This window comes from Caulobacter sp. GW821-FHT12F03 (assembly GCF_058806855.1).
In genome coordinates this window covers 445,276-662,320 of sequence record NZ_JBXAQC010000001.1, presented here as the reverse complement: position 1 = coordinate 662,320, position 217,045 = coordinate 445,276, and the positions used below count along the sequence as shown (strand labels likewise).

Here is a 217,045-nt window from a genome sequence, read left to right as displayed (position 1 = left end):
CCGCCGTCGTAGGTGTCGTCGCCCTCGCCGCCCTGCAGGTAGTCGTTGTCGTCGCCGCCCTGCATCAGGTCGTTGCCGTTGCGGCCGCGCAGGAAGTCCTCGCCGGCGCCGCCGATCAGGGTGTCGTCGCCGTCCTCGCCGATCAGGAGGTCGTCGCCGCCCAGACCGGTCAGGACGTTGGCCCCGGCGTTGCCGATCAGGGTGTCGCTGATGGTCGTGCCGATGGCGTTCTCGACGTTGCGGATGGTGTCGAAGCCGTCGTCGCCGCCCGCCGTGCCGGCGGTCAGGTCGACGCGGATGCCGATGCTGGTGACGGCCGTCTGGTAGGTGACCGTATCCGTGCCGGCGCCGCCGTCGAGGGTGTCGCTGCCCGAGCCGCCGTTGATCAGGTCGTCGCCGTCGCCGCCGCTGATGGTGTCATTGCCCGCGCCGCCCTGGAGGACGTCGTTCCCCGAGTCGCCCGTGATCGTGTCGTCGCCGGTCGTGCCGGTGATCGTGTCATCGCCGCTGGTGCCAGGAAAATTCGCCATAAGTCGCCCCTCGGCGCGCCGTCAGCGACGGCGCGCGCCAATCGTTCAAACTGTGCGGGATGTCCGGCATGCGGACTCCCCCCCACGCCATGATGGGCGAACGCCGCTCGGGAAACAGTGAAATAATTCGCTGCTATCTCGACGGATTTTCAAGCGACGACGCAACCTTTCGGCGTGTCGCCCCTGGTTTTGCGGTCTGCCTAGAGCACCCAGCCGCCGTTCACGTCGCCGCCGCCGGTGTAGAGGTTCGCCGTCGTGCCGGTCACGTCGCCGGTGATGGCGATCATCAGGTCGGCCTTGCCGTCGCCGTCGACGTCGAGCTGCAGGGTGGTGACCCCGGCGCTGAGCGTCATCACCGCCTGGCCCGCCAGCCTGGTGAACTTGCTGACGAGGCTGAACGCCTGATCGCCGGCGAGGCCGGTGTTGGCGTCGATGGCCGACAGGTCGATCCGGTCGCCGGCCGCGAATGACAGGTCGAGGATCTTGTCCTTCTCCACCGTCTGGCCGAGAGCGAAGCGGCGCACGTCGAGGTCGGTGAAGGCGAACCGGTCGGCGCCGGCCCCGCCGGTCAGGCTGTCCTCGCCCGCGCCGCCGAACAGGATGTCGTCGCCGTTCTGGCCGAACAGGGTGTCGGCCCCGGCGTCGCCGTAGAGCGTGTCGCCGCCGTCGCCGCCGTTCAGGGTGTCGATCTCGCCGCCGCCGTGCAGGACGTTGGCCCCGGCGTTGCCGGTGATCGTGTTGCGCAGGGCGTTGCCGGTCCCGGCGATGTCGTCCGAGCCGGTCAGGGTCAGGCTCTCGACGTTGTCGGTCAGGCTGTAGCTGACCGAGGCCGAGACGCTGTCCGTGCCCTCGGCGGCCAGTTCGGTGACCGTGTCGTCGGAGTCGTCGACGACGTAGCTGTCGTTGCCGAGGCCGCCGGTCATCGTGTCCGCGCCGGTCCCGCCGTCGAGCGTGTCGGCGCCCGCGCCGCCCAGCAGGGTGTCGATCCCCGCCTCGCCCGACAGCATGTCGTTGCCGACCGAGCCGTCGAGGCTGTCATTGCCGTCGCCGCCGTAGAGCGTGTCGGCGCCGCCGTCGCCGTTCAGCGTGTCGTTGCCGTCCATGCCGGACAGGACATTGGCCGAGCTGTTGCCCAGCAGAAGGTTGTCGAGGCTGTTGCCGGTCCCGTTGATCGCCCCGCCGGGGGCCGCAAGGGTCAGGTTCTCGAAGCCGGCCCCAAGCGTCCAGGCCAGCGACGTGATCACGAGGTCGACGCCGTCGCCGCCGGTTTCATCGGCGGTGTCGCCGGCGTCGGTGACGACATAGGTGTCGTTGCCCGCGCCGCCCTGCATCGTGTCGGCGCCGGATCCGCCGCGCAGGTAGTCATTGCCCGCGCCGCCGGTCAGGGTGTCGTCGCCCGCGCCGGCGTCGAGGAAGTCGTCGCCGGCGTCACCGTCGATGATATCGGCGCCGCTGGTGCCGATGAGGCTGTCGACCCCGGTGGTTCCGAGGATCGGCGCAGGCCCGTCCGCCTGCGGCGTGACGGTGACCGTGATGGTCGGCCGGTGGACAGTGGTGTTTTCGACGTAGGTCAGCGTGCCGGAGTAGCTGGCGACCATCAGGTCGAGGTCGCCGTCGCCGTCGATGTCGACCGCGGCGGGCGCGCCGTAGGCGCCCACGCCGACCGCGGCGAAGGGATTGGCCGCCCCGGTGCGCTGCACGAACACCGGCGTCGCGGCCGTGCCGACGTTCTCGAAGTAGTGGATGACCGTGTCGTCGGCCCCGGCGGCCAGATCGAGGTCGCCGTCCAGGTCGAAGTCGCCCAGCGTCACCACCGTCATTGAGCCCAGGTCGACGCCGTTGAACGGATTGGCCGTTCCCGTGCGCTGGGTGAACGCCGCCGCCGTCGCCGTGCCGGTGTTCTCGAGATAGAGGATCTGGCCCGATTGCTCGCCGACGATCAGGTCCATGTCGCCGTCGTGGTCCAGATCGCCCGCCGTCGGGGCGCTCCAGGAGCCGATGTCGACGTTGAGCAACGGATCCAGCGGAAAGAACCGGCGCACGAGGGCGGCCGACTGGGCCGACCCCGTGTTTTCCCAGTACATCAGACGCCCCGACGACTCGCCGGCGACCAGATCCAGATCGTGGTCGCCGTCGATATCGATCAGCAGCGGGCGTTCCCCTGTGCCCGGATCAATGCCGTCGAACGGATTGGCCGCGCCGCTGCGCGCCACATAGACCGGCGCCGAAGCCGTGCCGGTGTTTTCGAAATAGGCCAACGCCCCGGGGATCTGGCCCATCACCAGGTCGGCGTCGCCATCCCCGTCGATGTCAGCGAAGTTCGCCGAGGATCGGACGCCGACGTCCACACCCGCCGCCGGGTTGGCCGCCCCGGAGCGAACCACGAACGTCGGCCGGTGGGCGGTGGTGTTTTCGACGTAGGTGAGGGTCCCGGAGTAGCTGGCGACCATCAGGTCGAGATCGCCGTCACCGTCGATGTCGACCGCGGCGGGCGCGCCGTAGGCGCCCACGCTGACCGCGGCGAAGGGGTTGGCCGCCCCAGTGCGCTGCACGAACACCGGCGTCGCGGCCGTGCCGACGTTCTCGAAGTAGTGGATGACCGTGTCGTCGGCCCCGGCGGCCAGATCGAGGTCGCCGTCCAGGTCGAAGTCGCCCAGCGTCACCACCGTCATTGAGCCCAGATCGACGCCGTTGAACGGATTGGCCGTTCCCGTGCGCTGCGTGAACGCCGCCGCCGTCGCCGTGCCGGTGTTCTCGAGATAGAGGATCTGGCCCGATTGCTCGCCGACGATCAGGTCCATGTCGCCGTCGTGGTCCAGATCGCCCGCCGTCGGGGCGCTCCAGGAGCCGATGTCGACGTTGAGCAACGGATCCAGCGGGAAGAACCGGCGCACGAGGGCGGCTGACTGGGCCGACCCCGTGTTTTCCCAGTACATCAGACGCCCCGACGACTCGCCGACGACCAGATCCAGATCGTGGTCGCCGTCGATATCGATCAGCAGCGGGCGTTCCCCCGTGCCCGGATCAATGCCGTCGAACGGATTGGCCGCGCCGCTGCGCGCCACATAGACCGGCGCCGAGGCCGTGCCGGTGTTTTCGAAATAGGCCAGGGCGCCGGGGATCTGGCCCATCACCAGATCGGCGTCGCCGTCCCCGTCGATGTCAGCGAAGTTCGCCGAGGATCGGACGCCGACGTCCACACCCGCCGCCGGGTTGGCCGCCCCGGAGCGAACCACGAACGTCGGATCGGCCGTCAGGTCGTGGCCGGCCGCGTCGATGATGTTGAGCGTCAGCACACGCGTGGCGGTCGGGCTGTCGCTGCTGTTGGCGTAGGTCAGGCTTTCGACGAGGGCCGTGATGGCCGCGGCCGTGGCGGCCGCGTTGAACATCACCGAGAAGGTCGCGCCGACTCCGCCGCTGGCCGTTCCGATGGCCACGGCCCCGTTCCCGCCGGCGCCATCGGCGTCGTAGTAGACGGTATTGCCCACCAGGCTGATGTAGACGCCGCCGGCCACCGAGACGCTGTCTTCGGACAGCAGGCCCATGACGGTCAGCGCGCCGCCGGTGAAGTCGTTGTCGGCGTCGGTGACCGTGACGTCCGAGTCGATAACCTGGGGCGTCGCGTTGACGGTGTTCTCAAGAAACGTCGGATTGTTGATGTCCGAAATCGCCGGATCCGCCATGCCCAATACCCCAAAGACCGCCCCCCCCGGGGCAGACAGGGGTGCGAGAGGGCCCAGATCGTCCGGGCAGCGGACAGTGCAATAATTCGCCCGCATCTTCACGGACCGGACGCATCGCGGCGGGCGTTCATCCGGGGGTTAGGGGCAGGAGATCGCGACAGGCGAAGAACACGCCTCAGGGGCGAGGCGGGATGGTGCCCCCGGTCGGGCTCGAACCGACACTCCTTGCGGAACCGGATTTTGAGTCCGGCGCGTCTACCAATTCCACCACAGGGGCCCGCGGGAGGCGGCAATCTAGCGACGGCGGGCCGCAGGTCAACGCGGCGTTGGCGGGCCGCTAGCGTCCCTCGCCCGACAGACGGGCCGCGGCGGCTTCCAGCCGGGACAGCAGGCGCTTGAGGGTGGCCACCTCGGCCGGGGCGAGGCCGGCCAGCAGGGCCGCCTCATAGGCCAGGGCCAGGGGCGCGATCTCGCCGTGCAGGCGGCGGCCGGTGTCGGTCAGGGCCAGGGTGTGCGAGCGGCCGTCGGTCTGGTTGGCCGTGCGCTCGACGAGGTTGCGCGTGACCAGCCCCTGGGCGGCGCGGCTGACCGTGACCTTGTCCATGGCCGTGCGGGCGACCAGGGCCTGGGGCGTCAGGGCCCCCTCGGCCAGCACCGCCATCAGCCGCCACTGCGGGATCGAGAGACCGAAGCGGTCCTGGTAGGCGCGGGCGATCAGGCCCGAGACTCCGTTGGAGGCGATCGACAGGCGATAGGGAAGGTAGTCGTCGAGCACCAGGGTGTCGGGCGACCGCTTGCGCGGCAGCGGCGTCACGTCTGCGCCCATGACCTTTTTCCTTCCCATCAACCGGCCGGCGCCACCGTCTGTTCGATCGCGCCGAAGATCGAGTGGCGCTTCTCGTCGCGCATCTCAATGCGGACCGTATCGCCGTGACGCAGGAAGGGCGTTTTCGCCTCTCCGGCGAGCAGGGTCTCCACCGTGCGCACCTCGGCGATGCAACTGTAGCCAACGCCGCCCTGATCGACCGGTTTGCCTGGACCGCCGTCGGCGTCGCGGTTGGACACCGTGCCCGAGCCGATGATCGTGCCGGCCCCCAGCGCGCGGGTCTTCGCCGCGTGGGCGATGAGGGTTCCGAAGTCGAAGGTCATGTCGACGCCGGCGTCGGCCTGGCCGAACGGCTTGCCGTTCAGCTCGACCTCCAGCGCTCCGTGCAGCCGGCCGTCCTGCCAGCGGTCGCCGAGCGCGTCGGGCGTCACCGCCACCGGCGAGAAGGCGCTGGCCGGCTTGGACTGGAAGAAGCCGAAGTTCTTGGCCAGCTCGCCGGGGATCAGGTTGCGCAGCGAGACGTCGTTGACCAGCAGCACCAGGCGGATGGCGGCGAGCGCCTGTTCGCGGGTGGCGCCGAGCGGTACGTCGCCGGTGATCACCGCGATCTCGCCCTCGAGGTCGCAGCCCCAGGCCTCGTCCTTCAGCGGGATCGGGTCGCGGGGCGCCAGGAAGCCGTCCGAGCCGCCCTGGTACATCAAGGGGTCGGTCCAGAAGCTGGCCGGCATCTCCGCGGCGCGGGCCTGCCGCACCAGGGCGACGTGGTTCACATAGGCCGAGCCGTCGGCCCACTGGTAGGCGCGCGGCAGCGGCGAGGCGGCGTCGTGCTCGTGGAAGCGGTCCTTCGGCACCGAGCCGTGCTCAAGGCTCTCGGCCAGGCCGCGCAACAACGGTTCGCAGTATCCCCAGTCGTCGAGCGCCGCCTGGAGGGTCGGCGCGACGGCCCCCGCGGACACGCACCAGGCGAGATCACTGGAGACGACGACAAGGTGGCCGTCCCGGCCACCCTTGAGGGATGCGAGCTTCATTTTTTCTCTTCGAAAAGGGCCACCAGGGCCGGGTCGGGCTTCTTGGGAATGGTCAGGTCGTCCTGGGCGGCGCGCAGCTCGGCCATGCGGGCCGGCTTGTCGCTCCACCAGGCCTCGAACTCGCGGACCGCCTTGCGCAGGGCGATCAGCTGCTCCTCGAGGCTGAGGGGCTTTTCCTCCTCCTCGTGTTCCTCTTCGTGGGCGTCATGGGCGCCGTGGCTGTCGCCGCCGACGTTGACCGTGATGCTGTGGCCCTGGACCGTGTGGGCGACCGCCGAGGGCGCCTCGCCATGACCCGCGCCGTGGGCCGCGTGCGCCGCGTGGGCGCCGTGCCCCGCGCCGTGGCCGCCTCCGTGACCGCCGCCATGGCCGCCCTTTCCGTGGGCGTCCTTGCCGTGCTTGTCGTCCTTCTTCTTGTCCTTGTCGTCCTTCTCGCCGAGGGCCGTGTTGAGCGCCTTCATCTGCTTGCCCAGCGCGCCGCCGGCCATCAGCACGCCGCCCAGCTGGGTGCGGATCACCCGGCGCAGCACGTCCGCGCCGCGCAGGATGCCGAACTCGTCCTGCTTCAGCGCGAAGCGGGCGGCGGCGAGGATAAGCTTGTAGATGTCGTCCAGATGGGTCGCGCCGGCCTTGCGCGCCTGCGGCGTCGCCACGCCCAGCAGCAGCATCAGCAGCAGCGCCGAGGCCACCACCCAGCCGATGACGCCGAGCGGCGTCAGCAGGCCGGGCTCGTACTGCGGCCCCCAGGGAAACTCGCTATGATCCGTCATCTTCCGACCCCCTCGAAGACTCCCGAGCCGCCGTTCAGGCGGTCTTCGGAATCAGGCGGCTGACCCTGGCCCCCGCGTCGTAGCGCGAGGGTCCGCCGAACACCGCAATCTCGACCAGAATGTCCCCTCCCGGCTCGCTCGCCCACAGATAGTTTCGTTCCACCTCGACATTTCTCCCGTCAGGCGAAATTCCCTCGAAGGTGTCGCCCCACGGGGTGACCCTGGAGAGCTCGCGCCAGCGGATCGTCACCGCGCGCTGGAGCTCGTCCTCGGCCATGGCCAGGAGATGGGGGTCGGTCGCGTCGGTCATGAGGTCTTCCAGCTGTCCACGTAGGCGGTGTTTTCCACACTCGCCGCGCCGTCGCCAACCTCCAGCGGATCGCGGGTGTCGATCATCACCGCGTATTCGTCGGTCGCCGGCTTGGGCTGGCTGAGCATGTTCTTCAGCGCCTTGGGGTGCGGCCCGTGGGTGAAGCCCGACGGATGGAAGGTCATCATCCCCGCGTCGATGCCGTCGCGGCTGAAGAAGTCCCCCGCGTGGTAGAACAGCACCTCGTCGTAGTCGTCGTTGTTGTGGAAGAACGGGATCTTGATCGCGCCCGGATCGGTCTCGAACGGGCGCGGCGCGAAGGTGCAGACCACGAACCGCTCGGCCAGGAAGGTCGTGTGGACGCTCGGCGGCAGGTGGTAGCGGTGGCTGTTCAGCGGCCGGAAGTCGCGCACGTTGATCTTCACCGGCGCCAGCTCGCCGTGCCAGCCGACCGCGTCGAGCGGGTTATAGCCGTAGGTGGCCACCGAGACCTGGCCACGCTTCTTGATGTGGACGGGGAAGGTCCCCTCCTCCGCCTGGTGGGCGCGGAAGGCGTCGTCCATGGCGGGAGTCGTCAGCAGGGCCGGGTCGAACAGGGCGTGCGGGCCGAGCAGGCCCTTGTCCGGCAGGGTGAAGTGGCCGTTGGTCGCCTGGATGGTCAGGACGGCGGTCGGGGCTGTCGGGCTGAGCCGCCACATCGTGCCGCGCGGCAGGTAAAGGTAGTCGCCGGCCTCGTAGGCCAGCCGGCCGAAATCGCAGTGGAGCTCGCCCGCGCCGGCGTGGATGAACAGCAGCTGGTCGCCGTCGGCGTTGCGGGCCAGACCCGGCATGGCGGCCGACAGCTTCCAGAAGCGCATCTCGCAGGCGGCGTTGTGCAGGATGACGGGCGCGTCCCACGGCGAGGGCGCGGCGTGGTTCAGGCCGTTGAGGTCGAAGGCGCGCGGGCGCAGCGGCCCCTCGAAGCTGGTCCAGCCGGTTGGCGGCCTGCGGTGATAGAGGAAGGCCGCCGGGCCGAAGAAGCCCTCCTTGGACATCTCCCGCTCGTAGGTCCCGTCCGGCAGGTCGGCATGCGCCTGCTTGCTGTGCAGGCCTTCCGCGCCGCGGACGGGGATCCAGTTACCTTTGGCCATGATCCGGATGGGTCCTTGTCATTGAGCGTCGCCACGCGGCGGGCCGCAACCAAAACGGGCAATTCGTATTGCGCTCGCCCCATGTTCGCGCTATGTTCACACCATGACCGACGGGCCCGACAACATCGTGCTCCAGTACCTGCGTCACATCTCGACGCAGGTTGATCGGCTTGTCGAGGAAGTCTCCGAAATCAAGGTCCGGCTGACCAACGTCGAAGAGAACCTCGTCGTTCTGAACCGCCGCATGGACCGTTTCGAGCAGAGGCTCGACCGGATTGAACGTCGGCTGGGCCTCGCCGAAGCCTAGGCCTCCTTCACCACGCCGCGGCGGATCTGGTCGAGTTCGATGGACTCGAACAGGGCCTTGAAGTTGCCCTCGCCAAAGCCCTCGTTGCCCTTGCGCTGGATGATCTCGAAGAAGATCGGGCCGACCTGGTTCTCGGTGAAGATCTGCAGAAGCAGGCCCTGGCCCTCGGTCGGGGCGCCGTCGAGCAGGATGTGCTGGGCCTTGAGGCGGGCGGTGTCCTCGCCGTGGCCCGGCACGCGGGCGTCGAGCAGTTCGTAGTAGCTGTCCGGGGTGACCTGGAACTTCACGCCGCGCGCGCGCAGGGTCTCGACCGTGGCGAAGATGTCGTCCGTGCCGAAGGCCAGGTGCTGGATGCCCTCGCCCTTGTAGTCGCGCAGGAACTCCTCGATCTGGCTCTGGTCGTCCTGGCTCTCGTTGAGCGGGATGCGGATCTTGCCGTCCGGGCTGGTCATGGCCTTGGAGAACAGGCCCGTGACCTTGCCCTCGATATCGAAGTAGCGGATCTCGCGGAAATTGAAGACCTGCTCGTAGAAGGCCGCCCACTTGGCCATGCCGCCGCGGAACACGTTGTGGGTCAGGTGGTCGAGATAGGTCAGGCCGACGCTGTTGGCCTCCTCGACGGCGCCCGCGCCCTCGATCGGCAGGAAGTCGACGTCGTAGATCTCGGCCGCGCCGTAGCGGTCGACGAGATAGAGGTGCGTGCCGCCGATGCCCTCGATGGCCGGGATGTTCAGCTCCATCGGGCCGACCCTGCCCTGCACCGGCGTCGCGCCGCGCTCGACAGCCATCTTCAGCGCCTTGGCGGCGTCGCGCACGCGGAAGGCCATGGCGTTGGCCGAGGGACCGTGCACCGCGCGGAAGTCCGCCGGCTGGCCCTCGGGCTCCATGTTGAGGATGAAGTTGATGTCGCCCTGGCGGAAGCGCAGCACGTTCTTCGAGCGGTGCTTGCTGACCGCCGTGAAGCCCAGCGATTCGAACAGGCTCTTGAGCGCCTCGGGCTCGGGCGAGGTGAATTCGACGAACTCGAAGCCGTCGGTGCCGAGCGGGTTGTCGAACAGGTCGGCGCGGGGTTGGGCGTTCATCGCAGGTCTCCTTCGCAAGTCGGAAGAGATAGTAACAGATGAAACTAAAGCCGGGTAGCCGCCTCGAAGCCGATCCAGGGATGACGGGTCACGTCGTAGACGGTGCGCACCGGCATCGGGAAGGTCGGGTCGGCGAAGGCCCCGACGGCGACACAGAGAATGCCCGGCCGGCTTTCCGCCTCCCAGTACACCGTCGAGCCGCAGGTCGGGCAGAAGTGCATCGTGCTCGGGTTGCCGCTCTCGGCGATCCGGCCATAGGCGTGCGAGGCGCCGTTCACCGTCACCGCCTCGCGCGGATAGACGGCCACGAGGCCGAACGCCGATCCGGTTCGCCGCTGGCAGTCGAGACAGCTGCAGAGGGAGACCACATCGGGCTCGCCGTCGCAGGTCGCCGTCAGGCCGCCGCACTGGCAGGCCGCCGTCCGTGTGGTCATGGGGCTCTCCCTTTTCCATGCCGGCGCGAGACAAGCCCGCCGGGCCCTGATAGCACAGCCGGATGCTGCGCCGACTTTACGACTGGGTGATGGGGCTCGCCGCCTCGCGTCACGCCCCCTCCGCCCTGTTCGCGGTCTCGTTCGCCGAGAGCTCCTTCTTTCCGGTGCCGCCCGACGTCATGCTGGCGCCGATGGTGCTGGCCCGGCCGGACAAGGCCTGGCGCTACGCGGCGCTGTGCACCCTGGCCTCGGTGCTGGGCGGGTGCCTCGGCTACGCCATCGGCTACTATCTGCAGGACGCGGCGCTGTGGCTGATGAAGCTGTCGGGCCACGAAGGCGGCCTGGCCCAGTTCCAGTGCTGGTACGGCAAGTACGGCGTCTGGGTGATCCTGATCAAGGGTCTGACGCCGATCCCCTACAAGCTCGTGACCATCGCCTCCGGCCTGGCCCAGTTCGCCTTCCCGGTGTTCATCGCCGCCTCGGTGGTGACCCGGGGCGCGCGGTTCTTCCTCGTGGCGGGGATCGTCAAGAAGTTCGGCCCGGCGATGATGCCGGTCATCGAACGGCGGCTGGCGCTGTTCGCCGGCCTTCTTGTCGCCCTCGTTGTGATAGGACTTGTCGCCAGCCACTTCCTCGGAAACGGAACGAGCGCCTGCTGAGATGCCCCCTGCCCTCAAAGCCCTGATCAATCGCTGCCTCGAGAACTGGCCGCTGGTCGCCGCCCTGTCGTCGGCGCTGATGCTGGCCATCGCCCACGCGTTCGAGACCTTCGGCCATCTGGCGCCCTGCACCCTCTGCCTCAAGGCGCGGGAGGTCTACTGGGTGGCCCTGACCGTCGGGGCGATCGGCTTCGCCGGCCAGATGCTGCTGAAGGACGACCGCGTCCGCCGGCTGGCCAGCCTGCTGCTGGCGGTGATCTTCCTCGGCGGGGTGGTTCTGGCCATCTATCACGCCGGCGCCGAGTGGAAGTTCTGGCCCGGGCCCAAGACCTGCGCCTCCGGCGCGATCCAGTCGCTGACCACCCTCGACGCGGTGATGAAGGGCGGCTCGATCAAGGCCCCGGCCTGTGACACGCCCGCCTGGGTGTTCCTCGGCCTGTCGATGGCCGGCTGGAACGCGCTGATTTCCCTGAAACTGCTGGTGTACAGCGTGCTGGCCGTGAGGTTGCGCCGTGTCTGACCGTCCCGTTCCCGCCCGTCCCGGCCGCGGCGCCGGTCGTCGCCGCCTGGCCGAGATCCTGCGCGTCGACCACGCCGGCGAACTCGGCGCCGTGCACATCTATCGCGGCCAGCAGGCCGTGCTGGGCAAGGCGCGCGGCCATGAGCGGGTGGCCGGACAGCTGGCCGAGATGGAGGGCCACGAGGCCGTGCATCTGGCGCGCTTCGACGCCCTGCTGAACGAACACCAGGTTCGGCCGACCCTGCTGGCGCCGGTCTGGCGCGCGGCTGCCTTCGCGCTGGGCGCCGGCACCGCGCTGATGGGCGACAAGGCCGCCCATGCCTGCACCGAGGCCGTCGAGACGGTCATCGAAGGCCACTACGCCAGCCAGATCGCCGAGCTGTCGGCGCGCGATCCCGACCTGGCCGCGGAACTGAGTGTGTTCCGCGACGAGGAGCTGATGCACCGCGACATCGCCCGCGACGAAGGCGCGCGCGAGGCGCCGGGCTATCCGGTGCTGGCGGCGCTGATCCGCATCGGCTGCAGGACGGCGATCAAGATCAGCGAGAAGGTCTAGGAACCGGGGACGCGCCTCGCGGGTTGATTCCGCATGCCCGATCCCGAAATCCCCGCCGAACCCGATCCCGCGCCGCCCTACGAACCGCCGCAGCCCGACAACGATCCCGGCCTGCCCGGCGAGCCGGACCCCGCGCCGGCCTATGACCCGCCCGAGCCCGAAACGGTGTCCTGACGGGGACTGGCCAAGCTGTCCCTCGGGACTGCTTGTCCTGTCCCCGTTCTGAGGCAAAGGACAGGTTATCCAGTCCCGAGGGACAGGATAACCTGTCCCCTCATCCGGTGATGCAGGACAGCGCGCCTAGCGCAGCGCCATCTGGCTCCAGATGGCGCGCAGGGCCCTGAGCTGCATCTCGGTGTTGGCCTTGAGGTCGTGCCGGTCGCCGAGTCGCAGCCCCATGCGATTGCCGCGGCGCCAGACAATCTCCACGTCCCAGGCCAGTCCTTCCTTGACCTGCAGCAGGTGCAGTGGGCCGGTGAGGAACTGCGGCGAGGCGATCTCGATCATCGCGCCGGTGTCGCTGATGTTGCGGATCGTGCAATCCACCGTTTCGGTGGCGTCGACGTTGGCCAGCTTGCCGGCCAGCAGGGTGCGCTGACGGCCATTGTTTCGGCGCTGGGATGCATCGGCGGCGGACGAGCTACTCATGACGCCAGGGTACGCCCGGAAGGTTTACAGGCGGTTTGCCGAAAGCCCGGCCTGCGCCTTGGGCATCGCACGCGCCTCGGCGAGGCAGCCCTTGATGGCGTCCCAGCACCCGGGCAGGCCGAGCGCGCCGACGAAGGCGCCGGCGACGGCGAACGGCAGTCGAATGATCTCGAGAATCTTCATGGGTCACCCCCTGCCCTTGAATGGCCTGAAGATCACAACGCCCGTGTGACGGCCGGGTTTCCTTGAGAGTCAGGATTTCGGCTCGAGGTCCGGCCGCGCGGCGAGGAAGGCGGCCTTCTCGGCCGCGGTCAGCACCTTGCCGGGCTTGCGCCGCGACACCTTCGGCGTCGGCGGGGCGAAGATGGCCGGCTCGGCGGCCGGCTTGAGATCGTGCAGCCGTTTGACGGGGGGCTTCATGGTCGCTCCGGGGTGAAACCCGGCCGGACCGGCGCGAGCATCGGCAGTCATGGCAGGTTCCACGCCATTCCCAAGCAGGAAACGCGACGGATGCTCCCCCACCGTGGGCGCTGGCGGCCCGCAAGGCTGGCCGAGGGGGTATTCCGCGGCGCGGCGCCGCCCCCTCCGTCTCGCCTTCGGCGATCCACCTCCCCCGATGGGGGAGGATCTGGTCTAGGCCTCCAGCTCGATGTCCCAGTAGAGGAAGTCGAGCCAGCTTTCGTGCAGGAAGCCCGGCGGGAAGCGGCGGCCGTGGTCCTGCAGTTCGTGCATCGACGGCCGGCGCGGATGGCGGTGCGGGTGCATCTGCGCCTCCTTCGGCGTGCGGCCGCCCTTGGTCAGATTGCAGGGCGCGCAGGCGGTGACGATGTTTTCCCAGGTCGTGCGTCCGCCGCGCGAGCGGGGAATGACGTGGTCGAACGTCAGGTCGGAGCCCGCGCTGCAGTATTGGCAGGTGAAGCTGTCGCGCAGGAACAGGTTGAAGCGGGTGAAGGCCGGCGGCCGGTCCTGAGCCACGTAGGATTTGAGGCAGACCACGCTGGGCAGCCGCATCTCGAACGAGGGGCTGTGGACCATCCTGTCATAGGTGGAGATGACCTCGACCCGGTCGAGGAACACGGCCTTGATGACCTCCTGCCAGGGCCAGAGCGACAGGGGATAATAGCTGAGCGGCCGGAAGTCGGCGTTCAGCACCAGGGCCGGAAATCCCGACGGGGGCGACTTGAGCACCTTGGCCTTGTGCAGCGTCATCGGGCGCCTCCCGATGACAGGGGAGCCGATAACGGCTGGAATGAATACGCGACCGTCCTGAAGACCCGCCTCGCTTTCCGCGTCTCATCAGGGATCGCCAGCATCCCTGAACGCGACTCGCAGGATAGACCCTGTTTCGCGACGAAACCAAGACGGGGCGACGCGATCTCCGAACGAAAAGTCGAGCCGCTCCACCGCTGGCGGCGGCTTACGCTGGACCTGGCCGAAGCCAGACAAATCGGTGGACACCGCGCGCGGCGGGTCTCCACAATCGCGGCATGGCCACCAAGCAAAACCCTGCGGCGTTCTATCGGGACGCGTATGCCGAAGCCGCGAAAATCCCTCGCGCCGGTCTGATTTACATCGGATGCTGGAGTGTGGTTTCAGCCTTCATCGACCTTTTGCACTGGACGAACAGGCCGCATTTTCTGCCAGGAAACCTTCCTCCCATCGACTATGCCATCTCAGCGGTTCTGATCATCGGCTGGTTTGTGGTCGCCTATTCGGTGGCGATGCTCATGACCGGAACGCGCTGGTCCACAGTCAGCCTCGGCCGATTTTTCGCGACGTCGGTCGCGATGGCATTGCCGGCCTTGTTGGCAATCGGCCTGATCCTTCTGACACCTCCGCCGGGGACCGTGTGGATGTTTGCAGCGGTTGTCGTTCTGTCTCTTGGCGCGTTGGTCGTTTTTGCCCTTCTTCCGGGCTGGCCGGTCCTTCAAGCCACATCGATGAAGCTCGTCGGTCCGGCAGCGGCATTCAGATCGACGAAAGGTATGCGCATGTCTCTCTTTGCGACGTCCTTCATCGTCGGCGGTCTCAATCGAGTCGTCCCGACGATGTCTTCGGCCCATGACTTCCCCACGGCCTGCATCCTGGCAGTGGCGAACGGCGCCGTCTTATTCGTCAGCATGGTGATTGGTCTGAGCATCGCGGTTGCGGCCTGGAGACGGATGCTGCCCGAAATCGAGACCTCGAATATTTCCTAGGGCGGAATGGCCGAGACCGCCGGCAGGTCCATCGGCGGACCTGCAACACACGACAACAGCACCCAAAGAAAAAGGGGCGCCGCGCGGCGCCCCCGTCAGGGTCTGGCCGCGGCCGCCTCGGGGGGATCCGAGGGGACGCGGCGGGATCGAAGGATCGAGTGGGCGCGTTAGCCGCCCACGAACACCGTGGCGCCGGCGAGCGACGCGCCCAGAACCAGCAGGAAGACAGCGGCCGAACGGTCGAAAAAGCGTTCGAAGGCGATGAGTTTGGAAACGGTCATGACACACAGTCCTTAAGTTTGGGCCCCTGTCGTTGGAGCCCCCCAGTTATTCCCCCGGGGGAGCGGGGGCTGTTCGATCTGAACGACGCTTAAATAACACCGATCTGAACGGCGTCAAGATGATCTTTACAGCGTTCGGATAGAGATTTAACGTGAGCCGCATGAGAGAAGCTGCAACCGCCGAAGTCCGGCCCTATCACCACGGCGACCTGCGCCGCGCCCTGGTGGACGCCGCGCGCCGGATCCTCGAAAACGAGGGCCCGAGCGCCCTGTCGCTGCGGGCGGTGGCGCGCGAGGCCGGCGTCAGTCCGGCGGCGCCCTATCACCACTTCAAGGACAAGGGCGAGCTGCTCGACGCCGTGGCCCATGTGGGCTGGGACATGCTCGGCGAGGCCATGACCAGCGCCAAGGGCCGCACCGACGACCCGGCCGCGCACATGACCGAGATCGGGGTCGCCTATGTGCAGTTCTCGCGCGCGCACCCGGCGCTGTACCGGGTGATGTACGACTGCTCGCGCGACAAGGACATGCTGCCCGAGGGCATGCAGGACAACGAGGACAGCGCCTACTGCCAGGTGCGCGAGACGTTCCGGGCCCTGGCCGGTCCGACCGCGGCCGAGGTCGACATCGAGCTGGCGACGATCGCCGCCTGGTGCGCCGCGCACGGCCTGGCCGAGATGACCAGCTTCCGTCAGTTCGATCCGCTGAAGGAGGGCCTCGGCGGCGAGGAAGGCTTCCTGCGCGCCGTGCTGGGGCACCTGGGCATGTTCCCGGCGGCCCGGGCGAAGGCCGGCGGCTGATCTCTTTCTGACTCCTTCTGAGACGCAGACCCGAGATGCTCCGGCCAGAGGACCTGGCAGCCCGCAGGGCTGACTGAGGGGGCCGTTCCACCGGTCGGCGCAGCCCCCTCCGGCCCTTCGGGCCACCTCCCCCGGCGGGGGAGGATCATGCGTCGGCATCCTGCCCCGAGCCGTCATCGTCAGCCACTGCAGCGGAACAGCAGCCGCCGCGAGCCGTTAGGGCAGCTGACCCTCAACGGCCAAAGGACAGCCCCATGCAGATCTCCGACGTGATGACCGCCAACCCGCAGGTCGCCAAGCCGTCCGAAAGCGTTTCCGATGTCGCCCGCCGGATGACCCAGCTCGACGCCGGCGCCATTCCGGTCGTCGAGGACGGCCGCATCCTCGGCATCATCACCGACCGCGACATCGTCCTGCGCGTGGTCGGCGAGCAGCGCAGCTTCGACACCCGCGTGGACGAGGTGATGACCACCGAGGTGCAGACCTGCCGCGAGGACGCCTCGATCGCCGACGTCATCTTCCAGATGACCGACAAGCAGGTGCGCCGCATCCTGATCGTCGACGGCGCCGACAAGCTGACCGGCATCGTCTCGCTCGGCGACGTCGCCCAGGAGGCCTCGGCCCGCAAGGCCGGCGCGGTGCTGGAAGACATTTCCGAGGCCCCGGCCAACAACTGATCCCCAACACTTGATGCGAAGCGGCGCGCACCGGTCTACAGACGGCCGGTGAGCGCCCCTTTCGTCACCCGTTTCGCCCCCTCCCCGACCGGTCGGCTGCATCGCGGCCACGCCTATTCGGCGCTGAAGGGCTTCACCGCCGCCCGCAAGGCCGGCGGCCGGTTCCTGCTGCGCCTCGAGGACATCGACGCGACGCGCTGCCGGCCCGAGCACGAGGCGGCGATCCTCGACGATCTCGCCTGGCTGGGCCTGGAATGGGAGCAGCCGGTGCGCCGGCAGTCCGAACACCTGGCCGATTATGAGGCCGCGCTCGCGCAGCTGGAGGCCCGCGGCCTGATCTATCGCTGCTTCAGGACCCGCAAGGAGCTGGCCGAGGCCGCGCTGAGCGCGCCGCATGGACATGTCGCGCCGTTCCGCGGCGGGCCGATCCATCCCAACGAGGAAGACCGCTGGCTGTCGGAGCTCAAGCCGTTCGCCTGGCGGCTGTCGATCGACGCGGCCCGCGCCGAACTGGGCAGCCTGCGCGGCCTGCGCTTCCAGGAGAAGGGCGAGGGCCCGGGTGGCGAGCACGGCCGCATCGAGGCCAAGCCCGAGCTGGCCGGCGACGTGGTGCTGGCGCGCAAGGACGTGGGCGTCGCCTACCATCTGGCCTGCGTCGTCGATGACGCGCTGCAGGGCGTGACCGACGTGGTGCGCGGCGCCGACCTGTTCGAGGCCTGTCATATCCAGCGGCTGCTGCAGGCGCTGCTCGGCCTGCCGACGCCGGTCTATCGCCATCACCGGTTGCTGCTCGACGCCAACGGCGAGCGGTTCGCCAAGCGCAAGGGCGGCGAGACGCTGGGCACGCTGCGCGCGGCCGGCATGACGGGCGCGCAGCTGCGCGCCGAGCTGGGTTTCGAAGCGTGAGCGAGACGGCCGCGGACGCGCCGGTCAGGGCGCCCGTCGCCGCGCTGGCCGCGCTGGTGTTCGGCGCCTGCGCCATCGGCTTCGCGCCGATCTTCGTGCGGATGACCGAGACCGGGCCGGCCGCCGCCGGCTTCTGGCGACTGCTTCTGGCCCTGCCGCTGCTGGCGCTGCTGGCCTGGCGCAACGAAGGCGGCGGGCGGCCCGCCCGGCCCTCGCGGGCAATGCTGCTGGCCGGGCTGTTCTTCGCCATGGACCTGTCGTTCTGGCACTACGGGGTCAAGCTGACCTCGGTGGCCAACGCCACGGTGCTGACCAACCTCTCGCCGGTGGTGGTGACCACCGTGGCCTGGTTCGCCTTCCGCGAACGGCCGGGCCGCATCTTCCTCGCCGGCCTCGCCCTGGCCATCGCCGGCGCCTGGACCATGGCCGCCGCCGCCGACAAGGGCCAGGCCATCGCCCCGATGCTGGGCGACCTCCTCTCGCTGGCGACCGCCATCTGGTACGCGCTCTACTTCCTCGCCATGCGCAGGGCGCGTCAGGGGGCCGGCGCCTCCCGGGCGATGTTCTGGTCGACGCTGGTCTCGACACCGATCCTGCTGGTCGTGGCCTTCGGCATGGGCGAGGACATCATCCCGGGCTCCGGCGCCGGCTGGCTGGCCTGCGTCGGGCTGGCCGTCGTGCATGTCGCCGGACAGGGCTCGATCGCCTGGGCGCTCGGCCGCCTGCCCGCCTCGATCGCCTCGGTGGTGGTGCTGGCCCAGCCGGTGGTCGCCGCCGTGGCCGGCTGGATCCTGTTCCACGAGGCCCTGACGCCGCTGCAGATGGTCGGCGGCGTGCTGACCCTGGCGGGCGTGGTCATCGCCCAGCGCGCGCCGGTCTACCGGCCCCAGTAACGGTAGCGATAGGCCTCGCGGAAGCCGAGCTTTTCATAGAGGGCGATGGCCGTGACGTTGGCCGCCTCGACCTGCAGGTAGCTGCGCCTGGCCCCGGCCTGTTGCGCCGCGCCGAGCAGCGCCGAGACGACGCGGGAGGCCAGGCCCTTGCGGCGATTCCTGGGGCTGGTGCGCATGACCGAAATCCCGCCCCAGCCGTCGCCGACCGCGCAGGCGCCGATGGCCGCCGGCTCGCCGTCGACGTCCAGGCGGGCGAAAAACATCGGCGGGGCGATGCGGGCCAGGGTCTCGACCCGCTCACGGGCGTCGGCCGCGTCGCGATAGAGGGCCTCGAACATCACCGCCATGAAGCCGTCGTCCGGCGCGGCGAGCAGGGTCACGCCGTCATTGGTCCCGCCGACCGGGCCGGTCATGACGCAGGTCTCGGTGTTGGGCTTATAGCCGCGCCCGGCCAGCAAGGCCGGCATGTCGGCGGGCGCTGTCGCGCCGTCGACCGTCTTGAACTTCGGCGGCAGGCCGTGGCCGGCGTACCAGGCTTCGACGGCGGCGAAGGCGTCGTCGACCGGCCGGTCCGGCGCCTCGAGCGCCCAGCAGGTGTTGGCCCGTCCGGTGTGACCCGTGGAGGCGTTCAGCCGCCAGCCGCCGAGCCGCGCCGTGTGCAGCGCCGGCCAGGCCCGGGCCGAGACGTCTTCCAGCGCGATGATGTCCAGATCAGCCGTCAACGGCGCCCCCTCACCCCGTTCGCGCCGAAGGGGACCGTTTATCCTGTCCCAAGGGACAGGATAAACGGTCCCCTCAGCCCTACTCCTTCAGCAGCGCCTCGATCAGGGCGCGGGCTTCCTTGCCGTTCCAGTCGGCGTCGCCGCTGAGGCGGGCGCGTTCGCGGCCCTGCTTGTCGAAGATGATCGTGGTCGGGAAGCCGGCCGCCGTGGGCTTGAGGCCGAAGGCGAACTTGTAGCCGGGATCGCGGTAGAGCTTGAGCGGCGCGTTCTTCGCGATGTCGTCCTTCGCCAGATTGAGGTCGGCGTCGCGGTCGACGCTGATGGCCACCACCTGCACCGGCTGGGTCTGGTAGGCGGCGGCCAGTTTCGCCAGCGTCGGCATCTCGATGCGGCACGGCGCGCACCAGGTGGCCCACAGGTTGACCACCACGATCTGGCCCTTGAAGTCGGCCAGGGTCATGGCCTTGCCGTCGGCGTCGGTGAAGCCGGCGGTCGGCGCCGGCGTCGGCGCGGAGGGCACGACCAGCTTGACCAGCTCGCCCTTCGCGAATTGTCGCAAGTCCGTGTCGCTCTTGGGTTTGATGGAGGCGCTGACGATGACGTATAGAACCGCCGCGACGCCGATTAGGGCGGCGCCCCGGATGGCCCACTTCAACAGGTCGGGCCTGGGTTTCGCCGGCTGGACTTCGCTCATATGACTGACAAACCCTCGAATAAGTCCGGTGAAGGACAGGCCATGTGGGGCGGGCGTTTCTCCGCCAGTCCCAACGCCCTGATGCAGGCGATCAACGTCTCCATCGGCTTCGACAAGCGCCTGGCGACCCAGGACATCGCCGGATCGCAGGCCCACGCCGCCATGCTGGCGAAGACTGGCGTCATATCTAGCGGGGACGCCGCCGAAATCCAGCGCGGCCTTTCGGCCATCGCCGAGGAGATGGCCGCCGGGACCTTCCCGTTCCGCGACGAGTTCGAGGACATCCACATGAATGTGGAGGCGCGGCTGCGCGAGCTGATCGGCCCGGTGGCCGGCCGGCTGCACACCGCCCGCTCGCGCAACGACCAGGTGGCGCTCGATTTCCGCCTGTGGGTGCGCGAGGCCTGCGACCGCTCGGCGGCGCAGCTGGAGGGTCTGCAGCAGGCGCTGATCGCCAAGGCCGAGGCCCATGCCGACACCCTGATGCCCGGCTTCACCCATCTGCAGCCCGCCCAGCCGGTGACGCTGGGCCACCATCTGATGGCCTATGTCGAGATGTTCGGGCGCGACGCATCGCGCTTCCGCGACGCGCGCGCGCGGATGAATGAATGCCCGCTGGGCGCCGCGGCGCTGGCCGGATCGCCCTTCCCGATCGACCGCGAGATGACCGCGAAGGCGCTCGGCTTCGACCGGCCGACGGCCAATTCGCTGGACAGCGTCTCGGCCCGCGACTTCGCGCTGGAGGCCCTGTCGGCCGCCAGCATCGCCGCCACCCACCTGTCGAGGCTGGCCGAGGAGATCGTACTGTGGATGACGCCGCAGTTCGGCTTTATCCGGCTGAGCGACGCCTTCACCACCGGCAGCTCGATCATGCCGCAGAAGAAGAACCCCGACGCGGCCGAGCTGATCCGGGCCAAGGTCGGTCGGATCCTCGGCTCCCTGACCAGCCTGACGGTGGTCATGAAGGGCCTGCCGCTGGCCTATTCGAAGGACATGCAGGAGGACAAGGTCCCGACTTTCGAGGCGTTCGACGCCCTGGAGCTGAGCCTGCTGGCCATGACCGGCATGATCAGCGACCTGGAGCCGAACGCCGGGCGGATGGCCGCCGCCGCCGGGGCCGGCTTCTCGACCGCCACGGACCTTGCGGACTGGCTGGTGCGCGAGCTGGACCTGCCGTTCCGCGACGCCCACCATGTGACCGGCGCGGCGGTGAAGCGGGCCGAACAGCTGGGTCTCGACCTGGCCGATCTGCCGCTGGTCGAGCTGCAGGCGCTCAACCAGGGCATCAGCGAAGACGTTTTCAAGGTTCTGACCCCTGCCGCCTCGTCCGCAAGCCGCGTAAGCTACGGCGGAACGGCGCCCGACCAGGTGCGGTCACAGATCAAGCGCTGGAAGGATGTGCTGCGATGAAAGCCAAGTCCCTGATCGTTATCGTCGCCCTGGCGGGCGTGGCGCTGGCCGGCTGCGGCCGGCTGGGCGAACTGCAGCGTCCGGGCCCGGGCGGCCCCGAGCCGCGCGCGGCGACCAACCGCACCGTCATGGATCCCGCGATCGACCGGCGCACGCCCGCCGAAGCGCCGATCCCCGGCTCCAATCCCAAGTAAACCGGAACGCCCGTGAATCACTTCGAGGTCCGGGGCGGCGAGCTCCATTGCGAGAACACGCCCCTTTCCCGGATCGCGGAGGCCGTCGGCACGCCGGTCTATGTCTATTCCCGCGCCACGCTCGCGCGGCACTACACGGTGTTCCGTGACGCGCTTGTCGAGGCCGGCCTTGGCGACCCGCTGGTCGCCTACGCGGTCAAGGCCAACGGCAACGTCTCGGTGCTGCGGACGCTGGGCGATCTCGGCGCGGGGGCGGACACCGTCTCCGAGGGCGAGATCCGCCGGGCGCTGGCCGCCGGCATTCCGGGCGAGCGGATCGTCTTTTCCGGCGTCGGCAAGACCCGGCGCGAGATCGCGTTCGCGCTGAAGGCCGGGGTGTCGGAGATCAACGTCGAGTCCGAGCCCGAGCTGAAGCTGGTCGCCGAGGTGGCCGAGGGTCTGGGCCTGCGCGCGCCGATCGTCTTCCGGGTCAATCCGGACGTGGCGGCCGGCGGCCACGCCAAGATCGCCACCGGCAAGGCCGAGAACAAGTTCGGCGTGTCATTCGACGAGGCCGCGCGGCTGTACGCCAACGCCTCCAACAACCCGCACCTCAAGCCGCTGGGCGTGGCCTGCCACATCGGCAGCCAGATCACCGACCTGGCCCCGTTCGAGGCGGCCTTCACCCGCATGCGCGGCCTGGTCGAGGCCCTGCGCGCCGAGGGCATGACCGTCGAGCGGCTCGACCTCGGCGGCGGCCTCGGCGTGCCCTACTTCAACATGCCCGACCCGCCGGGACCGGCCGACTACGCCGCGATGATCGGCCGGGTGATGGCCGGGCTGAAGGACATCCGCTTCGCCTTCGAGCCGGGCCGGGTGATCGCCGCCAACGCCGGGGTGCTGCTGGCCGGCGTGACGCATCTGAACGTGCGGCCCGAGGGCCGGCGCTTCCTGGTGCTGGACGCGGCGATGAACGACCTGATCCGCCCGGCGATGTACGACGCCTATCACGACATCCGGCCGGTCAGGGCGACCGACGCCGTCCCCGTCGCCTGCGACGTGGTCGGGCCGGTGTGCGAGACGGGCGACACCTTCACCCGCGACCGGCTGCTGCCGCCGCTGAACCCCGGCGACGTCGTGGCCTTCATGAGCGCCGGCGCCTACGGCGCGGCCATGGCCAGCGAGTACAACTCCCGCCCGCTGGTCCCCGAGGTGCTGGTCGATGGCGACCGGTTCGCCGTGATCCGCCGGCGGCCGACCTATGACGAGATGCTGGCGCTCGAGACGCCCGCCGACTGGCAGTGACCGACATGACCCGACGCCTTCTCGCCGCCCTGGCGCTCGGTGCGCTCGTCACTGTTCCGGCCTCGGCCCGGGAAGGCGGGGTCGTCTCGCCCGACCGGCTGGCCGCCCATGTGCAGACGCTGGGCGACCCAGCCTTCGCCGGCCGCGCGCCGGGCGGTCCCGGCGAGCAAAAGACGATCGACTACCTGGTCGGCCAGTTCAGGGCGCTCGGCCTTCAGCCGGCCGGCGACAACGGCGGCTGGACCCAGCAGGTCTCGCTCTACCGCTTCGTCGTGCCGCGCGACGCCCGGTTCAGCCTCAGCGTCGGCGGCGTCGACCGGACGCTGGTCCAGACCACCGACATCATGGCCGCCAGCCAGCGGCCGGTGGACCGGGTGACCATCGACAAGGCCCCGCTGGTGTTCGTCGGCTACGGCGTCAGCGCGCCCGAGCGCGGCTGGGACGATTTCAAGGGCGTCGACCTGACGGGCAAGATCGCCGTCATCCTGATCAACGACCCGGACTTCGAAGCGCAGCCCGGGGATGCGGTCGCCGGCAGGTTCGGCGGCAAGGCCGCGACCTACTACGCGCGCTGGACCTACAAGTACGAGGAAGCCGTGCGCCGCGGCGCCATCGGCGCCCTGATCGTCCACGAAACGGCGGGCGCCGCCTATCCCTGGACCACGGTGGTGGCCTCGAACGGCGAGAGCTTCGACGTCGTGCGGGAGCATCCGGAAACGGCGAAGCTGTTGCTGCAGGGCTGGATCCAGCGCGACCTGGCCGTCGACCTGTTCCGCAAGGCCGGGCTGGACTTCGAGGCCGAGAAGGCCCGCGCCCGGACGGCCGGCTTCACGCCGGTGACCCTGGCCGGGGCCCGCTTCTCCGCCGACTATCCGCTGAAGGTCGACCGCCTGATCAGCCACAATGTGCTGGCGAAAATCCCGGGCGCGACCCATCCCGACGAGAGCATCATGTTCGGGGCCCACTGGGACGCGTTCGGCATCGGCCCGGCCGACGCCTCGGGCGACACCGTGCGGCACGGCGCGGCCGACGACGCCATCGGCGTGGCCGGCCTGATCGAACTGGCGCGCGCCTTCAGGGCGGGGCCGGCGCCGCAGCGCAGCCTGGTGTTCACCGTCTGGACGGCCGAGGAGCGCGGCCTGCTCGGCTCGGAATACTATGCCGAGCATCCGGTGTTCCCGCTGGCGAAGACCGTGGCCAACTTCACCATGGACGTGCTGCAGACCGCCGGGCCGAGCCGCGACGTGGTGCTGGTCGGGGCCGGGCAGAACAGCCTCGAGCAGGATCTGGCCCGCGCCGCCGCCCGCCAGGGCCGCACCGTGACGCCCGACGCCCATCCGGAGCGGGCGCTGTTCTATCGCGCCGACCATTTCAGCGTCGCCAAGCGCGGCGTGCCGGTCCTGTTGCTGATGGGCATCGGCGGCGGGCCGGACTTGGTCGACGGCGGTCGCGAGGCCGGCGACCGCTGGGTCAGCGAGTACACGAGCAAATGCTACCACCAGCCCTGCGACGTCTGGAGCCCGGCCTGGGACCTGCGCGGCGCGGCGGCGGACGTCGACCTGCTGCTGTTCGCGGGCGGCGCGTTGGCGAATTCGCGGCTGTGGCCGGAATGGAACGAGGGGTCGGAGTTCCGGGCCGTGCGGGCGCGGTCGGCGGGGGAGCGGGAGTGAGGGGCCAGGGGCCAGGGGCCAGGGGCTAGGGAGTAGGGAGTAGGGAGTGGTCGAGCGAAGTTGCGGCGACCGCACCGCGCTTCATGTCCCTAGTCCCTAGTCCCTAGTCCCTGGCCCCTCCAGCTACTCCCTACTCCCTACTCCCTACGCCCTACTCCCCCTCCCACCACGGATACGGCGACGGCATGTCCGTCGAGACCTTGCCCGGGAAGGCCGGCTTGCGCTTTTCGAGGAAGGCCGCGACGCCCTCTCGGACGTCGGCCGAGGCGCCCATGGCCATGGCCAGCGGGCCATCGACGGCCAGCACCTTGAGCGGATCGGGCTCCTCGGCGAAGCGCTGGAACAGGGCGCGGGTGACGGCGATCGAGATGGCCGAGGTCTCCCGGGCGATCTCGAGAGCGATCTCGCGCGCGCGGTCCAGCAGGGCTTCGGGTTCGACCACCTCGCTGACCAGGCCGCCGGACAGCGCCTCGTCGGGGCCGAACACCTTGCCCGAGTAGCACCAGCGCAGGGCCTGCGGCAGGCCGACGATGCGCGGCAGAAACGAGGCGGCCCCGGCTTCGGGCGCCAGACCCCGCCGCGCGAAGACGAAGCCGATCTTCGCCCGGGTCGAGGCGATGCGGATGTCCATCGGCAGGGTCATGGTGATGCCGACCCCGACCGCCCCGCCGTTGATCGCGGCGATCGACGGCTTGCGGCAGCTGTAGATGGCCTCGACGAAGCCGCCCTTCGGCGCGCCGGTCCTCGGCCGGCCCTCGCCGAACAGCTTCGCGCCGTCGCCGCCGAAGGCGTCAGCCCCGGCCGACATATCCGCCCCGGCGCAGAAGCCGCGCCCGGCCCCGGTGACGATGATCACCCGCACCGCGTCGTCAGCGTCGGCCTGGACGAAGGCGTCGGCCAGCTCCGCCCCCATGCGGGCGGTGTAGGCGTTGAGCGCGTCGGGCCGGTTGAGGGTGATCGTCAGGATGCTGTCAGACAGCTCGGTGGTGATCGCTTCATAGGCCATGGCCGTCTCCTCCGCGCCCGTTGCCCGGGCGTCTGGACCAGCCTGTCAGGCCGCGCGGGGCGACGACAAGTATGACGTGGCGTCAGGAGGTCTTGCGGTCGCCGCGGTCGCCCTGGCCGGCCTTCGCGGGCGTCTTCGCCTTCTGCCGGACATCGGCGGCGAGCGACTTGCCGACATCGTCCGACTCCTTGAACCGGCCGCCCTCGTCGCGGCGGACGTAACGCTTGTCGGTCCCGGTATCGATCAGTTCGCGCTTGGACATGACGGGTCTCCTTTGGAAGGAAGAATCCCTTTCCGCGCCTCGGGTTCCGCGGGATCGCCATGGGCGAGGAATGTTTTACTGGACATTATGTCTGATATTTTTTACATGACGACCAACATATCAGACATTCCGAAGGGAAAGCCGTCATGCCGTTTCGCGAAAAGAGCGCCTGGATTTCGCTGATCACCACCGTGGGCGTCTGGGGGACCTACTTCTGGATCATCGGCCAGGGGCTGCTCGAGCGGCGCAGCCTGGACGGCCTGCCGGCCAGCACGGTGGGGCTGTTCATCGGCGGCACGGTCCTGATCGTCATCGTGCAGATCGTCCTGGCCATCGCCGTGGCCGTGGTGTCCGGCAAGCAGGCCGACACCCCGATGGACGAGCGCGAACGGCTGATCGACCTGAAGGCCGCGCGGGCCGGCTTCTACGCCCTGAACGGGGCGGTGTTCTGCGTCTCCGCCCTGTGGATGGCCGGCGCCAGTCCGCTGGTCATGGCCAACGGCATCCTGCTGGCCATGGTTTTGGGCGAGGTGGTCCATTCCGGCGGCAAGATCATCGGCTACCGTCGGGGCGTGTGACGATGGCCGCTCCCCCGCCGATCAGCAACACCATCCGCCGCCTGCGCTTCGACCACGGCGAGATGACCCAGCAGGCGCTGGCCGACGCCATCGGCATGACCCGCCAGACCATCGTCGCCATCGAGCAGGGCAAGTACTCCCCCTCGCTCGAGGCGGCGTTCCGCATCTCGCGCGTGTTCGGCGTGGGCGTGGAAGATGTGTTTCAGTGGGAGGGGTGACGGCCGGGGCCGCGCCCTGCCTGACCTCTATCTGGTCACGAAAAACCTAAGTTCAAGAATTGGCCGGCGGCGAATTTTCCGGACTCTGGGGTCGTCGCCGCACGGGACCGAAGTCCGCGGCGACCGCCTTCCAGGAGGATCCGCCGACCGATGACCGACTCCAAAGCACCGCAAGCCGAGGCCTATTTTCACGGAACGAAGGCCGACCTTCGGCCCGGCGACCTGATCGGCCCGGGCTTCGCCTCCAACTACGGCCGTCGCCGGACCGCGGCCTACGTCTATCTGACCGCGACCCTGGAGGCGGCGACCTGGGGCGCTGAACTGGCGGGGGGCGACGGTCCGGGCCGGATCTATATCGTCGAGCCGACCGGCGCCTTCGAGGACGACCCCAACCTGACCGACAAGAAGTTTCCGGGAAATCCGACGCGATCCTACCGTTCAAAGGCCCCGCTTCGGGTCGTGGGGGAAGTGACGGGATGGACGGGGCATTCGGCCGAGCAACTCCGGACCATGCGTGATCACCTGAAGGAACTCGACCGCCTCGGCATCGAGGCCATCGAGGACTGACCCTCAGTCCATCGCCCCGATGTAGGGCAGGCCGCGCATGCTGCCGGCGACATCCATGCCGTAGCCGACGAGGAAGCGGGCCGGGGCTTCCCAGGCGACGAAGTCGACCTTGAGCGCCCGTTCGGTCGGCCAGGGCTTTCTGGCGAAGACGGCGGTCAGCACCTCGGCGGCGCCGGCGTCCTTCACCAGGCGCGCCGCTTCGCTGAGCGACAGGCCGGTGTCGAACACGTCGTCGACGATCAGGGCCTTGCGGCCCAGCACGGGACGCTGCAGGTCGGCGCGCACCTCGCAGCGGCCGTAGCTGTGACGCTCGTCGCGGTAGGACGACAGCCACAGGGCGTCGAAATGCACATGCCGGCCGAGCCGGGCCAGGGCGCGGGTCAGGTCCGCGGCGAACCACAGGCCGCCGGTCAGCAGGCACACCATCACCGTCTCGTCGTCGATGCGCGGCGCGATCAGCGCGGCCACGGCGGCGACGCGCTCGGCGACCTCGGCTTCCGTGATCAGGACGGAGGGCTGGTCGCTCATCAGTGGCCTTCCTTGGGCAGGGCGTAGGGCGAGGCGTCCGGCAGGGCGTGGGCCTCGGCGGCGGCGACCGCCGGCACGGCGGCGGGTTCGGCCGCGCCGCGCAGGTCGAGCGTCTTCGTCTCCGGCGCATGGCCGGGCGCGGCGGGCGCGGGCGCCGCGCGATGCTTGAGATCGAAGGCGACCTCGAGATCGGCGGCGGTGGTCGGGGGATCGAGCAGCGTGACCACGAAGTGGCGCACCCCGCCCGGCGGAATCAACGGGTCGGCCGGGTCGGCCAGCTTCACCGCCACCACCTTGCCGGCCTTGTTGACCAGGGTGACGCGCAGCGGCGGGGCGGCGGCCGCCGTGTCCTCGACATTGCGGATCACGCCGGTGACGGCGAGCGCGGCGTGGCCGTCCTGCAGCGCGGCCTCGGCGCGGACATTCTCGATAGTCAGGCCCAGCCGGTTCACCGGCAGGCCGACATTGGCGTAGGCCGCGGCGCTGCCGGGCCAGAGCTGGACGACATGGACCCGGAACACCACGGCGGCGCCGACCATGGCCATCAGGGCCACGGCCATGCCGGCCCAGACGATGCCCGTGGTCACCGCTTCGCGGACCTTGCGGTCGGTGTCGGCCTTCTGGCGGAAGACTTTCGGCAGTTCCTCGCCCGGCAGGGCGCTGACCGGCGGCTCCGCGGCGAGGGGGTCGACGACCTCGCGGACCGTCGCGCCCTCGTTGGCGTCGACGAACAGCTCCAGGGCGGGTTCACCATGGGCGGTCCAGCGGTTTCCGCAGGACGAGCACTTCACCGTTCGCCCGTCCGGTCCGACCTTGTCGTCGGGGACGAAATAGCGGGTAGCGCACTCTGGACAGGTCAGTATCATGCCGGCGAATCGGACGCTCCCGCTCCTCCATTGAGGTCGCCGATTTCGGCTCCCATGTCCAGAAACCGAGACGTCGCATCCCCCGGCGAACCGCTCGCCGGCCCCATCCTGCGCTTCGACGGCGTGGGCATGCGCTATGGCCGCGCGGCCGAGGTGCTGCGCGACGTCAATTTCGCCCTGGCGCCGGGCTCGTTTCACTTCCTCACCGGGCCCTCCGGGGCCGGCAAGAGCAGTCTGCTGAAGCTGATCTATCTGGCCGAGCGGCCGTCGCGCGGCACGATCGAGCTGTTCGGCCGCGACGTGGAGGCCGTGGCCCCGTCGGACCGGCCGTTCCTGCGCCGGCGCATCGGGGTGGTGTTCCAGGAGTTCAAGCTGCTCGACCACCTGTCGGCGTTCGACAACGTCGCCCTGCCGCTGCGCATCGCCGGGGCCAAACCCGACGAATACCGCAATGACGTCGCCGAACTGCTGGCCTGGGTAGGCCTCAAGCCGCGGATGCACGCCCTGCCCCCGACGCTGTCGGGCGGCGAGAAGCAGCGGCTGGCCATCGCCCGGGCGGTGGTGGGCCGGCCCGACATCCTGCTGGCCGACGAACCGACCGGCAACGTGGACGACGCCCACGCCCTGCGCATCCTCAAGCTGTTCGTCGAGCTCAACCGGCTGGGCACCACGGTGCTGATCGCCAGCCACGACGAGGATCTCGTCGCCCGCTCCGGCCAGCCCGTGCTGCATCTCGACAAGGGCCGGCTGCGCACCTTCGGCCGAAATGTGCAGGCGGAGCCGGGCGCATGACCGACCTGTTCGATCCGCAACGCTGGAAGCCCGGACCACTGCTGCCCAGGCGCGATCCGCGCGACGGCTCGCTGGTGTTCGTCGTGGCCGTGCTGTGCTTCCTCGCCTGCCTGACGGCGCTGGGCGCGCTGGCCGCCAACCGCGCCGCCCACGGCTGGACCGGCCAGCTGACCGACTCCGCCACCGTGGTGGTGCGCGCCCAGGGGAACGAGACGCCCGACACCGCCGCCGGCCGCGCCGCGGAAGCCCTGTCGGGGGTCAAGGGCGTGACCGAGGCCCGGGCGCTGGAAAAGGCCAAGGCCGAGGCGCTGCTGGAGCCATGGCTCGGCCATGAGGCGCTGCTCGACGACCTGCCGATTCCCCGCCTCGTCGCCGTCGACCTCGACCCCAAGGCCCCGGCCAGCGCCGCGGCGCTGGACCAGGCGCTGAAGGCCGCCGGCATCGACGCGACCGTCGACGACCACAGCCTGTGGATCGGCGATATCGAACGCGGCGCGGCCGTCGCCCGCTGGTCGGCGCTGGCGGTGTTCCTGCTGATCGCCTCGGCGGCCGGGGCGGTGATCGCCTTCGCCACCCGCGCGGCCATGGCGGCCCACCGCGAAACCATCGAGGTGCTGCACCTCTCCGGCGCCCAGCCGGCCTTCGTCATTCGCCTGTTCCAGACGCGTTTCGCCCAGGCCGCGGCCCTGGCGGGCTTGTTCGGCGCGGCGGGGGCGGCCATCATCGGGGCCCTGGCCAGACTGGCCGGCGGGGGACAGGGCCTGACGCCGGTTCTGCCGGTGGCCTGGATCGACCTGGTCGCGGTCGTTCCGACGCCCCTGCTGGCCGCGCTGGTCGCCGCCGTCGCCGCCCGCCTGGCGGCGCGGGGCCTGATTGGAGAACTGTCGTGAGACGCGTTCTGGCTGTCGTTCTGGTCCTGGCCCTGATCTGGGCCGTCGGCCTCGTCGCCTTCGCCCAGCGGATCGAGCGGTCGACTCCGGCCGACGAGCCGCCGGTGGCCGACGCCGTGGTCGCCCTGACCGGCGCCTCGGACCTGCGGCTGGAGGCGGCCGTGCGGCTGCTCGAGCGCGGCAAGGGCCGCCGCCTGCTGATCTCCGGCGTCAACAAGGAGGCCAGCCGCGCCGACCTGCTGGCCGTGACCGGCGCGGTCAAGCCGATCTACGACTGCTGCGTCGACCTGGGCTACGCCGCCGCCGACACCATCGGCAATGCCGACGAGATCGCCGAATGGGCGCGCGGCAAGGGCTATGATCGGCTGATCGTGGTGACCTCCGACTACCACATGCCGCGCACCCTGCTGCTGCTGCGCGAGGTCATGCCGCAGGCGACCCTGACGCCCTACCCCGTCGTCACCGGCCCGGTCGACGTGCGTCACTGGTGGCGCAAGAGCGGGGATGCGCGCCGGCTCAGCATCGAATACTGCAAGTACCTGGCGATCCTGGTCCGCGAGAGCGTGGCCGGCGTCGCCCCGAAATCCCACGAGACGCCGCCGGCCGAGCCGGCCGCGAAAGGAACCAAGCCTTGATCCTGGTCCGGTCGCTGACCTTCATCGCCCTCTACTATCTGTATTCGACGCTCGTCGCCCTGCTGATGATCCCGCTGTTCCTCGCGCCGCGGCGCTGGGTGACGCATGTGCTGACCTGGTACGGCGCGGGCACCACCCTGCTGCTGCGGGTGATCTGCAACATCAAGGTCGAGATCCGCGGCCGCGAGCACCTGCCCAAGGGCGCGGTGCTGATCGCGGCCAAGCACCAGTGCATGTTCGACATCTTCGGCAGCTTCGCCTTCCTGCCGGACGCCTGCTTCGTGACCAAGAAGGAGCTGATGGTCATCCCGTTCCTCGGCTGGTACGCGAAAAAGGGCGGCATGATCGTCGTCGACCGCGACGGCCACGCCTCGGCCCTGCGCAAGCTGGTCGCCGACGCCCGGGACCGGTTCCGGGACGCCCGCCAGCTGGTCATCTTCGCCGAAGGCACGCGCAAGGCGCCCGGCGCCGAACCCGACTACAAGCCCGGCATCGCGGCCCTCTACCGCGACCTGAACATGCCGGTGACGCCGATGGCGCTGAACACCGGCGTTCACTGGCCGGCCCACGGGGTGATGCGCTACCCGGGCACGATCGTGTTCGAGTTCCTGCCCGCCATCCCGCCCGGCCTGAAGCGCGGCGAGTTCATGCGTGAGATGGAAACGCGGATCGAGGCTGCGTCGAACGCGCTGATCGCCGAGGGGCTGTAGGCCGCCGCTCCGCCCTTCGCCGGGGAGACGGTTTCGGGTACAACTTGCGGGCAATCCCTTTCAGACCGGAGACCCCCATGTCCCTGCCCCGGCCCCTCCTCGCCCTGTCCGCCGCCCTGCTGCTGACCGCCGGCGCGGCCTCCTCGTCAGTGGCCGCCGGCGCGGGCTCGCCTGTCGGCGTCTGGCTGACGCCCGACGACCACGGCCAGATCGAGGTGTTTCCCTGCGGCGCCAGGCTGTGCGGCAAGATCCTCACCTCCGACAAGATCCGCGCCAATCCGGGCCTGAAGGACGAAGCCAACAAGGACCCGGCGCTGCGCAACCGCCCGCTCAAAGGGCTGGTGATCATGACCGGCTTCAACGGCGGCCCGGCCCGCTGGACCGGCGGCGCCATCTACCGCCCGCAGGACGGCGGCACCTACCAGGGCACGATGGACCTCGTCGACGGCGGCACGCTGAAGCTCAAGGGCTGCGTGGTCGCGCCGCTGTGCCAGACGCAGACCTGGAAGCGGGCCGGCTAGAACGCCGGGCGCGGGCGCCCCGCAAACGGGAGTTGCGGGGTCCCTGAGCCCATGCGGTACTTCCACCCAAACCGGCACAGGGTGGAAGCGTATGCGTGGATTGGGTCTCGGGGTTGTCCTGGCGGCGCTGATGCTGGCCGGGCCTGTCGTCGCCGCGCCGGCCAACCCGGAACTGCTGGCGCGCGACTATTTCGGCGACGGCGGCAAGCCGCGTGACGAGCAGCTGAAGATCGGCGCTCTCGACCTCAAGGTCGACATCGCCGGCGGCGCCGCGGTGACCACCGCCACGATCCACTTCGACAACCCGTCGGCCCGACCGGTGGAAGGGGCGTTCACGCTGGACCTGCCGGCGGGCTCGGTGGTCACCGGCTATGCGCTCGACATCAACGGCCAGATGGTCGACGGCGTGCTGGTCGGCGAGCGCAAGGCGCGGCTGGCCTATGAAGCGCAGGTGCGGCGCGGGATCGATCCCGGCATCGCCACAGTGACCCGCGCCGGGGCGTTCAAGACGCGCGTGTTCCCCATCCTGCCCGGCAAGGGGCGGACCATCCGGCTGACGTTTGTCACCCCGCTGCAGGCCGGCGGCGCCTACGTCTTCCCGCTGGAGTCGGCCAAGACCGTGGGGGCGTTCAGCCTGGAGGTGACCGGTCAGGACCTGGCGGCGACGCCGACCGTGACGGGCCCGGGCGGGCTGACGGCGCGGATCAACGGCGGGGCGGTGAGCGCGCGCGAGGTCAAGCTCGCGGGCGGCCTGACCATCGGCCCCGTTCAGCGCGCCACGCCCATGCTGACCGCCCGCCACGCCAGCGGCGACGCCTTTTTCGAGATCGACGACGTGGCCGCGCCGCGGACCGCGGGCGATCTGGCGGCCCGTCGCGTGCGGATCTACTGGGACCGGTCGCTGTCGCGCGCCAATGACGACCTGGCCGCCGAGCGGCGGCTGGTCGAGCTGTACCTGGCCCAGGCCGCGCCGGGCGCGGTGGACCTGGTGCTGTTCGACGCCGGCGCGCCGCGGGTGCGGACGTTCACCGGACCGGACGCGCGGGAGCAGGTGCTGGAGGCGCTCAAGGGGGTGACCTATGGCAGCGGCGCCTCGATGAAGGGTCTGTTCGACCTCGACGCGCCGACGGCGGACGTCTGCCTGTTCGTCTCCGACGGGGTGATGACCGTCGACGCCTACAAGCCCGTGCGGGCGCCCTGCCGGCTCTATGCGGTGTCGAGCACGGCCGACGCCGATCGCGGCCTGCTGCGCGCCCTGGCCGGCCGCTCGGGCGGCGAGGCGGTGGACCTGACGGCGCAGACGCCGGACCAGGCCGTCACGCGGCTGGACCGTGACGCGCCGCGGGTGCTGGACGTGCGGACGGCCGACGGCGAGGACGTCGACTTCCGCGTGCTGCCGGCCGGCGCCGGACGCTTCCGCATCGTCGGGCAGCTCCCGCGCACCGAACGGCTGACCGTCCGGCTGGCCGACGCCGCCGACGGCAACAGGAGCTACGCCGTACCCGCCGGCGCGCCGCGCGCCCACGACGGGCTGGGCGCCCTGTGGGCGGTGGACCAGCTGGGCGACCTGTCCGCCACGGACCAGCCGGACCAGGAGCGGATCATCGCCTTCGCCCGGAAATATTCGGTGGCCAGCCCGGCCGCGGCCTTCATCGTGCTCGAGCAGCTGCAGGACTACATCAACGCCGGCATCGCCCCGCCCGAGAGCCTCGGCAAGGAGATGCTGGCCCAGTACCGCGAGGCGCGGAAGGCCGCCGAGCAGACCGCCCGCGACGCCAAGGCCGACCGGCTCGGCGACGTGATCGAGTTGTGGGACGCCCAGAAGGCCTGGTGGGCGACGAAGTTCGATCCTCAGGCGCGGCCGAAGGGCGCCGGGGACGGCGGCATGCTTCGGCGGCCGGCGCCGCCCCCGGCGATGGCCATGCCGCCGCCGCCCCCGCCTCCTCCGCCGCCCCCTCCTCCGCCTCCGCCTCCGGTCAGCGGGGATACCAGCGTCAACGCCGTCGTTGTGACCGCGCAACGTCAGGCCGACGGCGCCGCCGCACCCGCGCCGGCCTCGCCCGAGCCCGCGACCGCCTCCGGCCGGCCGATGACGGTCCAGCTCGAGCCCTGGAACCCCGACCGGCCGTACCTGAAGGCGTTGAAGGCGGCGAAGGCAGAGGACTTCTGGACCGTGTTCCATGAGCAGGAGGCGCTCTCCGGCGCCTTGCCGGCCTTCTACCTCGACGTGGCCGAGTACCTGTTCCGCGAGGGCCGGGTCGAGGACGCCCGGGCGGTGGCGCTCAGTGCGCTGGAGCTGCCGGTCGCCGACGTCACCACCCTGACCATCCTGGCTGACCGGATGATGCGCTACGGCGACGACAGCCGCGCCGAGTGGATGTACGAGCGGATCCTCTATCTCGAGCCGGACCGTCCGCAGCCGCGCCGCGACCTGGCGCTGGCGCTGATCACGCGGGCGGAACGGCCCGGCGCGCCGCGCGCCCGCGTGATCGCCGACTATCGCCGCGCGCTGGACCTGCTGACCGAGGTGGTGATGACCCCGTGGAACGCCGACTGGGACGGCATCGAGGTCATCTCGCTGATGGAGGCCAACCGGATCATTCCGAAGCTGAAGGCCCTTGGGGTCAGCGACATCCCGCTCGATCCGCGCCTGGTCGCGCTGCTCGATGTCGATCTGCGGGTTGTGATGGACTGGAACACCAATGTCACCGACATGGACCTGTGGATCGACGAGCCGAGCGGCGAACGGGCCATCTACAACAATCCCAGGACCGCCATCGGCGGCCGGCTGTCGAACGACATGACGCGCGGCTACGGGCCCGAGGAGTACCTGCTGCACCGCGCGCCGCGCGGGGAGTATGTCCTGCAGGCCAATGTCTTCTCGGCCGACCGCCTCAACCCGAACGGGCCGGTGATCGTCAAGCTGCGCATCTACCGCGCCTGGGGACGGCCGGACGAGCAGGTCGAGTCGCTGGAGATCGAACTGACGCCGGGCGAGCACGGCACGCGCAGGCTGGGCAGCGTGCGGGTCGGGGCGCGGCCGACGCCGCCGTAGTCAGGCGGCGCCGGCGGCGGCCTCCCGCTCCTCGACCATGGCCAGCAGGCGTTCCATGCCGGCGTCGCGGACGGCTTCCTCGCGCAGGTGGACGACGAGGTCGCGGAGGTAGTCGATGTTGCGGCCGGACAGGCCCGCCGCGCCGTAGATCAGGTCGGCCTGCTGGTCGAGCGTCAGGGCGCCGGCCCACTGCTTGTGCAGGGGGTCCGACAGGAAGACCAGGGTCTCGACCTTGCCGACGCCGTCGATCCTGACCGGTCGCCAGGCCTCGACATAGGTCTCGGTCGGCTGTTCGCGCTCGCGCAGATAGGCGTAGGTCTCCGGCCACTCAGAGGCGGCCACCCGGTAGGCCATGCCGCGCGTCGCGCCGCCGGGGGCCAGGCCCAGCACCAGTCCCGGCCGCTCGTAGGTCCCCCGGTGGTGCACCGAATATATGCAGAAGGCGCGCCGCCGCCCGTGGAGGGTTGCACGGCGGCGGTCTATGAACGGGAACCCGGGCCGCCACATAAGCGATCCGTATCCGAACACCCAGCGGTCCTGTTCCGCGCCGTCCATCCGTCGTCCTTGCAAAGCGCCCGTGCCCATGACCCTGCCCGATAGCCCGCCCCGCCGGAAGTCCCACAGGATCGGACTTTTTCTGCCCTGGCTGTTGGCATTGCTGCTGGTGGTCGGCTGGAGCATCGCCTGGGTCAAGCTGCGCGGCGAGACGGTCACGCGGATGGACGCGGCCGTCGCCGAGCTGCGGGCGCAGGGGTACCCCGTGTCGTGGAAGACGCGCACCGTGACCGGCTTCCCGTTCCGGCTCGACGTGACCCTGACCGAGCCGCGCATCGGCGAGCCGTCGGGCTGGGCCCTGGCCATGCCGCTGCTCAAGGGCGAGGCCTATATCTACCGGCTGGACCAGTGGATGCTAGTCGCGCCCGACGGCGTGACCGTCAGCCGCCCGGACGGCGGGCCGGTGACCGTGCGGGCGCGGGCGCTGCGCGCCAGCCTCGGCGGGTTCGGAGCGACGCCGCCGAAGCTGTCGATCGAGGGGGTGGACGTGGCCGTCGACACCCCGCCGGGCGGCAAGCCGTCGATGATCCAGTCCGCCGACCGGCTGGAGCTGCACACCCGGCCCGGCCCTGACGACCAGGGCGGGGTGCTGTTCCGCGTCGAGGGCGCGCGGCTGCGACTGAAGGGCCTGCCGGCGCGCATCGCCCAGGACCGGCCGGTGTCGATGACCTGGGACCTGACGCTGTCGAAGGTCAGCGGCTTCCACGGGAACAGCTGGCCCTCGGCCGTGCGGCGCTGGCGCGACGGCGGCGGGGCGCTGACCGTGCGCAGCGCCGAGCTGCGCGGCGGCGACGCCCTGCTGACCGGCGGCGGCGGCCCGCTGCGGGTTGGGCTGGACGGACGGCTCGCAGGCCGGCTCGACGCCCGGCTGAAGGACGCCGACGGCGGCGGCCAGAGCTTCGGCGGGCCGGTCGAGCTGAAGGACGGCGAGGCGAAGTTCGGTCCGTTCAGCCTCGGCCCGTCGCCGCGGGTGTTCTGAGGCCGCGGCTTTGGGATGCTCCCCCCACCGGAGCTGTCAGCCCGAACGGGCTGGCAGAGGGGGCTTTTGCCGGACGCGGCCGTACCCCCTCCGTCTCGCCTCCGGCGAGCCACCTCGCCCGGTGGGGGGAGATCCAAAGCCGGGCGCCGGGCGCGGGAATTTTCTTCCCCCGCGCGTCGGGTATTGCCCCCTTCGCCGCAATGCCATAGGTCCGCAGGCTCGCTTCGGGGAAGATTTATGGGCGCCGACGCTCCCACGCCACCGCTGACACTGGACGCCATCCGCGCCCGCATCGACGTCCTCGACGGCGAGATGCTGGCGCTCGTCGGCGAACGGGCGGCGCTGGCCAAGGCGGTGGCCGAGGCCAAGCGGGCGGCCGGCGACGGCGGCAAGTTCGGCCTGCGACCCGTGCGCGAAGCCCAGATCATGCGCCGCCTGCTGGCGGCCCGCGACCCGGCGGCCAGCCCGGCCCTGGTTGTGCGCATCTGGCGCGAGATCATCGGCGACAGCCTGAGCCAGCAGGGCCCGTTCCATCTGTCGGTCTGGGGCGGCAAGCTGGAGAGCCGGGCCGTCGAACTGGCCCGGCTGCGCTTCGGCGTGGCGCCGAAGCTGGCGATCGCCGACAAGCCCGAGCAGGCGCTGGCCGCCGCCAAGACGCCCGGCGGCGTCGGCGTGCTGGCCCTGACGCCGGACTCCAGCTGGTGGGGCCGGCTGCTGGCCGAGCCGACGCTGAAGGTGTTCGCGACCCTGCCCTGCCTGAGCGCCTGGGGCCCGACGGCCGCCCTGGCCGTGGCCCAGGTCGAGGTCGGCCCGTCCGGCGCCGACCAGACCCTGTGGGTCACTGACGCCCCCGACATCGGCAAGACCATCGAGGCGCTGAGCCGGGACGGCGTCGCCGGCGGCCCCCTGGCCCAGCACGGCGGCCTGACCCTCTATGCGCTGGCGGGCTATTACCAGCACGATGACGCCAGGCTGGCCCGCGCGCCGGGGCGGCTGCATGGCGTCATCGGCGCGGCTCCCGAACCCTTCGACCTTTAGGCCTCTTCGTGTAAGAGGCCCGTGCAAATCGGACCTCTGACATGACCGCCCAAGCGACCGACCGTTCCAAAGCCGACCGCCCCGTGCCCAAGCCGGGCATTCTCGACATCGAGGCCTACAAGCCCGGCAAGGCCACCGCCGAGGGCATCACGCACCCGATCAAGCTGTCGGCCAACGAGAACATCCTCGGTTCGTCGCCCAAGGCCCAGGCGGCCTACGCCGGCGCCGTCGACAAGCTGGCGCTGTATCCCGATCCGCGCGCCAGCATCCTGCGGGAGGGCATCGCGGCCAAGTTCGGTCTCGAGCCGGAGCGGCTGCTGTTCGGCTGCGGCTCGGACGAGGTGTTCCAGCTGCTCTGCCAGACCTTCCTCGAGCCCGGCGACAACATGGTCCAGCCCGCGCACGGCTTCGCCGCCTGGGCCATCGGCGCGCGCGCCTGCGGGGCGGAAATCCGCAACGCCCCGGAGAAGGACCTGCACGTCGACGTCGACGCCCTGCTGGAACAGGTCGACGACCGCACCCGGCTGGTGTTCGTCGCCAATCCGGCCAATCCGACCGGCACCTGGATCCCGTTCAGCGAGATCCGCCGCCTGCACGAGAACCTGCCGCCGTCGGTGGTGCTCGTGCTCGACGGCGCCTACGCCGAATTCCAGAGCGACCGCGACAGCAGCGAGGACTTCGAGCTGGCGCGGCACGAGCGCAACATCGCCGTCACCCGGACCTTCTCGAAGATCTACGGCCTCGCCGCCCTGCGCGTCGGCTGGGGCTATCTGCCGGCCGAGATGACCGCCGCCATCGACCGCATCCGGCTGCCGTTCAACGTCAACATCCCGGCCCAGCTGGCCGCGGTGGCCGCGCTCGGCGACGACGACTTCAAGCAGCGCTCGATCGACCTGGTCGAGACCTGGCGGCCGTGGATGGCGCAGCAGCTGGGCGGGCTGGGCCTGGACGTTGCCCCGTCAGCGGCCAACTTCGTGCTGGTCGGCTTCCCGAAGACGCCGGGCAAGACCGCCGTCGAGGCCGAGGCCTTCCTCGCCTCGCGCGGCTATCTGGTGCGCGGCGTGACCAACTATGGCCTGCCCGACCACCTGCGCATCACCATCGGGCTCGAAGAGCACAACCGCGCCGTCGTCGACGCCCTCGCCGCGTTCATGGGGAGGGCATGACCATGGGTGCGTGGTTCGAGACGCTCGCTGAACGCTCGCTCCTCACCATGACGAGGTGGGGTGGACGGCACGATATTCGTCATCCAGAGGAGCGATCCCTCAGGATCGCGTCTCGAAGGACGCACTGACCATGCCCGGACAACTCTTCAACCAGCTGACCATCGTCGGCTGCGGCCTGATCGGCTCGTCGATCGTCCGGGCGGCGCGCCTGCACGGCCTGGTCGGCAGCATCGTCATCGCCGACCCTTCGGAATTCGTGCGGGCGCGGGTCACCGAGCTGGGGCTGGCCGACCGGGTCACAGGCGACATCGGCGACGGGGTCGCCGGCTCGGACCTGGTGATCTTCGCCGTGCCGGTGCTGGCAATGGGCGAGGCGATGGCCGCCGCCGCCGGCCATCTGGCGCCGGGGGCCATCGTCAGCGACGTCGGCTCGGTCAAGGGCACGGTCGGCGAGGCGCTGATGGCCCATGCGCCGGACAACGTCTTCGTCATCCCTGGCCACCCGATCGCCGGCACCGAGCACTCGGGCCCCGACGCCGGGTTCGCCGAGTTGTTCGACGGCCGCTGGACCATCCTCACCCCCCTGCCCAGCGAGCAGGCCGGCTATGCCGAGGCGGTGGCGAAGCTGTCAGCCTTCTGGCGCGGCTGCGGCGCCCAGGTCGAGGTGATGGACGCCGCGCACCACGACCTGGTGCTGGCCATCACCAGCCACTTGCCGCACCTGATCGCCTACAACATCGTCGGCACCGCCTCGGACCTCGAGGGCGTCACCGAGGGCGAGGTGATGAAGTACTCGGCCGGCGGCTTCCGCGACTTCACCCGCATCGCCGCCAGCGACCCGACCATGTGGCGCGACATCTTCGTGGCCAACAAGGACGCGGTGCTGGAGGTGCTGGGCCGGTTCACCGAGGACCTGCAGGCGCTCAGCCGCGCGATCCGCTGGGGCGAGGCCGACAAGCTGCACGAGCTGTTCACCCGCACCCGCGCCATCCGCCGGGGCGTCATCGCGCTCGGCCAGGAAAGCGCCGAGCCGAACTTCGGCCGGGACCGCGGGAAGCACTAACCCCCCGTCGCCACCCGGCGCAGGCCTTCCAGCACGCGCGGCGTGTCCTTGCGCAGGCCGGCGCGGACGAGCACCGGCGGGGCGAAGATCTGGGCGCCCATGCGGGTGCGGTAGGTGACCCGGGTGGCTTGGCCGCTGTTCAGCGGGGCCAGGTCCCATTCGCCCTCGAAGGTCTTCAGGTTGCCGTCCAGCTTGCGGAAGCGGATGCGGCGGCCCGTCTCGTAGTCCGAGCGGAACACATAGCGGAAGCTGGGCCACAGCGGCCCGCCGCGCGTGACATGCTCGCGTACGTCCCAGCCGTCGCCGGCCTTGACCACGCGGCACTGGACCAGGCTGCGGATCATCGCCCGGGTGGCGTTGCAGTCGGTCATGGCGCTCCAGACCTTCTGCGCCGGGGCCGGGATGTCGATGGTCGCGTTGATCAGGGCCGACTCGCCGTCCGGATCGAGCGTCACCGAGACCCAGGGCTGGTCGGCGGTCGGGGCGGCCAGGGCCGTGGTGGCGGCGGCCAGCGCCAGGGCGGCGGCGCAGAGGATGAGGCGCATCGGCAGGTCTCCCGCTCGCGCCGCGAACGGCGCGTCGGACGGCGGAACTAGCCTGAGTTTGCGACAGCCGCGCGACTCCGCCGGGGGTCAGCCGCCGACGACGATCCGGCGCAGGTTCTCCAGCACCTTCGGCGTGTCCTTGCGCAGTCCGGCCCGGACCAGGGCGGCGGGGGCGAGGATGCGGACCGACAGGTGGTTCTCGTAGGTCACCCGCGTGCCCTGGCCGCCGTTCAGCGGGATCAGGCCCCACTCGCCGTTCATCGCCTTGAGGTCGCCGTCGACGCGGTGAAAGCGGATCCGGCGGAAGGGTTCGTAGTCCGAGCGGAACACGTTGCGGATCGCCGGGATCAGCGCCCCGCCCCGGGTGACATGCTCGCGGACGTCCCAGCCGGTTCCGCGCGACAGGATCCTGCAGCTGGCGACGTTGGCGACCATGGCGCGGGCGTTGCGGCAGTCGATCATCGCCGCCCAGACCTTTTCCGGCGGGGCCGGAATATCGATCGCCGCGCGGATCAGGGCCGCGTCGCCGGCCGGATCGACCGTCACCGACACCCACGGCCGGCCGGCGGCGAGCGTCGCCGTCGCCTCCCCCGTCGGCGTCCAGGCCAGGGCGGCCGGCGGGGCGAGCAGCAGGGCCGCCGCGAAGGTCAGGAGCAGGCGCGTCATCGTCGTTCCTCCGGCATTCCCCCGACCCCGCCAGCTAGGGCGGCGCCGGACGAGGTCCAGGGACGCCGCTCTGAGACATTCGCGCCACAGGTGAGGGGATTGTCGGCAACGCCCTTGGCGCGATTGAGGAACCCGTGCTATCCGCCCGCCCCCTTGAGGAAGAGACCCGTGATCCACCTGTCGCCCATCTGTTCGCCCGCCCGCAAACTGCTCGACCGCCAGGTCGGGGAGATGAACGCGCGTGCGTCGGAGGGGCGGGTGATCTGAGGTTTGAGCCTCAAGGATTGTCCGAAGGAACCCCTCCTGGCTCAGGCCGGAGGGGTTCTTTCGTTTCAGGGGGACGCTTTCGACCGTGACGCCAGGAGGGGCTGTGCAGAAACGGTTTGAAGGAAGGAGAACCCCATGAGCGGGTTCCAGTACATCGAAAGCCCCGGCGCCCCGATCAAGGCCTGGACGCAGGGCGTGCCGATCGAAGAGTCGGCCATGAAGCAGCTGCGCAACGTCGCCAGCCTGCCGTTCATCCACAAGCACGTGGCGGTCATGCCCGACGTGCACTGGGGGATGGGCGCGACCGTCGGCTCGGTGATCCCGACCGTCGGGGCGATCATCCCGGCGGCCGTGGGCGTCGACATCGGCTGCGGCATGATGGCGGTGCGGACCTCGGTGCGCGCCGAGCACCTGCCCGACTCCCTGGCGGCCCTGCGGTCGGCCATCGAGGCGGCGGTGCCGCACGGCCGGACCGACAACGGCGGCCGCAACGACGTCGGCGCCTGGCAGTCGGAGCCCCCCGCCATCGCGGCGGCGAGGTGGGCCGCACTCGAGGACGGCTACAAGGCCGTCGTCGACCGGCATCCGAAGGCCGCGCATCCGCGTGGCTTCGGCCACCTCGGCACGCTCGGCACCGGCAACCACTTCGTCGAGCTCTGCCTCGACGAGGCGGGCGCGCTGTGGGTCATGCTGCACTCCGGCTCGCGCGGCGTGGGGAACCGCTTCGGCTCATACTTCATCGAGCGGGCCAAGCACGACATGCGGCGCTGGTTCATTAACCTGCCGGATGAGGACCTGGCCTACTTCCCGGAAGGGAGCGAGGGCTTCGTCGACTACATCCGGGCGGTCAGCTGGGCGCAGAAGTACGCCCTGGCCAACCGCGAGGTGATGATGGACCAGGTGCTGGCGGTGCTGCGGGAAACCTTCCCGGACCTCGCGACCGACGAGATGGCGGTGAACTGCCACCACAACTACGTCAGCCGCGAGAAGCACTTCGGCAAGGACGTGTTCGTGACCCGCAAGGGCGCGGTGAAGGCGGGACTCGGCGACCTGGGAATCATCCCCGGCTCGATGGGCGCCCGGTCGTTCATCGTGCGCGGCAAGGGCAACGCGGACTCGTTCTGCACCTGCTCGCACGGCGCCGGCCGGGCCATGAGCCGGGCCGAGGCCAAGCGCCGGTTCACGGTCGAAGACCACGTCGCGGCCACGGCCGGGGTGGAGTGCCGCAAGGACGCCGGCGTGATCGACGAAACACCGATGGCCTACAAGGACATCGACGCCGTCATGGCCGCCCAGGCGGACCTGGTGGAGATCGTCCACACCCTGCGTCAGGTGGTGTGCGTAAAGGGCTGATGGAGACCCGCCTTCCGCAGGAGGGCGGGTCTTTGTCGTCTAGAAGGACAATCCGGCCTGGGCGAGTTTGGCGGCGAAATCGGCGTCCGCCTCCCGGTCTTCGGCCGCATGGGTATCGATCTGCCAGGTAAGGTAGCTGAGGCGCGTCGCCGCGGACTGGGCCGCGCGATAGTCCTCCAGCCGATCGAACACGATGCCGAAGCGGGTCCTGTGCCAACGGCCATAGCTGCGGGCCAGCACCTGCATGCGCTCCTCCTGAATCGCCAGATAGGTTTCCTGCCGGCTGAGCGCGCGGTCGAACCGGCCCTGTTTGAGCCCGTAGGCCTCCACGAATCCCGGCAGGTCGTCGCGGCCGATCCAGGGACTGAATCCGGTCTGCGTGAAATCGTTGCGCACCACGACCAGCTGTTTGCGGATAGCGGCGCGGTAGGCGGTGGTCAGCGCCCTGGCCCGGCCGAAACGTGCGGCGTAGCCCTTGATGTCGGACAGCGATGTGGCGGCGGCTTCGATGTTCTCCGGCGCCAACGCCTCCATGTCAGCCTGGTAGCGCTTGCTCAGGGCCACGGCGGCGGCCATGTCAGCCCTCATCCGGCGTTCGACAACGCCCGCCCTGCCCCGCGCGACAGGTTCAGGCGCAGGGGGCGCCGCGTCCAGATCACCCCTGAGAAACACGCCCAGAACGGTGCGGATCTGGGCCGCCGCGATGTGCTGCTGCGTGACCTGGTCGGCGGCGTAGCCGGCTCGGGCGCTGGCGCCGGTGACCACGACCAGCGCCACGAGCGACAGGGCCGCCAGTAAGCGTGGTCCCCAGTCCGGCTGGGTCCTGCGCACGGCGGCGAACCACAGCGCGACCCACACGCTGCCTGCCAGCACGAGCGCCACGCCGATGAGCATGCCAATCCACAGCGCGATCTCGACTGGCGACGCCTGACCGCTGAACACCTTCATGGCGGGTTTCAAGGTCAGGAAGGTGAGCAGCCATGGAGCGACGACGACGATCGCAAAGCCGCCGACAATGGCTGCGATCGGCGCTTCCGACTTCGGCGCGCGCGTCTTGCGCGCCTCCATCTCGGCCAGAAAATCAGACACGTCCGCCCCCGTCGCAACCCCCGGTATAAGAGCGGGGTCGCGGCGAGGACGCAAGCCGGCTTGCCCGCCATGGCGGCGCTGGTAGGGATGGTCCCCTTCACCTGCCGGATCCGACCGCCCATGACGCCGCTGCACCCGCTCGACCAGGCCACCACCCTCGTCCCGACCGGCGAACGCCGGGCGATCGGGGCGACCAGTCCGTTCTACGCCAACATGGCCGGGCCGTTCGGCGGGTCGACGGCGGCGGTGCTGCTGCGGGCGGTGCTCGATGACCCGGCCTGTCTCGGCGATCCGATCGCCCTGACGGTCAACTTCTGCGGCCCGATCGCCGACGGCCCGTTCGAGGTGAGCTGGGTCGAGAAGCGCGCCGGCCGCACGGTGCAGCACTGGACCGTCGACCTGACGCAGAACGGCAAGGTGGCGGCCACCGCCTCGGTGGTCTGCGCCCGGCGCACCGAAAACTGGACCCACCAGCCGAGCGCCATCCCGACGGTTCCGCCGGCCCCGGCGGTCGAGCCGCTGGCGCTGAGCGAGCGCGACGGCTGGCTGCGCCGCTACGCCTTCCGCATCATCGAGGGACCGCCGCTGTTCGGGATCAAGCCGGCCGACGGACCGCGCAGCGCCCGCACCGTCTGCTGGCTCAACGACCTGCCCGAGCGGACGCTGGATTTCCTGTCGCTGGCGGCGCTCAGCGACGCCTTCCTGGTGCGGATCATCCAGGTGCGCGGCACGCTGGGGCCGATGGGCACCATCACCCTGACGACCTATTTCCACACCGACGGCGAGGCCCTGACCGCCAACGGCGCCCGGCCGGTGCTCGGCGTGGCCGACGCCAACGTGTTCCACCGCGGCTTCGCCGACCAGGAAGCCCGGCTGTGGCGCGACGACGGCCTGCTGCTGGCGACCAGCGTGCAGGCGTCGTTCTTCAGGGATTAGGGGGCGGAATCACCCCCGCCGTTCGGCCAGCGCCGCCAGCACCAGGTGCGGGTCGCGGTCGATGACGCGCAGATAGGCCTCCAGCACCGGATCGGGCTCGACCTCGCCCCGCTCGATCCAGCCGAGGCGCTCGGGATCGATGCCGAAGGTCGCGGCGAAGGCCTGCTGCGACAGGCCGACATGCCAGCGGACCTTGCGGGCCAGGGTCGCGGCCGGGGTCTGGCGGGGCAGGAAGGACCGGGGTTCGCCGGGAATATCACTGATCACTGGACGCCTCCGTTACGCTGCTCGACCCCCGCCGCAACGCCTGTAGGCTGCCAGCGTTGCAGGATTAAGACGGCGGGGAGTCAGGATGGCGGTGACTTGTGGGTGATCGGTCATCGCCCGCGTTCAGTCTCGCCTCCGCGAGGATGAACGGGGGAGAGAAGGACCTGATGACACGCGCCCCAGAGCCTTGATGGAATGAGGGCGCGAGCGGCCGGCTTGCTCAAGGCGCCCGCCCGCGTAAGGCGCCGCCAAGGCAGAAGGGCGGGGTGTGCCGGAGCTCGGAAGCGGAATAGTTGAAGATCGGCAAAGGGTGGAAAGAGGACGTTGACTTCACACCCGAAAGCGAGATTCCGCCAGCTTAGTCTTGATCTTTCTTATTCTGTTGGCTTTTGTAATACACAACCTTAAAACCAGAATAAAACAGACCACCCGCAAGCAATATTGTAGTAATATTCATTATTGTAGATAAAAGAAATCCGCCCGACCCGAACGCCGCAATGATGACTGATTGAACAAATATTGCCGCGAAAAATGGAGCGACGGCAATGAATATTGCACCAAAACCAACAGACCTAAGTCCGACCGATTGAGCGCCGCGTTGGGTTAGGCGCCTAAGGTAGTTGTCATATGTCGCGACCGCCTTGGCGAGAAGCCCGCTCGTTTGGTTGCCCATGAAGGTCAAACTCTCACCGCTCCGGATCGGACTGACGTTACCATCGCCTCCTCTGCCCGCAAGCGGACTTCCTCAATGTCAGAGATGGGTCGGCTGTGGACATCGAACGCCCCCGGAACCCGCCCGCCCGCTCTATCGCCAGCGCGAGGTCCAGCCCCCTTGTCCCCGCTCATCCTCGCGGAAGCGAGGATGAGCGGGGGAGAGGGGATAGAGTTGAGCCCTACTCAGTCTTCAAGAATTCCGCCGTCGCCTCGATCGCCTCCACCAGCCCCATCCGCTGCAACTCCACCCCTTCCGGCAGGCTGCTGAACAGGCGCGTCGGCGCGGCGGCGTCGAGCATGACGAAGACGCCCTTGTCGTCGGCGCGGCGGATCAGGCGGCCGAAGGCCTGGGCGATGCGGGCGCGGGCGAGGCCGTCGTCATAGCCCTTGCCGCCGAAGCGCAGGCGGCGGGCCTTGTGCAGGATGTCGGGGCGGGGCCAGGGCACGCGGTCGAACACCAGCAGGCGCAGCGAGCGGCCGGGCACGTCGATGCCGTCGCGCACGGCGTCGGTGCCGAGCAGGCAGGCGTTCTCCTCGGCGCGGAAGATGTCGACGAGGGCCCCGGCCTCCAGCGGGTCGACGTGCTGGGCGTAGAGGGCCAGGCCCTTGTCGGCCAGGGGCGCGGCGATGCGCTCGTGCACGGCCTTCAGCCGGCGGATGGCGGTGAACAGGCCGAGCCCCCCGCCGCCTGCGGCGAGGAACAGTTCGCGCATGGCGGCCGAGACCTGGCGTGGGTCACCCTTGCCGACGTCGGTGATGACGAAGGCGCGGCTGTTGGCGGCGTAGTCGAACGGCGAGGCCAGCCGCAGGGTCTGGGGCCGTTCCGGCAGGCGGGCGGCGCCGGTGCGCATTTCGGCCAGGGCGAAGGGGTCGGCCAGGGTGCTGTCGGCCAGGGTGGCGCTGGTGACGAGCACGCCGTGCGCCGGGGCGATGACGGCCGCGGTCAGCGGCTCGGTCGGGTCGACCCAGTGGCGGCGGCAGGCGGCGTCGACCACCCGGCCATAGAGGAAGGTGGCGTCGAACCAGTCGACGAAGTCGGGATCGTCCTCGGCGTCCTCCTCGATGGCCTTGAGCATCGAACGCCAGGCCGGGAGGGTCATGCGGGCGCGCCGGTCGAGGCCGCGCAGGGCCCCTTCGATCCGGGCGCGGTCGCTGGGCTGCAGTTCGTCGGCGTCCTGGTCGAGGACGTCTTCGAGGTGGCGGGCCAGGGCCAGCAGCGGCGCCTCGACGGCGGCGAGCGCCCGGCTCGCGCCGGCGGCGGTCTCGCGGACCAGGTCGGTGGCCGGGCGGGCGGCGCATTCCATGCCCTGGTCGCTCTGGCTGGCGCGGGCGCGCATCTGCTCCATGGCGGCGACGAGGAAGGCCTCGACCGGCCCCTGCGGATTGACCCCGCCGTCGGGCGGGGCGATGCGGCCCGACCAGCCCTCGCCGGGCAGGGCGCCGGCGGCGTGGATCGCGTCCTGCAGCGCATGGCGGGCGTCCTCGCGGTCGCCGACGATCTCCAGCAGCCGCTGCTCCAGCCCCCGGCCGCGCCGGCCGCGGCCCTCGGGACCGCGGATCCAGCGGCGCATCTCGGCCGCCTCGGCGCCGCTGAGGGCCGTGGAAAAGGCGCTGTCGGCCGCGTCGAACAGGTGGTGGCCCTCGTCGAAGACGATGCGGCGCAGGGTGGTGGTCTCGTTGTCGCCCTTCAGGCCGCGCGCCGTGCGGGCGCCGTCGAAGGCCGCCTGGGTCATGACCAGGGCGTGGTTGGCGATGACGATGTCGGCGCGCTTGGAGCCGCGCACGGCCTTCTCGATGAAGCAGGAGCGGTAGTGGACGCAGCCGGCGTGGACGCACTCGCCGCGCCGGTCGACGAGGTTGCCGGCGCTGGCCGCGTGGGCGAGGCCGACCGCGAACAGGGTCGGCAGCCAGGCCGGGAAGTCGCCGCCGGTCATGTCGCCGTCGCGGCTGGCGCGGACCCAGCGGGCGGTGAGCCCGAGCCCGATCAGGTCGCCGTTGCCCAGCTGCGCCGCCTGAACAGCCTCATGGAAGTTGAGCAAACACAGATAGTTCTCGCGACCTTTTCGCACCACCGCCTTGCGGGCGCGCACCTCGGGGTCGGGATAGATGGCCGCGCTCTCGCGCTCGATCTGCCGCTGCAGGGCGCGGGTGTAGGTCGAGATCCACACCGAGGGGCCGTTGGTCTCGGCCCAGACCGAGGCGGGGGCGAGATAGCCGAGCGTCTTGCCGACGCCGGTGCCGGCCTCGGCCAGCATCATGCGCGGCTCGCCTTCCCGCTCGCACGGCTGGAAGGCCCACGACGTTTCAGCGGCGAACACCTTCTGCAGGGTGCGGACCTCGTCGAGGCCGGCGCGCTGCAGCAGGTCGGAGAGGCGATGTTCGGCGTCCTCGGGGGCGATGGCGCGCGTGCCCGGCTCGCCGACCGGGGCCTGGTCCTCCCACTCGGGGATGCGGCTCCAGACCTCGAGGCCCGAACCGCGATGGGGCCGGCTGATCGGCCCGCCGGCGCGCAGGGCTGCGATGCAGGCGGGACCCCAGGCCCAGCCGGCCCGCTCCAGCGTCGCGGCCAGGGCGAGGGCCTCCTCGCGCGACGGCCAGGGCCGGGCGCCGAGTTCGGCCAGCAGCAGGGCGCAGGTCCGGCGCAGGGAGGCGGCCTGGGCCGCCGCGCCCTTCGGCTCTTCGAGACCGAGCGATTGCGCCAGGCCCGCCGCCGAGGGGGCGGTGAACTTCGCCGGCCGGACGAAGGCGAACAGCTCGAGCGCGTCGAAGATCGACCGCGAGCGGGCCGGGGCGTGCAGGCCCAGGCGCCGTGCCGTCATGCCCGCGTGGGCCACCAGCACCGGCCCGTGCTCCAGCAGCTCCCGGGCATAGGGCGGACGCAGGTCCTTCGCCTCGACCGCATCGGCCACGGCCGCCCGCGCGCCCGGCAGCACGACCAGGGCGGGAGCGAGTTCGAGGACGGGAGTCGGCGCGTTCACGCCCCCGGTCTAGCGGGCTTTGAACAAAAACGGAACGGCTCCGATGGCCCTTACGTCGCGGTCAGCGAGGTCGCGTCCTTCGGCGGGGCGATCGGCAGCTGGCCCTCGTCGACACGGTCGAGGCCGGCCTGGGCCTGGGCCCGTTCGTCGGCGTCGTCGGAGGCGGCGGCCTTGCGGTACCAGCGGGCGGCTTCCTCGTAGTCGAGCGTGACGCCTTCCGCCCGCTCGTACATGTTGGCCAGATAGAGCGCCGCCGTGGGATCGCCGCCCTCGGCCGCGCGGCGATACCATTTGACCGCCTCGGCATCGTCGATGGCCACGCCCTCGCCGTTGTCATAGGCCACCCCGACATTGAGCATGGCGATCACGTCGCCCTTGCCGGCCGCCTTGCGGAACCAGTCGAGGGCGGCGACGTAGTCCCGGGCCACGCCGCTGCCGCGCGAATAGGCGCAGCCGACCTCGTTCATCGCCTCGGCGTTGCCGCGCTGGGCGGCCTTGCGGAACCAGGCGAACGCCTTCTTCAGGTCCTTCGGGGCGCCGTCGCCGTCGCGATAGACCATGCCCAGGTCGTACATCGCCCCGGCGTCGCCGTGGGCCGCCGCCCGCTGCAGTCGGCTGACGTCGCCGGGGGTCACGGCCTCGGCGGTGCGGTCGTCGAGCCGGTCGCCCGCCAGCGCCGGCGAGGCCAGGGACATCGCCGCCAGTGCGGCCAGAACGATCAGGCGACTGCTCATGAAGACCCCCTCAAGCCCATCGCCATTCGAACGCGACGTTGACGGGCGCGTCAAGACGTCCGGCGATTATGCCTTTCGCAAACCCAGCGACTCAGGGTAGCAATCCCTGAACCTGTCCGGGGGGCGAGCGATGAGCGACCGACTGACATTTAGCTGCGTCGAGTGCGGACACGCCGTTTCCATCGATAACGACAACTCGCCCAAGGATGACGACATCCTCAAGTGCTTTGGTTGCGGTCGCGATTTCGGACCCTATGGGGTCGTCAAAAAGGCCCTGATCGACGCAGCGAAGGCCGAGGTCGACAAGATGGTCAGTGATCGCTTCGGCAAGCCGCCGACGTGGAGCTGACCCCAAGCCATCAACTTCGATGGCAAGCGCGCTGATAGACATGATCTCTCTCCATGAAAAAACCCGGCGCGATGGCCGGGCTTTGCATTCCTGATAGGCGACTACGTTTTCGCTACGGCTTGTCCTGCCAGATCGCGAGGCCGTGGAGCGCCACGCCCGCAAAGAGGAACGCGACAAAGACAGGCAGCGCGTAAGTCTCCCCGCTGTTCAGGCCCATAAAGGCCAGCATTGCCCCCAAGACGCAGGCTGCGCGCGCCCACGGGAAATGCAGAAGCTTCGCCATCACTTCGCGTCGTCCTTCTCAGGCGGCGGCGCCTTGGCCACCTTCTTCACCGTAGCCTCAAAGCGCGCTTCGTCTTCGTCACACTCAAGTTCACGCGCGAGATCGCGGAATTTGTCCGCTTGGGTAGAGTCGTGCTTTTGTTCAGGCATGGCGTCAAAATCCAAACGACACGGCTTTATAGCGTTCATTGATGAGTCCGGACAGGAGGGCGGAAAGGGCAATGTTCGCTCTAGCGACTTCTTCGTCTTAAGCGCCGTTGTGTGCCGAACCACGAAGGGATCGCATCCCATTACCGACGCCTTTGCGCGTGCTGCGAAAGAAGCCGATCACGGGCCAGCCTGGCGCTTCCTGAAGTTTTCCAAGGCGACGCGAAACCAGCAGTGGCTTTACGCAAAGCACTTGGGATCATCAAAGATTCAGATAGCCACCATCATATGTCACAAGGATACGTTTCGAAAAGACGAAATGCTATCTAGCAACGGTGATCTATACTACTTCGCTTCTCAGCTTCTTTTAGAGCGCATTTCGTGGATATGCCGCGACGCACATCAGAGAGAGCCTTCCTATGGCGGGTCCTGTGCCATGGTTTTCTCTCGACGAACGACACTAGACTACAAGAGATTTCAAGCTTACGCCGAGCGCATTAAATCTGGAAATAGCCGATACCCATCTAACGCAGCATGGGACCATTTAGATCTTCGGGCCATTACATCGCGCCCGCACGCTTCACGTCATGACGGGCTATTGGCGGCTGACTTCGTAGCGAGTTCGTATGGTTCAGCAGTCGAGTATTCCCCTTCGGGCCTCACGGATGACCATTTTGTGCGTCCGCTTCGAAAGCGTATTTATGCACCATCAAACGGCAAGACGTGGGCGAACGGGATCAAGATTTTTCCGAAAGAAGCTGAAGCGCTTGTCGATACCGATCCACGCCTTTGGTGGCTCCGCGAGTTCCACAAGAAATGAGGGCGCGGACCCGAGATTTCGACCTCTCGACACCCACTGACGCACTCTGGCGTCTGGGATGGCAAATAGCGTCCGCACAACCAATATAATCGATTCGACCGAATCGGCAAGTGTCGCTAGGCGCCATGAGCTCAAAGAGTCAATCCCCTAGCGCTTGGTTTTCCACCGCGCATTCCGCCGCTTGCCTTTAGGCTTCGGTTTCTCGCCTGATGTCAGTCGTTCGATAGGTCAGGCGCTTGCCGACGACGCCTTGCAGCGCCCGTTCAGCGCGCTTGATATCGTCCACACCAAGGGCGATCCGGTTGGAGTAGCGGAAGTCAAACTCCGCCAGATACCGGTGCATGTGCTTCTTGGAGGCGTGTTGATAGACCCCCTTCATGCCGCGCTTGAAGATCGAGAAGAAGCCTTCAATCGTGTTGGTGTGGATAGTCCGGTCTTGCTTCGAGACGTATTCGTCGCGGCTGTGAGTGACGACGCCGTGGTCGGCGAAGTTCCAGCCAATCGACTTGTAGAGACCGGCCTCGTCCGTCATCAGGCGCGCCTCGCGAGCGATGTTCTCGTCAAGGATCGGAGCAATCTCAGCGATGGTCAGGCGGTCCACGACCATCGACTTGGCGCGGCCCGTCTCACGATCCACCAGCGCCAGAATCTTGATCTTGCCCTGATAGGCCGCGCGGGCGCCCTTGTAGTCGGGGTCATGGCCAATGAAGGTTTCATCGACTTCAACCGGGGTGCCGTTGCCGCCGAAGGGCGCTAGCTCGCCAGAGCGCATGGCTTCCCGGATACGGTGGGCCAGGAACCACGCGGTCTTGTAGGTGACCTCCAGAGTGCGTTCGAGCTGCTTGGCGCTGATGCCCTTCTTGGAGGAGCAAAGCAGGTAGATCGCTTGCAGCCACTTCGTCATGGGAAGGTGGCTCTCTTCGAAGATCGTGCCGACGCGCACGGTGAACTGCTTACGGCAGTCGCCGCACTTCTTGAGGCCCATGCGGACCTTCTTTTCGGGGTTCGGCTTGATCGCGTAGACCCGGCCCGTGCAGCCGCAATGCGGGCAAACCGGCTCGCCGTTCCAGAGCGCCGCTTCAACAAAGGCGAAGGCGGCGGCTTCATCGTGGAAGTAGGGCTTGGAAAGGACGGACATTGGGATCAACCGGTTGGAATCGTTCGTTGATTCAACCTACCTGATCCCGTGGGTTTGTCAAAGGTATAATCACCAGACGTCCGGCCCCGAAACAGACCGGGAACATTGACGCGGGGCCGCCGGAGTGATGGGTTGCGGTCAATGACCTCCCCGTCCCCGAAACGTCTCTCCCTGCTGGCCGCGCACTGGCGCCCGGCAGTCGCGCTCGCCGTCGGCCTGATCGCCGCCGGCGCCGCCATGCGGGTTCCGCTGCTGAAGGTCCATCCGTGGCTGGTCGGCTATGACGTCGGGGCCCTGCTGTATCTCGCGTCGCTGTGGCGGCTGTTCCTGACGGCCAGCGAACAGGACATCCGCGATCGCGCCGGACGGCAGGACGACGGAGCCGGGGTGATCCTGCTGGTGGTCAGCGTGGTGATCCTGGCCAGCCTGGGCGGCATCGTCATGGCCCTGCTCAACCCCGACCCGGCGCACAAGGCGCTGACCCCGATCATCGTCGGGCTGACGCTGGCGGCCGGCTGGCTGCTGATGCATTCGGTGTTCGTGCCGCACTACGCCCACCGGCATTTCGCGGCCGAGGCCAGGTCGCCGAAATCCGGCGTCGGCTTCACCGGCGACCCGCCGACCAGCTACCTCGACTTCGCCTACCTGGCCTTCACCATCGGCGCGACCTTCCAGGTCTCGGACAACTCGATCGGCAGCACCCGGCTGCGCAACCTGGTCACCGCCCACGCGCTGGCGGCCTATCTGTACAACACCGCCATCCTGGCCGTGGGCATCAGCCTGCTGGCCAACGCGGTTAGCGGCTGAGCGCATGGACGGCGCCGCCTTCCCGCCGCTGCCGCGACGCTTCGCCGACTGGTTCGCCGGCCGGGGCTGGGCGGCGCGCGACCACCAGCTGGCGATGGTCGAGAAGGGCCGCCAGGGCCGCGACGCCCTGCTGATCGCCCCGACCGGCGGCGGCAAGACCCTGGCCGGCTTCCTGCCGAGCCTGATCGAGCTCGCCGAACGGCCGCCGGCCAATGGCCCGCGCGGCATCCACACCCTGTACCTGTCGCCGCTCAAGGCGCTGGCCGTCGACGTCGAGCGCAACCTGCTGAGCCCCATCCACGAGATGGGCCTGAACATCGTCGCCGAGTCCCGCACGGGCGACACCGGCGTGTCGCGCAAGCAGCGGCAGAAGCTCAAACCGCCGGACATGCTGCTGACCACGCCCGAGCAGCTGGCGCTGCTGCTGGCCTGGGAAGGCGCGCAGGGTTTGTTCGAGGACCTCAGCTGCGTGATCATCGACGAGATCCACACCCTGTGGCCGTCCAAGCGCGGCGACCTGCTGGCGCTGGGGCTGAGCCGGCTGCAGTCCATCGCGCCCCGCATGCGGCGGGTCGGGCTGTCGGCGACGGTGGATGATCCGGACCTGATCCGCGACTGGCTGGGACGTGAGCCCGACAGCGTCGACCTCGTCCGCGGGCCACCGGGCCCATCACCCGTGGTCGAGGTGCTGATCTCCGGCGGCCGGGTGCCGTGGGCCGGGCATACGGCGCAGCACGCGATGGGCGACGTCTACGAGATCATCAAGCGGCACCGCACCACCCTGATCTTCGTCAACACGCGCTTCCAGGCCGAGTTCGCCTTCCAGGAGCTGTGGAAAATCAACGACGACAGCCTGCCGATCGCCCTGCACCACGGCAGCCTGGCGGCCGAGCAGCGACGCAAGGTCGAGGCGGCCATGGCGCGGGGCGAGCTGAAGGCCGTGGTCTGCACCTCGACGCTGGACCTGGGCATCGACTGGGGCGACGTCGACCTGGTCATCCAGCTGGCCGCGCCCAAGGGCGCCGCGCGGATGGTGCAGCGCATCGGCCGGGCCAACCACCGTCTCGACGAGCCGTCGAAGGCGCTGTTCGTGCCGGCCAATCGCTTCGAGGTGCTGGAGTGCCAGGCGGCCATAGAGGCGATCGCCGACAACGCCCTGGACGGCGATCCGCCGCGCACCGGGGCGCTGGACGTGCTGGCCCAGCACGTCATGAGCTGCGCCTGCGCCGGGCCGTTCGACCTGCTGGCGCTGTATGACGAGGTGCGCGGGGCCGGGCCCTATCGCGACCTGCCCTGGGAGGACTTCGAGAGCGTCATCGAGTTCGTCTCGACCGGCGGCTACGCCCTGAAGACCTATGACCGCTTCCGGCGGATCGTGAAGACGCGGGACGGGCTGTGGGTCGCGCGCGACGCCGACACCATCCGGCGGCACCGGATGAACATCGGCGCGATCATCTCACCGGCCATGCTCAGCCTGCGTCTCGCCGCGCGAGGCGGACGGCCCGGCCGCAAGGTGGGCGAGATGGAGGAAGGCTTCGTCGAGATGCTGTCGCCGGGCGACACCTTCATCTTCGCGGGCCAGGTGTGGCGGTTGCACGCCGTCACCGGCGTCGATGTGCTGGTGACGCCCGCGCCACACGTCGATCCCAAGCTGCCCAGCTGGGGCGGAAGCAAGTTCGCCATCTCGACCTTCCTCGCCGGCAAGGTGCGGCGGATGATGTCCAACGACGCCGAGTGGCACATCTTTCCGGACGAGGTGCGCGAATGGCTGGAGGCGCAGCGGTCGCACTCCGCCCTGCCCCGGCCCGACCAGATGCTGGTCGAGACCTTTCCGGAGGGAAAGCGCCACTTCCTGACCTGCTATCCGTTCGACGGGCGCCATGCGCACACGACTCTCGCCATGCTGCTCACCCGCCGGCTGGACCGGCTCGGCATCGGGCCGCTGGGATTCGTCTGCAATGACTATTCGATGGCCATCTGGTCGCTGCGGCCCATGGACGGGCTCGACCTCGACGCCCTGTTCGAGGAGGACATGCTCGGCGACGACCTCGAGGCCTGGCTGGACGAGAGTTTCCTGATGAAGCGCGCGTTCAAGGGCTGCGCCCTGATCTCCGGCCTGATCGAGCGGCGCATGCCGGGCGCGGAGAAGTCCGGCCGGCAGGTGACCTTCTCGACCGACCTGATCTACGACGTGCTGCGCCGTCACCAGCCCGATCACCTGCTGCTGCGCTGCGCCCGGTCGGACGCCGCGACCAACCTGGTGGAGATCGGACGGGTCAGCCAGATGCTGGCGCGGATCAAGGGCCACATCCGGCACGTGAAGCTGGAGCGGGTGTCGCCGTTCGCCGTGCCGATGTTCATGGAGCTGGGCCGCGAGCGCGCGCCCGGCGGCGCGAGCGAGATGATGCTGGCCGAGGCGGCCGAGGCGCTGATCGCGGAGGCGATGGGATGACCACCCGCGCTTCCCTGCGTGGTTCGACACGCGCCTTCGGCGCTGCTCACCATGACGTCGACAGTGCACGTCATCCTGAGCAGGGCGCGACAGCGCCCGTGTCGAAGGACGCACGCTACAGCTTCTCCGCCTCCCCCTGCGGCGGGCTGGCGATCGCCATCAACGGCGAGGCCGGCGTGCTGCGGGCGTCCGGCGCGCTGTGGGCGCCCGATCACCGGGCCCTGATTGTCGCCGACCTGCATTTCGAGAAGGGCTCGGCCTATGCCCGGCGCGGCCAGCTGTTGCCGCCCTATGACACGCGCGAGACGCTCGACCGGCTGGAGCGGGAGGTGGCGGCCACCGCGCCCGACCTGCTGATCTTCCTCGGCGACAGCTTCCATGACGGCGCGGCCGAGGACCGGCTGGACCGGGCCGACGCCCTGCGGCTGGCGGCGCTGGCCGAGGGACGGCGGCTGGTCTGGGTGGTCGGCAACCATGACGCCGACGGCCCCCGCGCCTTGCCCGGCGAGATCATCGACGAGATGTCACTGGGCGCCCTGCGGCTGCGACACGAGCCCCAGGCGGGTCCGCAGCCCGGCGAGGCGTCCGGCCACCTCCACCCCGCGGCGAAGATCGCCGGACGCGGCGGCCGCGTGCGGCGGCGCTGCTTCCTGACCGACGGGACGCGGATCATCCTGCCGGCTTTCGGGGCCTATGCGGGCGGGCTGAACGTCAAGGACGCGGCCTTCGCGGGCATGTTCGCCAGCCCGCCCCTGGCGGCGGCGCTCGGCGCGGACAGGGTCCACGCCATCGGGTGGATGTCCCTGGTCGGCGACTGATCGCGCGTCACCCTGCATCGGCCATTGAACAGATGTCGCGAATGTCTGATCAGAGCAGCGCGGCCAGGCCGCGCGAGAGACCGTCATGATCCATCTGATCGCCACCATCAGCCCGCCGCGCGCGGGACCGTTCATCCTGCGAGGCGCGATCTTCGATCTGGTCGCGGGACTGGCGGGGTTCGTCGGCCTGTCGCAGCTGCTGCGCGGCCAGGGGTCGCTGGTGCTGAACCTGGTGGTGCTGGGAATCGTGCTGTTCGTGCTGCGCAACGCCGTGGCCGACGTGCTGATCTTCTTCCGGTCGCGGTCGCGCGGCCGGCCGGCGCTGTGGGTCGATGGCGACCGGCTGGTCTATCTGGCGCGATGGTACGCCTCCCTGCCGGTGAAGGACGTCGAGAGCGTGGAACAGAAGCTGCTGCCGTGGGGCTTCAGCCGGCAGCCCTACGCCGTGATCCGCGCGCGGGGCGGCAAGCGGATCAACGTCTTCATGCCGATCATCACCGAACGGCTGGATCATCTGAAGGAACTGCTGGCCGAACAGACCGGCGCCTGAGCGCCGGGCGGGGTCACATGCTCATCGCCTGTTCGAGCGCGAAGGCCAGGGCGATCGCGGCGCCGGCGGTGATCAGGGTGCGGTAGCGCGGACGCCAGGCCGGCCCCTCGATGTCGCGCACGTCCCACAGCCAGACCAGCAGGAAGGCCACGAGGAAACCCGACACTTCCCAGACCGCGTCGAAGCGGTGGGCCAGCGCCCCGTAGAGCAGGCCGAACCCGGCGAACGGGGTCAGCAGCGACAGCGCCATGCTCCACCAGTGCGGCGGGCGGTCCGTACCCAGCTCCAGGCCGGCCCGGACGCCGCCCAGATAGGCGAGCATGGCCGCCGACCAGGTTCCGAGCGCAAGCAGGGCGATCGGTCCGAACCGGTGAGGCCCGTAGCAGTAGATGGCCGAGGTCACATAGAACGGCGCCAGGCTGATCAGCCCGAGCGTCCATGCCGACGCGGGCACCCGCGCGCTCGTCTGCCTCATCCCCCTCAACTCCTGCGAAACGCCCGCGAGGCCGCCCAGCCGGCGCCAAGAGCTATCAGCGCCGAAACCAGACCATACGACCACGGACGCCGATGCGCGAAGAGGTAAAGCGCGCGCTCCAGGCCGACCTTCTCGACCCTGAGCGGCAGGGTGCGGTCCGAAACCGGCCGGCCATCCTGGAACAGGATCACCCGCGCCGTGTACTGACCGATCGGCGCCTCGGCCGGCAGGTCGACGCGGGCGCGGAACAGGCCCCTGTCGACGAACGTCACGCCATCGGCGTCGGCGCTGTAGAGGCCCGACGCCTGCTTGAGCCGGACCACCGCCCCGCGCCAGGCGTAGTAGTCGGCGCCGAGGCTGCTGACGACCATGTCGCGCACGCCGTAGCGGGTCTCGATGCGGCGCTCGGCCGGCGCGGCGATGGCCAGATGGTCGAGGCCCAGGCCCAGCTTGCGCAGCTGACCGAAGCGGGCGATGTCGCCGAGCGGCCGGGTCGAGGCGGCGCGATAGAATCCCGGCGCGCCCTCGAACACCACCGGCCGGCTGTTCACCCAGACGCCGCCGACGCGCAGCTTGCGGGCGATGCGCACCGTCTGCGTCGGACCACGCACCACCACCACCACGTCGCTCGGGCGGCCCGACGGGTCGAACACCGCGCCATAGAGCGAGATCCGCGCGCCGCGGAAGCCCGAGGTGACGCGCACGTCCGTCTCGGTCAGGGTCGCGGCGACCCTGGCGGGCGGCTCCGGCGGCGGCGCGGCGACCGGCACTATCCGACCCCCGCCACGAGCACGAAAGGATCATCGGGCCGGATGAACAGGCCAAGGCCCATGCGTAGGCCGACCAGCAGCACGACCAGGGCCAGCAGGGCGCGCAGCTCCTCCGCCCGGAACCGGGCCGAGGCCCGGGCGCCGAGCTGGGCGCCGAGCACCCCGCCGACCAGCAGCAGCGTGGCCAGCACCACGTCGACCGTCTGGTTGCGGCCGGCCTGCAGGATGCTGGTCAGCACGGTGGTGATGACGATCTGGAACAGGCTGGTGCCGACCACGACGTTGGCCGGCATGCGCAGCAGATAGACCATCGCCGGCACGAGGATGAAGCCGCCGCCGACGCCCATGATGGCCGACAGCACGCCGACGAACAGGCCCAGCAGGATCGGCGGGATGACGCTGATGTAGAGCCTAGAGCGCGGGAAGCGCATCTTCCACGGCAGGGCGTAGAGCAGGATCGGCCGGCGGTCGCGGCGCGGCGGCGGGCTCTCGCCCCGGCGACGGCGCAGCACCGCGCCAAGCGACTCCCACAGCATCAGGGCGCCGATGACGCCGAGAAACAGCAGGTAGGACACCGACACGACCAGGTCGGCCTGGCCGAGCAGGCGCAGCAGGCGAAACGCCTCGACCCCGATGAACGCCCCGACCACGCCGCCGGCGGCAAGCACGCCGCCCATGCGGAAGTCGACCATCCGCCGCCGGCTGTAGGCGGCGACGCTGGAAAAGGACGAGGCGGCGACATGGTTGGACAGGCTGGCCACGGCGACGGCCGGGGGAATGCCCATGAAGACCAGGACCGGCGTCATCAGGAAGCCGCCGCCGATGCCGAACAGGCCGGAGATGAAACCGACCACAGCCCCCAGCGCGATCAGCAGCGGCGCGTTGACCGACATCTCGGCGATGGGAAGGTAGAGGTCCACGGCCTACCCTTGCCCCTCAATCCACCCGGCGAAACCTGAAACCCGCGCGGCGCGACGGCCGGGCATCACCGGGCGTAGGTCGACAGCTTCAGCATGGTCGTGGAATCCAGCGCGCCGGTCGGCGGCAGGGCCTGGTCGCGCTGGAAGGCGGCGATGGCGCCCTTGAGCCCCTGCGACGGCACGCCGTCCAGCGGCCCGCGGTAGTAGCCCAGCGTCGTCAGGGCGCGCTGGGCCGAGGTGATGTCGGAGGGCGCCCCCGCGACAGCGGCCTGGCCCGGCGCCTGGGCGGTCGGGGCGGCGGCGGGGCCGGCGGCGCGGAAGCCCTGGGCCGAGCGCTCCGCGGCGCTGCGCGCCTCCGGCGACAGGTCGCGGGCGACGCGGGCCGCGCTGGCGCGGGCCTCGGTGTCGCCGGCCCGGGCCGCGATCAGGTACCATTTGTAGGCTTCGGCGCCGTTCTGGCTGACGCCGTACCCTTCCTCGTAGAGCCGGCCGAGGTTGTACTGGCTGTCGGACAGGCCCATGTCGGCGGCCTTGCGGAACCACTGCGCGGCGGTGGTGGTGTTCTTGGTCCCGCCCTGCCCCTCGAAATAGTAGAGGCCGAGGTTGTGCATGGCCTTGCGGTCGCCGCCCTGGGCCGCGCGCTCGGTCCAGCGACGGGCCTCGACCGGATCCTTGCGCAGCCCGCCTTCGCCGTTCTCGTACAGCTTGGCGAGATAGAACTGGGCCTGGGCGTAGCCGAGGTTGGCGGCGCGCTTGAGCGTGGCCACGCCGGTCAGGTCGCGCGCCTCGATGCGGCGCACCGCGTCGGCGTAGAGCGAAGCGGGGCTTTCGACTGGGGGAACGACGGGCGTCGCGGCGGCGCCGGCCAGCGCCGGATCGCCCGCCGTCGCCGGCCCCACGCCCTGCGGCGCGATGGCCACGGCGGCCCGCGGACCCGGCAGGACCGGTGTGGTGTCGGCTTCCGCCGTCTTGATCTCGCCCTTGGCGTCGGCGCGGCGAATCTGGATCGCCTCGGCCACGCGGCGGGTCATCGAGCCTTCGCCCTTGCCGCCGTAGAGCATGACGCCGCCTGCGCTCAGCAGGCCGACCGTCGCCGCGCCGGCGGCCAGAACGACCGCCGACTGCAGGGAGGAGCCAGCCCGGCGCTTGGGCTTCTTCGCGGCCGAGCCGAACAGGCCGCGCTTCTCGGTCGCGGCCGGGCGGGCCTCGGGCGAGTTGGCCATGCGCGCGGCGCTACGCGCCTGCTCCAGCACTTCCCGCGTCGACCGGGGTCGCGAGGCGGCCTCGACATCGAACGGCGAAATCTCCGGCTGATCGGGAATCACCGGCGCGTCCGGAATCTCGACGTCCTCGGTGATCGGCGCGAAACCGTCGGCCGCCGCGTAGTCTTCCTCGGAGAAGGCCGGCGGACCGCGCTCGGCCGCCGGGAACGGCTCGGGCTCGACCAGCGGCGGCGCCGGTTCCGGGCGGACGAGGGCCTGGGGCGCGAAGGCGTCCTCCGGGATCGTGCGGCCAGGCTCGGGGAAGGGTTCGGCCGCGAACGGATCGCCGAACGGCGCGCGCGGCGCCTCCGGCCGGCGTTGCAGCGGCGTGGCCTGGGCGATCGCGGCGATCGGGCCCTGGGCGACCTGTTCCGACAGCCGCCGATGCGAGGCGTTGAGACTCTGGTCGATCTTCTCGCGCGCCTCGTCGAGCAGACGGGCCGTGCGTTCCTCGCTCTGGCGGATGCGCTCGGCCAAGTCGGCCGACGCGCGTTCCTGGCGCTGGTTGATGCGTTCGGTGACGCGGGCCACCTGTTCGCCGACCTCGTCGATGGCCAGGGCGCCGCGACGCTCGGAATTGGCGATGCGCTCGGCGAGCCGTTCGGTGATGCGGGCGATCTCGCCGCCCAGCTTCTCCAGCGCCTGGGCCTGGACGCCGTCGGCGCGATTGAGCTTCTGTTCGACCACGGTGGCGATGCGCGCCACTTCGCCGCCGATCTGCTCGATCGCGTCGGCGCCGTGGTTCTCCACGGTCTGCACCCTGCGGCTCAGACTGTCGGCCATGCTGACCACCTCCCGCCCCATTCGCTCGATGGCCTGGGCCGACCGGGTCTCCGCCGTCTGGATGTGCGAGGCCATCTCCGACAGCTTGCGCTCCATGCGGTCGAACCGGCCTTCCGAGGCCGTCCGCAGGCTCTCGGCCAGTTCCGTGCGGGTCGCCTCCATCTTGCGCGTCAGCTCGGCCGCCAGGGTCTGCAGCCGGGCGCCGTCGCCGGCGCCGCTTTCAACTGTCTTGAGACGGCGATCGAGCGCGATGAACGAGGCGCCCAGATCGCGCAGGGCGTCGGTCGTGCGGGTCTCGGCTTCCTCGACCCGGGCCACGACAGCCTCGGCCAGTTCCGCCGGATCGACGGCCGGCGCGGCGACGGCGGGCGCGCTCTCGACGGTCGACAGGCGCGCCTCGATGGCGGCCAGGGTCTCGCGGGTGCGGGCTTCGCCCTCGTAAAGCTGGCCGGCGACCTTGCCGAGCATGCCCTCGATGGCGCGCAGGGCCTCGGCCGAGCGGGGACCGGTGGATTCCAGCTCCATGCGGCGCAGGCGCTCGCCGACGCCGCCGTAACGGGTGTTGAGTTCGTCGACCGCGCCCTCGAACCGGGCCGCCACGGCCACCTGCTCGCGTTCGGCCGTCTCCAGCCGCGACAGGGCGCCGCGAACCGACTGGTCGATGCCGGTGATGGCGAGGGTCGAGCGCTGCTCGGCGGCCTCGATGCGGGCGGTCAGGCGTTCGATGGCGTCGGCGACGCGGCTGACTTCGTCCGCCGGATGGCCGGCAACCTCATAGCGGCCGGGGCCGCCCGGACGCGGCGATCCGACGATGATCGGCTCGGGCGGCGGCTCGAAGGCGGGGCCCGGTTCGATGCCGTATTCCTCGACGATTTCCGAAGGAGTCGCGGCGTCACCCTCGACGATCATGCGGTTGAGCCACTCGCCGAGCGTCATGCCTGAGCGGCGCGCGAGATCCTTTGCGATCTCCCGCGCCTTAGGGTCGATACCCTTTACGCTCCAGGGCGCCCCCGACGTCATTCGAATCGTGTCTCCGGCACTCATAGAGAACGCTAACCAGCAAGAGATTGTGTGTAAACGAGCGGTTAACGCTAAATCTAGTGGCTCGTGAGAATAGCTGTGGACGAAGCTTGCGCCGGGCGCTCGCGGCCGCCATCTGGGCCCGGATGGACGTCACCGCCACCCTCGCCGCCGCCGCCCTGTTCGTCGGCCTGACCGCCTTCAGCGGCTGGCGCGGCGGTCTGCCACCGAATCTGGTCAAGGGCCCGCGCATGATGCCCTGGCGGATGATCATGGTCACCTCGGCCGCCGTGGTGCTGGTGCTGCTGGTGCACCTCGCCAGCCTGTTCGGGCTTCGGCAGGACCGCTAGGCTTCGCCCGTCTTCTTTGACCGGCGGGTCAAGCCGGCCATGCCGCCCGAGGACAGCAGGCCGACGTCGGCCAGCAGCATCGGGATCTGCCACTTGTGCGGCGAGGCGATGTAGCGCGGCTGCCAGAGCGGGTCGTACTTGTCCTTGTACCGCCGCACGCCGCGGAAATTGTAGATTTCCTCGCCCCGCTCGAACAGCAGCCGGCCGACGCGCGACATGATCGGAGCCAGCGGGCGATCCTCGAGTCCGGCCAGCGGCGCGGCGCCGAAGTCGAACGCCTGGTAGCCCTGGGCGCGGCCCCACTCGAACAGCTCGACGAACAGGAAGTCCATGATGTTCTTGGGGGCCAGGTCGTTGTAGCGCATCAGGTCCATCGACAGGGCCTTGTGCGAGGCCGTCGGCCAGAGGGTGGCGAAGGCGACGATCCGGCCGGCCGACCGCACGATCGCCACCGGGAACTCGGCCACGTAGCGCGGCACGAAGCCGCCGAGCGAGAACGACTTCTCGCCGCCGGAATGCGCAGCCAGCCAGTCGTCCGAGATGACCTTCAGCTCGTCCAGCAGGTCCGGAACGCCGTCGGGCGGGATGACCTCGAAGGTCGCGCCGCTCTCGCCGGCCTTGCGCCAGTTGCGCCGCAGGACCTCGCGACGGCGGCCCGCGAGGGAGAAGCCGTCAAGCGGCACGGCCGCCGCCTCGCCGATCTTCTGGATCGAGAAGCCCAGCTCGACGGCGTCGGGCAGGTCCTCCGGGCCGATGCCGTAGAGCGCCGGCCGGGCCGCGTGGGCGTCGGCCAGCTCACGGAACCGCCACAGCAGCTCCATGCGCTCGCAGGCCCGGCCGACCGGACCGTCCATGGCGATCCAGGAGCGGCCCCGCACGCCGAACATCAGGAAGGTCTCGCCGGACGGAGAGAACAGGAAGCGCTTGTCGCCGAGCAGCGCCAGGTTGGAGTCCGGCTGGGCCCATTCGGCGTTCTTCAGGATGGCCCGCACGCGATGGAAGTCGGGGTCGTCGTCGCCGGCCACCGGCGGCGTCGCCGGCATGGCGAACATGCGCCAGACGCCGAACAGCAGCAGGGCCAGGGCCGCGCCGCCCGACGAGCGGATGGCGCGGGTCAAGTCCTGGTCGGCCATCACGCGCCAGACCGGCTGGCCGGCGTAATCGGCGTGGGCGAACGACCACCAGCCCAGCAGCGCGGCGCCGCCGACGGCCGCGGCGGCCGAAACCAGCCAGCCCGGCGTCACCTCCATCCGCGACAGGCCGGCGGCGCGGGGGAAGGCGTTGTGCAGCGGCAGGATGACGAGGAAGCAGGCGATCAGCACCGCCGCCTCTTCCCAGTTGAAGCCCTTGAACGGGGCGAGGAAGGCGGCGGCCAGCAGCACGACGAGACTGGCCATCCAGGCCGCGTCGAGCCGCGAGCGCAGGCCGAACGCCAGCAGGATCAGCACCAGGCCGAGAATCGACGACAGGAAGTGGCTGATCTCGATCAGCACCGTCGGCGTGACCTTGAGCAGCTCGACGAGACGCGAGGGGTCCGACGGCGTGGCCCCCGAGGCCAGCAGCATCAGGCCGGACGCCGCCGCCGCGATGGCCGCCAGGGTCGGGGCCGCCGCCAGAAGGGCCGGCTTCAGTTCGCCATAAAGTCGCATGCGATTCCCAACGCCCGTCACGGCGCCTGATATAGCGCGCCCCGCGACGGTTCGCGCGCGACATGATGGCCGAAGAGTCGAACGCCCGTTTGAACCGGCTTGCCCCGAACGCGACGCGCGTTAAGTTGCCGCCAAACAGCAAGACGAGGGACATTGCCATGGCTGACTTTGGCGGCGGCGAACTTGAGGCGTTCCGCGCGGAGGTCCGCGACTGGCTGGCGGCCAACTATCCGCCGTCGCTGAACGCGCCCATGGACGACGAGACCGAGGCGCCCTGGGGCGGCCGCCGGTTCAATCCGAAGAACAAGGACGCCAAGCTCTGGCTCGACCGCATGGCGGCCAAGGGCTGGACCGCGCCGATGTGGCCGAAGGAATACGGCGGCGGCGGCCTGAGCCGCGAGCAGAACAAGGTGCTCGAGTCGGAACTGCGGCGCATCAAGGCCCGCCCGGCCCTGATGAGCTTCGGCATTTGGATGCTCGGCCCGGTGCTGCTGGAGTACGCCACCGAGGAGCAGAAGCAGAAGTTCCTGCCCGGCATCGTCAAGGGCGAGATCCGCTGGTGCCAGGGCTATTCCGAGCCGGGCGCCGGCTCCGACCTCGCCGGCCTGCAGACCCGCTGCGAGGACAAGGGCGACCACTTCCTGATCAACGGCCAGAAGGTCTGGACCAGCTACGCCGACCAGGCCGACTGGATCTTCTGCCTGGTGCGCACCGACACCAGCAAGAAGCACGAGGGCATCAGCTTCGTGCTGTTCGACATGACCACCGAGGGCGTCGAGACCCGCCCGATCAAGCTGATCAGCGGCTACTCGCCGTTCTGCGAGACCTTCTTCACCGACGTGAAGGTCCCCAAGGACCAGCTGGTCGGCAAGCTCAACGGCGGCTGGGAAATCGCCAAGCGCCTGCTGCAGTATGAGCGCCAGAACATCTCCGCCGGCGGCTTCGGCGGCGGCGCGGGCATCGACGTGGTCGAGGCCGCCAAGGAACATGTCGGCCTCGACGCCGAGGGCCGCATCGCCGACGGTGACCTGCGCAACCGGATCAGCGCGCACAAGATGGACGCGGCGGCCTTCGCCCTGACCATCCGCCGCGCCGAGCAGGAGGCCAAGGCCAGCAAGGGCCCGAGCGCCGCCACCTCGATCATCAAGTACGCGGCCGCCAAGCTGAACCAGGAGCGCACCGAGCTGACCGTCGAGGCGCTCGGCCTGCAGGGCCTGGGCTGGGAAGGCGAACAGTTCTCGACCGAGGAAATCGGCGCCATGCGCTCGATGCTCCGGGCCAAGGCCAACTCGATCGAGGGCGGCACCAGCGAGATCAATCTCAATGTCGTCGCCAAGCGGGTGCTCGGTCTGCTGGACCATCAGTGATGATCGAGTTCTGGTACGAGTTCGCCTCGACCTACTCCTACCCGGCGGCCATGCGCGTGGAGCGGATGGCCGAGGCGGCGGGCGTGCGGGTCGAATGGCGGCCGTTCCTGCTCGGGCCGCTGTTCCATGCCCAGCAGGGCCTGACCGACAGTCCGTTCAACGCCTTCCCGGTCAAGGGCCAGTACATGTGGCGCGACATGGAGCGGGTCTGCGCCGAGGAAGGTTTACCGTTGAACCATCCCTCCCAGTTCCCGCGCAACAGCCTGCTGGCGGCCCGCGTGGCCATCGCCGGGCTGGACGACGGCTGGACGCCCGACTTCAGCCGCAAGGTCTATGAGGCCAACTTCGTCGCCGACCTCGACATCTCCAGCCCCGCCGTGCTGGCCCCGCTGATCGAGGAGGTCGGCGGCGCGCCCGAGGCCGTGCTCGAGGCGGCCGGATCCGACGCCGTCAAGGCGCGGCTGAAGGAGCACGTCTCCCAGGCCCGGGCCCGCGGGGTCTTCGGCTCACCCAGTTTCATCACCGCCGACGGCGAGCTCTTCTGGGGCAACGACCGTCTGGAACAGGCGCTCGCCTGGGCGGTCCATCATGAGAAGGCGTCGGCATGAGCCTGCGTCCTTCGACACGGCCGCTGACGCGGCCTGCTCAGGATGACATCGATTTTGCCATCCCCCTCTTTAGTCATGCTGAGCAGCGGCCACCGGCCGCGTGTCGAAGCACGCACAACGTCAACGACCGGTAGGAAACACCAAATGGCCGTCCTGAACGAAGAACAGACCATGCTGCGCGACGCGGCCAAGAGCTGGACGCAGGAGTCGTCGCCGGTGACGAAGCTGCGCGCGCTGCGCGACGGCGGCTCGCACCGGAGTTTCGACCCCGCCGCCTGGGCCGAGATGGGCCAGATGGGCTGGGCCGGGGTCATCGTTCCGGAAGACTATGACGGCTCGAACTTCGGCTACCTGGGCCTCGGCCTGATCCTCGAAGAGACCGGCCGGACCCTGGTCGCCTCCCCGCTCCTGTCCACCGCTCTGATCGGCGCGTCAGCCCTGACCCTGGCCGGCACGGACGCGCAGAAGGCCGCCTGGCTGCCGAAGATCGCCGCCGGCGAGATCGTCGCCACCCTGGCCGTCGACGAGAAGGCGCACCACGCGCCGGAGATGATCGCCCTGAAGGCCGACAAGGCCGGCGACGGCTACGTCCTCACCGGCAAGAAGACCTTCGTGCTCGACGGCGACGCCGCCGACCTGATCGTCGTGGCGGCACGCACCGGCGGCAAGCCGGGCGAGACGGACGGCATCACCCTGTTCCTCGTCGAAGGCGGCGCGGCGGGTCTGACGCGCAAGCATCTGGCCCTGGCCGACAGCCGCGGCGCGGCCGAGCTGATCTTCGACGGCGTCAAGGTCGGCGCCGACGCGGTGCTGGGCGAAGCCGGCAAGGGCTGGGCCGTGCTGGAGCCGGTGCTCGACCGCGCCCGCGCCGGTCTCGCCGCCGAGATGCTCGGCAGCGCCCTGCAGGCCTTCGAGATCACGCTGGACTACCTGAAGACCCGCACCCAGTTCGGCCAGGTCATCGGCACCTTCCAGAGCCTGCAGCACCGGGCGGCGAAGATGTTCACCGACCTGGAAACCACCCGCTCCTGCGTGGAAGCGGCGCTGGAGCAGATCGACGCCGGGGCGAGCGACAACCGCGCCGCCGCCTCGCTGGCCAAGGCCAAGGCCAGCGACCTGGCCCATCTGGTGACCAACGAGATGGTCCAGATGCACGGCGGTATCGGCATGACCGACGTGCATGACGCGGGCCTCTATCTCAAGCGCGCCCGCGTGGCCGAGCAACTGTTCGGCGGCGCAAGCTATCACCGCGACCGCTACGCCCGCGTGCTGGGCTTCTAGGCGATGAACGTCAGCGGCGCCGTCGCCGTCATCACCGGCGGGGCCTCGGGCATCGGCTTCGGCATCGCCCAGGCGCTGGCGAAGCGCGGCGCGAAGGTGGTGCTGGCCGACATCGAGGCCGAGCGGGCCCTGGCGGCGGCCGAGACCTTGCGGGCCCAGGGCCTGGAGGCGACCAGCTGCTATCTCGACGTGATCGACCAGGCCAGCTGGGACGCCACGGCCGACGTGGCCTTCGGCCACTGGGACCAGGCTCCGCAGCTGCTGTTCAACAACGCCGGCGTCGGCGGGGGCTCGACCGTCCATGAGACGCCGGAGCGGATCTGGGACTGGGTGTTCTCGGTCAATATCCGCGGCGTCTATCTGGGGGTGAAGACCTTCGCCCCGCGCATGCTCGAAAGCGGCCTGCCGGGCCGGATCATCAACACCGCCTCGGAGCATGCCCTGGGCCTGCCGGAGTCGAAGCGCGGGGGCGTCGTCGCCCCCTACACCGCCGCCAAGCACGCGGTGATGGGCTATTCCCTGTGCATGCGCCGCGACTTCGAGGGCACCAGCCTGTCGGCCGGAGTGATCTGCCCCGGCGTCGTGCAGAGCGACATCTGGAACGCGTTCCGTAACCGCCACGAGACCTTCGGCGGGGCCCGCCCGCGCGTGGTCGAGGGGCCGCATCCGATGGCCCACGGCCTGCCCGCCGCCACCGCCGGCGAGCGTATCGCCGACCAGGTGGAGAGCGACGCCTTCTTCATCTTCACCAACGGCCCCGACGAGGCCGAGGTGCTGGGCGACTACACCCGCGAGGCCGGCGCGGCCATGGCGGCGTTCCGGGACCGGTACGCGGTCTAGGCGTCCCCGTCGGGACGGTCAGGACTCACGCCCGAAGCGCGTCCCGTTCGGGCGCGGCGACCTGTTCCTTCTGCAGGGCCAGTTCGATCTGCTCGATCAGTCGCGCCGGATTGATCGGCTTTTCGGCCACGTCGTCCATGCCGGCCGCCAGATAGTCGCGCTTCTGGCTGGGCAGCACGTTGGCGGTCAGGCCGATGATCGGGATGCGGCCCAGGGAACCGCCGAGCGCGCGGAGCTGGCGCGTCGCCGTCACGCCGTCCATCACCGGCATCTGGATGTCCATCAGGATCAGGTCGAAGGGCGCGGCCTGCGCGACATCGAGACCCTCGGCGCCGTTCGCGGCCGTCTCGACCTCGGCGCCGACCGCCTCCAGCAGCATGCGGGCGACCTTCTGGTTGGTCGGATTGTCGTCGACCACAAGGATGCGCAGGCCGGCCGCCTGGTCGTCGTCCGGCTCCGCCCGCGCGGAGGACGTGTCGGTCGGCACGGCTTCTACCCGGAGAGCCCGCACCTCGAACCAGAAGGTCGATCCCTGCCCCTCGACGCTGGTGAAGCCGATCCGGCCGCCCATCAGGTCGATCAGGGTGGCGCAGATCGACAGCCCGAGCCCGGAGCCGCCGAACTCGCGCACGATCGAGCCGTCGGCCTGGCTGAAGCGCCGGAACATCTGCGGCTGGGCGGCGGCCGGGATTCCGATGCCGGTATCCTCCACCTCGACCCGCAGGGCCTGCCGGCCGGACGGGTCGGGTTCGGACAGGATGCAGCGGACGCTGACATGTCCGCTCGCGGTGAACTTCACGGCGTTGCCGATCAGATTCAGGCACAGCTGACGCAGCCTCAGGCCGTCCACCAGAAGCGTACCGGGCGGCCCCTCGAACGCGGCCCGGAGCGCGATGCCCTTTTCCCGGGCCTGGGTGGCGAAAAGGCCGACCACCTCCCGCAGCAGCGCCTCCGGGTCGGTCGGCTCCGGGTCCAGCTCGAAGTTCCCTGACTCGATCCGGGACAGGTCGAGGACATCGTTGAGCAGCCCCTGCAGGAGCGCGCCGCTGGCCAGGGCCTCTTCCACGAGTTGCCGGCTTTCGGCGTCCAGTCCCCGGCGGCGCAGCAGGTGCAGCACCCCGATCACGCCGTTCATCGGCGTGCGGATCTCGTGGCTCATGTTGGCGATGAAGCGGGACTTGGATTCCGACGCCGCGTTGGCCGCGACCATCGCCGCCTTGAGCCGGCGGCGCTGGCGACGGTCGTGCAGAATGGTCAGCGCCGGCGCGATCAGCAGGAACATCAGCAGCAGGCCGGCCGGCGGCGCCACGACCCAGACCAGGTCACGGGCCGGCTGGCGATAGTCCCAGTCGATCCGGGCGACCTGCGCGCCCGCGTCATCAAGCAGGAAGACTTGCGCCTCCTTCGGCTCGGGCTTGCCGAACGGCACGCGCTCGACATGCAGGTTGTCGAGCAGGAAGTGGCTGCCGAGCCAGTCCAGGAAGACGCCGTCGATGGCCTGCACCGTGACGACCACCGGCGCGCGCGGGCCGGCGGGCAGCGCCGTGCCGAAGTCGGGCTGGATGAGGCTGGCCGAGACGACCAGCGGTCCCGATTCCGTGGCGACCTTCGTCGTCTCGTCGATCGCCCGGGCGATCATCGAGCCGCTCTTCGCGCCCGGTGAAAAGGCGCCGCGCCGCGCCTCGCGCGCCCTGATCTTGGCGACCAGCTGGGCGACCGCGGGCTGAAGCTCCTTCGGGATGCGGGCCCGGGCCGGCCTGGCGTCGCGCCATCCCGCCAGAGCCCGGCCGTCGGCGTCGAGAACATAGACCTGGGCGACGCTGCAGCTCGTCGTCAGGTACTGGCCGATGTTGGTGTCGGCCCAGGCGGCGTCGAAGCGGTTGTCGAGATGGGCGATCGCATCGTCCCAAACGGTGTTGGGACTGATGCAGCTGCGCAGCGCGCTGTCCTTGAGCTTCAGGCCGTTCTCGACGAGCTGTTCCTCGTGGCGGGCCGACAGGCCATCGATGCTGTTGGCCGCGGCGCTCAGGCCGCCGACGAGCGCCACGATGGCAAGGCCGGCGGCGGCGATGATCGCCGCCGCGCCGGCGCGACTTCCGCGATCCTGTCGCCTGGCCTGCCTCGTCGATTTCCCGACCATGGGCGCTCCGCGACGCCCGAGCGCCCCCCTGGCGTCGACGTCAGGCCCGATCCTAGGCCCGGAATGGCTCCGTCCCGGTTTACCCGTTTCGGGCCCGAGGACCGGAACCGCCCTCCCCGCCCGGGGTTCTCCTTGCTCATTCAGTAAGGGAGCAGCCCATGTCCACCGACATCAACGACCGCGCCGAGGTCGAGAAGCGCCTCTGGCGCGAGATCAGCAAGCACGGTCACACCGTCATGCTGGGGGCGCACACCCACCCCATGCAGCACTTCCAGCCGATGACCGCCTTCGCCGAACCCGAGACGGGCCAGATCTGGTTCTTCACCCGCTCCGACACCGACCTCGCCCGGTCGATCCAGGAGGGCAAGGGCGCGATGATGATCGTGCAGGACGGCCAGAAGTTTCACGCCTGCGTCGGCGGCGAGCTGACGCTGCAGCACGATCCGGCGCGGATCGAGAAGTACTGGAACCCGGTCGTCGCGGCCTGGTACCCGGAGGGCAAGGCCGATCCGCTCCTGACCCTGCTCTGCCTCGACGCCAGCGACGCCCAGGTCTGGATCAGCGAAGGCGGCCCGATCAAGTTCGCGTTCGAGATCGCCAAGGCCAACGCCACGGGCGAGACGCCCGATGTGGGCGGCACGCGGCGGCTGAACCTGAACTGAGGCGCGCCGGACAGGTCGGGCCGTCCCGAGGGACCGTTTGACCTGTCCCCGGCCTAGCCCTTTTTCACAAACGGTTCGGGCGCGCGGCGGCCGCCCTGGCGCTCGAGCATCCAGCCCGGGTACTCGGGCGGCAGCTTCGAGGCGGCGTCAAGCGCGGCCATCTCCTCGGCCGTCAGCGCGATCTCGGCGGCGGCCAGGTTGTCGTCGAGCTGCTCGACGGTCCTTGCCCCGATGATCACCGTGGTGACGAACGGCTTGGCCAGCACGTAGGCCAGGGCGATGCGGGCGACGGAGACGCCGCGGGCGTCGGCGATCAGCTTCATTGCGTCAATGCAGTCCCAGGCGCGGTCGCGGTTGACCGGCGGGAAGTCGAAGCTAACCCGGCGGGCGCCGTTGGGTCCGGCCCCCTCGCGGGTGAACTTGCCGGACAGCAGGCCGCCGGCCATCGGCGACCAGACCATCAGCCCCATTCCCTGGTCCTGCAGCATCGGGACGACCTCGCGCTCGAGATCGCGGCCGGCGATGGAATAGTAGGCCTGGACGGTTTCGAAGCGGGCGTAGCCGCGGGCGTCGGCGATGCCGTGCGCCTTCATCATCTTCCAGGCCGGCCAGTTGGAGCAGCCGACGTAGCGCACCAGCCCCTGGCTGACGAGGTCGTCGAGCGCCCGCAGCGTTTCCTCGACCGGCGTCACCGGGTCGTTGGCGTGGATCTGGTAGAGGTCGATGTAGTCGAGCTGCATCCGGTCAAGGCTGGCCCGCACCGCGTCCATGATATGGCCGCGCGAGGCGCCCTTGTCGTTGGGGCCGGGCCCCATCTCGCCGAAGCACTTGGTGGCGATGACCACATCACTGCGCTTGACCCCGAGGTTGCGCAGCGCCGCGCCGACCATCTGTTCCGACTGGCCGGCCGAGTAGACGTCGGCGGTGTCGATGAAGTTGACCCCGCTGGCCAGCGCCCGGCCGATCATGGCGTCGACGCCCTGCTGATCGACCGCGCCGATCGCGCCCCACATGCCCGTGGCCTCGGCGGCGAAGGTCATCGTCCCCAGACAGATCTCCGACACATAGAGGCCCGTCCGCCCCAACTGCCTGTATTTCATGACAAACCTCTGAGTTCTTGCGTGAGCCTGTTTTCAGGATCAGATCGGTGTGTCGACTTCCCGACACAGGGTAAAAACGAAGGTCAAACACTGTCGTTATTCAGAAATACTCGGTCAATTAGCCTTCAGAAAAACTCTGTCTGGATTATGTCGGCTAAGCGACAGTGCTTGGCTGCAACGGCCTATAGCCTGCAACCGCCGCTGGAGAACGGCGTTTGATTTGCATGACGAGTCCGTTGCCCTTGAAAAATCGCCTGCTCGCCTCCCTGTCGCCTGCCGACTTCGCGCTTGTCTCGCCGCAGCTGACCCTCATCGAGATGGACAAGGGTCGCCTGATTTGCGACCCGGGCGATCCGATCGAGACGATATACTTCCCCCATGACTGCGTCATCTCGCTGATGACCCTGATGGAGAGCGGTTCGGCCATAGAGTCCGCCACCATCGGCCGCGAAGGCGCGTTCGGCCTGCAGGCCGCCATGGCGCCGCGCGAGGCGATGTCCCGCGCCATCGTCCAGGTTCCGGGCCGGGCCTCGCGGATGTCGGCGACGGCGCTGGCCGAGGCCTGCCGGCGCTCTCCCGCGCTGATGACCCTGATTGACCGGCACAATGAAGCGCTGTTCGGCCACGCCATCCAGTCGGTGGCGTGCAACGCCCTGCACAGCGTCGAGGCGCGGTTCTGCCGCTGGCTGCTGACCTGCCGCGACCGCATCGACAGCGACACCGTCAGCCTGACGCAGGAGTTCCTCGCCGACATGCTCGGCGTCCAGCGGACCACCGTCACGGCCATCGCCGGGGCGCTGCAGACCCGCGGACTGATCCGCTATCGCCGCGGCATCGTCGACATCCTGGACCGGGCCGGGCTCGAGGCCGCGGCCTGCGAATGCTACGGTACGGTGCGGCAGAACTACGAGCGTCTGCTGCCCGACCCGGCCCGTCGCGTCGTCGCCTAGGCGGCCGCCCGGGCCTTCTGGCTGACCTCCTCCGCCTTGCGGCCGTTCAGTTCGACCATGTGATCGTAGACGGCCTCGAATGTGCCCAGGCCCTGGGTCATGGACCGCAGGTCGAGGATGAAGTCCTGCCGCTCGTCATGCGGCATGTAGACCTCGATGCTGTCCCAGCCCGGCCAGCCCGGGCGGGCGTCGAAGCCCAGCATGCGCCCGCGCCGGTTGGCGATCGACGAGCTGATGCGGGCCGTGGCCGCATTCGGGGCGTGGATGACCAGCTTCTCGATCGGCTCCAGCAGGATCGACCCGGCCTGGGCCAGCCCCTCCTGCATGCCGATGCGGCCCGCCGTGCGGAAGGCCATTTCCGAGGAGTCGACGGCATGGAACGAGCCGTCGATCAGGGTCACCGCCACGTCGACCACCGGGAAGCCCAGCGGGCCGCGCTCCAGGGCGTCGCGCACCCCCTGCTCGACGGCGGGGATCCACTGTTTGGGCACCACGCCCCCGGTGATCCGGTCGTCAAAGCGGAAGCCCTCGCCGCGCGCCAGCGGCCGGATCTCCAGCAGGGTGTCGCCGAACTGGCCATGGCCGCCGGACTGCTTCTTGTGCCGGCCGCGCTGGGTGACCGCCTTGCGGATCGTCTCGCGGTAGGGCGTCGCCGGGGTGTGGCTGACGACCTCGACCTGGTAGCGGCGCTTCAACCGGTCGAGCGCGATGCGCAGGTGGCCCTCGCCCTGGCCGCCGAGACGCATCTCGTGCAGCGCCGCGTCCTGGGTCAGCCGCAGACCGGGGTCCTCCTCGAGCAGCTTCTGCAGCGCGCCGGACAGCCGCACGTCATCCTTGCGGTCGCGGGTGGCGATGGCCAGTTCGAACACCGGCGCGCGCGGCGCGGGCGCCACCTTCGCCGTCTGCGGCGTCTTGCCGGACGACAGCAGGTCGCCCGCATGGGCGCCCTCCAGCTTGCCCAGGGCGACGACATCGCCGGTCTCGGCCGAGGCGATCTTCTTCGTCGCCTGGCCCTGGACGCTGAACAGCCCGCTCACGCGAGCCCGGTCGCCGTTCGGCAGGGTGAACTCGGCCCCGTCCTGCAGCGGGCCGCCCAACACCCGGGCATAGGCCAGCTTGCCAGCCTGTCCGGCGTGTGACGTCTTGAGGACGTAGGCCCCCGCGCCCGTCAGGCCCAGCCGCCCGGCCGCCGATTCCGGCCCCGGCGCGTCATGGCGCAGGGCCTTGAGCAGGCGTCGCACGCCGTTGCCCTGCAGCGCCGCGCCGAAGAACACCGGGGCGATCTGGCCGGCGCGGGTCTCGGCGATCAGGTCGGCGAAGATGGTGTCGGGCGGCGGGGTCTCGTCAGCCAGCAGCATCTCCATCAGGGCGTCGTCGAAGTCGGCCATCTGCTCCAGCATGTGGAAGCGGGCGGAGGCCTCCTCGTCGATCAGCCCGGCCGGGATTTCGACCTGCTCCGAGGCTTTGCCGGCGCGGTAGACGAAGGCCCGTTCGAGGGCCAGATCGATGAAGCCGGCGACATGCTCGTCCTTCCAGATCGGCAGCTGGCGCGCGACCAGCGGGATGGCGCTGACCGGCTGCAGGGCCTTGAGCAGGTCGTCGACGTGGCCGCGGGCCTGGTCGATCTTGTTGACGAAAAAGGCGCGCGGCACGTTCAGAGCCTCCAGCGCCTTGAGCCAGGGCTGGATCAGCACCGCCTTGTCCGGATCGGGGTCGATGACCACGATCGCCAGGTCCAGCGCAGCCAGCCCGTGGTCGCATTCTGCGCGGTGCTCGACCGAGCCCGGCCAGTCGATCAGCGCGTAGCGGTCGCCGAGATAGCTGAAGCCGGCGAGGTTCATCTCGACCGACTGACCGGCCTGTTTCGCCTCAGGCGAAGCGTCGCCGACGGCGCCGGGCTGCCCGACCACGCCCTGGCGGTCCGTGGCCCCGGCGGCGTGCAGCAGGGCTTCGAAGAGGGTCGTTTTACCGGCGCCGTTCGGGCCGACCAGACCGATCGCCCGAACCGCGCCCGATTTCCTTGAGGACATACGCGTTCTCCCACCTTACGGCGGCGAGACGCGCGGCCTCGCCGCGTCGTTTCCGGTTATGGGGGCGCGAGACCCGGGCCCCACGGGCTGATCGAACACCCGGCGCGCGCCGAGGGCAAGCGCAAGTAACCCTGCGTCAGGCTTTCCCGTCCCGCGACCCTGGGTGATACTTCGCCAACGACGGAGGATAGCTGCGACATGGCCAGTCAACTGGACGCGATCGTCATGGGCGCCGGCTTCGGCGGCCTGACCGCGGCGATCAAGCTCAAGGAAGCGGGCTTCGGCCGGATCGTGGTGCTGGAGAAGGCCGACCGGATCGGCGGCACCTGGCGCGAGAACACCTATCCCGGCGCCTGCTGCGACGTGCCCTCGCGGCTCTATTCGCTGTCCTTCGCCCTGAATCCCGACTGGAGCCGGGCCTTCTCGCCCCAGGCCGAGATCCGCGACTACATGGAGCGGGTGGCGAAACAGTTCGGGGTGATGGACCTGTTCCGCTTCAACACCGAGGTCGAGAAGGCCGTCTGGGATGACGCCGCCGGCCTGTGGACCGTCACCGTCAAGGGCGGCGAGACGCTGTCGGCGCCGGTGCTGGTGTCCGGCCTCGGCCAGCTTAACAAGCCGGGTTACGCCGGCATCCCGGGCCGCGAGACCTTCAGCGGCGACAGCTGGCACTCGGCCGGCTGGCGGCACGACATCGACCTGGCGGGCAAGACCGTCGGCTGCATCGGGGCCGGGGCCAGCGCCATCCAGTACATCCCCGAGATCGCCAAGACGGCCGGCAAGGTGATCGTGTTCCAGCGCACGCCCAACTATGTCGTGCCCCGGCTCGACAAGCCGTTCAGCGCCTTCGAGAAGTGGCTGTACCGCACCGTCCCGGCCATCGACCGGCTCAATCGCTGGTTCATCTGGCAGATGATGGATCTGCGCTTCAACGCCTTCAAACAGGGCACGAAGTCTGCCGAGGCCTTCAAGGCGCTGGCGCTGAAGTACCTCGACCAGGTGGTCACCGATCCGGTGCTCAAGGCCAAGTTGACGCCTGACTATCCGATCGGCTGCAAGCGGGTGCTGATCTCCGACGACTATTACCAGGCGCTGATGCGGCCGAATGTCGAGCTGGTCACCGAGGCGGTGCAGGCGGTGACGGCGAACGGCGTGAAGACCGCCGACGGCGCCGAGCACGCCTGCGACGTGTTGATCTACGGCACCGGCTTCGTGACCACCGACTTCATCTCGCCGGTCGAGATCGTCGGCGCGGGCGGCAAGACCCTCAACGACGCCTGGAAGGACGGGGCGGAAGCCTATCTCGGCGTCACCGTCGCGGGCTTCCCCAACCTGTTCATGCTGTACGGGCCGAACACCAATCTCGGGCACAACTCGATCATCGTGATGATCGAGTCCCAGGTCGGCTATCTCGTCGAGGCGATGAAGGCACTGAAGCGACGCGGCGCGAAGGCCATGTCGGTGAAGGACGAGGCATTCAGGAAGTTCAACGCTGAACTACAGCACGATCTGACCAAGACCGCCTGGGCCGGGTCCTGCTCCAGCTGGTACAAGACCGCGTCCGGCAAGATCACCAACAACTGGGGCGGCGACACCGCGACCTATCGGCGGCTGATGAAGACGCCGGTGCTGGCGGATTATGAGGTGGCCTAAGGCGGAGGGGCCAGGGATTAGAGGCCAGGGATTGGTCGGAGCGGAGTGGCGGCCAGATTCGCGCTACACTAGCCCCTAATCCCTAGAACAGGTGCCACAGCGTCACGACGAACGCCGTGACCGCGGCGATGATCGCCTTGGACAGCACAGCCAGCACCAGCAGGCCCAGCGCTGTCAGCAGGCCGCCGACGAGGCCGAGCACGCCGTCCTTTTCCGCCACGCCCAGTCCGAAGGCCGCCAGCGCCAGGGCCGGGGCCATGTGGGTGAACGGGATCGGCAGGATGATGATGATCGCCAGCGCCAGGCAGACCGCGCCGATCAGCCGGTCGCTCCACGGATTGTAGAGGAAGGTCAGGCGTGGCCGCAGCCGCCGCTCCAGCCAGGTCAGGTAGGGCGCGACCTTCTCCATCAGCGAGACGAAGTCGGTCAGCTTCATGTGCCGGTCGGCGATGATGCGCGGCAGCCAGAGCGTGCGACGGCCGACCATCAACTGGGCGGTGATGAACAGCAGCGGCGCGCCGAGAATGGCCGAGACGCCGGGCGGCATCGGCAGGGCCGCCGGGGCGGCGAAGACGAACATCAGCGCCCCGAACGCCCGGTCGCCGAACGCCTCGAGCACGTCCTGCACCGCGATGGTCTTGCGGCGCGAGGCGGCGAGACCGTCGAGGATTTCGGAAATACGGGGGGCGTGTTCGGACTCGGACATCAGAGTCAGGGCTTAGCGCGTTCCCGGTCGCCGGTCACGTCCACGAAAATGAGTATCAGACGCGGCCCGACACCGGCAGCAGGGCGCCGGTCACGCCGCTGGCCGCGTCGGAGGCCAGCCACAGGATCGCCTGGGCCACCTCATCGGGCGTGACCCAGGCGCCGAAGTCGGCATCGGGCATGTCGGCGCGATTGGTCGGGGTGTCGATGATCGAGGGCAGCACGGCGTTGACCGTCACACGCCCCTTCAGTTCCTCGGCCAGACTCTCGGTCAGGCGATGCACGCCGGCCTTGGAGGCCGCGTAGGCGCCCATGCCCGCCGCCGCCTTGACCGCCCCGCCCGCGCCGACGCTGACGATCCGCCCGGCCCGGGCGGCCAGCAGGTGCGGCAGGGCCGCCTTGCAGGCGCTGGCGCAGGTCAGGGTGTTGAGCGTGAACATCCGGCTCCAGGCGGCGAGGTCGCCGTCCGCCAGGGTCTGCCAGGTGAAGCCGCCCGCGACGTTGACCAGCACGTCCAGCCCGCCGAGCACGTCGGCGGCCTTGTCCATGGCCGCCTTCGCCTGGCCCTCGTCGGAGAGGTCGACACCGCCGACGACGGTGACGCCCTCGGGCAGACCACGGCCTGCCGGCGCGAAGTCGATCAGCGCGGCGCGGCCCCCGCTCGCCAGCACCGCGCGGGCCACCGCCTGGCCGAGCACGCCGAAGCCGCCGGTGATCGCATAGGTCTTCGAGGTCATGGCCGGATCCTAGGTCGGACGGGTTTGCATCTGCGGATTGGGCAGCAGGCTGTCGGCCGTCGCGCAGTCCGGCAGCGGCCCCTGGGGCATGTCGGCGCCGTCGACGGTCATCCAGATGCCGACCCAGGCGCCCTCTTCCTTCGGCTTCATGGTCAGCGGCCAGGACAGCTGGCGGATCGTGTCGGGGATGTTCGCGTCGAGCACCGGATTGCCGGACGGATGGACCACGACCACGTCGACGGCGCGCCCGGGGTCCGGCCCGAAGCGCATGCAGACTCCGACCGCGCCCTGGATCGGCGTCGGTTCGGCCGCCGCGGCCGCGCCGCCGGCCAGCAGAACCATCGCTCCAAGGATCGCCGCCGACCGCGCCATGCCGTTCGCCTCGCCACGGGTCGTCGCGCCCGTTCTTCCGGTAAAGATCAATCGCCCGGTGGTGACAAGTCGGCTCGCGCGCGGGAAGCTGCGGCCATGACCCTGATCCCCCTCCCCGCCCAGCCCGCCGGCACGCCCTGGCCGACCCAACAATGGCCCGAGGGCGAGCGCCTGGCCGGCCCGGCCGCCGCCCATCTCGACAGCGCCTTCGCCGCCGACAGCGTGGACACGCTCGGCCGCACCGACGCCCTGCTGGTCGTCCAGGGCGGAAAGATCATCTACGAGCGCTACGGCGACGGGCTGACGGCGGACAACACCCACCCCAGCTGGTCCAAGGCCAAGAGCATCACCCAGGCCCTGACCGGACTGCTGGTCGGCGACGGACGGATCGACATCCACGCCCCGGCCGACGTGCCCGAATGGCGCGGCGAAGGCGATCCGCGCGGGGCGATCACCCTGGACCAGCTGCTGCGCATGTCGAGCGGGCTGAAGTTCACCGAGGAATACGGGCCTGACGCGCCGTCCGACGTGATCCCGATGCTGTTCGGCGAGGGCCAGAAGGACGTCGCCGCCTTCGCCGCCAACATGCCGCTGCTCTACGCGCCGGACCGCTACATGGCCTACTCCAGCGGCACGACCAACATCATCAGCCGGGCCCTGTCGCGGGCGCTGAATGCCTACGGGCCCGACTTCGAGGCCTTCATGCGGGCGCGACTGTTCGAACCGCTGGGGATGACCAGCCCGGTCCCCAAGTTCGACGAGGCCGGCACCTTCATCGGCTCGTCCTTCTGCTTCTGCACGGCGCGGGATTTCGCGCGGTTCGGCCTGCTCTATCTGCGCGACGGAGTCTGGGAGGATCGGCGCATCCTGCCGGACGGCTGGGTCGACTACGCCCGCACCCGCACCACCGCGATCCATGACGACGCCGAGCCGTACGGCGCGCAGTGGTGGCTGGGTCTCGGCGGCCCGGGCAGCTTCTCGGCCAACGGCTATGACGGCCAGTACACCCTGCTGGTCCCGGATCTGGACGTCGTGCTGGTGCGCCACGGCGCGACGCCGATGCCGCTGAAGGACAATCTGAAGGCCTTCATCGGCGGGGCGGTCGAGGCGATGAGATCCGCAACGTCTTGATCACCCGCCCGTTCGGACCACATCGCCTCTGACGCCGGCTGTTCGGCGCGCCGGATGAGCGACATGAAACCCGTGGTGACCGCGATCGCCCTGACTTTCCTGACCGGCCTGTTCTCCGGCGCCGCCGCCCGGGAGAAGGTCGAGGAACCGGCCTTTTCCCTCCTGGACTCGCCGGCAGGCCTCGAGATTCGCCAGTACGGCCCGCGCATCGCGGCCGAGACCACCGTCGCCGGTCGGGACGAACAGGCCCGCTCGGCCGGTTTCCGGCGACTGGCCGGCTACATCTTCGGCGGCAACACCACCCGCGCCTCGATCGCCATGACCGCGCCGGTGGCCCAGGCGTCGGAGAAGATCGCCATGACCGCGCCCGTGGCCCAGACGCCGGACGGCGCGGACGCCTGGCGCATCCAGTTCATCATGCCCAGCCAGTACAGCCTCGACACCCTGCCGGCGCCGAAGGATCCGTCGGTGCGGCTGGTGGCGCTGGAGCCCGAAACCTTCGCCGTGCTGCGGTTTTCGGGCAGCACCCGCGACGGGGCCGTCAACGCCCGAAAGGCCGAGCTGCTGCGGCGGCTGGCCGGGACGGACTGGCGGCCGGCGGGCGAGCCCGTGGCCTGGTTCTACGACCCGCCCTGGCGGCTGCCCTCGCAACGGCGCAACGAAGTCGCCGTGCTGGTGACGCGGGCGCCCTAGACTCGCTTCGCCCCGGTGCAGGCTGACAGATTTTCGGGGGTTGGCTTCCGGCGGGGGAGCCGACTAGGAGATCACTGACCGCCGGTTTCCGACCGCGCAGACCCTCTCGTTCCGGACACACGCCATGCAGCATCACCGCCTCGGCCGCAGCGCCATCTATGTCTCCAAGATCTGCATGGGGACGATGACCTTCGGCTCCCAGGCCGACGAGGCGATGGCCCACCGGGTCCTCGACCAGTCGCTCGAGGCCGGGATCAACTTCTTCGACACCGCCGAGAACTATCCGGTGCCGCCGAAGGAGGAATGGGCCGGCACCTGCGAGGAGATCGTCGGCCGCTGGATGAAGACCAAGCGCCGCGACGAGCTGATCATCGCCACCAAGGTCTGCGGTCCGAGCCACGGCTGGATCAAGGGCAGCCAGCGCGCCGGCATGACCGCGCTCGACCGGCACAACATCGTCCGCGCCGTCGAGGGCAGCCTCAAGCGTCTGCAGACCGACTACATCGACCTGTACCAGACCCACTGGCCCGACCATGACGGCCCCTATGAAGAGGTCATGCGCGCGCTCGACGATCTGGTGCTGGCCGGCAAGGTGCGGGTGCTGGGCTGCAGCAACGAGACGGCCTGGGGCCTGATGAAGAGCCTCAGCGTCTCCGCCAGCGAGGGCCTCGCCCGCTACGAGACGATCCAGAACAATTTCTCGATGAACAACCGCCGCTTCGAGGACGCCCTGTCGCAGGTCTGCCTGCAGGAAGGCGTCAGCCTGATCCCCTATTCGCCGCTGGGCGGCGGCGTGCTGTCGGGCAAGTACAACGACGGCGGCCTGCCCGACGGCGCGCGCTTCTCCAGCTACCTCAAGATCGGCGGCCGGCAGGCGGTCATGGCCAAGCGGTTCGTCAACGACAAGACCCTGGCCTCGACCGAACGGTTCATGGCCATCGCCGCCGAAGCCGGCATGGCGCCGGTGACCCTGGCCACCGCCTGGAGCAAGCAGCACAAGTTCGTCGCCTCGACGATCGTCGGCGTGACGCACGAGAACCAGCTGGCCGACATCCTCGCCGCGTCCGACCTGACGCTCAGCGACGAGGTGATGAAGGCCATCGACGCCGTGACGAAGGACATCCTCTACCCTATGGGGTGAGCCATGACCGACCCGACGCGACTTTCCGGCCCGACCTCGCACAGCTTCATGTCCCAGCGGCTGAAGCTGCACTACGCCGCCTGGGGCGATCCCGAGGCCCCGCCGCTGCTGCTGCTGCACGGCGGGCGGGACCACTGCCGCAGCTGGGACTGGGTCGCCCAACGGCTGGCCGACCGCTATCACATCATCTGCCCGGACCTGCGCGGCCATGGCGACAGCGCCTGGTCGCCGGACGGCGACTATTCGATGGCGTCCTACCTCTATGACCTGGCCCAGCTGATCCATCAGCTGAAGCTGGCGCCGCTGACGATCATCGCCCACTCGCTCGGCGGCAACATCGCCCTGCGCTACACCGGCCTCTATCCGGACAACGTCAGCCGGCTGGTGGCCATCGAGGGCATGGGTCCCTCGCCGAAGATGATCGCCGAACGCGAGAAGACGCCCGTCGCCGACCGCCTGCGCGGCTGGATCGACGAGAAGCGCCAGGCCGCGGGCCGCCTGCCGAAGCGCTATCCGACCTTCGAGGAGGCGCTGGCGCGGATGAAGTCGGAGAACACCTACCTGACCGATGAGCAGGCCCGACATCTCACCGCGCACGGCGTCAGCCAGAACGAGGACGGCACCTTCAGCTGGAAGTTCGACAACTACCTGCGCGTCTGGTCGGCGCCGGACCTGAACCACCAGCAGATCGCCAGCCTGTGGGAGGCGATCACCTGTCCGACGCTGCTCTGCTACGGCGAAAAGAGCTGGGCCTCGAATCCCGAAAAGGACGGCCGCGCCGCCCATTTCCGCGATGCCCGCACGGTCAGCTTCGCTGACGCCGGCCACTGGCTGCACCACGACCAGTTCGAACGGTTCATGGCCGAGGTCGAGGGCTTCCTGGCCGCCTAGCGCGGCGCCGTCAGCCCAGCAGACGGGCGTAGACCGCCAGGGTCGAGGCGACCATGGTCGAGGCGCGGTACAGCTGCGACACATGCCGCCAGGCGCTGTCCGACATCCGCGCATAGGTGGCGGCGTCGGTGGTGATGGCCCTGGCCATGGCGTCGGCGAGAGCTTCGGCGTCGCCGGCCTCGAACTGCCAGCCGGTTTCGCCGTCGATCACGGTTTCGACCGGCGCGCCGATGTTGGAGGCGATCACGGGCCGGCCCATGGCCTGGGCCTCGACGACCGTGCGGCCGAAGGCTTCCGGCTCGAGCGACGGCACCAGCACATAGTCGACGCCGGCATAGGCGGCGGCGATGTCGCGCACGTCGCCGACCAGCTTGACGTGGCCCGCCAGTCCGCCGACCGAAATGCGCTTCAGCAGGCCGGCGGTATACTCGGACCGCCCCTGGTCGCCGCCGGCGATGATCAGCTGAAAACCGCGCACGCCGCGTTCGAGCAGCAGGCGGCAGGCCTCGATGGCCAGTTCCTGGCCCTTCCAGCGCGTCAGCCGCGCCGGCAGCAGGAAGGCCACGCCCCCCTCCGGATCGATCATCGGATGGGGCGAGCGGCCCTTCGCCGCGTCCGGACGACGCTGGAAGATGTCGAAATCCACGCCGCGCGGAATGGTCACCACCCGGTCCGGATCGGCGCCGTAGCGGGCCTTGACCAGATCGGCCGTAAAGCCCGAGTTGGCGATCACCAGATCGCCCGAGGCCATGACCGAATTGTACAGTTTCTTGAGGGCGTTACCCTCGTTGTAGGTCCCGTGGAAGGTCGTCACGAACGGCAGGCCGAGCCGCCGCGCGGCGATCCGCGCCGACCAGGCCGGGGCCCGGGAGCGGGCATGGATAATCGTCACGCCCTCGGCCCGGGCGATGGCCGCCAGCCGGCCGGCGTTGCGCCAGGCCGTGAAAATGTTCTTGGTCGCCAGCGGCAGGCGGAAGAACTCGCCGCCGATCGCCGTCAGGCGGTCCTCCAGCTGTCCGCCCTCGGAGGCCACCAGCGCCCGGCCGCCGGCCTTCACGATGCCCTCGGCCACCTCGATGGTCGTCCGCTCGACGCCGCCGGTGCTCAGCTCGGGAACGACCTGCAACACGCACAGGGGCTTACCAGCGGTCATGACGTCCAGGACTCTGCGCACCTTCTGCGGCGCGCGGCCTTGATATCCTGATTTCCCGTGAGATCGCCAGCCGGGGCCGGGAGCGCGGCGTGGAGCCCTTTGCGCGCCGGAAACCTCTGTTACTATGAGGTCTTCAGCACTCCAGACCGATCCCGATGCGCCGCACGTCAAGCAAACTGGTTTCCGTGGGCGGCGCCGGTCTGGCGTTCGGGGTCCTCGCGGCCCTGATCAAGGCGGTCAGCGAACGGCAGGTGGCGGTGCTGTTCCTCGACCAGATCCTGTCCGGCGCCTGGCTGGATGATCCGGCGGCCGGCGGCGTGTTCGTCTTCGCGATCGTCATCTACCTGTCGGCGGCGATCCTCGCGGTCGGCCTGGTCATGCGGGCGTTGAAGGCCTGACCTCAGGCCGCCCGCGGGCGGCTCAGAAGCGCTTCCAGCAGCCGGTCGACCTCCGAGGCGGGAATGGCCTCGATGGCCTTGTCGCCGAAGTTCTCGGCCACCAGCGGATAGACCGTCGAGGCGGCGGGCAGGAACTTGCGCTCCTTGCGACGCTCGCAGAACAGGCTGACCAGCGGCGCGCCGCCGGCCGCCAGCATGTGACCGGGACCGGCGTCCGCGGCGACGGCCGCCGACAGGCGGCCCGCCAGCGCGATGGTGAGCAGCGGCCCCTGGACGGGCGAGGTCGCGTCCACCCCGTCCTCGAGCGGCAGCAGGGCGAATGGCGCCTGGCTTCGCACGGGCTCAAGGTAGTCGCGTTCCGCAGGGCCGAGGATGAACACCGGCCGACGACCGCGCTCGAACTGCGCGGCGGCCAGCTGGAGGTAGCGATCCAGCGGCCAGCGGCGTTCGAGGCCGCCCGAGCCTGGCGCGAAGCCGACATAGGTCTCGCCCGGCGGCAGCAACGTCCTCGCCGCCGCGTCCCCTTCGGGTGTCGCCAGCTTCGGATGCCCGGAGGTCGCCTGCGGTCCGGCGGCCAGCTTCAGCAGGCCGTCGAGCTGGAGCGCCATGCTTTCGGGCCAGGGCGTGGCCGGCCGGCGATCCGACAGCGCGAACCTTGCCGCGGCCGAGATGAACGACCGCCCGGCGCGCCGGATGACCAGACTGCGACGGATATTGGTCTGGGTGTCGATGATCAGATCGAAGGTGCGGCCGCCGAACGGGGCGCTCGGGCTCAGCACATCGCGCAGGCGTTCACCGAGCGGCTCGCCCAGCAGCAGCTGGTCGATGAAGCGGAACACGACCGGCTTGAGCCATCCGGCATAGACGCTTTTCCCGCTCGCCGCGCACCAGGTGATGTGGGCGTCGGGAAACGCGGCGCGGAGCCCCGCGGCGAACGGCAACTTGATCAACCCGTCGCCGCTCAGCTCTTCGACCGAATAGACGAGAATCGACCGGATCATGTCGAGGACCTTTGAGGAGCCTGCGTTTAGGGTGGCCCGGAACGGGTGCAAGCCACGGGAACACGCCGCCCGAGCAATGCGCCACGCTGACGCCTGACCGTGCAGGCCCGCCTTAGGCGTGTTTTGTGACGGGAGTTTGCGGATATCTGGCGGGATTGTGTCCGCCGCCCGGTGACCGGAAAACGACCAGGCGCTCAGGCCGGGACCGGACGCGTCAGGTCCCGCACACCTCGCGGACACAGGACCGCAACCACCTGTGCGCCGGGTCAGCGTCCAGCCGCGGATGCCAGAGCATCGACACCGTGAATTCAGTCGTCGGCATGGGGAGCGAGACGCTGACCATGCCCTCTCTCAGGGCCAGGGTGTGACGGTCCGGCACCGTCGCCACCATATCGGAGGCGCGCGCCAGGGCGAGGGCCCCGGAGAAGCCGCCGACGATGCCGACCACCCGCCGCCTGAGGTCCGCCGGAAGGAAGGGAAGATCGACGGCGTCTGCCTCAAGCCCGCTTCGCGAAACCACGACATGGTCCGCGTCCGCGTACCAGGACGACGTGATCGCCCCGACGTCAATCGGGTGGCCCTTGCGGACGACGGCCACCAGTCGATCCCGGAACAGCGCCTGGGTGCGCACCTCGGGCCCGATTGACGCCTCGATGACACCGGTCTCGAGGTCGATACGACCGTCCCGCAGCGGGGCGCTGTCCTTGTCCGGCTTCTGCAGAAAGGTCATCCGCACCCCGGGCGCCGCCGATCTGGCCTTTTCGATGAGGGCCGGTCCGAAGTTCTCGACGAAGCCGTCGCTCGTCCTGAGGATGAAGGTCCGTTCGAGCGCGGCCAGGTCAATCGCCGTCTCCGGCCGCAAAACGGCTTCCGCGTCCCCGACGAGCAGGCGGACCTTCTCCCGCAACGCCTGGGCGCGAGGCGTCGGCACAAGCCCGCGGCCGGCCCGCACAAGCAGCGGGTCGCCTGTCGCTTCCCTCACGCGCGCCAGCGCCCGGCTCATGGCCGAAGGGCTCAAACGCAGGCGTCTGGCGGCGCCGACCACACTGCCCTCCGCGAGCAGGGCGTCGAGGGTGACGAGCAGATTCAGGTCAGGCGGCGACATGGCGACAGACTAGCCCCGCCGATCGCGCCATGCATAGCGTCAGACGCATCAATCAAGTGCAAATGCTGCGCCTTCCGCCCTGTCCGGCCCCTTCGTACCCTCGCGAAGGATCACAAACCCGGAGGGACAGGACATGCCAACCCACTCACTCGAGGCCTTCGTCGAAGGCGTAAGGTCAGCCTGGGGCCCGCTGACGACCGAACTGGTCACGGAATGCCGGCGACAGCTGGAGATGCTTGTCCGGGCCCCGGCGTCCGAGCCGTGGCTCGCGGCCCTTCACCGCGACCAGCCGATCGCCGAAGAGCTTTACCGCGATCCGGACCACGGCTTCCTGCTGCTGGCGCACACCGAGCACGCCGGTCTCTATCGCCCACCTCATGACCACGGGCGTAGCTGGGTGATCTACGCCCTGCAGGACGGCGAGATCGAAATGGGCGCCTACGGCCGTGTCGACGGTCCCGACGGCGACGTCCGGCTCGTCAGGCGCGACAGCACGCCTGTGCGCACCGGCGAGGCGCGGGTCTATCTCCCGGGCGACATTCACGACACGCGGTGCGTCAGCAGCCGGGCGCTGCTCTTCCGCTTCACCGAGCGCGACCTGCGCATCGAGGACAGGCAGGAGCATCGGGTCACCCGCTACCATCAGCGCAACGGCGTCTGGACGTTGGGGGCGGCATGAGCCTCGCGCCCGTCGTGAAGCCGGCCCCAGGCCCGGAGGCGGAGGTAGGCCTGTCGGGCCCGGCGTGGACCCGACGCCGCAAGGCGGCCGCCATCGCCTCGGTGCTAGGGGCGATGAGCCTGGTCGTTCTCGACGCGGGCATGGTCAACATCGCGCTGCCGACGATGGCCAGGACCTTCGAGACGTCCGCGGCCAACGCCGTTCTGGTGATCACCGCCTACCAGACGGCGCTGGTCATGGCGCTTCTGCCCTGCGCCGCGCTCGGCGAGCGCTTCGGCAACCGACGCGTCTTTCTCGCGGGCGTTTGCCTGTTTCTTGTCGGCTCGGTGCTCTGCGCCGTGTCGCCAGGCCTGCCCTGGCTGGTGGCCGCGCGGCTCATTCAGGGACTGGGCGGCGCCGCGGTCATGGCGCTTGGCGTCGCCCTGCTGCGGTTCACCGTCGCGCCGGAGCAACTCGGGGCGGCGGTCGGCTGGAACGCGCTGACCGTCGCGCTCTCCTCCGCCGCCGCGCCGACGCTGGGCGCGCTGATCGTCGGGCGTTTCGACTGGCCCTGGCTCTTCCTGGTCAATCTCCCGGTCGGCGCCCTCGCCCTGGCCGCCGGGCTGGCCTTGCCGGCGCCGCCCGGCGGCGCCAGGCGCGTGGATCCCGTCAGCATCGGCCTGAACGCGGCCGGGTTCGCCCTGCTCGTCGTCAGCGCGGAAGCCCTGCCGAAGTCGCCGGTCCTCGCGGCCCTCGGCCTTGGCGCCGCCCTGCTGGTCATCGTGGGTCTGGTGCGGCGCGAGGCGCCGAAGGCCGCCCCTCTCATTCCGCTCGATCTCCTGCGCAACCGGTCGTTCGCGCTGTCGGCGATGGCGTCCGTCTGTTGCTTCATCGGACAGGCGGCCGCCATGGTCGCCCTGCCCTTCCACCTCCAGCACAGCCTTGCGCAGTCGCCGCTCATGGTCGGCCTCTGCCTGTCGCCGTGGCCGCTGGGTGTCGCGGTGACGGCGCCGATCGCCGGACGGCTGTCCAACCATGTGGCGTCGGCCCGGCTCTGCGCGCTCGGGGGCCTGGTGCTGGCGTCGGGACTGGCCCTGGCCGCCCTCTGGCCGCCCCGCGCCGACCCGCGCCCCTTCATGGTCTTCGCCGCCATCAGCGGGATCGGCTTCGGCCTCTTCCAGGCGCCGAACAACCGGAGCCTGTTTCTGGCCGCGCCCGGACATCGCAGCGGCGCGGCCGGCGGCATGCAGGGAACCGCCCGGCTGACGGGTCAGACAGCCGGCGCGGTGATGATGGCGATGCTGTTCGTCGCGCTGCCGATGAGCATCGCGCCCCGCGTCGGCCTCGGCCTGGCCGCGGCCGCGGCGCTTTTGTCGGGCATCGTCAGCGCCCGGCGGGCGACCGCCGACGAAAGCGGCGGCCCCCTGACGCCGGCCTGATCCCGGCCGCGCTACTTCGCCCTGGGCAGGCCGCAGGTGTTGACGCCGAGGATGGCGTAGAGCGGGCAGAAGCCGATGAGGCCGGTCAGCAGCGGCACCACGCCCAGCCAGGCCCAGGGCGTCTTCGGACCGATGAACACCAGCGACAGGACGGCGACGCCGACGAGGACGCGCAGGATGCGGTCGACCGCGCCTTCATTGAGTTTCATGACATGTCTCCTTGGATGGCGCCGGCGGGGGGCCGGGGCCTTTGGGTGAATGGGACGGTCCGGTCAGTGGAAGGCGGGGCCCGGCCGGACGCCGAGCTTCTTGAACACCAGCGCCGCCGGGCAGAAGCCGGTGAAGGCGGCCTGGATCATGTTCAGGCCCGCGAAGGCGCTGAGCAGTAGCCACCAGGGACTGACGAAATGCCCGAGCGTGACGCCGGCCAGAACGACCAGTCCGGCGAAGATGAAAACAGCGCGATCGAGGGTCATCGGAAATCCTTCAAGGACATCAGGCCGGAGCCTGGGCGAGCGCCTGGGTGGTCCAGGCGACGATCTGGTTGGCGGTCATGGCGCCGGCCTGGCGGGCGACGATCCGGCCGTCGCGAAACAGGATCAGGGCCGGAATGCCCGACACCCCGAGTTCGGCGGTGATGGCCCCCTCCTCGTCCGCGTTGAGCTTCAGCAGGCGAACGTTCGGCTCGAGGGTGGCGGCCGCCGCGGCGAACTGCGGGCCCATGGTCCGGCAAGGGCCGCACCACGGCGCCCAGACATCGACCAGCACGGCCGCGCCCTGGGTCGCCCGGCGATGCGCCCGGAACGCCTCGCCGCCCACATCGACCGGATGGCCGGTGAACAGCGGCTGGCCGCACCGGCCGCATCTGGCCTTCAGCGGATCGCGCTCGGCGGGGAGCCGGTTGGTCGCGGCGCAGGCGGGGCACACGAACTGTCGCGTCGTCATCGCCGGACCCTCACGGCTTGATCTTGCGGATGCCCATCACGTCCAGCGCCAGCTTTTCGTAGAAGGGCTCGCTCTCGCCGCGCTTGACCTTGGCGAGGAAGTATTTCTCGAAGCCGACCTTGGCGAGGTGGACCCACTTGCCGCTGGCCGACCAGTTGACGTTGCGCGGCGGGATCTGCGGCTGGGCGACGAAGGCCACCCCGCCGTCGCCGAAGTCAGCGAGACAGATGGCGTTCCAGGTCGCTTCATTGGTGGCCGGCCTGCCGGCGACCAACGCGCCAAGGTTATGGGCGATGGCCGTGACCATGCTCTCGATCATGAAGCCGGTCTTGGGCACGCCGACAGGCACCGGCGTCTTGCCGGTCGGGGCGATGGCCACGCAGACCCCGAGGGCGAAGACGTTCGGGAACGTCGGATTGCGCTGGTGCTTGTCGACGACGATGAAGCCGCGCGGGTTGGTCAGGCCCTCGATGCCGCGCACGGCCTCGACGCCGCGGAAGGCCGGCAGCATCATCGAATAGCTGAACGGCAGATCGTGGGTCGTCCGGACGGCGCCGTCCTCGGCCAGTTCCTCGACGTGCATCAGGCCGGCCTCGACCGAGGTCACCCGGGCGTTGGTGACCCATTTGATGTGCCGGTCGCGCATCTCGCTCTCGAGCAGACCCTTGGTGTCGCCGACCCCGTCGAGGCCCAGATGGCCGACATAGGGCTCGGAGGTGACGAAGGTCATCGGCACCCTGTCGCGGATCTTCCGGCGCTTGAGCTCGGTGTCGAGGATCATCGCGAATTCGTAGGCCGGACCGAAGCAGGACGCGCCCTGCACCGCGCCCACGACGATGGGTCCCGGATTTTCGACGAAGCGATCGAACGCCGCCGCCGCCGTCTCGGCGTGGTCGATGTGGCAGATCGACTGGGTGAAGCCGCCGTGCGGCCCCAGGCCCTGGATCTCGTCGAAGGCCAGCTCGGGCCCGGTGGCGATGACAAGATAGTCGTACGTCAGCGACCCGCCGTCGTTCAGCTCGATGCGGTTCTCGGCCGGCGAGACCCGCTTGGCGCCCACGCCGGAGAACGCGATCCCCTTTTTCTGGAAGACGGGCGGCAGCTTCACCTCGATCGCGTCCCGCTTGCGCCAGTGGACAGCAACCCAGGGGTTCGACGGGACGAAGTGGAAGGTGTCGCCCTGCGACACCACGCTGACATCGGCCTGATCGCCAACGGCGTTCCTGATTTCGAAGGCGGCGATGGCGCCGCCCAGTCCCGCGCCGAGGACGACAATACGCGGCTTGGCCATGGTCATGTTCCTCCGAACGCCTCCGGTTGAGAGCGGCAGGGTCCGCCCGTTCCGGTCGGCAGGCTTTGATACGGATCACGTCGGGACCGCCGGGGCCGACCTAACGTGTCGATGCTTGACTTCATATTCTGACAATCGCATATACGCAACTATGAATTTAGATGCTCTCGCCATGAAGGCCTCCGCGGAGGACGCCTGCACCCTGCTCAAGGGGCTGGCGAACCCGCATCGGCTGATGATCGTCTGCTCGCTGGTCGGCGGCGAGCAGTCGGTGGGCGCGCTGGCGCAGCTGCTCGGCATCCGCGAGACGCTGGCCTCGCAGCATCTGGGCCTCCTGCGCCGTGACGGCGTCGTCTCGGCGCGCCGGGATGGCCAGACGATCTACTACAGCCTCCAGAGCGGCCAGGCCCGCGCCCTGGTCGAGACCCTGTCCAAGCTTTTCTGCGCGGTCGCCTGACCGCCGTCTCCAGAAGGACCCTCCGATGTTCGGCTCTCCCAAGACCAAGGACCTGTCCCCCGCCCAGGTGAAGGCCGCTCTCGACGCGCACGAGATCCTGCTGATCGACGTGCGCGAACCGGGCGAGTTCGCCGCCGAGCGCATTCATGGCGCCCTCAACTTCCCGCTCTCGACCTTCGACCCGGGGGCTCTGCCCGCCGCCGGCGACAAGCTGATCGTGCTCCAGTGCGGCTCCGGAAAACGCTCGGCGACGGCCATCGGGCACTGCCTGAAGGCCGGTCACGCCATCGACTCCCACCTGGCGGGCGGGATCATGGCCTGGAAGGCCGCCGGCCTGCCGACCGTGACGATCGACTCCGAGACGGGCGCCGTGCGCGACCGCCGCTGATCACGCGAAACCAGAACCCACGAACGGGCGGACCATGGCCAGACTCCTTTCCATCGCCGGCGCCTTGAGCGCGGCCCTGCTGCTCACAGCCTGCGGCGGCTCCGAACCGGCCGAGCGCGCGCCCGCGCGCGCGCCGGCCGCGGGGCGGTTGACCCTCGCCTGGAGCACGGTGGCGGACATCAAGCCGGTATCCGCCACCCTTACGACGCGGGACATGGGCGAGGCCCGGGCCCGGATTTCCGGCGTGCTGGTCTCGCTGCTGGTCAAGGAAGGCGACGTGGTCCGCCAGGGCCAGCTGATCGCGACCGTCAGGGATGACCGGCTGGCCCTGGTGACCGCCTCCTACGACGCCCAGGTGGCCGCCGCCGCCGCCGACGCGACGCGCGCGCAGGGCGACCTCGCCCGCACCCGCACCCTGTTCAACCAGGGCATCTACGCCCAGGCCCGCATGGACCAGGTCGAGGCCATGGCCAAGGCCGCCAACGCGACCCTCGCCGCGGCCAAGGCCCAGCGCGCCGCCAGCGCCGAGCTCGGCGCCCAGGGCGCGATCCTCGCGCCGGCTTCGGGGCGGGTGCTGACGGCCGACGTGCCGCTCGGCTCGGTCGTCATGGCCGGGCAGTCGATCGCCCGGATCACCGCCGGCCCGACCGTCGTGCGCATCGAACTGCCGGAAGCCCAGGCCCGGGCCCTGAAGGTCGGGGACGAGGTCCAGCTGGCCGCCGAGGACCTGCGCGGCGTCGCCGCCACCGGCCGGGTGACCCAGGTCTATCCGTCCGTGACCGCCGGCCAGGTGGTCGCCGACGTCACCGCCGCCGGGCTTCCGGAGGACCTGATCGGGCAGCGCGTCCGCGTCGGCATCCGGATCGGCCAACGCCAGGCGCTGGTGATCCCGCGCCGCTATGTCTCGACCCGCTACGGCATCGACTACGTCCGGCTGGTCGGCAAGGACGGGACGGTCTCCGAGACGCCGGTGCAGACGACGGCCGCGCCGACCGCGAGCGAGGTCGAGGTGCTGTCCGGCGTTCGGCCCGGTGATGTCCTCGCGCCCGCCGGAGCGAACCCATGAACCTCGGCCTCTCCGGGCGACTGACCCGGGCGACGATCAGGTCGCCGCTGACCCCGCTGTTCCTGCTGGCCGCCATCGCCGTGGGTCTGCTGGCGCTGGCGAGCATTCCCCGCGAGGAAGAGCCGCAGATCAGCGTGCCGATGGTCGACATCATGGTCGCGGCCCCGGGCCTGCGCGCGCCCGACGCCATCGAACTGGTCGGCAAGCCGCTGGAAACCATCGTCAAGAGCGTCGCCGACGTCGAGCACGTCTACACCTTCGCCGACGACGACCAGGTCATGGTCACGGCGCGCTTCAAGGTCGGGGTCGATCCCGACGCGGCGGCCGTGCGCGTGCACGAGAAGATCCGCGCCAACATGGACCGGATCCCGGCCGGCATTCCCGAGCCGCTGATCCAGACCCGCGGCATCAACGACGTGCCCAGCCTCGTGCTGACCCTCTCGCCAAAGCCGGGCGCGGCGGGCCAGTGGACCGACCAGGCGCTCTACGAGCTGGCCGGCAAGCTGCGCACCGAGGTGGCCAAGGTCGACGATGTGGGCCTGACCTTCATCGTCGGCGGCCGGCCGCAGGAAATCCGCGTCGAACCCGATCCCGCGAAACTGGCCCTGCACGGCGTGTCGCTGGGCGGTCTGATGGACGCCATCCGCCAGGCCAACCGCGCCTTCCCCGCCGGCCAGGTGCGCAACAACGGCCAGTCCGTCCAGGTGACGGCCGGCCGCACGATGACCAGCCCCGTCGACATCGGCCTGATCGCCCTGCCCTCGACGCGCGGCGAGATGGTCTATGTCCGCGACGTCGCCACGGTGATCGAGGCGCCGCGCGAGGACCAGGCCCGCGCCTGGCGCTTCGCCCGCGTCGGCCAGGACTGGAGCCAGGCGCCCGCCGTCAGCCTGGCCATCGCCAAGCGCAAGGGCGCCAACGCCGTGGTCGTCTCGCACGCCGTGCTGGCCCGGGTCGAAACGCTCAAGGGCACGCTGCTGCCCGACAGCCTGAGCGTCGCGGTGACCCGCGACTATGGCGAGACGGCCAACGAGAAGGCCAACGAACTGCTGTTCCACCTCGGCCTGGCGACCCTGTCGATCGTCGTGCTGATTGGTCTGGCCATCGGCTGGCGCGAGGCGGCAGTGACGGCGGTGGTCATCCCGACGACCATCCTGCTGACCCTCTTCGCCTCCAACCTGATGGGCTACACCATCAACCGGGTCAGCCTGTTCGCGCTGATCTTCTCGATCGGCATCCTCGTCGACGACGCCATCGTGATGATCGAGAACATCGCCCGGCACTGGGCGATGAAGGACGGCCGCAGCCGCATCGACGCGGCCGTCGAGGCCGTGGCCGAGGTCGGCAATCCGACCGTGGTCGCCACCCTGACCGTGGTCTCCGCCCTGCTGCCGATGCTGTTCGTGTCCGGCCTGATGGGCCCCTACATGGCGCCCATCCCGGTCAACGCCTCGGCCGCCATGGTGTTCTCGTTCTTCGTCGCCGTGGTCATCGCGCCCTGGCTGATGGTCCGGTTCGCCCGCAAGACCCTGGCGGCCGACGGCGGTCATCACGGCGAGGGCAAACTCGGCGCCGTCTACCGCAAGGTCGCCGGCCGGGTGATCGCCACCCGCCGCAGCGCCTGGACCTTCCTGATCGCGGTCGGCCTGGCCACCCTGGTCGCCTGCGCCATGTTCGCCACCAAGACCGTCACGGTGAAGCTGCTGCCGTTCGACAACAAGTCGGAGCTGCAGGTGGTCGTCGACCTGCCGGAAGGCACGTCGCTCGAGGCGACGCAGCGGGTGCTCAACGACGCGGCCCTGATCACCCGGGCCCTGCCCGAGGTCACCGCCATCGACGCCTACGCCGGGACCGCCTCGCCGTTCAACTTCAACGGCCTGGTGCGGCACTACTACCAGCGCAACAAGCCGGAGATGGGCGACCTGTCGGTGGCCCTGGCGGCCAAGGGCGACCGCCATCGCTCCAGCCATGTCATCGCCCTGGATCTGCGCCAGCGCCTGGCGGCGCTCAACCTGCCCGCCGGCGCATCGATCAAGGTGGTCGAGGCGCCGCCCGGACCGCCGGTCATGGCCACCCTGCTGGCCGAGATCTATGGCCCCGACGCGAAGACGCGCCGCGCCGTGGCCGAACGGGTCAAGGCGACGTTCCGCTCCGTGCCCTACATCGTCGATGTGGACGACAGCTATGGCCAGCCCCGGCCCGGCCTGAGGCTGGTTCCCGACCGCGACCGGCTGGAGGCGCTGCGCGTCACCGACCTTGACGTCTACGACTCGATCGGCGCGGCCCTCGGCGGCCAGGTGGTCGGCTACGCCCACCGCGGCGAGGGCCGGGACCCGCTGGAGATCTCCGTCCGCCTGCCGCAGTCCGCGCGCAGCTGGGGCGAAGGCCTGGCGGCCATGCCCGTGGCCCAGTCCCAGGCCGGGCGCCTGGTCGCCCTCGGCGAGGTCGTCACCGCCAGCCAGGAGGCCGGCTCGACTCACATCTTCCGCCGCGACGGCCGCGACGTGGACATGATCCTCGGCGAGCTGGCCGGCGCCTATGAGGCGCCGATCTACGGCGTGCTGGCGGTCGACAAGGCCATCAGGCAGGGCGACTGGAAGGATGTCCCCAAACCCGACATCCGCCTGCACGGCCAACCGACCGACGAGAGCCGGCCGACCGTCCTGTGGGACGGTGAGTGGGAGATCACCTGGGTGACGTTCCGCGACATGGGCGCCGCCTTCGGGGTCGCGATCCTCGGCATCTATGTGCTGGTGGTCGCGCAGTTCAAAAGCTTCCGCCTGCCGCTGGTCATCCTGACGCCGATCCCGCTGACCCTGGTCGGCATCGTCATCGGCCACATCCTGTTCCGGGCGCCGTTCACCGCCACCTCGATGATCGGCTTCATCGCGCTGGCCGGGATCATCGTGCGAAACTCGATCCTGCTGGTCGACTTCATCCGGCACAGCCAGGGCGAAGGCCGGCCGCTGCGCGAGGTGCTGCTGGAGGCCGGGGCGATCCGCTTCAAGCCGATCGTGCTGACGGCCCTGGCGGCGATGATCGGGGCGGCGGTGATCCTGTTCGACCCGATCTTCCAGGGCCTGGCCATCTCGCTGCTGTTCGGCCTGGCGTCCTCGACGCTGCTGACGGTGCTGGTGATCCCGGCGATCTATGTCGTGCTCAGGGATGACCAGGCGAAGGGCGCCGCCGCGGCATAGCGACCACGGCGGCGGCCCCGGCCTTGCGGACGCATGCGTGCCTTCTACATTAGGCATATGTCCAGCACGCTCATCGACCGGCCGACGACGACAGAACTCTCGCAACTCGAAGGCAGCGCCCACGCGGCGGCCCGCATGCTCAAGCTGCTGGCCAGCGAGCAGCGGCTGCTGATCCTGTGCAAGCTGATCGAGGGGGAGAGCTCGGTGGGCGACCTGTCCGCCCATGTCGGCCTGGCCCAGTCGGCGACGTCGCAGCATCTGGCGAAGATGCGCGCGGAGGGTCTGGTGGCCACCCGGCGGGACGGGCAGACGATCTACTACCGGCTGGACGATCCGGCGGCGATCCGCATGCTGGATACGCTGTGCGAGATCTACAAGCGGACCCCGTGACAGCGACCTGCCGCCGTCGCGCGGACGGGGATTTCTGGAGCGGCCGGCGGGAATCGAACCCGCGACATTCAGCTTGGGAAGCTGACGTTCTACCTCTGAACTACGGCCGCGCTCAGGAAGCGCGACCATAGACAAAGTCGGCGTGGCCGCAAGCGTCTGGCAGGCAAATCGACCGGGATCGGTTCATCACGCCGGTCCCGCGGCGCGCGCCCCGTTTTGAGGCGGCGACCGGCGTTCACAAGCCCGCCGAAAACGGGTCATCTGAGGGCCTGTGTGGCAGGCAGGCCGTTGACCAGGCTTCGCACGGCTTAGGATTGAGGCGGTCGGAGCGTCCTGTTTTCATGAATCACCTGACCTTTGGCCCGACATCGGGGGCCGTCGTGCGGCCGCCGACCCTGCGCCGCGCGGCCAAGATCGTCACCCAGCGGCGGCTGATCGCCTCGGCCCGCACGCTGTTTCTCCAGCGCGGCTATGACGCCACCACCGTGCGGGATATCGCCGCGAACGCCGACCGGTCGATCGGGGCGGTCTTCAACTGTTTCGCCGACAAGCTCGACCTGCTCGAGGCGGTCATGGCCGAAGAGGCCCCGGCCCTGGCGGAGGCGGCGCGCGGAGCGATCGCCGGGAGCCCCCGTTTTGTCGACTGCCTGCACCGCCTGCTGGATCTCCTGACCCAACCCGACCACGCGCGGCTGGTGATGATCGAACGGCACCTGCCCACGGTCCGCCGCAAGGTGCAGCCCGCCCTGTGCGCCGTAGTCCATGACGCCGCCGTTGCGGCGCTCGACCGCGGCGAGATCGCCCCCCACCTCAAACTGGACCTGATCTGCGGCCTGGTCTGGGACCTTCTGACCGCCTGGCGCCATGACATCGGGGACGCCGGGACCGACTCCTGGGTCGCCGACGCGATGGCCTACGACCGGATCGACCTGCTGATGACCGCCATCACGCCCTGATCACCGCCCACGGGACGCCGTCAGCCGGGCAGCCCGACCGGCGGCATGACGCCCGAGCGCTGAAGATCCAGGAAGGCGCTGTCGAGCTCCATCTCCAGCATCCGGGACAGGCGGGAGAATTCCGGGGCGGCCAGGACCGCTGACGGAACATAGTAGCGTCGCTCTTCGGTCTGGCGACAACGCTCCGCCGCCACCAGCCTGAGCGCATGACGGCGAATGGTCTCGCGCGGCAGGCCGAGCTGCTTCGCCACGGAATAGCAGGACACCGGCTGGCGCAGTTCGTCCGGGAACAGGCCCGCCTCGGCCAGCGGGTTGATGACCCGCGGCTGGTTCAGGTGACGCACATTGGAGTGGGCGATGCCATAGAAGGTCAGCCCGCTGATCAGGTCGCCGTCGAATATTTCGCCCACCGTCACCGCGACACGCAGGTAGAGGTCCAGTCCGACCCGCCCCATGTAGCGGGTCCTGTTCTGTTTCAGATGCATCCCTCGCCCTCGCCCCCAGGCACAAGTTACCCGGCGGTCACAAGATAGCTAGGGGCAGCCATGGCGTCCGGCAACGGACGGATTGACGCAGACCGACCCCGACCTCACGATGGCCCGAACAAACGTTGGGGAGACAGGATCATGGCCGATGGCGCGCATGGGTCCGAAGACCGGGCCGGCTTCACCTCGATGGTCGAGAGCACCCAGGAGGACTGGCTGAAGATCGCCACCGCCTCGGCCGAGTACGGCCGCGAACTGCCCGGCCGGGTGATCAATCATCTGCAGCTGCTCAAGGGCGACTGCGGCGGTTTCATCGTCGACCGGCTGGAGCACAGCCTGCAGACCGCGACACGGGCGTTCCGCGACGGGCGGGACGAGGAGTATGTCGTCTGCGCCCTGCTGCACGACATCGGCGACGTGCTGTGCCCGCGAAACCACCCGGACATCGGGGCGGCGATGGTGTTTCCGTTCGTCTCCGAGGCCAACCACTGGATGGTCCAGCAGCACGGCATCTTCCAGGGCTACTACTTCTTCCATCACCTCGGGCTGGACCGCGACATGCGCGAGCAGTTCCGGGGCCATCCGCACTTCGAGTACACCGCCCAGTTCTGCCACCTGTATGACCAGTCGGCCTTCGATCCGAACTACGAGTCGATGCCGCTGGAGGCCTTCGAGCCGATGCTGCAGCGGGTGATGAGCACGCCCAAGCGGTCGATCTACCTGCGCCCGAAGGCCGAGACGGCGGCCTGAGCCGGAGCGTCGATTTCGGAGCCTGGCCCGGCGATCCGCGAAATCCACGGGCTTCTCTGATCAGGATCCTCCCCCCTGGGGGAGGTGGCTCCGCGAAGCGGAGACGGAGGGGGTCTGACCACACCCCTCTGTAACCCCCTCAGTCAGGCCTGCGGGCTGCCCGCTCCCCCAGGGGGGAGCATCCAGGCCCGCGTCGAGTCTCCTGCCTCCTAGTCCGGCAGACGCTCGGCTGTCAGGCCGCGGCGGGCCAGCTGCGCCTGCACGCTGTCGGGACCGGCCAGATGGGCCGCGCCGACGGCGATGACCGCCACGCCCTTGCCCTTCAGCAGGGTCTCGATCTGCCCGGCCCAGGCCTTGTTCCGCTGAACCAGCAGAATGTCGTAGAGGCCGGGATATTTCGTCGCCAGCTCCTCGTTCATCAGCGCGCCGAGGGTGTCGACATCGCCGGCGCTCCAGGCGGTGATCAGGCTGTCGAGCATGGACGTCGCTTCGGAAGCCTCGTCCAGACTCGACAGCAGGAAGTCCAGCTCCACCTGCGGCGGCAGGTCGGCGAAGAAGCGCAGCTGCTGCTCCTGGGTCTCCAGGGTGCGGATCGGCTTGCCGTCGGCGCGGACAGCGGTCTTCAGCTTTTCCTCGACGCCGCTCTTCGGATCGAACCCGCCCTTCAGCAGGGGCGCGACGCTGAGGGTCAGGCCCGCCAGCCAGGGCCGGAACGGCTCGAAATTCGCCGGGTCGGCGCCGAGGGCCGAGACCGCGGCCCGGAACCGCGCCAGCTGGTCCGGCGTCAGCTTGCCCGACAGCGGATGGGCGGGGTCCAGGCCGTACTGGCGGACCAGGCCCTGCATGGAGGCGGCGTCATCGGTGTCGACCTCCAGCCACAGCTCGTCGGCGCTGGTCAGCGCCCTGTCGATCGCCGGGGTGCGCCAGACCGTGTCGGGCTTCAGGGCGTGGACCGTGCCCAGCAGATAGAGGGTCGAGTCCTTGTCCCTGACCACCCAGAGGGCCGGGTCGGCGGCGGCGGGAGACGCGGACAGCGCCACCGCGGCCAGGGCGGCGCAGGCCGCGAGAAAACGTTTCAGACGATCAAACATGCGGGGTCCTTTCGGGAGATCAGAAGGTTGGGATGCGGGCGCGCGGGCGCAATCCCGCGAGGCGGGTTCAGCCGGCGGCCGGAGGGGAAACGGGTCGGCTAGTGCAGGAAGGCCTCGACCTCCGCCGCGAAGGCCTGCGGTTGGTCGAGCATGATGAAGTGGAAGGCGCCATCGACAGGACGCAGACGCACGCCCTTCAGCGCCGCGTAGTTGTCCGTGTAGAGCGGGTCGACGCGGCTGAAGGCGGCGCCCATGCCCGGATCGCGGGCGTAGAGGACCGTGACGGGCGCGGTGATCCTGGCGAGGTCGCCGCGCAGGTCGGTGGTCATGACGTCATAGGTCGCCCGGGCCATGACGCCGCGATCGGTGGCCAGCGACCAGGCGATCGGCGCGGCGCGGGCCTCCGGCGACCTGACCAGGCCGGCCATGACCCGGTCCTGACCGGCGGCGAAGACCTCGGGCGTCTGGGCGATCACGGCGTCGCGGAAGGCGGCGGCCTGCGGGCGGACGGCGTCGACCGTCACCGTCGGCCCGAACAGCACGCTGAAGAACGGCAGGGCGTCGACGACCATCACCCGGCCGACCGCGTCGGGATGATGCGCGGCGATCATCAGGGCGGTGAAGCCGCCCATCGAATGGCCGATGATCGCCGGGTGATCGAGACGCTGCGCCTCGATGTAGGCGACGATCTCGTCGGCGAGCGGCTCGACGACCGGCCCGTCGGCGTTGCCTCCGGCCGGGGCGCCGGCGAACCCGGCGACCTGCACCAGATGGACCCGGTAGCGCCCCTCCAGCTGCTTCGCGGTGGCGCTCCAGACGTCGCGCGAGGACGCCAGACCGGGGATCAGGATGATATCCGGGCCGCTGCCGCGCACCGCGACGGTGAAGCGGGTCGGCTCCTTCGCCTGGGCCACGCCGGCCGCGAGCGGCATCAGCAGGGTCGCGGCGGCGAGCAGGGTCTTGAGCAGTCTGAACATGACGGAACTCCGGGTCGGCGGGTCAGTTGAAGCCGCGGCGCATCGACAGGGCGGATGAGACGAGGAGGTAGACGCCCATCAGGATGGTCATCAGGTCCCAGGCGCTGAGGGCCGGGGCGATGTTGAGCTTCTCCGCGGCGGCCCAGAGGAACAGCCCGCCCTGCAGCACCCAGAAGCAGATGGAGCCGGACTCGGCGATCATCTGGCGCATCATCTCGTCGGCGCGCGTCCAGACCGTGAGATTGAGCAGGGTCTGCAACAGGAACAGGGCGATGACGCCGGCCATGATCGCCTGGCCGAGCGCGGGCGGCAGCGGCGCCAGGGCGAGGGTCGCCACCACGGGCGCGGCCATCATCAGTCCGGCGAGGGCCATGACGGCCGCCTGCTGGCGATAGAAGATGATCTGGGTCGGCCGGGCCGGCCGGTCGCCGGCGGGGTCGATGATGCGCGCGGCAAGCCGCCGGTTGAACGTCCCGAGGCCGATGATCAGGCCGCTGGCCAGCAGCATCGCCGCGATGGTCCCGGCGGCGAGGTCGGACCAGCCCGCGCCGGACAGGTCGAGCGCGCCGTGCTTGATGAGCCGTCCCGTGCCCCAGCCGACGACGGCGCCGATGATCATGCCGGCGGCGGCGAGGGTCAGTCTTACGGCGTTGGGCCTGGCGTTCGTGGTGTGAGCCATGTCTTGAATTCCCTGGGTTTCGGATCAGGCCTCGCCGTCATCGAAGATCGCTTCGATGGGCTGGCCGAACAGTCGGGCGATGCGGAAGGCGAGCGGCAGGCTGGGGTCGTACTTGCCAGTCTCGAGTGCGTTGATGGTCTGGCGGGAGACGTCGAGCCGCTCGGCCAGGTCGGCCTGGCTCCAGTCGCGCTCCGCCCGCAGGACCTTGAGGCGGTTCTTCAACGGTAGCGCCTCCGCACGAACACCTGCGACAGGCCCATGGCGCCGCAGAACACCGGGAAGGCCCAGAAGGACTGCATCGGCGGCGTGTGGACATACATCTCGAGGAACCCGGCCACCGTCGTGGCCGACAGGGTCAGGCCCATGCCCCAGAGCATCGACTCGACCAGAACGGCGCGCTGGAACTCGTCTTTCTCCTCGCGGATGTAGAGCCCCATGATGGCGATCACCCCCAGCACCGGCAGGGCCGGCGCCACCGCCAGCATCCACGCCAGCGGTCCGGCGAGCGCCGCGTCGCGGAAGGCGAACGACACGCCGAGGATGATCACGACGTAGGCGAGCATCGTCGGGATGAAGCGCCTGAGATAGCGGCGCCCGGCTTCGCTGCGGCTGTTCACGGAAAGGCTCCTTGTCTGGATGACAAGGGTGCTTGTCTCATACGACCGCGAGATATGTCAAGGACGCCTTACAAAAAGTTCTGCGAGCTTGTCTGCGCCCTACTTCCAGGGCCGGAAGTGCTTGGACAGCTTGAGCCCCTGCCGCAGGTAGTGGGAGCCGTCCTCGCCATAGAGGCGGGTCGGGCGCGCGGTCAGCGGCTCGTAGACCAGCCGGGCGACGGTCTGGCCGTCCTCCAGCAGGAACGGCGTTTCGTGGCTGCGCACCTCGAGCACGCCCTTGGAGCCACGCGACTTGGTCTCGTCGGTGCCGAAGCCCGGGTCGAAGAAGCCGGCGTAGTGGACGCGGAATTCGCCCACGGCCGGGTCGATCGGCGTCATCTCGGCCGCCTGGTCGACCGGGATCTCGATGTCGTCCTTGGAGGCCAGGATGTAGAACTCGTTCGGGTCGAGCAGCAGCTCGCCCTTGGGCGACTCCAGCAGTTCCCAGAAGTCGCGCGGATCGTGGCCGTCTTCCTTGTCGAGGTCGATGACCCCGGCGTGGCGGCGGCCGCGGAAGCCGGCCATGCCGCTGGACAGGTCGACGCCGACGCTGCTCATCGACAGCTTGGCCGGCGAGCCGCGCTTGAGACGCAGCTGGTTCAGGCGGGTGCCGGCGCGCACCAGCACCGAGAAGGTCTGCGGCGCGATCTCGATGAACAGCGGGCCGGTGTAGCCCTCGGCGACGTCGTCGAAGGCCGCGCCGTGGTCGGTCAGCAGCCGCACGAACACGTCGACCCGGCCGGTCGAGCTCTTGGGATTGCCGCGGGCCGAGACGCCGAGCGGCAGGGCCAGGCGCTCCTGCACCTCGGCGATGTAGACGCAGCCGCGCTCAAGCACCGCGCCCTTGGTCAGGTCGAGCTCGTGCATGGCCACGTCGGGCAGCCTGTCCATGACCTTGCGCCGGCCGGGCAGGAACGAGGCCCGCACCCGCCAGCAGCGCTCGCCCAGCCTCAGGTCGAGACTGGCCGGCTGGACCTGGTCGGAATCAAAGGGCGTGAGCGATCGGATGGCCCCCTGGGCGATCAGATCCTCGATGGATTGGCACGGGAGTATCCCGGCGGACTGTGCAGCGTTCATCGTTGGACCATTACTCATGGCCCGTGACGATAAAGGCAAGGCCCCGTGACCGGAGGCGCAGCTTTTAGTGGTGTGACTTGCCGCTCGCCGGCGAGAGCACATAGATGCCCGCCCCGACCCCGAACAGCATCAGCGCCTCGGTCAGGGTGCCGACGGCGCGCAGCTCGACCGGCGAATAGCGGGCCAGGGCCTCCCCCAGCACCAGCAGGACGATGTTGATCGCCCCCAGAACACCCAGAATGGCGGCGAAAACGCGGAAAATCATCGACAGCATCAGTGGACCTCCCCGGCGGCGTTAACCTTATGCGGAAATGCGCGACCGACACCCGGGTTCCATGAACGGGGGTTTGGGGGACACATCCCCTTTCCTGGTTGACCTCGCGGGGGGCTTTGCAGTTGATGCCGGCCTCATCTGAAGGAAAGCCGTAGCCATGGCCGAAGACCCCAACAGCTGGCAGCCCGCGACCCGCCTGATCCGCGGCGGCGTCAACCGCAGCAACATCGGCGAGATCTCCGAGGCGCTCTATCTGACGCAGAGCTTCGCCTATGACAGCGCCGAGGCCGCCGACCGGCGGTTCTCCGGCGAGGAGCCGGGCTTCGTCTATTCGCGCTACGCCAACCCGACCAACCAGATCTTCGAGGAACGGCTGGCCCTGCTCGAGGGCGCCGAATACTGCCGCTCGCTGGCCTCGGGCATGGCGGCGGTGCACACCGCCCTCAGCGGCCTGCTGCGCGCGGGCGACCACCTGGTCGCCGGCCGCGCCCTGTTCGGCTCGTGCAACTGGATCGTCCAGAACTGGCTGCCGCGCTTCGGCGTCGAGACCACCCTGGTCGACGCCACCGACCTGAAGGCCTGGGAAGCGGCCATGCGGCCGAACACGAAGGTGGTCCTGCTGGAGAGCCCGGCCAACCCGCTGCTGGAGATCACCGACATCGCCGCGGTGGCGAAGATCGCCCACGCGGCCGGCGCGAAGGTCGTGGTCGACAACGTGTTCGCCACGCCGATCTTCCAGAAGCCGCTGCAGCTCGGCGCCGACGTCGTGGTCTATTCCGCGACCAAACACATCGACGGCCAGGGCCGGGTGCTCGGCGGCGCGATCCTCGGCGCGAAGGACCTGCTCGAGGAGGCCTATCGCGACATCATCCGCCACACCGGCCCGGCGCTCTCGCCGTTCAACGCCTGGATCCTGCTCAAGGGGCTGGAGACGCTGGACCTGCGCGTGCGCCGCGAGACCGACAGCGCCGCCGCCCTGGCCGACCAGATCGGCGACCACAAGGCGGTCAGGCGCGTGCTTTATCCCGGCCGCGCCGACCACCCCCAGGCGGCCGTCGCCCGGGCGCAGATGAGCGGCTTCTCAAACCTGCTGGCGTTCGACCTGGGATCGCGCGAGGCGGCCTGGCGTTTCCTCGATGCGCTGGAGATCATCGACATCTCCAACAATCTCGGAGACGCCAAGTCCATGGCCACCCACCCGTCCACGACGACCCACCGCGCCATGCCGGAGGCGAATCGGCTGGAGATCGGTCTGACCGAGGGCTACGTGCGCATGTCGGTGGGCCTCGAGGACCTCAGGGACCTCTCCCGCGACGTCGCCAGGGCGCTCGACGCCGCCCTCTGAGTATCGAGCAGGACCCATGGGTCGCATCAACCGCCGGGGCAGCCCGGACAGTCCGGTCTACACCGCCCGCACGGGCGACATCCTCGTGCGGGTTTCGCCGGCTTACTCGCCCGAGGAATCCAGCCCTGATACCGGCCGCTGGATCTGGATCTACACCATCGAGATCGAGAACCACGGGACCGACACCGTGACCCTGGTCTCGCGCCACTGGGTGATCACCGACGCCCGCAACCGGGTCGAGGAGGTGCGCGGCCAGGGCGTGGTCGGCGAACAGCCGGTGCTGGGTCCCCGCGAGGCGTTCCGCTACCAGTCCGGCTGCCCGCTGGGCACGCCGTCGGGCGCCATGCGCGGGACCTACCAGATGGTCACCGCCGCCGGCGAGGCCTTCGAGGTCGAGATTCCCGCGTTCTCCCTGCACCTGCCGGGCGCGCGGCGGCGGCTGAACTAGGACCTCTCAGCGCGCCCGCTTCACCGGGAGGATGGCCGCGGTCGCGACCAGTACGGTGAGCGTCCCGACGACCCAGACCAGATTGTAGCCGCCCGTCGCGGCGACGATCCCGCCGGCCACCGCGGGCGCCAGGGCCTGGCCGAGATTGATGGCCAGCAGGCCGATGCCGAGATCGCGGCCCGCCGCCGCCTGGTCCGGCAGCACATCGATCATCAGGGCCTGATCCACCACCATGAAGCAGCCGAGCGCGAGCCCGGTCAGCACGGCCTGGACGAACAGCGCCGGAAGGGTCGGCGAGACCAGCGGCACGGCGAGGGCGACCGCGAACACCAGCGAGCTGACGATGACGAAGGGCTTGCGGCGCTGGATCCGGTCGGACCAGCGGCCGCAGACCGCCATGGCGACCAGCGTGCCGGGCAGCGCGGCGAGCCCCAGCAGCGGCGTGATCCGGGCCGCCTCGGCGGCGTCCAGCGCCGGGCGGATATAGCTCTGCAGCATGTAGAGGGTGAAGGTCGTCGCCGCCGAATAGGCGAACATAATCAGCACCTTCGACACCCAGACCAGGCGGAAGTCGCGATCCAGCAGCGCCACGGTGAAGGCCTTCAGCTGCCGGGCGGCGTTGATCCGCGGCGGGTCGAGGGTCCGCGACGGCCGGTCGGGCGCCCCGGCCACGAAGGCGGCCGCGGCCAGCAGCGTCACGATGAAGGCCAGATAGGTGGAGACGCCGAACCTGGCGAACAGGGCCCCGCCGAGGATGCCGCCGCCGATCAGCCCGATCACGCCGCCGAGGCTGGTCACCGCCGAGACCAGGCCGATCCTGTGCGCCGGCACCCGGTCGGCCATGGTCGCCATCAGGGGGGCCAGCGCGGTGTTGGTGGTGGCGCCGATCAGGCCGGACAGCACGGCCAGCTGCCAGACCGACGTCGCCCGGGTCATCAGCGCCAGCACCAGGACCGTCGCCGCCGCCCCGCCGAGGATCCACGGCGCGCGCCGGCCCCAGCCGGACCGCGTGCGGTCGGACAGGGCGCCGACGATCGGCAGGATGATCATGGTGGCCACCACCCCGGTGGTCGACACCCACAGCAGGCCCTGCGCCCGCGCCGCCTCGAACCGGGCCAGCAGCCCAAGCAGCCGCGTCTGCTCCGGGCTCGCCGCCGCCCCGGCCGCGACCTGCGCCTTGAGCAGGCTCAGGGCCTGCAGATCGACGCCGCCGTCCGCGCCGGTGAAGACGGCGGCGAAGGCCAGCCGCTGGACATGCAAGGGATAGACGATCGTGCCCAGCCCGCCCCAGATCATGTTGAGGGTCAGGGTGGTGAGCGCGAACAGCAGCACATACCGCCAGAGGCCGGCGCCCTCGGGGTAGACCCCGGACCCGTCGCCCGCCGCTGCTGACTCCATGTAGATCGCCTCCCCCGCCGCCGCTTCCCGCTCCGGGGGCAGGGGCTTGTCTTTGTGGTCTGTGGGCCAGCCTGCCGGAAGGGCCGGGTCAGTCAAGGGCGGGGGAGCCGCGGTCCGCCGGTGGGGCCGGCAGGGAGGCGAGCCGTGAGGGCGAAGGCGTGTCTGTCACATGTCCGCGGGGTCCCTGTCCCGTTCCCCCGCCTCGCGATCCGCCTTCAGGCGCGCGACGAACGCAAAGAGCGCCTCGTACTTGGCCTCGATCTCGGCCGCCTCTTCCGGCGTGAGGGGGACAGGTCGGGGGCGGGGCTCGCGGGGCTTGACCATGATGGACTCCTGCGGCGCGCGGCGGCGCCGCTTCACGGGGGTGAAGGCGGGAGGGCGCGGCGCGCTCCGGTCTCAGCCGGATGGGGGGTGCAGGGGGTCTGAGAAGGCCGAGGCCGTCGCGCGCCGCGAAGTCCGTTTTCCGGCAGCCGCCGGTGGGCAGCGGTTTTAACGCTTAGCCGGCAGAAGCCTCCGACGGGCGGGGGGCGGCGACGCCCTCCCCGGACCGCATGCGTAACCCCCGCATGCCTGACCCCGCTCGAACTCCACCCCGCCGCCGCATCGGATCGCCTGGCCGAGACGCCCTCCCCTGCAGCGGGATGAGGGAGAGTATGGGGGCGGCGTGGAGGGGTGGTGGGGAGATTGCTTTGGTCGGCGGCGTGGCGGGAATGGAGGTGAGGGATTTCAGGGGGTTGGGCGGGGGGATTTCGGTTTACCCCTCGGAGAATCCTCCCCACAGGCGAAGCGCGCTGGGGAGGGGGACCCTCCCGTTGGCGCCGAGCCAGAAAGCGGATCTTCGAGTCCCTGCCCGAGGGCGGGCCCTATGGATGTCCGCTAGTGGTGGATAGCGGCGATCCGCCCTCCTAGCGTAGCGGCTTGAGGCCTATGGCACACGCCCAAGGTACACCAAGTCGCTACAAGAGAAGATTCTGGAACTGTCAATCGCAGTTGACGGCATTGGGCCCGTTTTGAGTAATCGGCGAGGCGTTCAGGCCCGCGCGTTCTCCATCAGCGTGCATTTCGGGCCAAATATCGCCAGATGGGCGAGAACCTGACCGAATTTTTTGATGTTAGACTTTGCCGCGCTTATTTATAGTCATCTCTTTGGGGTGGCAGGGACGGTGAATTTCTGGCCCGGCCTTTGACCGCCTGGATCGACCGCCTCGCGCGGGGCGTAGCACAGGCCGCAGGAGATCGTCGCCGTGCTGTCCAATCGCTTGTTTGACACTGCCATTTTCAACGAAGATCAGGCCGCCCCTCGACGTCTGGCTGCGGCCTCCGACAGCCTCATTCCTGATTCCGGTTCGCCCTGGTACGCCGCGGGGGACAGCGGGGCCGGCGCCGCAGATTTGACCAATGCCGGCGGCGGGACGCCCCAGGGGATTCCGGACGGGGAGCCGGGGAAACCTCAGGCTTTCGCCGGAACCGGCGGACCCAGTGTAAGCTACACGCCATCTGTCGCGCGGATCGACGGCGAGAAGCTGGTGAACATCGCGACCAACAGCGCCCAGAACGGCCAGCGGGTAACCCAGTTGCCGAACGGCAACTTCGTCGTCGTCTGGAACGACAACAGCGCCGGCGTCGGCGGGACCGGCGGCGACAGCGACGCCGGCGCCGTCAAGGCGCAGATCTTCGCGCCGGACGGCTCCCGGATCGGCGGCGAAATCCTCGTCAATACCGCCACGGCCGGAGATCAGGCTGTCGCCGGCATCATCGTGCTCGCCGGCGGCGGCTTCCTGGTCACCTGGACGGACGCGAGCCTGGGCGTGGGCGGCGCCACGGGCGACAGCAGCGGCCTTGCCGTGAAGGCGCAGGTGTTCGCGGCCGACGGGACCCGGGTTGGCTCCGAGATCCTCGTCAACTCCGCCACCGCCAACGACCAGAACTTGCCGTTCGCGGCCGCGCTGACGAACGGCGGTTTCGCGATCACCTGGGGGGACTTCAGCCAGGGGGTCGGCGGCGCCACGGGCGACAGCAGCGTCTATGCCACCAAGATGCAGGTGTTCGCGGCCGACGGCTCGCCGGTCGGCGGCGAAGTGCTCGTCAACACCGCGACCGCCGGCAATCAGCGCTTCGAGAGGATCGCCAGTCTGACCGGCGGCGGCTTCGTGGTCGCCTGGGAAGACTCCAGCCTCGGCGTCGGCGGCGCGGGCGGCGATGCGTCCAGCACCGCGATCAAGGCCCAGGTTTTCGCAAACGACGGTACCAGGGTTGGCGGCGAAATCCTCGTCAACACCTCCACCGCCGGCGCCCAGCTGACGCTGGACCTCATCAATCTTCCGGGCGGCGGCTTCGTGATCAGCTGGCAGGACAATGGTGGCGCGAGCAAGACCGTCGGCGACGATCTCAGCGGCAATGCGGTCAAAGCCCAGATCTTCGCAGCCGATGGCTCCAAGGTCGGCGGCGAGTTCCAGGTCAATACCGCCACCAACCTCAACCAGGCGGCGCCCGACATCACTCTGTTGAGCAACGGCAATGTGCTCATCGTCTGGCGGGATGGCAGCCTTGGTGTCGGCGGGGTGACCGGCGACGCATCCGGCGTCGCCGTAAAGGCCCAAGTCTTCACGGCGGGCGGCGCGAAGGTCGGCAGTGAGATCCTGGTCAACACGGCCACGAATAGCGACCAGCTGGGGGGTGACGGCGCCGCGCTGCCCGGGGGGGGCTTTGTTATCACCTGGCTGGACAGCAGCGCCGGCGTCGGCGGCGCGACAGGCGACGCCAGCGCCTTCGCCGTCAAGGCCCAGGTCTTCGCGGCTGACGGGAGCAAGATCGGCGGCGAATTCCTCGTCAATACCGCGACGGACGGCAGTCAGGCGGGCATGAAGGTCCAGGCGCTTGCGGATGGTCGTTTCATCATTGTCTGGGAGGACGCCAGTCTCGGCGTCGGCGGCGCCGGGGGCGATACGTCCTTCTCGGCCGTCAAGGCCCAGATGTTCCGCTATGGCCTGTCGGCGATCGAGCAGGTTTCGCTGGATCTGAAGAACACCGGCTTCACTGTCAGCGACCCGGACGCCGGGGATGTCCTGACGGCGACGCTGTCGACGACCTATGGCCTGCTGACCGTTACCGCGGGGACCAGCGGGGCGGTGGTATCGGGATCCGGCACCGCCAGCGTGACCATCACCGGCACGGCGGCGCAGATCGCCGCCTTGATCAACACCGACGGGACCAGCACGGTCAGCTTTTACGCCAATACCGACACGCCGCCGGCGAACGCCACGCTGACACTGGCCGTCAACGACGGCGCAGGTGGTACGGCGTCTACCAGCGTCGTGGTGCCGATCCAGGACACGGCGGAAGCCGGCGTCAGCACCACGCCGACGACAGGTGACGACACCCTGACCGGCGCCGGAGGGGACGACACCATCGCCGCCCAGGGCGGGAACGACACCGTGGACGGCGGCGCCGGCAACGATTTCCTCGACGGCGGCGCGGGCGACGACACACTGATCGGCGGCATCGGCAACGACTACCTGAGGGGCGGCACGGGCGCCGACACCTTGCAGGGCGGGACCGGCGACGACACCTATGTGATCACCGACGCAGGCGACACGGCCGACGAGACGGGTGGCGACGGAACGGATCTGGTCATTTCCTCGGTCGCCTTCACCCTCGGCGCCGGCCTGGACAACCTGACCCTGGCCGCGCCGGGCGGCGCGATCAGCGGGACCGGCAACAGCCTCGACAACATCATCCTCGGCAACAGCTCGGCCAACGTCCTGTCGGGCCTGGACGGCAATGACACCCTGTTCGGCGACGGCGGCGCCGACACGCTGAACGGCGGCAACGGCGCCGACAGTCTCGACGGATCGGTCGGCAATGACCTGCTCTACGGCGACGCCGGAACCGACACCCTGCTGGGCGGAGCGGGCAATGACCTGCTCGACGGCGGGCTCGGCGCGGACAGCCTGACCGGCGGCCTCGGCGCCGACAGCTATGTCGTCGACGACGCGGGCGACACGGTCACGGAAGCGGCGGGCGAGGGAACCGACACAGTCTCGGCCTCGATCAGCTACAGCCTGACGGCCAACGTCGAGAACCTGACCCTGACGGGCTCCGGCGACATCGACGGGACCGGCAATGTTCTGAAGAACACGCTCACCGGCAACGCCGGGGCCAACGTCCTCCACGGCGGCGGCGATATCGACACCCTCAGCGGCATGGACGGGGCGGACAGCCTCTACGGCGACGCCGGCAACGACGTGCTCGACGGCGGCAACGGGGATGACGTCCTGACCGGCGGCAACGGTTCGGACCGGCTGACCGGCGGCGCGGGGGCGGACACCTTCGCCTTTACCAACCTCGACATCCACCTGAACAGCGCCGGCGCCGGTCTGGTCGAGAAGGACACCATCGTCGACCTGTCGTTCGCCGCCAACGACCGCATCGACCTCAGCGCCATCGACGCCAATATCAATCTGGCCGGCGACCAGGCGTTCACCTTCGTCAGCAAGTTCACCAAGCTGGCGGGTCAGGCGGTCCTGGCGTTCAACGGCTCGATCACCACCCTGCAGCTCGACGTCGACGGCGACGGCAAGGCCGACTTCTCCATCGCCGTAAACGGCGACGTCACCGCCGCCACCGCCAATCTCTACACCGGCGGCGGCGACAGCAACGGCGGGTGGGTGCTGTAGTCGCCAACCCTTCCCACGCCGCCCCACGCCTATCCAGCTGACCGCCCCGCGAGCGGTACTCGCACGCCACGCGCGCCTTTCCGTCGTCCTCGACACGGCGCCGGGTTGCTCGAGGCTGAGCTTTCGAGCGGGTCGGCGAAGGGTTCGGGCGCGGGAATTTGCGACACACCCTTTCTCGACCCCCCGCCCCTGGCCTATCTACAAATCCCAATTCACGGCCCCACAGCGAGCCCCCGCCATGTCCCACTACATCCTCAGCGTTGTCGGCAGTGACCGGCCGGGTCTGACCCGTTTGCTGGCGGGGGCGGTGCTGGGGGCCGGGGGGAACTGGCTGGAGAGTCATCTGAGCCAGCTGGGCGGGCTGTATGTCGGCTCGGTGCTGGTGGCGCTGGCGCCGGAGCGGCTGGAGGCGCTGCGCGAGGCCGTCGGGCGGGTCGACGCCGAGGGGCTGACGGTGCGCATCGTTCCGGCGCGCGAGGGCGCGGCGGCGGCGCCCGGCGGCGGGAGCGGCGGTCAGGCGCTGCAGCTCGATCTCGTCGGCCAGGACCGGCCGGGGATCGTCAACGAGGTGACCGCCGCGCTCGGCGGGCTGGGCGCCAACATCGAGACCTTCCGCACCTGGGTCGTGGCCGGGCCGCACTCCGGCGCACCGATGTTCCACATGGCCGCGACCCTCGCCCTGCCGCCCGGGCTGGCGGCCGAGGCGGTGCAGGGCGCGCTGGAGGACATCTCGGCGGAGATCCTGGTCGATATCTCGCTGACGCCGGCGGGGTAAGGGGGCCTCGCGCTCATCCCCGCGAAGCGGGGATCGGGCGATTCCTAGCCGCCCTTCGGGACCTCCGGCTTCGACACTCCGGGCCTGGGCCGGGGGTTGCCCCAGGCGTCGTAGTTGGCCTCGCGCGCCGCTCGGGCATCCAGGAAGCGTTCGCGCATGCGGTAGCGGAGTTGTCCGGCCGCGATGAGGACCGGGAGGAAGACGAACGGGGCGAGGCTCTCCATGAAGGTGGCTCCGCTACGGAGCATGGCGACGAAGGCGAGGCCGCCCATAGTCCCTGACCAGACCAGCCAGCTTTTCAGGTAGCCGGGCTGCTTGGCCAGCTCCCACACGAACACGAACGTCCAGATGAACACGCCGGCGCAGATCAGCAGGGCGTTGATCAGCGCCGGCCCGGGGCTCATCAGCCGGCTCCCGGCCCGTCCAGTTCATACACCCGCGAGCAGTATTCGCAGGTCACGCGGACCATGCCGTCGTCCTCGATCATCTCCAGCCGCTCCTCGAGGCTGAAGCTCTCCAGCACCCCGGCGATGCGCTCGGGCGAGCAGCGGCAGAAGGCCTTGAGGGCCTTCGGCTCGAACAGGCGCACGCCGTCCTCGTTGAACAGCCGCCAGAGCAGGGTCTCGGCCGGCAGGGTGGGGTCGATCAGCTCGTCCTCGCCGGTGGTCTCGAACAGGGCCTGCGCGCGGACCCAGGCGTCCTTCGTGTCGCCGCGGGTCTCGTCGCCGGCGATGTTCTGGATCAGCAGGCCGCCCGCGCGCCAGGCGGGGCCGTCCCCGCTGTCGGCCTGGCCGACGGCCAGGCGGATGCGGGTGGGGGTCTGCTCCGACTGGGCGAAGTACTGCTCGGCGCACAGGGCCAGGGTCTCGCCCTCGATCGCCGTGACGCCCTGGTAGCGGTCCATGTCCGGACCCTGGTCGACGGTCATGATGAACACGCCCTGGCCGAGCAGGGTCTTCGCGCCGGGGCGGGCGAAGCCGGTGCTGGCCTCGGCGACGCGGTCGGCGTCATAACGGCAGTAGCCGCGCAGGGAGCCCTCTGTGTCGTAGTCGACCACGACATAGGCCACCGGACCGTCGCCCTGGGCCTGGACGATCAGCCGGCCGTCGAACTTCAGGCTGGAGCCGACCAGGGCCGCCAGGGCGCAGGCCTCGCCGAGCAGGTTGGCCACGGCCTCGGGATAGTCGTGGCGGGTGAGGATCTCGTGCACCGACGCGCCCAGCCGCACGATGCGGCCGCGCACGGGCCAGCCCTCGATCTGGAAGGTGGCGACGAGGTCGTCGGCGGGGGCCGTCGGGGCGGTGGAGGAAGCGGTATCGGTCATGGCGCGACTACATAGGGGTTCGGAGCGAGAGTTGCGAGCCGGGGCGGAACGGGGCATGCAGTCGGCCTGTTCCGCAGAGTGAGCCCGCCATGCTGTCGATCGTCCGCGCCCTGTTTCTGTCCGGCCTGCTGGCCGGGTCCGCCCTCGCCGCGCCGGCCGCGGCGCCGGAGGTGGCGCCGATCCTGACCCGCGCGGACGCGGTCGACAGCCAGACGTACGCCCGGCCGCGCGAGGCGCGGGTGACGCATGTCGACCTCGACCTGACGACCGACTTCGCCAGCCACACCGTCTCGGGCACGGCCGCGCTGACGGTGCTGGCCGCGCCGGGGGCGACCGAGGTGGTGCTCGACACCCTGGACCTGACCATTCTGGGCGTCACCGACGGGGCCGGCCGCACGCTGACGTGGACGCTCGGCGCCGCCGACGGCGAGAAGGGCGCGCCGCTGACCGTTCAGCTGAACGGCGCCAGCCGGGTGGTGGTGGCCTATCGCAGCGCCCCGACCGCGCTGGCGCTGCAGTGGCTGAGCCCGGACCAGACGGCCGGCAAGGTGAAGCCCTACCTCTACAGCCAGGGCCAGGCGATCCTGAACCGCAGCTGGATCCCGACCCAGGACAGCCCCGGCATCCGCCAGACCTGGACCGCGCGGATCGTCGCGCCCGAGGGGCTGACGGCGGTTATGAGCGGCGAAAAGCTGACCCCGAAGGGCGAGCCGGCCGGCAAGGGCCTGCGCGCCTGGCGCTTCCGCATGACCCATCCGACCGCGCCCTATCTGATCGCCCTGGCCGTGGGCGACATCGCCTTCCGGCCGCTGGGCCCGCGCACCGGGGTCTACACCGAGCCGTCGATGATGGACCGGGCGGCCCATGAGCTGGCCGACACCGAGAAGATGGTCGAGGCGGCCGAGGGGCTCTACGGGCCGTACCGCTGGGGCCGCTACGACGTGCTGGTGCTGCCGCCGGCGTTTCCCTACGGCGGGATGGAGAACACCACCCTCACCTTCCTGACCCCGACCTTCATCACCGGCGACCGGGCCAATGTCGGGCTGGTGGCGCACGAGCTGGCGCACAGCTGGTCCGGCAACCTGGTGACCAACGCCACCTGGAACGACATCTGGCTCAATGAGGGCTTCACCAGCTACGTCGAGAACCGGCTGATGGAGGCGCTGTACGGACCCGCGCGGGCGGGCGTCGAGGCCGACCTGAGCTGGGACGAGCTGCAGCGGGCGGTGGCCGACCAGACCCCGGTCCAGACGACGCTGCACGGCGCCGACACGGGCGTCGAGTACATCAAGGGCGAGGCGTTCCTGCGCACGCTTGAGCATGTGTTCGGCCGCGACCGCTGGGACGCCTGGCTGCGCGGCTACTTCGACCGCTACGCCTTCCAGCCGCAGACCACGGCCGGCTTCCTCGCCGACCTGCGCGAGCATCTGGTCAAGGGCGACGCGGCGCTGGAGGCGCAGCTGCAGCTGGACGCATGGGTCTACCAGCCGGGGATTCCGTCGAACGCCTGGCATGAGGCCTCGCCGGCGCTGCTGAAGGTCGACGCCCAGCGGACCGCCTTCCTCGGCGGCGCGCCGGCGGCCGGGCTGGCGACGACCGGCTGGACGACCCAGGAATGGCAGCGGTTCCTCGACGGCCTGCCGCGGCGGCTGACAACGGCGCAGCTGGCCGACCTCGACGGGGCGTTCGGCCTGTCGGCCTCGACCAACGCCTATGTCCGCGCCGCCTGGCTGAAGCTGGTGGTGGCCAACCGTTACGAACCGGCCCTGCCGTCGCTGCAGGCCTTCCTCGCCAGCAACGGCCGGGGCCTGTTCCTGCGGCCGCTGTACTTCGGGCTGATCAAGGACAAGGCCTGGGGCCTGCCGCTGGCGCGGCGCTACTTCGACGCGGCGAAGGCCGGCTATCACCCGTCGCTGGCGGCCGGGATCGAGACGGCGCTGAAGGACGCGGAGGGGGCGTAGGGTCCCGCGACCGGTCAGTCCCTCGGCAGCGGGCGTTCGAGCTCCTCGAGCGCCTCGGTCAGGACGTCCATGCGCTTGGCCAGGGCCGTGGCCGCGTCGCGGAGGCCCTGGTTGTAGAAGCGCGGGCCGAGGCGCTCGGCCATGAAGTCGAGCAGCAACTCGGCGTCGAGGCCGCCGATCTCCAGATCGAGCTCGGTCTTCAGATAGGCGCGAAGCGACCGCGCCATCGCAAGACGGTCGTCTTTCTCCAGCGCGGCCAACGCCTTATCCGATCTTTCCGAAGCACCACGCGAGGATCGACTTCTGGGCGTGGATGCGGTTCTCCGCCTCGTCCCAGACCAGCGACTGCGGGCCGTCGATGACGCTGTCGCTGACTTCCTCGCCGCGGTGGGCCGGCAGGCAGTGGAGGAAGACCGCGCGGCTGTCGGCAAGGGCCATCAGGTGCTCGTCGACCTGGTAGGGCTCGAAGGCGTCCAGCCGGGCCTCGCCGTCGACGTCGCCCATCGACACCCAGGTGTCGGTGACCACGCAGTCGGCGCCGCGCACCGCCTCGCGGGGGTCCTCGGTCATCTCGATGCGGCCCTGCTGCTCGGCCGCGCGGGCCAGGTCGTAGAGGTCCGGATGATAGGCCGCCGGGCAGGCGATGTTCAGCTTGAAGCCGAGCTTGGGCGCGGCGTGGATGAAGCTGGAGCAGACGTTGTTGCCGTCGCCGACCCAGGCGATGGTCTTGCCGGTGATCGGCCCGCGGTGCTCCTCGAAGGTCAGGATGTCGGCGAGGATCTGGCAGGGGTGGCTCTTGTCGGTCAGGCCGTTGATCACCGGGATGGTGGCGTTCTGGGCGAACAGCTCGACGTCCTCGTGATGGTTGGCGCGGATCATCACCGCGTCGACCATGCGCGACAGGACCTTCGCCGTATCCTCGATCGTCTCGCCGCGGCCCAGCTGCATGTCGGCCGAGGTCGAGATGATGCCCGAACCGCCGAGCTGGCGGATGGCCGCGTCGAAGCTGAAGCGGGTGCGGGTCGAGTTCTTCTCGAAGATCATCGCCAGGGTGCGCTCGGCGCCCGGGGCGTCGGCGTCGACGCGGGCCTGCGGCCAGCCCTTGCGCGCGGCCTTGCGGGCGCGGGCGTCGTCGAGGATGGCCCGCAGGTCCGAGGACTCGAGCTTCCAGATATCGATGAAGTGGCGGGGTGGCGTGGACATCTGATCCCCCGATCATCCCGGCGAAGGCCGGGACCCAGGTGTTTTTGAAAGTGCGGACGGGAGGACAGGTCAGGCCGTCCCGGGGGACAGCTTAACCTGTCCCCGGTCTACGCCGCGGCTGCCTTGGCGCGGGCCGTTTCGCAGGTCTGCTCAAGCTTCTCGATCGCCTCGCGGGCTTCGTCGACCGTCAGGTTGAGCGGCGGCAGCAGGCGGACGCAGTTGTCGCCGCCGCCGGCCACCAGCAGCTTGTGGTCGCGGGCCATGGCCATGAACTCACGGTTCACAGGGGCGACCTTCAGGCCGATCAGGAACCCCTTGCCACGCACGTCGAGGATGACGTCCGGATAGCGGTCCTTGAGGCCGGTGAGCTGCTGGTTGAAGTAGCCGGCCACGTCGCGGACGTTGGCCAGCGTCTCGGGCTTGCTGATCTCGTCGAAGGCGGCGAGGCCCACGGCCATGGCCAGCGGGTTGCCGCCGAAGGTCGAACCGTGGACGCCCACGGTCATGCCCCTCGCCGCCTCGGCGCTGGCCAGGCAGGCGCCGACCGGGAAACCGCCGCCGAGCGCCTTGGCCACGGCCATGATGTCCGGCGCGGCGTCCTCGGCCCATTCGTGGGCGAACAGCTTGCCGGTGCGGCCCATGCCCGACTGCACCTCGTCGTAGATCAGCAGCACGCCGTGCTCGCGGGTCAGGGCGCGCAGGCCGGTCAGGCACTGCTCGGGCAGGGCGCGGGCGCCGCCCTCCCCCTGCACCGGCTCGATGATGATCGCCGCCGTGGCCGGGTTGGCGATGGCCGCCTTGATGGCGTCGTGGTCGCCCCACTTCAGCTGGCTGTAGCCCGGCAGGCGGGGGCCGAAGCCCTCGACATAGCCCGGGTTGCCGGCGGCGTTGATCGCCGCGTAGCTGCGGCCGTGGAACGAGCCGTCGAAGCCGTAGATCTCGGTCCGCTCCGGCTGGCCGTTGGCGGTGTGATACTTGCGCGCCGTCTTCAGGGCGCACTCGATCGCCTCGGTGCCCGAGTTGGTGAAGAACACCACGTCGGCGAAGGTCGCGTCGGTCAGCCGCGTGGCCAGGGCTTCCTGGCCGGGGATGCGGAAGATGTTGGACACGTGCCAGAGCTTGTCGGCCTGCTCCTTCAGCACCTCGACGAGGCGCGGATGGCAGTGGCCCAGACCGTTGGTGGCGATGCCCGCGACGCAGTCGAGATAGGCGACGCCGTCGACGTCCCACAGGCGCGCGCCGAGGCCTCGCTCAACCGCCAGCGGGGCGCGGTTGTAAACGCCCATGATGTGGTCGGGGGTCGCGGTCGGAGCGGTCGTGGTGGTCAAGGTCGCCTCCCAGAAGGAAGAAATCCCCGGGCGATGGCGCGGGGACGGGAAGCTTTAGGCTTCTCACCGGGGACGGGTGGAATGTCAAGAAAACGGGGAATGGGCGGGGGACTCCTCTCCCGCGGGGGAAGGGGTGACCATAGGGACAGGTTATCCTGTCCCTTGGGACTGGATAACCTGTCCCTGACCGCGCGGACGGGGACAGGGCAAGCCGTCCCGAGGGACAGCTTGACCAGTCCCCGTCATCGGCGTGGGCGACCGCGACAGGGACAAGCAGTCACGGCAGGCCGAAGTCAGTGGAACGTCTCTCCGCGCTCCAGCATCGCCACGAAGCGGGCGATCTTCTTCTGGCGGGCGTCCGGCGTCCTGACCGTGCTGACGCGGTAGATGACGGCGTAGCGGTTGGCGCCGGTCAGGGTGGCGAAGAAGGCGGCGGCTTTGGGCGAGGCGTCGAGGGCGGCCTGCAGGTCGGGTGGCGGCTGGGCCTTGCTGGCCGGGGCGTAGGCGGCGTCCCAGCGACCATCGGCTTTGGCCGCGTCGATCTCGGCCAGGCCCGCGGGCCGCATCCGCCCCGCCGCGATGAGCTCCAGGGCGCGTGTCCGGTTGACCGCCGACCACTTGCTGGCCGGCTTGCGCGGCGTGAACCGCACCAGCCAGCTGACGTCGTCATATTTGTCCAGCTGGCCGTCGATCCAGCCGTTGCACAGCGCCGCGTCGATGGCCCCGGCCTTGGACAGGCTGGCGAAATCCGCGCCCTTCTTCGCCAGCCGGAGCCACAGCCCGGGCGAGGACCGGGGCTGGGCGTCCAGCCAGGCGTCGAAGGCCGCGACATCCGGGAAGCTGATCACCGGCAGCCGGGCCTTCGTTTCGTCGGTCATGGCGAGGAGGATAGTCGGCCCGCCTCAGGGGGCAACCGCCCCCTTACGCGAACTCGGCCGCGAAGCCCGCCGCAGCCGCTTCCGGGGTGGCGAAGGCGAGGTAGCGGGCGGTGCTCTCGGGGGGCAGGACCTCGACCATGATGCGGTTGTCGATCCACATCTCGACCAGGTCGAACGGGCCGCGGCTCTGGTGGGTGGTGCGCCAGCCCTTCTCCAGGCCCATGGCCATGACCTCGTCCTGGCTCAGCCGGGTGGTCAGGGCGAAGTGGATGGCGGTGGCCTCGGTCGGCGGGGCGCGCAGGCCCGCCTGGTAGCGCGGCGGCGCGCCGTCCTCGCCCTCGAACTGGATGGCGGTGGTTTCCGGCACGACCTCGACGCCGGTGCCCGAGCCGTCGCGGGCCAGGGCCATCCAGCCGCCGTCGACGACGGGGAAGCGGATAGCCACGCCGTCGATGATGCGGGCGAACAGTTCGGCGGTCGCCTGCGGGTCGCGGGCGGGGATGGAGAAGTGGGCGATCATGGGAGGGTGTCCTTCGAAGGCGCGGAGGCGCGCGTTCGTAACGCGTCGCCCCGGCGTGCTGACGGTGATGAATCGGCGCCGGGCCGCTCTCCCCCTCGGGGCGGCCGCTGACGTCGCCGGCCGGACATAGCGCCGGTCGCCGAAGCCGGACACTTAAAGTTGTGTCATGACGTCGTTGTCAGATTCGGCGGCAGGACGGCCGTGCGGGGCCAGGCCTGCAAGGGCGCGCCGCCGCGTTCAGCTGCCTTCGCGTTGCCAGACCGTGCAGCGCGCGATCCAGCGTTCCAGTTCGGCGATCAGCGCCGGGTACGACCGGGTCTCGAACCGGTGGACGACCTCAGCGTCGGCGTTGAGCGCGAACGCGTCCTCCTTCAGCCGACGGCCGCGCTCGCTTCGGGCCCAGGGCTGGTAGAGGACGGTGAGGTGGTAGGCGCCCTCGGGATCGAACTCGGGACGAAACTCGACATCGATGTTGAACCGTCGGCCGGCGTTGGTCGCGTTGAAGATCGACGAGCCGCCAATCCCGCTCCGATCGGCGTCCATGCCCGAGCGAAGCGTCATCCAGCCGATCAGCCAGCCCGCCGGGATGCGAAGCGGCTGAAGCTCCCGGTAGGCCGGGGAGTCGGGATAGTGGTCCTGTATTGCGGGGCCGGTCATGACCCGAACCTAGACTCTGCACGGGCCGTCGCAATGGGTGGAAAGCGGACCGACGGGGCGCGATACTCGCGCCCTGCGCATGGGAGGCCATCGGGTGAACGAGACAATCGCTTCCGGACGGACCGCGATCGCGATCGCGCTTGAGGCGGGTTCGTAGCATGGCCCGTCTCGTCTTCGGCATGAACCAGTCGCTCGACGGCTACGTCGACCACGACCACCCGGCGATGATGCCCGATGCCGTGCTGTTCCGGCATTTCATCGACCAGGCCCGGGGCCAGGCGGGCAGCCTGTACGGGCGCAAGCTCTATGAGCTGATGGCCTACTGGGACGAGGAGCAGCCCGGCTGGGACGAGCCGGAACGCGACTTCGCGGCGGCCTGGCGGAGCCATCCGAAGTGGGTGGTGTCACGCACCCTGAAGACGGTCGGCCCGAACGCCACGCTGGTCGAGGGGGACCTGGAGGCCGCCGTCCGCCGGCTGAAGGCCGAGGTCGAGGGCGAGATCGAGGTCGGCGGCCCGGACCTGGCGCGGACCCTGACGGATCTGGGCCTCATCGACGAGTACCGGATCTATCTGCACCCCGTGGTGCTGGGGCGCGGGACACCGTATTTCGCCGCCGCCCGGCCGCCGCTGCGGTTGCTGGCCAGCGACCGGATCGGCGAGAGCGTGATGCGGTTGCGGTATGCGCCGGGGTGACGGGCGGGAGCCGTGATTTCGGCCTGTCCACCCGGAGAACCGTCGCATAGGTTGCGGATACCCAGGAGGCGCCCATGAACATCCGGCTCGTCGTTGCGATTGGTATGGCCGGTATTGCGATCGCGGCCGGGGCGGCGTTCGCCGCGGGCCAGCCAGCGGATACCGCTCCGGCTGTCAGCCGGGACGAGATTGCAGTCTACGACGCCGTGCTGGCCTCCTGGCTCGGCGACAAGCCGGGACGACAGCTGGTCGATGCGACGCTGTCAGCGCCGCCGTCCAGGTCCGATTCGGAGTTCGCGGCCTGCACCAGTGGTCTGGAATTCCCTTCGGACGCTCGCGGCGAGCAAGGCCGCAAGACGCTCGTCGGCGCACGGTTCGCGAGGCCGGGCGTCGAGGTGATCGACGGATCGACCTGGCGACCTGTGGACCCCGGCCGGGCCATTGCAATGGGCAAGTCCGTCGACGAAGCGGTCGAGGAGGGCTTCGCCAATTCGCTGATCTCCTTCTCGCAGATCGCCTTCAGCCGAGATGGGACCGACGCCGTGGTCAAGTTCAGCATGGTGTGCGGCGGGCTGTGCGGGTCCGGGTCGACCTTTCGCCTTCACAAGTCCGGGGGCCGCTGGTCGGCGCCTAAGGAATGCGGCGGGGGCTGGATTTCCTAGGGCATCAGGCCGGGACCACGAGCCTGGCCGCCACCCTTTGCCCGCCCGGCGTCAGGGTCTAGACTCCCCCGAAGACAAGGGATGAACCCATGAGCGACGCCGTCGGCCCTGGCGATCTGGTGTTGTGCGTCAACGCCGCCCCCAACCATGTGACCGGACAGCCCGTGCCGCTCGTGGCCGGGGAGACCTACCGGGTCTGGACCGTGATGGACTTCGCCTGCCCGTGCGGCCGGTCCGACGCCCTGCTCGACATCGGCGTCGACTTCGCCTGGTGCCAGTCGCGGTTCCGCCTGCTGCCCAAGCCCAAGGCGCAGAGCAAGCCGGTGAAGGTGGCCGCGCCGAAGGAGAAGGAACGGGTGCGGTGAGGCGCGGGGGACAGGTTATCCTGTCCCTCGGGACTGGATAACCTGTCCCCCGCCTCCCCCGTCTGCGCGCCCGGGGACAGGGCAAGCCGTCCCAAGGGACAGCTTGACCAGTCCCCGACTGTCGGCGGCGGCAGCTCAGACCCAAACCCCCTCTCCCTCGCGGGAGAGGATCAGCCTCAGGTCTTCAGCCGCCAGCCCGTCACGAACACCCGCCAGGACCAGGCGAACAGCACCGCGACCAGCACCGCGGTCAGGGCCACGCCCACCCGCAGGTCGCCGTCGGCTTCGCCGATGAAGCCGTAGCGGAAGCCGTCGATCAGGTAGAAGAACGGGTTGTAGTGGCTGGCCGTGCGGAACGGCTCGGGCAGCTTGTCGACGAGGTAGAAGGTGCCCGACAGGAAGGTCATCGGCATGATCAGGAAGTTGGTGATCGCCGCCAGGTGGTCGAACTTCTCCGACCACAGGCCCGTGGCGATGCCGACCAGGCCCATCAGCAGCGAGGCGCCGACGCTGAAGTAGATCACCGCCCAGGGATGGGCGATGTGCAGCTGGGTGAACGGCAGGACGGCGATGGTCACCGCCGTGACCGTCCCGACCAGCACGCCGCGCGTGGCCGCCCCGAGGGTGAAGGCCAGCACCTGTTCCAGCGCCGACAGCGGCGGGGTCAGGAAGTCCGGCGTCAGCCCCATCATCTTGGCCTGCAGCAGGCTGGAAGAGGAGTTGGCGAAGGCGTTGTTGATCATGGCCATCATGATCAGGCCCGGCGCGACGAAGGCCGAGAACGGGGTGCCGTGGATCGGCGGCGCGGCCCCGCGCACGGCCACCACGAAGACCATCATGTAGAGCAGGGTCGTGACCACCGGCGCGGCGATGGTCTGGGTGCCCACCTTCCAGAAGCGGCGGACCTCCTTGAGGTAGAGGGTGCTGAACCCGGTCCAGTTGAAGCCCGCGTAGTCGCGCGGCTGCGGCGGAAGGACGCTTTCGGCCATGTCTTTCATGCGCCCCTAGGTGCGCTCGCGAGGGCGGAAGCGCAAGACGCCCCTGCGCCCTCCCTCCCCCTCGTGGGGAGGGACGACAGCGCGACAGCCCTGTCAGGGTGGGGTTTGGTCCGTGATGGATTGCCTGTCGGCGGGGTCGCGGCGGCCTCCCCCCACCCGGCCGGGCTTCGCCCGCCCACCCTCCCCACAAGGGGGAGGGAAGGTCAGGACGCCTACGGATTCAACATCTGGTTCCTGTGGACAGCTGGATGGCGCCTATTGTGTCGGTTAACAGAAGGTTTACGATATGTTGTAGAGCAGGCGTCCGCGGGGCGCCTCACACACAATATGTAGGGTCAGACAGCGCGGGGGCGTTTGTCGCCCTGCCTGTAGCAGAGGGTTGGATCATGGGCTGGACCGACGATCGCGTGGCGACGCTGAAGAAGCTCTGGCTCGATGGCCTGTCGGCCAGCCAGATCGCCAAGCAACTGGGCGGGGTCACCCGCAACGCCGTCATCGGCAAGGTGCACCGCCTGGGCCTGTCGGGCCGGGCCGCGCCGTCGCAGCCGGCCCGTCCGGTGTTCAAGGCTCCGCGCCCCGCCCGTCCGGTGGCGACCGCCCCGGCCGCGCCGCGCCGCGTGGTGGTCGAGGACGTCCGCACGGCCCCCCTGCCCGTGCCCGTGCACCGTCTGGAAGAGCCCGGCAGCGCCACCGTGCTGACCCTCGGCGCCCACATGTGCAAGTGGCCGATCGGCGATCCGTCGAGCGACGGCTTCACCTTCTGCGGCCGCCGCAACGGCGAGGTCGGCCCCTACTGCCGTGAACACGCCCAGGTCGCCTACCAGCAGCCGCAGTCCGGCAAGAAGAAGACCGGCCCGACGGAGCTGGCCCGGTCGCTGCGGCGCTACATCTAGGTAGATAGGGGCTAGGGATTAGGGGCTAGGGACTAGTGAACCGCGTCGAACGCGCTCTTTCTTGCTAGCCCCTAGTCCCTAGTCCCTAATCCCTTCGATGACCGACTCAGCGGACGCCGCCGCCACCAGCAACGCCCAAGCCTATTCCGTCTCGGAGCTGGCCTTCGCCCTCAAGCGCACGCTGGAGGACGCCTACGGCTTCGTGCGGCTGCGCGGGGAGCTGAGCAAGGTCACCCACCACGCCAGCGGCCACGTCTACCTGACCCTCAAGGACGACAAGGCCGCCATCGACGGCGTGGTCTGGAAGGGCAGCGTGCGCGGCCTGTCGGTGCGGCCCGAGCAGGGGCTGGAGGTGATCGTCACCGGGCGGATCACCACCTTCCCGGCCGGATCGCGCTACCAGATCGTCATCGAGAGCATGGAGGCCGCCGGCGTCGGCGCCCTGCTGGCGCAGCTGGAGCGGTTGAAACAGAAGCTGGCCGCCGAGGGGCTGTTCGCCGCCGATCGCAAGCGCCGCCTGCCGTCGATGCCCGCCACCGTCGGGGTGATCACCAGCCCGACCGGGGCGGTGATCCGCGACATCCTCCACCGCATCCGCGACCGCTGGCCCTGCCGCGTCATCGTCTGGCCGGTGGTCGTTCAGGGCGACGCCGCCGCCGGACAGGTGGCCGCCGCCATCCGCGGCTTCAACGCCATGACGCCGGGCGGCCCCGTGCCGCGACCCGACATCCTGATCGTCGCCCGGGGCGGCGGCTCGGTCGAGGACCTGTGGGCGTTCAACGACGAGGCCCTGGCCCGGGCCGTGGCCGAGGGGACCATTCCGCTGATCTCGGCCGTCGGGCACGAGACCGACACCACCCTGATCGACTTCGTCTCCGACCGGCGCGCGCCGACCCCGACGGCGGCGGCCGAGATGGCCACGCCGGTGCTGTCGGAACTGAAGGCCCTGACCGCCGACTATGACCGTCGCCTCGCCACGGCCGGCGGGCGGATGCTGGAGGACCGGCGCGGCCGGCTGACGGCCCTGTCGCGCGGCCTGCCCCGACCGGCCGACATCCTCGCCATGGCCCGCCAGCGGCTGGACTACGCCGGCAGCCACCTGACCATGGGCCTTCGCCGCAATGTCGACGTCCAGGCGCGGCGGCTGGCGCAGACGTCCGCCCCGCTGCGGCCGGCCCTGCTGGAGCGGCGGACCGAGCAGCTGTCATCGCGGCTGGACGCCATGAACCTGCGGCTCAACGCGGCCATCCCGCGCCGGCTGCAGGTCGAGGAGACCAGGCTGGCCGCGCTCGACAAGCTGCGCCAGACGCTCAACCCCAAACGCCCGCCCCGACCCGGCTTCGTGCTGCTGACCCGGGCGGACGGGTCGCTGGCGCGCAGCGGCGCCGAGCTGGCCGCCGGCGAGGCCGTCAAGCTGATGTTCGAGGATGTGACCCGCGAGGCGGTGATCGACGGCGCCGGGGCGGTTCCCCCTGCCCCGCCGGCCCCGGCCGCGCCGCGACCCGCGCCGAAGAAGGCCGCCTCGCCCCCGCCCGGACAGGGCGATCTGTTCTAGCCCCCACTCTCCGCTCATCCCGGCGAAGGCCGGTCTGTTCTAGCCGCCCCCGAACAGCTACATTGGGCGCATGAACGCCTATGACCGCGACCTCGGACGAGACCTCGCCACCCTGCATTACGGGGACGGCGAATACGCCGTGCTCAAGCCCGGCCGCCACGTGATCTGCGCCGTCAGCGGCGTGATGATCCCGCTGGAGGCCCTGCGCTACTGGAACGCCGAGCTGCAGGAGGCCTACGCCGGCCCCGCCGAGGCGCTCAAGCGCTGGCAGGAGCTGAACCCCTGAACCGTCGCGCGCTGCTCGGCGGCCTGGCGCTCGCCGGGCTGGCCGGGCCGGCGCTCGCCGCCGGACCGACGCTGAAGCTGACCGGCCGCTATCGTCAGGGCGGCTGCGCCGTCGGCCTGACCGATCCGCGGGCGAAGATCTACCTCGACGACGAGCCGGTCGGGACCGCCTCGGCCACCGGCTGGTTCTTCATCGGCTTCGACCGCGACGCCGCCCTGCAGGCCGTGGTGACGGTCGAAACCGAACTCGGGACTTCCGCCCAGACCCTGGCCATCGCCTCCGGCGAATTCGACGTGCAGCGCATCAACGGCCTGCCGCAGGACCAGGTGACGCCGACCGATCCGGCGCTGCTCGAGCGCATCAAGGCCGAGGCGGCGCTGAAGGCCGCCGGCTACGCCAGCCGCGTTGATACGGACGACTTCCGGGGCGGCTTCGCCATGCCGCTGAAGACCTGGCGGCTGAGCGCCCGGTTCGGCGGCCAGCGGATTCTCAACGGCGTGCCGCAGACTCCGCACTTCGGCTCCGACCTCGCCGCGCCGAGCGGGTCGCCGATCATGGCCCCCGCCCCGGGCGTCGTGGCCCTGTCGAATCCGGGCATGCATTTCGAGGGCGGGCTGACCATGATCGACCACGGCCAGGGCCTGGTCAGCGTCTATCTGCACCAGTCGCGCATCGATGTGCGGGCCGGCGACAGGGTGGACGCCGGGCAGGTGATCGGGGCCGTCGGCATGACCGGCCGCGCCACCGGCCCGCACCTGTGCTGGCGCATGAAATGGCGCGGACGGAACCTCGACCCGATGCTCATGGTGGGTCTGCGCCCCCCGTTATGAGGTAACCTTTCGGTAGGGTGCGCACCCCTATTGATGCCTGAATCAGAACGAGGCGTCGGCTATGTCCCGACGCAGGATCGAGGGCTTGATGGATTCCGGTTTGGGCGCGCTGAAGGTGCTGCTGGTGGACGATAACCAGCATATGCGCGCCATTGTCGCGACGATCCTCAAGGGTGTCGGCATCCGCGAGGTCCGCGAGGCCCGGGACGGCGCCGAAGGCCTGCAGGCCCTGCGCGACTGGCCGGCCGACATCGCCATCGTCGACTTCCGCATGGAGCCGATCGACGGTGTCGAGTTCACCCGCATGGTCCGCAACGCCAAGGACAGCCGCAACCCCTACCTGCCGATCATCATGATGACCGGCTTCGCCGACCGGCCGCGCGTCTGCGAGGCGCGCGACGCGGGGGTAACGGAGTTGGTGGTCAAGCCAGTGACGGCCCGATCGGTGATCGACAGGATCAATGCGGTGGTGTTCCACGCCCGCCCGTTCGTGCGCACCGAGGCCTATTTCGGCCCGACCCGGCGCGGCATCGACGACGCCCCGCAAAAAGCCACCGCGACGATTTAGGGGCCGCCCCTGCCCCGAGCCCCCCGGGGAGCTGTCACCATGCAGCGGTGACCGAGGGGCCTTCATGGGTCGCTGCGAACCGCTTCCGTCTTTCCGTCGCCCGAGAGCGACGATCCCGGTCTAGTTCGCCGCCTCAAGCTCCGCGTAGGCTTCGTTGGGCCAGCGCTTGTGGACCCAGAACCATTCCTCGGGACGCTCGCGCACCCGGTCCTCGACGAAGGCGGTGACGCGTTTGACCCCCGCCTCGATGTCGGCCGTGCGGTCGCCGGTGCGCTCCAGCACGATCGGGTCGTAGACCACCACCCGGAAACGGGCGCCCTTCGTCCGCTGCACGCACATCGGCTGCAGCACCGTGTCGAAGCGCAGCGCCAGCCGGGTCGGACCGGGCGCGGCCATTACCGGCCGGCCGAAGAACGGCGCGGCCACGCCGCCGTTGTTGAACTTCTGGTCGTTCATCAGCGCCACCGACACGCCCTTGCCGAGCGCCTCGAGCATCTCGCGCGCGCCGTCGCCGCCCTTGGGCGCGAACAGCTTCACGCCGTAGCGCCGGCGGCTGTCGCGGATGCGCCTGTCGACATAGGGATTGTTGGCCGCGCGGTAGGTGATCTCGCAGTTGATGCCCGAATTGACGATCGCCGCCGGCATCACCTCCCAGTTCGAGAAGTGACCGGACACGAACACCACCGGCCTGTCGCCCCGCGCGATCTCCGCCAGCCGCTCGGCGCCCACGATCTCCACCCGGCCCGTCGAGGGCAGCAGACGGTCCATCATCGGGAATTCCGCGACCGTACGGCCGTTGCAGTCCCACTGGGCGTCGAGGATCCGCGCGCGCCAGGCGGCGTCCTTTTCCGGGAAGGCCAGGCGCAGGTTCTGGTCGGCGATGCGGTGGGTCCTGGTCAGGGGGCCGATGGCCCGCGCCAGCACGCCGCCGAGCCAGGAAGCCGCGTCGACCGGCAGCAGGCGGAACAGGAAGGTGATGACGTCGAAGGCGACGGCCTCGAGCCGCCAGACCAGGTCCTGACCGAATGAAATGCGCTTGTCACCCATCGGGCCTACCTAGCGCGCTTTGGAGACGAGTGGAAATCGCGCCGGGGATGATCCCCCGACAGGTGCTTGTGCACAGGCGTGGATCGCTTGGCGCGCGACTTGCGGCTTTCAGGTCTGACCGTTCCGTTTCGGAACAGTCGCGGGTGCAACAACACGGGGGCGACAGCCCATGGGCAACGACATCGACGTTCATCTCGGCAAGCGGCTTCGTCGCCGTCGCCGTCTTCTCGGCCTGACCCAGCAGCAGCTGGCCGGCACGGTCGGGGTGCGCTTCCAGCAAATCCAGAAGTACGAATGCGGCGCGAACCGCATCTCGGCCTCGCGCCTGTGGCAGCTGTCCGAGGCGCTTGAGGTGCCGGTCGGCTACTTCTACGACGGCCTGTCCGACGCGGACCGCCGCGAACTGCAGAGCGAGAGTTCCGGCGAAGGCGGCGAGATGTTCGCCCGCAAGGAAACCCTCGACCTGATCCGCGCCTACTACCAGCTCGGCGAGCGGCCCCGTCGTCGCCTGCTCGACCTGGCCAAGTCGCTCAACGGCGAGACCGACGCGGCCTGACACCCGCAGGCCCCTGTTCGGGACAGACACCGCCCGGTGTCTGTCCCTGCAGGCCTTGTTGAGGGACCCGGCCCCGGCTAACGCTGGGCCATGACCCTCTCCGCGGACCGTCTCGCCGAATTCGACGCCTTCCTGATCGCGCTCAACCGCGCCTCGGCCGGCGCCATCCTGCCGCTGTTCCGGTCCGACCACGGGCTGGAGAACAAGCTGCACGGCGGCTTCGATCCGGTGACCGAGGCCGACAAGGGCGCCGAGCGGGCCATCCGCGAGATGATCGCCGCCCGTTATCCCGACCACGGGGTGATCGGAGAGGAATACGGCGAGGACCGCCCGGACGCCGAGTTCGTCTGGGTGCTCGATCCCGTCGACGGCACCCGCGCCTTCATCGCCGGCCTGCCGCTGTGGACCACCCTGATCGGCCTGCGCCACGAAGGCCGGCCGGTGCTCGGTTCGATCGGACAACCCTATATCGGCGAGCTGTACATCGGCGGCGCCGCCACCGGCTCGCGGCTGATCAGCCGGGGCGGCGAGACGCCGCTGGCCGTGCGCGTCTGTCCCAGACTGACCGACGCCATCATCTGCACCACCGACCCGGACATCCTGACCGGGCCCGAGCTCGGCGCCTGGACCCAGGTGCGGGCCGCCGCGAAACTGGCCCGGCTGGGGCTGGACGCCTACGGTTACGCCATGGTCGCCGCGGGGACCATGGACCTGGCGCTCGATACCGGCCTGAAGGTCTGGGACGTCGAGGCGGTCATCGCCGTGGTCGAGGGCGCCGGCGGCGTCTGCGCCCACTGGGACGGCTCGCCGGCGCGGTCCGACGGCGGCAAGTTCGCCTTCGCCGGGGACCGGGACTGTCTGGACGAGGCGCTGGTCGCGCTGCGGCGGGCGTCGCGGGATTGAGGTTGTCAGGGGGCCGGCCAAGCTGTCCCCCGGGACGGCTTGCCCTGTCCCCTGATCGCGCTGGAGGGGACAGGTTAACCTGTCCCCGTCGGACGTCAGAGCGCCGCCGTAACCGCATCGAACTCCCGCCAGAACACCGCGCGGATGGCGTCGGTCTCCTGCAGGATCTCGTGGTAGCTGCCGGGGACTTCCAGCCAGCGGCCCTTGGGAATGCGGGCGGTGATCTGGCGCTGGTCGGCGTTGTCGACCAGCCGTTCCTCTTCCGCGCCCAGCACCACGACCGGGATGGCGATCCTCGCCACGCCCGGGGCGCGCTTGAGCCAGGCCGAGGCGGAGAAGGCGAAGTCGAGCCAGCCCCAGGTGCCGGCGTTGAGCTTCAGGCCCGGCTCGGCGACGACCTGGGCCTGGTTGCGCGCCCAGCGCCTCGGATCGTGGGTGAGGATGTTGGTCTCGAAGGTGTTCTCGTGCGCGTCGCCGGAGTCGCCGAGGATGTACTCGGTCGGTTTGGTGCGCGACATGATCCAGGCCAGGGCCCGGGCGGCGCGCTTGGGCCGGCCGCCGGTCTGCAGGCCGAGCATCGGCGCCGACAGCACCGCAGCCTTGAAGTCCCCCACGCCATGCGCCAGCGCCAGCAGCGTCAGGCAGCCGCCCATCGAATGGCCGACGGCGATCCAGGGTTTGGGCAGGCGCGCCTCGAAATGCGCCAGTAGCAGCCTGTAGTCCTCGACGAAGTCGGCGAAGCCGTGGGCGTGGCCCTTGAGGACGTCCGGCAGCAGGCGCTGCGACAGGCCCTGGCCGCGCCAGTCGTGGGCGAGGACGACGAAGCCCCGGCCCTGCAGCTCGCCGATGACCTCGAAATACTTCTCGATCGGCTCGGTGCGGCCGCCGCTGAGGACCACCGAGCCGCGCGGTTCGCCCTCGGGCAAAAACAAGGCGGCGCGGAGGCGACAGGCCCCCGCGCCGCTGAACCACTCCGCCGTTCCGCCAGACGGAACGAGCGCCTCGGGAATCGAAACCAGAGGCGCCGGGTCGGTCATTGTCTGCTTACGCCATCTTCGCGAAGAGGGCGCCCATCTGCGGCTGCAGGCTCATGGCGAGACCCATGTCCGACAGCTTCAGGCGGCCCGACATGAAGGCCATCGTGGCGTCGAGCTTGCCGGCGCCCATTTCCATGAGGTCGGCCAGCGAGATGGTCATGGTCAGGTCGGCGGGCTTGTCTTCGTTGGTGACCGAGCCACCGTCGATGTGGATGAAGCCGTCGCCCTTGAGGTCGAACTTCAGCGACTTGCCGAGGCCGGAATCGGCGCCAACGGCGGTCTTCACGCGATCGGTAATTTCTTGCAGCGTAGCCATTGGCGGCCTCCCGTTATGTTGCGGGCAAATCGATAACTTGACCGGGCACAACGCACAAGCGAACTGCGGTAGACGAAACAAAAAAGATGACGCCGCCGCCACTTTCGCGGGTCGGCCTCGACCGATCTCATCCGGAGGCCGATGTGACCGACCTGACGCTGGAAGACCTGGACCGGATTTACGGCCAGCCCAAGCCGACGACGAAGGCCAAGTCGCTCGACCATGTCGACAAGTACGGCCGGCGGTTCATCGCCCTGTCGCCGTTCTGCGTGATCGCCGCGGCGGCGGCCGACGGGACGATGGACGTCTCGCCGCGCGGCGGGGCGCCGGGGTTCGTTCACGTAGAGGATGACCGCACCCTGCTGCTGCCCGACCGGCCGGGCAACAACCGGCTCGACACCCTGCGCAACCTGGTCGGCGGCGACGGCCGGATCGGGATGATGTTCATGATCCCGGGCTTCGACGACGTCTATCGCGTCAACGGCCGGGTGACGTTGACCGACGACGCGGACCTGCTGGCCCGCTTCATCGAGTTCGGCAAGCCGCCGCGCTGTGTCGTCAGGGTCGCGGTCGAGGAGGCCTTCCTGCACTGCCCCAAGGCGATCATGCGGGCGAAGCTGTGGGAGGCGGAAACCCAGGTCGAGCGGGCGGTGATGCCCGGCCTTTCGGAGATGATCGCCGACCAGCTGGGCCTCGGCCCGCCGGCGGAGAGCGCGGCCGACGCCGTGGCGCGCTGGGGCCAGCAGCTGTGAGGGGACGGGGACTGGCCAAGCTGTCCCCTGGGACGGCTTGTCCTGTCCCCGACCGCGCTGGCGGGTGTCCGAAAGGGACAGGATAACCTGTCCCCACTTGATCTACTTCTTCCCGGCCAGCAGGGCGCGGGACGGGGCGCGGGCGAACCTGAGACTGGCGACGCCGGCCATGGCGGCGGGGTCCCAGGCGGGCATGCCCTTGTAGAGCGGCAGGGCGGCGGTGCGGCCGTCCGCGAAGACGGCGGTCCCGGCCGGGACGCCGGCGAAGATCACCTGTTCGATCTTCGGCGCGGCGAAGCCGATGACCCCGGCCTTGGCCTTGATGGCCGCCTTGCACTGGGTGATCGAGGCGGCCAGCTCGCCCGCCGGGACCGTGTCGGCCATGCGGGTGGTCGGTTGCAGCTCCATCGTCAGCTGGAACTTCGAGGCCGGGTCGGCCTTCACCAGAGCGATCCTGCCGTCCTTCAGGTCGGCCAGCGCCGGCGTCCGCTGGAGGCGGCCGTCGGGACCGACGGGAATAGGCGAGCGGGCGCCGTTCGCGCCGATCAGGGTCAGGGTCACCCCGGTCGCCGGCTTGCCGTTGCTGCGCAGGTAGTAGGCCATGACGAACTTCGTCCGGTCCGCCGGCGGAATGCCGAGGTAGAGGTCGAGGTAGGGAAACAGCTTTTTCGCCGGGATGCCGTCCGGCGCATCGGCGGCGAAGACGGGACCGGCGGCGAGGGTCGCGAGCGCGACCCCGGCCAGGGTGCGGCGGGTCAGGTTCATTTGGGTTTCACCAGCTTCAGCGTCATGCGGTCGCTCTCGCCGATGGCGTCGTACTTCGCATGGTCGAAGCCCGGCTTCGGCGGCTGGCCGCGCGGGGCGGACAGGCGGGTCGGCGGCAGGGTCCAGACGCCGAAGGGGTGGTCCTTGGTGTCCTTGGGATTGGCGTTGATCTCGCTGGTCCCGGCGAGGATGAAGCCCGCCTCCTTGGCCAGCTGGATGGCGTAGGCCTGCTGCACGTAGCCGCTGGCGGCCAGCACGTCCTGCATCTGGCCGGGCGCGGCGCGGTGCTCCTCGATGCCCAGCACGCCGCCGGGCTTGAGCGCGGCGAAGGCGGCCTTGAACGCCTTGTCGACGATGCCGGCGGCCATCCAGTTGTGCAGGTTGCGCAGGAACAGCACCAGATCGGCCGAACCGTCCGGCGCGACCGGGCCGCTGGTCGGGCCGAAGGCGGTGATCTCGACCTTGCCGTAGAGCTTGGGCTTCGCCGCCAGCTTGGCCGCGTAGGCCTGGACGATCTGGGTCGCGGCCGGGTCGGATTGTTCGAGGTCGGCCTCGTAGAGCTTGCCGCCCGTGCTTTCGAGGAACGGGGCGAGGATGTCGCTGTACCAGCCGGCGCCGGGCCAGAACTCGACCACCGTCATGCCGGGCTTGAGGCCCCACCAGGTCAGGGTCTCGACGGGATGGCGCCAGGGGTCGCGGGCCTTGTCGGCCGGCAGCCGCCAGTCGCCGGCGACGGCCTCGGCGATCGTCTGCGGACCGCCCTTGACCGGCATGGCGGCCGGATCGGCGGCCTTCGCCTTCGGCTTGCACCCGGCCAGCGCCAGTGCGGCGGCGCCGGTCAGGACAAGGCGTCTGGACGTTCCCGATGACTCTGAACGCATGGATTTTTCCGACAACGCCGCCCCCGCACCGTGAGCCATCGGCTTACCCCGCGCAGGGAAGCCGGTCAAAGCGGCGCTATTGAGGCTTCACGAACCGCAGGGTCATGCGGTCGCTCTCGCCGATGGCGTCGTAGCGGCTGTGATCGAAGCCCGGATCGGCCGGCGCGGGCGGCTGGGCGCTGCGGCGCACCGGCGGCAGGGTCCAGACGCCGAACGGATGATCCTTGGTGTCCCTGGGGTTGGCGTTGATCTCGGAACTGGCGGCCAGGCGGAAACCCGCCTTCCTGGCGGCGGCGACCACCGTGGCGGTGGCGACATAGCCGTCGCGAGCCTCGGGAACCTGCGGCCGGGGATCGGCGCGGTGGTCCTCGACCGCCAGCACCCCGCCGGGCTTCAGGACGGCGAAGGCGTCCGCCATCACCTTGTCGAGCTGGCCGGGCGTCCAGAGAAAGTTGTGGACGTTGCGCGAGGTCAGCACCAGGTCCGCCGAGCCGGGCGCGCCCAGCGGTCCGGAGGCCGCGCCGAAACCGACATAGCGGATCGGGCCGTAGGCGGCCGTGTCGGCGTACTTCGCCTCGAAGTCGGCGCGCCCCTTGCGGGCTCCGGCCGAGAGATCGGGATTGGAAAGGTCGGCGACGCCGGCGATGTAGGTCCCGCCCGTCGCCCGGGCGTAGGGGGCGAGGATCTCGGTCCAGTAGCCGCCGCCCGGCACCAGTTCGATGACCGTCTGGTTCGGCCCCAGACCCCAGAACACCAGACTGTCGTAGGGATGCCGCGCGGCGTCGCGGGCCACGTTGGCGGCGGCGCGCTGCGGACCGGCCAGCACGGCGCGCAGGGCCGCGTCGTCACGCGGTCCGCCGGTCGAGGCGCAACCCGCCAGGGCGAGCCCGGCCATGCAAAGTCCAAGGACGGTCCGACGCGCGATCATGGGTCTCTCCCTCACCAGATCGGGGACCGTAGCGACGTTCGGCGATCGATCAAGCGGGGGACTTGAATCCCCGATCCGCGCCTCCCACCTCATTGAACGGAGGCGCTGGATGTCCGGGCCTTCCGGGTCACGACGAGGCTTTCGAGCTCGCCACAGGCCCGTACGACACAACCGCAACCTTGCTTTGAAAGAGGGATGTGCACCATGCGTACGATCGACTTTTCCCCCCTGTACCGTTCCGTCGTCGGCTTCGACCGGCTCGCCGCGCAGCTTGACGCCGCCGCGACCCAGGACAGCGCCGCCGGCTATCCGCCCTACAACATCGAGCGGACCGACGAGAACGCCTACCGCATCGAGATCGCCGTCGCCGGCTTCCGGCCCGACGAGCTGACCATCGAGGTCAAGGAGAACCTCCTGACCGTGACCGGCCGCAAGGCGGCCAACGACGACAGCCGCAAGTTCCTGCACCGCGGCCTGGCCGAGCGGAACTTCGAGCGCCGCTTCCAGCTGGCCGACTATGTGCTGGTGACCGACGCCAACCTGGCCGACGGCCTGCTGTCGATCGCCCTGAAGCGCGAGCTGCCGGAGGCCCTCAAGCCCCGCACCATCGCCATCACCACCACGTCCCAGGCGCAGCCGGCCCTGCCCAAGGCCAAGAAGGCCGCCTGAGGATCCCAGCAGAACGATTTCCCCGGTCGTTCGGAAGGGCGGAGCCGAAAGGCTCCGCCCTTTTCCGTTTGGACCGGACGTCAGGCGCCGGTGGCGTCGACGACGATGGCCACCGTCTTGCCGCGGGAATGCGGCTCCCAGCCGGCCGCGATGGCCGAGGCGATGGCTGTGGCGACCAGGTCGGGGTTGATCATCGCCGGCTTGAGCTGCGGCGCGCCGAACTTCGGCTGCGGGCCGGCCGGAAACTCCAGCACCGCCTCGCGCTGACCCTCGAGATGGCGCACCGCGATGGCCATGCCGCGGAAGGCGTTGACGTCGCTGGACCACTGCGGCTGGCGCTGCAGCCGCCAGACATAGGGCTCCCCGCCGACCTCGATCTCGAATTCCGGATTGTTTCGGTTGCGCGCCATGCGAGGGACGTAGCCCGGCAGGCGCGGTTAAGCCAGCCCAGGACTACTCCGCCGCGTAGCCGACCGCGTTCTCGATGTCGGCGTCGCGGAACGAGGCCCGGGCCGTTCGCGCGCCGGTGAGGTCGGCGCCGCGCAGGTCGGCGCCGTCGAGGATGGCGGCGGTCAGGTCGGCGGACTGGGCGTAGGTGTAGCGCATCCGCGCCTGGTTCAGGGTCGCCGGGGTCGAGCGCTCGGCCGACAGCGGCAGCACGCCGATGCTGGCGCCGCGCAGGTCGGCCTTGGTCAGGTTGGCCCCGGCCAGCTTGGCCCCGCGCAGGTCGGCCTTGATCAGGCAGGCGCCGCGCAGGTCGACGCCCTCGAGGTTGGCTCCCTGCAGCTGGGCGCCGCTGAGATCCAGCCCGACCATGCAGGCCCCCTTGGCCGACATGGCCGTCAGCCGGGCGCCCTTGAGGGTCGCGCCGAGCGGACGCAGGTCCTCGCCGTCGAACCGGGCCGGGGCGCCGCGCTGGCCGCCGCTTTCGCACCAGGCCTGGTTGCCCTGGGCCATGGCCGCGAGGCTCTCGGCCTTGCGCAGCGCGTCCGGCGTCGGCGCGCGCAGGCAGCCGGCGAGGTTGGCGCCGCTCATCCGGGCCGTGGCCGTGTCGACGCCGGTGAGGACCGCGCCCTGCAGGTTGGCGTTCTCGAGGTTGGCGCCGCCGACGTCGGCTCCGTCGAGCAGCGCGCCCGACAGGTTGGCGTCCTTGAGATTGCAGCCGGTCAGCTTGGCTCCCTTCAGGGAGCAGTCGGTGAAGTCGGCCGCGAAGGCCGAGGAACCGCTGAACTTCGAGCCGTCGAGCGTCGCCCCGGCGAAGATGGCCCCGTCGGCGTCGCCGGCGCGCGCCTCGTGGCGCACCATGTCGAGGCCCTTGCGCGGATGGGGGATGGCGATCTGGCCTTCGCGGAAGTCGGCCTGGGTCATGTCGGCCATCGACAGGTTGGCCCCGCGCAGGCAGCAGCCGCGCACGTCGGCGCGGCGCAGGTTGGCCCCGCGCAGGTCGGCCTTGCGCAGGTCGGCGCCGAACAGGTTGGCCCGTTCGAGGTTGGTGCGGATCATCCGGCAGCCGTCGAGGATCGAGGCCGACAGGTCGGCGTCGGTCAGGTTGCGGCCGGCGAGGTCCAGCTTGCTGAGATCGAGAAACCGCAGGGAGGCGCGCTTGCCGCCCGGCTTGCCGGTGAGGAAGCGCTCATGCGCCGTCACCATCATGTCGAGCTCGGCCTGGGTCAGACGGCGACGCCCCGCGAGACTGGATTGCGTGACGCTCAAAGTTCTTTCCCCCCACCCCAGCGAATCAACCGGCGGCGAAGCATAACGCGGGTCGATCAACCGAAGCGTTAAGCCCGGCGATCAATGTTGGCTCAAAACGGGTCATCAAGGCCGCGGACGCCGGCGCGGGTGGCGTTGGTCAGGTCCGCGCCCTTGAGCTGGGCCCCGGTGAAGTTGGCGCGGGACAGGTCGGCGTCGGCCATCCGGGCCTGGCGAAGGTCGGCCCGGGCGAGGTCCGTCCCCTTCAGCTGGGCGCCGGTCAGGTCGCAGGCCAGCAGCCGGTCGGCCGTGATCAGCAGCGGCCCCAGCGTCGCGTCGCGCAGGTCGGCCCCCGACAGTTTGGCCCCCGACAGTCGCGCGCCGCGCAGGTCGGCCCGGCGCAGGTTGCAGCCGCGCAGGTCGGCCCCCTCGAGGTGCGCGCCCTGCAGCTGCACCCCTTCCATGTCGAGGCCGTAGAACACCGCCGCCTTGGCCGACAGGGCCGTCAGGTCGTAGCCGCGGATGGACTTGAGATTGCGCAGGTCGGCGCGGTCGAACACCGAGGGCTTGCCCTCCGCCCCGCCGGTCTCGCACCAGCGGGCGTGCTCGCGCAGCATGTCCTCGTAGGGCAGGTCGTCGACCGCCTTGCCGGACGGCTTGTCGGTCAGGGTTCCGGTCAGGTCGGCGTCGCCGACCGTCCAGCCGTAGGTCTTGGCCCCGACCAGCACCGCGTCATGCATGTCCGCGCCGGAGATGTCGGCGCCCGACAGGTCCGCGCCGGCGAGGTTGGCGCCGCTCATGTTGGCCTGCTTCAGGTTGGCCCGGACCAGCTTGCAGTCCTTCATGATCGCGTCGCTGAAGTCGGCCTTCATGGCCATAACGCCCGACAGCCGCGAGCGCTCGAGGTTGGCCCCGGCGAGGATCGCCCCGCAGGCGTCGCCCGAGCGGGTGGCGTGCTCGTGGATGCGCAGGCCCTTGTCGCGGTCGGGCGAGGCGATGGTCCCCTCGCGCAGGTCGGCCTCGAACAGGTCCGCGCCCGTGAGGTTGGCCCCGCGCAGGCAGGAGCCGCGCAGGTCGGCCCGGCGCATCGAGGCCTCGGTCAGGTCCGCGCCCTGCATGTCCGCGCCGAAGAAGCTGGAATTGTCGAGCTTGGTCCCGACCAGGCGGGACTCGTTGAGGATCGCGCCGGTGAAGTCGGCGTCCGACAGGTTGCGGCCCGACAGGTCCAGCCCGCTGAGATCCTGGAAGGCGAACACCGCGCGCGCGCCGCCCATCCGCGCCGAGAACAGGCGGTCATGCCTGGCGCAGATCAGATCAACGTCCTGTTGCGTGAGGCGCCGACGACTACTGTTCGACGCCGCTGCGGCGGCCATGGCATTGTCTCCGTTGGAGAATTCTATGCCGGACCTGAATTAACATTACCCTTCCACAGATCGTAGCGGAGGGCCGCCGAGGCCTCGTCGGCCAGCAGGCCGCGCTCGACGACGAGCCCCGCCTGGACCAGCCGCTCGTAACCCTGGCCCGAGGCCAGCGGCGAGGGATCCTCGCAGGCGTAGACCACCCGGGCGACGCCCGCCGCAACCAGACGCTGCGAGCAGGGCGGCGTTCCGGCCGACCGGGCGCCGCAGGGCTCGAGCGTGACGTAGGCCGTGGCGCCGCGGGCGTCGATGGCCTCCAGCGCCTGCTCCTCCGCATGCGGCCGGCCGCCGGGGGCGGTGGCGGCCTCGGCAAGGACGACGTCCTCGCGGACGATGACGCAGCCGACGACCGGATTGGGGGCGGTGAGGCCGAGATTGGGCAGCGCCACCGCGATGGCCCGGCGCATGAAGGCTGAATCGGAGCTCATGCCCCTTTTTCTCCGCTCATCCTCGCGAAAGCGAGGACCCAGGTGTTTTTGAAACAGCGGCTCACCTTTCGGGTTTGGCCAGCTGCCTTGCCTGAACCGTGAGCCGAAGCTCTGAAAAAGCCTGGGTCCTCGCTTTCGCGAGGATGAGCGGAGTTTATGGAAGCGCCGGCAGCGGCGTGGCCCTGTCCGCATCCAGATACCGCGCCGACAGCGGGTGCAGGTCCGCGTCCAGCTCGATCAGCAGCGGGTTGCCGGTGGGGATCTCGACGTCGACGATGGCGTCGTCGGCGACCTGGAACAGCAGCTTGACGATGGCCCGCAGGCTGTTGCCGTGAGCGGCCACCAGCACCGTCTCGCCGGCCTTCAGGCGCGGGGCGATCTCGGCGTCCCAGTAGGGCTGGACCCGGTCGAGCGTGGTCTTCAGGCTCTCGGTGTCGGGGATGGCGCTGCCGGCGTAGAGCGGATCGGTGGTGAAGTCGTACTCGCCGCCCGGCGCCAGCGGCGGCGGCGGGATGTCGTAGGACCGGCGCCAGACCTTGACCTGGTCGTCGCCGTGTTTGGCCGCCGTCTCGGCCTTGTTGAGCCCCGTCAGGCCGCCGTAGTGGCGCTCGTTCAGCCGCCAGTCCCGGACCATCGGCAGGTCGCCCTGCCCGGCCGCCGCCAGCGCCAGCTGCGCCGTGCGGTTGGCCCGCTTGAGCACCGAGGAATAGACCCGGTCGATGTGCACGCCGGCCGCCTTGATCAGCGCGCCGCCCTGCGTCGCCTGGGCCTCGCCCTCGGCGGTCAGGTCGACGTCCACCCAGCCGGTGAAGCGGTTTTCGAGGTTCCACTGGCTCTGGCCGTGGCGGAGAAGAATGAGCTTGGACATGGCGAAGGGGGCTAAGGCCCGCGCGGGGAAGCGTCAAGCGGGGTTCATCCGCGCGCGCGCCCTGCTATATCCGCGTCATGCGTGACCGCGTCTTCTTTCCCCTCGCCGCCCTGGCCGCCCTGGCGATGATCGCCCTGGCGCTGATCTGGCCGCGCGGGATGGGGGCGGCCCTGCCGTCCTTCAGCCATCCGCTGACCGTCCCGGCGCCCGTGGTGGTCCCGCCGCCCGCGCCCAAGGCCGCGGCCAAGACGCCGACGCCGGCGAAGGACGCCGCGAAGTGAGCGGTTTCGACGCCGTCTCCGTCGGCCGCCGCGTGCTGGCCATCGAGGCCGAGGCGCTGGCCCTGATGTCCGAGAGCCTGGGCGAGGCCTTCACCCAGGCGGTCGAGATGCTGTTCGCCTGCAAGGGCCGCATCGTCCTGACCGGCATGGGCAAGAGCGGCCATGTGGCGCGCAAGATCACCGCCACCCTGGCCTCCACCGGCACGCCGGCGATGTTCGTCCACCCCGCCGAGGCCAGCCATGGCGACCTCGGCATGATCGGCCAGGACGACGTGGTGCTGGCCCTGAGCAAATCCGGCGACGTGCGCGAGCTGGCCGACGTGATCGGCTACGCCCACCGCTTCGCCATTCCGCTGATCGCCATGACGGCCAACGCCGACAGCCAGCTGGGCGTGGCCGCCAGCCTGGTGCTGCTGCTGCCCGACGCGGCGGAGGCGACCGGCGAGGTGCGCGCCCCGACCACCTCGACGACCCTGCAGATCGCGCTGGGCGACGCCCTGGCCGTGGCGCTGCTGGAGCGGCGCGGTTTCACCGCCCGCGACTTCCACGTCTTCCATCCCGGCGGCAAGCTGGGGGCCATGCTGCGCACGGTCGGCGACCTGATGCACCGGCTGGAGGAGGCGCCGCTGGTTAGCGAGGCGACGCCGATGCCCGACGCCATCCGCGTGATGACCGAGCGCAAGCTGGGCGTGGTCGGGGTCACCGCCGCCGACGGCGCGCTGATCGGCATCGTCACCGACGGCGACCTGCGGCGCAATTTCGACGGACTGGCGAGCAAGACCGCCGGCCAGCTGATGACCCGCAATCCGAAGTCGGTGACCGCCGAGACCCTCGCCGGCGACGCCGCGCGGCTGATGAACGACAACCGCATCACCGTGCTGTTCGTGGTCAGGGACGGCAAGCCGGTCGGCGTGCTGCACGTGCACGACGTGCTCAGCGCCGGCGTGGTCTGAAGGCAGGGGTTCGTCCTGCACCAATCGGGAGAACGGCCGGCGGCCCTCCCGACGTCGATTTCGTGAGCTTGCCCCCTCACCAAGTCGCTGTCCGAACGTTATAGGGGGCCCATTCGCCACGCGAGCCCCGTTCCGATGCCCTTCACCCCGCGATCCGACCTCGTCCCCAACACCCCGGCCTACGAGAACGAGCCCCTCGTCAAGGCCACCGGCTTTCGCGAGTACGACGCGCGCTGGCTGTTCGGCCCGGACATCAACCTGCTCGGCGTCCAGGCGCTGGGGCTGGGGCTCGGGACCTACATCCACGAGCTGGGCCAGTCGAAGATCGTCGTCGGCCACGACTTCCGTTCCTATTCGCTGTCGATCAAGCAGGCGCTGATCCTCGGCCTGCTGGAGGCCGGGTGCGAGGTGCTGGATATCGGCCTGGCCCTGTCGCCGACCGCCTATTTCGCCCAGTTCGACCTCGACGCCCCGTGCGTGGCCATGGTCACCGCCAGCCACAACGAGAACGGCTGGACCGGGGTGAAGATGGGCGCCCAGCGGCCGCTGACCTTCGGCCCCGAGGAGATGGGCCGGCTGAAGGAGATCGTGCTTACCGGCGCCTTCGCCCCGCGCGACGGCGGCAAGCTGGTGCGCGTCGACGGCATGGCCGAACGGTTCATCGCCGACGTCGCCCGCCGGGTGCAGATCAGCCGGCCGCTGAAGGTCGTCTGCGCCTGTGGCAACGGCACGGCCGGGGCCTTCGCGCCCCAGGCCCTGCGCGCCATGGGCGTGGCCGTGGTCTACGAGATGGACTGCGACCTCGACTGGACCTTCCCCAAGTACAATCCCAATCCCGAAGACCAGGAAATGCTGCACGCCATGGCCAAGGCCGTGCGCGACCACGGCGCGGACCTGGCGCTGGGCTTCGACGGCGACGGCGACCGCTGCGGCGTGGTCGACGACACCGGCGAGGAGATCTACGCCGACAAGATCGGCCTGATGCTGGCCCGCGACCTGGCGCCGCTGAACCCCGGCGCGACCTTCATCGTCGATGTGAAGTCGACCGGCCTGTACGCCACCGACCCGGTGCTGGCGGCCAACGGCTGCACCACCGTCTACTGGAAGACCGGCCACAGCTACATCAAGCGCAAGACGGCCGAGCTGGGGGCCCTGGCCGGGTTCGAGAAGAGCGGCCACTTCTTCCTCAACGAGCCGCTGGGCCATGGCTACGACTGCGGCCTGACCGCGGCGGCCGCGATCCTCGGCATGCTGGACCGCAATCCGGGGCAGAAGCTGTCGGACATGCGGCTGGCGCTGCCGGTGGCCTACACCTCGCTGACCATGAGCCCGCACTGCGCCGACGAGGTGAAGTACGACGTGGTCGCGGCCATCGTGAAGGAATACGAGGCCCTCGCCGCCGCCGGCGGCAAGATCCTCGGCCGCGGCATCACCGAGGTGATCACCGTCAACGGCGTGCGCGTGGCGCTGGAAGACGGCAGCTGGGTGCTGGTGCGCGCCTCCTCGAACAAGCCCGAGATCGTCGTGGTCGTGGAAAGCACACAATCGGACGCTGACATGCGCGCGCTATTCCGGGACGAGGTGAAGCCGCGTCTGGCGAAGCACCCGCAAGTCGGGGCATACAACCAGGAAGTCTGAGGGAATCCTGAACCATGCGCGTCGCCATGATCGGCACCGGCTATGTTGGCCTGGTGTCCGGAGCCTGTTTCGCCGACTTCGGCCATGACGTCGTCTGCATCGACAAGGATGCCGGCAAGATCGAGCGGCTGAAGCAGGGCGAGATCCCGATCTTCGAACCCGGCCTCGAGGCGCTGGTCGAGCGCAACGTGCGCGAGGGGCGGCTGAGCTTCTCGGTCGACGCCGCCGACGCCGTGCGCGCCGCCGACGCGGTTTTCATCGCCGTGGGCACGCCGTCCCGGCGCGGCGACGGCTATGCCGACCTCTCTTACGTCCACGCCGCCGCCGAGGAGATCGCCGGCCTGATGGACGGCTTCACCGTGGTGGTGACCAAGTCGACCGTGCCGGTCGGCACCGGCGACGACATCGAGGCGATCATCCGCAAGGCCCGGCCCGACGCCGACTTCGCCGTGGTGTCGAACCCCGAGTTCTTGCGCGAGGGCGCGGCGATCGAGGACTTCAAGCGGCCCGACCGCATCGTCGTCGGGGCCGAGGACGAGCGGGCCAAGGCGGTGATGAACGAGCTGTACCGCCCGCTGTTCCTCAACGAGACGCCGATCGTCTTCACCGGCCGGCGCACCAGCGAGCTGATCAAGTATGCCGCCAACGCCTTCCTGGCGCTGAAGATCACCTTCATCAACGAGATCGCCGACCTGTGCGAGGCGGTCGGCGCCGACGTGCAGCAGGTCGCCCGCGGCATCGGCCTCGACAAACGGATCGGCAACAAGTTCCTCAACGCCGGCCCCGGCTACGGCGGCAGCTGCTTCCCGAAGGACACCATCGCCCTGGTGCGCACCGCCCAGGACGCCGGCACGCCCGTGCGGCTGATCGAGACCACGGTGTCGATCAACGACGCGCGCAAGAAGGCCATGGCCGGCCGCGTCGCCGACGTGCTGGAAGGCGACCTGACCGGCAAGGTCATCGGCGTGCTGGGCCTGACCTTCAAGCCCAACACCGACGACATGCGCGACGCGCCGAGCCTCGACATCGTGCCGGCCCTGCAGGCCATGGGCGCGACGGTGCAGGCCTATGACCCCGAGGGGCACGAGGCCAGACAGATGCTGCCCGGCGTGGTGTTCAAGTCCGGCCCCTACGAGGCCGTCGAGGGCGCCGACGCGGTGGTCATCATCACCGAGTGGGACCAGTTCCGGGCGCTCGACCTCGACCGGATGAAGCTTCTGATGAAGGCCCCGAACGTGGTCGACCTGCGCAACATCTACCGGCCGGAAGACATGCGCTCGCGCGGGTTCCGCTATTCGAGCGTCGGGCGGGGGTAGCGCGACATTGCCAGGCGGCGTGGAACGGCACTAGCCTTCGCCCTTAAAGGCAGAGGACCGGCCCATGACACCCATCGTTGTCGCCATCTGCCTCCTGCTCGCGTCCACCACCGACGCGGCGGGGCGTGATCCGGCCGAACCGGTCGTCATACAGAAGAGCTACGTGATCGGAACGCCGGTCACCGTCACCGCCGGTCAGCCGGTCCTGCGCGTCCGGACCTTCCAGGAGACCAGCAGCTACCGCCTCGCCTATCGCCCGCGGCAGGCGATGACTTTCATGGCCGTCACCACCCAGTACCGTCTCGATCCGCGCGTTCCCCTGGAGATCGCAGGCGAGGTCTATGTCGGCCAGCAGCGCTACGAGGTCGCGGAATTCGGGACCAACGCCGGCGATCGGGTTGGCTTCCTCGTCGGCCCCGACGGATCGATCCACAAGAACTACGCCGCCTTCACCCGCTCCCTGGGCTGGATCAAGCTGTTCCTGTCGATCAAGAGCCCGACGCCGATCGTCCTGGACCGGGTGCGGCTGGAGCACGTCACACGGACGCCCGTCACCCCTGACTACGAGCTGATCTACCGGGGGCAGGACGCGACCAGCATGCGGTTCGAGTATCGCGAACGGCTGGTGGACGGCGGAGACTTGCCGCCGGCGCCGGAGGCCATAAGCGTGCCCCGGTCGGCGAAGACCTTTCAGGTCAGGGGCATGACGCTGGCGATCGGCGCCGTCACGCCGGAGACGGTGACCGTGACGGTGACCGCCGACGGGAGCGCCGCGCCTTGAGGCTTCGTGAGCGACCCGGCGAGGGCGGCCAGGACCAGCGTCGGAGTCACGCCTTCCGCGGCCACAGCCACAGCGCCACGATCCCGACTACGAAGAACACACTGCACAGCCAGCTCCCCTCGGGTCCCTGGGCGCCGCCGGTCAGGGCGACGGATCCCTGTGGAACCAGCTTCACCAGCAGGGCGGGCAGGTCTGTCCGAAGGCCCGTCACCGGCAGGTCGAAGCCCGTGCCCAGCAGCCAGTTCCAGGCGGCGTGCCAGCCCATCACACCCCAGATGTTTCCGGTCCGGATCGCCCAGGCGCAGGCGAAGGCAGAGAACAGGAACGAGCTCAGCATGATCAGCCAGTGCTGGTGCGGCGAGTAGTGGAGAAAGGTGAACACCAGCGAGACCAGCACCACCCCGGCCGGAAGCCCCAGCTTGCGGGTGATGGCCGACAGCAGCCAGCCTCGGAAGATGATCTCCTCGACCCCGGCCTGGAGAATGAAACATAGCAGCAGCAGGCCGACGCCGGTCAGGGCGACCGGTGAGCCGAGGGCCGGGGCGATCGCCCCGATCTGGTACCCGCCGGCAAGGCCGATGGCGACGACCACCGACAGAATGGTCGCGACGCCCACCAGCAGACCTGCCAGCAGCGTCTTCACCGGGGCGAGCCCGGTCAGGCCGATGGTCGCCAGCGGACGCCGTTCGACAAGCTTCACCCAGGCCAGGATCAGCAGGCCGTTGATGGCGAACGGGATGGTCAGGAAGGCGTAGAGCCCTGTTAGCCCGATCGGTTCGCCACGGGCGTCCTGCCAGCCGTAGCGCTCCATAAACGGATCGGGGACCAGCACACAGAGGGCGACGAAGAAGATGCACAGGAACGGCGCCAACAGGCCCCAGGGCAGCCAACCCTTGTGCGGTTCGGGCGAGTAGAGAGTCTTTCGGATCATGCCCCTAGCTAGGGCGGTCGCGCGGCCCTTCGATAGAATGATTGTGCGCGGGTTTCATGATCCGAAGCCAGGCGTTCGGGGTCAGCCCCCAGGTCTTGCGGAACTGCCGGCCGAAGTGGCTCTGGTCGGCGAAGCCACAGTCGGCCGCGGCCTCCGCGCCCGAGCGGCCCTGCAGAAGCAGGTCTCGGGCCTTCTCCAGACGTCGAAGGATCAGGTAGCGGTAGGGGCTGGAGCCGAACATGGCGCGGAAGTCCCGCGACAGTTGCCAGCGGTCATGGCCGGTGGCGCGTTCCAGATCGGCCAAACAGAAGGTCTGGTCGAGGCAGGACTCGATATAGTCACGCGCCGCCTGCGCCGCCTCCCGGTTGACGCGGCGAATGACGCTGACACCGCCGGAGGCCGCATCCAGCGCGGACGCGATCCCGACCAGGGCGTCCTGGTATTCGAGCAGGCTCAGTGGCCGGTCATAGTCGGCCAGCAGGGCATCGACCGCCCGGGCCAGCCGGGCGTCGCCGGAGAGGCCGCCCTCGATGAACGGCAACGTCCGACCGCCTAGGACCTCCTGGAGTTCCGCCGGCCGGATGTAGGCGGTGCGATAGCGGAACGCCTCCCCGTCCCCGGCCCGGCCGTCGTGCAGTTCGTCGGGATGCAGCACCACCAGCTGCCCGGGCAGGGAATGGCGCGCCTCGCCCCGGTAGTCGAAGCTCTGCACGCCCGCCAGGGTCACGCCGATGGCGTAGGTGTCGTGACGATGCGGCGCATAGGCGACTCCGGAGAAGCAGGCCTCAATCCGGTCCACGGCGCCCGGCGCCCTGACGACCCAGTTTGCGGTGGTCGCCAAATCCTTCACCCCTCTCGCCTCACCTGTCCCAGACATGAAAGCACAGTCGGGCGATGGCCGGGCATGAACACGAGTCCATGTTCGCGGACCGTGGCGTTCCCCCTGATTCCGGGTCCACTCTCCCGGACGACACAGGGGAGTCGCCGGACATGTGGGTGCTGCTGGGGGGGGGGGTCGTGGTCGCGGGGTTCGCGGCGCGGCTCAATCCGCTGCTGATCGTGGCGGCGGCGGCGATCGTCACGGGGATCGCGGCCGGGCTCGACGTGGTCGCGACGCTGGCGATCCTCGGCAAGGCGTTCGGGGACAACCGCTACATCAGCGTGGTCTGGCTGATCCTGCCGCTGATCGGGCTGCTCGAGCGCGAAGGGCTGCAGGAGCGGGCCAGGGCGTTGATCGGGCGGCTGAAATCGGCCACCGCCGGGCGGCTGCTGCTGATCTACATGGTCATCCGCCAGGGCACGGCGGCGATCGGCCTGACCTCGCTGGGCGGGCACGCCCAGATGGTCCGGCCGCTGATCGCGCCGATGGCCGAGGCCGCCGCCGAGGCGGGCGACCCCGACCTGACCCCCGCCAGCCGTGACCGGGTCAAGGCCTTCGCCGCCGCCACCGACAACATCGGCCTGTTCTTCGGCGAGGACATCTTCATCGCCATCGCCTCGATCCTGCTGATCAAGGGCTTCCTCGAGGAGAACGGCATCGTCGTGGAGCCGCTGCACCTCTCCATGTGGGCCATTCCGACGGCGGTGCTGGCGCTGGTGATCCACGGAACGCGACTGCTGCTGCTCGACCGGCGACTGGCGCGGGAGGCCGGCCGGTGATCGGGCTCGATGTCCTCTACGTCCTCGCGGGCCTGCTGTTCGCGGTCTACGCGGTCGCCACCCTGACCGACGCGACCAATCCCAAAAGGGTCACCAGCGCCGCCTTCTGGGGCTTGTTCGCGACCAGCTTCCTGGCCGGCAGCCATCTGCCCGACGTGGTCAACGGCCTGATCCTCGTGGGCATGGCGCTGCTGGCCGGGTTCAACCTGCTGGGCCGGGGCGAGCATCCCGCGCCGGTCGACAAGCCCGCGCGGGCCGCCCGCTGGGGCAACCGGCTGTTCATCCCGGCGCTGATCCCGCCGGTGGTGACCCTGCTCGGCACCCTGACGCTGAAGGGGGTGATGGTCGGCGGCCAGCCGCTGGTTGATCCCAAGCAGGTGACGCTGGTCTCGCTGGGCGCCGGCATCGTGCTGGCCACGGCCGTGGCGCTGGTCATGTTCCGCGCCAGCCCCGCCGGCGCCGCGCGCGAGGGCCGGCGGCTGATGGAGTCGGTCGGCTGGGCCGGGCTGTTGCCCCAGGCGCTGGCGGCTCTGGGCGCCGTGTTCGCGGCCGGCCATGTGGGTGACGTGATCGGCGACCTGGCGACGACCTGGCTGCCGCTCGGCACGCCGCTGGCGGCGGTCTGCGCCTACACGCTCGGCATGGCGCTGTTCACGGCCATCATGGGCAACGCCTTCGCCGCCTTCCCGGTGATGACCGCGGCCATCGGCCTGCCGATCGTGGTCGGCAAGTTCGGCGGCGATCCGGCGATCATGGGCGCGATCGGCATGCTGTCGGGGTTCTGCGGCACGCTGATCACGCCGATGGCGGCCAATTTCAACATCGTCCCGGCCGCGCTGCTGGACCTGACCGACCGTTACGGGGTTATCAAGGCGCAACTGCCCACAGCGCTCCTGCTGCTGCTCGCCAACACGGTGCTGATGTATGCGCTCGTCTACCGCTTCTGACGCCCGACTGACGGCCGACCTCGCCGAGCGGTTCGCCGCCATCGCGCTCGGCCATGTCACGCGCGAGTTCCCGCACAAGGCCGACCATGTGTTCACCGGCCTGCAGGACATCGGGCCGCACCGGACGCACCACCCGATCTTCTACGGCAGCTTCGACTGGCACAGCTGCGTGCACGGCTACTGGACGCTGGCGACCCTGCTGCGGCGGTTTCCGGACATGCCCAGCGCCCCGGCGATCCGCGCCCTGTTCGCCTCCAGCCTGACGCCGTCGAAGGTGGCCGTCGAACTCGACTATCTGTCGCGGCCGATGAGCGCCGGGTTCGAACGGCCCTACGGCTGGGCCTGGCTGCTGAAGCTGGCGGCCGAGCTGCGCGAGCACGAGGATCCGGCCGCGTTCAACGCGATCGCGCCGCTGGCCCGGGCCTTCGCCGACCGGTTCCGGGATTTCCTGCCGAAGGCGACCTATCCGCTGCGCGCCGGGGTTCACTCCAACACCGCCTTCGCCCTGCGGCTGGCGATGGACTACGCCGAGGCCTGCGGCGACCGGGCGCTGGCCGATCTGGCCCGGACCACGGCCATCGACTGGTACGCCGGCGACGCCGACTGCCAGGCCTGGGAGCCGAGCGGCGACGAGTTCCTGTCTTCGGCGCTGATGGAGGCCGAATGCATGCGGCGCATGCTGGCCCCCGACCAGTTCCGCGCCTGGTTCGGCGCCTTCCTGCCGCGCGCCGGAGGACGGCAGCCGGCGACGCTGTTCACCCCGGCCACGGTCAGCGACCGCAGCGACGGCAAGATCGCCCATCTGGACGGGTTGAATCTGAGCCGCGCCTGGTGCTGGCGCGGCATCGCCCAAGTGTTCTCGGACGACGACCCGGTGCGATCCGTGGCGCTGGAGGCGGCGGAGATCCACCTCGCCAGCGCGTTGCCCCACGTGGCCGGCGACTACATGGGCGAGCACTGGCTGGCCAGTTTCGCCCTGCTGGCGCTGGAGGGTTAGGGGACACGGCCCTTCAGGTACATGTCCCCGTCAGGTCGCCCGCGACCAGATGGCCGTCGCGAACAGGATCCACAGGGCGATCAGGACGACGTTGCTGAGCGCGAAGGCCGCCAGCCGGACGAGGATGGTGTTGGTGGTCAGGTGCACCAGGGTGTGGACCGCGCGCAGGCCGACGTAGGCCCAGGCCAGGGCCAGGGGCGCCGCCGCGACCGTGCCGGTCACGTACAAGGCCAGGCAGACGGCGTAGAACAGCACCGGCAGCTCGAGCAGGTTCATGTAGTTGCGGTTGGGCAGGGACACGCGCGCGGGCACGCGGGCCGACTCGCCCAGGGCGAAGTCCTCGCCGCTGACATGGCCGGCCTTCACCGCGCGGAACCGCGTCAACGGCACCAGCGACAGCACGGTGAAGGTCATCGCGCCCAGCGCGAGAAACGGCAGAAAGATCGAGTCCTGAGTCATGCGCCTCCCCCCTGTTGTCGGCGAGGCGAGAGTTGCGCCCGTCCGGCGGGATGGCAAGCGGGCGTGGCTTGACTCAATAAGTTGATATCAACATAATATTCCCCATGGACGCCCTTCCGACCGTGCCCCTCGAGACGACGCTGCATGTGCGCGACAACTGCCTGTGCCTGCACGCCCAGCGGGCCGCGCGGGTGCTGGCACGGCGGTTCGACGAGGCGCTCCGGCCGGTGGGGCTGACCAACGGCCAGTTCTCGCTGCTGATGTCGCTCAACGGGCCCGAGCCCGCGCCGATGAGCCGGGTCGCCGCCCTGCTCGGGGCCGACCGGACGACGCTGACGGCCGCGCTCAAGCCGCTGGTGCGCGACGGGCTGGCCGTGACCAGCGTCGACCCGGAAGACAGTCGCGTCCGCAGGATCGCCCTGACCCCGGCCGGCCACGCCCGGCTGCTCGCGGCCCTGCCGATCTGGACCCGGACCCACGCCGCGATCGACGCGGCCCTGGGCGGAACCGACCCCGCGCAGCTGCGCGCCGACCTGCGAACCCTGTCCGCACGCCCGACCGGCGCGCCCGACCCCGACCTGTGCACCGTTCCGGAGTGATCCCATGACCGCCACCGTCACCGCCTTTCCCTGGGTGCCGCCGTTCGCCCAGGGCTTTGTCCGCGACCTGCGCATCCGCTGGGCGCTGGAAGAGGCAGGCCTGCCCTACGAGGTGGAGCTGCTGGCCCCCGGCGTCACCGACAGCGAGGCCTATCGCCGGCGACAGCCGTTCGGGCAGGTGCCGGCCTGGCGCGACGATGCGGTCGACATGTTCGAATCCGGCGCCATCGTCCTGCACATCGCCGAACAGTCCGAGATCCTGGCGCCGAAGGACCCCGCCGGCCGGGCGCGGGTGACCAGCTGGGTCATCGCCGCGCTCAACTCCGTCGAGCCGTTCGCGCAGAACCTGGCGACCCTGGATTCTTTCCACGCCGGCCAGCCGTGGGTCGAGGGCTACCGGCCCGTGGCCCGCGCCGGGCTGGAGCGCCGGCTGACGTCGCTGAGCCGCTGGCTGGGCGACAAGAACTGGCTCGAGGGCCGCTTCTCCGCCGGCGACATCATCATGGTCACCGTGCTGCGCGAGCTGGTCAGCTGCGGCATCCTCAAGGATTTCCCCAACCTCGACGCCTACCACGCCCGCGGCATCGCCCGGCCCGCCTTCGTCAAGGCGCTGGACGACCAGCTGCGCACCTTCGCCCAGAACGCCCCGGCCTGACGCGGCCATCCCCTCCGGAAGGACATCACATGAAGACCTATCTCGCCCTGTTCATGGGCTCGCTGTCGCCCGACGCGCCCTCGCCGGCCGACCTCAGCGAAGAGACCCGCGACGCCGGCATGGCGGCCTGGGGCGCGTGGATGGCGCAGCACGCGGCGTCGATCGTCGACACCGGCGGTCCGCTGGGCAAGACGCTGAAGGCCTCGAAGGCGGGCGTGACGAGCGTCCGCAACGCCGTCGCCGGCTATGTCATCGTCAAGGCGGACTCGCACGAGGCGGCGGCGGCGATGTTCGAGGGCCACCCCCATTTCGCGATCTTCCCCGGCGAGTCCGTGGAAGTGATGGAATGCCTGCCGATCCCGGGGCGGTAACCCAGATCTCCGCATTCCGCTCATCCCGGCGGCCCCAAGGGCGGCCGGGATGCCTGAACCCTGAGCCAAGGCTCTGAAGAAACGCAGGAAAGGCGCACACGCATGATCACCGTGTTCGGCGGGCAAACCTCACGCTCGCTCCGGGTCGTCTGGTTGCTGGAGGAGATGGGCCTGCCCTACCGCGTGCGGCAGGTGGACATGCTGGCCGACACCCCGGACGCGGCGCTCCTGGCCGTGAATCCCGCCTACTACATCCCGGCCATCCTGGACGGCGACGTCACCATGGTCGAGTCCATCGCCATCATGGAATACCTGATGGCCCGCTACGGCCCGACGCCGCTGGCGCCGGCGCCGGACGATCCCGCCTTCCCGGCCTACCAGCAGTTCCTGCATCTGGGCGAAGCCGGTCTCGCGACCCTGATGATGCTCCCGGTGGTGAGCGGTTTCCTGGCGCCCGAAGGCGAACGCGACAACTGGGGCGCCCGGCAGGCGCGGCTGTGGGTCGAGAAGCGGCTGGACCTAGTCCGGACGCGGCTCGCCCAAGCGCCATACCTGGCCGGCGAGACGTTCACGGCGGCGGACATCTCGGTGACATACGCCCTCAACCTCGGCAGCAGGCACGGCGGCTTCGCGCTCGGCGAGCCCGAGCAGGCCTATCTCGCCCGCACTACCCGACGTGAGGCCTATGGACGCGCCCTGGAGACCTCCATGGCCGGGGTTTAGGCTTGGCCGGCGGCGTAGGCTTTGAAGGTAATGCCGCTCTTTCCGCCATCCAGCGTCTCGAACAGGTCGATTTTCGCGGCCTGTAACATCAGCCGCCAAACTTGTTCGACGTCGTCATAGGCGTCTCGCAAAAGATCGTAGTCAACCTGGGCTTCGATGCCCTTTCGGTACGACCTGATCTGTTCCTCGAGTTCGGAGTGTGTGCCGACGGCTTCCCACTCGTCTTTGACGAAGTACGGTTTGCCATGAGCCATGGTGTCACGAACTTCGATCAAGCGGTTGATCGTGGAAAACGGACGCGCATCGTCTTTCCACTCGATGCCCAACGCCGCCATGATCTGGTTGCGCTTCTTTTTGCCGTTCTGGAATTCAACAAAGCCCTGAATGACCGTGAAGCCCACGAAATTCAGATAGGCCTCGTAAGCGAACGCGGTCATGGTAACGGCAGCCAAGATGTCCAGGCCGATGCCCCTCCGGTCACCGCTTTTCATCATCGATTCGATCCGCTGCTTCAGATTGAAGGCGGCACTGATCAGATCGTTGTGGATCAGTTCCCGACCCTCATATTGCAGAGTGGCGATGATGACGGGCTGATCAGTCATTGGTTGGGTTACCCCATCGCTCAGACCTACCGCATGGCAGGAAGGTCGCCTAAGCCGCCGCCTTCACCGCGCCGGCGATCTCGCTGACCAGGGCCTGGACCAGCGCCTCGTCGTCGCCTTCGGCCATGACGCGGATCAGCGGTTCGGTGCCCGAGGCGCGGACCAGCACCCGGCCAGAGCCGTTGAGCTTGGTCTCGGCGTCGGCGATGACGGCCTTGACCCTGTCGCTGTCGAGCGGCCGGCCGCCCTTGGCGAAGCGGACGTTCTCCATGCGCTGCGGCACCGGGTCGAACTGGCGGGCGAGCGCGCTCATCGGCTTGCCCGACTGGACCAGCACCGCCAGCACCTGCAGCGCCGCCATCAGGCCGTCGCCGGTGGTCGAATAGTCCGACAGGATCACGTGGCCCGACTGTTCGCCGCCGAGGTTGAAGCCGCCCGAGCGCATGCGCTCCATGACATAGCGGTCGCCGACGGGCGTGCGTTCGAGGGTCAGGCCCTTGGCGGCCATGAACCGCTCGAGGCCGAGGTTGGACATCACCGTGGCGACGATGCCGCCGCCGCTCAGCCGGTCCTCGGCCGCCCAGGCGCCGGCGACGATGGCCATGATCTGGTCGCCGTCGACCACCTGGCCCTTTTCATCGCAGATCGCCACCCGGTCGGCGTCGCCGTCGACCGCGATGCCGACATCGGCGCGGAACTCGCGCACCGCGTCGACCATGGCGGCGGGATGGGTCGAGCCGCAGTCGGCGTTGATGTTGCAGCCGTTGGGATCGACGCCGATCTTGATGACCTCGGCGCCGAGTTCGTAGAGCACCTCGGGCGCGACCTTGTAGGCGGCGCCGTTGGCGCAATCGATGACCACCCGCAGGCCGTTGAGGTTCAGCTGGCGCGGGAAGCTGGCCTTGGCGATCTCGACATAGCGGGCCTGGGCGTCGTCGACGCGGCGCACGCGGCCGAGATCCGCCGGCGCGACGAGGCCTTCCTGAAGGCCCTCGTCCATGTGCGCCTCAATCTCCAGCTCGCGGCTGTCCGAGAGCTTGTAGCCGTCGGGGCCGAACAGCTTGATGCCGTTGTCGGTGTAGGCGTTGTGCGAGGCGCTGATCATCACGCCGAGGTCGGCGCGCATCGAGCGGGTCATCATCGCCACGGCCGGGGTCGGCAGCGGGCCGAACAGGCGCACGTCCATGCCCATGCTGGTGAATCCCGCGACCAGCGCTGGTTCGATCATGTAGCCCGACAGACGGGTGTCCTTGCCGATGACCACCAGGTGGCGGCGGCCGTGGTTGCGGCGGAACAGCTTTCCGGCGGCCAGGCCCACGCGGAGGGCGACTTCGGCGGTCATCGGATGGCTGTTCGCCTGTCCGCGGATGCCGTCTGTGCCGAAATAGGTCCGCTTGCTCATGAAAAATCCTTCGCCGTGGCGACACGCAACAGTGTGCAACGCAGTTTTATGCCGTCTCAATCTAAGCCGATGATAAACGCCGACCCGGGGACGATCCGTTCCCGCCACTTCTAGCGCTTCTGGCAGGGACCGAGAAACACGCATGTGCGGCATCATCGGCATCGTGGGCAAGACGCCCGTCACGGACCGCCTCATCGAGAGCCTCAAGCGGCTCGAGTACCGCGGCTATGACTCGGCCGGCGTCGCCGTCGAGGCGGGCGGCCGCGTCGACCGCCGCCGCGCCCAGGGCAAGATCCGCGCTCTGGAGGCCGTGCTCGAGGAAAGCCCGCTGACCGCCACGGTCGGCATCGGCCATACCCGCTGGGCCACGCACGGCGTGCCGTCCGAGCGCAACGCCCACCCGCAGCGCGGCGGCCGGGTCAGCCTGGTGCACAACGGCATCATCGAGAACTTCGCCGAGCTGAAGGCCGAGCTGCAAAAGGCCGGCCGGGTGTTCGAGAGCGAGACCGACACCGAGGTGATCGCCCAGCTGATCGATTCCTATCTCGACGCCGGACAGGCCCCGCTGGCGGCGTTCAAGTCGGCGCTCGACCGGCTGACCGGCGCCTACGCCCTGGCCGTGCTGGTCGAGGGCCATGACAACGTCATCATGGGCGCCCGCAAGGGCAGCCCGCTGGTGGTCGGCACGGGCGACGGCGAGATGTTCCTCGGCAGCGACGCCCTGGCCGTCGGGCCGTTCACCAACAAGGTCACCTATCTCGAAGAGGGCGACTATGTCGCCATCGACCACGACCGGGCCGAGATCTTCGACCAATGGGGCCAGCCGGTCGAACGGCCGATGAAGGTGGTCTCGGCGGCCGCCGCCCTGGTCGAGAAGGGCAACTACCGGCACTTCATGGAAAAGGAGATCCATGACCAGCCGGAGGGCTGCCAGCGGACCATCGCCGCCTATGTCGACGCCGTCAGCGCCCGCACGGCGATGCCCGGCGACATCGACTTCGGCGCGCTGGAGCGCATCCAGATCGTCGCCTGCGGCACCAGCTACATCGCCGGCATGGTCGGCAAGTACCTGATCGAGAAGCTGGCCGACCTGCCGGTCGACATCGAGATCGCCTCCGAGTTCCGCTATCGCGAGCCGGCCCTGCGCGCCGGGTCGCTGGCCATCGCCATGTCGCAGTCGGGCGAGACGGCCGACACCCTGGCCGCCCTGCGGCTGTGCCAGTCGAAGGGGCTGAAGACCGCCGCCGTGGTCAACGCCCAGGAATCGACCATGGCCCGCGAGGTCGACGTGGTCTGGCCGATCCACTGCGGACCGGAGATCGGCGTGGCCTCGACCAAGGCCTTCACCGCCCAGGTCAGCGTGCTGACCGCCCTGGCCGTGGCCGCCGCCCGGGCGCGCGGCCGGATCGACGCGGCCGAGGAGCAGCGGCTGGTGCGGGTGCTGCTGGAGGCCCCGCGCCTGATCGCCGAGTCGATCGGCCTGGAGGACGCCATGCGCGCCGTGGCCGTGGACATCGCCAAGGCCCGCGACGTGCTCTACCTCGGCCGGGGCCCGATGTCGGCGCTGGCTCTGGAAGGGGCCCTTAAGCTGAAGGAAATCAGCTATATCCACGCTGAAGGTTACGCGGCGGGTGAACTGAAGCACGGCCCGATCGCGCTGGTCGACGAACTGACCCCGATCATCATCCTAGCCCCGTTCGACAGCTACTTCGAGAAGTCGGCCAGCAACATGAGCGAGGTGATGGCGCGCGGCGGCCAGGTGGTGTTCATCACCGATCCGGAGGGCGCAAAGCATGCCCCCGCCGGCGCCAAGGTGGTCATGACCGCCCCCGCCAGCGACCCGCTGATCTCCGCCCTGGTGATGTCGGCGCCGATCCAGCTGCTGGCCTATCACGTGGCCGTCCTGAAAGGCGCCGACGTCGACCAGCCGCGCAACCTCGCCAAGTCGGTGACGGTGGAATAGCGCCCACGGGGACATGTGCCGAAGGTACGTGTCCCCGGCCGCTGAAAACCGACGGGGACACGCACTGAAGTGCATGTCCCCGGCCCGCTCTGGATTTCACCGTTCCGCTCGGATACTTCCGCACCCATGAGACCTGTCCGCAAAGCCGTCCTGCCCGTCGCTGGCCTGGGCACCCGCGTTCTCCCCGGCGCCAAGAACACGCCCAAGGAGATGCTCAACGTCGTGGATCGGCCGATCCTCAGCTACATCGTGGCCGAGGGCCGGGCCGCCGGGATCGAGCACTTCGTGTTCGTCACCGGCCGCGGCAAGGAAGCGATCGAGGACTACTTCGATCACCATCCCGAGCTCGAATCGCAGCTGGAAGCCAAGGGCAAGCTGGACATGCTCGAGGAGCTCCGCGCCGAGCTGCCGCGCCCGGGCGAGATGAGCTTCGTGCGCCAGATGGCCCCGCTGGGCCTCGGCCACGCGGTCTGGTGCGCCCGCGACGTGATCGGCGACGAGCCGTTCGCCGTCATGCTGCCCGACATGCTGATGGACGCGAAGGTCCCGGCCCTGAAGCAGGCGGTCGACGCCTACAACCAGGTCGGCGGCAACATCATCGCCGTCGAGCCCTGCCCGCCGGGCGAGGCGCACAAGTACGGCATCGTCGCGCTGGACGGCCACGAAGGTCGGCTGAACCGCATGACCGGCATGGTCGAAAAGCCCGCGCCGGGGACCGAGCCGTCGAACCTGTTCATTTCCGGCCGCTACATCCTGCAGCCGGAGATCTTCGGCCTGCTGGCCGCGCAGCAGAAGGGCGCCGGCGGCGAGATCCAGCTGACCGACGCGATGGCCCGGCTGATGGCCGTGGAGAGCTTCCACGCGCTGGAATACGACGGCGTGACCTATGACTGCGGCGACAAGATCGGCCTGCTGCGCGCCAACGTGGCCTTCGCCCTGAAGCGCCCGGACCTGCAGGACGCGGCGCGCGCGGCGATCATGGCGCTGCTGTGATCGGCTGAAGGGGCGTTGCGTGGTTCGAGACGCTCGCCTGAAGCTCGCTCCTCACCATGACGACTATTGGTGCGGATCACATATGGGCGTCATCCTGAGGAGCGGACCCTCAGGTCCGCGTCTCGAAGGACGCACGGACGCGCCGCCGCAATGACCCATCTCCTGATCTTCGGCTACGGCTTCACCGGCCAGGCGCTGGCCCGGCGGATGAGGACCGACGGCTGGCGCGTGACCGCCGTGGTGCGCTCGGAGGCCACCGCCGCCAAGGCCCGGGCGCAGGGCGTCACGCCGGTCGCGACCGACGACCGGCCGGGCCTCGTCGAAGCGCTGAAGACGGCCACGGCCATCCTGATCACCGCCCCGCCGACCGAGGCCGGCTGTCCGGGCCTGAACACCCTGATTCCGGCCCTGGCCGGGGCCAACGCGTTCCCCGACTGGATCGGCTATCTGTCGACCACCGGCGTCTATGGCGACCGGGAGGGGCGTTGGGTGTTCGAGGCCGGGCCGCTGAGCGCCCGCTCGGTCGAGAGCGCCCGCCGGGTCTCGGCCGAACGGGACTGGCGCCAGGTCGGCCGAGGCATGGGCCTGACCGTCACGGCCTTCCGCCTGCCCGGCATCTACGGCCCGGGCCGGTCGGCGCTGGACCGGGTGCGCGACGGAACGGCGCACGGCATCGTCAAGCCGGGCCAGGTGTTCAGCCGCATCCATGTCGACGACATCGCCGCGGGCCTGGCCGCCTCGATCGCCCGGCCACGGGCGGGCGCCAGCTACAATCTCTGTGACGACGAGCCCGCGCCCTCGCACGTGGTCAACGCCTACGCCGCGACGTTGCTGGGCAAGCCCGCGCCGCCTCTCACGCCCTTTGACCAGGCCGGGCTGTCGCCCGCCGCCCAGCGCTTCTGGGGCGAGAACAAGCGGGTCTCCAACGCGCTGGCCAAGGCCGAACTGGGTTGGCGCCCGGCGTATCCGACCTATCGTGAAGGGCTGACGGCGGTGCTCGCCGCCGAGACCGGGGGACACTGACATGACGACACGGGCGCTGGTTCTGGGCGGCGGCGGGCCGGTGGGCATCGCCTGGGAGACCGGGCTGATCGCCGGCCTGGCCGACAGCGGCGCCGACGTCAGCCATGCCGACTGGATCCTCGGCACCTCGGCCGGCTCGGTCTGCGGCGCGCTGCTGGCCACCGGTCATACGCCGAAGGCCATGCTGCACGCCGAGTTCGCCAACGCCGAACGGGCGAAGGAGGCCCAGGCCAGGGGGCCCGGCAAGGCGCCCGACCTGATGCCGCTGATGAGCGTGATGGCCCGCCGGCCGCCGCAGGGCGAGATGCCGCGCGAGCTGATGCTGGAGCTGGGCCAGCTGTCGCTGAACGGCCAGACCGTCAGCGAGGAGGTGTTCATCGCCGGCTTCGGGCCGATCGCCGAGGAGCAACCCTGGCCGGAGCGTTACGCCTGCACGGCCATCGACACGGCGACGGGCGAATTCCAGGTCTGGTCGAGCGAGACCGCCGCGCCGCTGGGTCGGGGGGTCGCCTCGTCCTGCTCGGTGCCGGCGATCTTCCCGGCCATCACCATCGACGGGCGCCGCTACATGGACGGCGGCATGCGGTCCGGGACCAACGCAGACCTCGCGAAGCACCACGGCAAGGTGGTCATCGTCGCCGTCATGCCGCCCGCCTTCGCGCCGATGATGCTGCCCAGGCTCGAGGCCGAGATGGCGGTGATCCGCAACCACGGCGGCGAGGCGCTGCTGCTGGTTCCCGACGCGGGGAGCGGTGACGCGTTCGGCGGCAACCTGATGGACAGTTCCAACCGCGAGGCCGTGGCCCGGGCGGGCTACGCGCAGGGCCAGGCCGAAGCGGCGCGGGTCGGGGCGTTCTGGGGGTAACCCCTGCCGTCATCGTCGGACTTGTTCCCACGACCCAAGCGTGACCTGCCAATGAAACCGGGCGCCAAAAGCACCGCTACCGACATGGAAGTCCCGTGTGCATGGGTCGTCGGAACAAGTCCGACGATGACGGATGGGGGGCGGCGGCGCCCCTCCACCATGCTCTGCATGGTCCCCCTCCCCGCTTCGCGGAGAGGATTCAGATTACCTCCGCCACGGCCGCGATCAGCCGGGCGATGTCCTGGTCGCGGCTCAGCCGGTGGTCGCCGTCCTTGATCAGGGTGAAGACGACATCGTCGCTGCGGATCGCGTTGGCCAGTTCGAGCGCATGGGTCCACGGCACGTCCGGGTCCTCCCTGCCCTGCAGGATGCGGACGGGGACATCGACCGGCACGGGACCGCCGAGGATCGTCCAGCGGGCGCCGTCCTCCAGCAGGCCGCGCGTGATCGGGTAGCCGGTCGGCTCGTAGAGCGAGGGGCGAATCCATTCGCCGTCTCTCGCGATCGCTTCATGCGCCTCGGGCGGCAGCCCGGGTTTCATCAGCGCCTCGGTGAAGTCGGCCGCCGGGGCGATCAGCACCATCGCATGCAGCCGCTCGGGGATCTCCGCCGCTGCGAGGCAGCTGATCCAGCCGCCCATCGACGAACCGACCAGCACCAGCGGGCCTTCCGTCAGGCCGGCGATCGCCGCCAGCGCGTCCGCCCGCCAGCGGGTGATCGTCCCCGACCGGAAGGCCCCGCTCGACTCGCCATGCCCCAGATAGTCGAAGCGCAGGAAGGCCCGGCCGCCCGCCAACGCCCAGTCGGACAGGGCCTGGGCCTTGGTCCCCGTCATGTCCGACATGAAGCCGCCGAGCCAGACCACCGTCGGACCCCGCCCCGCCACGCGCCGCCAGGCGAGCCGCTCGCCGTCGTCCCGATCAAGAAATCCGCTGGTCTCGGCCATGCCGGCTCCGCAACATGATGATGAAGGCCCCATTTTACCTTGCGACGACACCCGCTATGCAAGGCGTCGTGTCCGTCCAGCCGTCGATCCCTCCGCTGTCGCAGATCGTCCCCGGGCCGCAAGCGCACGCGGGAATCGCCGGCGCGCGCCGTGTTTATTCCTTGATCATCCGGATTGGGGCCATACTTCCGGTCTATGCACGCGGATGGGAGATGACAGCTTGAGCCGCGACATCAAGAAGGTGCTGGTGATCCAGGCGGGATCGATCGGCGAATTCGTCCTGTCGCTGGCCGCCATGAAGCGGATCCGGATGGCGCACCCGCATGCCCGCATCACCCTGCTGACCGTGCCGCAGTTCGAGGCCCTGGCGAAGGCCAGCCCCTATTTCAACAGCATCGAGACCACCGCCCGCCCCGGGTCGCCCGGCGAGTGGCTGGCGCTGCGCGGCCAGATCAAGGCCGCGCGCTACGACCGCGTCTATGACCTCGAAAGCACGCCCACCAGCCGGTTCCTGTTCCAGCTGCTGCGGCCGTTCCCCCCGGCCTGGTCCGGCGCGGCGCCGGGCGCGCGCCTGCGCCACCGCAATCCCTCGCGCGAGCAGATGCACACCCTTGAGCGGCACGCCGAGCAGCTGCAGGTCGCCGGCGCCTGGCCCGACGCCCCGACCGGGCCCGGCGAGGCCCCGCCGCCGGACCTGAGCTGGATCCTGCGCCGCGTCCAGGAGCCCCGGCCCGTGGCCGGCGCCGCCGCGCCCCGTCCGTTCGTGCTGATGGTGCCCGGCGGCGGCGAGAACAAGCCGGAGAAGCGCTGGCCGATCGCCAACTACGCCGAGCTGGCCAGCCGGCTGAAGGCGCGCGGCTATGACATCGTCATCATCGGCGGTCCGCAGGAGAGCGCCATGGCCCGCGCGATCCAGAAGACCGTCGGCCAGGCCCGCGACCTGACCGGCCGCACCGACTTCGCCCAGATCGCCGTGCTCGGCGCCCGGGCCGCCCTGGCCGTGGGCAACAACACCGGGCCGATGCACCTGATCGCCGCCGCCGGCGCCCCGACCATCGCCCTGTTCGACGGCGCGCCGGATACCCTGCGCAACGCCCCGCGCGGTCATGTGGCCGTGTTGCAGGCGCCGACCCTGGCCCAGCTGTCGGTCGAGACGGTGGCCCAGGCGGCGTGGTCGCTGCTGCCCCGCTAGGGATTAGGGCGTAGGGAGTTGGGAGTAGTTCGACCGGTTCACGCCGACGGCGCCGCGCCCAACCCTCTGCTACTCCCTACTCCCTACTCCCTACTCCCTACTCCCTACTCCCTACTCCCTACCCCCAGCCCCCGGGTCCCTGCTCAATGCATTTCCCCACCCCCCTGTGGCCTCGCCGCGCTTGATCGCGACGGGGGGGAGGGTCATATAGCAGGCGAGAGTCCCGGAACGCTTCGGCGAGCCGCGCTCTATTGCGTAAATAGCCACCGGAGCACCGCCTATTCGCCGTCCCAACAATACGCCGCCCGTCAAGGACGGGCCGCGCATCAACGACGAGATCCGCGTCCCGCGCGTCCTGCTGATCGACCAGAACGGCGAGAAGCAGGGTGAGATGCCGACCTCCGCCGCCCTCGAGGCCGCCGAGGAAGCCGGCCTTGATCTCGTCGAGATCGTTCCGAACGCGGACCCGCCCGTCTGCAAGATCCTGGACTACGGCAAGTTCAAGTTCCAGGAGCAGAAGAAGAAGAACGAAGCGCGCAAGCGTCAGAAGGTTGTGGAAATCAAGGAGATCAAACTCCGTCCCAACATCGACGTGCACGACTACGAGGTGAAGGCGCGCTCGATGACCCGCTTCTTCGAAGAGGGCGACAAGGTGAAGGTCACGCTCCGCTTCCGCGGCCGCGAAATGGCCCACCCCGAGCTCGGCATGAAGCTGTTGCAGAAGGTCCGCGCCGACTTCGACGTCGTCGCCAAGTGCGAGTACGAGCCTCGCATGGAAGGCCGCCAGATGATCATGATCCTCGCGCCGCGCTGACACGCGCGCCGATCAGGAACCGCAGCGCCCCGGCCTCACCGCCGGGGCGTTTTGCGTTAGGTCATGAAACGGGGCATGTCCCCGTCGGCCTCGCCGTTGATTTGCCGCGACCGGCGCGAGGGCGTACATCCCCGCCCCTCATGACCGCCGCACAGCTTTCCCCAACCCCGCCCCCCAGCGACGCGGCCAACAGCAAGGCGCTCTACGTCCTGCTGGCGGTGGTGTTCGTCAACATCGCCGGGTTCGGGGTGATCATTCCGCTGCTGCCGTTCTACGCCAAGTCGTTTGGCGCGCCGGACTGGCAGGTGTTCGTGCTGTTCGCCTGCTATTCGGTCGGCAACTTCTTCGCCGAGCCGCTGTGGGGCCGGCTGTCGGACCGGATCGGGCGGCGGCCGGTGCTGATGATGACCATCTTCGGCAACGCCCTGACCTATGTGATGCTGGCCTTCGCGCCGAACCTGTGGGTCGCCTGCCTGATCCGGCTGACCGGCGGGGTGCTGACCGGCAACATCTCGACCATCCAGGGCTATATGGCCGACGTGACGCCGCCGGACCGCCGGGCCGGGCGGCTGGGGCTGATGGGCGCGGCCTTCTCGCTGGGCTTCATGACCGGCCCGACGATCGGCGGCCTGCTGGCCCGCGAGGGCATGGGCGCCGCCGGCTTCCGCCCGCCGCTGCTGTTCGCCGCCGGCCTGGCGCTGGCCGCCGGGATCGGCTTCACCCTGTTCGTGCGCGAGACGCGCCACGGTCACAAGGACGCCCCGCAGCGCGGCCGGCTGGAGGGCCTCGGCGACGCCATGGCCCATCCGGTGATCTGGCGCACCCTGCTGGTGACACTGATCTCGATGGCCGGGTTCGCCGGCATGGAGGCGACCTTCGGCCTGTGGGCGCAGGCGAAGTTCGACTGGGGCCCCAGACAGATCGGCTTCTGCTTCTTCGCCATCGCCATCACCGCCACCTTCGCCCAGGGCCTGCTGACCGGCTTCCTGGCGCGGCGCATCGGCGAGACCACGACGATGATCATCGGCCTGTCGCTGATCTTCCTCGGCTTCGCGGGGCAGCCGTTCGTCGACGCCTGGCCGCTGGCCGTGGTCGGCATGGTCACCGTGGCGCTCGGCCAGTCGCTGGCCTTTCCCAACATCGGGGCGATCATCTCCAAGTCGTCGTCGCCCGAGCGGCAGGGTGAGATGATGGGGCTGAACACCGCCGCCGGGGCGCTGGCGCGGATCATCGGCCCGCTGATGGCCGCGCCGCTGTTCATGAACTTCGGCCCCAGCGCCCCGTTCGCCGTGGCCGCGGGGCTGTGCCTGCCGGCGCTGGTGATGGCCTGGCAGGTGAGCAAGGCGGTTCGGCGCAGCGCGTGATGGGGTCGGGGACAGGCCAAGCTGTCCCTTCGGACTGCTTGCCCTGTCCCCGTTGGCGCCGGCGGGGACAGGTTATCCAGTCCCAAGGGACAGGATAACCTGTCCCCCACCCCCCATCCCCCATCCCGATCATGACCGCGAATTCATGGACCGGCGCCTTGCCAGGCAAATACGTAAGCACTTACGTATCTGAATGGATCAAGTTTCGACACCGGGCGCCGGCGCCTTCGGCGCGACGCTGCGACGCCTCAGCGAGCGGCTGGACCGGGAGGTGCAGGCCATCTACCGCGACGCCGGCTTCCGCTTCGAGCCGCGCTGGTTCGCGGTGTTCACCGCCTTGCGCGACCACGGCCCCCTGACGGTCAGCGAGCTGGCGCAACGGCTGGGGATCAGCCACCCCGCGGTCAGCCAGGTGCGCGCCGCCCTGCAGCAGGAAGGCCTGATCGACTCCCTGCCGGACCCGGCGGACGGTCGCAGCCATCGCCTCGCCCTGTCCGCCCACGGCGTGCGCACCGCGCAACAGCTGGCCCCGCTGTGGGCCGCGATCCAGACGGCGACGGAACAGCTGCTGGCGCAGACCGCCCCCGGCCTGCTCGCCGAACTCCACACCTTCAACCAGGGCCTCGACGCTCGCGGTCTGCGCGATCGCGTCGAGGCCGCTCTCAAGACCGGAGCCCCCGACTGATGTCTTCCCGATTCCTCGCCGCCGCGCTCGGCGCGCTCGTGCTGGCCGGAGCCGCCGCGCCCGGGCTGGCCCAGACCCAGCCCGCCCCCGCCGCCGCGTCCGCCACACCGGCCTTCAGCCACATCTCCGCGGCCGAGCGGGCGAAGGCGCTGGACGAGATCCGCGCGATCGTCACCCGGGTCTATGTGTTTCCCGAGCGCCGGGCGGCGATCATCGAGCGGCTGACCCAGGCCCAGGCCGCCGGTCGCTATGACCTGGATGACCCGTTCGCCTTCGCGAGCGCCGTCAGCGCCGATCTCGCCGCCGCCAGCCACGACCGGCACATGTACATCAACGTCGACCCGGCCCAGTACGCCGCCGCGATCGCGCCGGCCGCCGCCGGCGAACGGCAGGGCGATGCCTTCTGGCGCCGTCTGGCGCTGGAGAACAACCACGGCCTGACCGAGATGAAGGTCCTGCCGGGCAACATCCGCTACCTGAAGCTGGCCCCCTTCTACTGGGTCGATGACGAGAGCGGCCGCGCCTATGACGACGCCATGCGTTTCCTCCGCGGCGGCGAGGCGATCATCATCGACCTGCGCGGCAACGGCGGTGGAAACGGCGCCGGGGTGCAGTACCTGACCAGCCACTTCCTGGCCCCCGACACCCTGCTGCAGACCTTCCATCTGCGGGATGAAGCCCCGGCGCAGTCCAGGACCCTGTTCAACGTTCCGGCCGGCCGGCTGATCGGCAAGCCTCTGTATGTGCTCATTGACGGCGGCGTCGCCTCGGCCGGCGAGGAGTTCGCCTATCACGTCGAGCAGTTTCACCTGGGCGAGCTGATCGGGGCGAAGACGGCCGGCGCGGCCAACAACAACGAGCTGATGCCGGTCGCCCCCGGCTTCATCCTCAGCGTCTCGACCGGACGGCCGGCGCATGCCGTCTCCGGGACCAACTGGGAGGGCGTGGGCGTGTCCCCGACCCTCGAGACGCCGCCGGCCCAGGCGCTGGACGTCGCCCAGTCGCGGGCCCTGGCCGCGCTGGCCGCGTCGGCGACGGCGACGGCCGACGAGAAGGCGCGCTACAGCTGGATGCACCAGAACCTCGAGGCGAAACTGCATCCGGTCAGGGTCGAGGCCGGCCGCCTGAAGCCTCTCGCCGGCGCCTACGGCGAGTACGCCGTGACGTTCCATGACGGGGCCCTGTGGATGGCGCGCGGCGGGCGGCCTGAGCGCCGGCTGGTTCCGCTGACCGCCGACGGCCTGTTCGTCATCGAGGGCGGCGAGCTCACGCGGGTGCGGCTGACTCCGGCGGCGCTTGAGCTGATCCGCCCGGGCGGGGCCCCGCCGAGCCGGTTCACCCGGGGCTGAGCCTTGCCTTGGGCGAGTCTTTGCCGTATTAGCCCCGCCTTCCTGAACCGCCAGGCCAACGGCATGCCTTGGCGGTTCTATTGCGTCTCTACAGAGGACAGGGTTTCGGCCCTGAGCAAAATGCCCAAACTGAAGACCAAGTCAGGCGCCAAAAAGCGCTTCAAACTGACGGCCACCGGCAAGCTGAAGGCCGGCGTCGCCGGCAAGCGCCACCGGCTCATCAGCCACAACGGCAAGTACATCCGCCAGCAGCGCGGCACGAAGGTCATGAGCGCTTCGGATTCGAAGACGATCAAGTCCTACCTGCCCTACGGTCTGTAAGAGGAGCGCTGAGAAATGGCTCGCGTCAAACGGGGCGTCACCGCCCACGCCAAACACAAGAAGGTTCTTGAACAGGCCAAGGGTTTCTACGGCCGCCGCAAGAACACCATCCGCACGGCCAAGGCCGCTGTCGACAAGGCCGGCCAGTACGCCTACCGCGACCGCAAGGTCCGCAAGCGCAGCTTCCGCAGCCTGTGGATCCAGCGCATCAACGCCGCGGCGCGTCTGGAAGGCTTCACCTACTCGCAGTTTATCCACGGCCTGGACCTGTCGGGCATCGAGATCGACCGCAAGGTGCTCTCGGACATCGCCGGTCAAGACCCGACCGCGTTCAAGGCCATCGCCGACAAGGTTCGCGCCGCGCTGGCTTGAGGTCACGGGACGATACGTCCCCGGAACTTGAAAGGCCCTCCGGTGTGAGCCGGGGGGCCTTTTGCTTGCCGTGCGTGGTGCGTCCTTCGACACGGCCCTTCGGGCCTGCTCAGGATGACTGGCATTTAGTCTAGGTCATCCTGAGCAGCCCGCGCAGCGGGCGTGTCGAAGGACGCAAACTGGCCCAGCCCCCCATTTCGTCACCCTTCCGAATGCTCTAGAGCAAACGCCTCATGACCGATCTCACCACCCTCGAAGCCGAGCTTTCGGCACAGGTCGCCGCCGCGCCGGATGTCGCCGCGCTGGAGGCCCTTCGCGTCGCCGCCCTGGGCAAGTCGGGCTCGATCTCCGGCCTGCTCAAGACCCTCGGCTCCATGAGCCCCGACGAACGCCGGGAAGCCGGCCCGGCGATCAACGGCCTGCGCGACCGCGTCGCCGCCGCCCTGGCCGCGCGCAAGGCGGCGCTGGAAGCCGCCGAGCTCGACGCCCGGCTGGCCGCCGAGACGCTCGACCTGACCCTGCCCGCGCCGCCGCGCCGCAAGGGCTCGGTGCATCCGACCATGCAGGTGATGGACGAGATGACCGCCATCTTCGCCGAGATGGGCTTCCAGGTCGCCGAAGGTCCGGACATCGAGACCGACTTCAACAACTTCACCGCCCTGAACTTCCCCGAGAAGCACCCGGCGCGGGAGATGCACGACACCTTCTTCTTCAAGCCGGGCGCCGACGGCGAGCGCAAGCTGCTGCGCACCCACACCAGCCCGGTGCAGGTGCGGGCCATGCAGCGGACCAACGAGAAGCCGGCCGCGCCGTGGATCGCCACGGCTATCGAGCCGCCGATCCGCATCATCGTGCCGGGCCGCACCTATCGCTGCGACAGCGACGCGACCCATTCGCCGATGTTCCACCAGATGGAAGGCCTGGTCATCGACAAGGGCATCCACATGGGCCACCTGAAGTGGACCCTGGAGACCTTCATCGCCCGCTTCTTCGAGGTCGAGGGCGTGGTCAGCCGGTTCAGGCCGCACCACTTCCCGTTCACCGAGCCGAGCGCCGAGATGGACATCGGCTGCGACCGGTCCGGCGGCGAGATCCGGATCGGCACCGGCAGCGACTGGCTGGAAATCCTCGGCTGCGGGATGGTTCATCCCAACGTGCTGCGCTTCTGCGGCATCGATCCCGATGTCTACCAGGGCTTCGCCTTCGGCCTCGGCATCGACCGCCTGGGCATGCTGAAGTACGGCATGCCTGACCTTAGAGACATGTTCGAAGGCGATACCCGCTGGCTGAGCCACTACGGGTTCTCCGCCTTCGCCGCCCCCAACCCCGCGACGGGACTGAGCTGATGACCCTGGAAAACCCCCAATCGCCCTACCGCCGCGCCACCGACCTCAACAAGATGTCGTTCGACGGCGAGGCCATCGCGCTGTTCGAGCTGTACCGGGCCGTGCTCCAGCAGGGTCAGTCGGTGATCCTCGACCGCACCTTCACCAACTGCGGCTTCGAGGGTCCGGCCGTGGCGCTGATCCTCGGCGGGGTGAATTTCGACCGCACCGACTTCGGCTACACCGGCGGCGATATCCGCAACATCATCCTCAAGCCGATGTCGACGGAGAAGGTCATCGGCACCATCCCGATCGGCCGCTGCAACTTCATCAACTGCCAGTTCTTCGCAGTCGGCTTCACCGGCCCGGACAGCTTCATCAACCAGCTGCTGAAGGTGCAGGACCGGCCATGAAGTTCACCCTGTCCTGGCTGAAGGATCACCTCGACACCACCGCCACGACCGCTGACGTGGTCAAGGCCATGACCATGGCCGGGCTGGAGGTCGAGCATGTGCTCGACCCGGCGACGAAGCTGGCCGCCTTCACGGTGGCGAAGATCGTCGAGGCCGTGCAGCACCCCAACGCCGACCGCCTGCGCGTCTGCCAGGTCGAGACCGTCGACGGCCGCAAGGAGATCGTCTGCGGCGCGCCGAACGCCCGCGTCGGCCTGACCACCATCTACGCCCCGATCGGCGCTTACGTGCCCGGGCTGGACGTGACCCTGGTCGAGAAGCCGGTGCGCGGCGTGGTGTCCAACGGCATGCTCTGCTCGGCCGCCGAGCTGGAGACCGCCGAGGAGTCCGACGGCATTCTCGAGCTGTCCGACGACCTGGCGGTCGGCACGCCCGCCGCCACGGCGCTCGGCCTGGAGGCGGTGATCGACTTCGAGGTCACGCCCAACCGGCCCGACTGGCTGGGCGTCGCCGGCATCGCCCGCGACCTGTCGGCGGCGGGCCTCGGCACGCTGCGCGACCTGACGGTCGAGCCCGTGCCCGGCACGTTCCCCTGCCCGATCACGGTCAGCGTCGACGGCGAGGCCTGCCACCAGTTCGCCGGCCGGCTGATCCGCGGCGTGAAGAACGGCCCCTCCCCGGCCTGGCTGCAGGCGCGGCTGACGGCCATCGGCCTGCGCCCGATCAGCGCCCTGGTCGATGTGACCAACCTGATCGCCTATGACCGCGCCCGGCCGCTGCACGTCTATGACGCGGCCAAGCTGGTCGGGACGGCCATCACCGCGCGCCTCGGCCATCACAGCGAGCACGGCGACGAGCACCTGATCGCGCTGGACGGCAAGACCTACGATCTCGGCCCCGGCATGAGCGTCATCGCCGACGCCGACGGCGAGCGGCCGATCGGCCTGGGCGGCGTCATGGGCGGCGAGTCCACCGGCTGCTCGGACGACACCACCGACGTGTTCATCGAAAGCGCCTGGTTCGACCCGATCCGCACGGCCCAGACTGGCCGCGACACCGGCATCACCTCCGACGCGCAGTACCGCTTCGCGCGCGGCGTCGACACCGGCTTCGTCGTGCCCGGCCTGGAGCTGGCCACGAAGCTGATCCTCGAGCTGTGCGGCGGCGAGCCGTCGGACATCGTGGTCGCCGGCCAGACCCTGCCGCCGCCCGCGCCGGTGGCGTTCGACCCCGCCTATGTGCAGCAGCTGTCGGGCCTGACCATCGAGCACGGCCGCTCGCGCGAGATCCTGACGAAGCTCGGCTTCGCCGTCGAGCCGTCAGCCGGCGCCTGGACCGTCACGCCGCCGAGCTGGCGGCGCGACGTCGAGGGCAAGGCCGACCTCGTCGAGGAAGTCGCCCGCATCGCCGGCTACGACGCCCTGCCCACCACGCCCCTGCCCGAGGTCGCCCGCAGCGCGACCGGCGTGCTGACCGTCCGCCAGGGCCGCGCCCGCACCGCCCGCCGCGCCCTGGCCGCGGCCGGCTACAGCGAGCTGATCACCTGGTCGTTCACCCGCAACGCCGTGGCGAAGCTGTTCGGCGGCGGCGCGGACGAGCTGGTGCTGGCCAATCCGATGTCGGCCGACATCGACACCATGCGGCCCTCGGTGCTGCCCGGCCTGATCGAGGCCGCCGGCCGCAACGCCCGCCGGGGCTTCCCCGACGCGGCGCTGTTCGAGGTCGGCCCGGTGTTCGGCGGCGACCGGCCGCAGGACCAGCGGCTGGCCATCGCCGCCATCCTGGCCCCGCACGCCCCGCGCGGCTGGGACAAGCGCCCGCGCGAGGACCTGTTCACGCTGAAGGCCGACCTGCTGGCCCTGCTGGAGGAGCTGGGGGCGCCCGTGGCGTCGCTGCAGACCGCGCAGGGGTCGGCGTCGTCCTGGTGGCACCCGGGCCGCTCCGCCCGGCTGCAACTGGGGCCCAAGGCCGTGCTGGCCGAGTTCGGCGAGCTGCATCCGGCCGTGCTCAAGGCGCTCGACGTCGACGGCCCGGTCTACGGCTTCGAGATCTGGGTCGAGGCGATCCCGGAACCCAAGAAGAAGGGCAAGACGCGTCCCGCGCTCGACCTGCCGAGCCTGATGCCGTTGAGCCGCGACTTCGCTTTCCTCGTCGAGGCCGGCAAGCCGTCCGGCGACCTGGTCAAGGCCGTGGCCGGCGCCGACAAGGCGCTGATCGCCTCGGCGCGGGTGTTCGACGTCTACCAGGGCGCCGGCGTGCCGGAGGGTCACACCTCCATCGCGCTGGAGGTGGTCCTGCAGCCGCGCGAGAAGACCCTGACCGACGCCGAGATCGAGGCCGTCTCGGCCAAGATCATCGCCGCGGCGGAGAAAGCCGGCGGGCGATTGCGGGGGTAGGTTGCTTCCTCCCCTCGTAGAGGGGAGGGGGACCACCCGAAGGGTGGTGGAGGGGGCGGCGCGAACGCGAGCGGCCCCGTCCTGAATTCCGGTCTTTCCGGCAAGGGCCGGCGCTACCCCCTCCACCATGCTCCGCATGGTCCCCCTCCCCACGATGTGGGGAGGAGTGACGTTGGTGCGGGGAGCATTTGACGTTGGCTTGTCCAAAGCCTATCCCTCCCCCCGACATGACCTCGCGCCTCACCATCGCTGACGCCGCCAACGCCCCTGCCCGGGCGATGACGGCCTGCGCGCTCATGTCGATGACCATCAAAATTATGACCGATCCTTCCGGACCGGAGCTTTACCGCGCGACCTGACGTCGCCGGCAGATCGCAAGATCAAAAAGCCCCGCTCCGGAAACGGACGCGGGGCTTTTTGGTGTGCGGTCGGCCGGTTTCAAACCCAGCCAAGGACCTCTCCCATGCCCCAGTTTTCGTCTGACCTCGCCGCCAACCCCGACGCCCGCCACGTGCTGCGGTTCACCGCCGATGACGTGGCCCAGGCGCTGGACGCCGCGCGCGCGGGCCTCGCCGCCAGCACGGCCGAGGTCTGCACCCTGTCGATCAGCACCGTCGGCCGGCTGGTCGAGGGCGTGCTGCGCGTGCGCCGCTGCGACGAGGCCGGGGCCGTCAGCCTCGCCGACCGCCTGGCCGAGCGGCCGGGCGTGCGCTCGTCCCGCGTCGAGCACGTCTGGGGCCGGTCGTGAAACCGGACGGTAAACGGCGGCTGTTCCTCGTCGGCGCCGCCGACGAGCCCGATGCCCTGGTGCGGGTGCTGAACGTGGTGACCGTGCTGCAGGCGCGGCTGCGGCGGCTCGAGGCCGAACCTGTCGGGGGTGGCCTGTCCATCCGGCTGGAGATCGATGATCCGGGCGATCACAAGGCCGAGGCGCTGGCGCGGCGGCTCGAGGCCTGCCCCGTGGTGACCGGGCTGGCCTTCGGCTGGCAGGGCGGGCTTGCTCCCGGCGCTGGCGTCACTACCTAGGGAAGCTGCCTACCGGGGGACCCGCATGACCAAACCTGTTGTTGAACGCTTTCTGGAACGCAGCCTGTTCGCCTCGCGCTGGCTGATGGCGCCCATGTACGTCGGCCTGGTCATCGCCCTGGCGGCGCTGGTGGTGATCTTCGTCCAGGAGCTGGTGCATGTCGTGCCGGTGATCCTGTCGGGCGGAGCGCACGCCGAGGACGCCATCCTGCTGGCCCTGTCGCTGATCGACCTGTCGCTGGCCGGCAACCTGGTGCTGATCGTGATCTTCTCCGGCTACGAGAACTTCGTCTCCAAGCTGGATATCGGCGAAACCGTCGACCGGCCGTCCTGGATGGGCACCGTCGACTTCTCCGGCCTGAAGATGAAGCTGGTGGCCTCGATCGTCGCCATCTCGGCCATCGCCCTGCTGAAGGCCTTCCTCGAGGCCAGCGAAAGCAAGGACGCCATCGATACGACCAAAATGCTTTGGCTGGTGGTCATCCACCTGACGTTCGTCGTCAGCGGCGTGCTGCTGGCCGTGATGGACTGGGTCGCGAGCCTGACCGACAAGCACTAGGGGACACGTACCTTCGGTACATGTCCCCGGCCCGTCAGAACGGGATGTAGTGGCGTTTGCGGCTGTAGCTCAGGTAGCCGACGTTGGCGCCGAGACGCAGACCGACGCCGGCGCGGATCGGCGCCAGGGTGATGCCGTCGGCGCGCTGGTAGTTCACGCCCAGGCCGGCGACGAAATAGGCCGAGCCCTCCACGCCGGGGAAGCGGCGGTAGATCATGTCGGGGTATTGAAGATTGTAGCAGAGGGTGAAGACCCGGCTGGCGTTGCCGCCGACGTCGAAGCCGATCGACGGCCCCTGCCAGAAGACCTCCTGCGGGTCCTGTTCCTTCATGTACATCAGGCCGCGACCGTAGCGGGCGCCGATGGTGACGGCCGCCGAGCCCTCTTCGCCGGCGATGTAGGCCGTGGGCCGGCCGTTGTCGCGGAAGATGCGCTCGATGGCCGCCCCGGCGGCCTCGGCCGTCACGCCGAGAAAATCGGACGTGGCGTTGACGATCTCGTCGGCGCTGTAGGTGCGCGGGCCGTCGGCCGGATCACGCGACGCCTGGGCGAAGACGGGGCTGCTCGCGGCGACCCCTCCGACGCCAGCGGCGAGTCCGGAGAGGATGAGCGTGCGGCGGTCCATGAGTATGACTCCGAGTCGATTGGAAGCCCTTGCAGGGTCCCATTCCAATACGTCCGGTTTGCGGCGCGAAGGTTACCGCGAGATTAACCGGCCCCGCCGGACTCGGCGGTGTGAGCACCCGGCTCCGCGGACGGCCGAAGGACCTTCTGCCCCGCGAACATGCGGTCGAGCCGGCGGTGGCCCCAGCCCCGGATGTCGTCGATGATCGTGAAGATCGCCGGGATGTAGAGCAGCGACAGCAGGGTCGAGGTGATCAGGCCGCCGACGACCGCAACGGCCATCGGCTGGCGGAACTCGACGTCCGCCCCCCAGCCGAAGGCCGTGGGCGCCATGCCCGCGCCCATGGCCACGGTGGTCATCAGGATCGGCCGGGCCCGCTTGTGGGCGGCGTCCATCAGCGCCTCGTGGCGACTCATGCCGTTCTTGATGGCCTCCAGCGCATACTCGACCAGCAGGATCGAGTTCTTCGCCGCGATGCCCATCAGCATCAGGATCCCGATCAGCGTCGAGATCGAGAAACTGCTCTTCATGATCAGCAGCCCCACGAACGCCCCGCCGATGGCCAGCGGCAGCGCGGCCATGATGGTGATCGGGTGGGTGAAGCTTTTGAACAGCAGCGCCAGCACGGCGTACATCAGGATCAGCCCGGTCGCGAACGCGCCGGCGAACCCCGTGACCATCTCGATCAGGAACTCGACGTCGCCGGTCAGGCCCTGCCGGACGCCCGCGGGCAGGTTCTTCACCGACGGCAGCTGCGCCACGGCGATCGACGCCTGGCCGCTGGTGATGCCGTTCAGCTCGGCGGTGATGGTGGCGACGCGCGAGCGGTCCAGGCGACTGATCTGCGAAGGTCCGGCGCCGTAGGTGATGTCCGCCACCGCGCTCAGGGGCACGGAGCCGCCGTTGGCCGTGGGCACGCGCAGACTCTCGACGACGGCGATGTCCTCGCGCGCGGCCTCGCTCAGCTTCAGCCGGATCGGCACCTGGCGGTCGCCGAGATTGTACTTGGGCAACAGCTGGTCGATGTCGCCGAGGGTCGCCACGCGGATCGCCTGCGACAGGGAGCCGGTCGAGACGCCGAGGCGCGCGGCCTCGTCGGTGCGCGGAGTGATCAGGATTTCCGGCCGGGCGATCGCGGCGGTGTTCACGACGTTCGCCAGTCCGGGCACCGAGCGCATCTCGCGCTCGATGGCCCGGGCGGCCGTCATCAGCTTGTCGCCGTCGTCGCTCTGGATCGAGTAGGAGAAGACGCTGCCGTCGGTCGGACCGCCGCCGAGCTGGCTCGGCACGCCGATCCGCGCGCCCGGCACGGTCTTGAAGTGGTCGACCATCTCGCGCGTGAAGTCCTTCTGGGTGACCGCCCGCTTGTCCTTGGCGACCATCTGCGCGGTGATGGTGGCGGTGTTGACGTCGTTGCCGCCGATGGCCGCGTAGACATTGGTCACCTCGGGCCGTTGCCGCAGCTCGCGCGAAACCCGCGTGACCACGGCGTCCGTCTGCGCCAGCGTCGCCCCCGGCGGCAGCTCGACCGAGAAGGTCGCGCGGCTCTGGTCCACCGACGGCTGGACCTCGAACGGCACCAGCGGAGTCAGGCAGGCGGTGCCGATGAAGATCATCACGCCGATGCCGAACACCTTCCAGCGATTGTGCAGCGCCCAGTTCAGCTGCCGCAGGTACCAGCTCATCCACGGCGGATCGGCGTCCTCGTGGGGCTTGTGCTTAAGCAGATAGGCGCCCATCAGCGGCGTCAGCATCCGCGCCACGACCAGCGAGAACAGCACGGAGATACAGGCCGCGAGGGCGAAAGCCTTGAAGAACTGGCCGATGATGCCCGGCATGAAGCCGACCGGGGAGAACACCGCCACGATGGTCAGGGTGGTGGCCACGACCGCCAGGCCGATCTCGTCGGAGGCCTCCATCGCCGCGGGATAGGGCGCCTTGCCCCCCCGCATGTGCCGGACGATGTTCTCGATCTCGACGATGGCGTCGTCGACCAGGATGCCGATGGTCAGCGACAGCGCCAGCAGGGTGATCATGTTGAGCGACTGGCCCAGCGGCTCGAGCACCGCGAAGGTCGGGATCAGCGACAGCGGCATGGCCACCGCGGCGATAAGCGTCGCCCGCCAGTCGCGCAGGAACAGCCACACGACGATGACCGCGAGCAGGGCGCCAATGCCGACCGACTCCAGCGAGGCGATGTAGCTCTCCTCGGCGAACTCGACGTTGGCGTTGATCTGTTCGATGGACAGTTCGGGGTGGGCCGCGTCGATCTCGGCGATCTTCTTGCGCACCACCTCGGCCACCTTGACCTCGCTGGCGTCGCGCGAGCGCAGGAAGTCGAAGGTGACCGCCTCCTGGCCGTCGTAGCGGGCGATCGAGCGGGGCTCGGTCCAGCTGTCCTGGACCCGGCCCAGATCGCCCAGGCGCACGGTTCCGCCGGCGACCGGCACCCGCGTCTCCGCCAGCGCCGCGACCGAACGCGCGGCGCCGAGGGCCCGGATCGAGCGCTCCGAACCACCCACGGTCACCCGACCGCCGGGAAGATCGTTGTTGACGTTGCCGAGGGCCTGGCTGACCTGCGCGGCGGTCACGCCGAACGAGGCGAGCCGGTCGGGATCGAGGTCGATGCGGATCTCGCGCTCGACGCCGCCCTTGCGGTTCACCTGCCCCACGCCCGGGATGGCCAGCAGGGCCCGGCTGATCTCGTTGTCGACGAACCACGACAGCTGCTCCGGACTCATCGAGCCCGAGCGCACGACCCAGGTGATCAGCGGGTCGCCGGTGATGTCGATGCGCTGGACGATCGGTTCCTGCATGTCCTGGGGCAGGTCGGCCCGCAGGTTGCTCATGGCGTTGCGAACGTCGTTGGTCGCCTTCTCGACGTCGACGGAGAGCTCGAACCGGATGACCGTAACGGACACGCCGTCGGTCACCGTCGAGTTCATGTGCCGGACCCCGCTCAGGCCGGCGAGCTTGTCCTCGATCAGCCGGGTGACCTGGGTCTCCATCTCGCTGGGCGCCGCGCCGGGGCGGGACGCGTTCACGTAGATCAGCGGGAAGTCGATGTCCGGATTGTTGTTGATCCGCATCGCGTTGAACCCGGAGATCCCCCCGAGCATCAACATGACGAACAGCATGATGACCGGGATCGGGTTCTTGATCGACCAGGACGAGATGTTGCGCATGACGGCGGCCTACCGGGCCACGACGCGGACGCGGTCGCCGTCTGCCAGGAAGCCGGCGCCCTGGACCACGATCTGCTCGCCCGCGTTCAGGCCCTCGCTCACCTCGACCGTGTCCTTGCCGCGCGAGCCGATGACGATCGCCCGGAAGCGCACCACCGACCCGGCGCCGAGCACGAACACGCCCGGCTTGTTGTCGCGGTAGACCACCGCGATCGCCGGCGCGGTCACGGCCGGCTGCTCGCCGACATTGATCTCGCCCTTGGCGAACATGCCCGGCCGGAAGCCGCCGGCGGTCGACAGGCTGATGCGGGCCAGGCCGACTCGGCTCTGGGTGTCGACGCGCGGGGTGACGACGCGGACGACGCCGCGCACCTGGCCCAGCTGGTCGGAACTCACGATCGCCGGCATGCCCGGGCGGACCAGGGACAGCTGGGTCTCGGGGACCTCGGCGCTGAGCTCCAGCCTGCCGTCGCGGACGAGGCGGAACAGTTCGGTCCCGGCGCCGACGATCTGTCCCTTCACGACGCTGCGCGAGGAGATGTAGCCCGAAACCGGCGCGCGGACCGTGGCCTGGCCGACGCGCGTGCGCATCTCGCCGAGGCCGGCCTCGGCGGCGGCCAGCTGGGCGGCGGCCGTGGCCTGGTTGGCCGTGGCGGTGTCGAGTCCGGCCTTTGAAAGGTAGCCGCGCGCATTGAGCTCCCGCGCCCGGCCCAGCGCCGCGTCCATCTGCGCGACGGTGGCGCGCGCGGCGGCGACGCTGGCTTCCTGCTGGCGCAGCTGGGCGCGCAGCAGGTCGGTGTTCATGACGACCAGAGGCTGGCCCTGGCGGACCCAGGCGGCCTCGTCGACCAGCACCTGCACGGCGGTCAGACCGCCCGTCTCGGCGCCGACCACGACCTCGTTCCACGCGACGATGTTGCCGCTGGCCGTCACCCGACGCGGCGCGGTGACCATGGTGGCGGCCTGCACGGTCACCGTTTGGCTGGCCGGCGCCGGTCCCGGCGCGGCCTTTTCATCCTTCTTGCCGCAGGCGGCGAGGGCCAGGACGGCCGCCGCGAGAAGCGCCGTCCGCCAGACGGGCCGGTCAATTGTCTGTCCCACCTGGTCGTCCCCTTGAGCCATGCCTTCTGGCGCTCGCCGGGCGGCCCGGCGAACGTCCCCTGCTATCTATGTCCGCGAGCGGTCTTCGCAAGTGCGAAATGGTTGTTTCCGACCGTCGATCGCCCCCGCCTCTCGCGTTGGCGCGGCAATGTGCTAGACGCGCACCATGACGACCCCTCTGTCCCATATCCGCAACTTCTCGATCGTGGCGCACATCGACCACGGCAAGTCCACGCTGTCGGACCGGCTGATCCAGGAAACCGGCGGCCTGACGGCGCGCGAGATGACCGCCCAGGTGCTCGACTCGATGGAAATCGAGAAGGAGCGCGGCATCACCATCAAGGCGCAGACCGTGCGCCTCGAGTACAAGGCCGACGACGGCGAGACCTATGTCCTGAACCTGATGGACACGCCCGGCCACGTCGACTTCGCCTATGAGGTCAGCCGCAGCCTCGCCGCCTGCGAGGGCTCGATCCTGGTGGTCGACGCGTCCCAGGGCGTCGAGGCCCAGACCCTGGCCAACGTCTATTCGGCGATCGACAACAACCACGAGATCGTCCCGGTCCTCAACAAGATCGACCTGCCCGCCGCCGAGCCCGAGCGCGTGCGCGCCCAGATCGAGGACCTGATCGGCCTGGACGCCAGCGACGCGGTCCTGTGCAGCGCCAAATCCGGCCTCGGCATCCACGACGTGCTGGAAGCCATCGTCACCCGCCTGCCCGCGCCCAAGGGCGACCCGGACGCGCCGCTGAAGGCGCTGCTGGTCGACGCCTGGTACGACGCCTACCTCGGCGTCGTCGTCCTCGTCCGCGTGATCGACGGCAGCCTGCGGGCCGGCCAGAAGATCAGGATGATGCAGCACGGCTCGGTCCACCTCGTGGACCGCGTCGGCGTGTTCAAGCCCAAGAACACCCCGGTCGACAGCCTCGGCCCCGGCGAGATCGGCTTCATCACCGCCCAGATCAAGGAAGTGGCCGACGCCGCCGTCGGCGACACCATCACCGACGAGAAAAAGCAGACCACCACCGCCCTGCCCGGGTTCAAGGACGTGCAGCCGGTCGTGTTCTGCGGCCTGTTCCCGGTCGACGCGGCCGACTTCGAGGACCTGCGCGCGGCCGTCGGCCGGCTGCGGCTCAACGACGCCAGCTTCACCTACGAGATGGAATCGAGCGCCGCGCTCGGCTTCGGCTTCCGCTGCGGCTTCCTCGGCCTGCTGCACCTGGAGATCATCCAGGAGCGCCTCTCCAGGGAGTTCGACCTCGACCTGATCGCGACCGCCCCGTCGGTGGTCTACAAGATCAACCTGCGCAACGGCGACCATGTCGACCTGCACAATCCCGCCGACATGCCCGACCCGATGCAGATCGAGAGCATCGAGGAGCCATGGATCAAGGCGACCATCTTCACCCCCGACGAATACCTCGGCGGGGTGATCAAGCTGTGCCAGGACCGCCGCGGCCAGCAGCGCGAGCTCAGCTACGTCGGCAACCGCGCCATGCTGGTCTACGACCTGCCGCTCAACGAGGTGGTGTTCGACTTCTATGACCGGCTAAAGTCGATCTCGAAGGGCTACGCGAGCTTCGACTACCAGGTCGAGGACTACCGCGCCGGCGACCTCGTCAAGATGAGCATCCTGGTCAACGCCGAGCCCGTCGACGCCCTCTCCATGCTGGTCCACCGCGACCGCGCCGAGAGCCGCGGCCGGGGCATGGTCGAGAAGATGAAGGACCTGATCCCGCAGCACATGTTCGTCATCCCGATCCAGGCGGCCATCGGCGGCCGGATCATCGCGCGGGAGACCGTGCGGGCCCTGCGCAAGGACGTGACGGCCAAGTGCTACGGCGGCGACGCCTCGCGCAAGCGCAAGCTGCTCGACAAGCAGAAGGCCGGCAAGAAGCGCATGCGCCAGTTCGGCAAGGTCGAGATTCCGCAGGAGGCGTTCATCGCGGCGCTGAAGATGGACGATAACTGAGGCCGGGCGTCCTTCTCCCGGCGGGAGAGGGTTTTCCCAGGCGGCGCCCCGCCCTACCCTCTTCGCGAAGAGAGGGCCGCACACCATGACCAACACTCCGGGCGCCCGTTTCGTCGCCACCGGCATCGGCGTGTCCGACCTCGCGAAGTCCGCCGACTTCTACACCCGGGTGCTCGGGATGACGGTCCAGCAGACCTTCAAGCTCGACCACATGGACGAGATCATGGTCGGCTATGAGGGCAAGGGGGCGTCGCTGGTGCTGATGCACTGGACCGACGGCTCGCCGCGCAACTACCGCGACAACCCGGTCAAGATCGTCCTCTACGTCCCCGATGCAGCGGCGGCCGTCGCGGCGATCCGGGCCGAGGGGCTGGAGATCGTCCGCGAGGCGGGGACGTCGCCCGGCATGGGCGGCGCGTTGATCGCCTTCGGCAAGGACCCGGACGGGTATCTGGTGGAGTTGATCCAGCGGCCGGCGCGCGAGGCGAAATAGCCGCGATTGTTAGCTAGATTGCTTGCGCTCAAAGAACTCGCGATGGTGTTGAAGGAATTTCGGGTGCGGCCACTGTGTCTTGTCGGTCGGCAGTATGAGGCGGCCTGACGGATTGAGCAGCCTCTCGATGGGCTCTGGAATTCCAGTCTTAGCCTTCAAGATAGTCAGGTCCTCCGCGACCGAGACTAGGCCGCGATCGAACAGCCAGTGCATTGTTCCTGACAGAGCGAGACCATTGCGCACCGAGTCTGGGCCCTTGTCCGCCACTGGCTTGATATGCGCCGCTTGAACTTCCGGCCGACCGCCGCCGTTGATCAACTTGAGGCCCGTCAGTGCGCATTGATTGTCGTAGGCGAGCCTAACGGCTCGTCGAAAAGCTCTGTCGCGGAACGGTCGAAGAAGGGTCTGCTCGACAAGCGGACGCTCAAACTCCATCGGCTCTTCTGCAACGCCGATGGCGTCCGCCAAACCACTGGGTTGGGTTAGTTCCTCCCAAGGGTCCTTATGGAAGCCGGCCGCGAGGATTGCTGCGAACTCGTGATCGGGCACGATCCTTACAGAACGACCAAATGCCCCTTTGCTGGTACCGCCATCCGGCCGCGTCAGCATGCTCTCGAAAGTCCCGCCTTCCCCTTTGAAGGGCACGAGGGTGTCGAACGTCAAATAACTGTCGACTGCAGCATAGAAGCGGTCGGAATCCTTGGGGTCCGGCGTAACACCGGTGACCCGAGCGGTAGCAAAATAGACCTGCTTTCCACCTTTGCTTGAGCTGTCAGCGGTCCCTCGGCGTGGTTCGTAGTAGACAATCTGATCGCCGACAGCCTGCTCGACCTGTCTCAGATAGGTGCGGGGGAAATGGTATCGTTCTTCGGGAAGGTCGTCGTAGGCCGGGCTGAGTTTAGTCGTAAAGACGGCCTTCGCCATGCGCCCGTTGCCCCTTTTCCACCGAAGAACAACTTACAGACTAACGACCGACTGACAAACGGGAAGCGCTTTCGCCAGCCAACACGGCAAGTCGCTCGTGGGTCTCGCCGCCCCGACATTCTCTAGTCAACCATAAGGCACAGCTTTCCTGATGCCTTGAAGGCCAGCTTGCTCTGGTGGGAGGCTTGGTCAAGGACGGCCCCGCAGGGGCCGCCGCTGCGCGGCCGCGACGCGGTCCTTGAGCAAGCCTCCCACCAGAGCGGACAATTCCATCAAGGGCTTCAGGGACGGCTCTCATCAGACCCGCAAATCCCCGTATTGCCGCATTCGTCTCGTGTGCTATTTTTACGTGCATGTCGATTTCCCCTCCCGCTCGACGTTGGAAGCGCGCGGTCGATGCGATCATGAAGCGCGACTACGCCATCGATACCGATGACGCCGGGATCGATGACGAAGAGCTCGCGCGCCACTTCGCGGACGGCGGTAGGCCCGAGGACTTCGTCCGTTGGTTCGCCGAGAAGTACGACCTCGACCGGCGTGACTCCTACTTCCCGGCCCCGCGACCGCCTCTGTAGGCGCCCACCGGAGCGGATCATTCCATCAAGGGCTTCAGGGTGAAATCCGTCCGGGCCTCACCCGCCCACGAACACCCAGCGCCGGTGCCAGTCGAGGTACCTCGCCTGGGCCTCGGTGAACGGGCCGACGCTGCGCTCACCCAGCCCGTCCAGTCCCATCGCCGCGAGGTCCGCTGCCGCCAGCGCCGGCGACACCCGCGCCCGGCCGTCATCCTCGAACCCGATCATCCCCCGGTCGAACAGGCGGTCGACGTCGGGGGTCAGCATCAGGCCGTTGGCGCCGTCGAGGCGCTGGGCGGGGGTGGCGCAGCTGCGCCAGGGGCGGATGTGGCTGGCGATGAGCAGCCAGGGGTTGGTCACGCCGGTGACGCGGCAGCGGGGTTCGAGGGCCAGCACGCGCTGGCGGAAGATCCCCTGCCCCCTTCGCGCGGTGACCAGCTGCTGCTTCTGCGTCGCGGTCAGGTCCGGGTCGGCGAGGATGGCGGCGGCGATCGCATCGTCGACCGCCTCGCGCTGGACGGCGAAGGCCGGCGGGGCCGTGTCGGCGTTCATGTCGGCGCCGCGCAGGGCGGCGCGGTCGAGGCGGGCGTCCCGCAGGACCCGCTCGAACAGCGGCCGGCCGATCTCGCTGAGGTAGGCCTTCTGCTCGCCGCGGCCGAGCGCGTTGAGCGGCGCGTGGCGGGCCGGCATCAGCGGGGCGAGGTCGGTGGCGTAGAGCGGCGCCGGCCGCACCGGCGGGTCGATCGGGACCCAGTGGACCGGCAGGCGCCAGCCGTCCGGCCCGTACGGGGCGTCGGCGTGGCCGAAGCCGGCGGGGCGCGGCGCCGGGAAAGCGCGGTCGGCGACCCGGCCGACGGCGCCGATCAGCCCGCCCGCGTAGGACAGGATCAGGTCGCCGGGAGCCGCGGCGCGGACGTTGTCCTGGGTGAGGTTGCGCGGGCCGGTCTCGCGCCTGGGGGCCCAGAGGAAGGCCCCGGCGATCTCCTCGCGCGCCGTGCGGCGATGATTGACCCACCAGTAGCGCATGAGGGGGCTCCGGGTGCGTGCAACTATACCCTGGGTTGCGGTTGCGAACCAGCGCGTCGGGCGGATTGCGTGGTTCGACACGCACCCTGCGGGTGCTGCTCACCATGACCAGCAAAAGTATCTGTCATCCTGAGCAGCCGCGAAGCGGCGTGTCGAAGGACGCACAGCGCACCCGTTACCCACTGGTACCCCTCCCCGCCGCCGCCTATCCTCGCCGGCAAAGCTGTCGAGGAAACGCGCCATGACCACCGGACCCGTGATCGGGCGGACGATCGCCGACTCCACGCCGTTCTGGCCGGAGAAGGTCAAGCCGCCGAAAGGGACGCCCAACATCCTGGTGGTGCTGTTCGACGACGTCGGCTTCAGCGACTTCGGCTGCTACGGCTCGCCGATCGAGACCCCGACCATCGACCGGCTGGCGGCCGAGGGGCTGCGCTACACGGGGTTCCACACCACGGCGATGTGCTCGACCACCCGGGCGGCGCTGATGACCGGGCGCAACCACCACAGCGTGGGCATGGGCTGCCTGGCCAACTTCGACAGCGGCTTTCCCGGCTATCGCGGCAAGATCGCCCGCGAGGCCGGCATGCTGCCCGAGATGCTCAAGGCCAACGGGTATCGAAGTTACATGGTCGGCAAGTGGCATGTGACGCCGCTGACCGAGAGCGGGGCGACCGGGCCGTTCGACGGCTGGCCGCTGGGGCGCGGGTTCGACCGGTTCTACGGCTTCCTCGACGCCGAGACCGACCAGTATTCGCCCGAACTGGTGCGCGACAACACGCCCGTCGCCGCGCCGGGGACCTACGAGACCGGCTATCACCTGACCGAGGATCTGGTCGACCAGACCATCCGCTACATCGCCGACCATACGGCCGATGACCCCGAGACGCCGTGGCTGACCTGGCTGGCGCTGGGCGCCTGCCACGCGCCGCACCAGGTTCCCAGGGCCATCATCGAAAAATACGACGCTGTATTTTCTGGCGGTTGGGACGTCGAGCGCGAGCGGCGGCTGGCGAAACAGAAGGCGCTGGGCATCGTGCCGGCCGACACGCGCATGCCGCCGCGCAACGACTGGGTGAAGCCCTGGGACGAGCATACGCCGGACGAGCAGCGGCTGTTCACCCGGCTGCAGGCGGCGTTCGCCGGGATGCTCGACCATGCCGACCAGCATCTGGCGCGGCTGGTGGCGTTTCTCGAGGACGCCGGCCTGCGCGAGGACACCCTGATCCTGGTGCTGTCGGACAACGGGGCCAGCCAGGAGGGCGGGCCGCTGGGCATGGTCAACGCCATGGGCCCCTACAACGGCAAGCCCGAGCCGATGGAGGAGAAGCTCGCCCGCATCGACGACATCGGCGGGCCGGACACGCATTCGAACTTCCCGCTCGGCTGGGCGATGGCGTCGAACACGCCGCTGCGGCGCTACAAGCAGAACACCCACGGCGGCGGCATCCGCGATCCGCTGGTGATCAGCTGGCCGGCGGGGATCCCGGCGCGGGGCGAGCTGCGCGGGCAGTTCACCCACGCCAGCGACGTGACGCCGACGCTGCTGGAGCTGCTGGGCCTGACGCCGCCGGCCGTGATCGCCGGGGTGGCGCAGACGCCGCTGGAGGGGACCAGCTTCAGGGCCTCGCTGTTCGACAGCACGGCGCCCGCCAAGACCGGGCCGCAGCATTTCGAGATGTTCGGCCACCGGGGGATCTGGCAGGACGGCTGGAAGGCGGTGGCGTTCCACCCGCCGGGCCGGCCGTTCGATGCGGACCAGTGGGAGCTCTACCACCTCGACCGGGACTTCTCGGAGACCGACGACCTGGCGGCCGCGCGGCCGGAGAAGCTCGAGGAAATGGTCGCCCTGTGGTGGACCCAGGCGGAGAAGCACCAGGTGCTGCCGCTCGACGACCGCTTCGCCGAGCGGTTCGCGGTCAACGCCCGGCGCTTCCACGGCGCGCGCAAGAAGTTCGTGTTCCACCGCGGCATGGGCCATGTGCCGACCGACGTGGCGCCCGACATCCGCAGCCGCAGCTACTTCATCGAGGCCGAGGCGCGGCTGGCGGCGGGCGACGAGGGGGTCCTGATCGCCCACGGCGACATGACCTGCGGCTACAGCCTGTTCGTCCGGGACGGGCGGCTGGTGCACGACATGAACATCGGCGGCCAGCATGTGACCCTGACCAGCGACCGGCCGGTCGAGCCCGGCCACCGGCGGCTGGGCGTGGCCGTGCGCCCGGGACCGGGCGGGCGGCGGGTGGTGCTGCTGATCGACGGCGCGCCGGCCGGCGAGCTGACCACGCCGCTGGGGTTCTACAACTTCATCAGCTGGTCGGGCCTCGACATCGGGCTCGACCGCGGCAGCCCGGTGGCCGACTACGCCGCGCCCTTCCAGTTCACCGGCCTGCTGAAGAAGGTCACCGTGACGATGGACGACGACCAGGACCTCGACGGCCAGGGCGTCGGCGACGCGGAGATGGCGCGGCAGTAGGGGGCGGCCCGATGTGAAAATTAGTCGCCGAACATCCCTCTAGCAGCTTTCCGGCGGGCACGGTTTTCGGCGGAGCGGTAGATGCGTTCGAGACGCTCCCGTATGGCTGACCGGCTGAGCCCTCCTTTAGACTCAACAATGTTATCGACGAGCAAGACGAGATCGACCGAATAGGCATGTTGTATGCGCCCCACGGTTCGCCATGATTGAGACACATGAAATCCGAGAGATCCAGAAGCGCCCCGTGCAGCGGCCTGAAGATGGCAAAGCCAATCCGTGGCTGCCTCAAAATCGATGTAACCCAACGCAAAATACTCGATCTGGTCTGAGAACAACGACCAGTACCTACGCTCCAATTGAGCCGTATCAGCGCCGGAAAGATATCCCTTTAGAATATCGTCGTAGCGCAGGTTGCAATGCATCAACACGTCAGCTTTTTTGCCATACTTCGCGACTTCATTTGCCCTAATGAAGCTGAAGAAGGCAACCGTTGCGCCTGCCAACACAAAGAACGGCGCAACGACCTGTACCCATGAAGCCAACGTTTCAAGCTGCATCCGGTCAAACCTTGCCTGCAATGTCTCAATGCCCTAACACGCTTCTCGGGCTCATTGAAGGGGGAAGGCATGCAGCCATGGGTGGTGGACGCAAAAGACTTGGATGTTCCTGACGACATTCAAGCGTTTGATACCAGTCTCCTATATCGCGTCCCGGCAATCGCTAGGTTTCTGGAAGATGACAATCGTGCCCACGTTGTCGTGGTTGGACCAAAGGGCTTTGGAAAAACCCTGCTGGTGAAGATCAAACGTCTCCACCTTGCGAAGAGCGGAATCCGCGCGCTTCCCAGAAACGCCTTACTCGACCGCCCTAGTGCCCGAGCCCCAGTCTTTGCCAACGATGAGACGGCTCACATCCTCAAGGAGCGAGATTATTGGGCGAACGTATGGCTCACGTCGTTCATGGTTTCATTCCTGAAAGAAGATTATGAATTTGAACAAATATCGGATTTAGTTCGATCAATTGACTGCGGAATATTGATACAAGTACTTAATGATCCGATCCTTTTCAGTCCATCCGACATATTTAAACGGCTTCTTCGAATTTCCCCGACAGACTATTTTTCTTTACTAAACGACAACGACACCCTATCGGTTCATATTCGACGAGTTCATACGCCAACTTACATCTTCTTGGACAATGTTGACGAATTTTTCGACATTCACCTTGACGATAGCCCCCGAAAGGCCAGTGTTTATGGATCTCGGAAGAAAGATTTTTGGTACAATGCCCAAATCGGCGCCGTAAACGCCGCAAGACAATTATCACTCCTCAATTCTCACCTTCGCGTTTACTGTTCAATACGTCAGGAAGCCCTCGAGCGCGCTCTCGATGGCAATGTGGCCGCCCTGCAACTCAGGGGATCCTGTCTCGAACTGAGCTACACCTCAAGCGACCTCCGGGAGATTCTGGTTCGCAACATCCTGGCAGAGCCACCCGAACGATTGGTGGACCCCAAGGCGGATGATCCCTTTGCCGCTTGGGTTGGCTCGGAAAATCTTATGCTGGAGCATGCTACAACTGGCGAGTCAGAGCATATCGCCGACTATATTGTGCGGCATTCTCTATTTCGCCCCCGGGATGTAGTCTACATTGGCGGTCGCATATCTGATTTAAGCCCCGCAGACCGGTCCTCCCTCCAAATAAAGATGACGGTCAACAGAGCCGCCAGCGAGATTGCCGACTTCTATCTAAAGGAGTGGAAGCCCCACCTGTTGGGGTTTGATCCTGAAATTCTCCTCCCGCTAATCGGAAGAAACGTTCTGGATGCAGAAGAGGTGGATTCGATTCGGGATAGATATATTGTAGACTATTCATCAGCGCATCCTGACGAAGCGGATTATGCCGGTAACATATTTCCCAATCTCTTTAGGATGGGCCTTCTTGGGTATGTTGGAAGGCTTGCGGCGGCCCCGGGAAATGCGTGGCAAATTTTCCATATGCTTACCGGGGAGAGGGCCGCGCCTACGGGGCGACTGCCTGAGTCGGACACCTACCTCGTTCACCCTGTTCTGACCGACCTAATCGCCGGCACATATTCACGCGACTATATGCGCCGCCTGAATCGTATGAACATCATTCGGGCCAACGGATTATGGCGAAACAAGACTGATGGCTATTTCGTCATTCAGGCCGATCTGGTTGGTTTTTCGCGCACAATGAACGAGTTTGAGTATCGCGAGGTGTTGAAAGCGTTCCGCCTTAGCGCATCTGTTTCAGGCAAGAATCTCCGCTATTCGAAGGTCGAGATGGGCGATCGCATTCTCATGATTGACCAAAGTCCCACAAACATCATCAACGCACTGCTGAGTTTAGTTAGAGAACTTGAGACTAAGGGATATGGCGGCGACGGCCTCAGAGCTGGCGGCGACTATGGAGTGGTAGTTTTCGACGGCCCTACTAGTGCCGAGAATCCTCTGGGAAAACCACTACGGACTTCTGGTAGACTTGAGGCGAAATCCCAAGCTGGGAAGCTCCGTGTCACTGATAGCTTTCAGAGTCGATTGAAGGATTTCAAGGTTCGCCTTCCACCATTTGTCGAATTCGGGGAAATCGACATTGCGAAGGATGGTGAGAACCCGGAGCCGCGAATGGTGTATGACCTTGAACTAGGCATCGCTCCACCGATGAAATAGACGAACTGATTGCGGAAAAATGCACCCTTAACAGTTGAGATTGGGCCCGATGATGAAACGCACCCTGCCCCTTCTCGCCGCCCTGTCGCTCGCCGCCTGTTCGCAGGAGCCGGCCAAGGAGACCTCCGGCCCGGCCGCCGATCCGCCGCCCGTGACGACCCCGGCCGCTGAAACGCCCGCGCCCGTCCCCGCCCCCACGCCCGACGGCGGCGAACAGGGCGGGACCGACCTGTGGCGCAAGGTGGCCAACGCCGACGACCAGAGCCGCATCGACCGGCTGGCCGACGCCTGGAATCAGGCCCTCGCCGACGCCAACAAGGGCCATCTGCACGGGGCCGAGATCGACGCCCTCGGCCTGCTGGGCGTGCCCGACGCGGCCCTGACCGGCAACCTCCAGCCGGGCCCGGGCAGGTACCGCTGCCGCACGATCAAGATCGGGTCGATGGGCGCCAGCGACCTGACCTATGTCGCCTACCCCTGGTTCACCTGCAGCGTCGAGCTGACGCCCGGCGGCGACCTGATCCTGACCAAGACCGGCGGCAGCCAGCGCACCCGCGGCCTGCTCTATCCCGACACCGACCGGCGGCTGGTCTATGTCGGCGCCCAGGCCTGGGGCAGCGACGAGACGACTTACCCCGCCTATGGCCAGAATCCCGAGCGCGACCAGGTCGGCGTGTTCGAACGGGTCGGCGCCGACCGCTGGCGGCTGGTGCTGCCCTGGCCGAAGCAGGAGTCGAAGCTGGAGATCCTGGAGTTGCGAAAGTAGCGGCGTTGCGTCCTTCGAGACGCGATCCTGATGGATCGCTCCTCAGGATGACGAACATCTGTGCCCGTCATGGTGAGGAGCGAGGCCTCAGCCGACCCCGGACTGAATCCGGGGCTCGAACCACGCAACCTGCAACCGCGCGCAAGACCTCCCCTCACCCCTTGTGTGGCCCGTGAGCCACACCTACATCGGCCTTGTCCGGTTGCGCTTGATCAAGGTGACCGGGGCCATTCCGCCGTAACGGGGACAGCATGAACATCGACCTCTATTCCGACCGCGCCAAGCAGGCGATCCAGTCCGCGCAGTCGTTGGCGCTCGCGCGCCGCCACCAGAACCTGACGCCCGAGCACATCCTCAAGGTGCTGCTGGAAGAGAAGGACGGCCTGAGCCGCGCCCTGATCCAGAGCGCCGGCGGCCGGCCCGACGCGGTCGATACCGCCGTCGAGAGCCTGCTGACGAAGATGCCGAAGGTCGAGGGCGGCTCCGGCCAGCTCTATCTGAAGCCCGAATCCGCCCGCGTGTTCGCCAGGGCGGAAGAGGACGCCAAGAAGGCCGGCGACGCCTTCGTCACCACCGAACGCCTGCTGATCGCCCTGGCCGCCGAGGGCGGCGAGGCCGGCAAGGCGCTGAAGGACGCCGGCGCGTCCGAGAAGTCGCTGGAAGCGGCCGCCGCCGACGTGCGCAAGGGCCGCACCGCCGACAGCGCCAGCGCCGAGGAAGGCTATGACGCGCTGAAGCGCTACGCCCGCGACCTGACCCAGGCCGCGCGCGACGACAAGCTGGACCCGGTGATCGGCCGCGACGAGGAAATCCGCCGCACCATCCAGGTGCTGAGCCGCCGGACCAAGAACAACCCCGTGCTGATCGGCGAACCGGGCGTCGGCAAGACCGCCATCGTCGAGGGCCTCGCCCTGCGCATCGTCAACGGCGACGTGCCGGAAAGCCTGAAGGACAAGAAGCTGCTGTCGCTGGACATGGGCAGCCTGATCGCCGGCGCGAAGTATCGCGGCGAGTTCGAGGAGCGGCTGAAGGCCGTGCTCGGCGAGGTCACCGCCGCCGAGGGCAGCATCATCCTGTTTATCGACGAGATGCACACCCTCGTCGGCGCCGGCAAGGGCGACGGGGCGATGGACGCCTCCAACCTGCTCAAGCCCGCCCTGGCGCGCGGCGAGTTGCACTGCGTCGGCGCCACCACGCTCGATGAGTACCGCAAGCACGTGGAGAAAGACGCGGCCCTGGCCCGTCGCTTCCAGCCCGTGTTCGTCGGCGAGCCCACGGTCGAGGACACCGTCTCGATCCTGCGCGGGCTGAAGGAGAAGTACGAGCTGCACCACGGGGTGCGCATCAGCGACAGCGCCATCGTCGCGGCCGCCACCCTGAGCAACCGCTACATCGCCGACCGCTTCCTGCCCGACAAGGCCATCGACCTGATGGACGAGGCGGCCAGCCGCGTGCGCATGGCCGTCGACTCCAAGCCCGAGGAGCTGGACGAGATCGACCGGCGCCTGGTGATGCTGAAGATCGAGCGCGAGGCCTTGAAGAAGGAAACCGACGCCGCCAGCAAGCAGCGGCTGGAAGCCATCGAGGACGAGATCGACGAACTGCAGGTCGAGTCCGACGAGATGACCGCCCGCTGGAAGGCCGAGAAAGACAAGGTCGGCAGCGCCGCCCAGGTCCGCGAGGCGCTGGAACGCCTGCGCGCCGAACTGGCCGCCGCCCAGCGTCGCGGCGACCTGCAGCGCGCGTCCGAGATCGCCTACGGCGAAATCCCCCAGATCGAGAAGCGCCTGGCCGCCGAGGACGACAAGGCCGCCGAGAACCCGCTCTCCCCCGAGGTGGTCGACGCCGAGCAGATCGCCGCCGTCGTCAGCCGCTGGACCGGCGTGCCGGTCGACAAGATGCTTGAGGGCGAGCGCGAGAAGCTGCTGAAGATGGAAGACGCCCTGCGCGGCCGCGTGGTCGGGCAGGAAGAGGCCCTGCTGGCCGCGTCCGACGCCGTGCGCCGCGCCCGCGCCGGCCTGCAGGACCCCGGCAAGCCGATCGGCAGCTTCCTGTTTCTCGGCCCCACGGGCGTGGGCAAGACCGAGCTGACCAAGGCCCTGGCCGAGTTCATGTTCGACGACGAGAGCGCCATCACCCGCCTCGACATGAGCGAGTACATGGAGAAGCACAGCGTCAGCCGCATGATCGGGGCCCCTCCCGGCTATGTCGGCTATGACGAGGGCGGGGCCCTGACCGAAGCCGTGCGGCGCCGGCCCTACCAGGTCGTGCTGTTCGACGAGGTCGAGAAGGCGCACCCGGACGTGTTCAACATCCTGCTGCAGGTGCTCGACGACGGCCGCCTGACCGACGGCCAGGGCCGCACCGTCGACTTCCGCAACACCGTGATCATCCTGACCAGCAACATGGGCGCCGAGTTCCTCGCCCAGCTGGACGAGGGCGAGGATGTCGAGGCCGTGCGGCCGCAGGTGATGGAGGTCGTGCGGCGCAGCTTCCGGCCCGAGTTCCTCAACCGCCTGGACGAGATCATCCTGTTCAAGCGGCTGGGCCGCGGCGAGATGGGCAACATCGTCAGGATCCAGCTGCAGCGCGTCGAGAAGCTGCTGGCCGACCGCCGGATGAGCATCGCGCTGGACAACGGCGCCCTGCACTGGCTGGCCGAGCGCGGCTACGACCCCGTCTACGGGGCCCGGCCGCTCAAGCGGGTGATCCAGAAGGAGCTGATGGACCCGATCGCGCGCAAGCTGCTGGCCGGCGAGATGGCGGACGGCAGCGTGATCGAGGTGTCAGCCGACGCGGACGGTCTGGTGATCGGCAAGGCGCGGGTGCACTGAGGCCTTTGGTTGCGGAATCTGATTTGCGCGTTATGATTGCAATTCAGATTCCGCTCATCCCGGCGAAGGCCGGGACCCAGGCTTTTTCGCCATGGCCTTCTACGTCTACATCCTGGCCAGCAAACGAAACGGCACGCTCTACATCGGGTCGACCGATAGCCTGACGCGGCGGATCTGGGAGCATCGGGAAGGCCTTCGACCGGGATTTACCAAGGCCCACGGCGTGACGATGCTGGTCTGGTATCAGGCCTTCGACACGCGGGGTGGCGCGTTTCGCCGTGAGCGTCAGATGAAGGAATGGCAGCGGCTGTGGAAGCTGCGCCTGATCGAGCGAACCAATCCCGGCTGGCGCGATCTCTATGAGGACCTTCTGTAAAAAACCTGGGTCCCGGCCTTCGCCGGGATGAGCGGAGTTCTTTTTTGAGCCTCCGCAGCCTGGCCCCTACGCCTCATCAAACGGCGGGGGCAGCCTTCCGGCCTTGAACAGGATCGTCGGCGTCTCGTCGAAGTCGCCCATTTCCATGTCGCCGGTGGCGCTGAAGGCGACCACGCCGAGGCGCAGGGGGGCGAGGCGTTCGGCGCGGCGCATCGCCTCCTCGGCCGTCTTGCAGACCAGCGCCTGCTCCGACTTCAGGGCCTTGCCGCGTCCCGCGATGAAGGCCTGGACGAGATGAACGGTCTGAACGGCCATGGGGGGGCTCCGGCGCGCGGACGCCCTGTGCGGCAGCGGCCCGCCGCATAGCACGCGTCGGCCGTCTGTCCGGCGCAACTTCGCGGCATCGTCCGCCCTAGGGCAGGTTCAGCTGCCAGCTGATGCCGAAGCGGTCGCTGATCCAGGTGAACCGGCGGCTGAAGCCGTAGTCGGCCGGCTCCATGTAGACCTGTCCGTCCTCGCCGAGTCCCGCCGCCAGCCGGTCGAATTCCGCGTCGCTCTCGCAGGTGACGAAGAAGGAGAAGGACGGGGTGAAGGTGAAGGCATGGCGCACGATGCTGTCGTTGATCATCACCGACTGGCCCGCGACCGTCAGCGTCGCGCTGGCGATCTTGCCCTCGACCGCCGGCGCCTCGGGGCCGTAGCGCAGCAGATCGGTCACCCGGGCGTCGGGGAACTGCGCGGTGTAGAGCGCGATCGCCGCGTCGGCGTCGCCCTGGAACATCAGAAACGGACGGACCTGGCTGGCCATGACGCGCTGCCTTCCCAATCGCCCTAGAGGGCCTTTGTCATGATGACCAGCGGCACGGGGGCGCCGCCCCGATCATCAAAACGGCGTTCGATGACCCGAAACCCGCAAGCGGCATAAAGCGGCTGGCCTGCAAGGGTTCCCGCCAGTTCGACACGTTTGAAGCCCGCGCGCCGGGCTGCCTGTTCGCAGAGCATCAGGATGCGCCGGCCGACGCCGCGGCGGGCAAACTCGGGGCGGGTGTACATGGCGCGGATGCGGGCCGCGTCGACGTCCGGGTCGAGCGCGTGGGCGTCGCGGCCGGGGCTGTGGTCGCCGCCATAGAGGGTCGCCCGCCGGCTCCAGCCGCCGCAGCCGGCGATCTCGCCGTCGATCTCGACGACGAAGTAGGTCCCGTCGGCGATCAGCTGGCTGTCGAGACCCATGATCAGGCGCGAGGCGGCGATCTGTTCGGGCGACAGAAACGCGGCCTGGAGCGCGCCGATGGCCTGGTCCATCAGGGCGCTCAGGGCCGGCATGTCCTCCGGCGTGGCCAGACGATCGGTGAGGGTCATGGCCGGAGGTTAACGCGGCCGCGACATTCCGTCCCCAATTTCGCCCGATCCGTGCTATACGACCTGCAACCCCGCGCGCGGATGGCGCGCCGGCCGCCGGTATTTCAGGCGGCAGATTGGAGACTCCATGATCGAGGAAGGTTTCGTGCGGATGTACGCGCACGACTTCGCAGCCCTGGCGGCCCGCGCCGAAGGCGGCTCCGACGTCGAAGCCCTGGTGCGCAAGCGGATCGACGAAGCCCGCTCGCACGCCGCCCTGATGGACGCCCGCAAGGGCGACGGCCACCTGCCCGCGGTCGCCGATCGGGTGGCCCATGAAGCCGAACGCGAGGACGTCCGGTTTGTCCGCGCCGGCCAGGATGTGCCCGGCGCCCTCGCCCGCCGGAAGGAATTCCTGCTGGAGATCGTCAACCTCCTGCGCTCCCCGCCGGTTGCGGCGGGACGGGTTTCAATCGCGGTTCGCGGGTAGCGCGACTCACTCGGCTTGCCTGACCGGCGAAAAAGTGCGACGAAATCGCCGTCGAAATTTCGCTTAGGTTCGGTCGCCATCCACCGCACGTCTTGAAGTCTTGCGCCGGACCTGTCCTTCGATCCTTCCGAAATACCGATGCTACCGCGCCCTTCGGGGCGCAACCTGACTGTTGAAAGAGGTTACATCCATGGCTACCGGAACCGTGAAGTGGTTCAACGCCACCAAGGGCTACGGCTTCATCCAGCCGGACGACGGCGGCGCTGACGTCTTCGTCCACATCTCGGCCGTTGAGCGCGCCGGCATGCGTTCGCTGAACGAAGGCCAGAAGCTGAGCTACGAACTCGAGCGCGACCAGCGCTCGGGCAAGACCTCGGCGGGCCAGCTGCAAGCCTCCTAAGGGCTTACGGCGCGAAGCTTGACGGGCCGGCCTCCCCGCGGAGGCCGGCCCGTTTTCATTCGGGGGTCAGAATCCGAAGGACAGGCCGCCGACCACCGCGGACTCCGCGCCCGGGCCGTCGCTGTCGGTGTATTCCAGCGTCAGGCTCACCGGGCCGAAATCCTTCGCCAGACCCAGGGCCCAGTCGATCTTGCCGTCGGCGAAGGCGCCGTCCTCGCGGCCGATGTGGCCGCTGATGCTGACCGGCCAGCGTTCCGGCGCGTAGTCGCCGGCCAGGGACAGATAGAGGTTGTCGTCCCCGCCGAGATTGTCCTGGGCCGGCGCCCAGGCCAGGCCGAGCGTGGTGGTGAAGGCCCCGGAGGCGCGCGACGCCGACAGCGGGATCTCGACATAGTCCACGTTCGATCCATCCGGGTAGCCGTAGTACATGACCGCCGCGTCCCAGTCCCAGCCCCCCAGGCTGAAGGTCTTTCCGACGACCAGATCGACCTCGACCCTGGCGCCGTCGCCGTCCGGCCCGACGCCATATTCGGCGATCCCCGCGCCCCAGACCGAGGCGTAGACGCCGTTCGGCGCGGTCGCGGTCAGGCCGCCCTGCACCGACGGGTCGCCGTCGGACAGGGAGTAGCCGCGATAGCGGTAGTCGCTGACCACGCCGATCTCGCCGGACAGCGTCCAGCCGCCCGAAGGCGCGTCTTCCGCGGCCCGGGCCGCGCCGGCGGCCATCAGCAATCCGCCGGCGGCCAGTATGGACAAGGATCTGATCATTAGCGCCTCCCGCCTCGATTTTCGTGATCCTCGGCGCCCAAGGTTAACAACAGCGCACCGTGGCCGGATGACCTGCGGACCGCTGGCCCATTTTGAGTTCAACCGAAATTAGCGCTTCCCCTTTATTGTGGTTGAATGACGCTGATCTCGACCCGCAGCCGGAGTGAGCTGAAGTGGATCCTGTTCCTGGGTCTGCTGGTCATCGTGATCGTCCTGGCCGGAGGGCTGGGGGCCTTGAGCTTCGCCGCCCGGGCCGTCGACCGCGCCGTCGCCGCCGAGGAAAAGGCGCTGGTGATCCGCACGCTCGATCGGCGCCAGGCGAAGGTGGTGCAGGACATCACCTCGGCGACCGTGTGGGACGACGCCTACCAGAAGACGGTCCTGACGTTTGACCCGACCTGGGCGCACGAGAACTATGGCGTCTACTACGCCACCTACATGCATCATGACCGCACGCTGGTGCTCGCGCCCGACGATCATGTGCTCTACGCCGCCGACGCTGGCCAGGCCGTGTCGCCCGCCGCCGACGCCGCGTTCGCCGCCGACCTGCGGCCGCTGGTCGCCGAATTCCGCGCGGCGGAGGCCCGGCGGAAGCGGTCGGGCGCCAACGGACCGACCGGCCTGACCGGGGTGACCACGCGCGCCGCCTTCGTCCGCTCGGGCGGTGGGATCTGGCTGGTGGCGCTGTCCAACGTGCTGCCGGAAACGGCGGGCGTCAGACAGGCCGCCGGCCGCTCCACGGTGGTCCTCTCCGGACGCCGCCTCAGCCCCGCCTTCCTGACCGAGCTGCAGGCGGACCTGGGCATCCAGAACGCCCGCCTGCTCACGGGCGACGCCGCGGCTTCCGGCGTGTCCGCACCGCTGCGCGACGGCCGGGGACAGGTCATCGGCCGGGTCGGCTGGACGCCGCGTCGCCCGGGCGCGGGGTTCCTGAAGGACGCGATGGGGCCGATCCTGCTGGTGCTGGCCGCTTTCGCCGTCGCCGCGGGCGCGCTGGCCCGGCGGGTCCTGGCGGCGCTCGGCAGCCTCGCCGCCAACGACGCCAAGCTGGAAGCGACCCTCGAGGACCTGACGGCCGCCCGCGACCGTGCCGAGGCCGCCAGCGTGGCCAAGAGCCAGTTCCTGGCCAACATCAGTCACGAAATCCGCACTCCGCTGAACGGCGTGCTGGGCATGGCGCAGATCATGGACCGGGGCGAGCTCGCCCCCATCCAGCGCCAGCACCTGGCCATCATCCGCGAGTCCGGCGCGACCCTGCTGACCCTGCTCAACGATGTGCTCGACCTGGCCAAGATCGAGGCCGGAAAGCTGGAGATCCAGCGCGAGGACGTCGACCTCGCCCAGATCGTCTCGCGGGTCTGCGACACCTTCCAGGCCATGGCCGAAAACAAGGGCCTGGCGCTGCGATACGCCATCGCCGCGTCCGCCGCCGGGACCTGGCGGCTCGATCCGATGCGGGTCAACCAGGTGCTGGCCAACCTCATCTCGAACGCGGTCAAGTTCACCGCCCGCGGCGCGGTGTCGGTCAGGGTCTCGGGCGGCCCGCGCGGCCTGGAGTTCAAAGTCACCGACACCGGCGCCGGGATTCCCGCCGACAGGCTGTCTGAGCTGTTCGGCAAGTTCAGCCAGCTGGACACATCGACCACCCGCTCCGTCAACGGTTCGGGACTTGGGCTGGCGATCTGCCATGAGCTGGTCGCCCTGATGGGCGGCGAAATGGCGGTCGAGAGCCAGGTCGGACGGGGATCGACGTTCAGCGTCTTCCTGCCGGCCGAACCGGCCCGGGTGCGCAGCGCCGCCTGAACGCGCCTCTGGACCGCCGTGCCGGCAGCGGGCAGGATCGCGCCCTCGACCTCCCGCGGGATACCCCATGACGCGGCCCCTGATCCTCGCCGTCGCCCTGGCCTTCGCCGGCCTCGCCCTGCCCGCCGCCGCGCTCGAGGCGCCGAAGGACTATGCGGGCGACTGGACGCTGTCCGGCGTCAGCGAGGGCGACGAGACCTGCGACGTCATCCTGTCCGCCGACCAGGCCATCGGCGGCTGGAGCCTGGCGTTCGCCGCCGACTGCCAGGACCGGTTCACCCTGCCCGAGGACATCGCCGCCTGGACCGTGCTGCCCGGCGGCGCGATCGGCTTCATCGACCCGATGCGGCATGTGGTGCTGAAGTTCGAGCCGGTCCCGGCCGGCGGCTACATCGCCCGGCCGGCGAACGGCGACCCGATCAGCCTGGACCGGGCCGTCGAGACACCCGAGCTGACCGAGCAACAGCGGATGACCGGACCCTGGAGCTTCACCGGCCTCGGCGGGACGCCGGTCTGCGCGGTGACCCTGACCGCCTCCGCCGACGGCATGAGCGGCACGGTGAAGAAGACCGGCGCCTGTCACGCGCCATGGGACAGGGCCGACCTGACCGCCTGGATGCGCCATGGCGACCAGCTGGTGCTGCTGTCGTCGAAAGGGCGGCCGATCGCCACCCTGGGCGGCGACTCGTTCGAGGGATTCACCGGCGCCCATGGCGGGGTTTTTGTCGGCCTGGTGCGCGATTGGGACGCACCCTGAGCCGGACCGCCTTCCATTCCGCTGCGTCGCCGGGGTAAGACGGTTGCATGGCCAGCAAGCCCGAAAGCCCGACCGAACCGTTCAAGCGCGCCCTGGCGCACGCCGCGCGATCGCTCGCCGAAACGCCGGACCTCGAGGTCGTGTTTTCCGGCGACGGACCGTCGCTGTCGGGCAACCGCGCGGTGCTGCCGCATCCGCCGCGCGACCTGACCTCCAAGGAGGCCTCGCGCATTCGCGGCATGGCCGACCAGATGGCGCTGCGGCTGGCGCACCACGACGCCGCCGCCCATGCGAAAGGCCGGCCGGCCTCGCCGCAGAGCCAGGCGATTTTCGAAGCCATCGAGCAGAGCCGCATCGAATCCATCGGCGCCAACGCCATGGGCGGGGTGCGCAGCAACCTGACCGCGCTGCTGGAGCAGTCGGTCGAGCGCAAGGGCCTGGCCCGGATCACCGACAGGGCCAACGCGCCGATGGCCGACGTGCTGTCGCTGCTGGTGCGCGAACGGCTGACCGGCGACGCGCCGCCCGAGGGCGCGCGGGCGATGGTCGACCTGTTCCGCGCCGACGTTGAGGCGCGGGCCGGCGCCGACCTGGACCGCCTGGCCGCGACGGTCGGCGACCAGGCCGCGTTCGGCAAGGTGGCGCGTGCGATCCTGCACGACCTCGACCTCGGCGACGCCGACGTCGACCCGTCCGAGGGCAGCGAGGAAGACGCCGGCGACGAGGACCAGTCCCAGATCAGCGAGAGCGACGACGGGGACGGCGACGGCCAGACCCCCGAGGGCGCCTCGATGGAGGAGACCGAGGGCTCCGAAAGCGACGCCCAGGAGGGCGAGGAACAGATGGTGGAGTCCGACGAGGACGCCACCGAGATGAGCGACGAGGCCCCCGAGATGGGCGACGGCGCCAAGCCCGCCCGTCCGGACGTCAGGGACGATGGCCGCGCCGAGCCGCCCTACAAGGTGTTCACCACCGCCCATGACGAGATCGTCGGGGCCGAGGACCTGTGCGACGCCGAGGAGCTGACCCGCCTGCGGGCCTACCTCGACCAGCAGCTGGCCAGCCTGTCCAGCGTCGTCTCACGTCTGGCCAACAAGCTGCAGCGCCGGCTGATGGCGCAGCAGAACCGCACCTGGAGCTTCGATCTTGAGGAGGGCATGCTCGACGTCGCGCGCCTGCCGCGGATCATCACCGACCCGACCGCGCCGCTGTCGTTCAAGCAGGAATCCGACACCGAGTTCCGCGACACCGTCGTGACGCTGCTGATCGACAACTCCGGCTCCATGCGCGGCCGGCCGATCATGGTCGCCGCCGTCTGCGCCGACATCCTCGCCCGCACGCTGGAGCGCTGCGCGGTCAAGACGGAGATTCTCGGCTTCACCACCCGCGCCTGGAAGGGCGGCATCAGCCGCGACGACTGGATCAAGGCCGGCAAGACCGCCTCGCCCGGCCGCCTGAACGACCTGCGGCACATCATCTACAAGAGCGCCGACGCGCCCTGGCGGCGGGCCCGACGCAACCTCGGCCTGATGATGCGCGAGGGGCTGCTGAAGGAGAACATCGACGGCGAGGCGCTGATGTGGGCTCATCAGCGCCTGCTGGGCCGCACGGAGCAGCGCCGCATCCTGATGGTCATCAGCGACGGCGCGCCGGTCGACGACTCGACCCTGTCGGTCAACAGCGGCCACTATCTCGAGCGGCACCTGCGCAGCGTGATCACCGAGATCGAGACGAAGAGCCCGGTCGAACTGCTGGCCATCGGCATCGGCCATGACGTGACGCGCTACTACAAGAAGGCCGTCACCATCGTGGACGTGGAGCAGCTGGGCGGCGCGCTGGTCGAGCAACTGGCCGGCCTGTTCGAGGACGAGCCCAAGCGGGTCGCCAATGTGCGGGGCCTGCTGGCCGCGCCGCCCGTGACCCACCCGCCGGCGCCCAAGACGGTCACGTTCAAGCAGGTGCGCGAGGCGCTGGTCTGATGCGGCGGCGCTGGGCGGCCATTCCAGGCGCGCTGGCGGCCGTCGCCCTGTCGCTGGCGGCCTGTGTCACGACCCGGCCGACGCTGCCCGCCGCGCTGGTCAAGGCCGGCCCCGAGGTGGCGATCCAGTCCGTGTCCGTCCCGCTGGATCCGTCCGATCCCGCCCGCGTCAGGGCCGGCGACTTCGTCTATGCCGGCGGCGTCGCCGTCACCAGCGACCAGACCAGCCGCCTGCACGGCCTGTCGGATCTGGTGGTCGAGCCCGACGGCGAGATCCTGTCCGTGTCGGACGACGGCGCGGACCTGTTCACCGCGCGGCTGACGCTCGATTCCGCCGGGCGGCTGGTCGGGCTGAGCGACGGCGCGCTGCGGCCGCTGCATGGCCTCGACGCCATGCCGCTACAGGGCAAGGACTGGACCGACGCCGAGGGCGTCACCCGTCTGGGCAACGGGGAGATCCTCGTCAGCTTCGAGCGTCATCATCGCATCTGGCGCTACGCGCCCTCGACCCTGCGACCGCCCAAGCCCGTCGCCATGCCCCCCGTGGCCATGACCGAGAACGACGGCATGGAAGGTCTGGCCGCCGCCCCGACCGTCAGCGCCGACGCCTACTGGGTCGGGATCGAGCCCGGCGGCGTCTGGCTCTGCCGCCTGAATGTGATCTGCGATGAGCGCGGCGGCCTGCCGAAGCCGCCGCCCGGCTATCGCCTGTCCAGCCTGACCACCGGCCCGAAGGGCGAGCTGGTGATCCTGCACCACAGCTACATCCCCGCCATCGGCTCGCGGATTATCGTCTCGATCGTGCGCGATCCGCTGGGCGCCAAACGGGTGGTCGACACCCTGACCCTCGCGCCGCCGATGACGGTCGACAATTTCGAGGGCGTGGCGGTGGTCGCGCGCCCGGACGGCGGCTGGCGGCTGTACCTGCTGTCGGACGACAACTTCAGCCCGACGCAGCGCACCCTGCTGCTGGCCTTCGACTGGATGCCGCCCGGATGAGACCCGCCTGCGTCACCGACTATCGCGAACTGGCCCGCCGTCGCCTGCCCGGCGTGCTGTTCGACTATCTCGACGGCGGCTCCTACGCCGAGGCCACGTTGCGGCGGAACGTCGAGGATTTCGAGGCCCTGGCCCTGCGCCAGCGCGTGATGCGCGACGTCTCGAACATCTCGCTGGAGACCGAGCTGTTCGGCCAGAAGCTGGCCATGCCGATGGTGCTGTCGCCGATCGGCATGGGCGGCATGTACGCCCGGCGCGGCGAGGTGCAGGCGATGAAGGCGGCCCGGGCCGCGGGCCTGAACATGTGCCTGTCGTCGCTGTCGATCTGCGACGTCGAGGAGGTGACGAAGGACGGCGGCCAGGCGCCCTGGTACCAGCTCTACATCATCAAGGACCGCGGCTACATGAAGGAGCTGCTGGGCCGGGTGACCGAGCTGGGCTGCCCCGTGCTGGCCTTCACCGTCGACCTGCCGGTGCCCGGGGCCCGCTATCGCGACGTGCGCTCGGGCCTGTTCGGGGCCCAGACGCCGTTCGTGCCGCTGCAGCGGCTGTGGGACGGCCTGACCCACCTGGACTGGGCGTTCGACGTGATGGTCGGGGGCGGTCCGCACACCTTCGGCAACCTCGCGCCGGCGATTCCCGAGGCCCAGGGCGTGATGGAGTTCTGGCCCTGGGTGACCAAGAACTTCGACCCGACCCTGACCTGGAAGGACCTCGACTGGATCCGCGAGAACTGGGACGGGCCGCTGGTCATCAAGGGCATCCTCGACGCCGATGACGCCCGCGAGGCCAAGCGTTACGGCGCCGACGGCCTGATCGTGTCCAACCACGGCGGCCGGCAGCTGGACGGCGTGCAGAGCGGCATCCGCGCCCTGCCCGCCATCGCCGAGGCGGTCGGCGACGACCTGACGGTGATCATGGACGGCGGCGTGCGGTCGGGGCTGGACGTGGTCAAGGCCCTGGCCAGCGGCGCCAAGGGCTGCTTCATCGGCAGGGCCTGGGCCTGGGCCCTCGCCGGAGCCGGCCAGAAGGGCGTCGAGCACGTGCTGCAGATCATGCGCCAGGAGATGATGATGGCCATGGCCCTGACCGGCTGCACCGACGTGCGCGAGGCGGGCCCGGAGCTGCTCGCGCGGTAATGCTGCGCCGCAATATGTGATCGTCGCGGCGCAACATTATCATTGATCATATTTACGTGGCGCCACTAACCTCCGACTCGACGATCAGACGGGTGAACAAGCCGCGGTCGTCGGAGGAAGCGGTCCGGAACCGGTTGAACCCTCAACCCCTTTCGGGAGTGCTCATTATGACCACGTTCAAGTCGGCCGCCATCGCGGCCCTCGTCTCGACCCTCGTCGCCGGCCCGGCGCTCGCGGGTGAAGTTCGCGTCACCATCGCCGGCAAGACCACCGAGCAGCTGCACACCGAGATCGTGCAGGCCGCCAGCAAGGTCTGCTGGGACGACGCCCGCGGCCAGTCGCTCGCGGTCTACGTCTACCCCGAATGCGTGCGTCGCAGCGTCAACGCCGCTGTCGCCCAACTCGGGGACGATCAGCTGGTCGCCTACAACACGGCGCATCCGGCGAAGATCGCCCTGGCGTCCCGCTAGACCCGAAAAAGGCGCGCGCCGGCCGGCCCGGTGCGCGCCCCGCAACGCAAACGGCCCGCGGGTTTCCCCGCGGGCCGTCTGTCGTCTTGAAGCTCGTGGCCTCAGGCGGCGGCTTGTTCAGCCAGCTTGGCCTTCAGTTGACGCTTGATCTTGAGGGCGCGGGGCGAGAGGTCCTCGTCCTTGGCCTTGGCCAGGAACACGTCCAGGCCGCCGCGGAAGTCCAGCGTGCGCAGCGCCGCGTTGGTGATCCGCAGCTTGAAGCTCTGGCCCAGCGCTTCCGACTGGAGCGTGGCGGGCGACAGGGCCGGCAGGAAGCGGCGCTTCGTCTTGATATTCGAGTGGCTCACGTTGTTCCCGACCATGGGACCAACACCGGTGAGTTCGCAGCGGCGCGACATGTAAGCGACCTTCGCATAAGAATTTCGGGCGCGCGGAAGTGGCCTTCCGCACGGGAGCGGCGGGTATAGGCAAGAGAGGCCGGGGCGTCAAGGATTGGAGTCAGGGGGATGCTTCCCCTTCCGCATCGAACTCCTTCCTCCCCCGCGCGGGAGAGGGGGACCAGCCGGAGGCTGGTGGAGAGGGAGACGCAGACGTTGGCGAGGCCATGCTGATCGACCGCGCCACGCCTCCAACCCCGGCGCTTCCCTCTCCACCCTGCTCCACAGGGTCCCCCTCTCCCTCGCGGGAGAGGAAGGAGAGAGATCGGGAGGGAGATTCAAACTTTCACGTTGTGGTTAATCACCGTTAAGATACAATATGTTGCGGTGAACAAATGACGAATTGGACGAAATCGCTGATTCGGTCCTGATTCGTTTCGGCCCTGTTCGCCACCAAGGTCCCGGCGCGTTAACTCCTTATCCAAGGCCTTCCCGTGATCCGCTTTGTCTCCCTGCTGCTCGCCCTGATGACGCTCGCCGCCGCCCCCGTGGCGCGGGCGGAAGACGCCGGATTCCTTATGTTCGGCGGCCCGATCTACGTCGGGGCCGTGGGCGGACAGGGCAACCGGCCCGAGGCGCTGGTCGTGCGCGGGGAGAAGATCGTCTTCGCCGGATCCCTCGTCGCGGCGCGGAAAAAGGCCGCCGGCCTGCCCGAGATCGACCTCAAGGGCGCCGCCGCCTATCCGGGATTCGTCGATTCGCACGTGCACCTGACCGGCGTGGGCCTGCGCGAGATGACGCTCAACCTCGACCAGGTCACGTCGGTGGCCGGACTGGTCGAGGCCGTCCGGGCCTGGGCCGTCGCCCATCCGGGCGGCGAACCGATCGTGGGACGCGGCTGGATCGAGACCCACTGGCCCGAAGGCCGCTTCCCCACCCGCGCCGACCTCGACGCCGTGTCGGCCGACCGGCCGATCGTGCTGGCGCGGGCCGACGGCCACGCCGTGGTGCTTAACACCGCCGCCCTGAAGCTGGCCGGAATCACCGGCGCGACGCCCGACCCTGTGGGCGGCCGCATCGACCGCACGCCCGAGGGCGAGCCGACCGGCATGCTGGTGGACACCGCCCAGGACCTGATCGGGGCCAAGCTGCCGCCGCTGTCGATCGCCGCCCGCCGCGAAGCCCTGCAGAAAGCCGTGCAGCTCTATGCCGACCGCGGCTGGACCACGGCCGTCAACATGAGCACCAGCGCCGACGACCTGAAGGTGCTGATGGCGCTGGCGGCCGAAGGCCTGCTGCCGATCCGCGTCGACGTGTTCATGACGCCGGAGGATTCCGCCGAGGTGCTGGAGCGCGGCCCCTACGAGGACGCCACCGGCCGCGTGCGGGTGCGCGGGGTGAAGCTGTACATGGACGGGGCGCTCGGCTCGCGCGGCGCGGCCCTGCTCAGGCCCTACACCGACCGGCCCGACACCTCGGGCCTGCTGATCGCCCAGCACGATGCGACCATCGCCATCCTGAAGCAGGCGCAAGCCGTGAAGGCCCAGGTGGCGTTCCACGCCATCGGCGATCGGGGAAACCGGCTGGTGCTCGACTGGTACGAGGAGGTGCTGGGGTCGGACCCGGCCGTCTCGCGCGACCTGCACTGGCGCATCGAGCACGCCCAGATCCTCGATCCGAAGGACATTCCGCGTTTCGCGGGTCTCGGCATCGTCGCCTCGATGCAGCCGTCGCACGCCATCGGCGACCTGTGGTTCGCCCCGTCGCGACTGGGGCCCCGGCGGCTCGAGGGCGCCTATGCCTGGAAGTCCCTGCTCGACAGCGTCGCCACCGTGGTGTTCGGCACCGACGCGCCCGTCGAGGTCGGCGATCCGCGCATCGAGTTCTACGCCGCCGTCGCCCGCAAGGACCTGCAGGGCCGGTCCGGCGCCGACTGGCATCCGGAGCAGGCGATCGACCGGCCCTCGGCGCTGAGCGCCTTCACCCTGACGCCCAATCTCGTCGATGGCGGCGACTGCGGCGTGCTGGTGCAGTCCTGCCCGGCCGACATCACCGTCTTCTCGGCCGACATCATGACCGTTCCGCAGGCGGACATCCTCAAGGTGAAGCCGGTTCTGACCGTCGTGGGAGGCAAGATCGTCCACGACGGGCGCTGACCTTGCCGGGGAGGCTCGACTCCCCCACCTTTGCATCATGAGTGACCGTTCCACTGGCCAGGCGGCGCACCGGCTCGTGGCGGTGCTTGGCCCGACCAACACCGGCAAGACCCATCTCGCCGTCGAGCGCATGCTGGGCCACCACAGCGGCATGATCGGCCTTCCGCTGCGGCTGCTGGCGCGCGAGATCTACGACCGGGTGGTGCGGCTGAAGGGCCCGCGCGAGGTGGCGCTGATCACCGGCGAGGAAAAGATCGTCCCGCCCCGGCCGCAGTATTTCATCTGCACCGTCGAGGCGATGCCGCTGGGGCGCGAGGTCGACTTCCTCGCCGTCGACGAGATCCAGCTTTGCGCCGATCCCGAGCGCGGCCATGTGTTCACCCACCGGCTGCTGCACGCGCGCGGCAAGCAGGAGACCATGCTGCTGGGCGCCGGGACCATGGCCCCGCTGGTGCGGCGGCTGCTGCCCGGCGTCGAGATCATCGAGCGGGAGCGGTTCTCCAGCCTGCGATACACGGGATCGAAGAAGCTGACCCGCCTGCCCCGGCGCAGCGCCGTGGTCGCCTTCAGCGCCGACAACGTCTACGCCATCGCCGAGCTGATCCGCCGCCAGCGCGGCGGCGCGGCCGTGGTCATGGGCTCGCTCAGCCCCCGCACCCGCAACGCCCAGGTGGCGCTGTACCAGTCCGGCGAGGTCGACTTCCTCGTGGCCACCGACGCCATCGGCATGGGGCTGAACATGGACGTCGACCATGTGGCCTTCGCCGGCCTGCGCAAGTTCGACGGCAAGAAGACCCGCTGGCTGCATCCGCAGGAGGTCGGCCAGATCGCCGGCCGGGCCGGGCGGCACGTCAGGGACGGCACCTTCGGCGTCACCGGCGAGGCCGAGGACATGGACGAGGACCTGGTGCTCAGCGTCGAGAACCACGCCTTCCAGGCCGTCCCCGGGGCGCAATGGCGCAACCACCGGCTCGATTTCGACAACCTGCCGTCGTTGATCCGCTCGCTGGACGCCACGCCGAACCGCGAGGGCCTGGCCCTGTCGGCCGAGGCGCTCGACGAGCAGGCGCTGAAGCGGCTGGCCGAGGACGCCGACATCGTCCACCGGGTGCGCGACCGGGTGGCGCTGGAGCGGCTGTGGGAGGTCTGCCAGACGCCCGACTTCCGCAAGCAGACCAGCGATGAACATCTGCGCCTGATCCGGACGCTGTTCGAGAACCTGACCACCGGCCGCCGGCGCATGCCGGAGGACTGGATGCACGGCCAGTTCAAGGGGCTCGACCGCACCGACGGCGAGATCGACACCCTGGCCACCCGCCTCGCGGGGGTCCGCACGCTCGCCTATGTCGCCAACCGGCCGGACTGGCTGGTGGACCCGACCCACTGGCAGGGCGTGACGCGCGGGCTCGAGGAGCGCCTGTCCGACGCCCTGCACGAGAAGCTGATGGCCCGGTTCATCGACCGGCGCACCAGCGTGCTGATGCGGCAACTGGGCGAACGGTCCGAGATGCTGGCGGGCGTGGCCGAGGACGGCACGGTGACCGTCGAGGGCCATGTGGTCGGCCGGCTGCAGGGGCTGACCTTCCAGGGCGCCAAGGCCGCTTCCTCGCTGGAGGAGAAGGCCCTGCGCGGCGCCGCCCAGCGGGCCGTCGGGCCGGAGGTCACGCGGCGGCTGGGCCAGCTGGCCGGCGAGGACGACGACGCCTTCAGCGTGACGCCCGACGGCGCGGTGCTGTGGCACGGCGCGGCGGCGGGCCAGATCGTCGAGGGCGGCAAGGTGCGGCTGCTCGGCGAGCTGGGCCCCGAGACGGCGCGCGAGCGCGCGCGGCAGCGGCTGCAGGCCTTCCTCGCCGCCGAGCGCGAGCGGCGGCTGGCGCCGCTGGTGAAGCTGGAACAGGCCATGGCCGCCGGGCAGGTGAAGGGTCTGCCGCGCGGCATCGGCCACCGGCTGGTCGAGGCCGGCGGGCTGCTGGACCGCCGCGCGGTCGAGGCCGACCTGAAGGCGCTGAGCCAGGCCGAGCGACGGACCCTGCGGACGCTGGGCGTGCGCATCGGGGCGTTCAGCCTGTTCATGCCCGGCCTGCTCGAGCCGGAGGCGCTGGCCTTCGCCCAGGCCATGGCCGGCGGGGCCTGGCGGCCGCCGCTGGAGGCGCTCAGCCGTCTGCCGACGCCGGCGCCCGATCCGCGCGTGCTGGCCGCCCGCGGGCTGCGCGCCGTGGGCCCGTTCGCGGTCCCGGCCAGACAACTGGAGGCGCTCGACGAACTGCTGCGGGCCGGATTCAAGCCGAGCACCGGCATCATCCTGGGCGATGCGGCGCGCGAGGGCCTCGGCTGGACCGCCGCCGAGGCCGGGGTCATCCTGCGGGCCCTGGGCTTCACCCCGATCAGCCGGACCGAGCCGATCGCCTGGCGGCGGCGCAATGACAAGCCGGCCGGAGCCGCCGCGCCGCCGCCCGCCCATTCGCCGTTCGCCGCCCTGGCCGGGCTGAAGGTCGCGCCCCCGGCCCGCCGCCGCCGGCCCAAACGCCGCAAGCCCGCCGCCTCATGAGCGAGGAGTCCTGTCGCGCGGATGTCTGGCTGTGGCGCGCCCGGTTCTTCAAGAGCCGGTCGCTGGCGGCCCGCTTCGTCGACGAGGGCCGCATCCGGTTCACCCGGTCCGGGACCGAAGGCCGGCTGGACAAGGCCTCACGCGGCCTGAAGCGCGGCGACGAGCTGGTGTTCGCCCTGGGCGGCCGGGTCATTGCGGTGAAGCTGGAGGCGTTCGGCGAGCGTCGCGGCCCGCCCGCCGAGGCCCGCGCCCTCTACGCGCCGCTGGAGGCCTCCGAATGACGATTCGGCAGTCTGATCCGGGGTCAGATCAAATCTTGCGCGGCCCCTTGAGTTTTCCTGTCGGCGCTGGGAGACCTCGCCGCATTGACAAGCTGGCCCCCGCCTTTGAAAAGGCGCCCGCACTCAACCATCTGGACCGCCAAGTTCCCCGATGACCTACATCGTCACCGACGCCTGCATCAAATGTAAGTTCATGGACTGCGTCGAGGTTTGCCCCGTCGACTGCTTCTATGAAGGCGAGAACTTCCTCGCCATCAGCCCCGACGAATGCATCGACTGCGGCGTCTGCGAACCCGAGTGCCCGGTCGACGCGATCAAGCCGGACACCGAGGACGAGCCCGACGGCAAGTGGCTGAAGATCAACTCCGAGTTCGCCAAGATCTGGCCGAACATCACCCTCAAGGGTGAACCGCCCGCCGACGCCGCCGACTTCGAGCGCGAGACCGGGAAGTTCGAGAAGTACTTCAGCGAGAAGCCCGGCAAGGGGTCGTGACCCAAGGGTAAGCGGAATCCCGAGCAGCATAGCCGGCTTTCGCAACCCTTTCTTTAGGCTCGATTTTGTGATAGGGTCCTGTCTGACGTGACGGGTCCGCCGTCGCGCCTTGGTTCAAGAACAGCCGCATCCGAACGGCGCGCCTGCGAAGGCGAGGGTGTCCTAACGGTCTATCCAATCTGAGACGGCGCACTCCGCGACCCCCATCGCGGTCGGAGGAGTTTTCGCTGTCGACAGACAGGCCTGGATGCGGCCCGCGAGGCGACCCCTCGCGGACAGGGTGCAAGAGAAGGACGAACATATGAGCAAGTCTGGTCTGGCGTTTTCGGTCGACGACCACGTGGTCTACCCCGCCCATGGCGTGGGCACGATCCGTGCCGTGGAGACCCAGGAAGTCGCCGGCATGTCGCTCGAGGTCTATGTCATCACCTTCGACCACGAGAAGATGACGCTGCGCGTTCCGACCAAGAAGGCGGTCACGTCCGGCCTGCGTCCGCTGGCCGAGGGCAATGTCGTGTCCAAGGCCCTGACGACCCTCAAGGGCCGCGCCCGGGTCAAGCGCACCATGTGGTCGCGCCGCGCCCAGGAGTACGAAGCCAAGATCAACTCCGGCGACCTGATCTCGATCGCCGAGGTCGTCCGCGACCTGCACCGCGCCGAGAACCAGCCGGAACAGTCCTATTCGGAGCGTCAGCTCTATGAATCGGCGCTGGACCGCATGGCCCGCGAAGTCGCCGCCATCGAGAAGATCGATCGCGACGCCGCCGTCGGCATCCTGACCAAGTCCCTGCAGAAGGCCGCCTAGGCCTTTTCAGCGACTGCGAATTCGTGAAACGCCCGGTGGAAACGCCGGGCGTTTTGCGTTGCGCCCCCGCGTCCGTCAACGTCGGACCTGTTCCGACGACCCCTGCACACCGTCGACGTCATTCCGCGCGGAGACATTCAGCCCGGGCGAAGACCACCGTGCGCATGGGTCCTCGCGACAAGCGCGAGGATGACGGGTGAAGGAGTCGACTCCCCCTGCGTCAGCCGCCCTATCGCCGTCGCCTGACCGTCATCCGCCGAGCACACGACCATGAAGCCCCCCGCCTGGCGCCAGGACCGCGCCCTCTATCCGCACAGCGTCCGGGTGCAGACCCGCTATCACGACGAGGACCGGCTGGGGCACGTCAACAACATCGCCGTGGCCGCCTATTACGACGAGGCGCGGTCGCAGCTGATGCGGCGGGCGTTCGAGCTGACCGGCGGCCTGACCGGCGTGCGCATCGTCACCGCCGACGTGCGCGTCAGCTACATGGGCGAGGTGTTCCACCCCGGCGACGTTGAGGTCGCCTCCGGCATCCTGCGGATCGGCAACTCGTCGTGGGAGATCGGGCAGACCATGTACCAGAACGACCGGTGTGTCGGGGTGTGCTGGACCGTGCTGGTGCAGGCCTCGGCGGAAGGGTCCAGCTCGATCGTTCCGGACCTGCGCGCGGCGCTGGAGCGGCTGATGGTCGTTGAACCGTAGGGGACACGTACCTTCGGTACATGTCCCCTATGCCACCCGCTTCGCCAGGGCGGCGTTGACCGCCACGTAGTGGGGCCGGAAATCCCGCTCGAGCTGCTCGGCCGAGAAGGTCATGGCGATCAGGCCGCTCATGTTCTCGCCGTGGATCAGCTTCGTGCCCTCGGCGACCGGCTCGAGCCGGAACAGATGCGTGCCGTGAAACAGCAACGGCACGACGCCGGTCCAGGCCAGGGCCGTGTAGGGCTCGAACTGCGTCAGGGTCACCGTCTGGGTGATGGTCGCGCCGGGCTTGCCTGCCGGGTTGAGGAAGGTCGTGCGGATCTTCCCGCCGGCCCGGGCCTGGCCTTCGGCGGCGATGTTGAGCGGGTTCCATTCGTGATAGCGCGCGAAATCGGTGAGCACCGCCCAGACCTTCGCCGGCGGCGCGGAAATGACAGCTTCGGTGCGGATCTGTTTCATGGATGCCCCTGTGCGTCGCGAGACTAGGATCGAATCCCCACCCCGTCATCCTCGGGCTTGTCCCGAGGATCCCTCGCTCCGTCGCAGGTGCGGTGTTCCAGCCTGACGGATCTGGAACACGTTGAGAGGGGTCCCGGGCACAAGGCCCAGGATGACGATCGTGGGGCGCCCGCCGCGATCCACCCGTACATGTCCCCCTGAGTGATCCACGGTTACCCACCGGTCGTATTGCCTTCCAAAGGAGACAGCCCATGGCGGTCGGATCGGACGGCGGACTGGTTGAGCGGCGCTTCATGCGCGAGGCGATGCGGGCGCCGCTGCTGCCTGCGGACCGTGAACAGGCGCTGGCCCGGCGCTGGCGCGACGACGCCGACGACGAGGCGCTGCAGGAGCTGACCGGCGCCTACATGCGGCTGGTCATCGCCATGGCCAGCAAGTTCCGCCGCTACGGCCTGCCGATGGCCGACCTGGTCCAGGAAGGCGCCGTCGGCCTGATGCAGGCCGCCGACCGGTTCGACCCGGACCGCGGCGTGCGCTTCTCGACCTACGCCGGCTGGTGGGTGCGCGCGGCGATGCAGGACTATGTGCTGCGCAACTGGTCGATCGTCCGCACCGGCACCACCGCCTCGGCCAAGAGCCTGTTCTTCAAGCTGCGCGGCCTGCGCGCCCGGCTGGGCGACCTGGACGGCCGGTTGACCGCCGAGGCGCGGGCGACCATCGCCACCGAACTGGGCGTCGAGGAGGGCGAGGTCGAGGCCATGGCCTCGCGCATGGGCGGTCCCGATCGCTCGCTGGACGCGCCGATCAGCGCCGACGGCGAGGAGAACTGGCTGGGGCTGCTGCCCGACGAGCGCGACCGGCCCGACGAGGTCGTCGAGGCCTCGATCGACGGCGAGCGCCGCAGCGGCCTGATCGGGCGCTCGATGGAGGCCCTGACGCCGCGTGAGCGCGCGGTGATCGAGGCCCGCCGGCTGGCCGAGGACCCGATCACCCTCGAGGCCATGGGCGCGCGGATGGGCGTCTCCAAGGAGCGGGTGCGGCAGATCGAACAGGTCGCCCTGAACAAGATGCGCGCCTTCATCGAACGCGAGGTCGGCGACCCCGTCGAGGCCGGGCTGGTCGGCTAGCGCGCGGCGCCGTCGTGGGCCGGGCGGCGGCCCCGCTTCGGCGCGGCGCCGGGGCCCCAGGCGGTCTCCGGCGTCAGGAACGGCAGTCGACCCTCGGGGTCGAACCCGACGTCCGGCGCGGTGACGCGCCACAGCGGCGCCCAGGCCTCCGCGGCCTCGAGCCGTGACCGCACCGCCGCCGCCGCGTCGGGGGGCAGCGCCGCGAACGCCGCCTGCAAAGCCTTCAGGCAATGGACCCGGTTGAGATTGACCGGCAGCCGCCAGGCGACGCCCTGCAGGGTCACGGCGAACGTGGCCTGTCCCGCCGCCGCGGCCTCGGCGTTGGCGGCCAGATACGGCAGGTAGCCGCTCGCCGCCTCGGCCAGGAACGGCGCCCAGTCCTCGGGGACGGCGTCCAGCAGCGCCCGGTCCGCGAAGGCCGAGGCCCGGGCGTTCCACATCCGCGCCACCCACTCGAACACCGCCGGCGCCGTGTCGCGCATGATCCGCGCGGGCGTCGGGTCGAGGCTGAAATGGCGGAACATCGAGCCCATGAAACCGAAGTCGGCGAGACTCGGCCGGTCACCCAGCAGGAAGGGCCGCGTGACGAGGATCGCCTCCAGCGCGGCGAGGGTCCGGTGGTAGAGCGTCTCGACCGCGCCGCGCGTGGCCGGTGTGATTCCGTCGCCGCGGACGTACTTGCGCTGCTGCCGGGCGATGATCACGGCGGTGCGCAGGGCGAGCGGCCCGGGAACGTCGCGCAGCATCTCGGCGGCGATGCGCCGGCCCATCAGCGCGGTGTCCGGCTGGAAGCTCCAGCGGTAGTGCAACGCCGGCCGCCACAGCCACTCGTCGGCGTAGTCCTCCAGCAGCAGGCTGAAGAAGCGCAGGGCCGGGTCGCGCGGCGTGACCTCCGGCCCGGCGCGGCGCGCCTCGATCCAGGCGATGATCGCCGTCGTGTCGGTCATCCAGCGGCCGTCGGCCAGTTCGACGGCCGGCATCTGGGCCATGCCGGTGGCCCGGGCGGCGCGGCGCAGGCCGGCCGTGTCCATCTCGACGACGTCGAACGGCAGCTCGCAGTAGCGCAGGTAGGCCTGCAGCTTGCCGGTGAAGTAGGACAGGTCGAGCCCGTGCATCCGCATCCCGGCCAGGGCGGCCAGGTCCGGGTGCGCGGGCCGGCTCACCAGGCCTTCGCCTTCATCACCCGCAGGCCGAGCAGGGTGATGGCGATCAGCACCGCCTCGACGACCATCGGCGGGATCAGGATCTGGCCGCCGTGGGTCAGGACCAGGTTCAGCACCCGGCCGGACAGGGCGATCGCCAGCAGCAGCAGCACGGGCTTCAGCCATTTGGCGTCGTCGCGCACGGCCGCCAGCAGCAGCATCACGCCCGAGGCGCCGAAGAACCCGGCCATGTCGGCCCGCAGGGTTCCGAGGCCGGCGGCCCCGTCGACCAGCAGCCCCATGGTCGCGCCGATCTTGTCGGGCGCCATCCAGAACCGGCTGGCCAGCAACAGGGCGAGCAGCCCCACCAGGCTGATCAGGCCGCGCGTCAATGTCCGGGCCACGGGCCCCTCCCCTTTGGTTTCCCGCCACCGGGCGTAGCGGTATGCGGCGAATGCGATGAGCCCGAACACCGCCAGCAGGCCCGCCGTCAGCGGGACGGCGAACTTCTCGGCGATGCGCAGGAAGATGTTCTTGGCGACTTCCTTGTCGGGCGCGTAGCCCGGCGGGATCTCGGCCACGCCGACGCGCGCCGCCCAGGCGCGGTAGTCGGCCAGCAGTTCGGCGGCCTTGCCCGGCATGGCCGCGCTGAGGTCCTTCGTCTCGCCCGGGTCGCTGGCGATGTCGTAGAGCCGCCAGCGCGGATCGCCGAGGGCCCCGGTGTTGCGGGTCAACTTCAGGTCGCCCTTGAACAGGGCCGAGTCGCCGGCCGCCTCCAGCCCGACCGGCATGGTCGCGTCGTAGACCGAGGCGGCCTCGCCCGTGAGCACCGGCCGCAGGCTGCGCCCCGTGATCGGCGCGGCCGGCGCGGGCGCGGCCGTGACGCCGGCGTAGTCCAGCAGGGTCGGGGTGATGTCGCTGATGATCGAGAAGGCGTGGCTGGTCGCGCCCTTGCGCACGCCGGGCCCCGACAGGATCAGCGGCACGCGGGTGCCGCCTTCCGAGGCGTAGAACTTGAACAGGGTCATCGGCGCGGCCGCCGCGCTGGCCCATCCCGGACCGATGGCCGAATAGGTGCCCTTGCCGCCCAGGCCCTCGCCGTCCCAGGCGTAGCCGACGCTCTTCATCCAGAGCTTGAAGACAGGTTCGACCGTGGGGTCGCCGGCTTCGGGCCCGTTGTCCGACAGGACCACGAACAGGGTGTTGTCGTACTGGCCGGTGGCCTTGAGGTGGGCGACCAGCCGGCCGAGGTGATGGTCGGCCGCCTCGAGCATGCCGGCGTTGATGGCCATGTGCCGGGCGGCCAGCTGCTGCTCGGCCGGGGTCAGCTTGCTCCAGGCCTTCACGTTCATCGGCATCGGCGCCAGCGGCGTGCCGGCCGGGATCAGGCCCGCGCGGATCGCGCCCTCGTAGCGGCGCTGGCGCTGGGCCTGCCAGCCGTCGGCGTAGCGGCCGTCGTACTTGCGGACGAACGCGTCGGGCGCCTGGATCGGGATGTGGATCGCCAGCAGCGGCAGGTAGGCGAAGAACGGCCGGCCGTCGTCGGGCTTGCCGTCGACGTAGCGGATGATGGTGTCGACCAGGAAGCGCGACGAATAGTAGTCCTTCGGCAGGATCGCCCGGCGGCCGTCCTCGAACCAGTCGGCCTGTTTGTAGATCGGGAAGTAGGGCCGCTGCTCCCAGTTGTCCGAGCCGGTGGCGTCCATCGGGAACGACCGCTCGAAGCCGCGGTCGACCGGCAGGTCGCCGGGCCCGTGCCCCAGGTGCCACTTGCCGGCCATGTAGGTGTGGTAGCCGCCGGCCCGCAGCCGGCTGGCCAGGGTGACGACATTGGCCGCCAGCCGGCCCTGGTAGGCCGGGTCGCGACGGTGCTCGGGCGGCGTCGATTCCGGCAGGTTGGCGACGCCCGCCGTGTGGCTGTCGACGCCGGTCAGCAGCATGGCCCGGGACGGGGCGCACATCGGGGTGGCGTGGAAGTTGGCGAACCGCACGCCCGTGGCGGCCAGGCTGTCGATGGTCGGGGTGGCGATCTCGCTCCCGTAGGCCCCGAAGTCGGTATAGCCGGCGTCATCGACGACGATGACCACGATGTTGGGCGCCGTCGCCGGAAGGGGGGCCGCGGCGCCCGGCCCGAAAGCCAGCGCCAGCAGCCCCGCGGTCGCAAGGCCGATCCTGCGCAGGCCCGTCCAGAGTCTGGATGATCCCGCGCCCGTCATCGGCATGCCCGCTTTCCTCCCGCGACCCGCCCCCCGGCGGACGGATATAGTAGCACCGTTTATGCCGATTACCACCGGGTAACTTGAATGGGCGCGGCGCGGTCGACTCTCGGCTGTTTCCGCGCCAGCTCCGCCGCGCCTAGTCGGCTTCCGCCTCGGTGGTCAGACCGGCCGCCAGCGGGTGGGCCTCATTGACCAGCGGGCCCCTGTCCAACTCGCGGGCCAGGGTGTCGCGGTCGAGCTCGCCCTCCCAGCGGGCCACCACCAGGGTCGCCACCCCGTTGCCGACCAGGTTGGTCAGGGCGCGGCATTCGCTCATGAACCGGTCGATGCCGACGATCAGGGCCAGGGCGGCGATCGGGATGTCGGGCACGACGGCGAGCGTCGCGGCCAGGGTGATGAAGCCGGCCCCGGTGACGCCGCTGGCGCCCTTCGAGGTCAGCATGGCCACCCCGAGGATGGTGGCGAGCTGCCAGAGGTCGAGATGGGTGTTGGTCGCCTGGGCCAGGAACAGGGTGGCCAGGGTCATGTAGATGTTGGTGCCGTCGAGGTTGAAGCTGTAGCCGGTCGGGATGACCAGGCCGGTGACGGACCTGGAGGCGCCCAGTCGCTGCAGCTTTTCCATGATCTGCGGCAGCACCGACTCCGAGGAGCTGGTGCCGAGCACGATCAGCAGCTCCTCACGGATGTAGGCGATGAACTTGAGGATCGAGAAGCCGGCCAGCCGGGCGATCAGCCCCAGCACCAGCAGCACGAACAGCAGGCTGGTGGCGTAGAAGGTTCCGATCAGCACGGCCAGGTTGCCCAGCGCCGCGACGCCGTACTTGCCGATGGTGAAGCCCATGGCGCCGAAGGCCCCGACCGGCGCGAACCGCACGACGATGTGGATGATGGCGAAGAACACCCGGCCGATCTGGTCGAGGCCGTCGGCCATCCGGTCGCCGAACTCGCCGAGTTTCGCGCAGGCGAAGCCCGTGAGAATGGCGATCAGCAGCACCTGCAGCAGCTCGCCGCTGGCCAGGGCGCTGAAGAAGGTGTCGGGGATCAGGTGCAGCAGCCAGGCGACCACGCCCTCGCCGTGCGCCGCCCTGGCCGCGTATTCGGCGCCGACCTTCGGGTCGAGGGTGGCCGGATCGACGTTGAAGCCCTGCCCCGGCCTGACGATCAGGCCCACGGCCAGGCCGACGCCGAGCGCCAGGGTCGAGACGACCTCGAAATAGAGCAGCGTCTTGGCCCCGACCCGGCCGAAGGCCTTCAGGTCGCTCATCCGGGCGATGCCGCCGGCGACCGTGACGAAGATCACCGGCGCGATGACCAGCTTGATCAGCTTGATGAAGCCGTCGGCCAGCGGCTTGAGCGCCACCCCGACCGCCGGCCAGACGGCCCCGACGACGACCCCGAGCGCGATGGCGATCAGGACCTGGACATAGAGCAGCTTCAGATACCGCATGCGCCCCCCGGCAAGCTTGGCGACGGGGTTCCGCTGAGCCTCCCCGCACGCTATGACCGGCGCCGCGTGGCCCGGTAGCTCAGCAGGATAGAGCAGCGCTTTCCTAAAGCGAAGGTCGGGGGTTCGAGTCCCTCCCGGGCCGCCAGACAGTCACTGCAAGCTGTCTCCTCGCGCCCCTGCCGGCCCAGACCCCCCGGACATTCCGGGCGCTTGCGCCGCCCAAACCGGCCCGGCAAGGCCCCACCATGCGTTGCAAATCCGGACAATGCGGTTAATCTCGCGCTCAAGTTGCCTGGAGTGTGTTCGCGTAACCTGCCCCTCTCTGGCTCGGTCGACGTCATGATCAATTCCAAGGCCGGCCTTGAGTCGTCGAAGGGCGGCGCCGAGGGCTGGGCGACCCGTTCGTTCGCCGCTTCGGCGGGTCCCAGCCAGACCGGGTTCGAGGAAGACCCGGCTATCGAGATCCTTGAGGCCATGGGCGACCGGTTCCAGGCGGGAGACCTCGCGGCGGTGCGGGTCGGCGCGGCGCAGCTGCGTCGCAGGTTCCCGGACCATCCCTACGTCCTTCGAGAAGCGGGCCGCGCCTGGATCAACGGGGAAAGCCCGCGCGACGCGGTGACGGACCTGAGCCGCTCGCTGCAGATCGATCCGGAGCAGGCGGATACCTGGTTCCTGCTGGCCATCGCCCACGACCAGCTGTCGGAGCCACAGTCCTGCCGCGAGGCTGTCAGCCGGGCCTGGTCCCTTGACCCCGACAATCTTCAGTACGCCGCCGCCAGCGCCTCGCTCGAAGCGCGCGACACGTCCGACTGGGTCCGTGGCCTCAACCGCCTGATCGACCTCCATGCCGAGCATCCCGACGACGAGGGGATCAGGGAAATCCTCGGCGAGACCTATCTTTTCCACGCCTACAAGGACTGGACCGTCGTTGAAAACGACGATGGCGGCGGGGCGCTCGTCGCCACCACAAGGAAGGTCCTTCGGCTCGCTGCGGGAGGCGACATCGCGCCCGGCCTCTATCCGACCGAGGCCGCCCATCTCAAGGCCGCCGCGGTCTGCCTGACCCGGCTGCAGGCGTTGGGCCTCACGGATCGGCGACTCCTCGAGCAGATCGCGGAACTGGACCAGAGCGTGAAAGCCGGGTGGAGCCGCAAGCTCAGGGCCACATGGGCGGAGCTTGGGGTCGGCGGAATTCTGGTGCTCGGCGCCGTCATGCTGCTCGGACAGAACATCCTGCTCGCGGCGCTCGCGCTCCTGGTCGGCGGTGGAATGATCGTTGGGAGCTTCGAACCCCAATACCGGGCCAACCGTATCGTGCTGTCCCGCCGCGGACAGACCCTGGGGGATGCGGCGCTCGGCCTTGTCACCCGGCATCAGTACGGCGGTCTGGCCTACAACGTCTTCGTCATGGGGACCTATCCGTTCATCGCCGCCTACAAGGTCTACGTGAACTGGGGCAAGGGCTGGCTGGCCAGGGCGGCGATCGCCGATGTGACGGGCAGCCGCAGGGAGTCCGCCCCGCCCGCCGAGACGGGCCGTGTCGAGACGACCGGCTTCCTGGACATGGGGGCTGGCCCGGGTGAGCCGGGCCCCGTCGAGCGGCGCGACACGGACGCCGGGCTCGATGAGGAAGCCTCCGATGGACGTGTCCACAATGACCCGGTGCTCCCGACCCGGGTCGCAAGCGGAAACTGGCGCTCGACCGCTACCCTGGTCGCGGGATCGCTGCGGCGCGCCCGGCTGCCGGCCCTCCCCCTTGTCGCCTGGGCCGGCATCGCCGCGCTCATCGTCGCGGTCGTCGCGCTTGCGGGGTGGGCCACGCTCCGACCGCGGTCAGGCGACGTCACCCTCGCGACGTCCGCGCCCAGGTCGCCCGGCGCCCGGGCATTGGTCACGGAAGACACATCCGCTGAAGCGACGCCGGTCACGGTGACGGGCTCGCCCACGGTGACCGACACCGCCACCCTGATCATCAACGGCGCCACCATCAGCCTCGACGGGATCACCGGCGAAGCCGGCGTGCCGGCTCAGGAGATGGCGCAGTTCGTCGCCAAGCAGGGCGGGTCGGTGTCCTGCGAAGGGCTGCCCAACGGACTGTACCGGTGTCGCACCCCGTCCGGATACGACATCGCGGCGGCGGCGCTGTTCAACGGCGCCGCCCGGGTGTCGACCAGCGCTTCCGCCGAATATCGCAAGCTGCAGTCCGATGCACAGGCCGCGAGAAAGGGCTTCTGGCAATGACCAAGGTCGAGAGCATCCTGTTCAGGCGCGTGGCGCGCCCGGCCGTGCTGGCGCTGCTTCTGCTCTGTTCGGCCTGCGCCACCACGACCGGCCAGAAGGTCCTGGCCGTCCAGCGGCTTGACGCGGTCTGGGCGCGCGACAACGCCGCAATCCGGAGCCAGTTGGGCGAGCGGACGATCAAGGCCACGCCGGACCAGACCTATCGCGCCGCGAAAGCCGCCTTGATCGCCGTCGGGCTGACGATCGACGAGGGCGCCGCAACCCCGCCCTCCGTTTTTGGCAGCAAGTCCTACCCCGCCGGCGCCCTCTCCTGGAGCCCCGCCGTGAAACAGGCGGAAGAGGCGCGAACGCGACAGGTCTTCATCGAGGCCCTGGGGCCGGTGGGCGCGACGCTGTCACTCAACCCCCTGCCCGAACAGTTCACGGGGTCCGCCACCGTCAAGGCGGCCGCGAAAGGAGAATCGCTTCTGGTGGTGGACCTGAGATCCACGCCCCTGGCGACAGCCTGCGCGGCCGCCTGCCTGACCGAGATGCCGCCCACGGCGCTGCGCGCGGCCTACTTCGAATACTGGACCGCGTTTGATGAAGAGCTCGCGGAGGTGAAGGCCGAAGACGAGGCCCGGGCCGCCGCGGTCGCCAGAGCCAGGAAAAAGCCGCCGCCCCGGCCGCCGCGGAAGCCGCGGGCGACCAGACCCCCCAGCGACTGGACGCCCCCGCCCCGCGATTGGACGCCTCCGCCGAAGTAGACCAGGCGCCTTTGGAGATTAGAGCGCGCACATCTGCGCCGCCGTGAAGGACGACGGACAGTAACGACAGGCGGCTTCGATTTCAAAGCCGGCGCCAGGAGATTAATTGCCCCCGGTGTCGCGACAGAGTTGATTGGAAAAACCAAAAGCGAGGGAACCTGATGACCTTCTATTGCTCGGGCGAGACTTTGATCGAGGGGAGCGAGCCGACAGACGAGACGCACCCCGTCAACGCCGAAGGTCTGGTCGCCGGATGGGGCCGCTGCCACTCCTGCAACTGTCGGGGCTTTCGGTCCCGGCCTGCCAAGGACAACATCTGCGACACCTGCGGCCACCACTGGGAAAGACACTGGGACTGACGGGCGACCGGCGGGCCTGCGGGGTCCGGACGGTGGGCGTTGGCGGGGAGGTCCCGTGGCCGGACGCCTCGCCTGTCGGTGCAGTTCCTAGCCGTCCGGGTGCAGTCCCGGCGCTTCCTGGCCGGTGCGCGCGACGTATTCGGTGTAGCCGCCGCCGTACTGATGGACGCCGTCGGGGGTGAGCTCCAGCACGCGGTTCGACAGCGCCCCGAGGAAATGCCGGTCGTGGGAGACGAAGAGCATCGCGCCCTCGAAGTCCTCCAGGGCCGCGACCAGCATCTCCTTGGTCGCCATGTCGAGGTGGTTGGTCGGCTCGTCGAGCACCAGCAGGTTGGGCGGATCGAACAGCATCCTGGCCATGACCAGGCGCGCCTTTTCTCCGCCGGACAGGACGCGGCAGGGCTTTTCGACATCGTCGCCGGAGAAGCCGAAACATCCCGCCAGCGTACGCAGCGCGCCCTGGCCCGCCTGGGGGAACGCGCCCTCCAGCGACTCGAAGATCGTCTCCTCGCCGTCCAGCAGGTCCATGGAATGCTGGGCGAAGTAGCCCATCCTGACGCTGGCGCCGATGTTGACCGCGCCCTGGTCGGGCGCGATGGCGCCGGCCACCAGCTTCAGCAGCGTCGACTTGCCCGCGCCGTTGGCCCCGAGCACGCACCAGCGCTCCTTGCGGCGCACGAGGAAGTCGAAG

The 217,045-nt window shown here is 69.5% G+C and carries 228 protein-coding genes and 3 tRNA genes (2 of these 231 running past the window's edge); 129 read left to right on the top strand and 102 right to left on the bottom strand.

Annotated elements, in window-relative coordinates; all coding sequences use genetic code 11:
• The 8 genes from AC1RN0_RS03245 to AC1RN0_RS03210 all read right to left on the bottom strand — a co-directional run.
• Positions 1-530 carry the 5' end (the start) of a M10 family metallopeptidase C-terminal domain-containing protein gene (locus AC1RN0_RS03245; protein ID WP_492785989.1) on the bottom strand. 9,409 nt of this gene lie to the left of the window's left edge, so 530 of the gene's 9,939 nt are visible here — the first part of the coding sequence; its start codon is at positions 528-530; the stop codon falls past the left edge of the window.
• A gap of 200 nt (positions 531-730) precedes the next feature.
• The gene (locus AC1RN0_RS03240) at positions 731-4,213 is read right to left on the bottom strand and encodes an FG-GAP-like repeat-containing protein (protein WP_492785988.1); all 3,483 of its coding nucleotides are present in this window, start codon (positions 4,211-4,213) and stop codon (positions 731-733) included.
• 192 nt (positions 4,214-4,405) lie between these two features.
• Positions 4,406-4,490, bottom strand: a tRNA-Leu gene (locus AC1RN0_RS03235).
• Positions 4,491-4,550: 60 nt separating this feature from the next.
• Complete coding sequence (locus AC1RN0_RS03230) at positions 4,551-5,039, bottom strand: MarR family winged helix-turn-helix transcriptional regulator (RefSeq protein WP_492785987.1); 489 nt, start codon at positions 5,037-5,039, stop codon at positions 4,551-4,553.
• A gap of 17 nt (positions 5,040-5,056) precedes the next feature.
• Complete coding sequence (locus AC1RN0_RS03225) at positions 5,057-6,067, bottom strand: fumarylacetoacetate hydrolase family protein (RefSeq protein WP_492785986.1); 1,011 nt, start codon at positions 6,065-6,067, stop codon at positions 5,057-5,059.
• Positions 6,064-6,837 carry a hypothetical protein gene (locus AC1RN0_RS03220; RefSeq protein WP_492785985.1) on the bottom strand — a complete coding sequence of 258 codons (774 nt, stop codon included), beginning with the start codon at positions 6,835-6,837 and terminating at the stop codon, positions 6,064-6,066. Before AC1RN0_RS03220 ends, AC1RN0_RS03225 begins: the two co-directional genes overlap by 4 nt.
• Before the next feature lie 34 nt (positions 6,838-6,871).
• The gene (locus AC1RN0_RS03215) at positions 6,872-7,147 is read right to left on the bottom strand and encodes a hypothetical protein (RefSeq protein ID WP_492785984.1); all 276 of its coding nucleotides are present in this window, start codon (positions 7,145-7,147) and stop codon (positions 6,872-6,874) included.
• A complete protein-coding gene (locus AC1RN0_RS03210) occupies positions 7,144-8,277 on the bottom strand; it encodes a homogentisate 1,2-dioxygenase (protein WP_492785983.1) in 1,134 nt (377 codons plus the stop codon). The genes AC1RN0_RS03215 and AC1RN0_RS03210 overlap by 4 nt, the downstream gene beginning before the upstream one ends.
• 103 nt (positions 8,278-8,380) lie before the next feature.
• Between AC1RN0_RS03210 and AC1RN0_RS03205 the strand changes: the two genes are divergently transcribed.
• Positions 8,381-8,584, top strand: coding sequence for a hypothetical protein (locus AC1RN0_RS03205; RefSeq protein WP_492785982.1), 204 nt, complete (start codon positions 8,381-8,383; stop codon positions 8,582-8,584).
• Here the strand turns inward: AC1RN0_RS03205 and hppD are convergent.
• Entirely contained in the window at positions 8,581-9,666 is a 1,086-nt protein-coding gene (hppD, locus tag AC1RN0_RS03200) for a 4-hydroxyphenylpyruvate dioxygenase (RefSeq protein WP_492785981.1), read from the bottom strand. The genes AC1RN0_RS03205 and hppD overlap by 4 nt on opposite strands.
• A 44-nt stretch (positions 9,667-9,710) precedes the next feature.
• The gene (locus AC1RN0_RS03195; RefSeq protein WP_492785980.1) at positions 9,711-10,100 is read right to left on the bottom strand and encodes a GFA family protein; all 390 of its coding nucleotides are present in this window, start codon (positions 10,098-10,100) and stop codon (positions 9,711-9,713) included.
• A gap of 62 nt (positions 10,101-10,162) precedes the next feature.
• Between AC1RN0_RS03195 and AC1RN0_RS03190 the strand changes: the two genes are divergently transcribed.
• The 4 genes from AC1RN0_RS03190 to AC1RN0_RS03175 are packed head-to-tail and all read left to right on the top strand — an operon-like array spanning position 10,163 to position 12,009.
• Positions 10,163-10,759, top strand: coding sequence for a YqaA family protein (locus AC1RN0_RS03190; RefSeq protein ID WP_492785979.1), 597 nt, complete (start codon positions 10,163-10,165; stop codon positions 10,757-10,759).
• 1 nt (position 10,760) lies between these two features.
• Positions 10,761-11,279: a disulfide bond formation protein B gene (locus AC1RN0_RS03185; protein WP_492785978.1), complete on the top strand. Its 519-nt coding sequence runs from the start codon at positions 10,761-10,763 to the stop codon at positions 11,277-11,279.
• Positions 11,272-11,835, top strand: a complete 564-nt coding sequence (locus AC1RN0_RS03180) for a demethoxyubiquinone hydroxylase family protein (protein WP_492785977.1) — start codon at positions 11,272-11,274, stop codon at positions 11,833-11,835. The genes AC1RN0_RS03185 and AC1RN0_RS03180 overlap by 8 nt, the downstream gene beginning before the upstream one ends.
• A 33-nt stretch (positions 11,836-11,868) precedes the next feature.
• Positions 11,869-12,009: a hypothetical protein gene (locus AC1RN0_RS03175; RefSeq protein ID WP_492785976.1), complete on the top strand. Its 141-nt coding sequence runs from the start codon at positions 11,869-11,871 to the stop codon at positions 12,007-12,009.
• A gap of 126 nt (positions 12,010-12,135) precedes the next feature.
• On the opposite strand, the gene AC1RN0_RS03170 is transcribed toward AC1RN0_RS03175, so the two are convergent.
• The 4 genes from AC1RN0_RS03170 to AC1RN0_RS03155 all read right to left on the bottom strand — a co-directional run bounded on the left by AC1RN0_RS03170 (position 12,136) and on the right by AC1RN0_RS03155 (position 13,692).
• Positions 12,136-12,483 carry a PilZ domain-containing protein gene (locus AC1RN0_RS03170; protein ID WP_492785975.1) on the bottom strand — a complete coding sequence of 116 codons (348 nt, stop codon included), beginning with the start codon at positions 12,481-12,483 and terminating at the stop codon, positions 12,136-12,138.
• 24 nt (positions 12,484-12,507) lie between these two features.
• Positions 12,508-12,666 (bottom strand): hypothetical protein, encoded by a 159-nt coding sequence (locus tag AC1RN0_RS03165; protein WP_492785974.1) that lies wholly within the window; start codon positions 12,664-12,666, stop codon positions 12,508-12,510.
• A gap of 69 nt (positions 12,667-12,735) precedes the next feature.
• A complete protein-coding gene (locus AC1RN0_RS03160) occupies positions 12,736-12,903 on the bottom strand; it encodes a hypothetical protein (RefSeq protein ID WP_492785973.1) in 168 nt (55 codons plus the stop codon).
• A gap of 213 nt (positions 12,904-13,116) precedes the next feature.
• Positions 13,117-13,692, bottom strand: coding sequence for an HNH endonuclease (locus AC1RN0_RS03155; RefSeq protein ID WP_492785972.1), 576 nt, complete (start codon positions 13,690-13,692; stop codon positions 13,117-13,119).
• A 278-nt stretch (positions 13,693-13,970) separates the two neighbouring features.
• Between AC1RN0_RS03155 and AC1RN0_RS03150 the strand changes: the two genes are divergently transcribed.
• The 5 genes from AC1RN0_RS03150 (at position 13,971) to AC1RN0_RS03130 (ending at position 18,238) form a co-directional block, all read left to right on the top strand.
• A complete protein-coding gene (locus tag AC1RN0_RS03150) occupies positions 13,971-14,681 on the top strand; it encodes a hypothetical protein (protein WP_492785971.1) in 711 nt (236 codons plus the stop codon).
• A gap of 442 nt (positions 14,682-15,123) precedes the next feature.
• Positions 15,124-15,762, top strand: coding sequence for a TetR/AcrR family transcriptional regulator (locus tag AC1RN0_RS03145; protein WP_492786413.1), 639 nt, complete (start codon positions 15,124-15,126; stop codon positions 15,760-15,762).
• A gap of 254 nt (positions 15,763-16,016) precedes the next feature.
• A complete protein-coding gene (locus AC1RN0_RS03140; RefSeq protein WP_492785970.1) occupies positions 16,017-16,439 on the top strand; it encodes a CBS domain-containing protein in 423 nt (140 codons plus the stop codon).
• A gap of 48 nt (positions 16,440-16,487) precedes the next feature.
• Complete coding sequence (gene gluQRS, locus AC1RN0_RS03135; protein WP_492785969.1) at positions 16,488-17,345, top strand: tRNA glutamyl-Q(34) synthetase GluQRS; 858 nt, start codon at positions 16,488-16,490, stop codon at positions 17,343-17,345.
• Complete coding sequence (locus AC1RN0_RS03130) at positions 17,342-18,238, top strand: DMT family transporter (RefSeq protein WP_492785968.1); 897 nt, start codon at positions 17,342-17,344, stop codon at positions 18,236-18,238. The genes gluQRS and AC1RN0_RS03130 overlap by 4 nt, the downstream gene beginning before the upstream one ends.
• Here AC1RN0_RS03130 and AC1RN0_RS03125 read toward each other — a convergent pair.
• Both AC1RN0_RS03125 and AC1RN0_RS03120 read right to left on the bottom strand, forming a co-directional pair.
• Complete coding sequence (locus tag AC1RN0_RS03125; protein ID WP_492785967.1) at positions 18,223-18,960, bottom strand: GNAT family N-acetyltransferase; 738 nt, start codon at positions 18,958-18,960, stop codon at positions 18,223-18,225. The two genes, AC1RN0_RS03130 and AC1RN0_RS03125, sit on opposite strands and share 16 nt — an antisense overlap.
• Before the next feature lie 79 nt (positions 18,961-19,039).
• Positions 19,040-19,654 (bottom strand): TlpA family protein disulfide reductase, encoded by a 615-nt coding sequence (locus tag AC1RN0_RS03120; RefSeq protein ID WP_492785966.1) that lies wholly within the window; start codon positions 19,652-19,654, stop codon positions 19,040-19,042.
• Between AC1RN0_RS03120 and argH the strand changes: the two genes are divergently transcribed.
• From argH to AC1RN0_RS03100, 4 genes are read left to right on the top strand one after another with little or no spacing between them, the layout of a single operon-like run.
• On the top strand, positions 19,655-21,064 hold the full coding sequence (gene argH / locus AC1RN0_RS03115) for an argininosuccinate lyase (RefSeq protein WP_492785965.1): 1,410 nt from the start codon (positions 19,655-19,657) through the stop codon (positions 21,062-21,064).
• Positions 21,061-21,258, top strand: a complete 198-nt coding sequence (locus AC1RN0_RS03110) for a hypothetical protein (RefSeq protein ID WP_492785964.1) — start codon at positions 21,061-21,063, stop codon at positions 21,256-21,258. The genes argH and AC1RN0_RS03110 overlap by 4 nt, the downstream gene beginning before the upstream one ends.
• A gap of 12 nt (positions 21,259-21,270) precedes the next feature.
• On the top strand, positions 21,271-22,542 hold the full coding sequence (lysA, locus tag AC1RN0_RS03105) for a diaminopimelate decarboxylase (RefSeq protein ID WP_492785963.1): 1,272 nt from the start codon (positions 21,271-21,273) through the stop codon (positions 22,540-22,542).
• Between the two features lie 5 nt (positions 22,543-22,547).
• Positions 22,548-24,212 carry a M28 family metallopeptidase gene (locus tag AC1RN0_RS03100; RefSeq protein ID WP_492785962.1) on the top strand — a complete coding sequence of 555 codons (1,665 nt, stop codon included), beginning with the start codon at positions 22,548-22,550 and terminating at the stop codon, positions 24,210-24,212.
• A gap of 151 nt (positions 24,213-24,363) precedes the next feature.
• Here AC1RN0_RS03100 and AC1RN0_RS03095 read toward each other — a convergent pair whose 3' ends face one another.
• Complete coding sequence (locus AC1RN0_RS03095) at positions 24,364-25,218, bottom strand: enoyl-CoA hydratase-related protein (RefSeq protein WP_492785961.1); 855 nt, start codon at positions 25,216-25,218, stop codon at positions 24,364-24,366.
• Between the two features lie 82 nt (positions 25,219-25,300).
• Positions 25,301-25,480: a hypothetical protein gene (locus AC1RN0_RS03090; RefSeq protein WP_492785960.1), complete on the bottom strand. Its 180-nt coding sequence runs from the start codon at positions 25,478-25,480 to the stop codon at positions 25,301-25,303.
• A 146-nt stretch (positions 25,481-25,626) separates the two neighbouring features.
• On the opposite strand from AC1RN0_RS03090, the gene AC1RN0_RS03085 reads away from it, so the two are divergent.
• The 3 genes from AC1RN0_RS03085 (at position 25,627) to arr (ending at position 26,843) form a co-directional block, all read left to right on the top strand.
• Positions 25,627-26,058, top strand: coding sequence for a hypothetical protein (locus tag AC1RN0_RS03085; protein WP_492785959.1), 432 nt, complete (start codon positions 25,627-25,629; stop codon positions 26,056-26,058).
• A gap of 2 nt (positions 26,059-26,060) precedes the next feature.
• On the top strand, positions 26,061-26,276 hold the full coding sequence (locus AC1RN0_RS03080; RefSeq protein WP_492785958.1) for a helix-turn-helix transcriptional regulator: 216 nt from the start codon (positions 26,061-26,063) through the stop codon (positions 26,274-26,276).
• A gap of 150 nt (positions 26,277-26,426) precedes the next feature.
• On the top strand, positions 26,427-26,843 hold the full coding sequence (gene arr, locus AC1RN0_RS03075; RefSeq protein ID WP_492785957.1) for an NAD(+)--rifampin ADP-ribosyltransferase: 417 nt from the start codon (positions 26,427-26,429) through the stop codon (positions 26,841-26,843).
• A gap of 3 nt (positions 26,844-26,846) precedes the next feature.
• Here the strand turns inward: arr and AC1RN0_RS03070 are convergent, their stop codons facing one another.
• Entirely contained in the window at positions 26,847-27,371 is a 525-nt protein-coding gene (locus AC1RN0_RS03070) for a phosphoribosyltransferase (protein ID WP_492785956.1), read from the bottom strand.
• On the bottom strand, positions 27,371-28,237 hold the full coding sequence (locus AC1RN0_RS03065) for an MJ0042-type zinc finger domain-containing protein (RefSeq protein ID WP_492785955.1): 867 nt from the start codon (positions 28,235-28,237) through the stop codon (positions 27,371-27,373). The genes AC1RN0_RS03070 and AC1RN0_RS03065 overlap by 1 nt, the downstream gene beginning before the upstream one ends.
• Positions 28,238-28,291: 54 nt before the next feature.
• Here AC1RN0_RS03065 and ftsE point away from each other — a divergent pair, with 54 nt between their 5' ends.
• From ftsE to AC1RN0_RS03035, 6 genes are all read left to right on the top strand, one after another.
• Entirely contained in the window at positions 28,292-29,029 is a 738-nt protein-coding gene (gene ftsE / locus AC1RN0_RS03060; protein ID WP_492785954.1) for a cell division ATP-binding protein FtsE, read from the top strand.
• Entirely contained in the window at positions 29,026-29,919 is an 894-nt protein-coding gene (locus AC1RN0_RS03055; RefSeq protein ID WP_492785953.1) for a cell division protein FtsX, read from the top strand. The genes ftsE and AC1RN0_RS03055 overlap by 4 nt, the downstream gene beginning before the upstream one ends.
• Positions 29,916-30,554, top strand: a complete 639-nt coding sequence (locus AC1RN0_RS03050; RefSeq protein ID WP_492785952.1) for a YdcF family protein — start codon at positions 29,916-29,918, stop codon at positions 30,552-30,554. The genes AC1RN0_RS03055 and AC1RN0_RS03050 overlap by 4 nt, the downstream gene beginning before the upstream one ends.
• Positions 30,551-31,264 carry a lysophospholipid acyltransferase family protein gene (locus tag AC1RN0_RS03045; protein WP_492785951.1) on the top strand — a complete coding sequence of 238 codons (714 nt, stop codon included), beginning with the start codon at positions 30,551-30,553 and terminating at the stop codon, positions 31,262-31,264. The genes AC1RN0_RS03050 and AC1RN0_RS03045 overlap by 4 nt, the downstream gene beginning before the upstream one ends.
• A 77-nt stretch (positions 31,265-31,341) precedes the next feature.
• Complete coding sequence (locus tag AC1RN0_RS03040; RefSeq protein ID WP_492785950.1) at positions 31,342-31,785, top strand: DUF2147 domain-containing protein; 444 nt, start codon at positions 31,342-31,344, stop codon at positions 31,783-31,785.
• Between the two features lie 91 nt (positions 31,786-31,876).
• Positions 31,877-34,840: a DUF2135 domain-containing protein gene (locus AC1RN0_RS03035; protein WP_492785949.1), complete on the top strand. Its 2,964-nt coding sequence runs from the start codon at positions 31,877-31,879 to the stop codon at positions 34,838-34,840.
• On the opposite strand, the gene AC1RN0_RS03030 is transcribed toward AC1RN0_RS03035, so the two are convergent.
• Entirely contained in the window at positions 34,841-35,395 is a 555-nt protein-coding gene (locus AC1RN0_RS03030; protein ID WP_492785948.1) for a gamma-glutamylcyclotransferase, read from the bottom strand.
• Positions 35,396-35,423: 28 nt separating this feature from the next.
• Between AC1RN0_RS03030 and AC1RN0_RS03025 the strand changes: the two genes are divergently transcribed.
• The 4 genes from AC1RN0_RS03025 to AC1RN0_RS03010 all read left to right on the top strand — a co-directional run bounded on the left by AC1RN0_RS03025 (position 35,424) and on the right by AC1RN0_RS03010 (position 39,641).
• Complete coding sequence (locus AC1RN0_RS03025; protein WP_492785947.1) at positions 35,424-36,374, top strand: DUF2125 domain-containing protein; 951 nt, start codon at positions 35,424-35,426, stop codon at positions 36,372-36,374.
• 237 nt (positions 36,375-36,611) lie between these two features.
• Positions 36,612-37,412, top strand: coding sequence for a chorismate mutase (locus AC1RN0_RS03020; RefSeq protein WP_492785946.1), 801 nt, complete (start codon positions 36,612-36,614; stop codon positions 37,410-37,412).
• A 41-nt stretch (positions 37,413-37,453) separates the two neighbouring features.
• A complete protein-coding gene (gene hisC, locus AC1RN0_RS03015) occupies positions 37,454-38,578 on the top strand; it encodes a histidinol-phosphate transaminase (RefSeq protein WP_492785945.1) in 1,125 nt (374 codons plus the stop codon).
• A 130-nt stretch (positions 38,579-38,708) separates the two neighbouring features.
• Positions 38,709-39,641 carry a prephenate/arogenate dehydrogenase family protein gene (locus AC1RN0_RS03010; protein WP_492785944.1) on the top strand — a complete coding sequence of 311 codons (933 nt, stop codon included), beginning with the start codon at positions 38,709-38,711 and terminating at the stop codon, positions 39,639-39,641.
• Here the strand turns inward: AC1RN0_RS03010 and AC1RN0_RS03005 are convergent.
• Together AC1RN0_RS03005 and AC1RN0_RS03000 are read right to left on the bottom strand one after the other, a co-directional pair.
• Positions 39,638-40,186, bottom strand: a complete 549-nt coding sequence (locus AC1RN0_RS03005; RefSeq protein ID WP_492785943.1) for an SRPBCC family protein — start codon at positions 40,184-40,186, stop codon at positions 39,638-39,640. The genes AC1RN0_RS03010 and AC1RN0_RS03005 overlap by 4 nt on opposite strands.
• A gap of 87 nt (positions 40,187-40,273) precedes the next feature.
• Positions 40,274-40,852, bottom strand: a complete 579-nt coding sequence (locus tag AC1RN0_RS03000; RefSeq protein ID WP_492785942.1) for an SRPBCC family protein — start codon at positions 40,850-40,852, stop codon at positions 40,274-40,276.
• A 402-nt stretch (positions 40,853-41,254) separates the two neighbouring features.
• On the opposite strand from AC1RN0_RS03000, the gene AC1RN0_RS02995 reads away from it, so the two are divergent.
• Complete coding sequence (locus AC1RN0_RS02995; protein ID WP_492785941.1) at positions 41,255-42,472, top strand: RtcB family protein; 1,218 nt, start codon at positions 41,255-41,257, stop codon at positions 42,470-42,472.
• Positions 42,473-42,511: 39 nt separating this feature from the next.
• Here AC1RN0_RS02995 and AC1RN0_RS02990 read toward each other — a convergent pair whose 3' ends face one another.
• Positions 42,512-43,561: a hypothetical protein gene (locus tag AC1RN0_RS02990; protein WP_492785940.1), complete on the bottom strand. Its 1,050-nt coding sequence runs from the start codon at positions 43,559-43,561 to the stop codon at positions 42,512-42,514.
• 120 nt (positions 43,562-43,681) lie between these two features.
• On the opposite strand from AC1RN0_RS02990, the gene AC1RN0_RS02985 reads away from it, so the two are divergent.
• Positions 43,682-44,497 carry an acyl-CoA thioesterase gene (locus AC1RN0_RS02985; protein ID WP_492785939.1) on the top strand — a complete coding sequence of 272 codons (816 nt, stop codon included), beginning with the start codon at positions 43,682-43,684 and terminating at the stop codon, positions 44,495-44,497.
• 9 nt (positions 44,498-44,506) lie between these two features.
• Here AC1RN0_RS02985 and AC1RN0_RS02980 read toward each other — a convergent pair whose 3' ends face one another.
• From AC1RN0_RS02980 to AC1RN0_RS02965, 4 genes are all read right to left on the bottom strand, one after another.
• Positions 44,507-44,764: a hypothetical protein gene (locus AC1RN0_RS02980; protein ID WP_492785938.1), complete on the bottom strand. Its 258-nt coding sequence runs from the start codon at positions 44,762-44,764 to the stop codon at positions 44,507-44,509.
• A gap of 358 nt (positions 44,765-45,122) precedes the next feature.
• Positions 45,123-45,437 (bottom strand): hypothetical protein, encoded by a 315-nt coding sequence (locus AC1RN0_RS02975; RefSeq protein WP_492785937.1) that lies wholly within the window; start codon positions 45,435-45,437, stop codon positions 45,123-45,125.
• Positions 45,438-45,657: 220 nt separating this feature from the next.
• Entirely contained in the window at positions 45,658-48,456 is a 2,799-nt protein-coding gene (locus AC1RN0_RS02970; RefSeq protein WP_492785936.1) for an ATP-dependent DNA helicase, read from the bottom strand.
• Between the two features lie 50 nt (positions 48,457-48,506).
• Positions 48,507-49,190 (bottom strand): tetratricopeptide repeat protein, encoded by a 684-nt coding sequence (locus AC1RN0_RS02965; protein ID WP_492785935.1) that lies wholly within the window; start codon positions 49,188-49,190, stop codon positions 48,507-48,509.
• A 130-nt stretch (positions 49,191-49,320) separates the two neighbouring features.
• On the opposite strand from AC1RN0_RS02965, the gene AC1RN0_RS02960 reads away from it, so the two are divergent.
• Entirely contained in the window at positions 49,321-49,539 is a 219-nt protein-coding gene (locus AC1RN0_RS02960) for a hypothetical protein (RefSeq protein WP_492785934.1), read from the top strand.
• A gap of 112 nt (positions 49,540-49,651) precedes the next feature.
• Here the strand turns inward: AC1RN0_RS02960 and AC1RN0_RS02955 are convergent, their stop codons facing one another.
• Positions 49,652-49,822, bottom strand: coding sequence for a hypothetical protein (locus AC1RN0_RS02955; RefSeq protein WP_492785933.1), 171 nt, complete (start codon positions 49,820-49,822; stop codon positions 49,652-49,654).
• Positions 49,822-49,971, bottom strand: coding sequence for a hypothetical protein (locus AC1RN0_RS02950; protein ID WP_492785932.1), 150 nt, complete (start codon positions 49,969-49,971; stop codon positions 49,822-49,824). The genes AC1RN0_RS02955 and AC1RN0_RS02950 overlap by 1 nt, the downstream gene beginning before the upstream one ends.
• On the opposite strand from AC1RN0_RS02950, the gene AC1RN0_RS02945 reads away from it, so the two are divergent.
• Positions 49,970-50,788 (top strand): DUF3800 domain-containing protein, encoded by an 819-nt coding sequence (locus AC1RN0_RS02945; protein WP_492785931.1) that lies wholly within the window; start codon positions 49,970-49,972, stop codon positions 50,786-50,788. The genes AC1RN0_RS02950 and AC1RN0_RS02945 overlap by 2 nt on opposite strands.
• Positions 50,789-50,975: 187 nt before the next feature.
• Here AC1RN0_RS02945 and AC1RN0_RS02940 read toward each other — a convergent pair whose 3' ends face one another.
• Positions 50,976-51,926, bottom strand: a complete 951-nt coding sequence (locus tag AC1RN0_RS02940) for an IS1595 family transposase (protein ID WP_492785930.1) — start codon at positions 51,924-51,926, stop codon at positions 50,976-50,978.
• A gap of 141 nt (positions 51,927-52,067) precedes the next feature.
• Here AC1RN0_RS02940 and AC1RN0_RS02935 point away from each other — a divergent pair, with 141 nt between their 5' ends.
• The 4 genes from AC1RN0_RS02935 to AC1RN0_RS02920 all read left to right on the top strand — a co-directional run bounded on the left by AC1RN0_RS02935 (position 52,068) and on the right by AC1RN0_RS02920 (position 56,553).
• A complete protein-coding gene (locus tag AC1RN0_RS02935; protein WP_492785929.1) occupies positions 52,068-52,733 on the top strand; it encodes a DUF1345 domain-containing protein in 666 nt (221 codons plus the stop codon).
• Positions 52,734-52,737: 4 nt separating this feature from the next.
• Positions 52,738-55,185 carry a ligase-associated DNA damage response DEXH box helicase gene (locus AC1RN0_RS02930; protein ID WP_492785928.1) on the top strand — a complete coding sequence of 816 codons (2,448 nt, stop codon included), beginning with the start codon at positions 52,738-52,740 and terminating at the stop codon, positions 55,183-55,185.
• A gap of 98 nt (positions 55,186-55,283) precedes the next feature.
• Complete coding sequence (gene pdeM / locus AC1RN0_RS02925; RefSeq protein ID WP_492785927.1) at positions 55,284-56,003, top strand: ligase-associated DNA damage response endonuclease PdeM; 720 nt, start codon at positions 55,284-55,286, stop codon at positions 56,001-56,003.
• Between the two features lie 85 nt (positions 56,004-56,088).
• On the top strand, positions 56,089-56,553 hold the full coding sequence (locus AC1RN0_RS02920) for a hypothetical protein (RefSeq protein ID WP_492785926.1): 465 nt from the start codon (positions 56,089-56,091) through the stop codon (positions 56,551-56,553).
• Between the two features lie 13 nt (positions 56,554-56,566).
• Here AC1RN0_RS02920 and AC1RN0_RS02915 read toward each other — a convergent pair whose 3' ends face one another.
• The 4 genes from AC1RN0_RS02915 to AC1RN0_RS02900 all read right to left on the bottom strand — a co-directional run bounded on the left by AC1RN0_RS02915 (position 56,567) and on the right by AC1RN0_RS02900 (position 61,699).
• Positions 56,567-57,028, bottom strand: a complete 462-nt coding sequence (locus AC1RN0_RS02915) for a DUF3429 domain-containing protein (protein ID WP_492785925.1) — start codon at positions 57,026-57,028, stop codon at positions 56,567-56,569.
• A gap of 5 nt (positions 57,029-57,033) precedes the next feature.
• Positions 57,034-57,798 (bottom strand): TIGR02186 family protein, encoded by a 765-nt coding sequence (locus AC1RN0_RS02910; protein WP_492785924.1) that lies wholly within the window; start codon positions 57,796-57,798, stop codon positions 57,034-57,036.
• Complete coding sequence (locus AC1RN0_RS02905; protein WP_492785923.1) at positions 57,798-58,718, bottom strand: sulfite exporter TauE/SafE family protein; 921 nt, start codon at positions 58,716-58,718, stop codon at positions 57,798-57,800. The genes AC1RN0_RS02910 and AC1RN0_RS02905 overlap by 1 nt, the downstream gene beginning before the upstream one ends.
• 65 nt (positions 58,719-58,783) lie before the next feature.
• Positions 58,784-61,699, bottom strand: a complete 2,916-nt coding sequence (locus tag AC1RN0_RS02900; protein WP_492785922.1) for a peptidoglycan-binding protein — start codon at positions 61,697-61,699, stop codon at positions 58,784-58,786.
• Positions 61,700-61,893: 194 nt separating this feature from the next.
• Here AC1RN0_RS02900 and AC1RN0_RS02895 point away from each other — a divergent pair, with 194 nt between their 5' ends.
• Positions 61,894-62,133 carry a hypothetical protein gene (locus tag AC1RN0_RS02895; protein WP_492785921.1) on the top strand — a complete coding sequence of 80 codons (240 nt, stop codon included), beginning with the start codon at positions 61,894-61,896 and terminating at the stop codon, positions 62,131-62,133.
• Here the strand turns inward: AC1RN0_RS02895 and AC1RN0_RS02890 are convergent.
• The gene (locus AC1RN0_RS02890; RefSeq protein ID WP_492785920.1) at positions 62,130-63,782 is read right to left on the bottom strand and encodes a phosphatidylglycerol lysyltransferase domain-containing protein; all 1,653 of its coding nucleotides are present in this window, start codon (positions 63,780-63,782) and stop codon (positions 62,130-62,132) included. The two genes, AC1RN0_RS02895 and AC1RN0_RS02890, sit on opposite strands and share 4 nt — an antisense overlap.
• Before the next feature lie 158 nt (positions 63,783-63,940).
• Between AC1RN0_RS02890 and AC1RN0_RS02885 the strand changes: the two genes are divergently transcribed.
• From AC1RN0_RS02885 to AC1RN0_RS02870, 4 genes are all read left to right on the top strand, one after another.
• The gene (locus tag AC1RN0_RS02885) at positions 63,941-65,149 is read left to right on the top strand and encodes an acyl-CoA dehydrogenase family protein (protein ID WP_492785919.1); all 1,209 of its coding nucleotides are present in this window, start codon (positions 63,941-63,943) and stop codon (positions 65,147-65,149) included.
• Entirely contained in the window at positions 65,149-65,757 is a 609-nt protein-coding gene (locus AC1RN0_RS02880; protein ID WP_492785918.1) for a 2-hydroxychromene-2-carboxylate isomerase, read from the top strand. The genes AC1RN0_RS02885 and AC1RN0_RS02880 overlap by 1 nt, the downstream gene beginning before the upstream one ends.
• Before the next feature lie 144 nt (positions 65,758-65,901).
• Complete coding sequence (locus tag AC1RN0_RS02875) at positions 65,902-67,038, top strand: acyl-CoA dehydrogenase family protein (RefSeq protein WP_492785917.1); 1,137 nt, start codon at positions 65,902-65,904, stop codon at positions 67,036-67,038.
• Positions 67,039-67,041: 3 nt separating this feature from the next.
• The gene (locus AC1RN0_RS02870; RefSeq protein ID WP_492785916.1) at positions 67,042-67,878 is read left to right on the top strand and encodes an SDR family NAD(P)-dependent oxidoreductase; all 837 of its coding nucleotides are present in this window, start codon (positions 67,042-67,044) and stop codon (positions 67,876-67,878) included.
• Positions 67,879-67,903: 25 nt separating this feature from the next.
• On the opposite strand, the gene AC1RN0_RS02865 is transcribed toward AC1RN0_RS02870, so the two are convergent.
• Positions 67,904-70,018 carry a hybrid sensor histidine kinase/response regulator gene (locus tag AC1RN0_RS02865; protein ID WP_492785915.1) on the bottom strand — a complete coding sequence of 705 codons (2,115 nt, stop codon included), beginning with the start codon at positions 70,016-70,018 and terminating at the stop codon, positions 67,904-67,906.
• 158 nt (positions 70,019-70,176) lie between these two features.
• Between AC1RN0_RS02865 and AC1RN0_RS02860 the strand changes: the two genes are divergently transcribed.
• Entirely contained in the window at positions 70,177-70,680 is a 504-nt protein-coding gene (locus tag AC1RN0_RS02860; protein WP_492785914.1) for a pyridoxamine 5'-phosphate oxidase family protein, read from the top strand.
• 53 nt (positions 70,681-70,733) lie between these two features.
• Here the strand turns inward: AC1RN0_RS02860 and AC1RN0_RS02855 are convergent, their stop codons facing one another.
• Positions 70,734-71,780, bottom strand: a complete 1,047-nt coding sequence (locus AC1RN0_RS02855) for an aldo/keto reductase (protein WP_492785913.1) — start codon at positions 71,778-71,780, stop codon at positions 70,734-70,736.
• A gap of 242 nt (positions 71,781-72,022) precedes the next feature.
• Here AC1RN0_RS02855 and AC1RN0_RS02850 point away from each other — a divergent pair, with 242 nt between their 5' ends.
• A complete protein-coding gene (locus AC1RN0_RS02850; RefSeq protein ID WP_492785912.1) occupies positions 72,023-72,730 on the top strand; it encodes a Crp/Fnr family transcriptional regulator in 708 nt (235 codons plus the stop codon).
• Here AC1RN0_RS02850 and AC1RN0_RS02845 read toward each other — a convergent pair.
• Positions 72,727-74,760 (bottom strand): elongation factor G, encoded by a 2,034-nt coding sequence (locus AC1RN0_RS02845; RefSeq protein ID WP_492785911.1) that lies wholly within the window; start codon positions 74,758-74,760, stop codon positions 72,727-72,729. The two genes, AC1RN0_RS02850 and AC1RN0_RS02845, sit on opposite strands and share 4 nt — an antisense overlap.
• Before the next feature lie 198 nt (positions 74,761-74,958).
• On the opposite strand from AC1RN0_RS02845, the gene AC1RN0_RS02840 reads away from it, so the two are divergent.
• On the top strand, positions 74,959-76,413 hold the full coding sequence (locus tag AC1RN0_RS02840; RefSeq protein ID WP_492785910.1) for a flavin-containing monooxygenase: 1,455 nt from the start codon (positions 74,959-74,961) through the stop codon (positions 76,411-76,413).
• An 82-nt stretch (positions 76,414-76,495) separates the two neighbouring features.
• On the opposite strand, the gene AC1RN0_RS02835 is transcribed toward AC1RN0_RS02840, so the two are convergent.
• From AC1RN0_RS02835 to AC1RN0_RS02825, 3 genes are read right to left on the bottom strand one after another with little or no spacing between them, the layout of a single operon-like run.
• Positions 76,496-77,119: an exopolysaccharide biosynthesis protein gene (locus tag AC1RN0_RS02835; protein WP_492785909.1), complete on the bottom strand. Its 624-nt coding sequence runs from the start codon at positions 77,117-77,119 to the stop codon at positions 76,496-76,498.
• A 55-nt stretch (positions 77,120-77,174) separates the two neighbouring features.
• Positions 77,175-77,855, bottom strand: coding sequence for an SDR family oxidoreductase (locus tag AC1RN0_RS02830; RefSeq protein WP_492785908.1), 681 nt, complete (start codon positions 77,853-77,855; stop codon positions 77,175-77,177).
• Positions 77,856-77,864: 9 nt separating this feature from the next.
• Positions 77,865-78,227 (bottom strand): energy transducer TonB, encoded by a 363-nt coding sequence (locus AC1RN0_RS02825; RefSeq protein ID WP_492785907.1) that lies wholly within the window; start codon positions 78,225-78,227, stop codon positions 77,865-77,867.
• Between the two features lie 96 nt (positions 78,228-78,323).
• Here AC1RN0_RS02825 and AC1RN0_RS02820 point away from each other — a divergent pair, with 96 nt between their 5' ends.
• From AC1RN0_RS02820 to AC1RN0_RS02805, 4 genes are all read left to right on the top strand, one after another.
• The gene (locus AC1RN0_RS02820; RefSeq protein WP_492785906.1) at positions 78,324-79,358 is read left to right on the top strand and encodes a serine hydrolase domain-containing protein; all 1,035 of its coding nucleotides are present in this window, start codon (positions 78,324-78,326) and stop codon (positions 79,356-79,358) included.
• Between the two features lie 54 nt (positions 79,359-79,412).
• The gene (locus AC1RN0_RS02815) at positions 79,413-80,051 is read left to right on the top strand and encodes an SOUL family heme-binding protein (RefSeq protein WP_492785905.1); all 639 of its coding nucleotides are present in this window, start codon (positions 79,413-79,415) and stop codon (positions 80,049-80,051) included.
• A 124-nt stretch (positions 80,052-80,175) separates the two neighbouring features.
• Complete coding sequence (locus AC1RN0_RS02810; protein ID WP_492785904.1) at positions 80,176-81,192, top strand: aldo/keto reductase; 1,017 nt, start codon at positions 80,176-80,178, stop codon at positions 81,190-81,192.
• Between the two features lie 3 nt (positions 81,193-81,195).
• Positions 81,196-82,083: an alpha/beta fold hydrolase gene (locus AC1RN0_RS02805; protein WP_492785903.1), complete on the top strand. Its 888-nt coding sequence runs from the start codon at positions 81,196-81,198 to the stop codon at positions 82,081-82,083.
• Positions 82,084-82,093: 10 nt separating this feature from the next.
• Here AC1RN0_RS02805 and AC1RN0_RS02800 read toward each other — a convergent pair whose 3' ends face one another.
• Complete coding sequence (locus AC1RN0_RS02800; RefSeq protein ID WP_492785902.1) at positions 82,094-83,236, bottom strand: glycosyltransferase family 4 protein; 1,143 nt, start codon at positions 83,234-83,236, stop codon at positions 82,094-82,096.
• 155 nt (positions 83,237-83,391) lie between these two features.
• Between AC1RN0_RS02800 and AC1RN0_RS02795 the strand changes: the two genes are divergently transcribed.
• Positions 83,392-83,634 (top strand): hypothetical protein, encoded by a 243-nt coding sequence (locus AC1RN0_RS02795; RefSeq protein ID WP_492785901.1) that lies wholly within the window; start codon positions 83,392-83,394, stop codon positions 83,632-83,634.
• Between the two features lie 2 nt (positions 83,635-83,636).
• On the opposite strand, the gene AC1RN0_RS02790 is transcribed toward AC1RN0_RS02795, so the two are convergent.
• On the bottom strand, positions 83,637-84,635 hold the full coding sequence (locus tag AC1RN0_RS02790) for a glycosyltransferase family 9 protein (protein WP_492785900.1): 999 nt from the start codon (positions 84,633-84,635) through the stop codon (positions 83,637-83,639).
• Positions 84,636-84,849: 214 nt separating this feature from the next.
• Complete coding sequence (locus AC1RN0_RS02785; RefSeq protein WP_492785899.1) at positions 84,850-85,740, bottom strand: LysR family transcriptional regulator; 891 nt, start codon at positions 85,738-85,740, stop codon at positions 84,850-84,852.
• Positions 85,741-85,873: 133 nt separating this feature from the next.
• Between AC1RN0_RS02785 and AC1RN0_RS02780 the strand changes: the two genes are divergently transcribed.
• Positions 85,874-86,419: a hypothetical protein gene (locus AC1RN0_RS02780; RefSeq protein ID WP_492785898.1), complete on the top strand. Its 546-nt coding sequence runs from the start codon at positions 85,874-85,876 to the stop codon at positions 86,417-86,419.
• Positions 86,416-87,837: an MFS transporter gene (locus tag AC1RN0_RS02775; protein ID WP_492785897.1), complete on the top strand. Its 1,422-nt coding sequence runs from the start codon at positions 86,416-86,418 to the stop codon at positions 87,835-87,837. The genes AC1RN0_RS02780 and AC1RN0_RS02775 overlap by 4 nt, the downstream gene beginning before the upstream one ends.
• Positions 87,838-87,848: 11 nt before the next feature.
• On the opposite strand, the gene AC1RN0_RS02770 is transcribed toward AC1RN0_RS02775, so the two are convergent.
• From AC1RN0_RS02770 to AC1RN0_RS02755, 4 genes are all read right to left on the bottom strand, one after another.
• Positions 87,849-88,046 (bottom strand): YgaP family membrane protein, encoded by a 198-nt coding sequence (locus AC1RN0_RS02770; protein WP_492785896.1) that lies wholly within the window; start codon positions 88,044-88,046, stop codon positions 87,849-87,851.
• Between the two features lie 63 nt (positions 88,047-88,109).
• Entirely contained in the window at positions 88,110-88,313 is a 204-nt protein-coding gene (locus AC1RN0_RS02765; protein WP_492785895.1) for a YgaP family membrane protein, read from the bottom strand.
• Between the two features lie 19 nt (positions 88,314-88,332).
• Positions 88,333-88,782 carry a thioredoxin family protein gene (locus AC1RN0_RS02760; protein WP_492785894.1) on the bottom strand — a complete coding sequence of 150 codons (450 nt, stop codon included), beginning with the start codon at positions 88,780-88,782 and terminating at the stop codon, positions 88,333-88,335.
• Positions 88,783-88,792: 10 nt separating this feature from the next.
• Positions 88,793-90,073: an NAD(P)/FAD-dependent oxidoreductase gene (locus AC1RN0_RS02755; protein ID WP_492785893.1), complete on the bottom strand. Its 1,281-nt coding sequence runs from the start codon at positions 90,071-90,073 to the stop codon at positions 88,793-88,795.
• A gap of 172 nt (positions 90,074-90,245) precedes the next feature.
• Here AC1RN0_RS02755 and AC1RN0_RS02750 point away from each other — a divergent pair, with 172 nt between their 5' ends.
• Genes AC1RN0_RS02750 through AC1RN0_RS02730 form a run of 5 tightly spaced genes read left to right on the top strand, consistent with a single transcriptional unit; the run spans position 90,246 to position 95,571 of the window.
• A complete protein-coding gene (locus AC1RN0_RS02750) occupies positions 90,246-90,530 on the top strand; it encodes an ArsR/SmtB family transcription factor (RefSeq protein ID WP_492785892.1) in 285 nt (94 codons plus the stop codon).
• Positions 90,531-90,555: 25 nt separating this feature from the next.
• Complete coding sequence (locus tag AC1RN0_RS02745; protein WP_492785891.1) at positions 90,556-90,918, top strand: rhodanese-like domain-containing protein; 363 nt, start codon at positions 90,556-90,558, stop codon at positions 90,916-90,918.
• Positions 90,919-90,952: 34 nt separating this feature from the next.
• Positions 90,953-91,984 carry an efflux RND transporter periplasmic adaptor subunit gene (locus tag AC1RN0_RS02740; RefSeq protein WP_492785890.1) on the top strand — a complete coding sequence of 344 codons (1,032 nt, stop codon included), beginning with the start codon at positions 90,953-90,955 and terminating at the stop codon, positions 91,982-91,984.
• A complete protein-coding gene (locus AC1RN0_RS02735) occupies positions 91,981-95,181 on the top strand; it encodes an efflux RND transporter permease subunit (protein WP_492785889.1) in 3,201 nt (1,066 codons plus the stop codon). Before AC1RN0_RS02740 ends, AC1RN0_RS02735 begins: the two co-directional genes overlap by 4 nt.
• 57 nt (positions 95,182-95,238) lie before the next feature.
• Positions 95,239-95,571 (top strand): ArsR/SmtB family transcription factor, encoded by a 333-nt coding sequence (locus AC1RN0_RS02730; protein ID WP_492785888.1) that lies wholly within the window; start codon positions 95,239-95,241, stop codon positions 95,569-95,571.
• A gap of 35 nt (positions 95,572-95,606) precedes the next feature.
• On the opposite strand, the gene AC1RN0_RS02725 is transcribed toward AC1RN0_RS02730, so the two are convergent.
• Positions 95,607-95,681: transfer RNA gene (locus tag AC1RN0_RS02725), tRNA-Gly, on the bottom strand.
• A gap of 231 nt (positions 95,682-95,912) precedes the next feature.
• On the opposite strand from AC1RN0_RS02725, the gene AC1RN0_RS02720 reads away from it, so the two are divergent.
• Entirely contained in the window at positions 95,913-96,527 is a 615-nt protein-coding gene (locus AC1RN0_RS02720; RefSeq protein WP_492785887.1) for a TetR/AcrR family transcriptional regulator, read from the top strand.
• Between the two features lie 20 nt (positions 96,528-96,547).
• Here the strand turns inward: AC1RN0_RS02720 and AC1RN0_RS02715 are convergent, their stop codons facing one another.
• Entirely contained in the window at positions 96,548-97,012 is a 465-nt protein-coding gene (locus AC1RN0_RS02715) for a hypothetical protein (protein ID WP_492785886.1), read from the bottom strand.
• A 141-nt stretch (positions 97,013-97,153) separates the two neighbouring features.
• On the opposite strand from AC1RN0_RS02715, the gene AC1RN0_RS02710 reads away from it, so the two are divergent.
• On the top strand, positions 97,154-97,762 hold the full coding sequence (locus tag AC1RN0_RS02710) for an HD domain-containing protein (RefSeq protein WP_492785885.1): 609 nt from the start codon (positions 97,154-97,156) through the stop codon (positions 97,760-97,762).
• 209 nt (positions 97,763-97,971) lie between these two features.
• Here AC1RN0_RS02710 and AC1RN0_RS02705 read toward each other — a convergent pair whose 3' ends face one another.
• The 7 genes from AC1RN0_RS02705 to AC1RN0_RS02675 form a co-directional block, all read right to left on the bottom strand.
• On the bottom strand, positions 97,972-98,853 hold the full coding sequence (locus tag AC1RN0_RS02705; RefSeq protein WP_492785884.1) for a TraB/GumN family protein: 882 nt from the start codon (positions 98,851-98,853) through the stop codon (positions 97,972-97,974).
• 98 nt (positions 98,854-98,951) lie between these two features.
• Complete coding sequence (locus AC1RN0_RS02700) at positions 98,952-99,830, bottom strand: alpha/beta fold hydrolase (RefSeq protein WP_492785883.1); 879 nt, start codon at positions 99,828-99,830, stop codon at positions 98,952-98,954.
• A 22-nt stretch (positions 99,831-99,852) separates the two neighbouring features.
• Positions 99,853-100,509, bottom strand: a complete 657-nt coding sequence (locus AC1RN0_RS02695; protein WP_492785882.1) for a hypothetical protein — start codon at positions 100,507-100,509, stop codon at positions 99,853-99,855.
• 24 nt (positions 100,510-100,533) lie between these two features.
• Positions 100,534-100,731 (bottom strand): helix-turn-helix transcriptional regulator, encoded by a 198-nt coding sequence (locus AC1RN0_RS02690; RefSeq protein ID WP_488899040.1) that lies wholly within the window; start codon positions 100,729-100,731, stop codon positions 100,534-100,536.
• Positions 100,728-101,126 carry a hypothetical protein gene (locus AC1RN0_RS02685; RefSeq protein WP_492785881.1) on the bottom strand — a complete coding sequence of 133 codons (399 nt, stop codon included), beginning with the start codon at positions 101,124-101,126 and terminating at the stop codon, positions 100,728-100,730. Before AC1RN0_RS02685 ends, AC1RN0_RS02690 begins: the two co-directional genes overlap by 4 nt.
• Positions 101,127-101,225: 99 nt before the next feature.
• Entirely contained in the window at positions 101,226-102,242 is a 1,017-nt protein-coding gene (locus tag AC1RN0_RS02680; protein WP_492785880.1) for a 2'-deoxycytidine 5'-triphosphate deaminase, read from the bottom strand.
• Between the two features lie 64 nt (positions 102,243-102,306).
• Positions 102,307-102,516 (bottom strand): hypothetical protein, encoded by a 210-nt coding sequence (locus AC1RN0_RS02675; RefSeq protein ID WP_492785879.1) that lies wholly within the window; start codon positions 102,514-102,516, stop codon positions 102,307-102,309.
• 157 nt (positions 102,517-102,673) lie between these two features.
• On the opposite strand from AC1RN0_RS02675, the gene metZ reads away from it, so the two are divergent.
• Positions 102,674-103,861: an O-succinylhomoserine sulfhydrylase gene (gene metZ / locus AC1RN0_RS02670; protein ID WP_492785878.1), complete on the top strand. Its 1,188-nt coding sequence runs from the start codon at positions 102,674-102,676 to the stop codon at positions 103,859-103,861.
• A gap of 16 nt (positions 103,862-103,877) precedes the next feature.
• Positions 103,878-104,309 carry a Co2+/Mg2+ efflux protein ApaG gene (apaG, locus tag AC1RN0_RS02665; RefSeq protein ID WP_492785877.1) on the top strand — a complete coding sequence of 144 codons (432 nt, stop codon included), beginning with the start codon at positions 103,878-103,880 and terminating at the stop codon, positions 104,307-104,309.
• A 6-nt stretch (positions 104,310-104,315) separates the two neighbouring features.
• Here the strand turns inward: apaG and AC1RN0_RS02660 are convergent, their stop codons facing one another.
• Both AC1RN0_RS02660 and AC1RN0_RS02655 read right to left on the bottom strand, forming a co-directional pair.
• Positions 104,316-105,707 carry an MFS transporter gene (locus AC1RN0_RS02660; RefSeq protein ID WP_492785876.1) on the bottom strand — a complete coding sequence of 464 codons (1,392 nt, stop codon included), beginning with the start codon at positions 105,705-105,707 and terminating at the stop codon, positions 104,316-104,318.
• A gap of 165 nt (positions 105,708-105,872) precedes the next feature.
• Positions 105,873-106,031, bottom strand: coding sequence for a hypothetical protein (locus AC1RN0_RS02655; protein ID WP_492785875.1), 159 nt, complete (start codon positions 106,029-106,031; stop codon positions 105,873-105,875).
• A 1,202-nt stretch (positions 106,032-107,233) separates the two neighbouring features.
• On the opposite strand from AC1RN0_RS02655, the gene AC1RN0_RS02650 reads away from it, so the two are divergent.
• Positions 107,234-110,383, top strand: coding sequence for a beta strand repeat-containing protein (locus tag AC1RN0_RS02650; RefSeq protein ID WP_492785874.1), 3,150 nt, complete (start codon positions 107,234-107,236; stop codon positions 110,381-110,383).
• Between the two features lie 238 nt (positions 110,384-110,621).
• Positions 110,622-111,158, top strand: coding sequence for a glycine cleavage system transcriptional repressor (locus AC1RN0_RS02645; RefSeq protein ID WP_492785873.1), 537 nt, complete (start codon positions 110,622-110,624; stop codon positions 111,156-111,158).
• A gap of 44 nt (positions 111,159-111,202) precedes the next feature.
• On the opposite strand, the gene AC1RN0_RS02640 is transcribed toward AC1RN0_RS02645, so the two are convergent.
• Positions 111,203-111,562 carry a hypothetical protein gene (locus AC1RN0_RS02640; RefSeq protein WP_492785872.1) on the bottom strand — a complete coding sequence of 120 codons (360 nt, stop codon included), beginning with the start codon at positions 111,560-111,562 and terminating at the stop codon, positions 111,203-111,205.
• A complete protein-coding gene (locus AC1RN0_RS02635) occupies positions 111,562-112,482 on the bottom strand; it encodes an Hsp33 family molecular chaperone (RefSeq protein ID WP_492785871.1) in 921 nt (306 codons plus the stop codon). Before AC1RN0_RS02635 ends, AC1RN0_RS02640 begins: the two co-directional genes overlap by 1 nt.
• An 89-nt stretch (positions 112,483-112,571) precedes the next feature.
• On the opposite strand from AC1RN0_RS02635, the gene AC1RN0_RS02630 reads away from it, so the two are divergent.
• Entirely contained in the window at positions 112,572-114,443 is a 1,872-nt protein-coding gene (locus AC1RN0_RS02630) for a M1 family metallopeptidase (protein WP_492785870.1), read from the top strand.
• A 14-nt stretch (positions 114,444-114,457) separates the two neighbouring features.
• Here AC1RN0_RS02630 and AC1RN0_RS02625 read toward each other — a convergent pair whose 3' ends face one another.
• The 6 genes from AC1RN0_RS02625 to AC1RN0_RS02600 form a co-directional block, all read right to left on the bottom strand.
• A complete protein-coding gene (locus tag AC1RN0_RS02625; protein ID WP_492785869.1) occupies positions 114,458-114,670 on the bottom strand; it encodes a DUF2164 domain-containing protein in 213 nt (70 codons plus the stop codon).
• A 37-nt stretch (positions 114,671-114,707) separates the two neighbouring features.
• Positions 114,708-115,646, bottom strand: a complete 939-nt coding sequence (gene argF, locus AC1RN0_RS02620; protein WP_492785868.1) for an ornithine carbamoyltransferase — start codon at positions 115,644-115,646, stop codon at positions 114,708-114,710.
• Positions 115,647-115,753: 107 nt separating this feature from the next.
• Positions 115,754-116,932, bottom strand: coding sequence for an aspartate aminotransferase family protein (locus AC1RN0_RS02615; protein WP_492786412.1), 1,179 nt, complete (start codon positions 116,930-116,932; stop codon positions 115,754-115,756).
• Between the two features lie 335 nt (positions 116,933-117,267).
• On the bottom strand, positions 117,268-117,852 hold the full coding sequence (locus AC1RN0_RS02610; RefSeq protein ID WP_492785867.1) for a YdeI/OmpD-associated family protein: 585 nt from the start codon (positions 117,850-117,852) through the stop codon (positions 117,268-117,270).
• Positions 117,853-117,895: 43 nt separating this feature from the next.
• Entirely contained in the window at positions 117,896-118,372 is a 477-nt protein-coding gene (locus AC1RN0_RS02605; RefSeq protein WP_492785866.1) for a hypothetical protein, read from the bottom strand.
• Positions 118,373-118,609: 237 nt separating this feature from the next.
• The gene (locus tag AC1RN0_RS02600; protein ID WP_492785865.1) at positions 118,610-119,029 is read right to left on the bottom strand and encodes a hypothetical protein; all 420 of its coding nucleotides are present in this window, start codon (positions 119,027-119,029) and stop codon (positions 118,610-118,612) included.
• Between the two features lie 158 nt (positions 119,030-119,187).
• Between AC1RN0_RS02600 and AC1RN0_RS02595 the strand changes: the two genes are divergently transcribed.
• The 3 genes from AC1RN0_RS02595 to AC1RN0_RS02585 all read left to right on the top strand — a co-directional run bounded on the left by AC1RN0_RS02595 (position 119,188) and on the right by AC1RN0_RS02585 (position 120,751).
• Positions 119,188-119,724, top strand: a complete 537-nt coding sequence (locus AC1RN0_RS02595) for a dihydrofolate reductase family protein (protein WP_492785864.1) — start codon at positions 119,188-119,190, stop codon at positions 119,722-119,724.
• Positions 119,725-119,798: 74 nt separating this feature from the next.
• On the top strand, positions 119,799-120,386 hold the full coding sequence (locus AC1RN0_RS02590) for a hypothetical protein (protein ID WP_492785863.1): 588 nt from the start codon (positions 119,799-119,801) through the stop codon (positions 120,384-120,386).
• Between the two features lie 89 nt (positions 120,387-120,475).
• A complete protein-coding gene (locus tag AC1RN0_RS02585) occupies positions 120,476-120,751 on the top strand; it encodes a hypothetical protein (protein WP_492785862.1) in 276 nt (91 codons plus the stop codon).
• Positions 120,752-120,927: 176 nt separating this feature from the next.
• Here the strand turns inward: AC1RN0_RS02585 and AC1RN0_RS02580 are convergent, their stop codons facing one another.
• A complete protein-coding gene (locus AC1RN0_RS02580) occupies positions 120,928-121,749 on the bottom strand; it encodes an ABC transporter permease (RefSeq protein ID WP_492785861.1) in 822 nt (273 codons plus the stop codon).
• 386 nt (positions 121,750-122,135) lie between these two features.
• On the opposite strand from AC1RN0_RS02580, the gene gcrA reads away from it, so the two are divergent.
• The 5 genes from gcrA to AC1RN0_RS02555 all read left to right on the top strand — a co-directional run bounded on the left by gcrA (position 122,136) and on the right by AC1RN0_RS02555 (position 125,881).
• The gene (gene gcrA / locus AC1RN0_RS02575; protein WP_492785860.1) at positions 122,136-122,642 is read left to right on the top strand and encodes a cell cycle sigma 70 cofactor GcrA; all 507 of its coding nucleotides are present in this window, start codon (positions 122,136-122,138) and stop codon (positions 122,640-122,642) included.
• Positions 122,643-122,739: 97 nt separating this feature from the next.
• Entirely contained in the window at positions 122,740-124,197 is a 1,458-nt protein-coding gene (gene xseA / locus AC1RN0_RS02570; RefSeq protein ID WP_492785859.1) for an exodeoxyribonuclease VII large subunit, read from the top strand.
• 70 nt (positions 124,198-124,267) lie between these two features.
• Positions 124,268-124,483: a DUF2093 domain-containing protein gene (locus tag AC1RN0_RS02565; protein ID WP_492785858.1), complete on the top strand. Its 216-nt coding sequence runs from the start codon at positions 124,268-124,270 to the stop codon at positions 124,481-124,483.
• Between the two features lie 227 nt (positions 124,484-124,710).
• On the top strand, positions 124,711-125,313 hold the full coding sequence (locus AC1RN0_RS02560) for a M23 family metallopeptidase (RefSeq protein WP_492785857.1): 603 nt from the start codon (positions 124,711-124,713) through the stop codon (positions 125,311-125,313).
• 88 nt (positions 125,314-125,401) lie between these two features.
• Positions 125,402-125,881: a response regulator gene (locus tag AC1RN0_RS02555; RefSeq protein WP_492785856.1), complete on the top strand. Its 480-nt coding sequence runs from the start codon at positions 125,402-125,404 to the stop codon at positions 125,879-125,881.
• Positions 125,882-126,001: 120 nt separating this feature from the next.
• On the opposite strand, the gene AC1RN0_RS02550 is transcribed toward AC1RN0_RS02555, so the two are convergent.
• Positions 126,002-126,928, bottom strand: coding sequence for a lysophospholipid acyltransferase family protein (locus AC1RN0_RS02550; protein ID WP_492785855.1), 927 nt, complete (start codon positions 126,926-126,928; stop codon positions 126,002-126,004).
• A gap of 169 nt (positions 126,929-127,097) precedes the next feature.
• Here AC1RN0_RS02550 and AC1RN0_RS02545 point away from each other — a divergent pair, with 169 nt between their 5' ends.
• Positions 127,098-127,484, top strand: coding sequence for a helix-turn-helix domain-containing protein (locus AC1RN0_RS02545; RefSeq protein ID WP_488899062.1), 387 nt, complete (start codon positions 127,098-127,100; stop codon positions 127,482-127,484).
• A 90-nt stretch (positions 127,485-127,574) separates the two neighbouring features.
• Entirely contained in the window at positions 127,575-128,387 is an 813-nt protein-coding gene (hisN, locus tag AC1RN0_RS02540) for a histidinol-phosphatase (protein WP_492785854.1), read from the top strand.
• Positions 128,388-128,482: 95 nt separating this feature from the next.
• Here hisN and AC1RN0_RS02535 read toward each other — a convergent pair whose 3' ends face one another.
• Together AC1RN0_RS02535 and AC1RN0_RS02530 are read right to left on the bottom strand one after the other, a co-directional pair.
• Entirely contained in the window at positions 128,483-129,424 is a 942-nt protein-coding gene (locus AC1RN0_RS02535; protein WP_492785853.1) for an alpha/beta fold hydrolase, read from the bottom strand.
• A 7-nt stretch (positions 129,425-129,431) separates the two neighbouring features.
• On the bottom strand, positions 129,432-129,740 hold the full coding sequence (locus AC1RN0_RS02530) for an SCP2 sterol-binding domain-containing protein (RefSeq protein ID WP_492785852.1): 309 nt from the start codon (positions 129,738-129,740) through the stop codon (positions 129,432-129,434).
• Positions 129,741-129,883: 143 nt separating this feature from the next.
• On the opposite strand from AC1RN0_RS02530, the gene AC1RN0_RS02525 reads away from it, so the two are divergent.
• Positions 129,884-130,492 carry a pyridoxamine 5'-phosphate oxidase family protein gene (locus tag AC1RN0_RS02525; RefSeq protein ID WP_492785851.1) on the top strand — a complete coding sequence of 203 codons (609 nt, stop codon included), beginning with the start codon at positions 129,884-129,886 and terminating at the stop codon, positions 130,490-130,492.
• 102 nt (positions 130,493-130,594) lie between these two features.
• Here the strand turns inward: AC1RN0_RS02525 and AC1RN0_RS02520 are convergent, their stop codons facing one another.
• From AC1RN0_RS02520 to AC1RN0_RS02510, 3 genes are all read right to left on the bottom strand, one after another.
• Complete coding sequence (locus tag AC1RN0_RS02520; protein WP_492785850.1) at positions 130,595-131,257, bottom strand: hypothetical protein; 663 nt, start codon at positions 131,255-131,257, stop codon at positions 130,595-130,597.
• Positions 131,254-132,138: a class I SAM-dependent methyltransferase gene (locus AC1RN0_RS02515; protein ID WP_492785849.1), complete on the bottom strand. Its 885-nt coding sequence runs from the start codon at positions 132,136-132,138 to the stop codon at positions 131,254-131,256. The genes AC1RN0_RS02520 and AC1RN0_RS02515 overlap by 4 nt, the downstream gene beginning before the upstream one ends.
• A 76-nt stretch (positions 132,139-132,214) precedes the next feature.
• Positions 132,215-133,066: a class I SAM-dependent methyltransferase gene (locus AC1RN0_RS02510; protein ID WP_492785848.1), complete on the bottom strand. Its 852-nt coding sequence runs from the start codon at positions 133,064-133,066 to the stop codon at positions 132,215-132,217.
• A gap of 204 nt (positions 133,067-133,270) precedes the next feature.
• Between AC1RN0_RS02510 and AC1RN0_RS02505 the strand changes: the two genes are divergently transcribed.
• The gene (locus tag AC1RN0_RS02505) at positions 133,271-133,735 is read left to right on the top strand and encodes an Hsp20 family protein (RefSeq protein ID WP_492785847.1); all 465 of its coding nucleotides are present in this window, start codon (positions 133,271-133,273) and stop codon (positions 133,733-133,735) included.
• A gap of 80 nt (positions 133,736-133,815) precedes the next feature.
• Here AC1RN0_RS02505 and AC1RN0_RS02500 read toward each other — a convergent pair whose 3' ends face one another.
• From AC1RN0_RS02500 to gpmA, 5 genes are all read right to left on the bottom strand, one after another.
• The gene (locus AC1RN0_RS02500) at positions 133,816-134,145 is read right to left on the bottom strand and encodes a hypothetical protein (protein WP_492785846.1); all 330 of its coding nucleotides are present in this window, start codon (positions 134,143-134,145) and stop codon (positions 133,816-133,818) included.
• Positions 134,146-134,188: 43 nt separating this feature from the next.
• The gene (locus tag AC1RN0_RS02495; RefSeq protein WP_492785845.1) at positions 134,189-135,448 is read right to left on the bottom strand and encodes a pentapeptide repeat-containing protein; all 1,260 of its coding nucleotides are present in this window, start codon (positions 135,446-135,448) and stop codon (positions 134,189-134,191) included.
• Between the two features lie 92 nt (positions 135,449-135,540).
• Positions 135,541-136,800: a pentapeptide repeat-containing protein gene (locus AC1RN0_RS02490; RefSeq protein WP_492785844.1), complete on the bottom strand. Its 1,260-nt coding sequence runs from the start codon at positions 136,798-136,800 to the stop codon at positions 135,541-135,543.
• A gap of 23 nt (positions 136,801-136,823) precedes the next feature.
• Positions 136,824-137,273 (bottom strand): bifunctional diaminohydroxyphosphoribosylaminopyrimidine deaminase/5-amino-6-(5-phosphoribosylamino)uracil reductase RibD, encoded by a 450-nt coding sequence (locus AC1RN0_RS02485; RefSeq protein ID WP_492785843.1) that lies wholly within the window; start codon positions 137,271-137,273, stop codon positions 136,824-136,826.
• 154 nt (positions 137,274-137,427) lie between these two features.
• A complete protein-coding gene (gene gpmA / locus AC1RN0_RS02480; RefSeq protein ID WP_492785842.1) occupies positions 137,428-138,141 on the bottom strand; it encodes a 2,3-diphosphoglycerate-dependent phosphoglycerate mutase in 714 nt (237 codons plus the stop codon).
• A 77-nt stretch (positions 138,142-138,218) separates the two neighbouring features.
• On the opposite strand from gpmA, the gene AC1RN0_RS02475 reads away from it, so the two are divergent.
• The 5 genes from AC1RN0_RS02475 (at position 138,219) to AC1RN0_RS02455 (ending at position 143,110) form a co-directional block, all read left to right on the top strand.
• On the top strand, positions 138,219-138,422 hold the full coding sequence (locus tag AC1RN0_RS02475) for a hypothetical protein (protein ID WP_492785841.1): 204 nt from the start codon (positions 138,219-138,221) through the stop codon (positions 138,420-138,422).
• Entirely contained in the window at positions 138,419-139,375 is a 957-nt protein-coding gene (locus tag AC1RN0_RS02470) for a KpsF/GutQ family sugar-phosphate isomerase (RefSeq protein ID WP_492785840.1), read from the top strand. The genes AC1RN0_RS02475 and AC1RN0_RS02470 overlap by 4 nt, the downstream gene beginning before the upstream one ends.
• Positions 139,376-139,510: 135 nt before the next feature.
• On the top strand, positions 139,511-141,013 hold the full coding sequence (locus AC1RN0_RS02465) for a phosphomannomutase/phosphoglucomutase (RefSeq protein ID WP_492785839.1): 1,503 nt from the start codon (positions 139,511-139,513) through the stop codon (positions 141,011-141,013).
• Positions 141,014-141,027: 14 nt separating this feature from the next.
• Positions 141,028-142,329 carry a UDP-glucose dehydrogenase family protein gene (locus AC1RN0_RS02460; RefSeq protein WP_492785838.1) on the top strand — a complete coding sequence of 434 codons (1,302 nt, stop codon included), beginning with the start codon at positions 141,028-141,030 and terminating at the stop codon, positions 142,327-142,329.
• Between the two features lie 64 nt (positions 142,330-142,393).
• A complete protein-coding gene (locus tag AC1RN0_RS02455) occupies positions 142,394-143,110 on the top strand; it encodes a hypothetical protein (protein WP_492785837.1) in 717 nt (238 codons plus the stop codon).
• Positions 143,111-143,156: 46 nt separating this feature from the next.
• On the opposite strand, the gene AC1RN0_RS02450 is transcribed toward AC1RN0_RS02455, so the two are convergent.
• Positions 143,157-144,041, bottom strand: a complete 885-nt coding sequence (locus AC1RN0_RS02450) for a CPBP family intramembrane glutamic endopeptidase (RefSeq protein ID WP_492785836.1) — start codon at positions 144,039-144,041, stop codon at positions 143,157-143,159.
• A 4-nt stretch (positions 144,042-144,045) separates the two neighbouring features.
• Positions 144,046-144,882 carry an AraC family transcriptional regulator gene (locus AC1RN0_RS02445; protein ID WP_492785835.1) on the bottom strand — a complete coding sequence of 279 codons (837 nt, stop codon included), beginning with the start codon at positions 144,880-144,882 and terminating at the stop codon, positions 144,046-144,048.
• 149 nt (positions 144,883-145,031) lie between these two features.
• Here AC1RN0_RS02445 and AC1RN0_RS02440 point away from each other — a divergent pair, with 149 nt between their 5' ends.
• From AC1RN0_RS02440 to AC1RN0_RS02430, 3 genes are read left to right on the top strand one after another with little or no spacing between them, the layout of a single operon-like run.
• Positions 145,032-145,700, top strand: coding sequence for a DUF969 domain-containing protein (locus AC1RN0_RS02440; RefSeq protein ID WP_492785834.1), 669 nt, complete (start codon positions 145,032-145,034; stop codon positions 145,698-145,700).
• Positions 145,697-146,647, top strand: coding sequence for a DUF979 domain-containing protein (locus AC1RN0_RS02435; RefSeq protein WP_492785833.1), 951 nt, complete (start codon positions 145,697-145,699; stop codon positions 146,645-146,647). Before AC1RN0_RS02440 ends, AC1RN0_RS02435 begins: the two co-directional genes overlap by 4 nt.
• On the top strand, positions 146,625-147,644 hold the full coding sequence (locus AC1RN0_RS02430) for a DUF2891 domain-containing protein (protein WP_492785832.1): 1,020 nt from the start codon (positions 146,625-146,627) through the stop codon (positions 147,642-147,644). Before AC1RN0_RS02435 ends, AC1RN0_RS02430 begins: the two co-directional genes overlap by 23 nt.
• Before the next feature lie 30 nt (positions 147,645-147,674).
• Here AC1RN0_RS02430 and AC1RN0_RS02425 read toward each other — a convergent pair whose 3' ends face one another.
• Complete coding sequence (locus AC1RN0_RS02425; RefSeq protein ID WP_492785831.1) at positions 147,675-148,103, bottom strand: MAPEG family protein; 429 nt, start codon at positions 148,101-148,103, stop codon at positions 147,675-147,677.
• Between the two features lie 104 nt (positions 148,104-148,207).
• Between AC1RN0_RS02425 and AC1RN0_RS02420 the strand changes: the two genes are divergently transcribed.
• The 4 genes from AC1RN0_RS02420 to AC1RN0_RS02405 all read left to right on the top strand — a co-directional run bounded on the left by AC1RN0_RS02420 (position 148,208) and on the right by AC1RN0_RS02405 (position 150,451).
• Positions 148,208-148,702 carry a MarR family winged helix-turn-helix transcriptional regulator gene (locus AC1RN0_RS02420; RefSeq protein ID WP_492785830.1) on the top strand — a complete coding sequence of 165 codons (495 nt, stop codon included), beginning with the start codon at positions 148,208-148,210 and terminating at the stop codon, positions 148,700-148,702.
• A 4-nt stretch (positions 148,703-148,706) separates the two neighbouring features.
• Positions 148,707-149,357 (top strand): glutathione S-transferase family protein, encoded by a 651-nt coding sequence (locus tag AC1RN0_RS02415; RefSeq protein WP_492785829.1) that lies wholly within the window; start codon positions 148,707-148,709, stop codon positions 149,355-149,357.
• A gap of 29 nt (positions 149,358-149,386) precedes the next feature.
• A complete protein-coding gene (locus tag AC1RN0_RS02410; RefSeq protein ID WP_492785828.1) occupies positions 149,387-149,728 on the top strand; it encodes a YciI family protein in 342 nt (113 codons plus the stop codon).
• Positions 149,729-149,830: 102 nt separating this feature from the next.
• Positions 149,831-150,451 (top strand): glutathione S-transferase family protein, encoded by a 621-nt coding sequence (locus AC1RN0_RS02405; protein ID WP_492785827.1) that lies wholly within the window; start codon positions 149,831-149,833, stop codon positions 150,449-150,451.
• Here AC1RN0_RS02405 and AC1RN0_RS02400 read toward each other — a convergent pair.
• Both AC1RN0_RS02400 and glmM read right to left on the bottom strand, forming a co-directional pair.
• Positions 150,448-151,053 carry a hypothetical protein gene (locus tag AC1RN0_RS02400; RefSeq protein WP_492785826.1) on the bottom strand — a complete coding sequence of 202 codons (606 nt, stop codon included), beginning with the start codon at positions 151,051-151,053 and terminating at the stop codon, positions 150,448-150,450. The two genes, AC1RN0_RS02405 and AC1RN0_RS02400, sit on opposite strands and share 4 nt — an antisense overlap.
• Positions 151,054-151,102: 49 nt before the next feature.
• Positions 151,103-152,455, bottom strand: coding sequence for a phosphoglucosamine mutase (gene glmM / locus AC1RN0_RS02395; RefSeq protein ID WP_492785825.1), 1,353 nt, complete (start codon positions 152,453-152,455; stop codon positions 151,103-151,105).
• 142 nt (positions 152,456-152,597) lie between these two features.
• On the opposite strand from glmM, the gene glmS reads away from it, so the two are divergent.
• From glmS to AC1RN0_RS02375, 4 genes are all read left to right on the top strand, one after another.
• A complete protein-coding gene (gene glmS / locus AC1RN0_RS02390) occupies positions 152,598-154,418 on the top strand; it encodes a glutamine--fructose-6-phosphate transaminase (isomerizing) (RefSeq protein ID WP_492785824.1) in 1,821 nt (606 codons plus the stop codon).
• Positions 154,419-154,544: 126 nt separating this feature from the next.
• Positions 154,545-155,411 carry a UTP--glucose-1-phosphate uridylyltransferase gene (locus tag AC1RN0_RS02385; protein ID WP_492785823.1) on the top strand — a complete coding sequence of 289 codons (867 nt, stop codon included), beginning with the start codon at positions 154,545-154,547 and terminating at the stop codon, positions 155,409-155,411.
• 150 nt (positions 155,412-155,561) lie between these two features.
• The gene (locus AC1RN0_RS02380) at positions 155,562-156,434 is read left to right on the top strand and encodes an SDR family oxidoreductase (protein WP_492785822.1); all 873 of its coding nucleotides are present in this window, start codon (positions 155,562-155,564) and stop codon (positions 156,432-156,434) included.
• 1 nt (position 156,435) lies between these two features.
• Positions 156,436-157,299: a patatin-like phospholipase family protein gene (locus AC1RN0_RS02375; RefSeq protein ID WP_492785821.1), complete on the top strand. Its 864-nt coding sequence runs from the start codon at positions 156,436-156,438 to the stop codon at positions 157,297-157,299.
• A gap of 199 nt (positions 157,300-157,498) precedes the next feature.
• On the opposite strand, the gene AC1RN0_RS02370 is transcribed toward AC1RN0_RS02375, so the two are convergent.
• Complete coding sequence (locus AC1RN0_RS02370; protein WP_492785820.1) at positions 157,499-158,245, bottom strand: alpha/beta fold hydrolase; 747 nt, start codon at positions 158,243-158,245, stop codon at positions 157,499-157,501.
• A gap of 220 nt (positions 158,246-158,465) precedes the next feature.
• On the opposite strand from AC1RN0_RS02370, the gene AC1RN0_RS02365 reads away from it, so the two are divergent.
• The 13 genes from AC1RN0_RS02365 (at position 158,466) to AC1RN0_RS02305 (ending at position 170,061) form a co-directional block, all read left to right on the top strand.
• The gene (locus AC1RN0_RS02365; RefSeq protein WP_492785819.1) at positions 158,466-159,437 is read left to right on the top strand and encodes a glycosyltransferase family 9 protein; all 972 of its coding nucleotides are present in this window, start codon (positions 158,466-158,468) and stop codon (positions 159,435-159,437) included.
• Positions 159,438-159,717: 280 nt separating this feature from the next.
• Complete coding sequence (infC, locus tag AC1RN0_RS02360) at positions 159,718-160,251, top strand: translation initiation factor IF-3 (RefSeq protein ID WP_492786411.1); 534 nt, start codon at positions 159,718-159,720, stop codon at positions 160,249-160,251.
• A 140-nt stretch (positions 160,252-160,391) separates the two neighbouring features.
• Positions 160,392-161,615 carry an MFS transporter gene (locus AC1RN0_RS02355; RefSeq protein WP_492785818.1) on the top strand — a complete coding sequence of 408 codons (1,224 nt, stop codon included), beginning with the start codon at positions 160,392-160,394 and terminating at the stop codon, positions 161,613-161,615.
• A 193-nt stretch (positions 161,616-161,808) separates the two neighbouring features.
• The gene (locus AC1RN0_RS02350; RefSeq protein ID WP_492785817.1) at positions 161,809-162,300 is read left to right on the top strand and encodes a MarR family winged helix-turn-helix transcriptional regulator; all 492 of its coding nucleotides are present in this window, start codon (positions 161,809-161,811) and stop codon (positions 162,298-162,300) included.
• Positions 162,300-163,649: a S41 family peptidase gene (locus AC1RN0_RS02345; protein ID WP_492785816.1), complete on the top strand. Its 1,350-nt coding sequence runs from the start codon at positions 162,300-162,302 to the stop codon at positions 163,647-163,649. The genes AC1RN0_RS02350 and AC1RN0_RS02345 overlap by 1 nt, the downstream gene beginning before the upstream one ends.
• Before the next feature lie 120 nt (positions 163,650-163,769).
• Complete coding sequence (rpmI, locus tag AC1RN0_RS02340; RefSeq protein ID WP_488899100.1) at positions 163,770-163,970, top strand: 50S ribosomal protein L35; 201 nt, start codon at positions 163,770-163,772, stop codon at positions 163,968-163,970.
• A 15-nt stretch (positions 163,971-163,985) separates the two neighbouring features.
• Positions 163,986-164,342 carry a 50S ribosomal protein L20 gene (gene rplT / locus AC1RN0_RS02335; RefSeq protein ID WP_492785815.1) on the top strand — a complete coding sequence of 119 codons (357 nt, stop codon included), beginning with the start codon at positions 163,986-163,988 and terminating at the stop codon, positions 164,340-164,342.
• 233 nt (positions 164,343-164,575) lie between these two features.
• A complete protein-coding gene (gene pheS, locus AC1RN0_RS02330; protein ID WP_492785814.1) occupies positions 164,576-165,688 on the top strand; it encodes a phenylalanine--tRNA ligase subunit alpha in 1,113 nt (370 codons plus the stop codon).
• Complete coding sequence (locus AC1RN0_RS02325; RefSeq protein ID WP_492785813.1) at positions 165,688-166,080, top strand: hypothetical protein; 393 nt, start codon at positions 165,688-165,690, stop codon at positions 166,078-166,080. The genes pheS and AC1RN0_RS02325 overlap by 1 nt, the downstream gene beginning before the upstream one ends.
• Positions 166,077-168,476, top strand: coding sequence for a phenylalanine--tRNA ligase subunit beta (pheT, locus tag AC1RN0_RS02320; protein ID WP_492785812.1), 2,400 nt, complete (start codon positions 166,077-166,079; stop codon positions 168,474-168,476). The genes AC1RN0_RS02325 and pheT overlap by 4 nt, the downstream gene beginning before the upstream one ends.
• Positions 168,477-168,939: 463 nt before the next feature.
• Complete coding sequence (locus AC1RN0_RS02315) at positions 168,940-169,224, top strand: hypothetical protein (protein ID WP_492785811.1); 285 nt, start codon at positions 168,940-168,942, stop codon at positions 169,222-169,224.
• Positions 169,221-169,502: a hypothetical protein gene (locus AC1RN0_RS02310; RefSeq protein ID WP_492785810.1), complete on the top strand. Its 282-nt coding sequence runs from the start codon at positions 169,221-169,223 to the stop codon at positions 169,500-169,502. Before AC1RN0_RS02315 ends, AC1RN0_RS02310 begins: the two co-directional genes overlap by 4 nt.
• 25 nt (positions 169,503-169,527) lie before the next feature.
• On the top strand, positions 169,528-170,061 hold the full coding sequence (locus tag AC1RN0_RS02305; protein ID WP_492785809.1) for a TIGR00645 family protein: 534 nt from the start codon (positions 169,528-169,530) through the stop codon (positions 170,059-170,061).
• A gap of 34 nt (positions 170,062-170,095) precedes the next feature.
• Here the strand turns inward: AC1RN0_RS02305 and AC1RN0_RS02300 are convergent, their stop codons facing one another.
• From AC1RN0_RS02300 to AC1RN0_RS02290, 3 genes are all read right to left on the bottom strand, one after another.
• On the bottom strand, positions 170,096-170,686 hold the full coding sequence (locus tag AC1RN0_RS02300) for a DUF1134 domain-containing protein (protein ID WP_492785808.1): 591 nt from the start codon (positions 170,684-170,686) through the stop codon (positions 170,096-170,098).
• 83 nt (positions 170,687-170,769) lie between these two features.
• Positions 170,770-173,871: an efflux RND transporter permease subunit gene (locus AC1RN0_RS02295; protein ID WP_492785807.1), complete on the bottom strand. Its 3,102-nt coding sequence runs from the start codon at positions 173,869-173,871 to the stop codon at positions 170,770-170,772.
• Positions 173,872-173,880: 9 nt separating this feature from the next.
• Positions 173,881-174,972, bottom strand: a complete 1,092-nt coding sequence (locus AC1RN0_RS02290; protein WP_492785806.1) for an efflux RND transporter periplasmic adaptor subunit — start codon at positions 174,970-174,972, stop codon at positions 173,881-173,883.
• A gap of 166 nt (positions 174,973-175,138) precedes the next feature.
• On the opposite strand from AC1RN0_RS02290, the gene lepA reads away from it, so the two are divergent.
• Together lepA and AC1RN0_RS02280 are read left to right on the top strand one after the other, a co-directional pair.
• A complete protein-coding gene (gene lepA / locus AC1RN0_RS02285) occupies positions 175,139-176,944 on the top strand; it encodes a translation elongation factor 4 (protein WP_492785805.1) in 1,806 nt (601 codons plus the stop codon).
• Between the two features lie 85 nt (positions 176,945-177,029).
• Entirely contained in the window at positions 177,030-177,437 is a 408-nt protein-coding gene (locus AC1RN0_RS02280) for a VOC family protein (protein WP_492785804.1), read from the top strand.
• A gap of 9 nt (positions 177,438-177,446) precedes the next feature.
• On the opposite strand, the gene AC1RN0_RS02275 is transcribed toward AC1RN0_RS02280, so the two are convergent.
• Positions 177,447-178,361 carry an HNH endonuclease gene (locus AC1RN0_RS02275; RefSeq protein WP_492785803.1) on the bottom strand — a complete coding sequence of 305 codons (915 nt, stop codon included), beginning with the start codon at positions 178,359-178,361 and terminating at the stop codon, positions 177,447-177,449.
• Positions 178,362-178,765: 404 nt separating this feature from the next.
• Between AC1RN0_RS02275 and AC1RN0_RS02270 the strand changes: the two genes are divergently transcribed.
• Positions 178,766-178,936, top strand: coding sequence for a hypothetical protein (locus AC1RN0_RS02270; RefSeq protein WP_492785802.1), 171 nt, complete (start codon positions 178,766-178,768; stop codon positions 178,934-178,936).
• 57 nt (positions 178,937-178,993) lie between these two features.
• On the opposite strand, the gene AC1RN0_RS02265 is transcribed toward AC1RN0_RS02270, so the two are convergent.
• Positions 178,994-179,962 (bottom strand): HNH endonuclease, encoded by a 969-nt coding sequence (locus AC1RN0_RS02265; protein WP_492785801.1) that lies wholly within the window; start codon positions 179,960-179,962, stop codon positions 178,994-178,996.
• 241 nt (positions 179,963-180,203) lie between these two features.
• On the opposite strand from AC1RN0_RS02265, the gene AC1RN0_RS02260 reads away from it, so the two are divergent.
• The gene (locus tag AC1RN0_RS02260) at positions 180,204-182,438 is read left to right on the top strand and encodes an arylsulfatase (protein WP_492785800.1); all 2,235 of its coding nucleotides are present in this window, start codon (positions 180,204-180,206) and stop codon (positions 182,436-182,438) included.
• Positions 182,439-182,458: 20 nt separating this feature from the next.
• Here the strand turns inward: AC1RN0_RS02260 and AC1RN0_RS02255 are convergent, their stop codons facing one another.
• The gene (locus AC1RN0_RS02255) at positions 182,459-182,995 is read right to left on the bottom strand and encodes a hypothetical protein (RefSeq protein WP_492785799.1); all 537 of its coding nucleotides are present in this window, start codon (positions 182,993-182,995) and stop codon (positions 182,459-182,461) included.
• Positions 182,996-183,064: 69 nt separating this feature from the next.
• Between AC1RN0_RS02255 and AC1RN0_RS02250 the strand changes: the two genes are divergently transcribed.
• The 4 genes from AC1RN0_RS02250 (at position 183,065) to AC1RN0_RS02235 (ending at position 189,107) form a co-directional block, all read left to right on the top strand.
• A complete protein-coding gene (locus AC1RN0_RS02250) occupies positions 183,065-185,131 on the top strand; it encodes a hypothetical protein (RefSeq protein ID WP_492785798.1) in 2,067 nt (688 codons plus the stop codon).
• A gap of 49 nt (positions 185,132-185,180) precedes the next feature.
• Positions 185,181-185,897: a DUF4893 domain-containing protein gene (locus tag AC1RN0_RS02245; protein ID WP_492785797.1), complete on the top strand. Its 717-nt coding sequence runs from the start codon at positions 185,181-185,183 to the stop codon at positions 185,895-185,897.
• A 251-nt stretch (positions 185,898-186,148) separates the two neighbouring features.
• Complete coding sequence (gene clpB / locus AC1RN0_RS02240) at positions 186,149-188,731, top strand: ATP-dependent chaperone ClpB (protein WP_492785796.1); 2,583 nt, start codon at positions 186,149-186,151, stop codon at positions 188,729-188,731.
• A 91-nt stretch (positions 188,732-188,822) separates the two neighbouring features.
• Entirely contained in the window at positions 188,823-189,107 is a 285-nt protein-coding gene (locus AC1RN0_RS02235) for a GIY-YIG nuclease family protein (RefSeq protein ID WP_492785795.1), read from the top strand.
• A gap of 66 nt (positions 189,108-189,173) precedes the next feature.
• Here the strand turns inward: AC1RN0_RS02235 and AC1RN0_RS02230 are convergent, their stop codons facing one another.
• The 3 genes from AC1RN0_RS02230 to AC1RN0_RS02220 all read right to left on the bottom strand — a co-directional run bounded on the left by AC1RN0_RS02230 (position 189,174) and on the right by AC1RN0_RS02220 (position 190,466).
• The gene (locus tag AC1RN0_RS02230; RefSeq protein WP_492785794.1) at positions 189,174-189,422 is read right to left on the bottom strand and encodes a hypothetical protein; all 249 of its coding nucleotides are present in this window, start codon (positions 189,420-189,422) and stop codon (positions 189,174-189,176) included.
• 97 nt (positions 189,423-189,519) lie between these two features.
• On the bottom strand, positions 189,520-189,915 hold the full coding sequence (locus tag AC1RN0_RS02225) for a VOC family protein (RefSeq protein WP_492785793.1): 396 nt from the start codon (positions 189,913-189,915) through the stop codon (positions 189,520-189,522).
• Positions 189,916-189,938: 23 nt separating this feature from the next.
• Positions 189,939-190,466 (bottom strand): GNAT family N-acetyltransferase, encoded by a 528-nt coding sequence (locus AC1RN0_RS02220; protein WP_492785792.1) that lies wholly within the window; start codon positions 190,464-190,466, stop codon positions 189,939-189,941.
• 127 nt (positions 190,467-190,593) lie between these two features.
• On the opposite strand from AC1RN0_RS02220, the gene AC1RN0_RS02215 reads away from it, so the two are divergent.
• Complete coding sequence (locus AC1RN0_RS02215) at positions 190,594-190,935, top strand: hypothetical protein (protein ID WP_492785791.1); 342 nt, start codon at positions 190,594-190,596, stop codon at positions 190,933-190,935.
• A gap of 190 nt (positions 190,936-191,125) precedes the next feature.
• Positions 191,126-191,335: a cold-shock protein gene (locus tag AC1RN0_RS02210; RefSeq protein WP_488899127.1), complete on the top strand. Its 210-nt coding sequence runs from the start codon at positions 191,126-191,128 to the stop codon at positions 191,333-191,335.
• A 66-nt stretch (positions 191,336-191,401) separates the two neighbouring features.
• On the opposite strand, the gene AC1RN0_RS02205 is transcribed toward AC1RN0_RS02210, so the two are convergent.
• Entirely contained in the window at positions 191,402-192,103 is a 702-nt protein-coding gene (locus AC1RN0_RS02205; protein ID WP_492785790.1) for a TorF family putative porin, read from the bottom strand.
• Between the two features lie 135 nt (positions 192,104-192,238).
• Here AC1RN0_RS02205 and AC1RN0_RS02200 point away from each other — a divergent pair, with 135 nt between their 5' ends.
• From AC1RN0_RS02200 to AC1RN0_RS02175, 6 genes are all read left to right on the top strand, one after another.
• Positions 192,239-193,906 carry a sensor histidine kinase gene (locus AC1RN0_RS02200; RefSeq protein WP_492785789.1) on the top strand — a complete coding sequence of 556 codons (1,668 nt, stop codon included), beginning with the start codon at positions 192,239-192,241 and terminating at the stop codon, positions 193,904-193,906.
• A 67-nt stretch (positions 193,907-193,973) separates the two neighbouring features.
• Positions 193,974-194,663, top strand: a complete 690-nt coding sequence (locus AC1RN0_RS02195) for an AprI/Inh family metalloprotease inhibitor (RefSeq protein ID WP_492785788.1) — start codon at positions 193,974-193,976, stop codon at positions 194,661-194,663.
• Positions 194,664-194,710: 47 nt separating this feature from the next.
• Positions 194,711-196,642 (top strand): cobaltochelatase subunit CobT, encoded by a 1,932-nt coding sequence (gene cobT, locus AC1RN0_RS02190; RefSeq protein ID WP_492785787.1) that lies wholly within the window; start codon positions 194,711-194,713, stop codon positions 196,640-196,642.
• Positions 196,642-197,640, top strand: a complete 999-nt coding sequence (locus AC1RN0_RS02185; protein ID WP_492785786.1) for an esterase-like activity of phytase family protein — start codon at positions 196,642-196,644, stop codon at positions 197,638-197,640. Before cobT ends, AC1RN0_RS02185 begins: the two co-directional genes overlap by 1 nt.
• Positions 197,637-198,779, top strand: a complete 1,143-nt coding sequence (locus AC1RN0_RS02180; RefSeq protein WP_492785785.1) for an L-lactate dehydrogenase — start codon at positions 197,637-197,639, stop codon at positions 198,777-198,779. Before AC1RN0_RS02185 ends, AC1RN0_RS02180 begins: the two co-directional genes overlap by 4 nt.
• A gap of 167 nt (positions 198,780-198,946) precedes the next feature.
• The gene (locus AC1RN0_RS02175; RefSeq protein ID WP_492785784.1) at positions 198,947-199,249 is read left to right on the top strand and encodes a hypothetical protein; all 303 of its coding nucleotides are present in this window, start codon (positions 198,947-198,949) and stop codon (positions 199,247-199,249) included.
• 101 nt (positions 199,250-199,350) lie between these two features.
• Here AC1RN0_RS02175 and rpmB read toward each other — a convergent pair whose 3' ends face one another.
• Positions 199,351-199,647 carry a 50S ribosomal protein L28 gene (rpmB, locus tag AC1RN0_RS02170; RefSeq protein WP_488899133.1) on the bottom strand — a complete coding sequence of 99 codons (297 nt, stop codon included), beginning with the start codon at positions 199,645-199,647 and terminating at the stop codon, positions 199,351-199,353.
• Positions 199,648-200,120: 473 nt separating this feature from the next.
• Here rpmB and AC1RN0_RS02165 point away from each other — a divergent pair, with 473 nt between their 5' ends.
• The 6 genes from AC1RN0_RS02165 to AC1RN0_RS02140 all read left to right on the top strand — a co-directional run bounded on the left by AC1RN0_RS02165 (position 200,121) and on the right by AC1RN0_RS02140 (position 206,614).
• A complete protein-coding gene (locus AC1RN0_RS02165) occupies positions 200,121-201,782 on the top strand; it encodes an amidohydrolase (protein WP_492785783.1) in 1,662 nt (553 codons plus the stop codon).
• Positions 201,783-201,819: 37 nt separating this feature from the next.
• Positions 201,820-204,330 (top strand): helicase-related protein, encoded by a 2,511-nt coding sequence (locus AC1RN0_RS02160; RefSeq protein ID WP_492785782.1) that lies wholly within the window; start codon positions 201,820-201,822, stop codon positions 204,328-204,330.
• The gene (locus AC1RN0_RS02155) at positions 204,327-204,611 is read left to right on the top strand and encodes a S4 domain-containing protein (RefSeq protein ID WP_492785781.1); all 285 of its coding nucleotides are present in this window, start codon (positions 204,327-204,329) and stop codon (positions 204,609-204,611) included. Before AC1RN0_RS02160 ends, AC1RN0_RS02155 begins: the two co-directional genes overlap by 4 nt.
• Positions 204,612-204,762: 151 nt before the next feature.
• Positions 204,763-205,104 carry a ferredoxin FdxA gene (gene fdxA, locus AC1RN0_RS02150; RefSeq protein ID WP_492785780.1) on the top strand — a complete coding sequence of 114 codons (342 nt, stop codon included), beginning with the start codon at positions 204,763-204,765 and terminating at the stop codon, positions 205,102-205,104.
• A 301-nt stretch (positions 205,105-205,405) separates the two neighbouring features.
• On the top strand, positions 205,406-205,909 hold the full coding sequence (locus AC1RN0_RS02145) for a CarD family transcriptional regulator (RefSeq protein ID WP_488899138.1): 504 nt from the start codon (positions 205,406-205,408) through the stop codon (positions 205,907-205,909).
• Positions 205,910-206,179: 270 nt separating this feature from the next.
• The gene (locus AC1RN0_RS02140) at positions 206,180-206,614 is read left to right on the top strand and encodes an acyl-CoA thioesterase (protein ID WP_492785779.1); all 435 of its coding nucleotides are present in this window, start codon (positions 206,180-206,182) and stop codon (positions 206,612-206,614) included.
• Between the two features lie 27 nt (positions 206,615-206,641).
• On the opposite strand, the gene AC1RN0_RS02135 is transcribed toward AC1RN0_RS02140, so the two are convergent.
• A complete protein-coding gene (locus tag AC1RN0_RS02135; protein WP_492785778.1) occupies positions 206,642-207,073 on the bottom strand; it encodes an SRPBCC family protein in 432 nt (143 codons plus the stop codon).
• 251 nt (positions 207,074-207,324) lie between these two features.
• Between AC1RN0_RS02135 and AC1RN0_RS02130 the strand changes: the two genes are divergently transcribed.
• On the top strand, positions 207,325-208,200 hold the full coding sequence (locus AC1RN0_RS02130) for an RNA polymerase factor sigma-32 (RefSeq protein ID WP_492785777.1): 876 nt from the start codon (positions 207,325-207,327) through the stop codon (positions 208,198-208,200).
• Here AC1RN0_RS02130 and AC1RN0_RS02125 read toward each other — a convergent pair.
• From AC1RN0_RS02125 to AC1RN0_RS02115, 3 genes are all read right to left on the bottom strand, one after another.
• The gene (locus AC1RN0_RS02125) at positions 208,197-209,363 is read right to left on the bottom strand and encodes a glutathione S-transferase family protein (protein WP_492785776.1); all 1,167 of its coding nucleotides are present in this window, start codon (positions 209,361-209,363) and stop codon (positions 208,197-208,199) included. The genes AC1RN0_RS02130 and AC1RN0_RS02125 overlap by 4 nt on opposite strands.
• Positions 209,360-211,564, bottom strand: a complete 2,205-nt coding sequence (locus AC1RN0_RS02120; protein WP_492785775.1) for an arylsulfatase — start codon at positions 211,562-211,564, stop codon at positions 209,360-209,362. The genes AC1RN0_RS02125 and AC1RN0_RS02120 overlap by 4 nt, the downstream gene beginning before the upstream one ends.
• Positions 211,565-211,697: 133 nt before the next feature.
• Positions 211,698-212,999 carry a dicarboxylate/amino acid:cation symporter gene (locus AC1RN0_RS02115; RefSeq protein ID WP_492786410.1) on the bottom strand — a complete coding sequence of 434 codons (1,302 nt, stop codon included), beginning with the start codon at positions 212,997-212,999 and terminating at the stop codon, positions 211,698-211,700.
• Between the two features lie 77 nt (positions 213,000-213,076).
• Between AC1RN0_RS02115 and AC1RN0_RS02110 the strand changes: the two genes are divergently transcribed.
• The 3 genes from AC1RN0_RS02110 to AC1RN0_RS02100 all read left to right on the top strand — a co-directional run bounded on the left by AC1RN0_RS02110 (position 213,077) and on the right by AC1RN0_RS02100 (position 215,995).
• Positions 213,077-213,153, top strand: a tRNA-Arg gene (locus tag AC1RN0_RS02110).
• A gap of 194 nt (positions 213,154-213,347) precedes the next feature.
• Entirely contained in the window at positions 213,348-215,249 is a 1,902-nt protein-coding gene (locus tag AC1RN0_RS02105; RefSeq protein WP_492785774.1) for a hypothetical protein, read from the top strand.
• The gene (locus AC1RN0_RS02100; protein ID WP_492785773.1) at positions 215,246-215,995 is read left to right on the top strand and encodes a hypothetical protein; all 750 of its coding nucleotides are present in this window, start codon (positions 215,246-215,248) and stop codon (positions 215,993-215,995) included. Before AC1RN0_RS02105 ends, AC1RN0_RS02100 begins: the two co-directional genes overlap by 4 nt.
• A 446-nt stretch (positions 215,996-216,441) precedes the next feature.
• Here AC1RN0_RS02100 and AC1RN0_RS02095 read toward each other — a convergent pair whose 3' ends face one another.
• Positions 216,442-217,045, bottom strand: the 3' portion of a protein-coding gene (locus AC1RN0_RS02095) for an ABC-F family ATP-binding cassette domain-containing protein (RefSeq protein WP_492785772.1). 1,025 nt of this gene lie beyond the right edge of the window; 604 of the gene's 1,629 nt are visible here — the last part of the coding sequence; its start codon lies beyond the right edge, outside the window; the stop codon is at positions 216,442-216,444.

What these genes read in the sequence shown, in the direction of transcription:
- AC1RN0_RS02485 (WP_492785843.1), bottom strand. Translation starts at nt 137,273, where the DNA reads ATGAGCTCCGATTCAGCCTTCATGCGCCGGGCCATCGCGGTGGCGCTG.
- AC1RN0_RS03210 (WP_492785983.1), bottom strand. Translation starts at nt 8,277, where the DNA reads ATGGCCAAAGGTAACTGGATCCCCGTCCGCGGCGCGGAAGGCCTGCAC.
- AC1RN0_RS02430 (WP_492785832.1), top strand. Translation starts at nt 146,625, where the DNA reads ATGCGCTCGTCTACCGCTTCTGACGCCCGACTGACGGCCGACCTCGCC.
- AC1RN0_RS02815 (WP_492785905.1), top strand. Translation starts at nt 79,413, where the DNA reads ATGAGCGACATGAAACCCGTGGTGACCGCGATCGCCCTGACTTTCCTG.
- AC1RN0_RS02350 (WP_492785817.1), top strand. Translation starts at nt 161,809, where the DNA reads ATGGATCAAGTTTCGACACCGGGCGCCGGCGCCTTCGGCGCGACGCTG.
- AC1RN0_RS02580 (WP_492785861.1), bottom strand. Translation starts at nt 121,749, where the DNA reads ATGAAAGACATGGCCGAAAGCGTCCTTCCGCCGCAGCCGCGCGACTAC.
- AC1RN0_RS03230 (WP_492785987.1), bottom strand. Translation starts at nt 5,039, where the DNA reads ATGGGCGCAGACGTGACGCCGCTGCCGCGCAAGCGGTCGCCCGACACC.
- AC1RN0_RS02680 (WP_492785880.1), bottom strand. Translation starts at nt 102,242, where the DNA reads ATGAACGCTGCACAGTCCGCCGGGATACTCCCGTGCCAATCCATCGAG.
- clpB (WP_492785796.1), top strand. Translation starts at nt 186,149, where the DNA reads ATGAACATCGACCTCTATTCCGACCGCGCCAAGCAGGCGATCCAGTCC.
- AC1RN0_RS02820 (WP_492785906.1), top strand. Translation starts at nt 78,324, where the DNA reads ATGACCCTGATCCCCCTCCCCGCCCAGCCCGCCGGCACGCCCTGGCCG.
- AC1RN0_RS02460 (WP_492785838.1), top strand. Translation starts at nt 141,028, where the DNA reads ATGCGCGTCGCCATGATCGGCACCGGCTATGTTGGCCTGGTGTCCGGA.
- argF (WP_492785868.1), bottom strand. Translation starts at nt 115,646, where the DNA reads ATGTCCACGCCACCCCGCCACTTCATCGATATCTGGAAGCTCGAGTCC.
- AC1RN0_RS02130 (WP_492785777.1), top strand. Translation starts at nt 207,325, where the DNA reads ATGGCGGTCGGATCGGACGGCGGACTGGTTGAGCGGCGCTTCATGCGC.
- AC1RN0_RS02765 (WP_492785895.1), bottom strand. Translation starts at nt 88,313, where the DNA reads ATGACCCTCGATCGCGCTGTTTTCATCTTCGCCGGACTGGTCGTTCTG.
- AC1RN0_RS02805 (WP_492785903.1), top strand. Translation starts at nt 81,196, where the DNA reads ATGACCGACCCGACGCGACTTTCCGGCCCGACCTCGCACAGCTTCATG.
- AC1RN0_RS02500 (WP_492785846.1), bottom strand. Translation starts at nt 134,145, where the DNA reads ATGGCGCGCAACCGAAACAATCCGGAATTCGAGATCGAGGTCGGCGGG.
- AC1RN0_RS02660 (WP_492785876.1), bottom strand. Translation starts at nt 105,707, where the DNA reads ATGGAGTCAGCAGCGGCGGGCGACGGGTCCGGGGTCTACCCCGAGGGC.
- AC1RN0_RS02745 (WP_492785891.1), top strand. Translation starts at nt 90,556, where the DNA reads ATGTTCGGCTCTCCCAAGACCAAGGACCTGTCCCCCGCCCAGGTGAAG.
- AC1RN0_RS03010 (WP_492785944.1), top strand. Translation starts at nt 38,709, where the DNA reads ATGCCCGGACAACTCTTCAACCAGCTGACCATCGTCGGCTGCGGCCTG.
- hisN (WP_492785854.1), top strand. Translation starts at nt 127,575, where the DNA reads ATGACCCTCTCCGCGGACCGTCTCGCCGAATTCGACGCCTTCCTGATC.
- hisC (WP_492785945.1), top strand. Translation starts at nt 37,454, where the DNA reads ATGACCGCCCAAGCGACCGACCGTTCCAAAGCCGACCGCCCCGTGCCC.
- AC1RN0_RS02210 (WP_488899127.1), top strand. Translation starts at nt 191,126, where the DNA reads ATGGCTACCGGAACCGTGAAGTGGTTCAACGCCACCAAGGGCTACGGC.
- AC1RN0_RS02515 (WP_492785849.1), bottom strand. Translation starts at nt 132,138, where the DNA reads ATGCGTTCAGAGTCATCGGGAACGTCCAGACGCCTTGTCCTGACCGGC.
- AC1RN0_RS02270 (WP_492785802.1), top strand. Translation starts at nt 178,766, where the DNA reads ATGAAGCGCGACTACGCCATCGATACCGATGACGCCGGGATCGATGAC.
- AC1RN0_RS02405 (WP_492785827.1), top strand. Translation starts at nt 149,831, where the DNA reads ATGATCACCGTGTTCGGCGGGCAAACCTCACGCTCGCTCCGGGTCGTC.
- AC1RN0_RS02985 (WP_492785939.1), top strand. Translation starts at nt 43,682, where the DNA reads ATGACGCCGCTGCACCCGCTCGACCAGGCCACCACCCTCGTCCCGACC.
- AC1RN0_RS03000 (WP_492785942.1), bottom strand. Translation starts at nt 40,852, where the DNA reads ATGACGCGCCTGCTCCTGACCTTCGCGGCGGCCCTGCTGCTCGCCCCG.
- AC1RN0_RS02605 (WP_492785866.1), bottom strand. Translation starts at nt 118,372, where the DNA reads ATGATCGCCCACTTCTCCATCCCCGCCCGCGACCCGCAGGCGACCGCC.
- AC1RN0_RS02255 (WP_492785799.1), bottom strand. Translation starts at nt 182,995, where the DNA reads ATGCAGCTTGAAACGTTGGCTTCATGGGTACAGGTCGTTGCGCCGTTC.
- AC1RN0_RS03070 (WP_492785956.1), bottom strand. Translation starts at nt 27,371, where the DNA reads ATGAGCGACCAGCCCTCCGTCCTGATCACGGAAGCCGAGGTCGCCGAG.
- AC1RN0_RS02520 (WP_492785850.1), bottom strand. Translation starts at nt 131,257, where the DNA reads ATGAACCTGACCCGCCGCACCCTGGCCGGGGTCGCGCTCGCGACCCTC.
- AC1RN0_RS02440 (WP_492785834.1), top strand. Translation starts at nt 145,032, where the DNA reads ATGTGGGTGCTGCTGGGGGGGGGGGTCGTGGTCGCGGGGTTCGCGGCG.
- AC1RN0_RS02775 (WP_492785897.1), top strand. Translation starts at nt 86,416, where the DNA reads ATGAGCCTCGCGCCCGTCGTGAAGCCGGCCCCAGGCCCGGAGGCGGAG.
- rpmB (WP_488899133.1), bottom strand. Translation starts at nt 199,647, where the DNA reads ATGTCGCGCCGCTGCGAACTCACCGGTGTTGGTCCCATGGTCGGGAAC.
- AC1RN0_RS02325 (WP_492785813.1), top strand. Translation starts at nt 165,688, where the DNA reads ATGACCCTGGAAAACCCCCAATCGCCCTACCGCCGCGCCACCGACCTC.
- AC1RN0_RS02880 (WP_492785918.1), top strand. Translation starts at nt 65,149, where the DNA reads ATGATCGAGTTCTGGTACGAGTTCGCCTCGACCTACTCCTACCCGGCG.
- AC1RN0_RS02655 (WP_492785875.1), bottom strand. Translation starts at nt 106,031, where the DNA reads ATGGTCAAGCCCCGCGAGCCCCGCCCCCGACCTGTCCCCCTCACGCCG.
- AC1RN0_RS02700 (WP_492785883.1), bottom strand. Translation starts at nt 99,830, where the DNA reads ATGTTCAGACTGCTCAAGACCCTGCTCGCCGCCGCGACCCTGCTGATG.
- AC1RN0_RS02795 (WP_492785901.1), top strand. Translation starts at nt 83,392, where the DNA reads ATGCGCCGCACGTCAAGCAAACTGGTTTCCGTGGGCGGCGCCGGTCTG.
- lepA (WP_492785805.1), top strand. Translation starts at nt 175,139, where the DNA reads ATGACGACCCCTCTGTCCCATATCCGCAACTTCTCGATCGTGGCGCAC.
- AC1RN0_RS02730 (WP_492785888.1), top strand. Translation starts at nt 95,239, where the DNA reads ATGTCCAGCACGCTCATCGACCGGCCGACGACGACAGAACTCTCGCAA.
- AC1RN0_RS02450 (WP_492785836.1), bottom strand. Translation starts at nt 144,041, where the DNA reads ATGATCCGAAAGACTCTCTACTCGCCCGAACCGCACAAGGGTTGGCTG.
- AC1RN0_RS03150 (WP_492785971.1), top strand. Translation starts at nt 13,971, where the DNA reads ATGGCCACCAAGCAAAACCCTGCGGCGTTCTATCGGGACGCGTATGCC.
- AC1RN0_RS02640 (WP_492785872.1), bottom strand. Translation starts at nt 111,562, where the DNA reads ATGAGCCCCGGGCCGGCGCTGATCAACGCCCTGCTGATCTGCGCCGGC.
- AC1RN0_RS02490 (WP_492785844.1), bottom strand. Translation starts at nt 136,800, where the DNA reads ATGGCCGCCGCAGCGGCGTCGAACAGTAGTCGTCGGCGCCTCACGCAA.
- AC1RN0_RS02610 (WP_492785867.1), bottom strand. Translation starts at nt 117,852, where the DNA reads ATGACCGACGAAACGAAGGCCCGGCTGCCGGTGATCAGCTTCCCGGAT.
- AC1RN0_RS02550 (WP_492785855.1), bottom strand. Translation starts at nt 126,928, where the DNA reads ATGGGTGACAAGCGCATTTCATTCGGTCAGGACCTGGTCTGGCGGCTC.
- AC1RN0_RS02885 (WP_492785919.1), top strand. Translation starts at nt 63,941, where the DNA reads ATGGCTGACTTTGGCGGCGGCGAACTTGAGGCGTTCCGCGCGGAGGTC.
- AC1RN0_RS02410 (WP_492785828.1), top strand. Translation starts at nt 149,387, where the DNA reads ATGAAGACCTATCTCGCCCTGTTCATGGGCTCGCTGTCGCCCGACGCG.
- AC1RN0_RS03090 (WP_492785960.1), bottom strand. Translation starts at nt 25,480, where the DNA reads ATGTCCAAGCGCGAACTGATCGATACCGGGACCGACAAGCGTTACGTC.
- AC1RN0_RS02870 (WP_492785916.1), top strand. Translation starts at nt 67,042, where the DNA reads ATGAACGTCAGCGGCGCCGTCGCCGTCATCACCGGCGGGGCCTCGGGC.
- AC1RN0_RS02455 (WP_492785837.1), top strand. Translation starts at nt 142,394, where the DNA reads ATGACACCCATCGTTGTCGCCATCTGCCTCCTGCTCGCGTCCACCACC.
- AC1RN0_RS02915 (WP_492785925.1), bottom strand. Translation starts at nt 57,028, where the DNA reads ATGAGGCAGACGAGCGCGCGGGTGCCCGCGTCGGCATGGACGCTCGGG.
- AC1RN0_RS02420 (WP_492785830.1), top strand. Translation starts at nt 148,208, where the DNA reads ATGGACGCCCTTCCGACCGTGCCCCTCGAGACGACGCTGCATGTGCGC.
- AC1RN0_RS03165 (WP_492785974.1), bottom strand. Translation starts at nt 12,666, where the DNA reads ATGAAGATTCTCGAGATCATTCGACTGCCGTTCGCCGTCGCCGGCGCC.
- AC1RN0_RS02975 (WP_492785937.1), bottom strand. Translation starts at nt 45,437, where the DNA reads ATGGGCAACCAAACGAGCGGGCTTCTCGCCAAGGCGGTCGCGACATAT.
- hppD (WP_492785981.1), bottom strand. Translation starts at nt 9,666, where the DNA reads ATGAACGCCCAACCCCGCGCCGACCTGTTCGACAACCCGCTCGGCACC.
- AC1RN0_RS02735 (WP_492785889.1), top strand. Translation starts at nt 91,981, where the DNA reads ATGAACCTCGGCCTCTCCGGGCGACTGACCCGGGCGACGATCAGGTCG.
- AC1RN0_RS02300 (WP_492785808.1), bottom strand. Translation starts at nt 170,686, where the DNA reads ATGGACCGCCGCACGCTCATCCTCTCCGGACTCGCCGCTGGCGTCGGA.
- AC1RN0_RS02200 (WP_492785789.1), top strand. Translation starts at nt 192,239, where the DNA reads ATGACGCTGATCTCGACCCGCAGCCGGAGTGAGCTGAAGTGGATCCTG.
- AC1RN0_RS02945 (WP_492785931.1), top strand. Translation starts at nt 49,970, where the DNA reads ATGGCGTCAAAATCCAAACGACACGGCTTTATAGCGTTCATTGATGAG.
- AC1RN0_RS02370 (WP_492785820.1), bottom strand. Translation starts at nt 158,245, where the DNA reads ATGGCCGAGACCAGCGGATTTCTTGATCGGGACGACGGCGAGCGGCTC.
- AC1RN0_RS02135 (WP_492785778.1), bottom strand. Translation starts at nt 207,073, where the DNA reads ATGAAACAGATCCGCACCGAAGCTGTCATTTCCGCGCCGCCGGCGAAG.
- AC1RN0_RS03145 (WP_492786413.1), top strand. Translation starts at nt 15,124, where the DNA reads ATGAGAGAAGCTGCAACCGCCGAAGTCCGGCCCTATCACCACGGCGAC.
- AC1RN0_RS02400 (WP_492785826.1), bottom strand. Translation starts at nt 151,053, where the DNA reads ATGACTGATCAGCCCGTCATCATCGCCACTCTGCAATATGAGGGTCGG.
- AC1RN0_RS03030 (WP_492785948.1), bottom strand. Translation starts at nt 35,395, where the DNA reads ATGGACGGCGCGGAACAGGACCGCTGGGTGTTCGGATACGGATCGCTT.
- AC1RN0_RS02720 (WP_492785887.1), top strand. Translation starts at nt 95,913, where the DNA reads ATGAATCACCTGACCTTTGGCCCGACATCGGGGGCCGTCGTGCGGCCG.
- AC1RN0_RS02830 (WP_492785908.1), bottom strand. Translation starts at nt 77,855, where the DNA reads ATGACCTCGAAGACCTATGCGATCACCGGCGGCTTCGGCGTGCTCGGC.
- ftsE (WP_492785954.1), top strand. Translation starts at nt 28,292, where the DNA reads ATGTCCAGAAACCGAGACGTCGCATCCCCCGGCGAACCGCTCGCCGGC.
- cobT (WP_492785787.1), top strand. Translation starts at nt 194,711, where the DNA reads ATGGCCAGCAAGCCCGAAAGCCCGACCGAACCGTTCAAGCGCGCCCTG.
- AC1RN0_RS02995 (WP_492785941.1), top strand. Translation starts at nt 41,255, where the DNA reads ATGAGCGGGTTCCAGTACATCGAAAGCCCCGGCGCCCCGATCAAGGCC.
- AC1RN0_RS02530 (WP_492785852.1), bottom strand. Translation starts at nt 129,740, where the DNA reads ATGGCTACGCTGCAAGAAATTACCGATCGCGTGAAGACCGCCGTTGGC.
- AC1RN0_RS02860 (WP_492785914.1), top strand. Translation starts at nt 70,177, where the DNA reads ATGTCCACCGACATCAACGACCGCGCCGAGGTCGAGAAGCGCCTCTGG.
- AC1RN0_RS02920 (WP_492785926.1), top strand. Translation starts at nt 56,089, where the DNA reads ATGATCCATCTGATCGCCACCATCAGCCCGCCGCGCGCGGGACCGTTC.
- AC1RN0_RS02225 (WP_492785793.1), bottom strand. Translation starts at nt 189,915, where the DNA reads ATGGCCAGCCAGGTCCGTCCGTTTCTGATGTTCCAGGGCGACGCCGAC.
- AC1RN0_RS03005 (WP_492785943.1), bottom strand. Translation starts at nt 40,186, where the DNA reads ATGCGCCTCATCCTCTGCGCCGCCGCCCTGGCGCTGGCCGCCGCCACC.
- AC1RN0_RS03025 (WP_492785947.1), top strand. Translation starts at nt 35,424, where the DNA reads ATGACCCTGCCCGATAGCCCGCCCCGCCGGAAGTCCCACAGGATCGGA.
- AC1RN0_RS02105 (WP_492785774.1), top strand. Translation starts at nt 213,348, where the DNA reads ATGATCAATTCCAAGGCCGGCCTTGAGTCGTCGAAGGGCGGCGCCGAG.
- AC1RN0_RS02415 (WP_492785829.1), top strand. Translation starts at nt 148,707, where the DNA reads ATGACCGCCACCGTCACCGCCTTTCCCTGGGTGCCGCCGTTCGCCCAG.
- AC1RN0_RS02160 (WP_492785782.1), top strand. Translation starts at nt 201,820, where the DNA reads ATGAGTGACCGTTCCACTGGCCAGGCGGCGCACCGGCTCGTGGCGGTG.
- gpmA (WP_492785842.1), bottom strand. Translation starts at nt 138,141, where the DNA reads ATGTCCAAGCTCATTCTTCTCCGCCACGGCCAGAGCCAGTGGAACCTC.
- AC1RN0_RS03170 (WP_492785975.1), bottom strand. Translation starts at nt 12,483, where the DNA reads ATGAGTAGCTCGTCCGCCGCCGATGCATCCCAGCGCCGAAACAATGGC.
- arr (WP_492785957.1), top strand. Translation starts at nt 26,427, where the DNA reads ATGACCGACTCCAAAGCACCGCAAGCCGAGGCCTATTTTCACGGAACG.
- AC1RN0_RS02770 (WP_492785896.1), bottom strand. Translation starts at nt 88,046, where the DNA reads ATGAAACTCAATGAAGGCGCGGTCGACCGCATCCTGCGCGTCCTCGTC.
- AC1RN0_RS02230 (WP_492785794.1), bottom strand. Translation starts at nt 189,422, where the DNA reads ATGGCCGTTCAGACCGTTCATCTCGTCCAGGCCTTCATCGCGGGACGC.
- AC1RN0_RS02220 (WP_492785792.1), bottom strand. Translation starts at nt 190,466, where the DNA reads ATGACCCTCACCGATCGTCTGGCCACGCCGGAGGACATGCCGGCCCTG.
- AC1RN0_RS02315 (WP_492785811.1), top strand. Translation starts at nt 168,940, where the DNA reads ATGCCCCAGTTTTCGTCTGACCTCGCCGCCAACCCCGACGCCCGCCAC.
- AC1RN0_RS02845 (WP_492785911.1), bottom strand. Translation starts at nt 74,760, where the DNA reads ATGTCCTCAAGGAAATCGGGCGCGGTTCGGGCGATCGGTCTGGTCGGC.
- AC1RN0_RS02630 (WP_492785870.1), top strand. Translation starts at nt 112,572, where the DNA reads ATGCTGTCGATCGTCCGCGCCCTGTTTCTGTCCGGCCTGCTGGCCGGG.
- AC1RN0_RS02265 (WP_492785801.1), bottom strand. Translation starts at nt 179,962, where the DNA reads ATGCGCTACTGGTGGGTCAATCATCGCCGCACGGCGCGCGAGGAGATC.
- AC1RN0_RS03220 (WP_492785985.1), bottom strand. Translation starts at nt 6,837, where the DNA reads ATGACGGATCATAGCGAGTTTCCCTGGGGGCCGCAGTACGAGCCCGGC.
- AC1RN0_RS03155 (WP_492785972.1), bottom strand. Translation starts at nt 13,692, where the DNA reads ATGACGCTGCACAAGGCCAAGGTGCTCAAGTCGCCCCCGTCGGGATTT.
- AC1RN0_RS03035 (WP_492785949.1), top strand. Translation starts at nt 31,877, where the DNA reads ATGCGTGGATTGGGTCTCGGGGTTGTCCTGGCGGCGCTGATGCTGGCC.
- AC1RN0_RS02585 (WP_492785862.1), top strand. Translation starts at nt 120,476, where the DNA reads ATGAGCGACGCCGTCGGCCCTGGCGATCTGGTGTTGTGCGTCAACGCC.
- AC1RN0_RS03020 (WP_492785946.1), top strand. Translation starts at nt 36,612, where the DNA reads ATGGGCGCCGACGCTCCCACGCCACCGCTGACACTGGACGCCATCCGC.
- AC1RN0_RS02755 (WP_492785893.1), bottom strand. Translation starts at nt 90,073, where the DNA reads ATGGCCAAGCCGCGTATTGTCGTCCTCGGCGCGGGACTGGGCGGCGCC.
- pheT (WP_492785812.1), top strand. Translation starts at nt 166,077, where the DNA reads ATGAAGTTCACCCTGTCCTGGCTGAAGGATCACCTCGACACCACCGCC.
- AC1RN0_RS03185 (WP_492785978.1), top strand. Translation starts at nt 10,761, where the DNA reads ATGCCCCCTGCCCTCAAAGCCCTGATCAATCGCTGCCTCGAGAACTGG.
- AC1RN0_RS02715 (WP_492785886.1), bottom strand. Translation starts at nt 97,012, where the DNA reads ATGCATCTGAAACAGAACAGGACCCGCTACATGGGGCGGGTCGGACTG.
- AC1RN0_RS02635 (WP_492785871.1), bottom strand. Translation starts at nt 112,482, where the DNA reads ATGACCGATACCGCTTCCTCCACCGCCCCGACGGCCCCCGCCGACGAC.
- AC1RN0_RS03095 (WP_492785961.1), bottom strand. Translation starts at nt 25,218, where the DNA reads ATGGCCTATGAAGCGATCACCACCGAGCTGTCTGACAGCATCCTGACG.
- AC1RN0_RS02555 (WP_492785856.1), top strand. Translation starts at nt 125,402, where the DNA reads ATGGATTCCGGTTTGGGCGCGCTGAAGGTGCTGCTGGTGGACGATAAC.
- AC1RN0_RS02145 (WP_488899138.1), top strand. Translation starts at nt 205,406, where the DNA reads ATGAGCAAGTCTGGTCTGGCGTTTTCGGTCGACGACCACGTGGTCTAC.
- AC1RN0_RS02175 (WP_492785784.1), top strand. Translation starts at nt 198,947, where the DNA reads ATGACCACGTTCAAGTCGGCCGCCATCGCGGCCCTCGTCTCGACCCTC.
- AC1RN0_RS02155 (WP_492785781.1), top strand. Translation starts at nt 204,327, where the DNA reads ATGAGCGAGGAGTCCTGTCGCGCGGATGTCTGGCTGTGGCGCGCCCGG.
- pheS (WP_492785814.1), top strand. Translation starts at nt 164,576, where the DNA reads ATGACCGATCTCACCACCCTCGAAGCCGAGCTTTCGGCACAGGTCGCC.
- AC1RN0_RS02250 (WP_492785798.1), top strand. Translation starts at nt 183,065, where the DNA reads ATGCAGCCATGGGTGGTGGACGCAAAAGACTTGGATGTTCCTGACGAC.
- AC1RN0_RS03110 (WP_492785964.1), top strand. Translation starts at nt 21,061, where the DNA reads ATGAAAGCCAAGTCCCTGATCGTTATCGTCGCCCTGGCGGGCGTGGCG.
- AC1RN0_RS02855 (WP_492785913.1), bottom strand. Translation starts at nt 71,780, where the DNA reads ATGAAATACAGGCAGTTGGGGCGGACGGGCCTCTATGTGTCGGAGATC.
- AC1RN0_RS02790 (WP_492785900.1), bottom strand. Translation starts at nt 84,635, where the DNA reads ATGATCCGGTCGATTCTCGTCTATTCGGTCGAAGAGCTGAGCGGCGAC.
- AC1RN0_RS03055 (WP_492785953.1), top strand. Translation starts at nt 29,026, where the DNA reads ATGACCGACCTGTTCGATCCGCAACGCTGGAAGCCCGGACCACTGCTG.
- glmM (WP_492785825.1), bottom strand. Translation starts at nt 152,455, where the DNA reads ATGAGCAAGCGGACCTATTTCGGCACAGACGGCATCCGCGGACAGGCG.
- AC1RN0_RS02425 (WP_492785831.1), bottom strand. Translation starts at nt 148,103, where the DNA reads ATGACTCAGGACTCGATCTTTCTGCCGTTTCTCGCGCTGGGCGCGATG.
- AC1RN0_RS02760 (WP_492785894.1), bottom strand. Translation starts at nt 88,782, where the DNA reads ATGACGACGCGACAGTTCGTGTGCCCCGCCTGCGCCGCGACCAACCGG.
- AC1RN0_RS02215 (WP_492785791.1), top strand. Translation starts at nt 190,594, where the DNA reads ATGATCGAGGAAGGTTTCGTGCGGATGTACGCGCACGACTTCGCAGCC.
- AC1RN0_RS03120 (WP_492785966.1), bottom strand. Translation starts at nt 19,654, where the DNA reads ATGAGCGAAGTCCAGCCGGCGAAACCCAGGCCCGACCTGTTGAAGTGG.
- metZ (WP_492785878.1), top strand. Translation starts at nt 102,674, where the DNA reads ATGGCCGAAGACCCCAACAGCTGGCAGCCCGCGACCCGCCTGATCCGC.
- AC1RN0_RS03190 (WP_492785979.1), top strand. Translation starts at nt 10,163, where the DNA reads ATGCTGCGCCGACTTTACGACTGGGTGATGGGGCTCGCCGCCTCGCGT.
- AC1RN0_RS03225 (WP_492785986.1), bottom strand. Translation starts at nt 6,067, where the DNA reads ATGAAGCTCGCATCCCTCAAGGGTGGCCGGGACGGCCACCTTGTCGTC.
- AC1RN0_RS02260 (WP_492785800.1), top strand. Translation starts at nt 180,204, where the DNA reads ATGACCACCGGACCCGTGATCGGGCGGACGATCGCCGACTCCACGCCG.
- AC1RN0_RS02590 (WP_492785863.1), top strand. Translation starts at nt 119,799, where the DNA reads ATGAACATCCGGCTCGTCGTTGCGATTGGTATGGCCGGTATTGCGATC.
- AC1RN0_RS03240 (WP_492785988.1), bottom strand. Translation starts at nt 4,213, where the DNA reads ATGGCGGATCCGGCGATTTCGGACATCAACAATCCGACGTTTCTTGAG.
- AC1RN0_RS02800 (WP_492785902.1), bottom strand. Translation starts at nt 83,236, where the DNA reads ATGACCGCTGGTAAGCCCCTGTGCGTGTTGCAGGTCGTTCCCGAGCTG.
- gcrA (WP_492785860.1), top strand. Translation starts at nt 122,136, where the DNA reads ATGGGCTGGACCGACGATCGCGTGGCGACGCTGAAGAAGCTCTGGCTC.
- AC1RN0_RS03040 (WP_492785950.1), top strand. Translation starts at nt 31,342, where the DNA reads ATGTCCCTGCCCCGGCCCCTCCTCGCCCTGTCCGCCGCCCTGCTGCTG.
- AC1RN0_RS02875 (WP_492785917.1), top strand. Translation starts at nt 65,902, where the DNA reads ATGGCCGTCCTGAACGAAGAACAGACCATGCTGCGCGACGCGGCCAAG.
- apaG (WP_492785877.1), top strand. Translation starts at nt 103,878, where the DNA reads ATGGGTCGCATCAACCGCCGGGGCAGCCCGGACAGTCCGGTCTACACC.
- argH (WP_492785965.1), top strand. Translation starts at nt 19,655, where the DNA reads ATGACTGACAAACCCTCGAATAAGTCCGGTGAAGGACAGGCCATGTGG.
- AC1RN0_RS02835 (WP_492785909.1), bottom strand. Translation starts at nt 77,119, where the DNA reads ATGTCCGAGTCCGAACACGCCCCCCGTATTTCCGAAATCCTCGACGGT.
- AC1RN0_RS02120 (WP_492785775.1), bottom strand. Translation starts at nt 211,564, where the DNA reads ATGCCGATGACGGGCGCGGGATCATCCAGACTCTGGACGGGCCTGCGC.
- AC1RN0_RS02380 (WP_492785822.1), top strand. Translation starts at nt 155,562, where the DNA reads ATGACCCATCTCCTGATCTTCGGCTACGGCTTCACCGGCCAGGCGCTG.
- AC1RN0_RS02960 (WP_492785934.1), top strand. Translation starts at nt 49,321, where the DNA reads ATGAGCGACCGACTGACATTTAGCTGCGTCGAGTGCGGACACGCCGTT.
- AC1RN0_RS02950 (WP_492785932.1), bottom strand. Translation starts at nt 49,971, where the DNA reads ATGCCTGAACAAAAGCACGACTCTACCCAAGCGGACAAATTCCGCGAT.
- AC1RN0_RS03100 (WP_492785962.1), top strand. Translation starts at nt 22,548, where the DNA reads ATGACCCGACGCCTTCTCGCCGCCCTGGCGCTCGGTGCGCTCGTCACT.
- AC1RN0_RS03140 (WP_492785970.1), top strand. Translation starts at nt 16,017, where the DNA reads ATGCAGATCTCCGACGTGATGACCGCCAACCCGCAGGTCGCCAAGCCG.
- AC1RN0_RS02890 (WP_492785920.1), bottom strand. Translation starts at nt 63,782, where the DNA reads ATGCGACTTTATGGCGAACTGAAGCCGGCCCTTCTGGCGGCGGCCCCG.
- AC1RN0_RS03175 (WP_492785976.1), top strand. Translation starts at nt 11,869, where the DNA reads ATGCCCGATCCCGAAATCCCCGCCGAACCCGATCCCGCGCCGCCCTAC.
- AC1RN0_RS02625 (WP_492785869.1), bottom strand. Translation starts at nt 114,670, where the DNA reads ATGGCGCGGTCGCTTCGCGCCTATCTGAAGACCGAGCTCGATCTGGAG.
- AC1RN0_RS02245 (WP_492785797.1), top strand. Translation starts at nt 185,181, where the DNA reads ATGATGAAACGCACCCTGCCCCTTCTCGCCGCCCTGTCGCTCGCCGCC.
- AC1RN0_RS02955 (WP_492785933.1), bottom strand. Translation starts at nt 49,822, where the DNA reads ATGGCGAAGCTTCTGCATTTCCCGTGGGCGCGCGCAGCCTGCGTCTTG.
- AC1RN0_RS02475 (WP_492785841.1), top strand. Translation starts at nt 138,219, where the DNA reads ATGCGTGACCGCGTCTTCTTTCCCCTCGCCGCCCTGGCCGCCCTGGCG.
- AC1RN0_RS02465 (WP_492785839.1), top strand. Translation starts at nt 139,511, where the DNA reads ATGCCCTTCACCCCGCGATCCGACCTCGTCCCCAACACCCCGGCCTAC.
- rpmI (WP_488899100.1), top strand. Translation starts at nt 163,770, where the DNA reads ATGCCCAAACTGAAGACCAAGTCAGGCGCCAAAAAGCGCTTCAAACTG.
- AC1RN0_RS02140 (WP_492785779.1), top strand. Translation starts at nt 206,180, where the DNA reads ATGAAGCCCCCCGCCTGGCGCCAGGACCGCGCCCTCTATCCGCACAGC.
- AC1RN0_RS02965 (WP_492785935.1), bottom strand. Translation starts at nt 49,190, where the DNA reads ATGAGCAGTCGCCTGATCGTTCTGGCCGCACTGGCGGCGATGTCCCTG.
- AC1RN0_RS02195 (WP_492785788.1), top strand. Translation starts at nt 193,974, where the DNA reads ATGACGCGGCCCCTGATCCTCGCCGTCGCCCTGGCCTTCGCCGGCCTC.
- AC1RN0_RS02705 (WP_492785884.1), bottom strand. Translation starts at nt 98,853, where the DNA reads ATGTTTGATCGTCTGAAACGTTTTCTCGCGGCCTGCGCCGCCCTGGCC.
- AC1RN0_RS02355 (WP_492785818.1), top strand. Translation starts at nt 160,392, where the DNA reads ATGACCGCCGCACAGCTTTCCCCAACCCCGCCCCCCAGCGACGCGGCC.
- AC1RN0_RS02935 (WP_492785929.1), top strand. Translation starts at nt 52,068, where the DNA reads ATGACCTCCCCGTCCCCGAAACGTCTCTCCCTGCTGGCCGCGCACTGG.
- AC1RN0_RS02900 (WP_492785922.1), bottom strand. Translation starts at nt 61,699, where the DNA reads ATGACGCTCGGCGAGTGGCTCAACCGCATGATCGTCGAGGGTGACGCC.
- AC1RN0_RS02545 (WP_488899062.1), top strand. Translation starts at nt 127,098, where the DNA reads ATGGGCAACGACATCGACGTTCATCTCGGCAAGCGGCTTCGTCGCCGT.
- AC1RN0_RS02600 (WP_492785865.1), bottom strand. Translation starts at nt 119,029, where the DNA reads ATGACCGGCCCCGCAATACAGGACCACTATCCCGACTCCCCGGCCTAC.
- AC1RN0_RS03080 (WP_492785958.1), top strand. Translation starts at nt 26,061, where the DNA reads ATGGCCGCTCCCCCGCCGATCAGCAACACCATCCGCCGCCTGCGCTTC.
- AC1RN0_RS02780 (WP_492785898.1), top strand. Translation starts at nt 85,874, where the DNA reads ATGCCAACCCACTCACTCGAGGCCTTCGTCGAAGGCGTAAGGTCAGCC.
- AC1RN0_RS03195 (WP_492785980.1), bottom strand. Translation starts at nt 10,100, where the DNA reads ATGACCACACGGACGGCGGCCTGCCAGTGCGGCGGCCTGACGGCGACC.
- AC1RN0_RS02840 (WP_492785910.1), top strand. Translation starts at nt 74,959, where the DNA reads ATGGCCAGTCAACTGGACGCGATCGTCATGGGCGCCGGCTTCGGCGGC.
- AC1RN0_RS03085 (WP_492785959.1), top strand. Translation starts at nt 25,627, where the DNA reads ATGCCGTTTCGCGAAAAGAGCGCCTGGATTTCGCTGATCACCACCGTG.
- AC1RN0_RS02295 (WP_492785807.1), bottom strand. Translation starts at nt 173,871, where the DNA reads ATGCGCAACATCTCGTCCTGGTCGATCAAGAACCCGATCCCGGTCATC.
- AC1RN0_RS02375 (WP_492785821.1), top strand. Translation starts at nt 156,436, where the DNA reads ATGACGACACGGGCGCTGGTTCTGGGCGGCGGCGGGCCGGTGGGCATC.
- AC1RN0_RS02535 (WP_492785853.1), bottom strand. Translation starts at nt 129,424, where the DNA reads ATGACCGACCCGGCGCCTCTGGTTTCGATTCCCGAGGCGCTCGTTCCG.
- AC1RN0_RS03160 (WP_492785973.1), bottom strand. Translation starts at nt 12,903, where the DNA reads ATGAAGCCCCCCGTCAAACGGCTGCACGATCTCAAGCCGGCCGCCGAG.
- AC1RN0_RS02205 (WP_492785790.1), bottom strand. Translation starts at nt 192,103, where the DNA reads ATGATCAGATCCTTGTCCATACTGGCCGCCGGCGGATTGCTGATGGCC.
- rplT (WP_492785815.1), top strand. Translation starts at nt 163,986, where the DNA reads ATGGCTCGCGTCAAACGGGGCGTCACCGCCCACGCCAAACACAAGAAG.
- AC1RN0_RS02740 (WP_492785890.1), top strand. Translation starts at nt 90,953, where the DNA reads ATGGCCAGACTCCTTTCCATCGCCGGCGCCTTGAGCGCGGCCCTGCTG.
- AC1RN0_RS02235 (WP_492785795.1), top strand. Translation starts at nt 188,823, where the DNA reads ATGGCCTTCTACGTCTACATCCTGGCCAGCAAACGAAACGGCACGCTC.
- AC1RN0_RS02275 (WP_492785803.1), bottom strand. Translation starts at nt 178,361, where the DNA reads ATGGCGAAGGCCGTCTTTACGACTAAACTCAGCCCGGCCTACGACGAC.
- AC1RN0_RS02750 (WP_492785892.1), top strand. Translation starts at nt 90,246, where the DNA reads ATGAAGGCCTCCGCGGAGGACGCCTGCACCCTGCTCAAGGGGCTGGCG.
- AC1RN0_RS02510 (WP_492785848.1), bottom strand. Translation starts at nt 133,066, where the DNA reads ATGATCGCGCGTCGGACCGTCCTTGGACTTTGCATGGCCGGGCTCGCC.
- AC1RN0_RS03205 (WP_492785982.1), top strand. Translation starts at nt 8,381, where the DNA reads ATGACCGACGGGCCCGACAACATCGTGCTCCAGTACCTGCGTCACATC.
- AC1RN0_RS02385 (WP_492785823.1), top strand. Translation starts at nt 154,545, where the DNA reads ATGAGACCTGTCCGCAAAGCCGTCCTGCCCGTCGCTGGCCTGGGCACC.
- AC1RN0_RS02710 (WP_492785885.1), top strand. Translation starts at nt 97,154, where the DNA reads ATGGCCGATGGCGCGCATGGGTCCGAAGACCGGGCCGGCTTCACCTCG.
- AC1RN0_RS02645 (WP_492785873.1), top strand. Translation starts at nt 110,622, where the DNA reads ATGTCCCACTACATCCTCAGCGTTGTCGGCAGTGACCGGCCGGGTCTG.
- glmS (WP_492785824.1), top strand. Translation starts at nt 152,598, where the DNA reads ATGTGCGGCATCATCGGCATCGTGGGCAAGACGCCCGTCACGGACCGC.
- AC1RN0_RS02595 (WP_492785864.1), top strand. Translation starts at nt 119,188, where the DNA reads ATGGCCCGTCTCGTCTTCGGCATGAACCAGTCGCTCGACGGCTACGTC.
- AC1RN0_RS02180 (WP_492785785.1), top strand. Translation starts at nt 197,637, where the DNA reads ATGAGACCCGCCTGCGTCACCGACTATCGCGAACTGGCCCGCCGTCGC.
- AC1RN0_RS02810 (WP_492785904.1), top strand. Translation starts at nt 80,176, where the DNA reads ATGCAGCATCACCGCCTCGGCCGCAGCGCCATCTATGTCTCCAAGATC.
- AC1RN0_RS02185 (WP_492785786.1), top strand. Translation starts at nt 196,642, where the DNA reads ATGCGGCGGCGCTGGGCGGCCATTCCAGGCGCGCTGGCGGCCGTCGCC.
- fdxA (WP_492785780.1), top strand. Translation starts at nt 204,763, where the DNA reads ATGACCTACATCGTCACCGACGCCTGCATCAAATGTAAGTTCATGGAC.
- AC1RN0_RS02280 (WP_492785804.1), top strand. Translation starts at nt 177,030, where the DNA reads ATGACCAACACTCCGGGCGCCCGTTTCGTCGCCACCGGCATCGGCGTG.
- AC1RN0_RS02865 (WP_492785915.1), bottom strand. Translation starts at nt 70,018, where the DNA reads ATGGTCGGGAAATCGACGAGGCAGGCCAGGCGACAGGATCGCGGAAGT.
- AC1RN0_RS02825 (WP_492785907.1), bottom strand. Translation starts at nt 78,227, where the DNA reads ATGGCGCGGTCGGCGGCGATCCTTGGAGCGATGGTTCTGCTGGCCGGC.
- AC1RN0_RS02695 (WP_492785882.1), bottom strand. Translation starts at nt 100,509, where the DNA reads ATGGCTCACACCACGAACGCCAGGCCCAACGCCGTAAGACTGACCCTC.
- AC1RN0_RS03065 (WP_492785955.1), bottom strand. Translation starts at nt 28,237, where the DNA reads ATGATACTGACCTGTCCAGAGTGCGCTACCCGCTATTTCGTCCCCGAC.
- AC1RN0_RS02940 (WP_492785930.1), bottom strand. Translation starts at nt 51,926, where the DNA reads ATGTCCGTCCTTTCCAAGCCCTACTTCCACGATGAAGCCGCCGCCTTC.
- AC1RN0_RS02615 (WP_492786412.1), bottom strand. Translation starts at nt 116,932, where the DNA reads ATGGGCGTTTACAACCGCGCCCCGCTGGCGGTTGAGCGAGGCCTCGGC.
- AC1RN0_RS02930 (WP_492785928.1), top strand. Translation starts at nt 52,738, where the DNA reads ATGGACGGCGCCGCCTTCCCGCCGCTGCCGCGACGCTTCGCCGACTGG.
- AC1RN0_RS02100 (WP_492785773.1), top strand. Translation starts at nt 215,246, where the DNA reads ATGACCAAGGTCGAGAGCATCCTGTTCAGGCGCGTGGCGCGCCCGGCC.
- AC1RN0_RS02345 (WP_492785816.1), top strand. Translation starts at nt 162,300, where the DNA reads ATGTCTTCCCGATTCCTCGCCGCCGCGCTCGGCGCGCTCGTGCTGGCC.
- AC1RN0_RS02675 (WP_492785879.1), bottom strand. Translation starts at nt 102,516, where the DNA reads ATGCTGTCGATGATTTTCCGCGTTTTCGCCGCCATTCTGGGTGTTCTG.
- AC1RN0_RS02505 (WP_492785847.1), top strand. Translation starts at nt 133,271, where the DNA reads ATGCGTACGATCGACTTTTCCCCCCTGTACCGTTCCGTCGTCGGCTTC.
- AC1RN0_RS02305 (WP_492785809.1), top strand. Translation starts at nt 169,528, where the DNA reads ATGACCAAACCTGTTGTTGAACGCTTTCTGGAACGCAGCCTGTTCGCC.
- xseA (WP_492785859.1), top strand. Translation starts at nt 122,740, where the DNA reads ATGACCGACTCAGCGGACGCCGCCGCCACCAGCAACGCCCAAGCCTAT.
- AC1RN0_RS02785 (WP_492785899.1), bottom strand. Translation starts at nt 85,740, where the DNA reads ATGTCGCCGCCTGACCTGAATCTGCTCGTCACCCTCGACGCCCTGCTC.
- AC1RN0_RS02565 (WP_492785858.1), top strand. Translation starts at nt 124,268, where the DNA reads ATGAACGCCTATGACCGCGACCTCGGACGAGACCTCGCCACCCTGCAT.
- AC1RN0_RS03215 (WP_492785984.1), bottom strand. Translation starts at nt 7,147, where the DNA reads ATGACCGACGCGACCGACCCCCATCTCCTGGCCATGGCCGAGGACGAG.